The 162,675-nt window shown below is 70.5% G+C and carries 152 protein-coding genes, 1 pseudogene and 1 riboswitch (1 of these 154 running past the window's edge); of the genes and pseudogenes, 76 read left to right on the forward strand and 77 right to left on the reverse strand.

Annotation, left to right across the window (positions count from 1 at the left end):
• Window positions 1-247: the start of a helix-turn-helix transcriptional regulator gene (locus ACIREI_RS23670; RefSeq protein WP_403336107.1), read on the reverse strand. It extends 734 nt beyond the left edge of the window; only the first 247 of its 981 coding nucleotides appear in the window; it begins with the start codon at window positions 245-247; the stop codon falls past the left edge of the window.
• Between the two features lie 102 nt (window positions 248-349).
• Here ACIREI_RS23670 and ACIREI_RS23675 point away from each other — a divergent pair, with 102 nt between their 5' ends.
• From ACIREI_RS23675 to ACIREI_RS23700, 6 genes are all read left to right on the forward strand, one after another.
• Window positions 350-910 (forward strand): DinB family protein, encoded by a 561-nt coding sequence (locus ACIREI_RS23675; RefSeq protein ID WP_403336110.1) that lies wholly within the window; start codon window positions 350-352, stop codon window positions 908-910.
• A 224-nt stretch (window positions 911-1,134) separates the two neighbouring features.
• Entirely contained in the window at window positions 1,135-2,661 is a 1,527-nt protein-coding gene (locus ACIREI_RS23680) for an aldehyde dehydrogenase family protein (protein ID WP_403336112.1), read from the forward strand.
• A 76-nt stretch (window positions 2,662-2,737) separates the two neighbouring features.
• Window positions 2,738-4,267, forward strand: a complete 1,530-nt coding sequence (locus tag ACIREI_RS23685) for a GMC family oxidoreductase (RefSeq protein ID WP_403336115.1) — start codon at window positions 2,738-2,740, stop codon at window positions 4,265-4,267.
• On the forward strand, window positions 4,267-5,397 hold the full coding sequence (locus ACIREI_RS23690; protein ID WP_403336118.1) for a glycine betaine/L-proline ABC transporter ATP-binding protein: 1,131 nt from the start codon (window positions 4,267-4,269) through the stop codon (window positions 5,395-5,397). The genes ACIREI_RS23685 and ACIREI_RS23690 overlap by 1 nt, the downstream gene beginning before the upstream one ends.
• Window positions 5,397-7,346, forward strand: coding sequence for an ABC transporter permease (locus ACIREI_RS23695; RefSeq protein ID WP_403336121.1), 1,950 nt, complete (start codon window positions 5,397-5,399; stop codon window positions 7,344-7,346). Before ACIREI_RS23690 ends, ACIREI_RS23695 begins: the two co-directional genes overlap by 1 nt.
• A gap of 1 nt (window position 7,347) precedes the next feature.
• Complete coding sequence (locus ACIREI_RS23700; RefSeq protein ID WP_403336124.1) at window positions 7,348-8,319, forward strand: ABC transporter substrate-binding protein; 972 nt, start codon at window positions 7,348-7,350, stop codon at window positions 8,317-8,319.
• Window positions 8,320-8,343: 24 nt separating this feature from the next.
• On the opposite strand, the gene ACIREI_RS23705 is transcribed toward ACIREI_RS23700, so the two are convergent.
• From ACIREI_RS23705 to ACIREI_RS23715, 3 genes are read right to left on the reverse strand one after another with little or no spacing between them, the layout of a single operon-like run.
• The gene (locus ACIREI_RS23705) at window positions 8,344-9,084 is read right to left on the reverse strand and encodes an isocitrate lyase/phosphoenolpyruvate mutase family protein (RefSeq protein WP_403336126.1); all 741 of its coding nucleotides are present in this window, start codon (window positions 9,082-9,084) and stop codon (window positions 8,344-8,346) included.
• Window positions 9,081-9,542 (reverse strand): carboxymuconolactone decarboxylase family protein, encoded by a 462-nt coding sequence (locus ACIREI_RS23710; protein ID WP_403336129.1) that lies wholly within the window; start codon window positions 9,540-9,542, stop codon window positions 9,081-9,083. Before ACIREI_RS23710 ends, ACIREI_RS23705 begins: the two co-directional genes overlap by 4 nt.
• On the reverse strand, window positions 9,539-10,045 hold the full coding sequence (locus ACIREI_RS23715) for a carboxymuconolactone decarboxylase family protein (RefSeq protein ID WP_403336131.1): 507 nt from the start codon (window positions 10,043-10,045) through the stop codon (window positions 9,539-9,541). The genes ACIREI_RS23710 and ACIREI_RS23715 overlap by 4 nt, the downstream gene beginning before the upstream one ends.
• A gap of 47 nt (window positions 10,046-10,092) precedes the next feature.
• Here ACIREI_RS23715 and ACIREI_RS23720 point away from each other — a divergent pair, with 47 nt between their 5' ends.
• On the forward strand, window positions 10,093-11,670 hold the full coding sequence (locus ACIREI_RS23720; RefSeq protein WP_403336134.1) for an aminotransferase class I/II-fold pyridoxal phosphate-dependent enzyme: 1,578 nt from the start codon (window positions 10,093-10,095) through the stop codon (window positions 11,668-11,670).
• 25 nt (window positions 11,671-11,695) lie between these two features.
• On the opposite strand, the gene ACIREI_RS23725 is transcribed toward ACIREI_RS23720, so the two are convergent.
• Entirely contained in the window at window positions 11,696-12,574 is an 879-nt protein-coding gene (locus ACIREI_RS23725; RefSeq protein ID WP_403336740.1) for a hypothetical protein, read from the reverse strand.
• Between the two features lie 128 nt (window positions 12,575-12,702).
• On the opposite strand from ACIREI_RS23725, the gene ACIREI_RS23730 reads away from it, so the two are divergent.
• A complete protein-coding gene (locus tag ACIREI_RS23730) occupies window positions 12,703-13,065 on the forward strand; it encodes a hypothetical protein (RefSeq protein ID WP_403336137.1) in 363 nt (120 codons plus the stop codon).
• Between the two features lie 61 nt (window positions 13,066-13,126).
• Entirely contained in the window at window positions 13,127-14,311 is a 1,185-nt protein-coding gene (locus ACIREI_RS23735; protein ID WP_403336140.1) for a glutathionylspermidine synthase family protein, read from the forward strand.
• Window positions 14,312-14,615: 304 nt separating this feature from the next.
• Here the strand turns inward: ACIREI_RS23735 and rocD are convergent, their stop codons facing one another.
• Complete coding sequence (gene rocD, locus ACIREI_RS23740; protein WP_403336143.1) at window positions 14,616-15,830, reverse strand: ornithine--oxo-acid transaminase; 1,215 nt, start codon at window positions 15,828-15,830, stop codon at window positions 14,616-14,618.
• Between the two features lie 162 nt (window positions 15,831-15,992).
• Window positions 15,993-16,089: riboswitch (ZMP/ZTP riboswitch) on the forward strand.
• A 31-nt stretch (window positions 16,090-16,120) separates the two neighbouring features.
• On the opposite strand from rocD, the gene ACIREI_RS23745 reads away from it, so the two are divergent.
• Window positions 16,121-17,569 (forward strand): glycine hydroxymethyltransferase, encoded by a 1,449-nt coding sequence (locus tag ACIREI_RS23745; protein ID WP_403336146.1) that lies wholly within the window; start codon window positions 16,121-16,123, stop codon window positions 17,567-17,569.
• A gap of 24 nt (window positions 17,570-17,593) precedes the next feature.
• Here the strand turns inward: ACIREI_RS23745 and ACIREI_RS23750 are convergent, their stop codons facing one another.
• The 4 genes from ACIREI_RS23750 to ACIREI_RS23765 form a co-directional block, all read right to left on the reverse strand.
• A complete protein-coding gene (locus ACIREI_RS23750; RefSeq protein ID WP_403336149.1) occupies window positions 17,594-18,283 on the reverse strand; it encodes a hypothetical protein in 690 nt (229 codons plus the stop codon).
• Between the two features lie 171 nt (window positions 18,284-18,454).
• Window positions 18,455-19,090, reverse strand: coding sequence for a hypothetical protein (locus ACIREI_RS23755; protein ID WP_403336151.1), 636 nt, complete (start codon window positions 19,088-19,090; stop codon window positions 18,455-18,457).
• Between the two features lie 739 nt (window positions 19,091-19,829).
• Window positions 19,830-20,807, reverse strand: a complete 978-nt coding sequence (locus tag ACIREI_RS23760; RefSeq protein WP_403336153.1) for a hypothetical protein — start codon at window positions 20,805-20,807, stop codon at window positions 19,830-19,832.
• On the reverse strand, window positions 20,794-21,396 hold the full coding sequence (locus tag ACIREI_RS23765; RefSeq protein ID WP_403336156.1) for an RNA polymerase sigma factor: 603 nt from the start codon (window positions 21,394-21,396) through the stop codon (window positions 20,794-20,796). The genes ACIREI_RS23760 and ACIREI_RS23765 overlap by 14 nt, the downstream gene beginning before the upstream one ends.
• 100 nt (window positions 21,397-21,496) lie before the next feature.
• Here ACIREI_RS23765 and trpS point away from each other — a divergent pair, with 100 nt between their 5' ends.
• Together trpS and ACIREI_RS23775 are read left to right on the forward strand one after the other, a co-directional pair.
• Entirely contained in the window at window positions 21,497-22,510 is a 1,014-nt protein-coding gene (trpS, locus tag ACIREI_RS23770; RefSeq protein WP_403336159.1) for a tryptophan--tRNA ligase, read from the forward strand.
• A 125-nt stretch (window positions 22,511-22,635) separates the two neighbouring features.
• On the forward strand, window positions 22,636-23,208 hold the full coding sequence (locus ACIREI_RS23775) for a 2'-5' RNA ligase family protein (protein ID WP_403336161.1): 573 nt from the start codon (window positions 22,636-22,638) through the stop codon (window positions 23,206-23,208).
• A gap of 133 nt (window positions 23,209-23,341) precedes the next feature.
• On the opposite strand, the gene ACIREI_RS23780 is transcribed toward ACIREI_RS23775, so the two are convergent.
• Both ACIREI_RS23780 and ACIREI_RS23785 read right to left on the reverse strand, forming a co-directional pair.
• A complete protein-coding gene (locus ACIREI_RS23780) occupies window positions 23,342-24,097 on the reverse strand; it encodes a decaprenylphospho-beta-D-erythro-pentofuranosid-2-ulose 2-reductase (protein WP_403336164.1) in 756 nt (251 codons plus the stop codon).
• A gap of 27 nt (window positions 24,098-24,124) precedes the next feature.
• Entirely contained in the window at window positions 24,125-25,480 is a 1,356-nt protein-coding gene (locus ACIREI_RS23785; protein ID WP_403336167.1) for an FAD-binding protein, read from the reverse strand.
• A gap of 133 nt (window positions 25,481-25,613) precedes the next feature.
• On the opposite strand from ACIREI_RS23785, the gene ACIREI_RS23790 reads away from it, so the two are divergent.
• Genes ACIREI_RS23790 through ACIREI_RS23805 form a run of 4 tightly spaced genes read left to right on the forward strand, consistent with a single transcriptional unit; the run spans window position 25,614 to window position 28,753 of the window.
• Window positions 25,614-26,222, forward strand: coding sequence for a phosphatase PAP2 family protein (locus ACIREI_RS23790; RefSeq protein ID WP_403336170.1), 609 nt, complete (start codon window positions 25,614-25,616; stop codon window positions 26,220-26,222).
• The gene (locus tag ACIREI_RS23795; protein ID WP_403336173.1) at window positions 26,215-27,207 is read left to right on the forward strand and encodes a decaprenyl-phosphate phosphoribosyltransferase; all 993 of its coding nucleotides are present in this window, start codon (window positions 26,215-26,217) and stop codon (window positions 27,205-27,207) included. The genes ACIREI_RS23790 and ACIREI_RS23795 overlap by 8 nt, the downstream gene beginning before the upstream one ends.
• Window positions 27,201-27,641, forward strand: a complete 441-nt coding sequence (locus ACIREI_RS23800; RefSeq protein ID WP_403336176.1) for a GtrA family protein — start codon at window positions 27,201-27,203, stop codon at window positions 27,639-27,641. The genes ACIREI_RS23795 and ACIREI_RS23800 overlap by 7 nt, the downstream gene beginning before the upstream one ends.
• On the forward strand, window positions 27,629-28,753 hold the full coding sequence (locus ACIREI_RS23805) for a YhjD/YihY/BrkB family envelope integrity protein (protein WP_403336179.1): 1,125 nt from the start codon (window positions 27,629-27,631) through the stop codon (window positions 28,751-28,753). Before ACIREI_RS23800 ends, ACIREI_RS23805 begins: the two co-directional genes overlap by 13 nt.
• Here ACIREI_RS23805 and ACIREI_RS23810 read toward each other — a convergent pair.
• Window positions 28,701-29,987 carry a D-alanyl-D-alanine carboxypeptidase family protein gene (locus ACIREI_RS23810; RefSeq protein ID WP_403336182.1) on the reverse strand — a complete coding sequence of 429 codons (1,287 nt, stop codon included), beginning with the start codon at window positions 29,985-29,987 and terminating at the stop codon, window positions 28,701-28,703. The two genes, ACIREI_RS23805 and ACIREI_RS23810, sit on opposite strands and share 53 nt — an antisense overlap.
• Before the next feature lie 91 nt (window positions 29,988-30,078).
• Here ACIREI_RS23810 and ACIREI_RS23815 point away from each other — a divergent pair, with 91 nt between their 5' ends.
• From ACIREI_RS23815 to ACIREI_RS23825, 3 genes are all read left to right on the forward strand, one after another.
• Window positions 30,079-30,318, forward strand: a complete 240-nt coding sequence (locus tag ACIREI_RS23815) for an SCO4848 family membrane protein (protein WP_403336185.1) — start codon at window positions 30,079-30,081, stop codon at window positions 30,316-30,318.
• Between the two features lie 57 nt (window positions 30,319-30,375).
• Window positions 30,376-31,830 carry a metallophosphoesterase gene (locus tag ACIREI_RS23820; protein ID WP_403336187.1) on the forward strand — a complete coding sequence of 485 codons (1,455 nt, stop codon included), beginning with the start codon at window positions 30,376-30,378 and terminating at the stop codon, window positions 31,828-31,830.
• A gap of 213 nt (window positions 31,831-32,043) precedes the next feature.
• Window positions 32,044-33,600, forward strand: a complete 1,557-nt coding sequence (locus ACIREI_RS23825) for an ABC transporter substrate-binding protein (RefSeq protein ID WP_403336190.1) — start codon at window positions 32,044-32,046, stop codon at window positions 33,598-33,600.
• Window positions 33,601-33,604: 4 nt separating this feature from the next.
• On the opposite strand, the gene ACIREI_RS23830 is transcribed toward ACIREI_RS23825, so the two are convergent.
• Both ACIREI_RS23830 and ACIREI_RS23835 read right to left on the reverse strand, forming a co-directional pair.
• A complete protein-coding gene (locus ACIREI_RS23830) occupies window positions 33,605-35,077 on the reverse strand; it encodes an ATP-binding protein (RefSeq protein WP_403336192.1) in 1,473 nt (490 codons plus the stop codon).
• Complete coding sequence (locus ACIREI_RS23835) at window positions 35,074-35,763, reverse strand: response regulator transcription factor (protein ID WP_403336195.1); 690 nt, start codon at window positions 35,761-35,763, stop codon at window positions 35,074-35,076. The genes ACIREI_RS23830 and ACIREI_RS23835 overlap by 4 nt, the downstream gene beginning before the upstream one ends.
• Window positions 35,764-35,950: 187 nt before the next feature.
• Here ACIREI_RS23835 and ACIREI_RS23840 point away from each other — a divergent pair, with 187 nt between their 5' ends.
• Window positions 35,951-38,362, forward strand: coding sequence for an MMPL family transporter (locus ACIREI_RS23840; RefSeq protein ID WP_403336742.1), 2,412 nt, complete (start codon window positions 35,951-35,953; stop codon window positions 38,360-38,362).
• A gap of 18 nt (window positions 38,363-38,380) precedes the next feature.
• Here ACIREI_RS23840 and ACIREI_RS23845 read toward each other — a convergent pair whose 3' ends face one another.
• The 6 genes from ACIREI_RS23845 to ACIREI_RS23870 form a co-directional block, all read right to left on the reverse strand.
• On the reverse strand, window positions 38,381-39,145 hold the full coding sequence (locus tag ACIREI_RS23845) for a TetR/AcrR family transcriptional regulator (RefSeq protein WP_403336198.1): 765 nt from the start codon (window positions 39,143-39,145) through the stop codon (window positions 38,381-38,383).
• Between the two features lie 37 nt (window positions 39,146-39,182).
• Entirely contained in the window at window positions 39,183-40,208 is a 1,026-nt protein-coding gene (locus tag ACIREI_RS23850; protein WP_403336201.1) for a trypsin-like serine peptidase, read from the reverse strand.
• 191 nt (window positions 40,209-40,399) lie between these two features.
• On the reverse strand, window positions 40,400-40,939 hold the full coding sequence (locus ACIREI_RS23855) for a thiol-disulfide oxidoreductase DCC family protein (protein WP_403336745.1): 540 nt from the start codon (window positions 40,937-40,939) through the stop codon (window positions 40,400-40,402).
• A gap of 23 nt (window positions 40,940-40,962) precedes the next feature.
• Window positions 40,963-41,370: a hypothetical protein gene (locus tag ACIREI_RS23860; RefSeq protein ID WP_403336204.1), complete on the reverse strand. Its 408-nt coding sequence runs from the start codon at window positions 41,368-41,370 to the stop codon at window positions 40,963-40,965.
• Window positions 41,371-41,568: 198 nt separating this feature from the next.
• Entirely contained in the window at window positions 41,569-41,979 is a 411-nt protein-coding gene (locus ACIREI_RS23865) for a VOC family protein (RefSeq protein WP_403336207.1), read from the reverse strand.
• Between the two features lie 95 nt (window positions 41,980-42,074).
• Window positions 42,075-42,851 (reverse strand): hypothetical protein, encoded by a 777-nt coding sequence (locus tag ACIREI_RS23870; protein WP_403336209.1) that lies wholly within the window; start codon window positions 42,849-42,851, stop codon window positions 42,075-42,077.
• Between the two features lie 99 nt (window positions 42,852-42,950).
• Here ACIREI_RS23870 and ACIREI_RS23875 point away from each other — a divergent pair, with 99 nt between their 5' ends.
• Window positions 42,951-43,370, forward strand: coding sequence for a hypothetical protein (locus ACIREI_RS23875; protein WP_403336212.1), 420 nt, complete (start codon window positions 42,951-42,953; stop codon window positions 43,368-43,370).
• 17 nt (window positions 43,371-43,387) lie between these two features.
• Here ACIREI_RS23875 and ACIREI_RS23880 read toward each other — a convergent pair whose 3' ends face one another.
• The 6 genes from ACIREI_RS23880 to ACIREI_RS23905 all read right to left on the reverse strand — a co-directional run bounded on the left by ACIREI_RS23880 (window position 43,388) and on the right by ACIREI_RS23905 (window position 48,376).
• A complete protein-coding gene (locus ACIREI_RS23880; RefSeq protein ID WP_403336215.1) occupies window positions 43,388-44,002 on the reverse strand; it encodes a Uma2 family endonuclease in 615 nt (204 codons plus the stop codon).
• Between the two features lie 174 nt (window positions 44,003-44,176).
• The gene (locus ACIREI_RS23885; protein ID WP_128433296.1) at window positions 44,177-44,938 is read right to left on the reverse strand and encodes a succinate dehydrogenase iron-sulfur subunit; all 762 of its coding nucleotides are present in this window, start codon (window positions 44,936-44,938) and stop codon (window positions 44,177-44,179) included.
• Complete coding sequence (sdhA, locus tag ACIREI_RS23890) at window positions 44,938-46,692, reverse strand: succinate dehydrogenase flavoprotein subunit (protein ID WP_403336217.1); 1,755 nt, start codon at window positions 46,690-46,692, stop codon at window positions 44,938-44,940. The genes ACIREI_RS23885 and sdhA overlap by 1 nt, the downstream gene beginning before the upstream one ends.
• Before the next feature lie 24 nt (window positions 46,693-46,716).
• Window positions 46,717-47,199 carry a succinate dehydrogenase hydrophobic membrane anchor subunit gene (locus tag ACIREI_RS23895; protein ID WP_403336220.1) on the reverse strand — a complete coding sequence of 161 codons (483 nt, stop codon included), beginning with the start codon at window positions 47,197-47,199 and terminating at the stop codon, window positions 46,717-46,719.
• Between the two features lie 5 nt (window positions 47,200-47,204).
• Window positions 47,205-47,585 (reverse strand): succinate dehydrogenase, cytochrome b556 subunit, encoded by a 381-nt coding sequence (gene sdhC, locus ACIREI_RS23900; RefSeq protein WP_079052045.1) that lies wholly within the window; start codon window positions 47,583-47,585, stop codon window positions 47,205-47,207.
• 251 nt (window positions 47,586-47,836) lie between these two features.
• Window positions 47,837-48,376, reverse strand: coding sequence for a 2-oxo-4-hydroxy-4-carboxy-5-ureidoimidazoline decarboxylase (locus ACIREI_RS23905; RefSeq protein ID WP_403336223.1), 540 nt, complete (start codon window positions 48,374-48,376; stop codon window positions 47,837-47,839).
• A 215-nt stretch (window positions 48,377-48,591) separates the two neighbouring features.
• Between ACIREI_RS23905 and ACIREI_RS23910 the strand changes: the two genes are divergently transcribed.
• The 3 genes from ACIREI_RS23910 (at window position 48,592) to ACIREI_RS23920 (ending at window position 51,532) form a co-directional block, all read left to right on the forward strand.
• Window positions 48,592-50,205 (forward strand): glycoside hydrolase family 20 protein, encoded by a 1,614-nt coding sequence (locus ACIREI_RS23910; protein WP_403336748.1) that lies wholly within the window; start codon window positions 48,592-48,594, stop codon window positions 50,203-50,205.
• A gap of 94 nt (window positions 50,206-50,299) precedes the next feature.
• Complete coding sequence (locus tag ACIREI_RS23915; RefSeq protein WP_403336226.1) at window positions 50,300-50,803, forward strand: hypothetical protein; 504 nt, start codon at window positions 50,300-50,302, stop codon at window positions 50,801-50,803.
• A 117-nt stretch (window positions 50,804-50,920) separates the two neighbouring features.
• Window positions 50,921-51,532 (forward strand): hypothetical protein, encoded by a 612-nt coding sequence (locus ACIREI_RS23920; protein WP_403336229.1) that lies wholly within the window; start codon window positions 50,921-50,923, stop codon window positions 51,530-51,532.
• Between the two features lie 16 nt (window positions 51,533-51,548).
• Here the strand turns inward: ACIREI_RS23920 and ACIREI_RS23925 are convergent, their stop codons facing one another.
• Window positions 51,549-52,037, reverse strand: coding sequence for a DUF1877 family protein (locus tag ACIREI_RS23925; RefSeq protein WP_403336231.1), 489 nt, complete (start codon window positions 52,035-52,037; stop codon window positions 51,549-51,551).
• 190 nt (window positions 52,038-52,227) lie between these two features.
• Here ACIREI_RS23925 and ACIREI_RS23930 point away from each other — a divergent pair, with 190 nt between their 5' ends.
• Window positions 52,228-52,623, forward strand: a complete 396-nt coding sequence (locus ACIREI_RS23930) for a hypothetical protein (RefSeq protein ID WP_403336234.1) — start codon at window positions 52,228-52,230, stop codon at window positions 52,621-52,623.
• 91 nt (window positions 52,624-52,714) lie between these two features.
• On the opposite strand, the gene ACIREI_RS23935 is transcribed toward ACIREI_RS23930, so the two are convergent.
• On the reverse strand, window positions 52,715-55,354 hold the full coding sequence (locus tag ACIREI_RS23935) for an FG-GAP-like repeat-containing protein (protein ID WP_403336237.1): 2,640 nt from the start codon (window positions 55,352-55,354) through the stop codon (window positions 52,715-52,717).
• Window positions 55,355-55,598: 244 nt separating this feature from the next.
• Window positions 55,599-56,486 carry a septum formation family protein gene (locus ACIREI_RS23940; protein WP_403336240.1) on the reverse strand — a complete coding sequence of 296 codons (888 nt, stop codon included), beginning with the start codon at window positions 56,484-56,486 and terminating at the stop codon, window positions 55,599-55,601.
• A 263-nt stretch (window positions 56,487-56,749) separates the two neighbouring features.
• Between ACIREI_RS23940 and ACIREI_RS23945 the strand changes: the two genes are divergently transcribed.
• The 4 genes from ACIREI_RS23945 (at window position 56,750) to ACIREI_RS23960 (ending at window position 60,814) form a co-directional block, all read left to right on the forward strand.
• Window positions 56,750-57,367 carry an RNA polymerase sigma factor gene (locus tag ACIREI_RS23945; protein ID WP_403336242.1) on the forward strand — a complete coding sequence of 206 codons (618 nt, stop codon included), beginning with the start codon at window positions 56,750-56,752 and terminating at the stop codon, window positions 57,365-57,367.
• A 297-nt stretch (window positions 57,368-57,664) separates the two neighbouring features.
• Window positions 57,665-58,444 carry a hypothetical protein gene (locus ACIREI_RS23950; protein ID WP_403336245.1) on the forward strand — a complete coding sequence of 260 codons (780 nt, stop codon included), beginning with the start codon at window positions 57,665-57,667 and terminating at the stop codon, window positions 58,442-58,444.
• 607 nt (window positions 58,445-59,051) lie between these two features.
• Window positions 59,052-59,714 carry an RNA polymerase sigma factor gene (locus tag ACIREI_RS23955; protein ID WP_062150839.1) on the forward strand — a complete coding sequence of 221 codons (663 nt, stop codon included), beginning with the start codon at window positions 59,052-59,054 and terminating at the stop codon, window positions 59,712-59,714.
• Entirely contained in the window at window positions 59,714-60,814 is a 1,101-nt protein-coding gene (locus tag ACIREI_RS23960; protein WP_403336247.1) for a hypothetical protein, read from the forward strand. The genes ACIREI_RS23955 and ACIREI_RS23960 overlap by 1 nt, the downstream gene beginning before the upstream one ends.
• A gap of 203 nt (window positions 60,815-61,017) precedes the next feature.
• On the opposite strand, the gene ACIREI_RS23965 is transcribed toward ACIREI_RS23960, so the two are convergent.
• Entirely contained in the window at window positions 61,018-61,857 is an 840-nt protein-coding gene (locus ACIREI_RS23965) for a L,D-transpeptidase family protein (protein ID WP_403336250.1), read from the reverse strand.
• 244 nt (window positions 61,858-62,101) lie between these two features.
• Here ACIREI_RS23965 and ACIREI_RS23970 point away from each other — a divergent pair, with 244 nt between their 5' ends.
• Entirely contained in the window at window positions 62,102-63,682 is a 1,581-nt protein-coding gene (locus tag ACIREI_RS23970; RefSeq protein WP_403336252.1) for a methylmalonyl-CoA mutase, read from the forward strand.
• Window positions 63,683-63,735: 53 nt separating this feature from the next.
• A complete protein-coding gene (locus tag ACIREI_RS23975; protein ID WP_403336255.1) occupies window positions 63,736-64,311 on the forward strand; it encodes a Uma2 family endonuclease in 576 nt (191 codons plus the stop codon).
• Here the strand turns inward: ACIREI_RS23975 and ACIREI_RS23980 are convergent.
• Complete coding sequence (locus ACIREI_RS23980) at window positions 64,308-65,714, reverse strand: FAD-dependent oxidoreductase (protein WP_403336257.1); 1,407 nt, start codon at window positions 65,712-65,714, stop codon at window positions 64,308-64,310. The two genes, ACIREI_RS23975 and ACIREI_RS23980, sit on opposite strands and share 4 nt — an antisense overlap.
• A 72-nt stretch (window positions 65,715-65,786) precedes the next feature.
• Here ACIREI_RS23980 and ACIREI_RS23985 point away from each other — a divergent pair, with 72 nt between their 5' ends.
• Window positions 65,787-66,437, forward strand: a complete 651-nt coding sequence (locus tag ACIREI_RS23985) for a TetR/AcrR family transcriptional regulator C-terminal domain-containing protein (protein WP_403336260.1) — start codon at window positions 65,787-65,789, stop codon at window positions 66,435-66,437.
• A 4-nt stretch (window positions 66,438-66,441) separates the two neighbouring features.
• On the opposite strand, the gene ACIREI_RS23990 is transcribed toward ACIREI_RS23985, so the two are convergent.
• Entirely contained in the window at window positions 66,442-66,861 is a 420-nt protein-coding gene (locus tag ACIREI_RS23990; protein ID WP_403336263.1) for a hypothetical protein, read from the reverse strand.
• Window positions 66,862-67,147: 286 nt separating this feature from the next.
• Here ACIREI_RS23990 and ACIREI_RS23995 point away from each other — a divergent pair, with 286 nt between their 5' ends.
• Both ACIREI_RS23995 and ACIREI_RS24000 read left to right on the forward strand, forming a co-directional pair.
• Window positions 67,148-68,131, forward strand: a complete 984-nt coding sequence (locus tag ACIREI_RS23995) for a glycosyltransferase family 2 protein (RefSeq protein WP_403336266.1) — start codon at window positions 67,148-67,150, stop codon at window positions 68,129-68,131.
• Entirely contained in the window at window positions 68,128-69,471 is a 1,344-nt protein-coding gene (locus ACIREI_RS24000) for an alpha-2,8-polysialyltransferase family protein (RefSeq protein ID WP_403336269.1), read from the forward strand. The genes ACIREI_RS23995 and ACIREI_RS24000 overlap by 4 nt, the downstream gene beginning before the upstream one ends.
• A gap of 67 nt (window positions 69,472-69,538) precedes the next feature.
• Here the strand turns inward: ACIREI_RS24000 and ACIREI_RS24005 are convergent, their stop codons facing one another.
• The 3 genes from ACIREI_RS24005 to ACIREI_RS24015 form a co-directional block, all read right to left on the reverse strand.
• A complete protein-coding gene (locus tag ACIREI_RS24005; protein ID WP_403336272.1) occupies window positions 69,539-70,669 on the reverse strand; it encodes an acyltransferase family protein in 1,131 nt (376 codons plus the stop codon).
• 129 nt (window positions 70,670-70,798) lie between these two features.
• Window positions 70,799-72,163 (reverse strand): polysialyltransferase family glycosyltransferase, encoded by a 1,365-nt coding sequence (locus ACIREI_RS24010; protein WP_403336275.1) that lies wholly within the window; start codon window positions 72,161-72,163, stop codon window positions 70,799-70,801.
• A complete protein-coding gene (locus ACIREI_RS24015) occupies window positions 72,163-73,143 on the reverse strand; it encodes a glycosyltransferase family 2 protein (protein WP_403336277.1) in 981 nt (326 codons plus the stop codon). Before ACIREI_RS24015 ends, ACIREI_RS24010 begins: the two co-directional genes overlap by 1 nt.
• A 198-nt stretch (window positions 73,144-73,341) precedes the next feature.
• Here ACIREI_RS24015 and ACIREI_RS24020 point away from each other — a divergent pair, with 198 nt between their 5' ends.
• The 4 genes from ACIREI_RS24020 to ACIREI_RS24035 all read left to right on the forward strand — a co-directional run bounded on the left by ACIREI_RS24020 (window position 73,342) and on the right by ACIREI_RS24035 (window position 78,175).
• Complete coding sequence (locus ACIREI_RS24020; protein WP_403336280.1) at window positions 73,342-74,664, forward strand: DUF6716 putative glycosyltransferase; 1,323 nt, start codon at window positions 73,342-73,344, stop codon at window positions 74,662-74,664.
• A gap of 32 nt (window positions 74,665-74,696) precedes the next feature.
• Window positions 74,697-76,001, forward strand: a complete 1,305-nt coding sequence (locus ACIREI_RS24025; protein WP_403336282.1) for a cytidylyltransferase domain-containing protein — start codon at window positions 74,697-74,699, stop codon at window positions 75,999-76,001.
• 13 nt (window positions 76,002-76,014) lie between these two features.
• A complete protein-coding gene (locus ACIREI_RS24030; protein ID WP_403336284.1) occupies window positions 76,015-76,953 on the forward strand; it encodes an N-acetylneuraminate synthase family protein in 939 nt (312 codons plus the stop codon).
• A gap of 154 nt (window positions 76,954-77,107) precedes the next feature.
• A complete protein-coding gene (locus ACIREI_RS24035; RefSeq protein WP_403336751.1) occupies window positions 77,108-78,175 on the forward strand; it encodes a hypothetical protein in 1,068 nt (355 codons plus the stop codon).
• Window positions 78,176-78,294: 119 nt separating this feature from the next.
• Here ACIREI_RS24035 and ACIREI_RS24040 read toward each other — a convergent pair whose 3' ends face one another.
• Window positions 78,295-78,957 (reverse strand): class I SAM-dependent DNA methyltransferase, encoded by a 663-nt coding sequence (locus ACIREI_RS24040; protein WP_403336287.1) that lies wholly within the window; start codon window positions 78,955-78,957, stop codon window positions 78,295-78,297.
• A gap of 304 nt (window positions 78,958-79,261) precedes the next feature.
• Here ACIREI_RS24040 and ACIREI_RS24045 point away from each other — a divergent pair, with 304 nt between their 5' ends.
• The 9 genes from ACIREI_RS24045 (at window position 79,262) to ACIREI_RS24085 (ending at window position 89,924) form a co-directional block, all read left to right on the forward strand.
• Window positions 79,262-80,491, forward strand: coding sequence for a M20 family metallopeptidase (locus ACIREI_RS24045; protein WP_403336290.1), 1,230 nt, complete (start codon window positions 79,262-79,264; stop codon window positions 80,489-80,491).
• A 369-nt stretch (window positions 80,492-80,860) separates the two neighbouring features.
• Window positions 80,861-81,916, forward strand: coding sequence for a BMP family protein (locus tag ACIREI_RS24050; RefSeq protein WP_403336293.1), 1,056 nt, complete (start codon window positions 80,861-80,863; stop codon window positions 81,914-81,916).
• A gap of 289 nt (window positions 81,917-82,205) precedes the next feature.
• Window positions 82,206-83,255, forward strand: coding sequence for a BMP family protein (locus ACIREI_RS24055; protein WP_403336295.1), 1,050 nt, complete (start codon window positions 82,206-82,208; stop codon window positions 83,253-83,255).
• Window positions 83,256-83,478: 223 nt separating this feature from the next.
• Window positions 83,479-85,062 carry an ABC transporter ATP-binding protein gene (locus tag ACIREI_RS24060; protein ID WP_403336298.1) on the forward strand — a complete coding sequence of 528 codons (1,584 nt, stop codon included), beginning with the start codon at window positions 83,479-83,481 and terminating at the stop codon, window positions 85,060-85,062.
• Window positions 85,062-86,186, forward strand: a complete 1,125-nt coding sequence (locus ACIREI_RS24065) for an ABC transporter permease (protein WP_403336300.1) — start codon at window positions 85,062-85,064, stop codon at window positions 86,184-86,186. The genes ACIREI_RS24060 and ACIREI_RS24065 overlap by 1 nt, the downstream gene beginning before the upstream one ends.
• The gene (locus ACIREI_RS24070; protein WP_403336303.1) at window positions 86,183-87,460 is read left to right on the forward strand and encodes an ABC transporter permease; all 1,278 of its coding nucleotides are present in this window, start codon (window positions 86,183-86,185) and stop codon (window positions 87,458-87,460) included. The genes ACIREI_RS24065 and ACIREI_RS24070 overlap by 4 nt, the downstream gene beginning before the upstream one ends.
• Window positions 87,457-87,864 carry a cytidine deaminase gene (locus ACIREI_RS24075; RefSeq protein WP_403336305.1) on the forward strand — a complete coding sequence of 136 codons (408 nt, stop codon included), beginning with the start codon at window positions 87,457-87,459 and terminating at the stop codon, window positions 87,862-87,864. The genes ACIREI_RS24070 and ACIREI_RS24075 overlap by 4 nt, the downstream gene beginning before the upstream one ends.
• Window positions 87,865-87,959: 95 nt before the next feature.
• Window positions 87,960-89,243, forward strand: a complete 1,284-nt coding sequence (locus ACIREI_RS24080; protein ID WP_403336307.1) for a thymidine phosphorylase — start codon at window positions 87,960-87,962, stop codon at window positions 89,241-89,243.
• Window positions 89,244-89,339: 96 nt separating this feature from the next.
• Window positions 89,340-89,924 carry a Uma2 family endonuclease gene (locus tag ACIREI_RS24085; protein WP_403336309.1) on the forward strand — a complete coding sequence of 195 codons (585 nt, stop codon included), beginning with the start codon at window positions 89,340-89,342 and terminating at the stop codon, window positions 89,922-89,924.
• Window positions 89,925-89,927: 3 nt separating this feature from the next.
• Here the strand turns inward: ACIREI_RS24085 and ACIREI_RS24090 are convergent, their stop codons facing one another.
• Complete coding sequence (locus ACIREI_RS24090; RefSeq protein ID WP_403336311.1) at window positions 89,928-90,848, reverse strand: AEC family transporter; 921 nt, start codon at window positions 90,846-90,848, stop codon at window positions 89,928-89,930.
• A 171-nt stretch (window positions 90,849-91,019) separates the two neighbouring features.
• On the opposite strand from ACIREI_RS24090, the gene ACIREI_RS24095 reads away from it, so the two are divergent.
• The gene (locus ACIREI_RS24095; protein WP_403336314.1) at window positions 91,020-91,406 is read left to right on the forward strand and encodes an STAS domain-containing protein; all 387 of its coding nucleotides are present in this window, start codon (window positions 91,020-91,022) and stop codon (window positions 91,404-91,406) included.
• Here ACIREI_RS24095 and ACIREI_RS24100 read toward each other — a convergent pair.
• From ACIREI_RS24100 to ACIREI_RS24110, 3 genes are all read right to left on the reverse strand, one after another.
• On the reverse strand, window positions 91,290-92,312 hold the full coding sequence (locus ACIREI_RS24100; RefSeq protein ID WP_403336315.1) for a sigma-70 family RNA polymerase sigma factor: 1,023 nt from the start codon (window positions 92,310-92,312) through the stop codon (window positions 91,290-91,292). The genes ACIREI_RS24095 and ACIREI_RS24100 overlap by 117 nt on opposite strands.
• 122 nt (window positions 92,313-92,434) lie before the next feature.
• Window positions 92,435-93,610 carry a DNA polymerase III subunit beta gene (gene dnaN, locus ACIREI_RS24105; RefSeq protein WP_403336318.1) on the reverse strand — a complete coding sequence of 392 codons (1,176 nt, stop codon included), beginning with the start codon at window positions 93,608-93,610 and terminating at the stop codon, window positions 92,435-92,437.
• 101 nt (window positions 93,611-93,711) lie between these two features.
• Window positions 93,712-94,989: an MFS transporter gene (locus ACIREI_RS24110; protein WP_403336321.1), complete on the reverse strand. Its 1,278-nt coding sequence runs from the start codon at window positions 94,987-94,989 to the stop codon at window positions 93,712-93,714.
• 63 nt (window positions 94,990-95,052) lie between these two features.
• On the opposite strand from ACIREI_RS24110, the gene ACIREI_RS24115 reads away from it, so the two are divergent.
• Window positions 95,053-96,003, forward strand: a complete 951-nt coding sequence (locus ACIREI_RS24115) for a LysR family transcriptional regulator (RefSeq protein ID WP_403336323.1) — start codon at window positions 95,053-95,055, stop codon at window positions 96,001-96,003.
• Window positions 96,004-96,097: 94 nt separating this feature from the next.
• Here the strand turns inward: ACIREI_RS24115 and ACIREI_RS24120 are convergent, their stop codons facing one another.
• Window positions 96,098-96,853, reverse strand: coding sequence for an alpha/beta hydrolase (locus tag ACIREI_RS24120; protein ID WP_403336326.1), 756 nt, complete (start codon window positions 96,851-96,853; stop codon window positions 96,098-96,100).
• Between the two features lie 134 nt (window positions 96,854-96,987).
• Here ACIREI_RS24120 and ACIREI_RS24125 point away from each other — a divergent pair, with 134 nt between their 5' ends.
• Both ACIREI_RS24125 and ACIREI_RS24130 read left to right on the forward strand, forming a co-directional pair.
• On the forward strand, window positions 96,988-98,151 hold the full coding sequence (locus ACIREI_RS24125; protein ID WP_403336328.1) for an adenosine deaminase: 1,164 nt from the start codon (window positions 96,988-96,990) through the stop codon (window positions 98,149-98,151).
• A 137-nt stretch (window positions 98,152-98,288) separates the two neighbouring features.
• On the forward strand, window positions 98,289-98,705 hold the full coding sequence (locus tag ACIREI_RS24130) for an ATP-binding protein (protein WP_403336331.1): 417 nt from the start codon (window positions 98,289-98,291) through the stop codon (window positions 98,703-98,705).
• 116 nt (window positions 98,706-98,821) lie between these two features.
• On the opposite strand, the gene ACIREI_RS24135 is transcribed toward ACIREI_RS24130, so the two are convergent.
• The 5 genes from ACIREI_RS24135 to afsQ1 all read right to left on the reverse strand — a co-directional run bounded on the left by ACIREI_RS24135 (window position 98,822) and on the right by afsQ1 (window position 102,926).
• Window positions 98,822-99,031 carry a PspC domain-containing protein gene (locus ACIREI_RS24135; protein ID WP_128433340.1) on the reverse strand — a complete coding sequence of 70 codons (210 nt, stop codon included), beginning with the start codon at window positions 99,029-99,031 and terminating at the stop codon, window positions 98,822-98,824.
• A 107-nt stretch (window positions 99,032-99,138) separates the two neighbouring features.
• Window positions 99,139-99,690 (reverse strand): VanZ family protein, encoded by a 552-nt coding sequence (locus ACIREI_RS24140; RefSeq protein WP_403336334.1) that lies wholly within the window; start codon window positions 99,688-99,690, stop codon window positions 99,139-99,141.
• A gap of 370 nt (window positions 99,691-100,060) precedes the next feature.
• Entirely contained in the window at window positions 100,061-100,675 is a 615-nt protein-coding gene (locus tag ACIREI_RS24145; protein ID WP_403336336.1) for a hypothetical protein, read from the reverse strand.
• A complete protein-coding gene (locus ACIREI_RS24150; RefSeq protein WP_403336338.1) occupies window positions 100,675-102,252 on the reverse strand; it encodes an ATP-binding protein in 1,578 nt (525 codons plus the stop codon). The genes ACIREI_RS24145 and ACIREI_RS24150 overlap by 1 nt, the downstream gene beginning before the upstream one ends.
• Window positions 102,249-102,926 (reverse strand): two-component system response regulator AfsQ1, encoded by a 678-nt coding sequence (afsQ1, locus tag ACIREI_RS24155; RefSeq protein WP_031477770.1) that lies wholly within the window; start codon window positions 102,924-102,926, stop codon window positions 102,249-102,251. The genes ACIREI_RS24150 and afsQ1 overlap by 4 nt, the downstream gene beginning before the upstream one ends.
• Window positions 102,927-103,210: 284 nt before the next feature.
• Between afsQ1 and ACIREI_RS24160 the strand changes: the two genes are divergently transcribed.
• Window positions 103,211-103,957, forward strand: coding sequence for a SigE family RNA polymerase sigma factor (locus ACIREI_RS24160; protein WP_403336341.1), 747 nt, complete (start codon window positions 103,211-103,213; stop codon window positions 103,955-103,957).
• A 188-nt stretch (window positions 103,958-104,145) separates the two neighbouring features.
• Here the strand turns inward: ACIREI_RS24160 and ACIREI_RS24165 are convergent, their stop codons facing one another.
• The 5 genes from ACIREI_RS24165 to deoC all read right to left on the reverse strand — a co-directional run bounded on the left by ACIREI_RS24165 (window position 104,146) and on the right by deoC (window position 108,754).
• On the reverse strand, window positions 104,146-104,496 hold the full coding sequence (locus tag ACIREI_RS24165; RefSeq protein WP_403336344.1) for a DUF6281 family protein: 351 nt from the start codon (window positions 104,494-104,496) through the stop codon (window positions 104,146-104,148).
• Window positions 104,497-104,557: 61 nt separating this feature from the next.
• A complete protein-coding gene (locus ACIREI_RS24170; protein WP_403336347.1) occupies window positions 104,558-105,193 on the reverse strand; it encodes a uridine kinase in 636 nt (211 codons plus the stop codon).
• 192 nt (window positions 105,194-105,385) lie between these two features.
• Window positions 105,386-106,300, reverse strand: a complete 915-nt coding sequence (locus tag ACIREI_RS24175; protein WP_403336349.1) for an aldehyde dehydrogenase family protein — start codon at window positions 106,298-106,300, stop codon at window positions 105,386-105,388.
• The gene (locus ACIREI_RS24180) at window positions 106,293-107,756 is read right to left on the reverse strand and encodes an aldehyde dehydrogenase family protein (protein WP_403336352.1); all 1,464 of its coding nucleotides are present in this window, start codon (window positions 107,754-107,756) and stop codon (window positions 106,293-106,295) included. Before ACIREI_RS24180 ends, ACIREI_RS24175 begins: the two co-directional genes overlap by 8 nt.
• Window positions 107,757-107,761: 5 nt before the next feature.
• Window positions 107,762-108,754, reverse strand: a complete 993-nt coding sequence (deoC, locus tag ACIREI_RS24185) for a deoxyribose-phosphate aldolase (protein ID WP_403336754.1) — start codon at window positions 108,752-108,754, stop codon at window positions 107,762-107,764.
• Window positions 108,755-108,868: 114 nt separating this feature from the next.
• Here deoC and ACIREI_RS24190 point away from each other — a divergent pair, with 114 nt between their 5' ends.
• On the forward strand, window positions 108,869-109,567 hold the full coding sequence (locus ACIREI_RS24190; RefSeq protein ID WP_403336354.1) for a PH domain-containing protein: 699 nt from the start codon (window positions 108,869-108,871) through the stop codon (window positions 109,565-109,567).
• Between the two features lie 93 nt (window positions 109,568-109,660).
• Here ACIREI_RS24190 and ACIREI_RS24195 read toward each other — a convergent pair whose 3' ends face one another.
• The 5 genes from ACIREI_RS24195 to ACIREI_RS24215 all read right to left on the reverse strand — a co-directional run bounded on the left by ACIREI_RS24195 (window position 109,661) and on the right by ACIREI_RS24215 (window position 114,613).
• Complete coding sequence (locus tag ACIREI_RS24195; protein WP_403336357.1) at window positions 109,661-110,881, reverse strand: hypothetical protein; 1,221 nt, start codon at window positions 110,879-110,881, stop codon at window positions 109,661-109,663.
• 162 nt (window positions 110,882-111,043) lie between these two features.
• Window positions 111,044-112,675 carry a phospho-sugar mutase gene (locus ACIREI_RS24200; protein WP_403336360.1) on the reverse strand — a complete coding sequence of 544 codons (1,632 nt, stop codon included), beginning with the start codon at window positions 112,673-112,675 and terminating at the stop codon, window positions 111,044-111,046.
• A 237-nt stretch (window positions 112,676-112,912) separates the two neighbouring features.
• Window positions 112,913-113,737 carry a purine-nucleoside phosphorylase gene (locus tag ACIREI_RS24205; protein WP_403336363.1) on the reverse strand — a complete coding sequence of 275 codons (825 nt, stop codon included), beginning with the start codon at window positions 113,735-113,737 and terminating at the stop codon, window positions 112,913-112,915.
• A gap of 110 nt (window positions 113,738-113,847) precedes the next feature.
• A complete protein-coding gene (locus ACIREI_RS24210) occupies window positions 113,848-114,126 on the reverse strand; it encodes a type II toxin-antitoxin system RelE/ParE family toxin (RefSeq protein ID WP_403336365.1) in 279 nt (92 codons plus the stop codon).
• A 49-nt stretch (window positions 114,127-114,175) separates the two neighbouring features.
• Entirely contained in the window at window positions 114,176-114,613 is a 438-nt protein-coding gene (locus tag ACIREI_RS24215; protein ID WP_403336368.1) for a gamma-glutamylcyclotransferase, read from the reverse strand.
• A gap of 81 nt (window positions 114,614-114,694) precedes the next feature.
• Between ACIREI_RS24215 and ACIREI_RS24220 the strand changes: the two genes are divergently transcribed.
• Both ACIREI_RS24220 and ACIREI_RS24225 read left to right on the forward strand, forming a co-directional pair.
• Window positions 114,695-116,158 (forward strand): NAD(P)H-quinone dehydrogenase, encoded by a 1,464-nt coding sequence (locus tag ACIREI_RS24220; protein WP_403336371.1) that lies wholly within the window; start codon window positions 114,695-114,697, stop codon window positions 116,156-116,158.
• A 167-nt stretch (window positions 116,159-116,325) separates the two neighbouring features.
• Window positions 116,326-117,267, forward strand: a complete 942-nt coding sequence (locus tag ACIREI_RS24225; protein WP_403336373.1) for a DeoR/GlpR family DNA-binding transcription regulator — start codon at window positions 116,326-116,328, stop codon at window positions 117,265-117,267.
• 105 nt (window positions 117,268-117,372) lie between these two features.
• Here the strand turns inward: ACIREI_RS24225 and ACIREI_RS24230 are convergent, their stop codons facing one another.
• Window positions 117,373-117,921: a TetR/AcrR family transcriptional regulator gene (locus ACIREI_RS24230; RefSeq protein WP_403336757.1), complete on the reverse strand. Its 549-nt coding sequence runs from the start codon at window positions 117,919-117,921 to the stop codon at window positions 117,373-117,375.
• 149 nt (window positions 117,922-118,070) lie between these two features.
• Window positions 118,071-119,843 carry an acetyl/propionyl/methylcrotonyl-CoA carboxylase subunit alpha gene (locus tag ACIREI_RS24235; RefSeq protein ID WP_403336376.1) on the reverse strand — a complete coding sequence of 591 codons (1,773 nt, stop codon included), beginning with the start codon at window positions 119,841-119,843 and terminating at the stop codon, window positions 118,071-118,073.
• Between the two features lie 361 nt (window positions 119,844-120,204).
• Between ACIREI_RS24235 and ACIREI_RS24240 the strand changes: the two genes are divergently transcribed.
• Window positions 120,205-120,711 (forward strand): hypothetical protein, encoded by a 507-nt coding sequence (locus ACIREI_RS24240; RefSeq protein WP_403336379.1) that lies wholly within the window; start codon window positions 120,205-120,207, stop codon window positions 120,709-120,711.
• Here the strand turns inward: ACIREI_RS24240 and ACIREI_RS24245 are convergent.
• Both ACIREI_RS24245 and mmpB read right to left on the reverse strand, forming a co-directional pair.
• The gene (locus ACIREI_RS24245; protein WP_403336381.1) at window positions 120,680-121,300 is read right to left on the reverse strand and encodes a Maf family protein; all 621 of its coding nucleotides are present in this window, start codon (window positions 121,298-121,300) and stop codon (window positions 120,680-120,682) included. The genes ACIREI_RS24240 and ACIREI_RS24245 overlap by 32 nt on opposite strands.
• Window positions 121,301-121,331: 31 nt before the next feature.
• Window positions 121,332-121,460, reverse strand: a complete 129-nt coding sequence (gene mmpB / locus ACIREI_RS24250; protein WP_093747104.1) for a morphogenic membrane protein MmpB — start codon at window positions 121,458-121,460, stop codon at window positions 121,332-121,334.
• A 125-nt stretch (window positions 121,461-121,585) separates the two neighbouring features.
• Between mmpB and ACIREI_RS24255 the strand changes: the two genes are divergently transcribed.
• The gene (locus ACIREI_RS24255) at window positions 121,586-122,716 is read left to right on the forward strand and encodes an SGNH/GDSL hydrolase family protein (RefSeq protein WP_403336383.1); all 1,131 of its coding nucleotides are present in this window, start codon (window positions 121,586-121,588) and stop codon (window positions 122,714-122,716) included.
• Here the strand turns inward: ACIREI_RS24255 and ACIREI_RS24260 are convergent.
• Together ACIREI_RS24260 and ACIREI_RS24265 are read right to left on the reverse strand one after the other, a co-directional pair.
• Window positions 122,713-122,922, reverse strand: a complete 210-nt coding sequence (locus tag ACIREI_RS24260; RefSeq protein WP_301997309.1) for an acyl-CoA carboxylase epsilon subunit — start codon at window positions 122,920-122,922, stop codon at window positions 122,713-122,715. The two genes, ACIREI_RS24255 and ACIREI_RS24260, sit on opposite strands and share 4 nt — an antisense overlap.
• A 17-nt stretch (window positions 122,923-122,939) precedes the next feature.
• Complete coding sequence (locus ACIREI_RS24265) at window positions 122,940-124,553, reverse strand: acyl-CoA carboxylase subunit beta (RefSeq protein WP_403336386.1); 1,614 nt, start codon at window positions 124,551-124,553, stop codon at window positions 122,940-122,942.
• 110 nt (window positions 124,554-124,663) lie between these two features.
• Between ACIREI_RS24265 and ACIREI_RS24270 the strand changes: the two genes are divergently transcribed.
• The 5 genes from ACIREI_RS24270 (at window position 124,664) to hutH (ending at window position 131,711) form a co-directional block, all read left to right on the forward strand.
• Window positions 124,664-125,524, forward strand: a complete 861-nt coding sequence (locus ACIREI_RS24270) for a biotin--[acetyl-CoA-carboxylase] ligase (protein ID WP_403336388.1) — start codon at window positions 124,664-124,666, stop codon at window positions 125,522-125,524.
• Window positions 125,525-125,628: 104 nt separating this feature from the next.
• Window positions 125,629-126,759 carry an adenylate/guanylate cyclase domain-containing protein gene (locus ACIREI_RS24275; RefSeq protein WP_403336391.1) on the forward strand — a complete coding sequence of 377 codons (1,131 nt, stop codon included), beginning with the start codon at window positions 125,629-125,631 and terminating at the stop codon, window positions 126,757-126,759.
• A gap of 927 nt (window positions 126,760-127,686) precedes the next feature.
• Window positions 127,687-128,505, forward strand: a complete 819-nt coding sequence (locus ACIREI_RS24280; protein ID WP_403336394.1) for an enoyl-CoA hydratase/isomerase family protein — start codon at window positions 127,687-127,689, stop codon at window positions 128,503-128,505.
• Window positions 128,506-128,774: 269 nt separating this feature from the next.
• Complete coding sequence (locus ACIREI_RS24285) at window positions 128,775-129,923, forward strand: diguanylate cyclase domain-containing protein (RefSeq protein ID WP_403336396.1); 1,149 nt, start codon at window positions 128,775-128,777, stop codon at window positions 129,921-129,923.
• 243 nt (window positions 129,924-130,166) lie between these two features.
• Window positions 130,167-131,711, forward strand: coding sequence for a histidine ammonia-lyase (gene hutH, locus ACIREI_RS24290; protein ID WP_403336398.1), 1,545 nt, complete (start codon window positions 130,167-130,169; stop codon window positions 131,709-131,711).
• A 76-nt stretch (window positions 131,712-131,787) separates the two neighbouring features.
• Here hutH and ACIREI_RS24295 read toward each other — a convergent pair whose 3' ends face one another.
• Window positions 131,788-132,552 (reverse strand): hypothetical protein, encoded by a 765-nt coding sequence (locus ACIREI_RS24295; RefSeq protein WP_403336401.1) that lies wholly within the window; start codon window positions 132,550-132,552, stop codon window positions 131,788-131,790.
• Window positions 132,553-132,594: 42 nt separating this feature from the next.
• Complete coding sequence (locus tag ACIREI_RS24300) at window positions 132,595-132,933, reverse strand: LPXTG cell wall anchor domain-containing protein (RefSeq protein ID WP_403336403.1); 339 nt, start codon at window positions 132,931-132,933, stop codon at window positions 132,595-132,597.
• 109 nt (window positions 132,934-133,042) lie between these two features.
• On the opposite strand from ACIREI_RS24300, the gene ACIREI_RS24305 reads away from it, so the two are divergent.
• From ACIREI_RS24305 to ACIREI_RS24315, 3 genes are all read left to right on the forward strand, one after another.
• Window positions 133,043-133,432, forward strand: coding sequence for a hypothetical protein (locus tag ACIREI_RS24305; RefSeq protein ID WP_403336406.1), 390 nt, complete (start codon window positions 133,043-133,045; stop codon window positions 133,430-133,432).
• 220 nt (window positions 133,433-133,652) lie between these two features.
• Window positions 133,653-134,903: an Ig-like domain-containing protein gene (locus ACIREI_RS24310; protein ID WP_403336409.1), complete on the forward strand. Its 1,251-nt coding sequence runs from the start codon at window positions 133,653-133,655 to the stop codon at window positions 134,901-134,903.
• 286 nt (window positions 134,904-135,189) lie between these two features.
• On the forward strand, window positions 135,190-135,813 hold the full coding sequence (locus ACIREI_RS24315) for a hypothetical protein (protein ID WP_403336411.1): 624 nt from the start codon (window positions 135,190-135,192) through the stop codon (window positions 135,811-135,813).
• Window positions 135,814-135,873: 60 nt separating this feature from the next.
• Here ACIREI_RS24315 and ACIREI_RS24320 read toward each other — a convergent pair whose 3' ends face one another.
• Together ACIREI_RS24320 and ACIREI_RS24325 are read right to left on the reverse strand one after the other, a co-directional pair.
• Window positions 135,874-136,167, reverse strand: a complete 294-nt coding sequence (locus tag ACIREI_RS24320; RefSeq protein WP_403336413.1) for a DUF397 domain-containing protein — start codon at window positions 136,165-136,167, stop codon at window positions 135,874-135,876.
• Window positions 136,139-137,002, reverse strand: a complete 864-nt coding sequence (locus ACIREI_RS24325; RefSeq protein ID WP_403336416.1) for a Scr1 family TA system antitoxin-like transcriptional regulator — start codon at window positions 137,000-137,002, stop codon at window positions 136,139-136,141. The genes ACIREI_RS24320 and ACIREI_RS24325 overlap by 29 nt, the downstream gene beginning before the upstream one ends.
• A gap of 119 nt (window positions 137,003-137,121) precedes the next feature.
• Here ACIREI_RS24325 and ACIREI_RS24330 point away from each other — a divergent pair, with 119 nt between their 5' ends.
• Window positions 137,122-137,331, forward strand: coding sequence for a hypothetical protein (locus tag ACIREI_RS24330; RefSeq protein ID WP_403336418.1), 210 nt, complete (start codon window positions 137,122-137,124; stop codon window positions 137,329-137,331).
• Window positions 137,328-137,696 carry an ATP-binding protein gene (locus ACIREI_RS24335; RefSeq protein WP_403336420.1) on the forward strand — a complete coding sequence of 123 codons (369 nt, stop codon included), beginning with the start codon at window positions 137,328-137,330 and terminating at the stop codon, window positions 137,694-137,696. Before ACIREI_RS24330 ends, ACIREI_RS24335 begins: the two co-directional genes overlap by 4 nt.
• Here the strand turns inward: ACIREI_RS24335 and ACIREI_RS24340 are convergent.
• On the reverse strand, window positions 137,681-142,087 hold the full coding sequence (locus ACIREI_RS24340; protein WP_403336423.1) for a trypsin-like peptidase domain-containing protein: 4,407 nt from the start codon (window positions 142,085-142,087) through the stop codon (window positions 137,681-137,683). The two genes, ACIREI_RS24335 and ACIREI_RS24340, sit on opposite strands and share 16 nt — an antisense overlap.
• Window positions 142,088-142,148: 61 nt before the next feature.
• Window positions 142,149-142,496 (reverse strand): CU044_2847 family protein, encoded by a 348-nt coding sequence (locus ACIREI_RS24345; protein WP_403336426.1) that lies wholly within the window; start codon window positions 142,494-142,496, stop codon window positions 142,149-142,151.
• A gap of 484 nt (window positions 142,497-142,980) precedes the next feature.
• On the opposite strand from ACIREI_RS24345, the gene ACIREI_RS24350 reads away from it, so the two are divergent.
• The 4 genes and pseudogenes from ACIREI_RS24350 (at window position 142,981) to ACIREI_RS24365 (ending at window position 149,283) form a co-directional block, all read left to right on the forward strand.
• Complete coding sequence (locus tag ACIREI_RS24350; RefSeq protein ID WP_403336760.1) at window positions 142,981-144,234, forward strand: RNA-guided endonuclease InsQ/TnpB family protein; 1,254 nt, start codon at window positions 142,981-142,983, stop codon at window positions 144,232-144,234.
• A 100-nt stretch (window positions 144,235-144,334) separates the two neighbouring features.
• Window positions 144,335-144,886 (forward strand): annotated as a pseudogene (locus ACIREI_RS24355) (ABC transporter ATP-binding protein); the annotation flags it as partial.
• A 267-nt stretch (window positions 144,887-145,153) separates the two neighbouring features.
• On the forward strand, window positions 145,154-148,420 hold the full coding sequence (locus ACIREI_RS24360; protein ID WP_403336762.1) for a S8 family peptidase: 3,267 nt from the start codon (window positions 145,154-145,156) through the stop codon (window positions 148,418-148,420).
• 92 nt (window positions 148,421-148,512) lie between these two features.
• Window positions 148,513-149,283 (forward strand): group II truncated hemoglobin, encoded by a 771-nt coding sequence (locus ACIREI_RS24365; RefSeq protein WP_403336428.1) that lies wholly within the window; start codon window positions 148,513-148,515, stop codon window positions 149,281-149,283.
• 177 nt (window positions 149,284-149,460) lie between these two features.
• Here ACIREI_RS24365 and ACIREI_RS24370 read toward each other — a convergent pair whose 3' ends face one another.
• Entirely contained in the window at window positions 149,461-149,844 is a 384-nt protein-coding gene (locus ACIREI_RS24370) for a VOC family protein (protein ID WP_403336430.1), read from the reverse strand.
• Window positions 149,845-150,074: 230 nt separating this feature from the next.
• Between ACIREI_RS24370 and ACIREI_RS24375 the strand changes: the two genes are divergently transcribed.
• The 3 genes from ACIREI_RS24375 to ACIREI_RS24385 are packed head-to-tail and all read left to right on the forward strand — an operon-like array spanning window position 150,075 to window position 153,176.
• Window positions 150,075-151,127 (forward strand): ABC transporter substrate-binding protein, encoded by a 1,053-nt coding sequence (locus ACIREI_RS24375; protein ID WP_403336764.1) that lies wholly within the window; start codon window positions 150,075-150,077, stop codon window positions 151,125-151,127.
• Between the two features lie 4 nt (window positions 151,128-151,131).
• Window positions 151,132-152,118, forward strand: coding sequence for a FecCD family ABC transporter permease (locus ACIREI_RS24380; protein WP_403336433.1), 987 nt, complete (start codon window positions 151,132-151,134; stop codon window positions 152,116-152,118).
• Window positions 152,118-153,176: a FecCD family ABC transporter permease gene (locus tag ACIREI_RS24385; protein WP_403336436.1), complete on the forward strand. Its 1,059-nt coding sequence runs from the start codon at window positions 152,118-152,120 to the stop codon at window positions 153,174-153,176. The genes ACIREI_RS24380 and ACIREI_RS24385 overlap by 1 nt, the downstream gene beginning before the upstream one ends.
• Window positions 153,177-153,226: 50 nt before the next feature.
• On the opposite strand, the gene ACIREI_RS24390 is transcribed toward ACIREI_RS24385, so the two are convergent.
• Window positions 153,227-154,267, reverse strand: coding sequence for an NAD(P)-dependent alcohol dehydrogenase (locus tag ACIREI_RS24390; RefSeq protein ID WP_403336439.1), 1,041 nt, complete (start codon window positions 154,265-154,267; stop codon window positions 153,227-153,229).
• 184 nt (window positions 154,268-154,451) lie between these two features.
• On the opposite strand from ACIREI_RS24390, the gene ACIREI_RS24395 reads away from it, so the two are divergent.
• Window positions 154,452-155,420 carry a helix-turn-helix domain-containing protein gene (locus tag ACIREI_RS24395; RefSeq protein WP_403336442.1) on the forward strand — a complete coding sequence of 323 codons (969 nt, stop codon included), beginning with the start codon at window positions 154,452-154,454 and terminating at the stop codon, window positions 155,418-155,420.
• Window positions 155,421-155,462: 42 nt separating this feature from the next.
• Here ACIREI_RS24395 and ACIREI_RS24400 read toward each other — a convergent pair whose 3' ends face one another.
• The 4 genes from ACIREI_RS24400 to ACIREI_RS24415 all read right to left on the reverse strand — a co-directional run bounded on the left by ACIREI_RS24400 (window position 155,463) and on the right by ACIREI_RS24415 (window position 159,728).
• A complete protein-coding gene (locus ACIREI_RS24400) occupies window positions 155,463-155,954 on the reverse strand; it encodes an SRPBCC family protein (protein WP_403336444.1) in 492 nt (163 codons plus the stop codon).
• A gap of 74 nt (window positions 155,955-156,028) precedes the next feature.
• The gene (locus tag ACIREI_RS24405; RefSeq protein ID WP_403336767.1) at window positions 156,029-157,327 is read right to left on the reverse strand and encodes a phosphatase PAP2 family protein; all 1,299 of its coding nucleotides are present in this window, start codon (window positions 157,325-157,327) and stop codon (window positions 156,029-156,031) included.
• 442 nt (window positions 157,328-157,769) lie between these two features.
• Window positions 157,770-158,435 (reverse strand): peptide-methionine (S)-S-oxide reductase MsrA, encoded by a 666-nt coding sequence (gene msrA / locus ACIREI_RS24410; RefSeq protein WP_403336447.1) that lies wholly within the window; start codon window positions 158,433-158,435, stop codon window positions 157,770-157,772.
• 174 nt (window positions 158,436-158,609) lie between these two features.
• The gene (locus tag ACIREI_RS24415; protein ID WP_403336450.1) at window positions 158,610-159,728 is read right to left on the reverse strand and encodes a hypothetical protein; all 1,119 of its coding nucleotides are present in this window, start codon (window positions 159,726-159,728) and stop codon (window positions 158,610-158,612) included.
• 669 nt (window positions 159,729-160,397) lie between these two features.
• Here ACIREI_RS24415 and ACIREI_RS24420 point away from each other — a divergent pair.
• Entirely contained in the window at window positions 160,398-161,552 is a 1,155-nt protein-coding gene (locus ACIREI_RS24420; RefSeq protein ID WP_403336452.1) for a cystathionine gamma-synthase, read from the forward strand.
• Window positions 161,553-161,574: 22 nt separating this feature from the next.
• Here the strand turns inward: ACIREI_RS24420 and ACIREI_RS24425 are convergent, their stop codons facing one another.
• Entirely contained in the window at window positions 161,575-161,823 is a 249-nt protein-coding gene (locus ACIREI_RS24425; protein ID WP_403336455.1) for a hypothetical protein, read from the reverse strand.
• The gene (locus tag ACIREI_RS24430; RefSeq protein WP_403336458.1) at window positions 161,820-162,332 is read right to left on the reverse strand and encodes a sigma factor-like helix-turn-helix DNA-binding protein; all 513 of its coding nucleotides are present in this window, start codon (window positions 162,330-162,332) and stop codon (window positions 161,820-161,822) included. The genes ACIREI_RS24425 and ACIREI_RS24430 overlap by 4 nt, the downstream gene beginning before the upstream one ends.
• Window positions 162,333-162,675: the final 343 nt, after the last annotated feature.

The raw sequence follows: 162,675 nt of genomic DNA on the forward strand, positions 1-162,675 counted from the left end.
GCGCCTCGTTCGGCGTGAACATCAGCGGCGGCAGGCGCAGCCCCCGGCCGAGGCGGTAGCCGCCGTACGGGCCCCGGGTGGACTCGACCGGGATGCCGGCCTCGCGCAGGATGCCCACGTACCGCCGGGCGGCGCGTTCGGAGACGCCGAGGCGGGTGGCCATGCGGTCGGCGGTGATGCCGGGGTTGTTCTGGAGGAGTTCCAGGAGCAGGAGGGCGCGGGCGGTGGGGCTTTCGTCGTGGCTCATCCCGGCTCGTCCTCGGCACTGGTGACTTTGATCCCCGGCGCGTTCCGGGGCGTCGCGTATTCCGGAAGTGGATCGACCGGAACCGACCCTAGTCTGCCCGTCATGACCTACGACACCGAAGAGCCGGTCCTCGTCGAGCCGCCCGTCGCCGGCTCCGAGGTCGACACCCTGATCGGCTCCCTGGAGCGGCAGCGCCGGACCTTCGCCTGGAAGTGCGAGGGGCTGGACGCCGCCGGCCTGGGCGCACGGCTCGCGCCCTCCGCCCTCACCCTGGGCGGTCTGCTCAAGCATCTGGCCCTCGTCGAGGACGAGTACCTCACCCGGCGCCTGCTCGGAGTGGAGCTGCCCGCGCCGTGGGACGCGGTGGACTGGGACGCCGACCCCGACTGGGAGTGGCGGTCGGCCGCGGGGGACGCGCCCGAGCAGCTGTACGCGCTGTGGGAGGAGGCGGTGGCCCGTTCCCGGACGAACCTGCGGCAGGTGCTGTCGGAGGGGGGAGTGGATCAGCCGGTCCGCCACACCTGGCCCGACGGCCGGGCGCCCAGCGTGCGGCGGGTCCTGATCGATCTCGTCGAGGAGTACGCCCGCCATGTCGGGCAGGCCGACATGATCCGGGAGTCGATCGACGGCCGGGTGGGGGAGGATCCGCCGGCCGACTTCTGAAACCGCCTTTCGGGACCGCCTTTGCACCACCGTCGGCACCACCCCTTCTACACCGCCTTCGGCGTCCTTTTCGTTCCTGTTTGCCCGCATGTTCAGTGACACAGCACACTTTCGGCCATCGATCGCGCATGCAATCCGAACGCCAGGGCAGGTGCTGACGGTCCTCGTGAGTGACACCTGTGTGACTCAGGGGCACCGAACAGGAACGGAAGGCAACCCCGATCATGACCGGACAGCAGGCGCGACAGGCGCGACAGACGATTCACGCGGGCGGCGAGTGGCGCGAAGCCGTCACCGGCGCGACGCGCGAGATCCTCGACCCCGCGGACGCCCTGCCCTTCGCCGTGGTCGCGGAGGGTGACGAGAAGGACACCGACCTGGCCGTGGCGGCCGCCCACCGTGCCTTCGACGGCGGCCAGGGCGAGTGGTCCCGCACCCCCGTCGCCGAGCGTGCCGCCCTGCTGCGCCGCGTCGCCGACCTGCTGGTGCGCGACCGCGAGGAGCTCGGCCTGCTGGAGAGCCGCGACGCCGGGAAGACCCTCGAAGAGGGCCGGGTCGACATCGACTGCGTCGCCGACGCCTTCCGCTACTTCGCCGACCTCGTCGCCGCCGAGGCCCCGGGCCGGGTCGTCGACGCGGGTTCGCCCGACATCCACAGCGTCGTCGTCCATGAGCCGGTCGGCGTGTGCGCGCTGATCACACCCTGGAACTACCCCCTGCTCCAGGCCAGTTGGAAGATCGCGCCCGCGCTCGCGGCCGGCAACACCTTCGTCGTCAAGCCGAGCGAGATCACGCCGCTGACGACGATCGCGCTGATCGAGCTGCTCGTCGAGGCGGGCCTGCCGGCCGGCGTCGCCAACATCGTCACCGGGCCCGGCCACACCGTCGGCGCCCGGCTCGCCGAGCACCCCGACGTCGACCTCGTCTCCTTCACCGGCGGCCTGGTCAGCGGCACCAAGGTGGCCCAGGCCGCCGCGCCCAGCGTCAAGAAGGTCGCCCTCGAACTCGGCGGCAAGAACCCCAACGTCGTCTTCGCCGACGTCTGCGCCACCGACGAGGCCTTCGACACCGCCGTCGACCAGGCCCTCAACGCCGCGTTCATCCACAGCGGCCAGGTCTGCTCGGCGGGCGGGCGCCTCATCGTCGAGGAGTCGGTCCGGGACCGTTTCGTGGCCGAACTCGCCCGCCGGGCCCAGAAGATCCGCCTCGGCCGCGGCACCGCCGACGGCGTCGAGTGCGGACCGCTCGTCTCCGAGCAGCAGCGCGCGAAGGTCGAGGCGTACGTCGACTCCGCGCTCAAGGAGGGCGCGGTGCTGCGCTCCGGCGGCAAGCGCCCCGAGCCGTCGCCCGAGCGGCCGGAGAACGGCTACTTCTACGAGCCGACCGTCCTCGACCACTGCCACCGCGAGATGCGCGTCGTACGGGAGGAGGTCTTCGGCCCGGTCCTCACCGTGGAGACCTTCCGCACCGAGGACGAGGCGATCGCCCTCGCCAACGACACCGAGTACGGCCTCGCGGGCGCCGTCTGGACCGCCGACGCCGGGCGGGCCCGCCGGGTCGCGGGACGGCTGCGGCACGGCACCGTCTGGATCAACGACTTCCACCCCTACCTCCCGCAGGCGGAGTGGGGCGGCTTCGGCAAGAGCGGGGTGGGCCGCGAGCTCGGCCCCGCCGGACTCGCCGAGTACCGCGAGAGCAAGCACGTGTACCAGAACCTGGCGCCGAAGCCGGTTCGCTGGTTCTCGGGCTGACCTCCCGGCCCCCTGCCGTAAGACCCGGTCCCCCTGACCCCGTAAGACTTCGCAAGTCCCCTGGAGCTACCCCCACATGTCCCAGAACACCCCCGTCTACGACTACGTCGTGATCGGCGGCGGCACGGCCGGTTCCGTCATCGCCTCCCGCCTCACCGAGAACCCCGACGTCACCGTCGCCGTCATCGAGGGCGGCCCCAGTGACGTCGGCCGTGACGACGTGCTGACCCTGCGCCGCTGGATGGGCCTGCTCGGCGGCGAGCTGGACTACGACTACCCGACCACCGAGCAGCCCCGCGGCAACTCGCACATCCGGCACAGCCGCGCCCGCGTACTCGGCGGCTGCTCCTCGCACAACACCCTCATCGCCTTCAAGCCGCTGCCGTCCGACTGGGACGAGTGGGAGGCGGCCGGCGCCAAGGGGTGGGGCGCGGTGCCGATGGAGGCGTACTTCGCCCGGCTGAAGAACAACGTCGTCCCGGTCGACGAGCAGGACCGGAACGCCATCGCCCGCGACTTCGTCGACGCGGCGCAGGGCGCGCTCGACGTCCCGCGCGTCGAGGGCTTCAACAAGCAGCCCTTCACCGAGGGCGTCGGCTTCTTCGACCTCGCCTACCACCCCGAGGACAACAAGCGCTCCTCGGCGTCGGTGGCGTATCTGCACCCGGTGATGGACGAGCGCGAGAACCTCACCATCTGGCTGGAGACCTGGGCGTACAAGCTGGAGCTGAACGGCACCCGCGCCGAGGGCGTGCACGTGCGCACCAAGGACGGCGAGGAACTGCTCATACGGGCCCGCAACGAGGTCGTCCTGTGCGCCGGCGCCGTCGACTCGCCCCGCCTGCTGATGCACTCCGGCATCGGTCCCAAGGAGGACCTCACCCGGCTGGGCATACCGGTGGTCCACGACCTGCCGGGCGTCGGCGAGAACCTCCTCGACCACCCCGAGTCGGTGATCGTCTGGGAGACCCACGGACCGATCCCCGAGAACTCCGCGATGGACTCGGATGCCGGGCTGTTCGTGCGGCGCGACCCCGAACACCAGGGCCCCGACCTGATGTTCCACTTCTACCAGATCCCGTTCACGGACAACCCGGAGCGACTGGGCTACGAGCGGCCGGAGTTCGGGGTGTCCATGACCCCGAACATCCCCAAGCCGAAGAGCCGCGGCCGGCTGTACCTGACCAGCGCCGACCCGTCCGTCAAGCCCGCGCTCGACTTCCGCTACTTCACCGACGAGGACGACTACGACGGCCGCACCCTCGTCGACGGCATCCGCATCGCCCGCGAGATCGCCGCGACCGAACCGCTGGCGAGCTGGCTCAAGCGCGAGGTGTGCCCCGGCCCGGACGTCACGGGCGACGAGGAGCTGAGCGAGTACGCCCGCAAGGTCGCGCACACCGTGTACCACCCGGCGGGCACCTGCCGTATGGGAGCCGCCGACGACGAACTGGCCGTAGTTGACCCGCAGTTGAGGATCCGGGGCCTGGACGGCATCCGGATCGCCGACGCCTCCGTCTTCCCGACGATGACCGCCGTGAACCCGATGATCGGGGTGCTCATGGTCGGGGAGAAGGCCGTCGACCTGCTTGGAGGTGAGGCGTGATGAGTACTGCCCCTGCTACCCCTGCCACTCCTGGTACCCCTGCCACCCCTGTCTTCTCTGTCGAAGGTCTCTGGAAGGTCTTCGGTCCGAAGGCGCACCGCGTCCCCGCCGACCCGGAGCTGACCACGCTCGCACCGGCCGAGCTGCGCGCCCGCACCGGCTGCACGGCGGCGGTCCGGGACGTCTCCTTCGACGTCCGCAAGGGCGAGGTCTTCGTCGTCATGGGCCTGTCCGGCTCCGGCAAGTCCACACTGGTGCGCTGTCTGACCCGGCTGATCGAGCCGACGGCGGGCACCATCGCCATCGACGGCGAGGACGTCCGCGCCATGGACAAGACCCGCCTGCGCGAACTGCGCCGGCACCGCGCCGCGATGGTCTTCCAGCACTTCGGCCTGCTGCCGCACCGCACGGTCCTGGACAACGTGGCCTACGGCCTGGAGATCCAGGGCGTCGGCAAGGCGGAGCGCCGTGAGCGGGCCGCCGAGGTCGTCGCCAAGGTCGGCCTGGAGGGCATGGAGCACCGCAGGCCGGGCCAGCTGTCCGGTGGCCAGCGCCAGCGCGTCGGCCTCGCCCGGGCGCTGGCGGTGGACCCGGAGGTGCTGCTCTTCGACGAGCCGTTCAGCGCGCTCGACCCGCTGATCCGGCGGGACATGCAGGAGGAGGTCGTGCGCCTGCACCGCGAGGAGGGCCGCACGATGGTCTTCATCACCCATGACCTGAGTGAGGCGCTCAAGCTCGGCGACCGCATCGCCCTCATGCGCGACGGCCGCGTCGTCCAGCTGGGCACCCCCGAGGAGATCGTGGGCTCGCCGGCCGACGACTACGTCCGTGAGTTCGTCCGGGACGTCCCGCGCGAGCAGGTCATGACCGTGCGTACGGCCATGCGGGCCGCCTCGGCGGACGAGACCGGCAGCGGCCCGGCTCTCGCGCCGGACGCGACGGTGTCGGAGGCGATCGAGGCCGTGGCGCGTACCGGGGCCCCGGCCCGGGTCATGGACGGGGCACGGTGTCTGGGGGTGGTCGACCACGAACGGCTTCTCGGCGTCGTGGCGGGGACGGAGCCGAGTTCCCCAGCGGGGGCGCGGCAGGGTGCCGTAGCGGGGGCAGAGATGAGCAAGGAGGTGGCGTGATGGCCACCGTCACCACCCCCGCCCCTCGCGTCGCCGTTCCCGGCGTCCTCAAACACCCTGCCCTGCGCAAGCTCCTGCTGCTCGCCCTCGCCGCCGCGATCCTCGTACCGCTGGCCAACGCCCGCTGGGCGAGCGGCACCTGGCCCGCCGCGCTGACCGTCGACTTCACCGAGCCGCTCACCAAGGCCAGCGTCTGGATCATCGACAACCGGGACAGCCACCCGCTGTTCGTGTACTTCTTCGGGCACATCAGCAACGCGGTCGTGCTCTCGGTGCGCGCCGTGTACCTGGTGCTGCTCGCGGCCGGCTGGGCCGGCGTCACCGCCGCCGCGTCCCTGATCGCCTGGCGGGTCGCGGGCTGGAAGCTCGCCGCCGGCACCGGTGTCGCGTTCCTGGCCTGCGGGTTCCTCGGCATGTGGATCCCGACCATGCAGACCCTCGCGCTCATGGTCGTGGCGGTCCTCGCCTCGGTCGTCGTGGGCGCGCTGCTGGGCCTCGCCGCCGGGCTCTCCGACCGTATGGACCGGATCCTGCGCCCCGTCCTGGACACCATGCAGGTGCTCCCGGCGTACGCCTACCTGCTCCCCGTCGTCCTGGTCTTCGGCATGGGCGTCCCCGCGGCCGTCCTCGCCACCGTCGTCTACGCCGCCCCGCCGATGGCCCGCCTCACCGCCCTTGGCCTGCGCGGCGCCGACAAGGAGGTGCTGGAGGCGGTCGAGTCGCTCGGCACCACCGCGCGGCAGCGCCTGCTGACCGCCCGCATCCCGCTGGCCCGCAAGGAGCTCCTCCTCGGCCTCAACCAGACGATCATGATGGCGCTGTCCATGGCGGTCATCGCGTCGGTCATCGGCGCGGGCGGCCTCGGTGACCGCGTCTACCAGGCGCTGGGGTCGGTCGACGTCGGCGCCGCGCTCGCGGCCGGTATCCCGATCGTGCTGCTCGCCGTCGTACTGGACCGGGTGACCGGCGCGGCGGGGGCGGCGCTCGGTGACGAGCCGCAGCCGAACGGCCGGGCACGCTGGCTGTACGCCCTGGCCGCCGCCGTGGCCGTAGCTGTCGCCGGCCGTCTCGCGGGCCGCCTCGACTGGCCCGACGCCTGGGCCGTGAACATCGCCGAGCCGGTCAACCGCGCCGTCGACTGGATGACCGACCACCTCTACTCCGGCGTCCCCGTCATCGGCGGCACCGCCGACTGGGCGGCCCACTTCACCACCTGGGTCCTCGACCCCGTACGCGACACCCTGCAGGGGCTGCCCTGGTGGTCGGTGCTGCTGATCGTCGCCGCCCTCGCCTGGCTGATCGGCACCTGGCGCACCGCGCTGACCGCCGTGCTCGCCATGGCCGCGATCGGCGTCCTGGGTGTGTGGACGCCGTCGCTCGACACCCTCTCCCAGGTGCTGGCGGCCGTCGCCGTCACCCTGGTCCTGGGCTTCGCGACCGGCATCGCGGCGGCGCGCAGCGACCGAGTCGAGCGGATGCTCCGGCCCGTCCTGGACGTCTTCCAGACGATGCCGCAGTTCGTGTACCTGATCCCGGTGGTGGCCCTGTTCGGCGTGGGCCGCGCCCCGGCCGTCGCGGCAGCGGTCGTCTACGCCCTGCCCGCCGTCGTCCGCATCACCACCCAGGGCCTGCGCCAGGTCGACCCGGCCGCCCTGGAGTCGGCCCGCTCGCTCGGCGCGACCCCCGCCCAGCAGCTGCGGCAGGTCCAGCTCCCGCTCGCCCGCCCGGCGTTGCTGCTCGCCGTCAACCAGGGCGTGGTCCTGGTCCTCGCCGTCGTCATCATCGGCGGCCTGGTCGGCGGTGGCGCGCTCGGCTACGAGGTCGTCGCCGGCCTCGCGCAGGGCGACCTCGCGACCGGTCTGGTGGCCGGCGCGGCGATCGTCTGCCTGGGCCTGATGCTGGACCGGGTGACCCAGCCGACGGAACGCCGCGCGAAGAAGGGAGCGTGACATGCGATTTCGTACCCGACGTATGCGTACGACTGCCGTAGTGGCCGGGGCGTCCTCGCTGCTGCTGCTCACCGGCTGCGGCGCCGCCGACATGACCAAGCAGGCCTCGCCCTTCGCCAACGCCCAGGGCACCAAGACCGTGACCCTCTCCGTCCAGTCCTGGGTCGGCGCGCAGGCCAACGTGGCCGTCGCCCAGTATCTGCTGGAGCACGAGCTCGGCTACCGCGTCGACACCGTCCAGATCGACGAGGTCCCCGCCTGGGACGCGCTCAGCCAGGGCCGCGTCGACGCGCTCATGGAGGACTGGGGCCACCCCGAGGAGGAGCAGCGGTACGTCAAGGACAAGAAGACGATCGTGCCCGGCGGCGACCTCGGGGTCACCGGGCACATCGGCTGGTACGTCCCGACGTACTTCGCCAAGGCCCACCCGGACGTCACCGACTGGAAGAACCTCAACAAGTACGCGGATCAGATGCGCACCGCGGAGAGCGGCGGCAAGGGCCAGCTGATGGACGGCTCGCCGTCCTATGTCACCAACGACAAGGCGCTGGTGGACAACCTGGACCTGAACTACCAGGTGGTGTTCGCCGGTTCGGAGGCCGCGCAGATCACGCAGATCAAACAGTTCGCCAAGGCGAAGAAGCCCTTCCTGACGTACTGGTACTCCCCGCAGTGGCTGTTCAAGAAGGTCCCGATGACCGAGGTGAAGCTGCCCGCGTACAAGGAGGGCTGCGACGCGGACCCGAAGAAGGTCGCCTGCGCCTATCCGCACACGCCGCTGCAGAAGTACCTCAACGCGGACTTCGCCAAGACCGGCGGCGAGGCGGCGGCCCTGCTGAAGAAGTTCAAGTGGACGACCGAGGACCAGAACGAGGTCTCCCTGATGATCGCCGACCAGAAGCTGTCGCCCGAGGAGGCGGCGAAGAAGTGGGTGGACAGCCACGAGTCCACGTGGAAGGCGTGGCTGTCCTGACGGACGGCGTGGCCGTCCCGACGCTCACTTCGTGAGACCGGCCGCGATCTCGCGCAGCGCCTCGGCGGAGCTGCGCTGGAGTCCCGGCCCGAACGTGATCCGGGTGGCCCCTAGTTCACCGAGTCCGGTGGGCGAGGGGCCGCCCCCGGTCACGGTGCCGTGCACATTGACCGGCCCCTGGATCCCGGAGCGCAGCAGCGGCAGTACGTCGACGGGGGCGCCGATCGGATACACGCAGTCGGCGCCCGCGGCGACGTACCACGCGGCCCGCTCGATCGCCTGTTCCGCGGCCTGCTTGGGGTCGGCGGAACCGGGTGGGCGGATGAAGGTGTCGATCCGGGCGTTGACGAAGAGCCGGTCGGCGGCGGCGTGCCGTACCTCGGCGAGCCAGTCGGCGTGCGCCCGCGGGTCCTTGAGCGCCCCGTCCTCGGAGTCCTCCAGGTTGCACCCCACGGCGCCCGTCTCCAGCAGCCGCTCCACCAGCTCCTTCGGCGCGATCCCGTACCCGCCCTCGATGTCCGCCGACACCGGCACGTCGACGGCCCGGACGATCCGCGCGACCGCCGCGAACATCTCGTCGGCCGGGGTCTGCCCGTCCTCGTACCCGAGCGAGGCGGCGACGCCCGCACTCGGGGTGGCGAGCGCCGGGAACCCGGCCTCGACGAAGACACGGGCGCTTGCGGCGTCCCAGGGGCCGGGCAGGACGAGCGGGTCGCCGGGCGCCTTGCGTCGGTGCAGCGAGCGGAAGGCTTCGACCTTGGTCATGTGGTGTATCCCCCTGGTGGAATGCGACGGCCGACCATCACGCGGTTCCAGTTGTTGATGGCGATGATCAGCCCGACGAGATGGGCGAGTCGGATGTCGTCGAAGTGCGCGGCGGCACGGTCGTAGACCTCGTCCGGCACGAACCCGTCCGTGAGAACGGTGACGGCCTCGGTCAACGCGAGCGCGGCCCGCTCCCGCTCGCCGAAGACGTCCCCGGCCTCCTCCCAGGCGGCCAGCAGGTCGAGCTGCCGCTCGCTCACGCCGTGCTCGCGGGCGAGGGCGAGATGCATGTCGAGGCAGAACGCGCAGTGGTTGAGCTGCGAGGCCCGGATCACGACCAGCTCGGCGAGAGCCGGGTCGCCGAGCCCCTTCTTGGCGGCGGCGCTGACGGCCGACATGGCCTGCCCGACCTCGCGGTCGAGGAGTGTCGTACGGGTCCCCGGTGCCGTACGGGTCACTGGTGCTGCCCCGGCTGGTAGTGCCCCGGGGTCATACGGCAGGTCACCCCGAACCGGTTCCACGCGTTGATCACCGTGATCGCGGCGATCAGCTGGGCCAGCTCGGCCTCCTCGAAGTGCGCGGCGGCACGGTCGTACACCTCGTCCGGCACGAACCCGTCCGTCAGTACGGTCACGGCCTCCGTCAGCTCGATCGCTGAGAGCTCCTTCGGGGTGTAGAAGTGCGCGGACTCCTCCCACGCGCCGAGCTGCACGATCCGCTCGACGCTCTCGCCCGCCGCGAGGGCGTCCTTGGTGTGCATGTCCAGGCAGAACGCGCAGTGATTGATCTGCGACGCGCGGATCTTGACCAGCTCGTAAAGCTTCGGTTCGAGCCCCTTCCGGGCAGCCGCGTCGAGCCGGATCATCGCCTTGTAGACGTCGGGGGCGTGCTGGGCCCAGTTGAGGCGGGCGGGGTTCTCGGGGGCGTACTGCACTGCGGTGGTGGTTGCGGTCGTCGTCATGATCTCGACCCTAGAAGCGAAGCAGCCCAGGAGTATGGTCCACTTTCATGCGGAAACCCTGGGCCACTCTGGGCATCGACCTCCACCTGGAACCCTCGGGGCCGGGCCTGCGGCGCGGCCTGACCGACGCCCTGCGCGAAGCGGTCCGCACCGGTCGCCTCGCACCGGGCACCCGTCTGCCGTCCTCCCGCTCCCTCGCCGCCGACCTCGGCATCGCCCGCAACACGGTCGCCGAGGCCTACGCCGACCTGGTCGCCGAGGGCTGGCTCACGGCCCGGCAGGGGTCGGGCACGCGGGTCGCGGACCGGGCGGTGATGCCGTCGGGCGGCGCCGGCGCGGTGACCACGGCGGGCGGCGACGGCAGGGGGCTCCCGTCCGCCGGCGGCCACGTGGCGCCCCCACCGACGGGCGCACCCCCGACACGTGGCGCCTCCTCCCGACCGGGCGCGCCCACCACACAGGGCGCCTCCCCTCCGCAAACCGCCCCCGCCCGGCACCATGCCCCCCTGCCACCCCGCGTCACCGCCCCACCCCGCGCGCAACGCCCCCGGCCCGCCTACGACCTGGTCCCCGGCTCCCCGGACCTCGCCTCCTTCCCCCGCACGGAGTGGCTCAAGGCCGCCCGCCGCGCCTTCCTCGCCGCACCGCACGAGGCTCTCGGCTACGGCGACCCGCGCGGCCGCGCCGAACTGCGCGCCGCCCTCGCCGGATACCTCTCCCGCGCGCGGGGGGTGCGCGCCGACCCCGAGCGCATCGTGGTGTGCGCCGGTTTCGGGCACGGCCTGCACCTGCTCGGCAGGGTGCTGCGGGCGCGCGGGGCGCAGACGGTGGCGGTGGAGTCGTACGGCCTGCCGCCGCACTGGAACCAACTGACGACGGCGGGCCTGACCACGGCCCCCCTCCCGTTCGACGAACTCGGCACGAACCCGGAGGGATTGACGGACCAGTCGGCACTCCTCCTCACCCCTGCCCACCAGTTCCCGATGGGCGTGGCCCTGCACCGCGACCGCCGGGCCGCGGTGGTGGACTGGGCGCGGCGCACCGGCGGCCTGGTGCTGGAGGACGACTACGACGGCGAGTTCCGCTACGACCGCCAGCCCGTGGGCGCGCTCCAGGGCCTGGGCCCCGACCACGTCGTCTACCTGGGCACGGCCAGCAAGTCCCTCGCCCCGGGCCTGCGGCTCGCCTGGATGGTGCTGCCGCCGACGCTGGTCGAGGAGGTGACGGCAGCGAAGGGCCATGTGGACACCTGCGGCGCGCCGGACCAGTTGACCCTGGCGGAGTTCCTCACGTCCGGCGCCTACGACCGCCACGTCCGCTCCGCCCGCCTGCGCTACCGGCGCCGACGGGACGCGCTGGTCCGGGCCCTGGCCACCCACGCTCCCCACATCGACGTCACCGGCATCGCGGCCGGCCTCCACGTCCTGCTGCGCCTCCCGCCCGGTACGGAACAGTCGGTGGTCCAGGCGGCGGCCTGGCAGGGCCTGGCCGTCCACGGCCTGACCTACTTCCGCCACCTGTCCGCCACGACCGAGCCACTGGACGCGCTGGTCGTGGGGTACGGGACTCCACCGGATCATGCGTGGGCGGGAGCGTTGGAGGCGTTGTGCCGGGTTCTGCCGTAAGCCTCACGGAACGTCAGGGGACCCGTCAGGCCCCGGACCTCCGGGAATGCCTCGGGGAAATCCCGTGGCCGGCCGGAGGCGAGGATTCCTGCGGCAGCTCGCCGAACCGCGCCAACACCAACGCCCCCGCCACCGCCACCACAAAACCCAGCACGGCCAGCCAGCCGAACCCCTCCCGCGTACGGTCCCCCAGCCACACCACCCCCACCACCGCCGGCCCGACCGTCTCCCCGATCACCATCGCCGCCGTAGCCGTCGTCACCGACCCCCGCCGCAACGCCGACGTCAGCGCCAGAAACGCCGCCCCACCCCCCAGCAGCAGCGCATACGCCGCCGGATTCACCACCAGCTCCGACACCGCGACGGAGTCGATCAGCCGTACCGCCACCTCCACCACCCCGAACCCGAACCCGGCCGCCAGCCCGAGCACCAGACCCCGCCCGCGCTCCGGCAGCCGCCCTCCCGCAAGCCCCACTCCCAGCACCCCCACGGCCACCCCGAGCATCGCGAACCTCAGCGCGTCCGACCCGCCCAGATCCCCTTCCGTGCCGGAGGCGAGCCCGAGCATCCCCAGCCCGGCACACACCACCCCCACCGCGGCCCACTCACCCCGCCGCAACCGCACCCGCAGCAGCCGCGCCGAAACCACCGCCGTCACCGCGAGGCTGGACGCCAACGCCGCCGCGACGGCGTAGAGAGGAAGCGCCCGCAGCGCCACGACCTGCAACACGAACCCCAGCCCGTCCAGAGCCAGCCCGGCCAGATACCGCCACTGCCGCAGCGCCCGCAGCAACACCCCGGCCTCGCCGCCTCGACCCCCCTGCGCGCTCGCCGCCCGCGCGGCCATCGCCTGCAGGACGGTGGCCGTACCGAAACAGGCCGCCGCACCCAGTGCACACACCATCCCAACCGGCACAAAGCGACTGTAGGTGAGCGGCGGAAGGCCAGCCCGCCGACAGCCGCACTCTTGACGATCTCTAGGCTGTCCGCCGGACAACAACCGGATCATCGGGATCATCGGGGGAGACACACATGGCGGAAACGCGACGTCGGTTGCGCTCCAGCACCGTCGTACTCGGCGGCATGGGAGTCATCGCCGCGGCCCTGACGTCCTGCGGCTCGGAACCGGACCGCCGCTGCGTCGACCGCGACAGCTACACCTACGAGGGCTACAAGGTCATCGCCGACAAGAACTGCAAGTCCGGCTCCACCACCTCCGGCTCCTCCTACAGCAAGGGCCGCAAGAAGACCGGCTCCGGCAACAGTCGCGACGCCGCCTGGTACTACGACGCCGACACCGACGGCGGCCGCGCCGACTACGGCACCTTCAGCCGCAGCGAGGCCGTCGACCGCGGCGGCTTCGGCTGCTCCGGCTCGGGCAGCAGCGGCGGCTGAGCAGGGCCCGAGGAAAAGACGAAGGCAACCGGAAACCGGCAGGAACCCGCAGGACACGCACATGGAGCGCCGCACGATCGAGCCCCGCCCCGGCTGGCAGCAGACCGTCGAGGAACAAGGGCTCATCTACCCCCTCACCCGCTACCCCGACAACTCCCTGCGCCCGTACTGGGACGAGAGCGCCCACTACGTGTTCTCCCTGGCGGAGGTCGAGGCGCTGGAGGAGGTCGTCGAGGAACTGCACGGCATGTGCCTGACGGCGGCCGAGCACATCGTCGCCGAGCGGCGTTTCGCCGACCTCGGCATCACCGACCCGCGCGTCGCGGAGGCTGTCGCCGAGGCCTGGCGCCGCCGCGCCGAACTCCCTTCCCTCTACGGCCGCTTCGACCTCCGCTACGACGGCACCGGCCCGGCGAAACTCCTGGAGTACAACGCCGACACCCCCACCTCGCTGGTCGAGGCCGCCTCGCCCCAGTGGTTCTGGATGGAGGAACGCTTTCCCGGCGCCGACCAGTGGAACTCCCTCCACGAACGCCTCATCGCCGCCTGGAAGAAACAGTCCGCCCTGCTCCCGCCCGGTGCTCCTCTCTACTTCGCCTACTCCGCCGCCGACGAACTCGGCGAGGACCTGATGACGGTCGCCTATCTGAAGGAGACCGCGGAACAGGCCGGACTGGACACCGGCTGGATCTCCATGGAGGAGATCGGCTGGGACCGCCTCTCCGGCCGCTTCGTCGACACCCAACTCCGCTTCATCCGCAGCTGCTTCAAGCTCTATCCCTGGGAGTGGCTCACCACCGACCGCTTCGCCGGCCATGTCCTCGACACCCTCGACAACGGCGGCGGCACCGGTACGACCCTCTGGATCGAACCGGCCTGGAAGATGCTCCTCAGCAACAAGGCCCTCCTCGCCATCCTCTGGGAGCTCTACCCGGACCACCCGAACCTCCTCCCCTCCTACCTCGACGGACCGAGGGAGCTGGCGAGCACGACGGGCTACGTCGCCAAGCCGCTCCTCGGCCGCGAGGGGGCGGGCGTGACGATCCACGAACCCGGCACCGGCCCGGTCGTCCGCGAAGAACCCTGCTGCTACCAGCAGTTGGCCCCCCTTCCCGACTTCGACGGCAACCGCGTCGTCCTCGGCGCCTGGGTCGTCGAGAACGAGTCGGCCGGCCTCGGTATCCGCGAGTCGTCCGGCCTGATCACCGACGAATACGCCCGCTTCCTGCCGCACGTGATCCTGTAACGGCCGTACGCAGAAGGAGAGTCGGGTGCGTCCGAGTACGGGCAGAGGCCGACGTCACGCCGGCTGTGGCGCGACCGGAGCCCCGGCCGGCCACCGCATCGACAGGCTCTTACAGCGCCACGCCCCCCCTCGCGCACACACCGGCCCCGCCCGTCGGCTCCGGATGCTCGCCCAGCACCGTCAGCAGCGGCCCCCACCCGCCACCACGCACCCTCCGGCGCAGCCCCCACGCGGGCTCCGCCCATGACGAACAGGCCTCTCGTCACGCCAGGCGCATACACACCGCCCGGCGCCGCGAGCCGATTCACATCCCGAGCACGCCCCGCAACTGCGCGAGCCCCCAGTCCAGATCCTCCTTCCCGATCACCAACGGCGGCGCGATCCGGATCGTCGGCCCATGGGTGTCCTTCACCAGCACACCCCGGTCCATCAGCTTCTCGGACACCTCCCGCCCCGACCCGTACGCCCGGGCGATGTCGACCCCGGCCCACAGACCGCGCCCCCGCACCGCGGTCACCCGCCCCGTCCCGGCCAACAGCCCCAGCTCCCGGTGCAGATGCTCGCCGAGCTCCGCCGCCCGCGCCTGGAACTCGCCCGTCCGCAGCATCGCGATCACCTCCAGCGCCACCGCACAGGCCAGCGGATTCCCGCCGAACGTCGACCCGTGCTCCCCGGGCCGGAACACCCCGAGCACATCGGCCGACGACACCACCGCCGACACCGGCACGATCCCGCCCCCGAGCGCCTTGCCGAGCACATACACATCCGGCACCACCCCCTCGTGCTCGCAGGCGAAGGTACGACCCGTGCGCCCCAGCCCCGACTGGATCTCGTCCGCCACGAACAGTACGTTCCGCTCCCGCGTCAGCTCCCGCACCGCCGGCAGATAGCCGGCCGGCGGCACGAGAACCCCCGCCTCGCCCTGGATCGGCTCCAGCAACACGGCCACCGTGTTCTCCGTCAGCGCCTCCCGCATCGCCGTCAGATCCCCGTACGGCACGATCTCGAACCCCGGCGTGTACGGCCCGAAGTCCGCCCGCGCCTCCGGGTCGGTGGAGAAGCTGATGATCGTCGTCGTACGGCCGTGGAAGTTGTTGCCCGCCACGACGATCTTCGCCATCTCGCCCGGCACGCCCTTGACCCGGTACCCCCACTTCCGGGCGGTCTTCACCGCCGTCTCCACGGCCTCCGCCCCCGTGTTCATCGGCAGCACCATCTCCATCCCGCACAGCTCGGCCAGCTGCTCGCAGAACGCCGCGAACCGGTCGTGATGAAACGCCCGCGACGTCAGCGTCACCCGCTCCAGCTGAGCCTTCGCCGCCTCCAGGATCCGCCGGTTGCCGTGCCCGAAGTTGAGCGCCGAATACCCGGCCAGCAGATCCAGATACCGCCGCCCCTCCACATCCGTCATCCAGGCCCCGTCCGCCGTCGCCACCACGACCGGCAACGGGTGATAGGTGTGCGCGCTGTGCGCCTCGACCGCGGCGATCAGGGATTCGGTGGTGCTCGACGTACTCACGGGGCTCTCCGTTTCCGCCGCCACGAGGGCTCGCGCTCCGCCAGTCACGAGGCTCGTGGCCACTGTCCATTTCCGGCCGTACGAGTGCTTTGCGGCCCCTTCCTATCGTTGCTCGCATGGTGGACGCGGGACCATGCGGCATCGGCGCGCCCGGTAAGCTGATCGGCGGGCCGTGACTGGCGCGCTGGGATGGACCAACCATCGGGGAGCGGCCCCTGGACCGAGTCCAGACCGAGTGCCGTGCGCCTGGGCCGTACCGTGATCGCTGCACACGACGTCCGGAGGTCCCCATGTCAGCCGAGCCCCTCTCCACCGAGTCCACCGCCTTCCGTGCCGCCCTCGACGTGATCCGCGCCGTCGAGCCGCGCGTGGCCGACGCCATCGGCCAGGAGGTCGCCGACCAGCGCGAGATGCTCAAGCTGATCGCCTCCGAGAACTACGCCTCCCCGGCCACCCTCCTCGCGATGGGCAACTGGTTCAGCGACAAGTACGCCGAGGGCACCGTCGGCCGCCGCTTCTACGCCGGCTGCCGCAACGTCGACACCGTCGAGTCCCTCGCCGCCGAGCACGCCCGCGAGCTCTTCGGCGCCCGCCACGCCTACGTCCAGCCCCACTCCGGCATCGACGCCAACCTCGTCGCCTTCTGGGCCGTCCTCGCCGCCCGGGTCGAGGCCCCCGCCCTGGAGAAGGCCGGCGTCCGCCAGGTCAACGACCTCACCGAGGCCGACTGGGCCGAGCTCCGCCAGGCCTTCGGCAACCAGCGCATGCTCGGCATGTCCCTGGACGCCGGCGGCCACCTCACCCACGGCTTCCGCCCCAACATCTCCGGCAAGATGTTCGACCAGCGCTCCTACGGCACCGACCCCGCCACGGGCCTGATCGACTACGAGGCGCTGCGCGTGTCGGCCCGCGAGTTCAAGCCGCTGATCATCGTCGCCGGCTACTCCGCCTACCCCCGTCTCGTGAACTTCCGGATCATGCGCGAGATCGCCGACGAGGTCGGCGCCACGCTCATGGTCGACATGGCCCACTTCGCCGGTCTGGTCGCCGGCAAGGTCCTCACCGGCGACTTCGACCCGGTCCCGCACGCCCAGATCGTCACCACCACCACCCACAAGTCGCTGCGCGGCCCGCGCGGCGGCATGGTCCTGTGCGACGACTCCCTCAAGGACCAGGTCGACCGTGGCTGCCCGATGGTCCTCGGCGGCCCGCTCCCGCACGTCATGGCCGCCAAGGCCGTCGCCCTCGCCGAGGCCCGCCAGGAGTCCTTCCGCGACTACGCGCAGCGCATCGTCGACAACTCCCGGGCGCTGGCCGAGGGTCTGATGCGTCGGGGCGCGACCCTCGTGACCGGCGGTACGGACAACCACCTGAACCTGATCGACGTCGCCTCCTCCTACGGCCTCACCGGCCGCCAGGCCGAGGCCGCGCTCCTCGAGTCCGGCATCGTCACCAACCGCAACGCCATCCCGGCCGACCCCAACGGCGCCTGGTACACCTCCGGTATCCGCATCGGGACCCCCGCCCTGACCACCCGTGGCCTGGGCACCGCTGAGATGGACGAGGTCGCCGCCCTCATCGACCGCGTCCTCACCACCACCGAGGCCGGCACGACCAAGTCGGGCGCCCCTTCCAAGGCCGCTCACGTCCTCGACCCGAAGATCGCCGACGAGATCTCCCACCGCGCCACCGACCTCGTGGCCGGCTTCCCGCTGTACCCGGAGATCGACCTCGGCTGACGGCCGCACGATGCGCCAAGGGCCTCACAGGTCCAGGTCGATCAACTCCTGTCGTGGCTCCTCCCGCGGCGGTCCGGCTCCCGGCCGGGCCGCCGCGCGGCGTATCAGCAGCGTGCCGCCGACGCCGGTCGCGAACCCGACGGCCAGCCCCGCCGCCGCCCACCCCGCATCACCCATCACCGGGCCGGGCCGGTCCCCGGCGGCAGCGGCCTCGGCCAGGCCGTCCTCCGTCCCACCGAGCACTCCCGCCAGATCCAGCCGCTCGAATACGGAGCGCGGCGCCCGATGCCAGCGGATGTCGTCGTCCTCCACTTCAGGTGCGAGATCCGAGCGCACCCAGGGAGTGCCGTCCGCGGTCACGAACAGCTGGTCCTGCCGCTGGACGGCCACGTCCCCTCCCGGAGGCCGGTTCGTCTGCGGCCAGCCTCCGACCCCTGTCAGTCCCCAGACCACGGTGATCCGCATCGGCGGATGACGTCCCTCGACCCAGTCCTGCGGCACCCGCTCCGTCCCGACGTACGTCGGCTGCAACAGCTGCCACAGGCGGGCGAAGGCGGGCTCGCCGGAGCGCAGCGCCGTCGTCCGTCCCGTGCCGCCCGCGACGACCATCGCCACATCGGGGACATCCCGGCCCTGCGCCGTCGGCGCGGCCGCTGCGGTCGTCGCCGTGCCGCCGCACAGGGCCAGCGCGGCCGAGACCGGGCCGAGCAGCATGAGCCGTACCTCCCTCCCTCCTGTCCGCCCGCCGGTCCGCCCGCGGGCCAGCCCTCTGGCCCGCGCTCCGCCTCGTGCCACCATCGGTCCCCCTCCATGTCTCTCAGCCCTATCGATCCCCACGCCGGCCCTCACTCGCCCTGTCGCAGGGGCCGCCCTCCTGGTCGGCCCTCATACGTCGCGCAGCTCCTGCCTCGGCCCCGGCTCGCGCCGCAGGCGGTCCAGTGGCAGTCGCGCGGCGAAGGGGCGCAGTACCAGGGCAAGCACCGCTCCGGCCGCCGCGCCCGGCAGAGCCCACCACCAGGCGGTGCCGTCCCCCGTCCCCGTCCCCGACCCCGCCCCCGGCGCCTGGGCCGGGGACCCCTCGGTCGCCTTGTCCGCAGCGTCGGCCGTGGCCTTCGCGCCCTCGTCCGTCCCGTGCACCTCCCACGCCGGCGGGTAGATCGCCGCGCTTCCCCCGGCTGAGGCCTTTCCCATCAGGCCCAGCTCCTTGAGCAGGGCGCGCAGCTGGGTCGGGTGATCGGCGCGATGCCAGGTGCCGTTCGTCGTCCGGTCCAGGTTCGCCGCCGTGTGAATCCAGACGTCCTTCCCGTCGTCGACCGGGAAGACACGGTCGAGGCGCCAGGGCGTCACGTCGTGCAGCATCCAGGTCACGTTGATCTGGCGGGCTGCCGTCAGGCCCGCCTCGGGCGGCTTGTCACGTGTGCCCGTGCCTGGTGCGCCGAGCAGCTGCTCCAGCTCCCCGTACTCCTCGTCGGAGTAGTACAGCGACGCCGTTTCCACGCTCTCCGGTGAGACCAGGAGCACGCTCGTCGGTCCTCCGGCCGACACGGGCGGCGCACCCCACATCAGGAGGGCCAGAGCCGCCGCCAACGCCCCTGTCAGCGCCGCCAGTTCACGACGCCCACCCCTCCAACCAGCCCAGTGCCCGCGCGACCGGCGTCCCGAGCAGCCGGCCCTCCGCCCCCGCAATCGGTCTCCCCAGCGGCCGACCCCATGTCCGCGCATCCGAACCCCCAAGCCGAGCGATCCCCGGCGACCCGTCCCCGAGCCGCAATGTCACTTCTGGTACACCGCCCGACCCGCCTGGGTTCCCACCCCGGCCCGACTATTTCCGGACCGTCCTCATCTGGACCGTCCTCATCTGGACCGCCCCCATCCGGACCGGTCCCTGTCTGGAGCCGGCCCCGCCTCGGACTGGCCCCGAACGGGCCCGCCTCCTCTGGCCCGTCCTCATCGGGGTCGCCCTTCAAGCGGACCGGTCCCTGTCTGGACCCGGCCCCGTATCCGACTGGCCCCGAACGGGCCCGCCTCCTCCGGCCTGCTCTCATCGGGACCGCCCCTCAAACGGACCGGTCCCCATCTGGACCCGGCCCCGCATCCGACCGGCCCCGGACAGGCCCGCGCCTCCGGCCGCCCCTCATCCGGACCGGCACTGACCCGGACCGACCCTGACCGACCCGGACCAACCCCGACCGAGCCCGACTGCCCCCGGACCGGTCCCCATCTGGCCCCTGCCCCGCCCCGGACCGCCCCCTCCGGACCCCTACTTCGAGAACCCCTCGGACGCCCCCTCCACCGACCGCGCGATCTCGAGCACCCGCTCCTTCGACGCCACCCCTTCCAGCCGCAGCGTCACCGTGTCGCCCCCGCCCCTGTGGGCCCACAGCAGTGTTGCCCCTGCCGTCCGCTCCTCGCGGGTGTAGGGCTTGCCGTCGGCGTCCACCAGCCAGAAGGTCAGCAGGTGTGGTCGGGCGAACCACAGGGCCGGGGCTGGGGTGCCGCTGTCCGAGGGCTCGGTGTCCAGGGCGATCCATTCCGGCGGTTCGCGCACGGTCTTGGCGAAGCCGATGTCCAGGCTCGCGCGCCGCTCGTCCAGCCGTATCGTGCGCCCGTCCTCACGCCAGCACAGGCTCACCACGAACCGTCCCCGCGGCTCACCTGCCACCGCGACCGCGTCCGGTACGCCGAGCTCCGTCGGCACGAGCGGCGCGAACCCGGCCCGGCGCTCGGCCTGCGCGAGCGACACCGAGTGGCCGCAGCCTGGCACCTCGGCACCGGGGGAGGGCACCGCCGACGGGTCGTACCGCACCTCTACACCGGCGAAGTCGAACCAGTCGAGGACCGCCGCCCGCACCGGGGGCGTGAGCACCAGCACCGTCAGCAGGCCGCACAGCGCCGCCGTCAGCGAGCGCCACCGCAGCCGCGTCCACCGCCGCACCGCCCGCAGCCGCTCGGCGGCACCCGGCGGCTCGGCCACCGGAACCGGCACGTGCTCGGCGAGCAGCTGCCCCAGCACCCGCTCGACCATCGTCTCGGTGCCGTCCGCCGCACCCGGCGCATCCAGGGAACGCCCGAGCGCCCGCAACTCCTCCGGCAGTCGGGTCGCGTCCGCACGCCGACCGCGGTCACCGGTGCCTCCGCCGGCCGCGGTGCCGTCAGGCCCCTGCGCGCGCCCTCCCTCACCCTCGTACGCCCCCGGCCCTTCACCGTCGTACGACTTCCGTCCGTCACTCACGCTCATCACCCCCTTCCTGAGGCTGAAAATCCGGCAGGAGGCGCCCCAGCTTCCGCAGCGCGCGGTTCAGCCGGGATTTCACCGTCCCTCTGGGCCAGCCCAGCGCCTGGGCCGTCTCGGACTCGTCCATCTCCAGGAGATAGCGGTAGGTGACGACCAGGCGGTGCTCCTCGCTCAGCTTTTCCAGGGCGGCCTGCAGCGCGGCACGGCGCTCTATCCGCAGTGCGGCCGCGGCCGGGTCCGCCGATTCCGGTATCAGCGGTTCGGCCTCCGCCAAGGCCGCCTCACGCCCGGCGAGCGTGCGCTGGCGCGCTGCCGTACGGACTGTGTTCCTCGTCTCATTGGCGACGATCGCCAACAGCCATGGCTTGAACGCCGCGCCGTCCTTGAACCGGCCCAGCGTGCAGTACGCCTTGACGAAGGCCTGCTGCACCACATCCTCCGCGTCCGCACCCGCCCCGAGCGCGGCGGCCGCTCTGAGCGCGATGCCCGTATGGGCCCGCACCAGCTGCGCATACGCCTCCGGCTCCCCGGCGCGTACGCGTGCGATCACCGCGGCCTCATCGACGATGCGGCCCCCCTCCCGCGTTTTCACACTCTTGGTACACCGCTCGGACCGGATCGGTTCCCACCTGTGTCACATCTGTTTCCGAGCGGTTCCGGATCGGCCCCCGACACCTGAGAGAATGGTGAGCATGGCCTCTGATCGACCCCGCGTGCTCTCCGGAATCCAGCCCACCGCAGGCTCGTTCCACCTCGGCAACTACCTCGGCGCCGTCCGCCAGTGGGTGGCGCTGCAGGAGACCCACGACGCGTTCTACATGGTCGTCGACCTGCACGCGATCACGGTCCCGCAGGACCCGAAGGAACTGCGCGCCAACACCCGCCTGGCCGCCGCCCAGCTCCTCGCGGCCGGACTCGACCCCGAGCGCTGCACGCTCTTCGTCCAGAGCCACGTCCCCGAGCACGCCCAGCTCGCCTGGGTCATGAACTGCCTCACCGGCTTCGGCGAGGCGTCCCGCATGACCCAGTTCAAGGACAAGTCCGCCAAGCAGGGCGCCGAGCGGGCCTCCGTCGGCCTGTTCACGTACCCGATCCTGCAGGTCGCGGACATCCTGCTGTACCAGGCCAACGAGGTCCCGGTCGGTGAGGACCAGCGCCAGCACATCGAGCTCACGCGCGACCTCGCCGAGCGCTTCAACGGCCGTTTCGGCCCGACCTTCACCGTCCCGAAGCCGTACATCCTCAAGGAGACGGCGAAGATCTACGACCTTCAGGACCCGGCGATCAAGATGAGCAAGTCGGCGTCCACGCCGAAGGGCCTCATCAACCTCCTCGACGAGCCCAAGGCCACCGCCAAGAAGGTCAAGAGCGCGGTCACCGACACCGACACCGTCATCCGCTACGACGCCGAGAACAAGCCGGGCGTCAGCAACCTGCTCACCATCTACTCGACCCTCACGGGGACGGGAATCGCGGAACTGGAGCAGAAGTACGACGGCAAGGGCTACGGTGCGCTCAAGACGGACCTCGCCGAGGTCATGGTCGAGTTCGTGACGCCCTTCCGGGAGCGCACCCAGCAGTATCTGGACGATCCGGAGACGCTGGACTCGATCCTGGCCAAGGGCGCGGAGAAGGCGCGCGCCGTCGCCGCGGAGACGCTCTCCCAGGCGTACGACAGGGTGGGCTTCCTGCCCGCGAAGCACTGAGCCCGTACAGCGCTGCATATCACTACGGTTGCGCCTGCCCGCAGCCCGGCCGTAGCCGTACAGTCGATAGCCGAGTGGCTGCCACGGCGGCCACTCACGCACACCAACAGACGACAGGAGACGACGTGGGGACCGTAACGATCGGCGTGTCGATCGCGGTCCCGGAGCCTCACGGCAGCCTGCTCCAGGAGCGGCGCGCGGGCTTCGGCGACGCCGCTGCTCACGGCATCCCCACGCACGTCACACTGCTACCGCCGACAGAGGTCGACGCCTCGCTGCTGCCCGCGATCGAGGCCCATCTCGAGGAGGTCGCGGCCGCCGGCCGTGCCTTCCCGATGCGGCTGTCCGGCACCGGCACCTTCCGGCCGCTCTCGCCGGTCGTCTTCGTCCAGGTCGTCGAGGGCGCGGAGGCCTGCACCTGGCTGCAGAAGCAGGTCCGCGACGCCTCCGGGCCCGTGGCACGCGAACTGCAGTTCCCGTACCACCCGCATGTCACGGTCGCGCACGGAATCGACGACGCCTCGATGGACCGTGCCTTCGAGGAACTCGCCGACTACCGGGCCGAGTGGCCCTGCACCGGCTTCGCCCTCTACGAACAGGGCGCCGACGGCGTGTGGCGCAGGCTGCGGGACTTCACCTTCGGGGGCACGGTGGTGCCGCCGCAGGCGGGGCATGTGGAGCGCGAGACGCTCCGCTAGGACCGCGGCGAGGGGGCGTGCCGCCCATCGCCGGTGATCGTCTGCGGCGGCGTTGTGGCTGGTCGCGCGCGCGAGGCGGAGCCGCCCATCGACACGGCCCCGCGCCCCTTGAGGGACGCTGCCGTACCGAGACCTACAGCGGCAGCCGTCGGAACAACCCCCGTGGCGCATGCCGCAGGGCCGACATCACGAGGCGTAGCGTGCCCGGGACCCACACCGTCTCCGAGCGTCGACGCAGGCCCAGTTCGATGGCCGTGGCGACCGCTTCCGGGGTGGTCGCGAAGGGGGCTTCGTCCAGGCCGGCCGTCATCTTCGAGCGGACGAACCCGGGGCGTACGACCATGACGTGCACGCCGGTGCCGTGCAGTGCGTCGCCCAGGCCCTGGGTGAAGGCGTCGAGGCCGGCCTTGCTGGAGCCGTAGATGAAGTTGGCGCGGCGGGCCCGTTCGCCGGCGACGGAGGAGAGGACGACGAGCGAGCCGTGGCCCTGGGACTGGAGGGCGCCGGCGCTGACCAGGCTCGCCGACACGGCGCCCGTGTAGTTGGTCTGGGCCACGCGTACCGCGTTCAGCGGCTCACGCTCGTCGCGCGCCTGGTCGCCGAGGACTCCGAAGGCGAGGAGCACCATGTCGACGTCGCCCTCCGCGAACACCTTGCCGAGCACCGCCTCGTGGGACTCGGGGTCGAGCGCGTCGAAGGCCACGGTGTGCACGTCGGCCCCCAGGGCGCGCAGATCGGCCGCCGACTGCTCCAGGGCGGGCGACGGGCGGCCCGCCAGCCAGACCGTGCGGGTGCGGCGCGCGATCAGGCGGCGCGCGGTGGCCAGCGCGATCTCGGACGTACCGCCGAGGACGAGCAGGGACTGGGGGATGCCGAAGGCGTCCTTCACTACAGCTCCTAGAGATCTGAGGGGGTTCTAAAGGCCGAGGCGGCGGGCCAGGTCCGACACGAACACCCCGCGCGGGTCGAGCTGCGCACGCAGCGCGCGGAAGTCGTCCAGGCGGGGGTACATCGCGGCGAGCAGTTCGGGCCGCAGCCGGGAGTCCTTGGCGAGGTAGACGCGCCCGCCCGCCGTGGCCACCTCCTCGTCCAACTCGTCGAGGAGGGCGGCGAGGGCGGGCAGGCCGGCCGGGATGTCCAGGGCCAGCGTCCAGCCGGGGACGGGGAAGGAGAGCCAGCCGGGGTCGGCGTCGCCGAAGCGCTTGAGGACGGCCAGGAAGGACGGGCAGCGGTGCTCGCAGATGCGCCGCACGATCCGGCGCAGGGTGTCCTCCTGGCCGTGCCCGACGACGAACTGGTACTGCACGAAGCCACTTGGGCCGTAGATCCGGTTCCAGTGGGGGACGCCGTCCAGAGGGTGGAAGAAGGCGGAGAGCTTCTGCAGTTCGCCGGTACGCGCGCGTGGAGCGTTGCGGTACCAGAGCTCGTTGAACCAGCCGACCGTACGGCGGCTCAGCAGGCCCTCGGGGAGGAAGGCGGGCGCGGCGGGCAGGCGGGAGGGGCGGAAGGCGAGCGGCTCTCTACGCGCGCGCGTGCCTTCGCGCAGTGCCTCCAGGGGCGCGTGGTCGCCGCGCGTGAGCACCGCGCGGCCCGTCGCCGCGCCGCGCGCCAGCAGGTCGATCCACGCGACTGAGTAGCGGTAATGGTCGTCGGTGGCGGTCAGGCGGGCCATCAGGTCGTCGAGATCCCGCGCGCGCTCCGTGTCGACCGTCATCAACGAGGTCTGCACCGGCTGGAGTTGGACCGTCGCGGTCAGGATCACGCCGGTCAGGCCCATGCCGCCGGTGGTGGCGTCGAACAGCGGCGTGCCGCGGCGGACGGTGTGGATCTCGCCGTCGGCGGTGAGGAGTTCCAAGGACAGGACGTGGCGGGAGAAGGACCCCGAGACGTGGTGGTTCTTGCCGTGGATGTCGGCCCCGATCGCGCCGCCGACCGTCACATAGCGGGTGCCCGGCGTCACCGGCACGAACCAGCCGAGCGGTAGCAGCACCTCCATCAGCCGGTGCAGGGAGACCCCCGCGTCGCACAGCACGGTGCCGCCGTCGGCGTCGATCGCGTGGATGCGGTCCAGGCCCGTCATGTCGAGCACCGTGCCCCCGGCGTTCTGCGCCGCGTCCCCGTACGCCCGCCCCAGGCCCCTCGGGATGCCCCCGCGGGCCCCACAGCCCCGAACGGCTGCCGCGGCCTCCTCGTACGTCCGTGGGCGGATCAGACGGGCGGTGGTGGGGGCGGTGCGGCCCCATCCCGTGACGGAGACGGTGTCGGCAGGCATGTCGGCGACCGTAGCGCCCCTATATGGGCGAGCAGTTCTGAAACATTCCTCTCCTCCCCGAAATGGGTGATTAATGGGATGTCGCCCAATATGTTCGTAGTTCTGACGATGGGGACGTGAAAAGTGAGTCCCCATGGACCGCCTCGACGACATGGACCACCGAAGCCTCGGTGGCACGGACCACCGAAGCCTCGGTGGCACGGACCGACGAAGCCTGCGGGGCGCGGAGCGCCGAAACCTGTCGGGCACGGAGCGCCGAATCCTTTCGGCGTTCCACGCCCGAGGCCGCGACCCACGCGTCGCCACCGCCGCGCGCGCCCTGTCCTGGGCCGGCGAACACGGAGCGCTGTGGCTGGCGGCGGGTCTCGCGGGGGCCGCCGTGGATGGTGGGCGACGTGGCGTCTGGTTGCGCGGCACGGCGCTCACCGCGGGCGCGCACCTCCTCAGCATGGGTGTGAAAAGGGTGGTACGGCGCCCGCGTCCGGCGCATGTCACGCCCCTCGTGCGCACCGTGGGCCGGCACTCCTTCCCCAGCTCCCACGCGACCTCCGCCACGGCCGCCGCCGTCGCCTACGGCGCGCTCGGCGCGTACGTGATCCCTCCGCTCGCTGCCGCGATGTGCGTGTCCCGCCTGGTCGTCGGCGTGCACTACCCCTCGGACGTCGCGGCGGGCGCGGCCCTGGGGGCGCTCACGGCGTGCGTCGGGGCGGGCTGGATGAGGAGGGGGAGCACCCATGACTGAGGCAGCGCCCCTCACGAGTGCCGCGAGCGAACGGGAAGCGCTGCTCCACGAGCAGCGCACGCCCCCGCGACCATCCGCACCACCACCCCGCAAAGGCGGCCTCCGCGCGCTCCCGAAAGGCCTCCTCAGGACCGCGCGACCCAAGCAATGGGTCAAGAACGTCCTGGTCATCACCGCTCCGGCCGCAGCCGGCGAGCTCTTCTCGCCCGGCGCCCCGACCCAACTCGCGCTCGTCTTCGCCCTCTTCACCGCCTGTGCTTCCGCCGTCTATCTCGTCAACGACGCCCGTGACGCCGAAGCGGACCGCGCGCACCCCACCAAACGCCACCGCCCGGTCGCCGCCGGACAGGTCCCCGTACCCGTCGCGTACGCCGTGGGAGCCGCCCTCGCCGTCCTCGCACCGGCCACCGCGGCCTGGCTGACCTCGCCCGCCGTCGCGGCCCTGCTCGCGGCGTACATCGGCATGCAACTGGCCTACTGCGTCAGCCTCAAGCACGTCCTGGTCGTCGACCTCGTCGTCGTCACGACCGGGTTCCTGATGCGGGCGGTGATCGGCGGGCTCGCGCTCGGCATCCCGCTGTCGCGCTGGTTCCTCATCACGACCGGGTTCGGGGCGCTGTTCATGGTGTCGGCCAAGCGCTACTCCGAAGCCGTGCAGATGGCAGGGAAAGCGGGCGCCACGCGCGCGTTGCTCACCGAGTACACCACCGGCTATCTGCGCTTCGTGTGGCAGTTGGCGGCCGCGGTCGCCGTCCTCGGCTACTGCCTGTGGGCCCTGGAGGAAGGCGGCGTCCCGCACACCAGCGTGCTGCCCTGGCGCCAGCTGTCCGTGGTCGCCTTCATCCTGGCGATCCTGCGCTACGCAGTCTTCGCCGACCGGGGCACGGCGGGCGAACCCGAGGACGTCGTCCTGCACGACCGCGCGCTCGCCGTCATCGGCGTGGTGTGGCTGGCGATGTACGGGCTGGCGGTGGCCAATTGGTAGGCACGCGCGCGTGGGGCGACAGACGCGAACTCCTCGGCTTCGCCGCCGTCGGTCTCCTCGCCTACGCCGTGGACCTCACCCTCTTCACCTGCCTGCGCGGCCCCGCCGCCCTGGACCCCCTCACCTCCAAAGCCCTCTCCTTCGTCGCCGGCTGCACGGTCGCCTATGCCGGGAACGCCCTCGGCACCTACCGCCACACCCACCCGAAGGGTCTGCGGCCCTACGCCGTCTTCTTCGCGGTGAACATCGCCGGAGCGCTCGTCCAGCTTCTGTGTCTCGCCGTCAGTCACTACGGCCTCGGCCTCACCTCGCAGCGCGCGGACACCGTCTCCGGGGCGGGAATCGGGATGGTCCTGGCTACAGTCCTGCGGTTCTGGGGCACTCGGACATTGGTCTTCCGTGCGGAGGGCAGAGTCGGATCATGGACTGGCTGAAGAAACTCCCCGGCGTCGGGCCGATGGTGGCCCGGCTCATGACCACGCACGCGTGGCGGTCGTACGAGCGCATGGACCGGGTGAAGTGGACACGGCTGGCCGCCGCGATGACGTTCACCAGTTTCGTCGCGCTGTTTCCGCTGCTCACCGTGGCCGCCGCGATCGCTGCCGCGACGCTCGGCACGGAGCAGCAGAACAAGCTGGAGGACAAGATCGCCGATCAGGTCCCCGGCATCGCCGACCAGCTCGACATCGACGCCCTGGTCGAGAACGCCGGCACCATCGGCCTCATCGCCGGTGCCGTCCTGCTGTTCACCGGCATCGGCTGGGTCGGCTCCATGCGCGAGTGTCTGCGGGCGGTGTGGGAGGTGCCCGAGGACGAGGGGAACCCCGTCCTGCGCAAGGCCAAGGACGCGGGCGTCCTGGTCGGCTTCGGGGGCGCCGTACTCGTGACGCTCGCGGCCTCCGCGGTCGCCTCCGCCATGGTCGGCTGGATCACCCGGCAGCTCGGCATCGACGAGGGCGGCTGGGGCGGGGTCCTGCTGCAGATCGCCGCGTTCCTCGTCGCCGTGCTCGCCAACTTCCTTCTGCTGCTGTACGTCCTGACCCTGCTGCCCGGCGTCGAACCGCCGCGCCGCCGGCTGATGGTGGCCGCGCTGATCGGCGCGGTCGGGTTCGAACTGCTGAAACTGCTGCTGAGCGGCTATATGCAGGGCGTGGCCACCAAGAGCATGTACGGCGCGTTCGGCGTGCCGGTCGCCCTGCTGCTGTGGATCAACTTCACCGCGAAGCTGGTGGTGTTCTGCGCCGCCTGGACGGCGACGCAGGGCAAGGAGGTCGAACTCGCCGACGCTTCCGAAGACTCGGACGCCTCCGAAGACTCGGGCGAGTCCGCGGGCCAGGCCCAGTCCGCGGGCCCGGCCCGGTCGGCGGAGTCGGGCGAGTCGGCGGAGCCGCCGGGGTCAGGCGCCTCCGACGACTCGGGCGAGTCCGATAAGCCTGGGCGCCTTGAGGGGCCCGGCACCCCCGAGCAGCCCGGCACCCCCGAGAACCCCGAGGTCAGGGGCGGCTCCGGCGGCGCACCAGGTCGGGCAGCGGCCACCGGCGGTTGATCAGGAACGCGCCCGCCGCGAGCAGCACCAGCACCCCGCCGGTGATCCCGAGCGCGACGCCGATGCCGGTCGAGCCGCCCGCGGCCGAGGCACCCACCGCCGGCGTCGCGGACTTCTCGGCGTTCCCGGCGCCACCGGCCTCCCCGGAGTCGTTCGCGCCGGGCTGCGCGCCGGCCTGCGCCGCGCTCTTCGGCGGCACCAGCTCACCCACCGGCTGCACCTTGCCGGCCGCCTGGAAGCCCCAGTCGAAGAGCTTCGCGGTCTCCTTGTAGACCTCGTTGTGCTCGCTCTTCTCGGGGTTCATGACGGTGACGAGCAGCACCTTGCCGTTCCGCTCGGCCACGCCCGTGAAGGTGGCACCGGCGTTGGTGGTGTTGCCGTTCTTGACGCCGGCGATGCCCTGGTAGACGGAGATGTCGGAGTCGCCGCTGAGCAGCCGGTTGGTGTTCTGGATCTCGAAGGAATCGCGGACGGACTTGCCCTTCTTGTTCTTCTTCGTCTCGCCCGGGAACTTCGCGGTGACGGTCGAGCAGTACTCGCGGAAGTCCTTCTTCTGCAGCCCGGAACGGGCGATCAGAGTGAGGTCGTACGCCGACGAGACCTGGCGCGGAGCGTCGTAGCCGTCGGGCGACACGGCGTACGTGTCGAGGGCCTGGAGCTCCTCGGCGTGCTCGTTCATCTCCTTGACGGTGTTGTCGATCCCGCCGTTCATCTTCGACAGGACGTGCACGGCGTCGTTGCCGGAGCGCAGGAAGACGCCGAGCCACAGGTCGTGGACGGAGTACGTCTCGCCTTCCTTTATTCCGACCATGCTGGAGCCGGTCCCGACGTCCGCCAGATCGGACGGGACGACCTTGTGTTCCATGGTCTTCGGGAACTTCGGCAGCACCGTGTCGGCGAACAGCATCTTCATCGTGCTCGCGGGCGGCAGCCGCCAGTGCGCGTTGTGCGCCGCGAGCACATCGCCGGACTCGGCGTCGGCGACGACCCAGGAACGGGCGGTCAGGTCCTTGGGCAGCACGGGGACGCCGCTCGCCAGGTTCACCTGGGTACCGGGCTGTCCCAGCCGCTCGCCGCCCACGGTCGACATGTTCGCCGGGGGAGTGGCCGACGGGCTCGTACTCGGTGACGGCTTGGGAGCCGCGTAGGAGACGGGCGCGGTCAGCGCGAGGGACGACAGGACGGCGGAAGTGACCAGCAGGGAGCGCCTGACGGTCTTCTTGGGTGCGGACACGACCGAGAACGTACATGCCGTTGCCATGGAAGTCCCGCTTCCGCCCCCACCCCGCTCGGAGGACCGGAGACCGGACGGTGATACTGAACTCATGAAGCTCAGCCGCCCCGTCTCCTGGTTCCTGCTCGCCTTCGGGGTGTGGAGCTGGGTCATCTGGGTCACTTTCGTCAAAAACCTGATCAAGGACAGCAGCGGGCTCGCGTTCGACGACGGTCACCCGACGGCGTACTTCTGGGTGCACCTGCTGCTCGCCGTCGTCTCCTTCGTATTGGGGACGGTCATCGGGGTCATCGGGTTGCGCTCGGTGCGCGCACTGCGCCGGACGTCATAGGAACTCGGCCGGCGCCCCGGGCGTTCACTCAGCACGCAACGGAAAGGGAACGTCGGCGTGGTCATCGTCTTCGTGCTTGTCGCACTGCTCGTGCTGTCCGCCCTGGTGGCGGGCAACTGGCTGGTGTGGCGCCGCCTGTTCCGCGACACGACCCGCGGCCCCGGGTTCGTGCGCCGAGCGGGCGTGGCGGTGATCGCCGGCGGCTGGGCGCTGACGGTCGCTGCCTTCGTCGCCGAGCGTGCGGGCGCGCCCTTCCGGCTCCAGCAGATCCTGGCCTGGCCGGGCTTCATGTGGCTGGCCCTGTCGATATACCTGCTGCTGGGTGTGTTGGCGGGTGAACTCGTACGACCGCTGCTGCGGCGGTGGCTCGAACGGCGGGCGCGCGGGAAGGAAGCCGCACAGGAGCAGCCGGTGCTCGTGCCGGCGGGAGCGACGGCGGTCACGGCGCTCGTCACGGCACCCGCCGCGCCACCTGCCACCAAGTCGGCCGGAACCCGGACCCTCACGCCCACGTCCGCCCCCGCGGATACGACCGGCCCGGCTGCGACGCGCACGGCCGACCTGGACTCGGCGGCCACGACCGCCACGACCTCTGCGCTCAGAACCGACCCGCCCCCGCCGTCCGCGAGCGACGCCACCCCGCCCTCCGCCCCGGAGTCCATGGACCCCGACCGCCCCCTGGCCGCCCCCACCCGGCGCCTCTTCGTCTCCCGCGTCGTCGCCGGTGCCGCGGCCGCGGCCGCCGTGGGAACCGTCGGCTACGGCACCTACGGCGTGCTGCGCGGTCCGAAGGTGAAGCGGGTCACCGTCCCGCTGGCCAAGCTCCCGCGCGCGGCGCACGGTTACCGCATCGCGGTCGTCAGCGACATCCACCTGGGCCCGGTCCTGGGCCGGGGCTTCGCCCAGAAGGTCGTCGACACCATCAACGGCACCCAGCCCGACCTCATCGCGGTGGTCGGCGACCTGGTGGACGGCAGCGTGAAGGACCTCGGCCCGGCGGCGGCCCCGCTCGCCCAACTCCGGGCGAGACATGGCGCGTTCTTCGTCACCGGCAACCACGAGTACTTCTCGGGCGCCGAGCAGTGGGTGGACGAGGTGCGCCGCCTGGGCCTGCGCCCGCTGGAGAACGCGCGCACCGAGCTGCCCCACTTCGACCTGGCCGGTGTCAACGACGTCGCGGGCGAGAGCGAGGGCCAGGGCCCCGACTTCGCCAAGGCCCTCGGTGACCGGGACACGGCACGCGCGTGCGTGCTCCTCGCCCACCAACCGGTGCAGATCCACGACGCCGTCGACCACGGTGTCGACCTCCAGCTCTCCGGCCACACCCACGGCGGCCAGCTCTGGCCCGGCAACCTCGTCGCGGGCCTGGCCAACCCGACCCTGGCCGGTCTGGAGCGCTACGGCGACACCCAGCTGTACGTGAGCCGGGGCGCGGGCGCCTGGGGTCCGCCGACACGCGTGGGTGCCCCGTCGGACATCACGGTGATCGAGCTGGCGTCCCATCAGGCCTGACGGGACGCGGGCCCATGGCCACCCCGCCGACCCTCTCTGTGGACAGCCTGTGAAACCTGCCGGAAACGCCCGTAGGTAAGTTCTTTCCTATGTCGTCAGAATCCTCTTCCCCCTGATGAAAAACGTGTGATTAGGTGTGCGCGCCGCTTAGGGGAGTGGCGCAAATTCGCTGTCACGTGGGGGCCCGCAGAGGGCCGGGGAGAGGGCACACCCATGCGTTCGGTTCGCATGCGGATTCTCGCGACGCTGCTCGTGCTGGCGGCCGTGGGAGTAGGCGGCTGGCAGCTGTTGCCGTCGCAGCAGGACGAGGACAGGACCATCACGGTCGGTACGACGGACGCCGTCACCTCGCTCGATCCGGCCGGCGCCTATGACGCCGGCTCCTGGGCGCTGTTCAACAACGTCTTCCAGTCACTGCTGACCTTCGAGCCGGGCGGCGTCACACCCGTGCCGGACGCGGCGCAGAGCTGCGGCTTCGACGGCGCCGGCCTGAAGACCTACCGCTGCGAGCTGCGCGAGGGCCTCACCTTCCCGAGCGGGCGCGCCATGACCGCCGAGGACGTCAAGTACTCCTTCGACCGCGTCAAGCGGATCAAGTCGGACGTCGGCCCGTCCTCCCTGCTGGCCACCCTCGGCTCGGTGGGCGCGAGCGGCCGTACGGTCACCTTCCACCTGTCCTCGCCCGACGCCACGTTCCCGCTCAAGGTGGCCACCGGGGTGGGCGCCATCGTGGACCGCGAGAAGTACCCGGCCGACGCGCTGCGCGACGACAACGCTGTCGACGGCACCGGCCCGTACACCCTGACCGCGTACACGAAGGGCAAGAAGGCCGTCCTCGCGCCCAACTCCGACTACAAGGGCGCCCTCAAGGAGACCGGCCGTCCCGTCGAACTGCGCTACTACACCGACGCGGACGCCCTGGACACCGCCTGGAAGGAGAAGCGGATCGACGTCGCCACCCGCACGCTGCCACCCGAGGTCCTGGCCGGACTGAACGCCGCCGACCCGGGCCAGCGCGTCTCCGAGGCCGACAGCTCCGAGATCCGCAACCTCTACTTCGACACCCGCGCGGGTTCGCCCCTGCACGACGTCCGGGTCCGGCAGGCCATGGCCTGGCTGATCGACCGCGAGAAGCTGGCCGCCACGGTGTACAAGGGGACCGTCGACCCGCTGTACTCGCTGATCCCGACCGGCATCACCGGCCACACGACGTCGTTCTTCGACAGCTATCCCAAGATCAGCACCGCCAAGGCGCGCGCCCTGCTCACCGAGGCGGGCGTCAGCCTGCCCGTCCGCTTCACCTACGGCTACGCCACCGGCCGCGGCGCCGGAGCCGAGGAGGCGGCGGCGATCAAGCGGCAACTGGAGACGGGCGGCCTGTTCAAGGTGACGGTCAAGGGCTACGAGTGGACCGACTTCCAGAAGCGCTGGGCGGGCGGCAAGCTCGACGCGTACGCCGTGGGATGGGTCGCCGATTACCCCGACCCGGACACCTACGGCGGCCCGCTCGTCGGCACCGACGGCACCATGAACACCGGGTACAGCAACAAGACCGTCGACCGGCTGATCAGCTCCAGCCGGCAGTACGCCGACCGCAGCGAGGCCACCCGGGACTTCCGCTCACTGCAGGAGGCCGTGGCCCACGACGTCCCGGTGATCCCGCTGTGGCAGGCCAAGGAGTACGTCGTCTCCAGTGAGGACGTCGGCGGCGGCCAGTATCTGTCGGACGGGACCGGTGTCTTCCGGCTCTGGCGCCTCACCTGGATCTAGCGTCTCAGCCGGCCCCGGGGCCCCGCGGCCCCGGCGGGGGCAGTGTCACCGTCACCTCGAAGCCCTCACCCGGCGCCGTCCGCACCCCGACCTCCCCGCCGTGCGCCTCCACCACCCCCTGCACGATCGCCATCCCCAGCCCGCTGCCCGCGCCCCCGCCGGCCCGGAAGAACCGGTCGAAGACGCGTGCCGCGTCCTCCTCGCACAGTCCCGGCCCCCGGTCCTCGACACACAGCCGTACGACGCCGTCCGCCCGCTCCACTCCCAGCCGCACCGGCACGTCGGCCGGCGTGTGCGTGCGCACGTTGCTCAGCAGGTTGCCCAGCACCTGCCGCAGCCCCGACTCGTCGGCGTGCACGAGCAGCGCACCGTCGGCGGCGACCGTGAGGGGCCGCTCGGGCTGCTGCACCCTCAGGTCCTCGGCGGCGTCGCGCACCAGGCGGCTCAAGTCGACGTTCCGGAAGCGCAGTTCGGGCCGCTGGTCGAGACGGGCGAGGGTGAGCAGCTCGTCGACGAGGTGCCCCATGCGGTCGACCTCGCCGTTCATCCGTTCCCAGACGCGCCCCCGCTCGGCCGGATCCGGCAGCATCCCCTTGTCGTACAGCTGGAGATAGCCGCGTATCGCGGACAGCGGGGTGCGCAGCTCGTGTGAGGCGTCGCCGACGAAGCGGCGCAGCTGGGCCGCGCTGCGTTCGCGGGTGCGGTACGCCGACTCCACCTGGTGGAGCATGGAGTTGAGGGCGACCCGGAGCTGTTCGACCTCCAGGGTGGCCTCTCGGCTGGAGGGGACGCGCCGGGTCAGATCGCCCTCGGCGATCGCGGACGAGGTCTCCACCATGTCCTCCAGCGGCTGCATCCGGCGGCGCACGCTGAGCATCGTCAGACAGCCGAGCAGCGCCAGCAGCAGGGTGCCGACGGCGAGATCCATCCTGAGCGCCTTGCCCATGCCCTCGTGCAGCCCCTCGGTGGGCATGGCGATCAGCACGATCGTCCCGTCCGACAACCGCGCGCCGACCGTCCGGTGGCGGTCACCCTCCACCCGTACGTCCCGCGGCTCCTCGTCCGCGGCGAGAGCGACCGGGTCCTTCACGGCGGCGGCGAGCGCGTGCTGGCGGGGTGTCGGCTTCAGCGGACCCAGGGCCGCCGGCTGCCCCGCGGAGTCGACGGCGACGTACACCATCGTCGGGCTGGGCAGCGGGTCCGTGTCCGTGGCTCCGTCCCCGGTGAACTTGTCCAGGGCGATGCCCAGTTCGCTGAGCGACTCGATCTGCCGCAGCGTGAACCCGGCGTGCCCCAGCGTGGTGCGCGCGCTCTTCAGCTCGGTGTCGACCTTGTCGAGCAGATAGAACCGCGCGGTCATCAGACTGACCGCCGTGGCGACGGCGATGCCGACGGCCAGCAGCGCCACGTTGGCCAGTGTCAGCTTGCCGCGCAGCGAGCGGACGCCGCGCCTCCCGCGCAACCCCCGCAGCCTCATGCCAGCCCGTATCCGACGCCGCGCCGCGTGGTGATCACCGGCGGCCCCAGGGCGTCCAGCTTGCGCCGCAGATAGCTGATGTAGGTCTCCACGACGGTCGACTCGGGCGGGGTGTGCTCGTACTGCCAGACATGGCGCAGGAGTTGCTCCTTGGGCACGATCCGGCCGCCGTTGCGCACCAGGAAGCGCAGCAGGGCGTACTCGGTGGGGGTGAGTTCGACGGTGCGGCCCGCGCGGCGCACCGAGTACGTCGTCTCGTCCAGCTCCAGGTCGCCGTATCTCAGCGGCGGCCGCTGCGGCAGGACGTCGGCCGGCCGGGTGCGGCGCAGTACCGCCGTGATCCTCGCGACCACCTCGTCGATGTTGAACGGCTTCGTGATGTAGTCGTCGCCGAAGCCGAGGGCGCCGACGATCTCGGCGGGCGAGTCGCGCGCGGTGAGGAAGACGAGCGCCAGGTCCGGGCGCCGCTCCCGCAGTTCACGCCCCAGCGCCCGGCCGTCGCCGTCCGGCAGCATGACGTCGAGCAGCGCCACGTCGGGCCGGGTGCGCTCGGCGAGGGTGAGCGCCTCGCGGACCGTGCCCGCGACCATGACCTCGAACCGGTGGTAGCGCAGGGCGATGGCGAGGACGTCCGCGATGGACTCCTCGTCCTCCACGACCAGCACGGTGCCAGAACCCGTCGTCATGCCCCCAGTATCGGCGGGGTCACTGACAGTCGGGCGGGTTCGCCCGTTGGAGTTCCTTGAGAGTCCCCTTTGGAGTTCCTTGAGAGTCATGGCCATCGCCTGCCACGCGCGCGCGGCGCCGCCAATCCTGTTGCCCAGGACCTGGGGGACCGACCGAACCGAATAAGGAGCGTTGAGCGTGGCGACATTGGCACGGTGGTGCTATCGGCACCGGCTGGTGGTCCTGTTGCTGTGGTTGGGGGCACTGTTCGGCCTGGGCACGGCGAGTTCCGCCGCGGGCACGAACTACGCGAACGTCTTCTCCCTCCCGGACACGGACTCCGCGACCGCGTACGACCTGATGGAGAAGGCCTTCCCTGAGCGCGCGGGCGACACCGACACGGTGGTGTGGAAGGTGGACGACGGTTCCATACGGGACGAGTCCGTACGGTCCCGGATCGAGCCCGCGCTCGAGGAGATCGGGCGGATGAAGGGGGTCGGCGAGGTCACCGGCCCGTACGCGGAACAAGGGGCCGCGCAGATCAGCCGCGACGGGCGGATCGCGTACGCCCAGATCACCTTCACCGAGCAGGCGAACGCCATCCCCAAGGAGCTGATCGAGGACGTCGTCGACACGGCGCAGGCCGCCGAACAGGGCGGACTCCAGGTCGAGCTGGGCGGCCAGGCGATCGCCCGCACCCAGGAGCCCCCGCAGGGCACGGCGGAGGCGGTCGGCATCCTCGCGGCGGCGGTCGTGCTGTTCCTGGCCTTCGGCTCGCTCTTCGCGATGCTGCTGCCGATCGTCGTGGCGATCGCGGGCGTCGGCACCGGCATGATCGCGACGATGCTGATGAGCCACGTCGCGGACGTGCCCGAAGTGGCCCCGCTGCTCGGCTCGTTGATCGGCCTCGGGGTCGGCATCGACTACGCCCTGTTCATCGTCACCCGGCACCGGCGCGGCATCCTGCGCGGGATGAAGCCGCAGGAGGCGGCCGTGACCGCACTCAACACCTCCGGCCGCGCGGTGCTGTTCGCGGGCGGCACGGTGTGCATCGCGCTCGCCGGCATGCTGGTGATGAACATGCGGTTCCTGGACGGCGTGGTCATCGCGACCTCGCTCACCGTCGTCCTGAGCGTGCTGGCCGCGATCACCCTGCTGCCCGCCCTCCTCGGCCTGCTCGGCATGCGGGTGCTCAGCCGCAGGCAGCGGCGCCGGCTCGCCGCGGCGGGACCGGAGCCGGCGGAGGCGAGCGGACTGGCGGCGCGCTGGTCGTCGTACGTCCAAAGGCGCCCGCGCCCGATCGCCGCGATGGCCCTCGTCGTCATGGCGGTCCTCGCGATCCCCGTCCTGTCGATCCGCCTCGGCGCCACCGACCAGGGCAACCACCAGGATTCCACCACCACCCGGCAGGCCTACGACCTGCTCGCCGAGGGCTTCGGGCCCGGCGTCAACGGCCCGCTCCAGGTGGTCGTCGACGGCGACGCGCCGGAAAGCCTGGTCAACGCGATCCGCTCGACCGAGGGCGTCGCCCAGGTGGCCGCCGTCCCGCCCGCGAACGGCGTCACGGTGATCCAGGTGGTCCCGACCACGTCCCCCCAGTCCGAGCAGACGGACCGGCTGATCGACCGGCTGCGCGACGACGTGATCCCGCAGTCGGACGCCGAGGCCCATGTCGGCGGCGTGACGGCGGTCTTCAAGGACTTCGCATCGGTCACCGGCGACCGCCTGCCGTACTTCGTCGCGACGATCATCGCGCTCGGCTTCCTGCTCCTGCTGGTGGCCTTCCGCTCGCTGGTGGTGCCGTTGACGGCCGCCCTGATGAACCTCATCGCGGCCGCCGCCTCCTTCGGCGTCCTGGTGGCGATCTTCCAGTGGGGCTGGGGCACCGAGCTCATCGGCGTCGGCAAGGAGGGCCCGATCACGTCCTTCCTGCCGGTGATCATGCTGTCCCTGCTCTTCGGCCTCTCCATGGACTACCAGGTGTTCCTGGTGAGCCGGATGCACGAGGAGTGGGTGCACACGAAGGACAACGCGCGCGCCGTCCGCGTCGGCCTCGCGGAGACCAGCCGGGTCATCAACTCCGCCGCCCTGATCATGATCTGTGTGTTCAGCGCGTTCGTGCTGAGCGGCGACATGGAGGGCGCGATGGCGGGCATCGGCCTCGCGGCCGCGGTCGCCCTGGACGCCTTCATCCTGCGGACGGCGCTGGTACCGGCCGCGATGCACATGCTCGGCAAGGCGAACTGGTGGCTGCCGGACTGGCTGGAGAAGCGGCTGCCGCATCTGGCCGTCGAGCCGAAGGAGGAGGCGCCGGCGGCCGAGGAGGAGCCGCTCGTGGCGGGCCGGGCCTCGGTCGTCCACGGGTTCATCCGCACCGCCGACGGTGGGCCGGTCGAGGGCGCGGCGGTGACGCTGCTGACGAAGGGCGGGCGCCAGTTGGACCGGGTGACGTCCCTGGCCGACGGCTCGTACATCGTCTCGGTGCCCGCGCCGGGGACGTATCTCCTGGCGACGACAGCCGCTTCGTACGGCTCCCGGGCGCAGCAGGTGGTCGTGGCGGACGGGCCGCTGGTGTACGACGTCGAGCTGGCCGAAGGTGAAGTGGATGCCGTCAACTGACCGCCGCTGACCGGGGTTTCAGGGGCGCTCGTCCTCGGCGGGCGCCCCCTTCTCGTTCTTCTCCGGATCCGGCACCGCGTTGGTCATCCCCGGCAGGAAGTCCGTGAACAGGTCGTGTACCTCGCGCACCAACGGCCGCAGCACCCGGAACCTCGCCAGCGAGACGCCCCGCGCGGTCAGCCGGGCGCTTCGCTCGGCGAGCCGGTAGCTGTTCCGGCGCCCCTCGGTGCGGTCGTAGACCCAGTACAGGACCAGCCCCATCTGGCCGAGCCACATCATCTCGGGCAGGACGTCCCGGAGCTCCTCGGGCACCTTGGTCTTCGTCGCGCCCGCCAGCACCTGGCGATGGATGCCGATGGCCTCCACGCGCGCGTGCTCCGACTCGGCGGAGAAGGGGCTGAGGGGGCTCGCGGGATCGGCGGCGTTCTTGAAGAACTGCACCGCGAACTCGTGGTACGGCGTGGCGATGTCCAGCCACGCCCGCAGGACGCCGGCGAGCCGCGCCTCCAGGTCGGTCTCCCGGGCCAGGACGTCCCGGATCGCCACCTTGTGCTCGGTGGCGATCCGGTCGTAGAAGCCCTGGATCAGGTGTTCCTTGCCCTCGAAGTAGTAGTACGCGTTGCCGACGGAGACCCCGGCCTCCTGGGCGATCGCCCGCATCGTCGTCTTGTCGTAGCCGCGCTCCTGGAACAGCCGCATGGCGGTCTCCAGGATCAGCGCACGGGTCTGCTCGGACTTGCTGGGAGCGTCGCCCTGTTCAGGGCTGTCGTTCATCGAGGGCACGGAACGAGAGCCTAACCAGTGGTGTTTCGGTCGGCGGTCAGGAGGTCTGTGCGGTCTGGTAGAGGTTCTGGGCGTCGGCGCCGAAGTACGGGCCGTACATCCGGTTCGGCAGGAAGTTGTACTTGAAGCTGTTCACCGAGGACAGCAGGCCGGTGCCCGTGGACTCGTTGAACTGCGTGAACCAGGGGCCGCCACTGGAGCCGCCGGTCATGTTGCAGTTCATGCCGTGGTCGTCGGAGAGCAGGAAGTCCCGGTTGGTGGTGCCGCTGCAGTAGATGAACTTCTCGCCGTCGTACGGGGCGGCCGCCGGGAAGCCGAAGGAGTACATGCGCAGGTTGTAGCCGGTGTTGAAGGCCAGCCCCTGCCCGCCCACGACGTCCGTGAGCAGCTTGCCGTCCAGCGGGGCGACGACGGCGGCGCCGACGTCGTAGTTGATGTCCTCGCTCGCCGTCCACTGCGGTGTGGACAGGGTCTTGGACGCGGTCCAGCGGCCGTAGGGGGCCTGTCCGTCGTGGTAGCCGGGCACGAAGACCCAGTTGGTGTGCCAGGCGCCCTCCAGCTTCACGCAGTGGCCGGCCGTGATCACGGTGCTCTTGTTGGCGCTGGTGACGGCGTTGCCGGAACAGGACGCCGTACGTCCCTGGTAGCTGAAGAACACCCGCCCCGCCGTGGAGACGACCGCGCCGCCACCGCTCCACTGACTGCCGGTGTTCGGGAAGGCCAGCAGGCCGATGTCGGAGACGGCCTTGCCGACCGCCGCGACCGGGCTGCTGGGCGCGACGGTGGTCGCCGCACCCTTGAGGGGCACCGAGCCGCCGTCGAGGTTGCCGTCGACGGAGACCAGGTCGAGCGGGGTCGCCGCGCGCATCCGCTCCGACGTCCAGAAGTCGCGGGCCTGTTGCTGCGCGCCGGCCGAGACCGTGCTGACCGCGGTCGAGGTGCCGGGCTTCGGCGCGGCGCTCGCGGGGGTGGCCAGGGCACCGGCGGTGAGCAGCGCGGTGACGCCGGCCAGGGCGCCGAGGAGGGGGCGGGATATGCGGGTGACGCCGGGTATGCCTCTCACACGTACTCCTTCTGCGATGGGGGGACCGGGCGACCGGGTGGGCCGTCCGGCTGACAGACAGTCGATGCGAGTGCGGAGTGGAGAACCGGGAGGCAGCGTGCCAACCCGCGCGGCGTTTTGGAAGGGCGCATGCCAAAACTGGGTCCGAAATCGGGCTGTTCAGGGCGAGTTTGACCCTCTTGGTACCGGCCTCACCCGGTGACGCAGGTGCCGCTGTCGCAGCCGGGCGGGGTGTACGTCCAGCCCTGATGCGGGTCGTACGACCACCCGTCCGCGTGCTGGTAGACACGCCCGCCCCCGCGCGCGCCGTCCTGCCGCGCCCCGCCCCCCTGCGCCCCGCGCCACTTGGCGGCGGCGAGTACGGCCCCCTTGGCGAAGCGTGCCCCCGACGGGGTGCTGAGGCGGTGCGCGAGCGGGCGATGCTCCCGCAGGGCCCACAGGGTGACGATCCAGGCGGCGGTGGACCGGTAGACCTGCCCGGCGTCACCGACGACGGTGATCTCCTCGAGGGTGGCGCCGTGGTCGAGGCCGGGGTAGCGCCGCCGAGCCTCGTCCGACCCGGCCGGCACCAGCTCCAGCGGCACCAACTGCGGTTGCCGTACGAGCCAGTCGCGCAGGAAGGCGCACAGGGAGCACTGTGCGTCGTAGAGGACGGTCAGTCGGCGGACCGGGGCGGCGGGCCCGGGGCGCGAGGCGCGGGGCCCGTCGGCCGCGCCGGCGTGGTCCGTCACGCCGGTCACGTCGTTCACGTCCGTCACGCCCCGGCCGACGGAGCGACCCAGTCCTGCGGCGCGACCGGCGGCATCTGCTCCCGCTCCATCACCCCGCGGCGCCGGATCTTGTTGAGTACGTAGACGTTGCCCAGGTGCATCACGCCGAGCACCAGCAGCACCACGCCGAGCTTGGTCGACAGGGCCTCGAAGATGCCGCGGGTGTCGAGGACGGTCCCGTCGTCGCTCAGGTACAGCGCGACGAAGCCGAGGTTGACGAGGTAGAAGCCGACCACCAGCAGGTGGTTCACGGCGTCGGCGAGCTTCTCGTTCCCGCGCAGTACGTCGGCGAGGAAGATCCGTCCGTTGCGGCTGAGAGTGCGGGCCACCCAGACGGTCAGCGCGATGCTGACGACCAGGTAGATGACGTAGGCGATGACCGTGCGGTCCATTGCCTCCCCCTTCTGAACACGTTCAAAATGCTGACGAGGGAGACTCTAGACCTCTCCTTTGAACATGTTCAACTCGGTGGAATGAGGCCTCCGTCACGCCTGCGCCAGGCGTCCATCTCGCGTCCGCCAGGCCTCCGTCGGGCCACCGTCGGGCCCGCCTCGCACCGCCCGCGCCACGCCGCCCGCGCCACGCCCGCTTTACGGCCGGCGTCCGAGTTCCGGCCGCTTGGAGTAGTCGGTGAACCCGATGACGTTCCCCCAGGGGTCGGCCATCTCGACGGTCCAGCCGGTGGCCACCGAGAACGGCTCGTCGAGCGGCACGATGCCCGCACCGTTCAGCGCCCGCGCCGCCGCCCGTGCGTCCGGCACCTCCAGCCACACGCGCGGGGAGGGCCACGGTGGCGTCCGATGCCGCAACTCCTCCTCCTGTCGCAGCAGGATGCCCGGCGTCTCGCCCCCGACCTTCAGCAGCGCGATCCCGGCCTCGTCGAGCCGGAACCCGACCGCGAACCCGGCCCGCTCGTAGAACCGGACGGCCTCACCGAGGTCACCGACCGGCAGCAGCACGTTGTCGAACCCGAGCAGTTCGTACGACTCGTCATCTGACATGGCGTCAGAATAAGGGGATGATTCGCCGGAGCCGGTGATTGTCACCCCGAACCGGACCTGACGGTCGATTCCGGCCCCTGCGCCGGCAGCCGGCCTCAGCAGCCGGCCACCCTGCGCGTGCTCACCGCGATGTCGTCCATTCGGATGTCGTACGACGACGGCGTCGGGTCGGCCTGGTAGAGCTGCCAGCCCAGCTTCAGCTTGTCGAAGGTGGGGAAGGTGAAGGGGCCCGAGGCGCCGCCGTGCTGGTCGGTGGAGGCCGTCAGGTCAGGCCGCTCGACGCCGTCGAAGTAGACCGTGACCCGGTTGTCGGAGGCGTCCAGATGGAACTCCACGCACTGCCACTTGCCGCCGGTGGCCGGCGCGGAGGTCTTCCAGGACGTCCAGTCGCCCGTGGGGCCGAGGTCGGAGCCGACGCCCCAGAAGTTGCCGTTGTCCGTGGGGGCGTACTGGCCGCCCAGAGGCCGGACCAGCGTCGGGGAGTCCGAGCCGGACGCCTCGGCGATGGTCCAGTGGGCCCAGTCGGGGGCGGTCGGGAAGGCGTCGACGCGCAGGCGCAGGCGGGCCCAGTAGCTGTTGCCGGGGGCGGTCAGGTCAGGGAAGACGAGGAAGGCGCGGCCGTTGCCCTCGGTGTGGAGGCGGAGTTCGCGGCCGGAGCGGCCCGTGGTGCTCGGGGCGACGGTCAAGGTGCCGTCGGAGGCGTCGGTGGTCCAGCCGGGGCCCGCCGTCACGGGGCCGAGGGGGAGGCGGTTGAAGTTCTCCCGCGCGAGTGTTCCGTAGGGGGCGGGAGCCGCCGAGGATGTGGGGGGTATCGCGAGCAGTACGGCCGCTGCGGCGGAGAGTACCGCTGCGGCTTTCCTCAGGAGTGCCATGCGGAAAGTGTGCAACCGCTTTCTCGTAAGTCACAGTAGTGGCAGGGGAGTTGGCTGAGGAAGGCGCCGGGGGTGTCTTGATCGCGTGAGGGGGACGGGATGGGTGTTCCGGCGGCGAAGGTGTTCTTCGCGGAGGTGCGGACGCTGTTCGCGGAAGCGGCCGAGAGATGGGGGCTGGAGGGGCCGGGTGAACGCACATCAGACCTGTTGCTCGCCACGTCCCGTTACAGCGGCGGGGGTCTGACGTACGAGTTCTACTTCGAGTGGTTCGAAGTCCACGTCAAGGTCAGAGCGGTCCTTGAAACGGAGACCGGCAAGGTCAAGGCCGATGTCGAGCAGTTGGCCATCGCGGCGGGTGTCGTCGAGAAGAGGGGCGGTGTGTCGTACAGCGCCCAGAATCAGAAGCAGATGAAGAAGTCGCTGGAAGGCCAGGCGCGTTACGTCGAACTGCTGCACCCCTTCCTCTCGGGTGACCGGGAGGCGGCCGAGGAACTCATGCGGAAGGCCGGTGCACGGTAAGCGTGCAATGCGCCGCCTCATCGGTTCTTCGGCCGACCCGCTTCAAGGATCTCCGCCACGTCCAGGGTGACCTTGGCGCCGATGGAGTCGGGCAGGGTGACGATTTCGCCGGGGGCGTGGGGGCGGTGGTTCTCGTAGGTGTCCCCGGCGGGGTTGGTGAGGACGTGGAGGCGCTGGTGTTTGCGGTCGACGATGACGTAGACGGGCACTGACGCCCTGGCGTACGCGGCGACCTTGGTCTTGAGGTCGTCCTTCCAGTTCCCGGAGGTGACCTCCAGGACGAGGCGGAAGCAGACCGGGTCGTACGCGTTGTTCTCGACGAAGTGGTCGTCGATGTCGGCGTCGACCACCACGAGGTCGGGGATGGCGTAGTCCTCGTCGCCGGTAGGGAGCCAGAGACCGACGTTCTGGAGAACCTCGGTCTCACCACTGTGCAGGCCCGCTGCGATGAACGGGATCATGAGCCCGGTCAGGGCGCGGGCGTGTGGGGCATCCGGGGAAGGGGTCACGAGGAGGTGGCCTCCGATGATCTCGACGCGGTAGCCCGGATGGCGCTCCATGATCTCGTCGGCGATGGCCGTCAGGGAGAACGGCTCGTCGTCGAAGGGCTGCTCGACGGATGCAGCGGACATCGCGTGCCTCCTAGGGGCTGGTGTCGAGAGCATCATCGTAGGCCGGACGCCGCTCGCACGTCCTTCATGATCACGTTCACCCGAACGTGTTTCCGCACGCCAGAGGGCCCCGTCTTCCCGGTGCCAACCCAGGAAACGGGGCCCTCATGGACGTACGGAATGTGACGTTCGACCTCAGAACCGGCGCGTGATCAGTGCCTTCTTGACTTCCGCGATCGCCTTCGTGACCTCGATACCGCGCGGGCAGGCGTCCGTGCAGTTGAAGGTCGTGCGGCAGCGCCAGACGCCGTCCTTGTCGTTCAGGATCTCCAGGCGCTGCTCGCCGGCCTCGTCGCGCGAGTCGAAGATGAAGCGGTGCGCGTTGACGATGGCGGCCGGGCCGAAGTACTGGCCGTCGTTCCAGAACACCGGGCACGAGGAGGTGCAGGCCGCGCAGAGGATGCACTTCGTCGTGTCGTCGAAGCGCTCGCGGTCCTCGGCCGTCTGCAGGCGCTCACGCGTGGGCTCGTTCGTGTCCTTCGTGATGAGGAAGGGCATGACGTCGCGGTACGCCTGGAAGAACGGCTCCATGTCGACCACGAGGTCCTTCAGGACCGTCAGGCCCTTGATGGGCTCGACCGTGATCGGCTTCTCGGGGTTGATGTCCTTGATGAGGGTCTTGCAGGCAAGGCGGTTCTTGCCGTTGATCCTCATCGCGTCCGAGCCGCAGATGCCGTGGGCGCAGGAGCGGCGGAAGGTCAGCGTGCCGTCGACGTCCCACTTGATCTTGTGGAGGCCGTCGAGGACGCGCTCCTTCGGGTCGATCTCCAGCTGGAAGTCTTCCCAGGTCGCCTCGGCCGAGACCTCCGGGTTGAAGCGGCGGACCCGGAAGGTGACCGTGATGTAGGGGGACGCGGCGGACTCTGCCTCCACCTTGTCCATAACGGGGGTAGCCATCAGTACTTACGCTCCATCGGCTGGTAGCGGGTCTGGACGACCGGCTTGTAGTCCAGGCGGACGGTCTCGCTGCCGTCGTCGCCCACCTCGCGGTACGCCATGGTGTGACGCATGAAGTTGACGTCGTCGCGGTTCGGGTAGTCCTCGCGGTAGTGACCGCCGCGGGACTCCTTGCGCGCCAGCGCCGACACGGCCATGACCTCGGCCAGGTCGAGCAGGTTGCCCAGCTCGATGGCCTCCAGCAGGTCGGTGTTGAACCGCTTGCCCTTGTCCTGGATCGAGACGTTCCGGTAGCGCTCGCGCAGCTCCGCGATCTTCTCGACCGCCGTCTTGATCGTCTGCTCGGTGCGGAACACCATGACGTTGGCGTCCATGGTCTCCTGCAGCTCCTTGCGGAGCGTCGCCACCCGCTCGGTGCCGGTGGAGGTGCGCAGGTGCTCCACCTGCTCGACCACGAGCTCCGCCGGGTTCTCGGGCAGCTCGACGAAGTCCGCCTTCTGGCTGTACTCCGCCGCCGCGATGCCGGCCCGCTTGCCGAAGACGTTGATGTCCAGCAGCGAGTTCGTGCCGAGGCGGTTGGCGCCGTGCACGGACACGCAGGCGACCTCGCCGGCCGCGTACAGGCCCGGGACCACCGTCGTGTTGTCCGCCAGGACCTCACCCTCGACGTTCGTCGGGATGCCGCCCATCGCGTAGTGCGCGGTGGGCTGGATCGGGATCGGGTCCGTGTACGGCTCGATGCCGAGGTACGTACGGGCGAACTCGGTGATGTCGGGCAGCTTGGCGTCCAGCTGCTCCGGCGGGAGGTGCGTGAGGTCCAGGTAGACGTGGTCGCCCTCGGGACCGCAGCCGCGGCCCTCGCGGATCTCCGTGTAGATGGAGCGCGAGACGACGTCACGGGACGCGAGGTCCTTCATGACCGGCGCGTACTTCTCCATGAAGCGCTCGCCGTCCTTGTTGCGGAGGATGCCGCCCTCACCGCGGGCGCCCTCCGTCAGCAGGATGCCCATGCGCCAGATGCCGGTCGGGTGGAACTGGAAGAACTCCATGTCCTCCAGCGGCAGGCCCCGGCGGTAGACGGCGGCCTGGCCGTCACCGGTCAGCGTGTGCGCGTTCGACGTCACCTTGAAGAACTTGCCGCAGCCGCCGGACGCGTAGATCACGGCCTTCGCCTGGAAGACGTGGATCTCACCGGTGGCCAGCTCGTAGGCGACCACACCGGCGGACTTCTTGACGCCGTCGACCTCGGTGATCAGCTGGTCCAGGACGTAGAACTCGTTGAAGAACTCCACGCCCTCCTTCACGCAGTTCTGGTACAGCGTCTGGAGGATCATGTGGCCGGTGCGGTCCGCGGCGTAGCAGGACCGGCGGACCGGGGCCTCGCCGTGGTTACGGCTGTGACCGCCGAAGCGGCGCTGGTCGATGGTGCCGTTCGGGGTGCGGTTGAACGGCAGGCCCATCTTCTCCAGGTCGAGGACGGAGTCGATGGCCTCCTTCGCCAGGATCTCGGCGGCGTCCTGGTCGACCAGGTAGTCACCGCCCTTGACCGTGTCGAAGGTGTGCCACTCCCAGTTGTCCTCCTCCACGTTCGCGAGCGCGGCGGCCATGCCGCCCTGCGCGGCGCCCGTGTGGGAGCGGGTGGGGTAGAGCTTGGTCAGCACGGCGGTGCGGCTGCGCTTCGTCGACTCGATGGCGGCGCGCATGCCCGCGCCGCCGGCGCCGACGATGACGGTGTCGTACTTGTGGATCTTCATGAGTGGATTACCTCAGCCCCGTGCCTAGCGGATGTTCGGGTCGAAGGTGAAGATCACCAGCGTGCCCAGCAGGATGGTGAACACCGTGGCGGTGTAGAGCAGGCCCTTGAGCCACAGGCGGGTGTTCGCGCGCTCCGCGTAGTCGTTGATGACCGTGCGCAGGCCGTTGGCGCCGTGCAGCATCGCGAGCCAGAGCATCAGCAGGTCCCAGACCTGCCAGAAGGGGCTCGCCCAGCGGCCCGCCACGAAGGCGAAACCGATCTTCGACACGCCGCCGTCCAGCACGAGCTGGATCAGCAGGTGGCCGATGACCAGGACCACCAGCACGATGCCGGACAGGCGCATGAAGAGCCAGGCGGCCATCTCGAAGTTGCCCCGCGTGGACTTCGGGGTCTTCTTGGTGCGCTTGCGCGGGGCCTCGATGAGGGGGGCCGGGTTGTCGACGTTGTAGAGGGACTCGCCCTCGACGGGGCCGACCCCGGTCGCGGTCTTCTCAGCAGTGGACATGTGCGTCAGCTCCCGAAGAGTTCACGAGCGGCGTGGCCGAGGACGGGGTAGATCGCCCCGAGCATCAGCACCACCCACAGGCCGACGACGGACCAGAGCATCTGCTTCTGGTAGCGCGGGCCCTTCGACCAGAAGTCGACGGCGATGACGCGGAGCCCGTTGAGCGCGTGGAAGAGGATGGCGGCGACGAGGCCGTACTCCAGCAGCGCGACGATCGGCGTCTTGTACGTGGCTACGACCTTGTCGTAGTCCTCGGGCGACACTCGGACGAGTGCGGTGTCCAGCACGTGAACGAACAGGAAGAAGAAAATGAGGACGCCGGTGACTCGGTGAGCCACCCAGGACCACATTCCTTCCCGGCCGCGGTACAGCGTTCCAGCCGGCACGGAAGTTCCTCCGGGAGCGGGGATTGGGGCCGCGCCGGCTTGTGCTGTCGGTCGGGCCCGGCCGGGTACGGTCCACCGGCCCCCAGCATCGTAGCGACGGTTGCCTGCGGCGCTTACGCCGGGCCTGTCGGTGTGATCAAACTGGCACGCGGATGGGTGATTTGCGGCTAATGGGGGGACGTGTGGGGTTGTTTGCCGGGTGCGGCGCCGTGGGGGCTGGTCGCGCCCACGCGGCGGTGGCCGCACATCGACTACAGCCCCGCGCCCCTGAGTAGCTCCACCAGACGTCCCTTTGCCAGGCGCCGGAGCTCCTCGGCCGCGACCACCCGTTCCTCCTCCGGATCGTTCGTCAAACGTGACCGGATGCCTGCCAGTACGTGGTCCAGTGCCTCGTTCGGCGCCAAGTGGTCCAGGCAGATGACGAATGCGTGACCAAATTTGGCCTCATATGCGGCATTAGCGGCATCAAGTGCCGTATGAGCCGCCCCGTACACACCCTCCGGCAGTACAGGCAACGTTTCTCCTGCCAGTGCCTCCGCCAGATCGGCCGGTGCCAGGTCGTACGCCGCCTCGTCCGAAGCCGCCAGCAAGGAGTCGACGTCGGGGTAGGGGCGGTGGTCGGCGATGCGGGTGGCCCAGCGGGGGCTGCGGAGGCAGGTTCGGAGAATTCGCAGGATCTCGTCGGCGGGGGCAGAGTTGAAGGACTCCAGCGCGGTGGGAGACGGTGGAGTGCGAGTCTGCTCGGGCAGCGACGGTATGGCGACTGGGCCAGGAAGGTGTGTGGGCGTCACGTGGGTTTCGGCAGGGGATTCTGGGGCAGGAGTGGCGCCACGTTACCGAGTGTGGACGTGTCGTGTCCGACGGATGCCCGAATTTCAGCCGAACGGGAGAGTTTCGGAACGTGTAGTGGACGTCTCAGGATGATCACAGGGCCTAGGTTGACGCCGTGAGCCAGCACAAGCACAAGCGCCGGGAACCGGCGAAGAGGGCCCTGAAGCAGACGTGGGTGCTGATCGTCGCGGTGGTCGTCGTGACGGTCGCGGCCGGGGTGAGCCTCGGGCTCCTGGCCACCGGCGACGACGGAGGGCCGACCGGGTCGCAGCAGGGGCGGTCGGCCGCGGGCACGTCCGAGGCGGCCACGCCCTCCGCGCCGAGGAAGCAGCCGAGCCCGACCCCCACGCCCACCCGGTCGTACCCGCTGTCGAAGGCACCGCGCACCATCCCGGCCGTGACCTCGCACACCGCCGCCCGCGGGCCCGGCTGGCGTCCGGCGCGCGGCGAGCGGGTCGTCGTGAGCGACGCGGAGCTCGCCGACGAGGGGCGGCTCGTCGCCGGTGAGCTGGGGCTGACGTACGCCGGCGAGAAGGAGGACGTGCGGGCCGGGGATCTGCGGCTGGCGCTGAACGACGACGAGGGCGCGGACCCGGAGTCGTACACCATGACCGTGCGCGGTGGGCGGGTGACCATCAGCGGGCCGGGTGAGGCGGGGGTCTTCTACGGGACCCGGACGCTCAAGCAGGAGGTGCACGGCGGGGGTACGGCGCCGGAGGGGGTCGTGCGGGACGAGCCGGCCAAGCCGGTGCGCGGGTTCATGCTCGACATCGCCCGCAAGCACTTCACCGCCGACTGGATCGAGGACCGGGTGCGGGAGCTGGGGGACCTGAAATACAACCAGCTGGGGCTGCACTTCTCCGACGACCAGGGGTTCCGGATCGAGTCCGACTCGCATCCCGAGGTCGTGTCCCGGCAGCATCTGACGAAGGCGCAGGTCAGGAAGATTGTCCAGTTGGCGGCCGGCCGCCACATCACCGTCGTGCCCGAGATCGACTCGCCCGGGCATCTGGGGGCGGTCATCGCCGCGCATCCGGAGCTGCAGTTGCGGAACGTTTCGGGCATCGCCACGCGCGGGGCGATCGACATCTCCAACCCCGACTCCGCGGCGATCGTCGACGACCTGCTCAACGAGTACGCCGGTCTCTTTCCCGGCGGTCAGTGGCATCTCGGCGGGGACGAGTACCAGGCGCTGACCGTGTCCGACCCCGAGGTGACCTACCCGCAGCTCGCCGCCGCCGCGCGGGAGGCCTACGGCTCCGGCGGCACCGTCGCCGACCTGACCACCGGCTGGCTCAACGACCGCGCCGACACGGTTCGCGCCCACGACCGGACTCCACGCGCCTGGAACGACGGGTTCTTCCGGAACACGTCCGTCCAGCCGGACAAGGAGATCCAGGTGGCGTACTGGACCGGCAAGGAGATCGGTGCGCGGCTGCCCGTGGAGTATCTGAAGGCCGGACGCGAGCTGATCAACTACAACGACGAGTTCCTGTACTACGTGCTCGGCCAGCCGCAGACCTTCGTCTATCCCACGGGCGAGCGGATCTACGAGCAGTGGACGCCGCGGGTGGTGCGGGGGACGGCGGCCGTGCCGGCCGGCTACGACGACCAGATCCTGGGCGGCTCGTTCGCGGTGTGGTGCGATCTGTCGAACGCGCAGACCCAGGCGCAGGTCGCCGCCGGGATCCGGATGCCGTTGCGGGCGACGGCGCAGAAGCTGTGGGACGCGGGGAAGCCGGAGCTGTCCTGGACGCAGTTCAGGGCGCTCGCGGACCGGTTGAGCTGAGCTGAGCTGTGGATTTGGCCCATACGGCTGCGAACCCCCGTACGACTGTGGTGTATTCGGCCGGAGCCGAACCGAGCAGCCAGGGGGAACCGGGATGGGCTACTGGGGGTACTTCGTCGTCGGCCGCGAGGAGCGGCCGCTGGCGGAGCTGGACGCGCTGGTGGGCGCCGAGGGGATGACCCTGCGCGAGCAGGCGCCGGGCGGATGGCAGGTGTGGGAGTACCCGAGCGGGGACGGGGAGGTCGGGAACATGAACGCCCTGGCCCGCGAGACCGGGGCGCCCGCGCTCTTCGGGTACGTCATGGACAGCGCCTCGGTGGTCGTGGAGGCGGCGGCGCCGGAGAGCGGGGCGTGGACGACCTGTCTGGGGCGGGCCGCCATGGCCGGGTATCTCGGCGGCGGTGACGAGGGGCTCACGGTGGAGGACTACTTCCTCGAACCCGCTGACGCCGCCGAGCGGGCCGTCGCCTGGGCCGCCGAGGCCGGGCACGAGGTGAACGCCGAGTCACTGATCGACGTACTCACGGCTGAAGCGGATCCTTTGGCCGAAAACCTCTTCTTCCGGCTGCTCGACCGGCTCGGTGTCGTGCTCCTGTGACACTCACGGGCCGTTGCACGCAGTAAGGGGAAGTGTGGGCTCCGTTAAGGAAGGAGCCTTCCAGGGGCCTGTGCGGGGACCCCGACCCTCATGACTGACCCGCTTAGGGAGGCGTGGATGAGCCTGGTGGAACTGATCGCTCAGGCCGACGAACGCGGACTGGCCGCCAGCGGGTTGGCTTGTTTGGATCGGTGTGTGCCCCTGCTGGGCGGTGACGACGAGGTGTTGCGGCCGCTGTGGGCGAACCTCGCGAACGGCGGGGACCCCGCGGCGTGGGGAGAACTGCTCGACCAGGTGCGCGCCAAGCTGGGCGTCGCGGAGGTCGTGGACGACGAGGACGTCGAGGACGAGGCCGCGCTGCTCGCCCGGCGGATGCTGGCCGCCGCCCCCGCCGTACGGTCCGCCCCCGAGGCGCGGATATGGGCCGACGCCTGCTCGGTCGCCTCGCTGCAGATACACCGGCTGCTCGATCCCGCGGCGGACGACGCGTCCTCGGCCGCTGCCGTGCCTCAGGCCCTCCACTCCGTTCGCGCGGGCGGGGCTCCCGTCGAGGGCCGTGCGCAGGGCATGTCGCCGCTCGTCGCCGCGGAGCTGCGCTGCCAGGTGAACGTCCTGGAGCTCCTCGCCCAGCACGGTGCGGGCGGGCTGCGCCAGGCGCTGGAGGTGTCCACTCAGGGGCGGCGCGTGCTGCGGGCGGTCGTGTCGCGGCGGGCCCGGGGGAGGGGCTGACCCTCTCGGGCGGCCGTCAGCTCATCAGCCACTTCACCACCGCGTCGCCGTAGTCGGCCGTCCGCGCGTAGAAGTCGGTCAGGTCGCGGTGGGTCGCCGCGAAGAGGCCGCGTAGTTCGGGCTCCGCGTCCGGCGCGCCGTACGGCCGCAGCAGCCGCACGCGCGCGTGCCGCCACAGGTCGTCGAAGTCGGCCGCCCTGAGGTACTCGGCGACCCCGGTCACCTGGGACGCGGTGAGCAGCAGGAACGGGGGCAGCGGGGAGTCGGTGTGGAACACCGGGCGGCCGCCGAGCACCACATGGGTGCGAGGGCCTTCCGGCGCGTGATTCGGGGGGACACCGCTGTAGAGGAGCTCGACCTCGCCGTACTGCTTGTCGAGCACCTCCTCGCGATGCCGGCCGATCCGGTCCCGCACGGTGTCCCAGTCGTCCTCGAACAGGCGCTGGAACCAGGTCGCGCTGTTGCGCAGCGCCGAGGGCGGTACCGCGCGGAGATGGAAGTACATGCTCATCAGTGACTGGAGCGCACGGGGGCGGCGAAGCGTCACTCGCGCGTCAACACGGATTGCCGCGTAAACCTGGTTCCTGGGGGAGTCCTGTGTCCGTGCTGGGGCGGAGGTGCGGTGGTCCTGCACCGGTCCGGGGCAGTCCTCGGATCCGGGTGACGAAACCCTGTTCGGGCACGCTCTCCAGAATGTGACGACTCAGCAGGAGACCAGGCCCCCAGCCGCGACGAAGCCCGTGCGGTGGGCGGCGGACGCGGTGGCGACGATGCGCGAGGGGGCGCGGCTGCGGCTCGACTACTCGGCGCAGAGCCTGTGGCGGGTCGACCGGATGATCGAAGGGCTGCGCGGTGAACGGACGCCGTACGCCGCCGCGGAGAACGTGCTGCGCGGTCTCGGCGCGTACGCCGGTGAGGTGATCGCCCGTCAGACCGGCGCCGAGTGGTGGACGTCGGGCGGCGACTTCTGGATCCGCACGCCCGACGGACGGCTGTGGGACCCGATCGACGAGGCGCGCCGGTGTTTCGCGGGCGACGGGTCGCTGCGCCTGCTGTGCCGGGACGCGACGCGTGGGGAGTCGCGGCGGTAACCCTGTGACATGACTCGGCCGGGACCCCGTGAATGGGCGGGGTCCCGGCCGGGTCAGGTGGTCCTCGACGGTTGACGAGGCTCTCGCCGGGTTACGGCGTCAGCGTCTGGCCCAGGTGGGCGTCCGTCGGGGTGCCCAGGGTGGTCTTGCTGTAGATGACCGCCTGGGAGTAGCCGAGGCCCGTGCTGTTGCTCGGCAGGTACAGCAGGATGCCGTCCGTGCCGTCCTCGCCCTCGGCGCCGAACGTCAGGTCCGCGCGGCCGTAGCCCGACAGGTCCGTCAGGGACACCGACGAGCCGAAGAGGTCGCCGCTCTCCGCGGCGCCGGGGACGCCGGACGTGTCCTGGGAGATCGCGACCGAGCCGGTGCCGGTCAGGCCGGAGGCCGTGCCCTTGACCAGGATCGCGTCGCCCGCGTTGGACTGGTTCACACCGCTGCGGGGGAAGTCCTCGCCGGGGGCGCCGGCGAGGGCGTCCGCGTAGCCGTCGGCGTTGTAGTCGCCGACCGAGACCGAGGCGCCGAAGTTGTCGCCCGACTCGTTGCCGCCGGGGACGTTCGTGGTGTCCTGGTGGATCGTCGTCATGCCGGTGGTGGTGAAGCCGGTGGACGTGCCGGGGACCATGGTGATCTGGCCGCCGGACTTGCCGCCCGACTCGGACGCCACCGGCTGGCCGATGACGATGTCGTCGTAGCCGTTGCCGTTGACGTCGCCCGCGGCGATGGAGCGGCCGCCCTTGACGGAGATCACGCCGACCTTGGTGAGGCCGGTCGCCGAGCCCGCGAAGCGGACCACGCGGCCGATGCCGCCGGTGTCGCGGTAGTTGAGGGCGACGTCCGCGTAGCCGTCCCGGTTGAAGTCGCCGGTCGCGGCGTCCAGGTAGGCGACGGCGCCCGTGGCGGAGGTCAGCGTGCCGGTCGCCGTGGCGCCGCCGGTCAGCCTCGCGTTCCAGTTGCCGCCCTTGCCGGTGCCGGCCGCGAACACATCGGCCTTGCCGTCGCCGTTGAAGTCGCCGACGGTGACCGTGGAGCCGAGCTTGGCGCCGGTGGCCGTGACGCTGCCCGAGGTGGTGTACGAGAAGCCGGAGTTGAGTCCGGGGCCGTACAGCACCGTGACCGAACCGCGGTCCGCGTGGCCGCTGGTGTCGTCCTCGCCGGGCGCGCCGATCGCGAGGTCGGCGTAGCCGTCGCCGTTGACATCGCCCCACGCCGTCGAGGCGCCGAAGTTGTCGCCGGACTCGTGGCCGCCGGGAACGCCGGTGCTGTTCTGCGTGATCGTCCGCTTGGAGGCGGTGACCGGGCCGTCGACGCCGCCCGGGACGACGGTGAGGGTGCCGCCGTTGCTCAGCGCACGGGGCGTGCCGGTGACCAGGTCGGTGATGCCGTCACGGTTGAAGTCCGAGGTCGCCAGGGCATGCGAGATGCCCGGGGTCTTGGCGACCTGGGCGATACGGCTGAGCTTGGGGTAGAGGTTGGCGCCGGGGCAGGCCGTGGAGTTGGTGTCCCGGTGGCCGAAGACCCGCGGCAGCGTGACCGACGTGCCCTTCGGGATCTTGTTGCCGCTGTAGCCCTGCTCCACGCCGGACGTCAGCGTGACCTTCCCGGTCGGGTCGATGCCGTACATGCCGAACTTCCACGCGACGACACGCGAGATCGCGTCCATACCGGCGCGGCTCGGCTTGGCCGACTCGAAGTTGCCGATGTAGGAGATGCCGACCGTGTTGGTGTTGAACCCGGCGTCGTGCGCGCCGATCACCGGCAGGTCCATGCCGCCGCTGCGGCCCTCGAATATCTGGCCGCACTTGTCGACGACGAAGTTGTAGCCGATGTCGAACCAGCCCTGGCTGATGTGCGCCTGCTGGATGGTGCGCAGCCGGGCCGCGGACTCGGCGCAGGACAGGCCGTTGTCGCTGTCGACGCCGGTGTGGTGGATGACGGCGGCCTTGATCTCGGTGCCGTACTCCGGCGTGCCGTCGTAGTCCGTCGACGCGCCCCACTCGGCCTGCGTGATGACCGGCGGCTTGACGACCGTCGACGGCCGGGGCGCCGGGACGGTGGAGGTCGGGGTGGGGGAGGCGGTCGGGGACGTGGACCCGGTGGGGGTCCCGGTGACCGTCGGGGAGTCCGTGGGCGTGGGGGCGTTCGTGGGGTCCGGGGTGCCGGTGGGCGTGGCCGAGTCGGTCGGCGTGACCGTTTCGGCGGGGTCCGTCGGCGCCGGGGGCTCCGTCGCCGGCGTCGTGGTCTCCTCCGCCGCGAAGGCGGCCGGCCGCATCGTGCCCTTCGGGTCCGTGCCGGGGTCGAGCAGCTTGACGTCCATGCCGCTCGGCTGGCCGCTCGCCTCGGTGCCGTCCGCGTTCACGAGGCGCACCTCGACACCGTCGGAGTCACCGGTCCACACCGACTCCGTACCGCCGCGCAGGGCGGCCCGCGCGCCCTCGGCGCCGTCCGCCTGGCTCGGCTCGAGCGTGACCTTCTGCCAGCCCGACCACTTGCCGCTCTCCCGGTCCCGGGTGCGCACCTCGGGCGTGCCCTTGGCCTCCGCCTCGGGGTCGTTCCAGGTCAGCACGACCGCGCTGAAGCGGTCGGTGCCCTGCTTGGCCAGACCCCGGCGGCCCGAGCCGCGGTCCTTGAGCTTGAGCGTGTGGATCGACGGCTTGCGGCTGTCGCGCTTGGCGTCGGCCGGCGCGGACGGATCCGCCATCGCGTACGTCACGACGCCGGCGCCGCTCAGCACGACGGCTCCCACCGTCAGCCACGCGCGTCTCTTCAGACTCAGCGGTTTGTACGCATGGGTCCTGCGAGGACTCAACTGCCCCACCCCTAGGAAATGGTCACGGTCGCATCACCTGTCACACAGGTGGCAACTACAAACAGCGCACATACGATCGGAACTGTCACTCACTGACACAGGCCCCCCGAGCCGACAACCCGGCAGCGGGGCCGGGTCCTCGGCGGACGCGGCCCCGCGGGTTCGGGGGTCAGGCCGCCCAGACCTCGGCCTCGTCGGCCGGGACGGTGGTGGCCAGGCCCAGCTCCTTGCGGGCGGCGACCGTCTTGTTCGGGTCGATGCCGGTGAAGGCCGGGTCGTAGGCGATGTAGAAGGCGTCGGTGTCGGCGGCGTTCGCGGCCGCCTTCCAGTGCCCGGCCGTCTTCGTCAGCTGCGCGCGCAGCTTGCCGACCTCCGTGCCCTCGATGCCCTTCAGGCCCTCGAGGTGTGCGTCGAGGGCGGTCGCGACGGCCTTGGCCTGCGCCTTGTAGGCGGCCAGGTCGTCCTCGACGTCCTTCTCGGACTGGTTGGTCCACAGGGCGTCGTAGACGGCGTTCGAACCCTTCAGATACGTGCTCTGCTCGGACTTGAAGGACTTCGCCTCGGCGTCCAACGAGCCGGTGAACTTGCCCGATTCCTTGGTGTAGCTGCAGCTCACGGCGCGGTCACCCGTCGCCCAGCTCTCCTTGGTCGGGGTGTAGTAGAAGAGGGCGACCCCCTTGGGGAGCGCCCAGGTGTCCGGGGCGAACTTCCCCGCCTCGACCGGGCACCGCTTGTCGGCGATGGCCGAGATCGCCTCGTCGCCGGGGTAGGAGGACACCTCGTCGATCTTGAAATCGCCGACGGCCTGACCCGTGTGCGCCTCGGTGCAGGGCACGATCTCGACGAGGATCTCGGTGCCCTCGCCCTTGGTGTTGGGGTTGTAGCAGTCCCCGGTCTCCAGCGAGAACACCGAGCGCTGGCGGGCCACCTTCTTCGCGCCGTCCTTGGCGCTGTCGACGGCGTCCGATACGTCCGAACACCCCGCCGCGCCGATCGCGAGCAGGGCGACGGCGGCAGCTATGCCGCGAAGGGGGCGAGAGGACCTAAGGGTCGACATGGCGTGTACATCCTCTTATTTGATCTTTATGGGGGGCGGGCGCATCGTATGCCATTTCCGTGGCACAACTGTGCGAAGGCCGTCGCCTCCCTGATGGCGTCTCTGACTCCCGATGGGCCGCGAGGGTTGTATCCGGGCCGCGTCGGACGCGCCCTGTGACACTTCTGTGAGGCGGGGCGCTGATCACCGTGGAGGGACGTGGGCAAGGTGGCCGTACCGCGAGGTGCGGATTCGCCGCGAACCGGTACGGACGAGGACAGTTCTTGCGCCAAGGAGGGGAACCCCGCCGCGTGCACGCGTACGACGGGGAGTTGGGCGCGGCCGTCGCGCGGGCTCAGGAAGGTGACGAGGCCGCCTTCGCGGTCGTGTACCGGCTGGTGCAGCCAGGGCTGCTCGGATACCTGCGTGGGCTGGTCGGGGACGACGCCGAGGACGTGGCGTCCGACGCCTGGCTGGAGATCGCCCGGGACCTCGGGCGGTTCAAGGGCGACGGCGCCGGGTTCCGGGGCTGGAGCGCGACCATCGCCCGGCACCGGGCCCTGGACCATCTGCGCCGGCTGAAGGTACGGCCCCGGTCGTCGGCGCTGGAACAGGACGTACTGGAACTGCCCGGTGCGCACAGCACGTACGACCAGGCGCTGGAGTCGATCTCCACGGAGCGCGCCCTGGAACTGGTCCGCGGGCTGCCGCGGGACCAGGCCGAGGCCGTGCTGCTGCGGGTGGTCGTCGGCCTCGACGCCCCGGCCGCGGCACGCGTTCTCGGCAAGCGCCCGGGCGCGGTCCGCACGGCCGCGTACCGGGGGCTGAAGCGCCTGGCCAAGCAGCTGGGCGTCGAAGGTGTGACGGATGACGGCCCCCGGACGCTGGGGGAATCGAAATGAACAGTGCGCGTGACGGCGGCGGCCAGGGCGGAACATCGGCGCCTCGATGAGGCGAAGTGGTGTGGGCGGTGAGTCGTACGGGGCGTGGGAGACGTACAGGCTCTACGAGCTCGTGGGGCACAGCTGTCACAGAGGCGGCGTAGATCGGGTACGTCATGTGCATCACGTACGCGACGCGCGTCACGCAGGCCGCATACGGATCAGGTCGGACAGGTCGGACAGGAACGGGACATGGACATGGGTGAACGGCAGAGCGGCGGTGGGTCCACCGGCCGTCGGCGTGTGCACCCTGACGGCATGGCTTCCGGGCATGCGTCCGGTCGCGCGTCCGGCCCGACCGTGATGCTCGACGACGCCGCGTTGGAGGCGCTGCTCTCCGCCGCCGTACTGCGCGGACACCGCGTGGACGACGAGGGCGAGCAGCGGGCCGTGGCCGCGTTCCGGGCGGCCCGGGACGCGGGGACCCACCGGGCGGCGCGCACCCGGCGCCGGGACGACTGGCGGCCCCGTGGGCAACGGCGTTTCGCGCGCTCGGTGAAGACCACGCTGTCCCTGTTCCTCGCGAGCCTCGCGCTGGGCGGTGTGGCGTTCGCCGCGATCGGTACGTCCGGTTCCTCGGACGCCCCCGCGGGAGACAAGGGCAGGCCCACCCCCTCGAACAGCGCCCCCGGTCTGCCGGCCGGCGAGCCGTCCTCCGCCGCGCCCGGCGCCGCCTCCGCGAAGCCCGGCCATCCGGCCACCGCCCAGGACACCGAGGCCAAGTGCCGTGCCTACGTGGAGGTCGAGGGGCACGGCAAGGCCCTGGAGTCGACGGCCTGGCAGCGGCTCGTCACGGCAGCGGGCGGCGAGGACAAGGTGGCCGCATACTGCGCCGAGCAGCTGGCGGCGGCGGCGAAGAACGAGCCGACCAAGAGGGCCGACGGCGCCGGTGCCACCGACAACGGCCAGGGCCCGAGCGAGCCGGGCCCGAGCCAGCCGGGCCTGAGCCAGCCGGGCCCGAGCAAGCCGGTTCCGAGCGGCCAGAGCACCCCCGGCAAGGGCGCCGCGAAGGCGGAGAAGCCCGAGAAGCAGGACTGACGCCCTCGGCGACGGCCGTGGCCGCCGCATAGTGCCTGACCGACTCCGGACGGCTGCGTTGTGCCACGCGGCGAGGAACGGCGACGGACAACCGGGGCGGTCGTCGGTCAGGCGACCGGTACGACGTAGGGGAAGGTGTCGGTCAGGGAGCGACCGTTGCGGCCGACGAAGCCGTCTCTCCCGCGCTCCCTGCGGCCTCCTGGCCGGTGACGCCGGTGGCGACCTCGGGCGACCGGGCCGTCCCCGGCCGCTGACCACCGTTCCGGCGAGGCCCGGACACGGCACGGGCGAGGGGTTCCGCCGTCGGCTGCCGGGGTCGGAGAGGGCCATGCGCGAGACGACCGGGGCCGCCACCCCCCACAGGAGAGGCCCCGGCCGTCGCGCGGCACGGGCCGCGCGGCGGCCCGTACTCTCTACAGCGCCATGACTGCGTTTTCTGTCACACCCGGACGACGACATCGCGGTGTCCTGGGTAGTTGCATGTTGTACGGACATGGACGAGCGGCTCTTTCAGGCCGTAACGTGCCTTTCGCGCCGGACGCGGAGGGTGTATGACCACCGCAACGACCTGCGGTCTTGAAGCCGCAACCATCAATTGAGGTACCTAGTGCTGGGGGACGACGCGGAGCTGACTGCCGCGGTGCTTGCGGCACAGGACGGGGACGAGACCGCGTTCCGGACTGTGTACCGCTCCGTGCACCCGCGGCTGCTCGGGTACGTACGGACGCTGGTCGGCGACCCCGACGCCGAGGACGTCGCCTCGGAGGCGTGGCTGCAGATAGCGCGTGACCTGGAGCGGTTCAGCGGGGACGCGGACCGCTTCCGCGGCTGGGCCGCCCGAATAGCCCGCAACCGCGCCCTGGACCACATACGCATGCGCGGCCGCCGCCCCGCGATCGGCGGTGACGAGACGGAGCTGACCGGGAAGGCCGCGGAGTCCGACACCGCGGGCGAGGCCATCGAGGCCCTGGCCACCGACGGCACCCTCTCCCTCATCGCGCGTCTGCCGCAGGACCAGGCGGAGGCCGTCGTCCTGCGCGTGGTCGTGGGGCTCGACGCCAAGACCGCCGCGGAGACGCTCGGCAAGCGTCCGGGCGCCGTACGGACCGCCGCGCACCGTGGTCTGAAGCGGCTCGCCGAGCTGCTCGGCGACGATCCGGAATCGGCCGGGGTGCTCGACGCCCTGCCTCCCCAGCGAGGAACCCGCGACCGTGCGGTGACGTCTGCGAGTGTGACGCAAAGCGTCACGCGGACGCAGAAGGATGTGTGATGGCCGACGAGCAGTACAGGTGGCTGGACCGCGAAACGGCGGAGCGTTTGCTGCGCGGAGAGTCACTCGAAGCTGTCGACGCCGCCGACCGCGACCAGGCCGAACGGCTCGCCAAGACCCTTGAGTCCCTGACCGCCGAACCCCCGCTGAGCAGCGCGGAACTCCCCGGAGAGGCCGCCGCGTTGGCGGCGTTCCGCGCGGCGCGCGCCGGGCGGGCCGACGCTCCCGGGACCACCGGCCACGGCTCCGGTCCGCACGCCGTTGAGGGCTCCGACGTCGGGCTCGTCCGCATCGGCGCCCCCGCCCGTGCCGCCCGTCGCCCCCGCTGGGCCCGTCCCGTACGGCTCGGTCTCGCCGCCGCGCTGGCCGTCGGCATGGTCGGCGGGGTCGCCGTCGCGGCCGGAACCGGAGTCCTGCCGACGCCGTTCGACCGCGACGAGCCGGCCCGCCCGGCCGCCTCGGTCTCGGCGTCGCTGCCGGAACGCACCCTCGTCTCGCCCTCGCCGGAGAACGGCGCGCAGGGCGAGCCCACGCCCGACGGCGGCTCGAAGGGCCCCACCGGCTCCGGGAACACCCAGGGCGCGGCGCCCGGCAGCACGGCCCCGGGCCGTGAGACCGACGCCCCGGACCGCGACGAGCACTCCGGCGGCTGGTGGCGCGACGTCACCTCCTCCTGCCGCGACCTGCGTGACGGCAAGCAGCTGTCCGCCGACCGTCGTCGCGCCCTGGAGAGCGCGGCCGGCGGTTCCGTCACCGTGCGGAAGTACTGCCAGAGCGTCCTGACCGGCGTCGGCGAGAGCACCGGCTCGCCGCGGGACGAGGGCAAGGGCGACGGCGGCCAGGAAGAGAACAAGGACAAGGGCAAGGGCAAAGACACGGACAAGGGCGACGACGACCCCCGAGGCCGGTACCAGGATCGGGGCAAGGGCAGAAGCGCTGACGCGGACCACGCGGCCGACGTGCTCGGCGCCCGCGGCCGCAGCGGCCGCCAGCCCGCCGTCGCCGCAAAGACCCCGTCCGCCGTGACCGGCCTCCTGTCGGCCCGAACCCCGCTGCCTACTGCGGAGTCAGTCGCAGTCACTCCCGCCACAAGCCGTTGACCTGCGGTTTTGTGATTCTTGGAAAATTCTTCCCGACGAGGGTGACACTTTCGGCCGCTGCGGCGCTGAACTGAGTGAGCCGACTGGTCATCGGCCCTCGCACAGAGCCGGGGTTCCCCCCGTACCTGCGGCTCGTGCATCGGCGCGGGCGGGACACGTTCCCCCGGTCCCGCCCGCGCCCCACTTCCTCCGCGCCCCGCGCCTCACCAGTGGACGACGACCTTGTCGCCGTTCCTCACCTGGTCGAACATCTCCGCGATCGCCCGCTCGTCCCGTACGTTGACGCAGCCGTGCGAGGCACCGGCGTAACCCGTGGCCGCGAAGTCGGACGAGTAGTGCACCGCCTGCCCGCCGCTGAAGAACATCGCGTAAGGCATCGGCGAGTCATAGAGCGTCGACACATGGTGCCGGGACTTCCAGTAGACGCTGAACACACCTTCCCGCGTCGGTGTGTACTGCGACCCGAACCGCACCGGCACCGTCAGCACCGTCCGACCGTCGATCATCCAGCGCAGCGTCCGGCTCGACTTGCTGATGCACAGCACCCGGCCGGTCATGCACCGCGTGTCCGGCGCGTCGGCGGGCTGCCCGCCCATCAGATACAGGTCCCACTTGCCGGGCTCGCGCGTCATCTTCAGCAGCCGCTGCCAGGTGACCTCGTCGGTCTTCCCCGTCTTCGGCAGCCCGCGCTTGCCCTGGAAGCCCCTGACCGCCTGTTCGGTCAGATCGTCGTAGGTGCCGGTCGGTCCGTCGAAGAGCCAGGCGATCTGCCGCAGCCGGGCCTGGAGCTCGCGTACGTCACGGCCCTCGTCGCCCCGGGACCACAGCACGGCGGGCGCCGGAGGCGTGGGCTCGGCGCTCGGCTTGTCGTCGGGCGGTGCGGACTTCGGGGACGGCGTGCCGCTCGGGAGCTCGATGCGCACCGGCGAGCGGTGCTCCTCGCCGGAGGCCTGCACGGTGCACCCGCACAGCACCGTGAGCACGGCTCCCGAGGCGAGCACGGCCGTCGACGTACGCCTGCCCTTGCCGCGGAGGCTCCCCATGCCCCTGACGCGTATCCACCCCATGCCTCTGGTACGCATCCCGACCCCCGTCGTCTCATCGCGGCCGGACGGTTCCGGCCGCCCCGATGTGATCACCAGATGTCCCCCCAGAGATGTTTCCCCGCACGTGCCCGGTCGCGAACCAGGGAGCATGGTGGGAGACAAGGCGGACGCCCACGGCTACAGTCCGTGGCGAAGCCGCCCGTACTGGCGGGTAACAAGCGGCACGACGCGGAGGCACACCATGGCGCGTGAGTCGGAGTCCGGACTGCCCATCGAGCCGGTCTACGGGCCGGACGCGCTGAACGACTGGGACCCGGCCGAGAAGCTGGGCGCGCCCGGCGAGTATCCCTTCACGCGCGGTGTGTATCCGTCGATGTACACGGGCCGTCCGTGGACGATGCGCCAGTACGCGGGCTTCGGTACGGCGACGGAGTCCAACGCCCGCTACCGCGACCTGATCGCGCACGGCACGATGGGTCTGTCGGTCGCCTTCGATCTGCCGACCCAGATGGGCCACGACTCCGACGCACCGATCGCGCACGGTGAGGTCGGCAAGGTGGGCGTGGCGATCGACTCGATCGACGACATGCGGGTGCTGTTCGGGGGGATCCCGCTGGACCAGGTGTCGACGTCGATGACGATCAACGCGCCGGCCGCGCTGCTGCTGCTCCTGTACCAACTGGTGGCGGAGGAGCAGGGGGTCCCGGCGGACCGGCTGACGGGCACGATCCAGAACGACGTGCTGAAGGAGTACATCGCGCGCGGGACGTACATCTTCCCGCCCAAGCCCTCCCTGCGGCTGATCGCCGACATCTTCAAGTACTGCAAGGCCGAGATCCCGAAGTGGAACACGATCTCGATCTCCGGCTACCACATGGCCGAGGCGGGCGCGTCACCCGCGCAGGAGATCGCGTTCACGCTGGCGGACGGCATCGAGTACGTGCGTACGGCGGTGGCGGCGGGCATGGACGTCGACGACTTCGCGCCCCGCCTCTCGTTCTTCTTCGTCGCCCGTACGACGATCCTGGAGGAGGTCGCCAAGTTCCGTGCCGCACGCAGGATCTGGGCCCGCGTGATGCGGGAGGAGTTCGGCGCGAAGAACCCCAAGTCCCTGATGCTGCGCTTCCACACGCAGACGGCGGGGGTGCAGCTGACGGCCCAGCAGCCGGAGGTGAACCTGGTGCGGGTCGCGGTGCAGGGACTGGCGGCGGTGTTGGGCGGCACGCAGTCCCTGCACACCAACTCCTTCGACGAGGCGATCGCGCTGCCGACGGACAAGAGCGCGCGGCTGGCGTTGCGCACGCAGCAGGTGCTGGCGTACGAGACGGACGTGACGGCGACGGTCGACCCGTTCGCGGGCTCGTACGTCATCGAGAAGATGACGGATGACGTGGAGGCGGCGGCGCTGGAGCTCATGCGGAAGGTCGAGGACCTCGGTGGCGTGGTCGCGGCCATCGAGCACGGCTTCCAGAAGGGCGAGATCGAGCGCAGCGCGTACCGGATCGCCCAGGAGACGGACTCCGGCGAGCGGGTCGTGGTCGGTGTCAACCGCTTCCAGTTGAACGAGGAGGAGCCGTACGAGCCGCTGCGCGTCGACCCCGCCATCGAGGCCCAGCAGGCCGAACGGCTCGCGAAGCTGCGGGCGGAGCGGGACCAGGGGGCGGTGGACTCGGCCCTCGACGCCCTGCGGAAGGCGGCGGCGGGGGAGGACAACGTGCTGTACCCGATGAAGGAGGCGCTGCGGGCGCGGGCGACCGTGGGGGAGGTGTGCGACGCGTTGCGGGGGGTTTGGGGGACTTACGTGCCGTCGGATGCGTTCTGAATGACCAAGTCCGGATACCGTAGGTAAGTTCACGTATCCGGAGGGGAGTTGCTGTGGCGGTGCGTGCGCGGCGGACGACGGTACTCGAAGCCGAAACGTGGCTCACTCGGCAGCTGGAGGGGTATCGCGGTGAGGTCCTCTTCGAGAGGCTCACCGCGACGCCGTGGGCGGATGGTCCGCATCAGGAAACTCTGACCAAGCTTTGCTCGGCGTTTCACGATGCTGGAGAGGGGCGCGGGCTCAAGTGCGTGCTGGGAATCGGCTTGTGGTTGCCGACGGGTCCCGACGACTTCGCGGTGCCTGGCCTTTCGGTCGTCGAAGCGGATTTCCTGAATGCGCACATCCAGCACAACTGCTATGGGCCCCCGGCTTTCCGGTTGGTGCTGGAAGTGACCGCCTGTAATTGGTCCGACGACCTAGGCCTCAAGGTCGACGCCTACGCCCGGGCCGGCATCCCCGCCTACCTCATCGCGGACCGCAAACACGACGAGGTTCTGCTCTACACGGACCCGGCCGACGGCAAGTACCCCGACCCCGTCCGCTACAAGCGAGGCCAAACCGTCCCCGTCCCCGAATCCGTCGGCGTCGCCCTCGACCTCTCCGTCGACACTCTCCTTGACGGCGACTAGCGACCCCCGAACCGGCCCAGATAGCCCAAGCCCCCGGCTGTCTGGTCCCCGGCCCACCCCACATACCCGTCCGGCCGCACGAGGAACACCCCGCAGCCGTACGACTCCAGCGCCCGCCCCCGGACCACCCGAACCGCCTCCGGCACCACCGGCGCCTCCACTCCCACCGCGACCACCGTCCAGTGCGGCCCCCGGAACGCGTCGAAGAGCCGTACGCCGTCCAGGTTGCCGTCGGGAGCGCGGTCGCCCGCCCGCACCGCACCCGGCGTCGCCCGTGTCTCCTTCGTGAGCGACGACTCCCGGTACCCGAGCCCGAGTTGACACGTTGCCTCCCCGCGCCGCACCTCCCCGCGATGCACGCTCGTCGACAACCCCAGCATGTCCGCCGCGACGTGCCGCCGCTCCTCCTCGTACGTGTCCAACAGCCCGGCGGCCGCCCCGTCCCGCAGCACCGCCCCCAGCTTCCACCCCAGGTTGTAGGCGTCCTGCACGCTGGTGTTGAGCCCCTGCCCGCCCGCCGGTGAGTGGACGTGCGCGGCGTCCCCCGCGAGGAAGACCCGCCCGTCCCGGAACCGGTCCGCCAGCGCCGCCCGCGGCCGGAAGCCCGAGGCCCAGCGCACCTCGGTCACGTCGTCGGGGGCGAGGTGAGACCGGGCGGCGACGACCTTGCGGATGCCCTCCAGCGATACGTCCACCGATGCCCCCTCCGGGAACCGGGCCACGACCTGGAAGTCCTCCGTCCCGGCGAGCGGGCAGACGGCCAGGAAGCCGTCGCCTTCCCCGTGAGGCGGGAAGATGTGCCAGTTGTCGCGGTCCAGTCCCGCGATCCTGACGTCCGCCACCAGCATCGGGCTCGGATCGACCGTCTCCCCTGTCATGCCGATGCCCACAGCCCGCCGTACGGCCGAACGGCCACCGTCGGCGGCGACGACGTAGCGCGCGCGGACGCTCTCGCCGGCCGGGAAGCGGACCGTCACGCCGTCCTCGTCCTGCGTGAGCCCCACGACCTCCCGGCCGAAGGCGACCTGGCCGCCCAGCTCCTCCAGCCGGCCGAACAGGATCTCCTGCGTCCGCCACTGCGGCACCATCCACGGCTCGGCGTGCGGCGAGTCCTCCGTCACCTCCGCCGGGTCGAACATCCGGTGCTCGCCGACCCGCTTCCCGTCCTGCCAGATCATCCCGACCGGATAGCTGCCGCCCGCGGCGCGGATCGCGTCGAGCACGCCCAGGTCGTCGAAAACCTCCATCGTGCGCGGCTGGATGCCCTTGCCGCGCGAGCCCGGGAACAGCCCGTCGGCCCGCTCCACGACCAGCGCGTCCACCCCGCGCCGCGCGAGGTCGATGCCGAGGGTGAGGCCGGTCGGCCCCGCACCCACGATCAGTAGGTCGGTCCGTACCGTCATGATCCACGCTCCTTAACGCTGTTAAGTTCGCCGGAGTGCAAGGGTGGCCTTAACGTCGTTAAGCTGTCAAGCGTGAATACGGAACGCCGAACGCCCCTCGACCGCACACGCGTCGCGGACACCGCCCTCAAGCTGCTGAACGAGGTCGGTCTGGACGGTCTGACCCTGCGCGCCATCGCCAAGGAGCTGGACGTCAAGGCGCCGGCCCTGTACTGGCACTTCAAGGACAAACAGGCGCTGCTCGACGAGATGGCGACCGAGATGTACCGGCGGATGGTCGCCGGGACGTCCCTCGACCCCGCCGACACCTGGCAGGAACGGCTGCTCAAGTCCAACCGCGGACTGCGCGCAGCGCTGCTCGGCTATCGCGACGGCGCGAAGGTCTTCAGCGGCTCACGCTTCACCGGCGTCGAGCACGCCGAACAGATGGAGGACAACCTGCGCCTGTTCACGACCGCCGGCTTCACCCTCGCCCAGGCGGTCCGCGCGACCTCGGCGACGTACTTCTACACCCTCGGGTTCGTCACGGAGGAACAGGGCGTCGAGCCGCTCCCGGGTGAGCGCCGCGAGGGCTACGACCTGGAGCAACGCGCCCGCCTGATGGCCGACTTCCCCTTGTCGGCTCAGGCGGGCGCGGAGATCTTCGCTGACTACGAACGGCACTTCGAGGAAGGCCTGGCCCTGGTGATCGCCGGGATCGAGGCGCGGTACCGGGCCGGGTAGGCGATCAGTAGTTCTCGACGTAGGTGTTGATGCAGTCCTTCCAGACGCCGTCGGGCGTCAGCTTGCACACGGTGAACTTCACCTGCTCGCCGTATGCCGGACGGGGGCTGTTGTCGGCGAGGCCGTTGTAGTTGGTCGAACCGCAGCCCCGGACGCTCACCAGTCCGCTGGTCGTCCAGGAGCTGTTCCGCCACACGTAGGCGGCGGCGATGATGCCGTTGTCGCCGTCGCAGAAGGCGTCGTACACCTCGATCGCGCCCGAGCCGCCGCCGTGGAAGTAGCCGCTGCCCAGGTAGGTCCCCGAGACGCCCCAGACCTGGACGGTGGTCGTCACCGCCGAGGCGGAACCCGCGGCCGCCACCGTGAGTCCCGTCGCCGCGGCCGCGCAGGCGGCCAGTCTGGCCATTCTGTTGCGGATACGCATTCCCTTACTCCTTCGCAGAGTTGGTCGAACACAAATCCTTCGAACTGGCGCACCTGCGCCGGTTCGGGCCACACCTCATCAGCGGAGGATGGACACGCGCAGGTGATCGTGTAGCGGAATGATGGATGCCGTACGAAGCCCGGCGTGGTTGCCGGGGTGCGCGCGGGCCCGCGGCATGGTGATGTCATGCCGAGTTCACTTGGAGGTCGGCGAGGTGTCGCGTTCAGGCAGCCCGTCGGTTCCTAGGATCACGGAGATTTCCCGCTGAGAATCCAGGTGTGCACACGTGGCCAACCAACCCACCCTGTCCGTGATCGTCCCCTGCTACAACATCGAGTCGTACGTACCCGAGACCGTGACCAGTCTGGTCAACAACGCACGGGACGACTTCGAGTTCCTCTTCGTCGAGGACCGGTCCACCAAGGACAAGACGTACGAAGCGCTGCTGACGCTGACGAAGAGACTCAAGAACAGCCGGGTGATACGGCACGAGCAGAACGGCGGACTGGCCACCGCGCGCAACACCGGAATCGACGCCTCGGAAGGCCGCTACCTCACCTTCCTCGACGGCGACGACTGGCTGGCGCCCGGCTATCTCGCGGATCTCGTCGACGCCATCGAGCGGTTCGACGTCGACTTCGTGCGGACCGACCATGTGCAGGTCACTGGCATCGAGCGGACCGTCCACCGGGCGCCCGAGGGGCGGCGGCACACCCCGCTCGACCCGCGCACCTCGATCCTCCCCGTCGACGACACCACCATGGTCGACTACCCGTACGCCTGGGCCGGCGTCTACCACCGCCGCCTCCTCGACAAGGGCATGCTGCGCTTCCACGACGGACTGAAGACCGCCGAGGACCGCCCCTGGATCTGGGACCTGCACCGCAGGGCCGAGTCGTACGCCGTCGCCAGCCTGCGCGGTGTCTTCTACCGCCGAGGCGTGGCCAGTTCGCTGACCCAGATCGGCGACGTGCGCCAGCTGGACTTCTTCCGCTCCTTCGACCTCGTCCTCGCCGAGCTCGCCGAGGACCCCGAGGTGGACAGGCTGCGCAAGAAGGCGCTGCGCAACTACTGCGTCGTCATCGCCCACCAGCTGCTGAGCCGGGGCCGGTTCGAGCGCAGCATCGCGGCCAGGCTGAAGCAGATGGCGGCCGAGGCACTGGGCAGGATGTCGGAGGAGGAGTTGGAAGAGGCCCTCGTCGGGATGGGCGAGGAACGCGTGTACATGCTGCGTCGGATACGGGGTGGCATGAAGGGAGTGGCGGCATGATCCAGATCTTCTTCTCGGCCACGCAGTACGCGGCCGCGACCGTCACCGCCGCCATCCGGGCCGGCCAGTTCGGCCCGCGTGAGGGCGTCCGCCGCATCCTCGTCGTGAGCAACACCGCCGCCGTCCCCGAGGTCGGCACCCCGCTGGACAGGATGGCCGGCTTCGAGAAGCTGCGCCCCGAGTTCGACGAGGTGCGCTCCTGGAACGAGTTCATCTCCCCGCACCACCCGGCCGGCTGGTCCCCGCGCGGCCAGGACACCCTGCTGTGGGAGAAGGCCGTACGCCTCGCCTGGAACCTGGGCGACGAGCCCGTCGAGATCGCCTGCGAGTCCATCCAGGCCAACCCCTCGCGCGCGGTCGCGGACATCTTCGCGGACAGCCCGATCCATGTGTACGCGGACGGCCTGATGAGCTACGGCCCCACCCGCAACCGCATCCCGCACGGCATGAGCAGCCGGATCGCCCGCGTCCTCCATCTCGACCTGGTGCCGGGCCTGCGCCCCATGCTGCTCGCCGAGTACGGCGTCGAGCCCGAGGCCGTCCCGAACGAGGCGATCGTCGACGTCCTGGCCCAGATCGGCGAGTCCGGCGCCGGCATCCTCGCCGAGCGCCTCCCGGCCGACAACCCGCCCACCGCCGTCCTCCTCGGCCAGTACCTCTCGGCCATCGACCTGATCACCCAGGACGAGGAGGAGCAGCTGCACATCCGCTTCCTGCGTGCCGCCGCCCGGGCCGGCCACCAGGACGTGCTGTTCAAGCCGCACCCGAGCGCGCCCGCCGTCTTCAACGAGTCCCTGGAGGCGGTCGCCGCCGAACTCGGCGTCAGGCTCACGGTCCTGAACGAGCCCGTCCTCGCCGAGACCGTCTTCGCCTTCCTGAAGCCGAAGCTGGTCATCGGCTGCTTCTCGACCGCGCTGATGACCGCCGCCGCCTTCTACGGCATCCCGGTCGCCCGGGTCGGCACGGACCTGCTCCTCGAACGCATCACCCCGTACGAGAACAGCAACCGCATCCCGCTGACCATCATCGACGCGGCCCTGCCCGACGCGGAGCACGCCGAGCTCGGCTCGCAGCTCGAACTCGCCGGGATGGCCGAGGAGCTGGCCCCGCTGGTGCGCAGCGTCGGCTACTGCATGCAGTCCCGCAAGCACCACGCCATGCGCGACGAGGTGGCCGCCTGGCTCACCGGCAACCTGAACCGGTACCAGCACTACTTCAAGCGCCGCCGCCTCACCAGCCTGCGCCTCCCCGGTGGCAGCCCGGTCCGGGCGGAGGCGCTGCGCAGGCATCCGGCGGTGCGCAAGGCCGTGCGGCAGCTGCGGTCGACGGCGCGGAAGTAACGCGCGTTCGTCGAACGGCAGTTGGGGCGCCCCGAGCCACGGGGGCGCCCCAACTGCGTTTCAGGCTTCAGAACCGCACGGCCGGCAGTCCCCGCTTCAGCTTCGGTCCGAACGGCTTCTCCACGAACCGGTGCATCAGCCAGGCCAGCCCCAGCAGACTCAGCACCGACAGGGCGAGCGTCGCGTAGGAGCCCAGCCCGAGGCCCCGGTGCAGGACCCGGATGAAGAACCAGCCCAGGTGTTCGTGGATCAGGTAGAAGGGGTACGTCAGCGCCCCCGCCACCGTCAGCCAGCGCCAGTTGGCCCAGCTCGTCCAGCCCAGCGCCACCACCGCGACGGCGGCGAAGGCGCAGAAGACGATGGCCTGGATGACGTACGGGTTGCGGTGGAACTCGCCCTGCGCCCCGGGGTGCCACAGCGCCATGACCGAGTAGCGCTGGCCCAGCAGGAAGGACATGCCGACGATCCCCCACAGCAGCAGGTCGCTGCCGAAGCGGTGGATCAGGTACAGCGCGAGGCCGCCGATGAAGAACGGGGCGTGGTCGCGCATCACCAGCTCGTCGGTCAGCGGGTTGTCGGCGACCCGGGCGAAGGCGCCGGCCAGCGTCCACAGGATGCAGAAGGTGACCACGCGGCGGTAGGTGACGCCCTTCCAGATGACGAACAGCGCGAAGAGCACGTAGAACTTCAGCTCCACCCACAGCGTCCAGCACACGCCCAGGACCCGCGGCACGCCCAGCGGCTGCTGCATCATCGTGAGGTTCACCAGGAACTCGTCCGGCCGCACGGGGTGGACGACGACCGGCAGCAGGACCGCGGCGCCGGTGACCATGACGATGGCCACCCAGTACGCCGGGTAGAGGCGGGATATCCGGGAGCGGAAGAAGTCGCCGAGGCTGCGGCCCCAGCTGCTCATGCAGATCACGAAGCCGCTGATGACGAAGAAGAACTGCACGCCCAGGCTGCCGTAGGTGGACAGCTGCGACAGAGTCGGGAACATGACCCCGGGGGACTGGTGCCAGGAGGTGGCCACCTCGCCGTTCTTGCCGGTGAAGTGGTACATGCACACCATCAGCGCGGCCAGCAGCCGCAGGCCGTCCAGGGCGCGCAGTCGGCTGGCCGCCCGGGGCCGGACGGGCGGCCGGTCGGACAGGGGCAGCCGTATGTGCGGTGCCGTGGCCTGGTCAGCCGCGCTCATCGTGGGGCCCTTCTCGTGGGAGTCGTGGGACAACCGAACCTACGTACCTCCGACGGGTGAAAGGTGAGTGACGGCTGACGCTCAGGGAGCGCAAAGGTGTCACATGGATGAACGACCACCCCTTGTCCGTTACTTTCGGCCGGCGACCCGCTTCAACGCCCGCGCCCGGCGCGCCAGTCGGCGTACGGTCGCGTTGCGCGGGATGAAGGAGAGCTGGGCCGGTACGGCGCCCGGCAGGGCCAGCGAGGTCAGACGCTTGCGCTTGAAGTAGCGCCAGGTGTGCGGGTTGAGGTGCTGGGAGAGGTAGGCCTCGGCCGCACCGCGCAGCCCCGGGTAGATCTTCGGCTGCATGGCGAACCCGACCGCCTTGAGCAGCGCGCCCAGTTCGTCCACCCGCTCCCGCGGGGGCATCGCCCAGCCGCCGGCCGCGGAGGCGTCGGCGATGTCGGGCAGCAGGGCGTCGACGATGGTGAGCGGTACGCGGTTGCTGTTCTGGTAGGGCGCGAGCCGGGCCAGCAGGGTGTCGGTGCCGACCCGCGCGACCGGGACGCCGTACAGGCCGGCGGCCGTGAGCAGTGCGGTCGAGAAGCAGCCGACGACCAGGGCGGGCCGCAGCCGCTGGAAGGCCACCTCGGCGAGTACGGGCCGGTCCAGGAGGGTGAGCTCGGCGTCCAGTTTCGTCGCCTCGTCCTCCAGGAGGCCCGACCAGTGGGCCGGCGCGAGGGGGTGCGGCTTGAACACGAGTTCGCGGTGGCCCCGTGCGACGGCGCCGCGCACCATCTGCAGGTGCAGGTCCGTCTCCTCGGCGTCGGTGAGGATGCCGAGCGCGGAGAGGTGCTGGCCGAGCAGCAAGGCGGGGCGGTCGTCCGCGGAGGCAGAACTGTCAGCCAGGTCGCCCTGGTCTGCGGCGAGCTCGCCGACCACCTTCAAGAACGCCTCGGACGGCACGATCTCGGACGGCACGCCGAACTCGGTGAGCAGCAGCGGGGTGAGGCCCGGGACGAGATCGAGGTGCAGCAGGCGGCCGATACGGGTGCCGACCAGCGGATCGACCTTGTCGCGCGTGGGGCCGTAGCTCGTGAGGCCGTCGGCGTAGACGTCGACGGGAGCGCCGGTGAACAGCTGGCACAGCGCGAGGGCCGGGTTGGTCTGGACGGACTCGACGGCCAGCTGGATCTCGTCGTCACCGAGGCCCCACAGCAGCCGTACGTACCGCTCCCACATGGGGATGTCGTCGGCGCGCGGCGACCAACCGCTCGGGTGGAAGGGGGAGATGGTCGCGTTCCAGGACCGCACCTCGTCGAAGCGCTCACTGATCGGGGTGAAGCCCGGCATGGTGTCGACGGACGGGGCGATCTCGGGGTTGGTCGCGTTGTTGGTGACCAGCAGCAGCCGCCGGTCGGCCGGTGCGAAGAGCCCGGCGTCCAGGGCGGCGGCCAGGGTCGCGGCGCCGTACAGGGTCGAGGCGCAGAAGATCTGGGTGGTGCGCGGCATCAGGCGGCCACCGTCCGGGCGCCCATCGACCGGCGGCGCACCCGCCGCAGCCGGGAGGCTCGCTGCGCGTCCATCGAGTCCATTACCTCCGCCAGCACGTCCTGCGGCATTCTTTTCAGAGCGGCGGCGCTCATCGAGCGCAGTTTTCGAGCCACGGCCGGTTCGAACCTCTCGATGTGGCCGAGATGATGCGCCATGACGGCGCAATAAGTGCGCACGGCTTTCGGAAGCAGCTTATCGGCCTCGGGATCGGCCGCCGTTTCCTCGATTACCTGATCGAACGCACGAATGAAATCCAACTGCCGGACGTCACCGATCTGGGTGAGTGAGGACGCCACTCCGCGCCGGTAGTGGACGCCCAGCAGTCCCACCGCGGCGAACGACTCCGCCTCCCGGTGCAGTTTCCAGATCCACGGCCGGTCCTCCGCGGTACGCAGCCCGTGGGTGAAGTGCAGCACGCCGCGGTCGACGAGACGGCGGTGGTAGACGCCCGCCCACGCGTACGCGTAGTCCACGGACGTCGACCGGTCGGCGGGCAGGATCGCCTCCCGCGGGTTCATCACCGTCCAGCGCCGGCCGTGCGGCACCCGGTGGATGCTGCGCGCCCGCCCCGTGCACTGCACATGGTCGGTGCGCACGAAGTCGCACCCCAACTCCTCGATCGCGGTGAGGAGTTGCGGGAAATAGCCGGGCGCTAGCCAGTCGTCCCCGTCCAGGAACGTCAGGTACTCGCCGCGCGCCCTGTCGATGCCCGTGTTCCGTGCGGTGGCCAGCCCTCCGTTCTGCTCGTGTCTGACGACCACCGCGCCCGGCAGCTCACGCTCCGCGCGCGCGAGCAGGTCCGGTGTCCCGTCGGTCGAGCAGTCGTCGACGAGGATGAACTCGAAGTCGTCACGTGCGTTCGCACGCAGACTCTTCAAGGTGTCGGGCGCGTATTGCTGCACGTTGTAGAACGGCACGATGACGGAGAGCTTGACCACGTGAAGGACGTTAGGGGGCAGCCCGTCACCCGTCTTTACCCGGAGCTTGATGTCAGGTGAACGACGCGTGGCGATGCCGTGAACCAGGCTTTTTTTCAACGGCTTCGGACCCCGATTCTCCGTTCGTCGATGTGCTGTTAACCGTTTGTTGCATTCGGGTTGGGCAGAACCTCTCCATCGCTTCCTAGCGTCTTCGACGTGCCAGTAAGTGCGACGAAGACCCGGCGAGTTGCCGTACTCGCGGATTCCGATACCCGGTGGAAATGGGGTGCGCTCACCGCGAACCGCATTGCACCGGAGAACACCGAAAAATCGGACATCCGCCTGGACGGATATCTCCTGCGCGGCCGCGCCACCCCGACCCCCCGGCAGCTCCAGGAGGTCGGCGTCCACGCCGACTCCCTGCGAGAGGTGACCGCCGTCGAGTTCCTGCGCACCATGGCGCAGGAGTCGTATGACGTCCTGGTCCTCTCCCTCGTCGGCGGGGGCGTCCAGGCCATGCTGCACGGACTGAAGCGGGTGTGGGAGGGGCAGTCGGAGCGGCCCGTGGTCGTCACCGGCTATGTCGGCGTCGTCTACGAGAAGCTCGCCGACGGCCTGCTGCTGCGGCACGGCGCGGACCTCGTCCTCGCCAACTCCCGCCAGGACGCGGAGCGTTTCCGCGCGGTGTACGACGGCGTCGGCGCCGACTCCTCGGCCGTGACCGAGGTGGCGCTGCCGTTCCTCGGCGGGGAGCCCTACGCCGGCGAGCACGACCCGTACACGGTCGTCTTCGCCGCGCAGCCCTCGGTGCCGGACAACCGCAGGGACCGTACGTACCTGCTGAACCGCCTGATCCAGCACGCCCGCAAGCACCCCGAGCGCGAGGTGCTGCTGAAGCTGCGCTCCAAGCCGGGCGAACACACCACGCACATCGAGGAGCTGCCGTACCAGAAGCTGGTGCAGCGGCTCGAACCGCCGGCCAACTTCAAGCTGGTCTACGGCAACATGGGCGAGGTCCTCGACCGCACCGACCTGCTGGTCACGATCAGCTCCACGGCGGCGCTGGAGTCGCTGCACCGCCGTATCCCCACCGTCGTCCTCACCGACCTCGGTGTGCGCGAGACGCTCGGCAACCACCACTTCGTGGGCTCCGGCTGCCTCGCCTCCTGGGACCAGCTGGACGACGGACACCGCCCGGCGCCCGACGAGGAGTGGGTGTCCCGGCAGGGCGTGGTCGCCGACGGCTCGTACGCCACCGCCTTCGACGCGGCCCGCGAGCGCATCGCCAAGCTGCTTCAGCGGCCGGGCGGACTGCCCGCCCTCACGCCGTACTACACGCCGGCCACCGCGCCCGGCTATCTGCCCGGCATCCTCGCCCGCCACCACCTCGGCCCCGACGGCAGCCCGCTGCCCGGCGCCCCCGCCCACGACAAGGAGCCCGGCCCGGTCCGCCAGATAGTGCGCCGGGCGGCGCGCGGCGCCTACCGCCACGGCGTGCAGCGCGTGGCGCCGGTCATCCGGCGGATGGGCGAGCTGTGAGCCGCCAGACCCCACGTCAAGGAGCAGAACCCATGTCCAAGTCGGAAGCAGCGCAAGGCACTCCGGTGCCGCGGGTGCTCGCCGTTATCCCCGCCCGGGGCGGCTCCAAGGGCGTGCCCGCCAAGAACCTGATGCCCGTCGGCGGCGTACCGCTCGTGGCCCGTGCGGTGCGTGAGTGCCGGGCTTCGAGACTCGTCACGGACGTCGTCGTCTCCACCGACGACCAGGGCATCGCGGCCGCCGCCCGCCAGGCCGGCGCCGAGGTCGTGCTGCGCCCCGCCGCCATCGCCGGAGACACCGCCACCTCCGAGGCGGCCGTGCTGCACGCCATGGACGCGCACGAGGCGCTGCACGGCTCGCCGGTGGACGTGGTCCTGCTCGTGCAGTGCACCAGCCCCTTCATCGTCCGCGAGGACATCGACGGCGTGGTCAAGGCGATCGTCGCCAACGGCGCCGACACCTCCCTGACCGTCGCGCCCTTCCACGGCTTCGTATGGCGCCACGGCGACGACGAGCCGGCCGCCCTGCGCGCCGAGCGCGAGGCCGTCGAGGCCGGCACCGACACCGTGACCACCCGCACGACGACGACCTCCGGCGGCGGCTACGGCGTCAACCACGACAAGTCCTTCCGCCCGCGCCGCCAGGACCGCCCCCAGGACTTCCTGGAGACCGGCGCCGCCTACGCGATGGACGCCCGGGGCTTCCGCGACCACAAGCACCGCTTCTTCGGCCGCACCGAACTCGTGCGCACCGACCCCGCCCGGGTCCTGGAGATCGACGATCCCCACGACCTGGCCCGCGCCCGCGCGCTGGCCCCGCTGTTCGACGCGGACCGGCCCGGCGCCCTCCCGACCGCCGACGAGATCGACGCGGTCGTACTGGACTTCGACGGCACCCAGACCGACGACCGGGTGCTGATCGATGCCGATGGAAAGGAGTTCGTCTCCGTGCACCGCGGAGACGGTCTCGGCATCGCCGCCCTGCGCAAGAGCGGCCTGAAGATGCTGATCCTCTCCACGGAGCAGAACCCGGTCGTCGCCGCCCGCGCACGGAAGCTGCAGATTCCCGTGCTGCACGGCATCGACCGCAAGGACCTCGCACTCAAGCAGTGGTGCGAGGAGCAGGGCATCGCGCCTGAGCGCGTGCTCTACGTCGGCAACGACGTCAACGACCTCCCGTGCTTCGCCCTCGTGGGCTGGCCCGTGGCGGTCGGCAGCGCCCACGACGTCGTGCGCGGCGCCGCACGCGCGGTCACCACCACCCCCGGTGGCGACGGCGCGATCCGAGAGATCGCCAGCTGGATCCTCGGCCCCTCTCTCGATTCCCTCACCAAGTAAGGACATCTCTGCAATGAGCACCTACTCCCGCATCCGCTCCTTCGGTTCGCGCGAGGTCGGCCCGGGCCGCCCCGTCTACATCTGCGGCGAGATCGGCATCAACCACAACGGTGAGCTGGAGAACGCCTTCAAGCTCATCGACGTGGCCGCCGAGGCCGGCTGCGACGCCGTGAAGTTCCAGAAGCGCACCCCGGAGATCTGCACCCCGCGCGACCAGTGGGACATCGAGCGCGACACCCCCTGGGGCCGGATGACCTACATCGACTACCGCCACCGCGTGGAGTTCGGTGAGGACGAGTACCGCCAGATCGACGAGTACTGCAAGACCAAGAACATCGACTGGTTCGCCTCCCCGTGGGACACCGAGGCCGTCGCCTTCCTGGAGAAGTTCGACGTCCCGGCCCACAAGGTCGCCTCCGCCTCCCTGACCGACGACGAGCTGCTGCGCGCCCTGCGCGCCACCAACCGCGCGGTCATCCTCTCGACGGGCATGTCCACGCCTCGCCAGATCCGCCACGCGGTCGAGGTCCTCGGCTCCGACAACATCCTCATGTGCCACGCCACCTCGACCTACCCGGCGAAGGCCGAGGAGCTCAACCTCCGCGCGATCAACACGCTGGAGAAGGAGTTCCCGAACGTTCCGATCGGCTACTCCGGCCACGAGACGGGCCTGCAGACCACGCTGGCAGCGGTCGCCCTCGGCGCCGTCTTCGTCGAGCGCCACATCACCCTGGACCGCGCGATGTGGGGCTCCGACCAGGCCGCCTCCGTCGAGCCGCAGGGCCTCACGCGCCTCGTCCGCGACATCCGCACCATCGAGGCCTCCCTCGGTGACGGCGTCAAGAAGGTCTACGACTCCGAGCTCGGCCCGATGAAGAAGCTGCGCCGCGTCGCCGGTGTGGTCGCCGAGGCGGAGATCGCCGCCGCGGCGGGCGAGCCGGTCCAGGTCTGAGCCTGAAGGCACCGAGTCCGAGTGCGCCGACCCCGAGTGCCCCGACAGGGAGCGCTCGGGCTCGGCGCCCTTCGGGCTCGTGGCAGCACTAGCCGCAACACGAGCTGAATACGAGCGCCGCATGAGCGCCTTACGACGGGACGGTCGTACGTCGATGAGCCACCGAGCCGGGAACACCGGCCCCCACACTCTCGCCTTCGTCGAGAGCCCGGTACAGCTCCTGAACGTGCTCGAGTGGGCGCACGCCCACGCGCATACCGGCGGCGCGGGACTCACCCTCGTCGTCCTGTCCCCGAACGACCCCATGACCCGCGGCCAGCTGCGCCGGATGGCCGAGCTGGCCCGCGAGGACGGGCACGAGGTCCGCTGGGAGGAGGCGCGCGGCGGCGCGGCGGCCCCCTTCCAGACGATCGGCGGCCTCGCGGGCCTGCTCCGCCGAGCCCACCGCGTGGTCCTGGGCGACCCCTTCTCCCGCTACGTCCAGCTGCTCCTGACCATCACCAAGGCCCGCGACCTGGTCGTCGTCGACGACGGCACGGCCACCATGGAGTTCGTCGCCCAGCTCGCCCGCGGTGAGCGCCTGGTGCGCTGGCACCGCAAGGGCGGCCGCCCCGGCCCCCGCGACCTGCTCTTCGCGCCGGTGTCGTCGGCGGCTCGGAAGCGTTTGACGCCGAGCGAGCGGCGGACGGTCGAGATCTTCTCCTCGATGCCGATGGAGGAGACCCCGGACGGCGTGACGGTCACCGCCAACACCTTCGCCTGGACCCGCGACCGCTTCGGCCCGCCCCGCATCACCAAGGGCGCGGACATGGTCGGCACGTCCCTCGTCGAGACCGGCGTCGTGGACAACGACCGCTACCTGGAGGCCGTCCGCTCCCTGGCCAAGGCCCACGGCGCGACTCGCTACTTCGCCCACCGCCGCGAGAGCGCCGAGAAGCTCCACCGACTGGCGGTCGAGACGGGCCTGGAGGTCGTACGCCCGGACCTCCCGCTGGAGCTGATCGCCCGCCGCGGCCCGATCGGCCGGACCATCCTCAGCTTCCCGTCGACCGTCGTCCACACCCTGCCCCTCGCGCTGACCGGCACGGAGGTACGGGTGGCGGTATGCGACATCGACCCGGCATGGCTGACGGACAACGCCTCACCGCGAGCACAGGGCTTCCTCTCGGGCGTGACGGGAACCGCAAGGGACGTGCACCGCCTCTCGGCCGTCACGGCCTAGCCCGGAACACGCGAGGCGAGCCCGCTACGGATTTGGAATTGGCGGAGTTGGGTCAGCTCCGATTGGCCGTGAGCAGGCAGGATCGGCGTCGATGTTGGCCCAAAGCTGCCAACCCCGGATTACGCCGGCTTGCGGGCCAGGAGGAAGGTGCGGGGGCGGGTTTCCTCGGCTGTCGGTTCGCGTCGGATTTGGGCCTGGAGGTGGAGGCCGGCTTTCGTCAGGGCGGTGGTGACTGTGGCTGGGGTGCGCCAGAAGTAGTCGAGGGTGATCTTTTGGCCGAAGCGCTCGCTCAGGTGGAGGCGGTCCTCGCAGTCGCCGGACTGGAACGCCAGCAGGACCGGGGCGCCGGGCCGCAGTACCCGGTGGAAGCCGGTGAAGGTCGGGATCAGGTGATCATCCGGGATGTGGATGAGCGAGTACAGCGCGATGATCCCGCCCAGCGTCTCGTCCGGCAGGTCCAGGGACGTCATCGAGCCGACGTGGAAGCGGAGTTCGGGATGCGCGCGGCGGGCCAGCTCCACCATCCGGGGGGAGATGTCGACGCCGAAGACGGGCAGGCCGAGGGTGTGCAGGTGGGCGGTGACGGAGCCGGGGCCGCTGCCGAGGTCGGCGACCGGCGCCGGGGCGTGCTCGTCGGCCAGCTCGGCGAAGGCGGTGACCAGGGCGCGGTCCAGAGGCGTGCTGTCGGCCGGCCAGTCGGAGAAGCGGTCCGCGTAGGCCGGCGCGATGGCGTCGTACGAGGCTCGGGTGGCCTGCAGGAAGTCGGCGGTCACGAGGCGCACCCTAGTGCGACCGGGGGACGGGCGTCCGCGAATTCACCGGGGGTGTGCGATCCCGACAGGCGAACACAACCGACGGTTCTGTTCGCGACGTGGTAAGCGTGGAGGAGTGGAGGCTAGGCACCGTCACTCTCCGTCCCCGTCGATTCCATGATCGGCGGGGTGGAAAGCCGCGCGAGTTTACCCACCCAAACCGATACCTATGCGTCGGGCGGCCAGATTTTCTTCCCCAAACGGGTTGAACTTTTGTTGATCGAGGGTCAGTTGGCCACCCCAGCGTCCTACCCTTTAGAGGGTGAACCAACTGATGTCCCCAGAGACCGAGGCCGATCACACCGGGGAAGCCGCACTTCCCGGCACCCTGCCGGAGGCGCTCCGTGCCGAACTCATCGAGTTCCGGCGCGACTTGCACATGCACCCGGAGCTCGGCAACCAGGAGTTCCGTACGACCGCCGCGATCAAGGCCCGCCTGGAGAAGGCCGGCCTCCAGCCCCGCGTGCTCGCCATCGGAACCGGGCTCATCTGTGACATCGGGGACGTCGGGGAGCCGGACGGCGAGCGGCCCGTGCTCGCCCTGCGCGCCGACATCGACGGCCTGCCCATCCCGGACACGAAGAGTGAGTGCCCGTACCGCTCGACCGTCCCCGACCGGGCGCACGCCTGCGGCCACGACGTCCACACGGCCGTGGTCCTCGGTGCGGGGCTGGTGCTGGCCGAGCTCCACAAGCGCGGGCAGCTGCCCCGCCCCGTCCGGCTGCTCTTCCAGCCCGCCGAGGAGGTGCTCCCCGGAGGCGCCGCCGACGTCATCGAGTGCGGGGTGCTCGAAGGGGTGGGCCGGATCCTCGCCGTGCACTGCGACCCCAAGGTGGACGCCGGGAAGATCGGGCTGCGGCAGGGCGCCATCACATCCGCCTGCGACCGGCTCGAAATCGCCCTCGACGGGCCGGGCGGGCACACCGCTCGCCCCCACCTCACGACCGACCTCGTCACCGCCGCCGCCCGGGTCGTCACCGACGTACCCGCGCTGGTCGCCCGGCGCACCGACGCCCGCAGCGGTCTCGCCGTGACCTGGGGGCGCATCGAGTCCGGCCACGCGCCGAACGTCATCCCGCAGCACGCCGAGCTCGAGGGGACCGTCCGCTGCCTCGACCTCGACGCCTGGCGGCAGGCACCCGACCTCGTCGTCGCCGCCATCGACGAGATCGCCAACCTCCACCGCGCCAAGTCGGAGATCAACTACATCCGCGGCGTCCCGCCCGTCGTCAACGACCCCGCCGCGACCGACCTCCTGCGCGCCGCCATGACCGCCCGGCTCGGCGCCGACTCCGTCGAGGGCACCGAGCAGAGCCTCGGCGGCGAGGACTTCTCCTGGTACCTGGAGCACGTCCCCGGCGCCATGGCCCGCCTGGGGGTACGCACGCCGGGTGACCGGATCGGCCGTGACCTGCACCAGGGCGACTTCGATGTCGACGAGTCGGCCATCACGGTGGGCGTGGAGCTCTTCACGGCGGCGGCGCTGCTCGACGCCGTCGAGTAGGTCGAGCATCCGGAGCGACTTCGCCGTCGTACGGGGTGCGCTCGTTCGGCGGAGTCCGGACGACCGCACTCGACGCCGCGCCGTCCACTCCGCTTGCGGTCGACGGGAAGCGGAGGGAGTCTGACCGCATGGCTGGCGGTCCTGGGCGACATCACGGTGAAGGCATCCCTGGTGCACGGAGCGTGCGGTGGGCGACGGGGGGAGTCGCCCCATGCGTGCCTTTCGATCCGGTGGTTCACAAGGACGTAACCGGCCATCGGCACGAATGGATAACGGCAAGACGAAACCCCGTTCCCAGGAGTGTCTACGCGCGTTAATGTGCGCCGAACTCAGCACCCACTGCGGGGCTTGGAGAATGGGGACTTCACGATGCGTCGGACATCCAAACTGACCCGTGTCGCGGTGGGGGTCGCGTCGATCGCGCTCGCCGCCACGGCGTGCGGTGGTACCAGCAGCGACAGCGGTAGCGACAGCGACACCAGTGGCGACGCCAAGGGTCTCGCCATCGCGTACGACATCGGCGGCAAGGGCGACCAGTCCTTCAACGACGCCGCGTACGCCGGTCTGCAGAAGGCTCAGAAGGAGTTCGGTTACCAGACCGACGACGTCGAGCCCACCGAGGGCGAGACGGACGCCGACAAGGAGCAGCGGCTGTCCTCGCTGGCCAGGCAGGGCTACAACCCGGTGATCGGCGTCGGCTTCGCCTACGGCCCCGCGATGGAGGCCGTGGCCAAGAAGTACCCGAAGACCACCTTCGGCATCGTCGACTCCGTGGTCGAGGGCAGCAACGTCGCCTCCCTCGTCTTCGCCGAGGAGCAGGCCTCGTACCTGGCCGGCGTCGCGGCGGCCAAGGCCACCAAGAGCAACACGGTCGGCTTCGTGGGCGGCGTGGACATCCCGCTGATCCACAAGTTCGAGGCCGGCTACAAGCAGGGTGTCCAGGACACCAGCGGCGGCAAGGTCAAGGTCGTCTCGCAGTACCTGACCCAGACGGCCGAGGAGGGTGGCTTCTCCAGCCCCGACAAGGGCAAGGCCGCCGCCGAGGGCCAGATCGAGAAGAAGGCCGACGTCGTCTACCAGGCGGCCGGTCTCTCCGGTCAGGGCGTCATCGAGGCCGCCGCCAAGGCCAAGGTCTGGGCGATCGGCGTCGACTCCGACCAGTACAAGCAGGCGGCTCTGGCCAACTACAAGAACTACATCCTGACCTCCGCCCTCAAGGACGTCGGCGGCGCGGTCTACGCGCTGGCCAAGTCCGTCCACGACGACAAGCCGCTGACCGGCACCCAGACCTTCGACCTGAAGGTCAACGGCGTCGGCCTGTCCGAGTCCAACCCGGAGTTCGCGAAGATCTCGGGTCTCTCGGACGCCGTGGCGAAGGCCAAGGAAGGCATCATCGACGGCTCCATCAAGGTCAAGACGGAGTAGTCACGGTCGTACAACGACTGTGCAGCGGGCGGCGTCCTCGGATGCCGCCCGCTGCGCCGTTCCCGGCGCGGCGACCGGCGGCCGGATCACCCACCGCCACCTCCCCTTTGCTGTCGGCAAGCCCTTGGTCAAGGCCTCGCGTGGAGTTGGCCACGGGCGCATAACAAGGTGGACAGAAGGGGTTTTCAGGGGAGTCTACGCGCGTTAATCTGCGGCGAAAGCCAGCGCCGTAGCTGTGAAGCTGTACCGAGCTGTACCGTCCGGCGCTTGTACGACAGGAGCTCTACACATGCGCCGGATTTCCCGGATCACGGTCGCAGGCGCAGCGACCGCCTCTCTGGCCCTCGCGCTCTCCGCCTGCGGCGGCACCTCGACCTCGGCCTCGTCGTCGGAGTCGAAGGGCGACAAGGGCCTCGCCATCGCGTACGACGTCGGCGGCAAGGGCGACCAGTCCTTCAACGACGCCGCCTACGCGGGCCTGGAGCAGGCGAAGAAGGAGTTCCAGTACGACACCGCCGACCTCGAGCCCACCGAGGGCGAGACGGACGCCGACAAGGAGCAGCGACTGGTGTCGCTGGCCAAGCAGGGCTACAACCCGGTGATCGGTGTCGGCTACGCGTACGCCGCCGCCGTGAAGGGCGCCGCGGAGCGGTTCCCCGACACCACCTTCGGCATCGTCGACGACTCCACGGTCCAGGCGAAGAACGTGGCCGACCTGGTCTTCTCCGAGGAGGAGGCCTCGTACCTGGCCGGTGTCGCCGCCGCCAAGAGCACCAAGACGAACACGGTCGGCTTCGTGGGCGGTGTGGACATCCCGCTGATCCACAAGTTCCAGGCCGGCTTCGAGCAGGGCGTCAAGGACACGAACCCCAAGGTCAAGGTCCTCTCCCAGTACCTCACGCAGACCGCGGAGGAGGGTGGCTTCTCCAGCCCTGACAAGGGCAAGTCGGCCGCCGAGGGCCAGATCGAGAAGAAGGCCGACGTCGTCTACGCGGCCGCCGGTCTGTCCGGTCAGGGCGTCATCGAGGCCGCCGCCGCCAACAAGGTGTGGGCGATCGGCGTCGACTCCGACCAGTACAAGCAGGAAGCCCTCGCCAAGTACAAGGACTCCATCCTGACCTCGGCGATGAAGGACGTCGCCAAGGCGGTCTACAACCTGGCGAAGTCGGTCGAGGACGGTAAGCCCGCGACCGGTATCGTTCGTGGCGATCTGAAGACCGGCCAGGTGAGCCTGTCGAACTCCAACCCGAAGTTCGCGGACAACACCGAGGTCCAGGAAGCCATCAAGACGGCCAAGGAGAAGATCGTCAAGGGCGAGATCAAGGTCAAGACGAGCTGACTACCGCAACACCCTGAGCAGCGGTAACCCCGGGGTTACGTCCGCTCGACGGGGTACGGGGAGGCTCTCCCGCGGGAGGCCTTCCCCGTACCCCGTTGTCGCGGTGCGTCGGCCCCCTTTCAGGCCATAGGGGCGCTACGCGCGTAGACGACCCCCGTCCCCAGGAGAGTGCGCCATCAACGCGTCCAGCAGCCCTCCGGCCGGCGCGGCGGTCAACGGTCAGGTGACCGCCGTCGAACTCGCCGGAATCACCAAGCGATTCCCGGGCGTCGTGGCCAACCACGACATCCACCTCACCGTCCGCAAGGGCACCGTCCACGCCCTCGTCGGCGAGAACGGCGCCGGCAAGTCGACGCTGATGAAGATCCTCTACGGCATGCAGAAGCCGGACGAGGGCACCATCGCGATCCACGGCGAGCAGGTCAGTTTCTCGTCGCCGGCCGACGCCATCGTCCGCGGCATCGGCATGGTGCACCAGCACTTCATGCTCGCCGACAACCTCACCGTCCTCGAGAACGTGGTGCTCGGCAGCGAGAAGCTGTACGGCATCGGCGCCAAGGCCCGCAAGAAGATCAAGGAGATCTCCGAGCGCTACGGCCTCGGTGTGGAGCCCGACCGGCTGGTGGAGGAGCTCGGCGTCGCCGCCCGCCAGCGCGTGGAGATCCTCAAGGTCCTCTACCGCGGTGCCACCACGCTGATCCTCGACGAGCCCACGGCCGTCCTGGTGCCGCAGGAGGTCGACGCGCTCTTCGACAACCTGCGCGAGCTGAAGGCCGAGGGCCTGTCGGTCATCTTCATCTCCCACAAGCTGGGCGAGGTGCTGTCCGTCGCGGACGAGATCACCGTCATCCGCCGCGGAACGACGGTCGGTACGGCCGTCCCCTCCGAGACCACCCCGAAGCAGCTGGCCGAGATGATGGTCGGCAGCGAGCTGCCGACGCCGGAGACGGCGGAGTCGACCGTCACCGACCGCCCCGTCATCACGGTGGACAAGCTGCGCCTGGAGACGGCCGGCGGCAAGGCCCTGCTGGACGACATCACCTTCACCATCCACGCGGGCGAGGTCCTGGGCATCGCAGGCGTCGAGGGCAACGGCCAGACCGAGCTGGTCGACGCGCTCATCGGCCTCAAGCACGCCGACTCCGGCACGATCACCCTCATCGACGAGGAGATCACCGGCTGGGCCACCCGCAAGCGCCGCGAGCAGGGCATCGGCTACATCCCCGAGGACCGCCACCGCCACGGTCTACTCCTGGAGGCCCCCCTCTGGGAGAACCGCATCCTCGGCCACGTCACCGAGAAGCCCAACGCCAAGGGCGTCTGGCTGGACCCGAAGGCCGCGCAGGCGGACACCCGCCGCATCGTCGAGGCGTACGACGTCCGCACCCCCGGCATCGACGTCACCGCCGCCTCCCTGTCCGGCGGCAACCAGCAGAAGCTGATCGTCGGCCGCGAGATGAGCCACAAGCCGCGCTTCCTGATCGCCGCGCACCCCACCCGCGGTGTGGACGTCGGCGCGCAGGCCGCCATCTGGGACCACATCCGCGAGGCCCGCCGCGAGGGCCTGGCCGTGCTGCTGATCTCCGCCGACCTGGACGAGCTGATCGGCCTGTCCGACACCCTCCGCGTGATCTACAACGGCAAGCTGGTCGCCGACGCCGACCCGGCCACCATCACGCCGGAGGAGCTCGGATCGGCCATGACCGGTGCCGCGACCGGCCACCTGGAACACGAAGAGACCCCCGAGACCCCGGACGCGCCCGAGATCCGCAAGTCTCCCGAGTCTCCGGAAGACGAGGCCCGCTGATGAAGAAGTTCGACAAGGAGCGCGTGCTCCTCGCGGTGGCCGGACCGGTCATCGCGCTCGCCGTGGCCTTCGTGCTCAGCGCGATCGTGCTGGTCGCCTCCGGCAAGAGCCCGGTCGAGCCGTACACCCTGATGTTCGAGCAGGCCTCGTTCTCCGACATCCAGGTGCTGATCATCAACCAGGCCTCGATGTACTACATCGCGGCCCTCGCGGTGGCCATCGGCTTCCGGATGAACCTGTTCAACATCGGTGTCGACGGCCAGTACCAGCTCGCCGCCATGATGGCCGCCATCGTCGGCGCCCACGCGAACCTGCCGGCCGCTCTCCAGGTCCCGCTGCTGATCCTCACCGCGGTCTGCACCGGCGCCTTCTGGTCCGGCATCGCAGGTGTCCTCAAGGTCACCCGCGGCGTCAGCGAGGTCGTCGCGACGATCATGCTGAACGCGATCGCCACGTCGGTCATCGCCTACCTGTGGCTGCCGAACGTCTTCGGCGTCAAGGTCGGCAACAACAACACCACCGGCGAGATGCACGAGTCCGGCTGGATCCCCGGCATCGACATGGGCGACGCCGGCGAGATCTACGGCCTGGTCTTCCTCGCCGTGCTGCTCGGCGTCGGCTACTGGATCGTCCTCAACCGCACCCGCTTCGGCTTCGACCTGCGCGCCTCCGGCGCCTCGGAGACGGCCGCCGCGGCCAGCGGTGTCGACCCCAAGCGCATGGTGCTCACCGCCATGCTGATCTCCGGCGGCATCGCGGGCCTCGCCGGCCTGCCGATCCTGCTCGGCGACACCCACACCTACAGCCTGAACTTCCCCACCGGCATCGGCTTCCTCGGCATCGGCATCGCGCTGCTCGGCCGCAACAGCCCCGTGGGCATCGCGTTCGCCGCCCTGCTGTGGGCCTGGCTCGACAAGGCATCGCCCGAGCTGGACTTCCACGACTACGACAAGGAGATCGCGGTCATCATGCAGGGCCTGATCGTGCTCTCGGTCGTCGTCTCCTACGAGGCCGTACGCGAGTGGGGCCTGCGCCGCCAGCAGCGCCGGGTCGGCGCGGAGCTGGCCGCCGGCAACGTCCTGGGCGCCGACAACAACACCACGAAGGAGGTGGCAGGCCGATGACCACCCCGCAGACTTCAGCGGTCGATGTCAACCAGCCCACGCTGCAGCCCGCGGCTCCGACGGGCCGCCGCCTGTCGTGGCCCGTCCTGCTGCTGGTCATCGCCGGAGCGCTGGCGCTGACCTCGATCGTCCGCATCATCACCGGCGCCGACGGCATCACCAACGTCAGCCAGATGTCCACCGCGCTCCAGCTCGCCGTGCCGATCGGCCTCGCGGGTCTCGGCGGTCTGTGGGCCGAGCGGGCGGGTGTCGTCAACATCGGCCTCGAGGGCATGATGATCCTCGGCACCTGGTTCGGCGCCTGGGCCGGCTTCCAGTGGGGCCCGTGGACCGGTGTCCTGGTCGGCATCATCGGCGGCTGCCTCGGCGGCCTGCTCCACGCCTTCGTCACCGTCACCTTCAACGTCAACCACATCGTCTCCGGTGTGGCCATCAACATCCTCGCCCTGGGCGCCACCCGCTACCTCGCGCCCCTCGCCTTCGAGGGCCACGCGGGCGGCTCCGCCAAGCAGTCCCCGGCGGTCGACTCCCTCGGCAACTTCACCGTGCCGGGCCTGTCCGACGCGCTGCGCGACCTCAACAACCAGGGCTGGTTCTTCATCTCGGACGTCGCCGGCCTGCTCGGCGGCCTGGTCACCAACGTCTCCTGGCTGACCCTGATCGCCGTGGCCCTGATCCCCGCCACCTGGTGGATCCTGTGGCGCACCGCCTTCGGGCTGCGCCTGCGCTCCTGCGGCGAGAACCCGGTCGCGGCCGAATCCCTCGGCGTGAACGTCTACAAGTACAAGTACATCGCCGTGATCATCTCCGGCGGCCTGGCCGGCCTCGGCGGAGTCTTCCTGTCCATCGTGGCCAACCCCTTCTACCTGGAGGGCCAGGTCAGCGGCCGCGGTTACATCGGCCTCGCGGCGATGATCTTCGGCAACTGGATGCCGGGCGGCCTCGCCATCGGCGCCGGCCTGTTCGGCTACACCGACAGCCTCAACCTGCGCGGCGGCTCCCAGAACGTCCACGCCCTGCTGCTGCTCGGCGCGCTCCTGCTGATCATCGGCGCCATCTGGCTCGTGATCCGCAAGAGCTACGTCTCGGCCGCGGTCAGCCTGGTCTTCGGCGCCCTGGTGTTCGCCTGGTACGCCGGCACCAACGAGGTCCCCAACCAGGTCGTCTCCGCCACGCCGTACGTCATCACGCTCGTCGTCCTCGTCCTGTCGGCGCAACGCCTGCGCATGCCGAAGGCGGACGGCCTGCCGTACCGGAAGGGCCAGGGCAAGTGACCTCGGCCGCCTCCCACGACGTCGACTGGGACAAGCTGCGCGCGGCGGCCCGGGACGCCATGTCCCGGGCGTACGCCCCGTACTCCGGCTACCCGGTCGGCGTCGCGGCCCTGGTCGACGACGGCCGCACCGTCACCGGCTGCAACGTCGAGAACGCGTCCTACGGCCTCGGCCTGTGCGCCGAGTGCGGGCTGGTCTCGGAGCTGCAGAACACCGGCGGCGGCCGCCTGACGCACTTCACCTGCGTGGACGGCGACGGCGACCCCCTGGTCCCGTGCGGCCGCTGCCGACAGCTGCTGTACGAGTTCGGCGGCCCGGATCTGCTGCTGGAGACTCCGGCGGGCATCCTGCCGCTGTCGGAGATGCTGCCCCAGGCCTTCGGGCCGGGCCACCTCACCAAGTAACTCCCGTGCGGCCCCTCCGAGTTGCCCAGGCGACAGTTGCCCGGGCGACCGGCGGGGCCGTACGACTTCTGGAACCCTCGGAAGGAAGCCAAGCCATGGCCATGGACGCCATCTCCGTCATCCGCACCAAGCGGGACCGCGCCGAGCTCAGCGACGAGCAGATCGACTGGGTCATCGACGCGTACACCCGCGGGGAGGTCGCCGACGAGCAGATGTCCGCGCTCGCCATGGCGATCCTGCTCAACGGCATGAACCGCCGGGAGATCGCCCGCTGGACCGCCGCGATGATCGCCTCCGGCGAGCGCATGGACTTCTCGTCCCTGTCCCGCCCGACGGCCGACAAGCACTCCACCGGCGGTGTCGGCGACAAGATCACCCTCCCGCTGGCCCCCCTGGTGGCGGCCTGTGGTGCCGCCGTTCCCCAGCTCTCGGGCCGGGGCCTCGGCCACACGGGCGGCACCCTGGACAAGCTGGAGTCGATCCCCGGCTGGCGGGCCCTGCTCTCCAACGAGGAGATGCTGCACGTCCTGGACACCACGGGCGCGGTGATCTGCGCGGCGGGCGACGGCCTGGCCCCGGCGGACAAGAAGCTGTACGCGCTCCGCGACGTGACGGGCACGGTGGAGGCCATCCCGCTGATCGCCTCGTCGATCATGTCGAAGAAGATCGCGGAGGGCACGGGCTCGCTGGTCCTGGACGTGAAGGTCGGCACCGGCGCCTTCATGAAGACCATCGAGGACGCGCGCGAGCTGGCCTCGACGATGGTGGGCCTGGGCACGGACCACGGCGTGAAGACGGTGGCCCTGCTGACCGACATGTCGACGCCGCTGGGCCTGACGGCGGGCAACGCCCTCGAAGTCCGCGAGTCGGTGGAGGTCCTGGCGGGCGGCGGCCCCGCTGACGTGGTCGAGCTGACGATCGCCCTGGCCCGCGAAATGCTGGAGGCGGCGGGGGTCCGTGACGCCGACCCGGCGAAGGCGCTGGCCGACGGCTCGGCCATGGACGTCTGGCGCCGCATGATCGCGGCCCAGGGCGGCGACCCGGACGCGGAGCTGCCGGTCGCGCGCGAACAGCACGTGATCAAGGCCCCGTCCTCCGGTGTCCTGACCCGCCTCGACGCCTACGACATCGGCGTCGCCGCCTGGCGCCTGGGTGCCGGACGCGCCCGCAAGGAGGACCCGGTGCAGGCGGGCGCCGGCATCGAGCTGCACGCCAAGCCGGGCGACACGGTGACCGAGGGCCAGCCCCTGCTGACCCTGCACACGGACACGCCGGAGCGCTTCGAGTACGCGCTCCAGTCGGTGGAGGGTTCGTACGACATCGCGGCGCCGGGGACGGACTTCTCGGCTTCGCCGGTGGTGCTGGAGCGGATCGCCTGACCTGGGGTTTCCCCCTTCGGGTGAACGGGATCGGTGGACCTGCGCCGGTCCCGTTCGGCATGCTGGGATCGGTGACGCACCGATAAGGAGACCGCCATGAGCGCACTCACCGTGAGCCAGGACCCCGACCAGAACTGGGACGACCTCGTCCGGTTCTGGGAGGAGATGGAATGGCCCGAGGGCAGCAAGGTGGAGATCATCGAGGGGATCGTCACCGTGACACCTGCTCCCGCGTCCCGCCACAACGTGATCGCGGAACGCATCCAGCGTCGCCTCTACTCCGTGATCCCCGAGGACTGGGGCATCTTCCAGACACTGGCGATCGCCGTGCCGTCACGTCTGGGCATGCTCATCCCTGACCTGGTCGTGGCTCCCGTGCGGGAGTGCGCGGCGGCGGACTCCCACATCCCGGCAGTCCTTGCCGAACTCGTCGTCGAGGTGACCTCCAAGTCCAACGCCCGTCACGACCGCGTCAGCAAGCCCGCCGCCTACGCCACCGCAGGGATCCCGCTGTACATCCTCGTCGACCGCTGGGCTCCTGGAGGGCCCACCGCGACGCTCTACGGAGAGCCGAAGGGCGATGTCTACCGTGTCCTGAGCGCCGTGAAGTTCGGCGATCCCATCAAGCTGCCGCAGCCCTTCGACGTGACGATCGACACCGGCGAGTTCCCGGTCGACTGACCCTCAGCCCAGCAATGCCGCGACCACGACCAGTACCGGCACTGACAACACCGTCGATACCAGAATCGAGTCCCGAGCCAACCGCTCACCCACCCCGTAACTCGACGCATACGTGAACAGGTTCTGCGCGGCCGGCAACGCCGACGTCACCACCACGTCCAGCAACTCGGCCCCCCTCAGCCCGAACACCCCCGCCGCCAGCGCCCACGCCGCAGCCGGCTGCCCCACCGACTTCAGCGCGACCGAGAGCAGGACCGGCTGCCGGTCCGGGCCCCGGCCGGGCATCGTGCTGCCGCACAGGGAGATGCCGAAGGCCAGCAGGACCGCCGGGACCGACATGCCGCCGATCAGGGTCAGCGGGTCCAGGACGGGGGCCGGGACCTTCACCCCCGCCGCCGATACCGCCACCCCCGCCAGCGAGCCGACCGCGATCGGGTTGCGCAAGGGCGTCAGCAGCCGCCGCCACAGTGGGCCCTTCTCGCCCTCGCCGGACAGGTCCAGGATCGTCAGGGCGATCGGGGTGACCCCGACCAGCTGGAACAGCAGCACCGGCGCCACCAGCGACGCGTCGCCCAGCACGTACACCGCGATCGGGATGCCGAGGTTGCCGGAGTTGACGTAGCTGGAGCACAGCGCGCCGATCGTCGTACGGCCCACGCCCCAGCGCCGTACGACCCCGACCGCGACGAAGACTCCGGCCGCCGCGGCCGTGCTCAGTGCCGTGACCAGCAGGCGGCTGGAGAAGATCACCGAGAGGTCGGTCTGCGCCAGCGTGGTGAAGAGCAGGGCCGGGGACGCGACATGGAAGGCCAGCTTGGTCAGCACCTCGCGGCCCTGGCTGCCGAGGTAACCGCGCCGGCCGATCACATAGCCCACCCCGATGACGACCGCGATCACCGCGAACCCCGTCAACACCCCTTGCACGGTGCCTCCTTGGCGGGGAGGAACACGCAGGGTACCCGGGGATGCGCTGATGCGTGGGGCATACAGCCAACCCTCCGGGGAAGGACGGGAGCGGGTCAACGTGATCTCGGTCGGCGGACACCCCGCGCACATGCGATGAGCAGCGGGAAGCGGCGACCGGCGCCCGTTCCGATGAGTTATGCCCGCCTGCCCGGTCTACCGATCGTGGATGCCATGACACCCGCTGTACTCGTGCTGGTCGGACCCGTCACCCGGGACGAGGTGGCAGGGCTGTGCGACGACGTGCGGGCGCTGCTGGAGGCCTCGGGGGCAGGGGTCGTGGTGTGTGACGTCGGAGGGCTCGGGCCGCCGGGACTCGGCGCCGTCGACCTGCTGGCGCGGCTGCAGCTGGCCGCCCGGCGGGCCGGCGGCCGGATACGGCTGCGCGACCCCGACCCGGCCCTACACGCCCTCCTCGACCTGGTCGGCCTCCGCTTCGAGAAGGAGGGGGAGCCCGAACAACGGGAACCAGCGCTTGGTGTCGAGGAAGCAGTGGAATCCGGTGATCCGGCCCTCTGATATCTCCAGCACCTGCACGGCCCACGGAGTGAAGCCGCCCGCCTCCGGGTCCGGCTTGTACTGGGCGAAGCCCGGCAGCCCGTTGACCTGGACCGGCACCAGATGCGAGCCCGCGCAGGGGGCGCCCAGGGTCGTCATGAAGCCGGTGATGTCCTCGACGCCCGTCAGCCACAGGTCGAACGGCGGCATCGTCATGATGGCGTCCTCGTGCAGCAGGGCCGTCAGGGCCGTCATGTCATAGCCCTCGAACGCCGCGACATACCGCTCCAGGAGCTTTTGCTGCTCGTCGTCCAGCGGGTCGGAGGCGGCGGCGTCGCTGCCCGGCTGCTGCTGCTGCTCGGCGAGGGTCGCGCGGGCCCGCTGCAGCGCGCTGTTGACCGACGCGACCGTCGTGCCGAGCAGCTCGGCGACTTCGCTCGCCTTCCAGGCCAGCACCTCGCGCAGGATCAGCACCGCCCGCTGCTTGGGCGGCAGCTGCTGCAGGGCGGCCATGAAGGCGAGCCGCACCGACTCCTTGGCGACCGCCGCCTCCGCCGGGTCGTCGGTCGTCGGCAGCACCCGGCTGTCCGGCATCGGCTCCAGCCAGGTGTTGTCCGGGCGGGGCGAGAGCGCCGCCCGGGCCAGCGGAGTCGACTCCGTCAGGTCCATCGGCCTGGCCCGCTTGTTGCCGGCGGTCAGCATGTCCAGGCACACGTTCGTCGCGATGCGGTACAGCCACGACCGGAGGCTGGAGCGCCCCTCGAACTTCTCGTAGCTCCGCCAGGCGCGGACCATCGTGTCCTGCACCGCGTCCTCGGCCTCGAAGGACGAGCCGAGCATGCGGTAGCAGTACCCGGTCAGTTCGACGCGGTGCTTCTCCAGCCTGACGTCGAGGTCCCTTGTCGTAGTCGCCGTACCGTCGCTCATCGTCCACCCACCCCTGTGGCCCTATCCCGAAGAGCGCCTCATCGCGCCCAACACCTCGGAAGCTACCGCAGCGCACTGACAATGGCCCCCGGAGCGCACAAACGCCCAGCTCGGAGCCGTTGTCAGACCAGTTGCTTCACCGACATGAGCAGATGCCGGTGCGCGGCAGGCACGTCCTCCTGCGCACCCTCGCCATCCGGCCCGCCGCCCTGTTCCCCGCCTCCGACCGCGCTGAGCAGTGCCCGCTGTCCGGTGCCCAGCAGCTCCATCCGCAGCCGCGGCGCGTCGAAGGAGTTCAGCGCGTCCAGCAGATACGCCGGATTGAAGGCCACGGTCACCTCCGGCGCGCCGTTCAGCACGGCCGGCAGCCGCTGAGCCGCCACGTCGTCCCCGAACCCGGCCCGCAGCAGCACGGAGCCGTCGGCCGAGAAGTCCATCCGCACCGGACCGCTCGCCTCGGCCACCACGGCGACCCGCCGCACCGCCTCCGTCAGCGCCCCGCACTCCACCTCGGCGACCGCCGCCCCCGCCGTGTCGAACAGCGACCCGTACTTCGGCAGCCGCCCGTCCAGCAGCCGTACGACGGCCCGCATGCCTCCGCCCTCGAACCCGACCAGGCCTCCGCCCCCCGCGCGATCCAGCCCCACCCGGACGACTCCGCAGCGCCCCAGCGACCGCGCGGCCTCGAGCAGCCGCCGCGCGGGCACCAGTGCGTCCACGGCACCGTCGGAGGCCGTCGCGTCGCCCTCCGGCTTCCACTCCACCCGCCGTACGGCGTACCGATACCGGTCCGACGCCGACAGCGTCATCGAGTCGCCGTCCAGGCGCAGCTGTACGCCGGTCAGCACCGGCAGTGTCTCGTCCCGGCCGGCCGCCACGGCCACCTGGCCGACGGCCGTCGCGAACGCGGCGGCGTCCACACTGCCGTACACCGGCGGCTGGGACGGCAGGGCCGGGTACTCCTCGCGCGGCAGCGTCGACATCCCGAACTCGGTGCCGCCCGCCGTCACCGTGAACCGCGTCCCCTCCAGGGCGCAGCTCACCGGCCCGTCCGGCAGTACGCGGCAGATGTCCAGCAGCCGTCGCCCGGGCACGAGCACCTCCCCGGCCGACGCCGTCTCCGCGTCCACCCCGATGCGCGCCGCGGCCTCGAAGTCGAAGCCGGAGACGGTGAGCCGCCCCGCGCCGGCCGCAAGCAGCAGGCCGCCCAGCACCGGCACCGGCGTGCGCGAGGGCAGCGCTCGTGCCGCCCACCCCACGGCCTCGGCGAAGGCGGTGCGTTCGATCCGGAACTCCATCAGAAATCCCCCTGGTCAAGGCCGGTCGTCAATGACCGCGGAGGCTATCCGCGACCACTGACAACCCGCCCCCACCAGGGGGAACATGGTCCGCTCCGGACTCAGGCCGCCGTCGTCAGCTGCCGCTGTCGCTGCAGCCGCGCCGCCCGCGTCCCGAAGACCGTGATCGTCACGACGCCGAGCACCGCCAGCAGGCCGACCCCGACGGTCCCGGCCCAGCCGCCCGCGTGGAAGGCGATCGCGCCCACCGTGCTGCCCGCGCTGGAACCGATGTAGTACGCGGACTGGTACAGCGCGGAAGCCTGCGCGCGGCCGTGGGTCGCCGTCTTGCTCACCGCCGAGGACGCCACTGCGTGCCCCGCGAAGAAGCCGCCCGTGATCAGGACCAGGCCCAGCAGGACCAGCGGGAGCGAGCCCGCGAGGGAGAGCAGCAGACCGGTCGCCGTCGTCGCGCCCGCCGCGTACAGGGCGCCTCGGCGGCCCAGGCGGCCCACCAGCCGGCCCGCCGTCGACGCCGACACCGTGCCGACCAGGTAGACCAGGAAGATCGAGCCGATGATGCCCTGGGGGAGGCCGAACGGCGCCTCCGTGAGGCGGTAGCCGATGACCGTGTACACGCCGCCGAAGACCGTCATGAACAGGGCGCCGATGGCGTACAGGCGGCACAGCAGCGGGTTCGCGAGGTGGGTGCGGACCGTGCGGGCCAGCACCCGCGGCCGCAGCGAGCCCGGCTTGAAGTGGCGCGGCGCCGGGAGCAGCAGCCGGAAGGCGACCGCGCACGCGACCGCGATCACGCCGATCACCGCGAGGGCCACCCGCCAGCCCCACTCCTGCGCGACCCAGCCGGTGATCACCCGGCCGCTCATGCCGCCGACGCTGTTGCCCGCGACGAACAGCCCGATCGCCGTGACCAGCGCCTTCGGCCGGACCTCCTCGGCCAGATAGGCCGTGGCCGACGCGGGCAGACCCGCCAGCGCCGCGCCCTGGACCGCCCGCAGCACGACCAGGGCGGTCAGGTTCGGCGCGAAGGGGACCAGCAGTCCGACGGTCACCGCGACCGCCAGCGACGCCGTCATGACCGTACGGCGTCCGAACCGCTCCGACAGCGCGCTCATCGGCAGCACGAACAGGGCCAGACCGCCTGTCGCCGCCGCCACCGTCCAACTCGCCTCGCTCGCCGCCACCCCGAACTCACCGGAGATCAGCGGCAGCAGGGCCTGCGTGGAGTAGAGCAGTGCGAAGGTCGCGACACCGGCGAGGAAGAGGGCGAAGCTCATCCGGCGGTAGCCGGGGCCGCCCGGGGCCATACGGGAGTCGACGACAGGGACAGCGGGTGCGGCGCCCACGGTGGTGGACGCCCCGGTACTGGCGGGAGACATGTTTCGAAGCTACGTACGATCCCCCTGATCCGTCCAATGCATGGATTGGCCATAATCGTTCCCATGAAGCATCAGCAGAGGTCACGGGCTCGCCTGTCACCATCCAGTGACACAGAAGACATGGTGATGTTGCTGGCTCCCCGCCTCGCGTACTTCGCCGGCGTCGCCCGCACCGAGCACGTCACCCGGGCCGCGCAGGAGATGCAGGTCCCGCAGTCCACGCTCTCGCGCGCCATGGTCCGCCTCGAACATGACCTGGGCGTCGACCTGTTCGCCCGCCACGGCCGTACGGTCTCGCTGACCCCCGCCGGCCGCACCTTCCTCGCCTCCGTCGAACGCGCCCTCGCCGAGATCGAGCGCGCCGCCGACGAGGTCCGCGCCGACGCCGACCCGGCGACCGGCAAGGTCGCCTTCGGCTTCCTGCACACCATGGGCGCCGAAACGGTCCCGGGCCTCCTGCAGGCCTTCCGCGCCGACCACCCCCGGGTCCGCTTCAGCCTGGTCCAGAACTACGGCGAGGCGATGATCGAGCGGCTGCGCTCCGGTGAGCTCGACCTGTGCCTGACCTCCCCGGTGCCGGACGCCCCCGACCTGGTGGCCCGCCGCCTGGACGAACAGAAACTCCGCCTGGTCGTCCCCGCCGACCACCGTCTGGCCTCGCGCAAACGCATCCGCCTGGCCGAGGCGGCCGACGAGACCTTCGTGACCCTGGAACCCGGCTACGGCATGCGCCGCATCACCGACGACCTGTGCCAGGAGGCGGGCTTCAAGCCGCGCATCGCCTTCGAGGGCGAGGAGGCGGAGACGTTGCGCGGGCTGGTGGCGGCGGGGCTGGGAGTCGCGCTGCTGCCGCCACCGGCGGTGCCCCGCCCGGGAGTGGCGGAGTTGACGGTCACGGCCCCACGCGCGGCCCGTGAAATCGGCGTCGCATGGCTGGCGGACCGCCCGGACACGCCGCCGGTGGCCGCCTTCAAGAAGTTCCTGCTCTCAAGAAGGGGAAGCCTGTTGCCCTGAAGCGGCGCGGGACTGTTGTCGATATGCGGCTCCGCCGCGTGGGCGCCAGCCACAGATGGCCTGTAGTCCGGAAACCATCTCACCCCTTACGGCGCTACCGTCTCTGCCCGAAGCCGGAGGCCAACGGCATCCGCAATCCCAAAGGCGGCGGAGCCGCGAACGCGTCGGCGACCGGCCGCGAGAACGCCTTCCCGAACAGCGCCCCCATGACGAAGTCCTCGGCCAACGCGAGGACTTCATCCCGATGCTGGTGCAACCCGTGCCGATCGGAGTGCACTTCGAACCGGCACACATCCCGGTTCGCCTTCTTCGCCCGCACCGCCAGCCGAAAAGACAGCTCGGGGTCGGAGACCTCGTCATTCGTGCCGTGCACGATCAGCACCCGCCGCCCGCCGAGCTGCTTCACCGGTTCGGGCGAGGCCGCCAGATCCTCCTCCGGCAGCCAAGGGGCGATCGACAGCACGGAGTTGACGGCCTCATGGCCGCCCGCGTGCAGGGCCGCCCGCCCGCCCATGTCGACCCCGGCGAGGCACACGGGGACGTCGCCATAGCGCCGTACGACCTCGTCCGCGGCCCATGACGCGTCGCTCGCGAGGTTCGCGGCACTGCCGTTCCAGCCGCGGAAGCGGTAGTGGACGACATGCGCCGCCAGCCCCTCCCCGCGTCCCGCCCGCATCAGGCGGCGCCCCAGCGTCCGCACGTACGAGGTCGCCAACAACGGGGCCGGCTTGCGCTGTGATACCTCGTCACCGCCGGGAAGCAGGAGGACCACGCCACTCACCGCCGTCGGCTCCGGCCCGATCGCTCTGCCCAGCCGGGCCCTGCGAACCGGCGTCGCTTGGTGTGCCATGACAGAACAGTGTCAGAAGCGTGGGTGTACGCCACCCTGCCGTGGGGTCACCGTTACGTATCGACGAATTCGTACAGCGAGGGAAACGTCCCGATGAGCGCGCCGTCTACGCGCGTAGGCGTTACAGTGCGAAAATGACGAGCGAGACTGCCCCGAAGGCGACCATTCCGAGCTCGGACCAGATCCGCCGGGCGCCGAAGGTTCTGCTGCACGATCACCTCGACGGCGGGCTGCGCCCCGGCACCGTCGTCGAACTCGCCCGCGCGACGGGCTACACCCAACTCCCCGAGACCGACCCCGCCAAGCTCGGCCTGTGGTTCCGCGAGGCGGCCGACTCCGGCTCGTTGGAGCGGTACTTGGAGACCTTCTCCCACACCGTCGGCGTGATGCAGACCCGCGAGGCCCTCGTCCGGGTCGCGCGCGAGTGCGCCGAGGACCTCGCCGAGGACGGGGTCGTCTACGCCGAGGTGCGCTACGCGCCCGAACAGCACCTCGAAGGCGGACTCACCCTCGAAGAGGTCGTCGAGGCCGTGAACGAGGGCTTCCGGGAGGGTGAGCGGATCGCGCGGGAGAACGGCCACCGCATCCGCGTGGGCGCCCTGCTCACCGCCATGCGACACGCCGCCCGCGCCCTGGAGATCGCCGAACTCGCCAACCGCTACCGTGACCTGGGTGTCGTCGGCTTCGACATCGCGGGCGCCGAGGCCGGCCACCCGCCCACCCGGCATCTCGACGCCTTCGAGTACCTCAAGCGCGAGAACAACCACTTCACCATCCACGCGGGCGAGGCCTTCGGGCTGCCGTCCATCTGGCAGGCCCTGCAGTGGTGCGGCGCCGACCGGCTCGGGCACGGGGTGCGCATCATCGACGACATCCAGGTGCACGCCGACGGTTCGGTGAAGCTCGGCCGGCTCGCCTCGTACGTCCGGGACAAGCGCATCCCGCTGGAGCTGTGCCCCAGTTCCAACCTCCAGACGGGCGCCGCCGACTCCTACGCCGCCCACCCCATCGGGCTGCTGCGCCGACTGCACTTCCGGGCGACGGTGAACACCGACAACCGCCTCATGTCCCACACCACCATGAGCCGGGAATTCGAGCACCTTGTCGAGGCATTCGGTTACACGCTCGACGACATGCAGTGGTTCTCCGTCAATGCGATGAAATCATCGTTCATTCCTTTCGATGAACGGCTCGCGATGATCAATGACGTGATCAAGCCCGGATATGCCGAACTGAAGTCCGAGTGGCTTTTCCGACAGGCGACCTCTACCAGCGACTCTGCTGCCGAGAAGGGGTGACTGGAGGCTCTCCGCCCACGGGGAATGCAGGCACCATTCACAATCCGTCCTCATTTCGATGTTTGCGGCGGTGTGCCGGGCGTGTTTACGGTCGAGAACCGCTCACCACCCCGTATCGAATTTCGAGGACGCATTTCATGAAGCAGTCTGCTGCCAAGACCCTCGGTGTCGCCGCGCTCGGTGCCGCCTTCGCCGCCGCCGGTGCGGGCGCCGCGAACGCCGCGCCGATCGCCCCGGACGCCGCCGGCGCGGCGCTGGGCGCCGTTCAGACCCTCCCGGCCGGGGACCTCGCCCAGGCGGCGCCGGGCGCCGGTGCGGGGCTGGCCGCCGGGCCCGAGGCGGTCACCACCGGACTGGCCGCCGCGCAGACCGGTGTGACGTCCGCCGCGCAGCCGGCTGCCGAGCAGGCGCTGGCCGGTGGCCCGACCGGCGTGGCCGGCGGGCTGCTCGGCGGTATGCCGGTGCAGGGCCTGTCCGCCGAGGGTCTGACCCAGGCGGCGCCCACGGGTCTGCCCACCGAGGGCCTGCCCGTGAACGGTGTTCCGCTCGGCTGAGTCCGCTCCCCCTGAGCGCGCCGCTGGGGCGCACCCTTGGACACCGGGTGCGCCCCAGCGGCGTATCTGTGTATGCCTCTCCGGTTCTACGCCTCTGCGTCTCTACGTCGAGCGGTTCACCAGGCCGTGCGTGTCTTGTTCGCCTTGTCCTCCGAGGGGAGCAGGAGCCACAGGGCTATGTAGAGCAGGAACTGCGGGCCCGGGAGCAGGCAGGAGACCAGGAAGATCACGCGCATCGTCGTCGCGGAGGTGCCGAAGCGCCGGGCCAGCGCGGCGCACACTCCGCCGATCATGCGGCCGTGGGTGGGGCGGGCAAGCGCGGTCATGGTGCGGCTCCTTCGTGAGCGTCGGTCGAAGGCCCCCTGTGGGGTCTCCCGAGGCGGTGCCTCATCTGACATCAACACTAGGGCGACGAAGCGGGCAAAGCGTCACTCTACGGAGCTATCCCGACCCTGGGAATCGTCGGGGTCCGACCCTGAGCGGGCTCCTCCTGGGGGACCGTCGCCCGGTCTGCGCGCTCGGACCTGCGGCGGAGCCAGGCGCGGGCGGCGGGGACCACCGTCGTGTGCGCCAGGGCCACGCCCACCGTGTTCAGCAGCAGTGAGTCGACATCGACGACCTGGCCGGGTACGCCGGTCTGCAGCAGCTCGATGCCCAGCGAGATCAGGGCGCCGGCGGCGACCGTGCGGACGAGGGAGCCGAGGGGGGAGGTGGTGAGTCTGCCGTGTGCCATCGGGATCAGAACGCCCAGTGGTGCGAGCAGCGCGAGGCCCTCGGCGATGCGGCGGGCGGCCTCCTGCCAGCCCAGCGCCAGATCCGCTCTGATCCCGGCGAACGGCCGCAGGTTGGCGGGCATCACCCAGGGGACGTCCAGGGGGCGCAGCGTGAGCCAGGCGACGAACGCGAGGTGCGCGACCAGGAGGACACCTCCCGTCGCACGGATGCGGATCGCGGCGCTGCCGCCGATGGAGCCTTGACGCTGCACGCCCCCGTAGACGCGTCCCCCGGCGGGATCGGTTCCGGGGGGCGGCGTTGTGGGGTGAGGCGTCCGCCACAACTTGCCTCCGGCGGTTGGGCTGGGGTGCCTGCGGCGGCCTGTGCGGGTGGGGGTGCGTCGCGTGCCTGCGGCGCCTGTGCCGGTTCGGTGAGGGTTCGCGTAGCGCCTGCGGGTGCGTTGTGGGGCGGGGCCGCGTCGGGGGGTGTCCGTCCTCGGTCCGGTGGTGGGCGTACTGCCAGGAGGTGCTGTTTCTTGACACCGGACTCTGCGGGCGGACACCCCCCGACGCGTCCCCTTCCCGCCGTACGCGACTGCGGGCCCGTGGGGGTGCGCCCACAGGGGGTGCGGCGAGCGTGTGTCAGCCGTCTGTGACCTCTGTTGACGGGGGCTCGTTGCTGCCGGGGCGGGTGCGGACCTCGTCCGTGCACTCGTAGCGGAGTGGGGGAGCGTCGTCGGGGCCGCCGAGGATTACCGAGCCGTCGCCCTCGGCTGCCGTCGAGTCCGAGAAGGTGCAGACGATCTGGGCCAGTGCGTAGGAGGTGAGGTCGTTGGGGGGTGTGCTCAGGCGCAGTGCCTCGTCGGGGTCGTCGGCGCGTGGGCTGCTCACGCTCATGGCGCCGCGGACGTCCGTGGTGTAGCCGGCCTCCTTCTCCTCGGCCGACGGGGTCGCCTCCAGCTCGTCCAGGAGGCCCTGGGCCACGAGGACGCGTCGTTCCGAGTCCGCGGTGCCTTCCGGTACGCGTACGGTCCGGTCGACGGCCACCAGCTGGGAACCGCAGAGCAGGAACACCTGGACCGGGAGACCTCGCGTGGCCCGCGTCGACACGTCCGGTTCGGAGAGTGAGCAGTGCACGCGGGAGGGGCCGGGGCCGAAGTCGGTCGGGACCTCCGTGGACCGTATGCCGCATCCGCTCAGCAGGGCGGCGGTGAGTGTGGAGAGGGCCAGAAGGCGGCGTACGTTTCGCTCCGGCATCACGCGGCCCCCTTCTGCGCGCCGTCGGCGTTCTTGCCGTTGCCCTCGTTCTCGTCCTGCTCCGCCAGCTTCGACGCGTCCCGGGGCAGGCGCAGGGTGAATACCGCGCCGCCCTCGGGGGAGTTGGCGGCGGTGATGTCGCCGCCGTGGATGTGGGCGTTCTCCAGGGCGATGGACAGGCCGAGGCCGCTGCCCTCGGAGCGGGGGCGGGAGGCGCTGGCCTTGTAGAAGCGGTCGAAGACGTGGGGGAGTACGTCCTCGGGGATGCCCGGGCCGTGGTCGCGTACCGTGATCACCACTGAGTCGTCCGCCTCGCGGATCGAGACGCGGACCGGTGAGCCGCCGTGCTTGAGCGCGTTGCCGATGAGGTTGGCCAGGATGACGTCGAGGCGGCGGGGGTCCAGGCGGGCCATGAGGCCGCGCTCGGCGTCCAGGTCCACCGCGTCCAGCCAGGCCCGGGCGTCTATGCACGCCGTGATCTGGTCGGCGACGTCGACGTCGTCCAGGACCAGGCGGGCCGTGCCCGCGTCGAAGCGGGTGACCTCCATCAGGTTCTCGACCAGGTCGTTCAGGCGACGGGTTTCGCTGACCACGAGGCGTACGGCGGGCTCGATCATGGGGTCCATGGAGCCGGTCTCCGCCTCCAGCTCCTCTTCGAGCACCTCCGTCACGGCGGTGATCGCGGTGAGGGGGGTGCGCAGCTCGTGCGACATGTCGGCCACGAAGCGGCGGGACGCCTCGTCCCGTCCGGCCATGTCGGCGACCCGCTTCTCCAGGGCTTCCGCGGCGTTGTTGAACGTCCGGGAGAGGTCGGCCAGTTCGTCCGTTCCGGAGACCCGCAGGCGGGTGTCCAGCTTGCCCTCGCCGAGCCGTCGGGCGGCGACGCCCAGGCGCTGCACGGGCTTCAGTACGGTCGTGGCGGCGGCCTGCGCCAGCAGCGCGGAGCCGATCAGAGCCAGGCCCGTGGCGATGCCGAGCGACCAGGCCAGGGAGTTGAGGTCCTTGGCCTCCTGCTCCAGGGACTTGAGCATGTAGCCGGTCGGGCCGCCGCCGTTCACCCGCGTCCCGGCGATCAGGTACGGGGTGTCGTCGTCCGAGATCCGCTGCCAGTACAGGCGGTACTCGGACTTGTTGTCGACTTGCTGCTTCTCGTTCACCGCCGTGCGCAGCGACTTGGGCACGTCCGCGAGGGTGAAGCCGTCCAGGCCGCCGGAGCTGCCGTACATGGGCTTGCCGTCGGCGTCCTCAGCGACGAGCAGCACGGTGAAGCGCTGGCTGCTGTTGGCCATCTGCCCGGCGGTGTGCTGCAGCTCGTCCTGCGACGGATTCTGCGGCAGCAGGCCCGCACGGTTCTGCATCTGCTGCTCGAAGTCGCGCAGCACCGCGTCCTGGGTGCGGGTGAGCACCGCCTCGCGGTTGAGCCAGTAGGCGATCCCGGAGGCCGAGACGGCGGCCGTGAGCGCCACCAGGCCGAAGACGACCACCAGGCGCAGTCGCAGGCTCGTGAAACGCAGCCTCGACCACACTCCCTTGCGAGCCGCGACCCAGCCGCGGAAACCCCCTTGCGCCTTGGTCACTGAGGCGCGTCCAGGCGGTAGCCGACACCACGCACGGTACGGATCAGAGTGGGGGAGGAGGGGACGTCCTCGACCTTGGCGCGCAGTCGCTGGACGCAGGCGTCGACCAGGCGGGAGTCGCCCAGGTAGTCGTGCTCCCAGACCAGGCGCAGGAGTTGCTGGCGGGACAGGGCCTGACCCGGGCGGCGGCTCAGCTCGAGCAGCAGGCGCAGCTCGGTCGGGGTGAGCTGGAGGTCCTCGCCGTTCTTCGTCACGGTCATCGCCGCACGGTCGATGACGAGGCTGCCGTAGGTCGCCGCGTCGTTGGACTCCCGCTCGCCGCGCCGCAGCACGGCCCGGATCCGGGCGTCGAGGACGCGCCCCTGCACCGGTTTGACGACATAGTCGTCCGCGCCGGACTCCAGCCCGACCACGACGTCGATGTCGTCGCTGCGCGCGGTCAGCAGGATGATCGGCAGCTGGTCGGTGCGCCGGATGCGACGGCACACCTCGAAGCCGTCGATGCCGGGCAGCATCACGTCCAGCACGATCAGGTCCGGCCGCTGCTCACGCAGCAGTTTCAGGCCGTCCTCGCCGGTGGCAGCCGTGGCCACACGGTGTCCCTGGCGCGTCAGTGAGAGCTCCAGGGCCGTGCGGATGGCGTCGTCGTCCTCGATCAGCAACAGGGAAGGCACGGGGGTCATTCTGGCCCATGCGGGGCGGTCTTTCGACACCTGTACGAGCTGTACGGATACGCGCACGTAGCGCTCATGACTGTGTGCGGGCTGTCGTGCGCCTGGGGACGGCCTACGGCACAGGCCCCTGTGACAGGTCTGTGACAGTCGGCGGACACGGCCATGAAGGTGCCCGGGCAAGCTTTTCGGCACAGGCAAGACAGCAAGTCGCAAGTCGCAAGACAGCAAGTCGCACGACAGCACGACGAACGAGAACACCGGAAGTCCACGACGGGGGGCGCGAGATGAACACGCTGCACGGCACCAGCACCAGCGCAGTGATCACGCGTCTGCACGACGTGCACGGGGGCCGGGGTTCCGAGAAGTCCGGTGCCGTGAGCGGGCGGGGGTGCGCTCGCGGCACCGGGCGTCAGCACACCGCGTACATGACGGTGGTTGACGGTTTCACGGGGGAAGCGCACGGGGGATCCGCGTACAGGGAGGACTCGGGGGAGCGTCGCCGCTCGCTGTCGGAGGCGGAGTTCACCGCCTACGTCCAGGAGCGCCGCGCCTCCCTGTACGCCACCGCCTACCACCTGACCGGTGACCGTTTCGAGGCCGAGGACCTGCTGCAGAGCGCCCTCTTCTCGACGTACAAGGCCTGGGACCGGATCAGCGACAAGGCCGCGGTGGGTGGCTATCTGCGGCGGACGATGACGAACCTGCACATCAGCGCGTGGCGCCGCCGCAAGCTGAACGAATACCCGACCGAGGAGCTGCCGGAGACGCCCGGCGACACGGACGCGATGCGCGGCACCGAGCTGCGCGCGGTCCTGTGGCAGGCGCTCGCCCGCCTCCCCGAACTCCAGCGCACGATGCTGGTCCTCCGCTACTACGAGGGCCGCACCGACCCGGAGATCGCGGAGATCCTCGACATCAGTGTCGGCACGGTGAAGTCCAGCATCTGGCGGTCGCTCCGCCGGCTGCGTGAGGACGAGGTCCTCAGTTTCGGCCGTGACGAGGAAGACGCCTTCGGGGAGCTCGTCGCCTGAAGGTCTTGGGGGACCGCTCGGGGGAGCGGTGGCAAGTGGGGGGACCCACGGGGGCCGGGGGGCCCGCGGGGGGACCAACGGGGGAAACGGGGGGTGCTCCGCCACGGGGGAAGCGGGCGGAGCACAACGACAGCGGGGCTGGAGGGCCGGGGGGTCCGTCCAGTCCCGCTTCGCTGTGCGGTCAGCGCTCAGCGGACCTGCATGAGGATCGCTTCGGCGGCCGTGTCACCTACGGCTATGGCGACGGCCCGGTCCATCCCCTCGACCTCGTACGCGGTGATCGTGCGCTCGGGGACGGTGTCGCCGGGGTTGTTCGGGGTGTCGTCGCACTCCGGGATCGTGGCGGTGCCCAGCTCCTCCCCGACGGTGAATTCGACGTTCGCGACATCCGAGTAGGTGCGGCCGTCGTAGCTGACCAGGTAGACGCACGACGCCTCGCCCGCACCATCCGTACCGCCCGACGCCGCACAGCCGACGGCCGCCGCGATGAGCAAGGACGTCATGACCAGCCGTCGGCCGGTCCGCAGAGCAGTCGTCATCGGCTTCCTTCCCGCGGGGACCGTTGTTCCGGTCCTACGACGGCGAAGGCGCCGGCTTCGTTCAGGTGGCCGGAGTCGCCGCCGGGCGGCGGCCCGCGGCGGCCGCGGTGAGGCGGCCGAGGGCCTCGTCCCGGTCGCAGGCGTGGGCGCCCAGCGCGGTCTGATGGGCGATGATCGAGCGTTCCAGGCGCATCAGGCGCCAGCCGCGGCGCAGCAGGAACGGGACCGACTTGCGGCTCTCCTTCAGGTCGCGCACGAAGCGGCGGCGGAAGGTCTTCACCGGGCCGCGGCTCAGGCACAGCGCGTCGGCCAGCACGCCGAGTTCCCGGCAGCGGTTCACGATCTCGGCCGCGAAGATGCCCTCCGCGATGAACAGCGGGGTACGGCCGATCTCCACGGTCTCCTCGCCGGTGCGGGCGCTGAGCGAGATGTCGTACAGCGGCACGTTCGTACGGCCCGTGCGGCACAGTTCCGTGATCGCCGCCACGGCCGTGTCGGCGTCCCACGAGTCGGGGTGGTCCCAGTCGATGTCGGAGCTCCCGGGGACCTGCGGCAGGGTCGGGTCGTCGCCCTCTTTGTAGAAGTCGTCGAGCCGTAGCACCGGGAGGCCGGAGCGGGCGGCGAGAAGGGACTTGCCTGAGCCGGAGGGGCCGCAGAGCAGCACGACTCGCGTCGGTATGGGCGGTTGGGAACTCACGGGACACCAGTGTGAGGCATCGCCGGGCCACAGAACGACCCCGCGTACCGCCTTTGCAGCGCGCGTCACATCCCGACTGCCCTATGTGTCGGCCTGATCACCCTGTGCGTCGGCGAGGAGGTGTGGCAGAGAGCCGCGTTTCCCCTGGACGGAGGGGAAACGCGGCTCTCCGGTCTGGGTACCCGTCGGACCTCAGTACGACGAGCCCGACGCGCCCAGCGACCCCGTCGGGTGCCAGACCGTCTTGGTCTCCAGGAACGCCGTCATGCGGTCGGTGCCGGGGGTGGCCGCCCAGTCGTCCACAGGCTGTGGACGCAGGACGCGCTTCAGGTTGTCCGCCGCCGCGATCTCCAGCTCCTTCGCCAGCACCTCGTCGGCGCCCGCGAGGTCGATCGCGTTGACGTCCTGATGCGCGGCCAGGGGCGTCGCGATCTCGGACGTGCGGCCGGAGAGGACGTTGACCACGCCGCCGGGGAGGTCGGAGGTGGCCAGGACCTCGCCGAGGGAGAGGGCGGGGAGCGGGGACTTCTCGGACGCGATCACGATCGCCGTGTTGCCCGTCGCGATCACCGGGGCGACGACCGAGACCAGGCCCAGGAAGGACGACTCCTGGGGGGCCAGGACGGCCACCACGCCCGTCGGCTCCGGGGAGGAGAGGTTGAAGAACGGACCCGCGACCGGGTTGCCGCCGCCGACCACCTGGGCGATCTTGTCCGTCCAGCCCGCGTACCAGACCCAGCGGTCGATCGCCGCGTCGACCTGGGCGGCGGCCTTGGACTTGGACAGACCCTCGGCGTCGGCGACTTCGCGGACGTACTGCTCGCGCCGCCCCTCCAGCATCTCGGCGATGCGGTAGAGGATCTGGCCCCGGTTGTACGCCGTGGCGCCGGACCACGCCCCGAACGCCTTGCGCGCCGCGACCACCGCGTCACGGGCGTCCTTGCGGGAGGAAAGGGGTACGTTCGCCAGCCAGTTGCCCTTGGAGTCGCTCACCTCGTACACCCGGCCGCTCTCGGAACGCGGGAACTTCCCGCCCACGTACAGCTTGTAGGTCTTGAAGACGGAGAGCCGCTCGGCGCGCTCGGTCTTGTCGTTCTTGTCAGACATCGAGGTACGCCTCCAGGCCGTGGCGGCCGCCCTCGCGGCCGAAGCCCGACTCCTTGTAGCCGCCGAACGGCGAGGTCGGGTCGAACTTGTTGAACGTGTTGGACCAGACGACGCCTGCCCGGAGCTTGTTGGCCACGGCCAGGATCCGCGAACCCTTCTCCGTCCAGATGCCCGCCGACAGGCCGTACGGGGTGTTGTTGGCCTTGGCGACGGCCTCGTCCGGCGTGCGGAAGGTGAGGACCGACAGGACCGGGCCGAAGATCTCGTCGCGGGCGATCCGGTGCGCCTGGGTGACGTTCGTGAAGAGCGTCGGCGCGAACCAGTAGCCGGCGGTCGGGATCTCGCACGCCGGGGACCAGCGCTCGGCGCCCTCCGCCTCGCCCTGCTCGACGAGGGTGGTGATGCGCGAGAGCTGTTCCTCGGAGTTGATCGCGCCGATGTCCGTGTTCTTGTCCAGGGGGTCGCCCAGGCGGAGGGTCGACAGGCGGCGCTTGAGGGAGTCCAGCAGCTCGTCCTGGATCGACTCCTGGACCAGCAGGCGGCTGCCCGCGCAGCAGACCTGGCCCTGGTTGAAGAAGATCCCGTTGACGATGCCTTCGACGGCCTGGTCGATGGGGGCGTCGTCGAAGACGATGTTGGCGCCCTTGCCGCCCAGTTCCAGGGTGAGCTTCTTGCGGCTGCCGGCGACCGTGCGGGCGATCTCCTTGCCGACGGCCGTGGAGCCGGTGAAGGCGACCTTGTCGACGTCCGGGTGCGCGACGAGCGCGGCGCCCGTGTCGCCGTAGCCCGGAAGGATGTTGACGACGCCCTTGGGCAGGCCCGCCTGGCGGCAGATGTCCGCGAAGAAGAGGGCCGAGAGGGGCGTCGTCTCGGCGGGCTTGAGCACGACCGTGTTGCCGGTGGCGAGCGCGGGCGCGATCTTCCACGCCAGCATCAGCAGCGGGAAGTTCCAGGGGATGACCTGGCCGGCGACGCCGAGCGGCTTCGGGTTCGCGCCGCTGTGCCCATTTGTCGTCCTCCGGCCGAACCCAGCGTGCTCCAGCTTGTCTGCCCAGCCCGCGTAGTAGAAGAAGTGCGCGGCGACCAGGGGGAGGTCGGCGTCTCGGGTCTCCTTGATCGGCTTGCCGTTGTCCAGGGTTTCGAGGACGGCCAGCTCGCGCGAGCGCTCCTGGATGATCCGCGCGATGCGGAACAGGTACTTGGCGCGCTCGGCGCCGGGCAGTGCCGACCACTTCACGAAGGCTTTGCGCGCGGCCTTCACGGCGCGGTCCACGTCCGCCTCGCCGGCCCGGGCGATCTCGGAGAGGACCTCCTCGGTGGACGGCGAGACGGTCTTGAAGACCTTGCCGTCCGCCGCCTCCGTGAACTCGCCGTCGATGAAGAGGCCGTACGAGGGCGCGATGTCCACGATCGCGCGGGACTCGGGAGCCGGTGCGTATGCGAATGCCGATGCCATGGTGATCAGTCCACCGTCACGTAGTCGGGGCCGGAGTAGCGGCCGGTGGCCAGCTTCTGACGCTGCATCAGCAGGTCGTTCAGGAGCGAGGAGGCGCCGAAGCGGAACCAGTGGTTGTCCAGCCAGTCCTCGCCGGCGGTCTCGTTGACCAGGACGAGGAACTTGATGGCGTCCTTGGTCGTCCTGATCCCGCCGGCCGGCTTCACGCCGACCTGGATGCCGGTCTGGGTACGGAAGTCGCGCACCGCTTCCAGCATGAGGAGCGTGTTCGCCGGGGTGGCGTTGACGGCGACCTTGCCGGTGGACGTCTTGATGAAGTCCGCCCCGGCCAGCATGCCGAGCCAGCTCGCCCGCCGGATGTTGTCGTACGTCGACAGCTCGCCGGTCTCGAAGATGACCTTCAGGCGGGCGCTGGTCCCGCAGGCCTCCTTCACGGCGACGATCTCGTCGTACACCTTCATGTAGTTCCCCGCGAGGAACGCCCCGCGGTCGATGACCATGTCGATCTCGTCGGCACCGGCGGCGACGGCCTCGCGCACGTCCGCCAGCTTCACGGCGAGCGGGGCGCGGCCCGCCGGGAAGGCGGTGGCGACCGAGGCGACCTTGACGGTCGAGCCGGCGACGGCCTCCTTGGCGGTGGCCACCATGTCGGGGTAGACGCAGACGGCCGCGGTCGCCGGGGTCGTACGGTCGGTGGGGTCGGGGTGGACCGCCTTGGCGCCGAGCGCCCGGACCTTGCCCGGGGTGTCCGCGCCTTCCAGCGTCGTCAGGTCGACCATCGAGATGGCGAGGTCGATGGCGTACGCCTTGGCGGTCGTCTTGATGGAACGGGTGCCGAGGGACGCGGCACGCCCCTCCAGGCCGACCGCGTCGACGCCGGGCAGCCCGTGGAGGAAGCGGCGCAGCGTGCTGTCGGACGCGGTCACGTCCGTGAGTGCGTGAGCGCTGGGGGTACCTCCCACGCTTTCGGCAGTGGGGGAGGGTGCATTGGTGGGCATGGTCACCAGACGAGCATATCTACGCGCGTAGCGGCTGTACAGGCCCGGATGCTCATCTTGTGTGGGGGGTGGTGCGTATGAGCGCCGTTCGAGGCGTCGGGCAGAATCGGCCCCATGACGACCCCCGAGCATCAGTCACCCACCCCGGACCCCGCGACGAAGGACCGGGTCTACCGCTCGCCCATGGGCATCGTCGGCGGCGCCGCGCTGCTGGCGATCGCGCTCTGGCTGGGCGGTGACGCGCTGGTGCGGGGCGAGGGGCGCACGCAGTGGCTGGCGCTCGCGGCGCTGATCCTGATCGTGCCGCTGGTGTCCGCGTTCACCCTGCGCCCCGCCGTCTACGCCAACGAGGACCGACTGCGCATCCGCAACCCGTTCCGCGTGATCGTGCTGCCCTGGGGCCAGGTCGCCGCACTGCGGTCCGGTTACTCGAACGAGGTGGTCACCAAGTCCGGCACCAAGTTCCAGCTCTGGGCGGTCCCGGTCTCCCTGCGGGCCCGCAAGAAGGCGGCGCGGCGCTCGGCCCGGGCGGCCGCGGAGCGGAGCGCTGCCGCGCGGGGTGAGCGGGGCCGCGCGGGCGGGGCGATGGGGCTCGGCGGGCTCGGGTTCGGGGCGCCGCGAGGGGACGGCGACGCGGAGGGGCCCATGCGGGCCGAGACCGACAAGGTCATCGACGACCTGCGCGAACTGCTGGAGCGGCGGGAGACGGCGGAGTCCGCGCAGGGTGAGGTCACCGTGCGGTGGGCTTATGAGGTGGCGGGGCCCGTGGTTGCGGGGGCTGTGCTGCTGGTGATTTTGCTGGCGATGGGGTAGGGGCCGCCGGTTGCCGGTTGCCGGTTGCCGGTTGCCGGTTGCCGGTTGCCGGGCGCTCGGCGTCGCAGTTCCTCGCCTTGAGACCGGCCCTCGTCACGGCGCGCCCGGATAGACCAGTGCCATGTACGCACTGCAGTACGCCGACCCCGTGACGGCCGCCGCGAGAGTCAGCGTGCGGTAGCGGCGGGAGGCGCGGGACAGGTGCAGGGCGAGGGGGAGCAGGAGCGGGAAGGCGGGGAGGAGGAAGCGGGCGCGTGGGAAGTAGACGCCGCCGCTGCCGAGGACGATCGCCAGCAGTACGGCCGTGAAGACCAGCAGCGGCACGGGCTGCCGGTCCCACACCGACAGCCCGAACAGCACCACCGACGCGATCAGCGTGAGCGTCACCATCACCAGGAACAGCCCGGGGTCGGGCTCGTACACCAGCAGCCGCCGCATCACCCGCAGGGTCTCGCGGCCGCCGTCCAACTCGTTGCGCCACAGCCGCTGTACGGCGAAGTAGCCGTCCCAGCGGCCCACCCGCAGGCCCACCCAGCCGACGTATCCGCACCAGCCGAGCGGCGCGATCGCGGCGGCCGCGAGGGTACGGAGGCGGAAGCGGCGGCGCAGGGCGAGCAGGGCCGCCACGGTGACCGCCGCCGCCACCGCGATGCCGGTCGGGCGGGTCAGGCCCGCGAGTGCCGCGAGCCAGGCGGCGGTGAGGAGGCGGCCGGTGAGCACGCCGTACAGCGACCAGGCCGCGAGCGCCGTGAACAGGGACTCGGTGTAGCCCATCCACTGGACCAGGCCGACCGGGAGCGCGGCCCACAGAACCGTGAGGAGGATGCCGACCCGGCGGCCGTGCAGCCGGTCGCCGACCGCGAAGACGCCCCACGCGGCGACGAGGGAGGCGAGGACGGCGAGGGCGAGGCCGGTACTCGCGCGGGTCCCCGGCGTGACGGCCGCGACCGCCTTGACCAGGACCGGGTAGAGCGGGAAGAAGGCGAGGTTGTTGGCGCTGTACGCGGTGCCGAGTTCGTGCGCGTAGCCGTGGTCGGCGATGCCGAGGTACCAGTCGGCGTCCCACTGCGTCGCCAGGATCGGCCAGACGCCGTGCTGTTGGCGGTGGGCCCAGACGGTGAGGAGCAGCAGGCCCGTGGCGCGCACGGCGAGGTAGGCGAGGAGGGCGGGGGCCGCGCGGCGCAGGGCGTGCCGCAGGGCATGCAGCAGGGCGGGGAGCACACGCGGAGGTGGCGGGGGCGGGGAGCCGGAGTGGGGGGCGGCGCCGGGGGCGGTGGTCGCGCGGGGTGTCGGCCGGAATGCGGTCGTGGACACGGCGGCGGCTCCAGGCAAATCGGTGGTGCGTTTCCGTTCCACCGTTGCCCGGGGGGTGCGGCGGGGCGGGGAGCCCGGGTCAACCGCCGTGCGGAAATCGCCCGAAGGGGTGCCTCCGGATGGAGGCACCCCTTCGGGAACGGCCAGAGGTTCGCGTACGGCTCAGATGCCCGCCGCCACCGACAGGTCCCGCTTGATCGTCTCCAGCAGCTCGGTCGCCCTGGCGCGGGCGGCCGGGAGGTCGGCGTGGGCCGCGACCGGGACGACGACCTCCAGGTAGCACTTCAGCTTGGGCTCGGTGCCGCTGGGGCGGACGATGACGCGGGCGCCTTCCAGGGTGTAGCGCAGGCCGTCGGTGGGCGGGAGCGTCTCGGTGCCCTGGGTGAGGTCCTCGGCGCGGGTGATGGCCAGGCCGGCGAGCTCGGTCGGCGGCTGCTCGCGCAGCCGGCGCATGGCGTTCGCGATGACCGACAGGTCCTGGACGCGGACCGAGAGCTGGTCGGTGGCGTGCAGGCCGTGCTCCACGGCGAGGTCGTCGAGCAGGTCGAGGAGCGTGCGGCCCTCGGCCTTGAGCACGGAGGCGAGCTCGGTGATCAGCAGGGCGGCCGTGATGCCGTCCTTGTCGCGTACGCCCTCGGGGTCGACGCAGTAGCCCAGGGCCTCCTCGTAGCCGTAGCGCAGGCCGTCGACGCGGGCGATCCACTTGAAGCCGGTGAGGGTCTCCTCGTAGGCCAGTCCCGCCTTCTCGGCGATACGGCCGAGGAGGGAGGAGGAGACGATCGACTCGGCGAAGGTGCCCTGTGCACCGCGGTCGACGAGGTGCGCGGCGAGCAGCGCGCCCACCTCGTCGCCGCGCAGCATCCGCCACGCGTCCCCGTCCTTGACGGCCACGGCGCAGCGGTCGGCGTCGGGGTCGTTGGCGATGACGAGGTCCGGGTCGGTCTCGCGGGCCTTGGCGAAGGCCAGGTCCATCGCGCCGGGCTCTTCCGGGTTGGGGAAGGCGACGGTCGGGAAGTCCGGGTCGGGGTCGGCCTGCTCGGCGACGAGGGCGGGGGCGGGGAAGCCGGCGCGCTCGAAGGCGGCGAGGAGGACGTCCTTGCCGACGCCGTGCATCGCCGTGTAGACGGTGCGGGCGGTGCGGGGGGAGTCCGGGGCGAGGACCGCGTCGGTGCGGGCGAGGTAGGCGTCGAGGACGCTGTCGTCCAGGGTCTCCCAGCCCTCCGTAGGGCGGGGGACGACGGTGAGGGACGGTACGGCGGCGATCTCTTCCGCGATGTCGACGTCCGCGGGCGGGACGATCTGGGAGCCGTCGCCGAGGTAGACCTTGTAGCCGTTGTCGCGGGGCGGGTTGTGGCTGGCGGTGACCTCGACTCCGGCGACCGCGCCCAGGTGCCTTATGGCGTACGCCAGGACCGGGGTGGGCAGGGGGCGCGGCAGTACGGCGGCGCGCAGGCCCGCGCCCGTCATCACGGCCGCCGTGTCGCGGGCGAAGTCCTCCGACTTGTGGCGGGCGTCGTAGCCGATGACGACGAGGCCGCCCTCGTGGCCGTTCTTCTTCAGGTACGCGGCGAGGCCGGCTGCGGCGCGGATGACGACGGTGCGGTTCATGCGCATGGGGCCGGCGCCGAGTTCTCCGCGGAGGCCCGCGGTGCCGAACTGGAGGGTGCCGCTGAAGCGTGCGGTGAGCTCCTCGATGTCCGCGGCGTCGATGAGCTTGGCGAGCTCGTCGCGGGTCTCCGGGTCCGGGTCCTCGGCGAGCCATGCCTGGGCCCGGGCGATGAGTTCGTCGTGCACGTCGGTCTGCCTCTCGTTCGTGTCGTTCGGAGCGGGGGGAGGTGGGAGGGGGTTTTCGCCCCCGCCGCCCCTACCCGTCCCATCCTGAAGGGGCTCCGCCCCTTCGACCCCGGCCAGGGGGCTCTGCCCCCTGGACCCCCGCTCCTCAAACGCCGGAGGGGCTGAATTTCAGCGGGGCCCTGGGGGCGCAGCCCCCAGGGATGGGACGGGTAGGGGCGGCGGGGGCGAAAGAACGCCCTACAGCCGGCCCAGCACCTGCGCCAGCAGCGACCCCATCCGCGTCGCCGAGTCGCGTCCGGCCTGCAGAACCTCCTCGTGGTTGAGGGGCTCGCCCGTCATACCCGCCGCGAGGTTCGTCACCAGCGAGATGCCCAGCACCTCCGCACCCGCCTCACGCGCCGCGATCGCCTCCAGCACCGTCGACATGCCCACAAGGTCCGCGCCGATCACGCGGGCCATGCGGATCTCGGCCGGCGTCTCGTAGTGCGGGCCGGGGAACTGGGCGTAGACGCCCTCCTCCAGCGTGGGGTCGATCTCCTTGCACAGGGCGCGCAGGCGCGGGGAGTAGAGGTCGGTGAGGTCGACGAAGTTGGCGCCGACGATGGGGGAGGTGGCCGTGAGGTTGATGTGGTCGCTGATCAGGACCGGCTGGCCGGGGCGCATGCCCTCGCGCAGGCCGCCGCAGCCGTTGGTGAGCACCAGCGTCTTGCAGCCGGCCGCCACGGCGGTGCGGACACCGTGGGCCACCGCCGCGACGCCGCGGCCCTCGTAGTAGTGGGTGCGGCCCAGGAAGACGAGGGAGCGCTTGTTGCCGATCCGGTAGGAGCGGATCTTGCCGCCGTGCCCTTCCACCGCCGGCGGGGGGAACCCGGGCAGCTCGGTGACCTGGAACTCGGCCTCGGGGGCGCCGAGCGCGTCCACGGCCGGTGCCCACCCGGAGCCCATCACGAGGGCGACGTCGTGGGTCTCGGCGCCGGTGAGTTCGCGCAGGCGCGCGGCGGCGGCGTCGGCGGCGGCGTGGGGGTCGCCCTGGATGTCGTCCGGAAGAAGAGATGCGTTCACGCGACTGAGGGTAGCCGGTTTGGGCCTACGCGCGTAGATGACAGAGCTCACGGGATGGCGATCGTTGTCTTGTCGTTTCCAACGAAGGGGCCCCGTGAGAGCGGGGCCATTCACTCGTCCGTGACGAGGATGTCCTTGTCGTTGAAGACCTCGACGATGAAGATCAGCAGGCGGCCTCGACTGACCGTGTACTCCACGAGGACGTTCTGCGTGAGCCGGATCGTACGATCGTCGCCGGTGGAGCTTATGGGCCGTGACACCGAGAGGAACGGGTCGCGTGCGAGCAGGGCGATGCCTTTGTCGAATGCGGCGCGCTGCCGGTCGTCGAGCCGGTCGCGGGCCTCGGCGGCCTGCACCGTGTAGTAGACGTCGTACGTGGTGGGGGCCATGCGATCTCCCGTTGTGCGCCGATGTCCCAAGTCTAGAAGTCGCCCTCCCTCAACAGGGACGCTTCCGCAGCTCCATCACGTAATCGTGCGGCGCACCGGCGGACTCCGCGGCGTCGGCGATCTCCCCGAGATAACGGGCCGACGGCAGCCCGCCCTCGTAGGCGTTCAGCACGTACACCCACGCCGGCTCCTCGCCCTCCAGCGTGTCGACCCGCACCCGGAGCCGCCGGTAGATGCCCAGGCCGACGCCCTCCCAGCGGTCCAGGGACTCCTCGTCCATCGGGGCGATGTCGTACAGCGCGACGAAGACCTGCTCCTTCGGCTCCTCGACGAGCGTCGCCAGCGCCCCGTCCCAGCCCAGCTGCTCGCCCCCGAACGTCAGTCGCCACCCGTTCAGCCAGCCGGTGGCGCGCAGCGGCGAGTGCGGGGCGCGGCGGGTCATCAGCCGCGCGTCGAGATTGCCGGCGTACGCGGCGTAGAGCGACATGCACAGAGGGTACGGCAGGTGAATCGTCCTCCCCTCCCGTAACAGTGGTGTCTCGGGCGGGCCCCCAGGCAGTGGCACGGTGTGGCGTGCGGGACAATGGAGTACGTGACTCGGATCGTGATCATCGGTGGCGGACCCGGCGGATACGAGGCGGCCCTGGTGGCCGCCCAGCTCGGCGCGGAGGTGACCGTCGTCGACTGCGACGGTCTGGGCGGGGCGTCGGTGCTGACCGACTGCGTGCCGTCGAAGACTCTCATCGCGACGGCCGAGGTGATGACCACCTTCGATTCCTCGTACGAGGAGCTGGGGATCATCGTCGCCGACGACACGCCGCACATCGACACGCCCGCGCGTGTCGTGGGCGTGGATCTGGGCAAGGTCAACCGGCGGGTGAAGCGGCTCGCGCTCGCGCAGTCGCATGACATCACCGCCTCCGTCACGCGTGCCGGTGCGCGGGTGCTGCGCGGGCGTGGCCGGCTGGAGGGCATGCAGGCCCTGGACGGCTCGCGCAAGGTCGTGGTGCGGGCCGCGGACGGCACCGAGGAGACCCTCGTCGCCGATGCGGTGCTGATCGCGACCGGCGGTCACCCGCGTGAGCTGCCCGATGCCCAGCCCGACGGTGAGCGGATCCTGAACTGGACGCAGGTGTACGACCTGACCGAGCTGCCCGAGGAGCTCATCGTGGTCGGCTCCGGTGTGACGGGTGCCGAGTTCGCCGGTGCCTATCAGGCGCTGGGGTCGCGGGTGACCCTGGTGTCGTCGCGGGACCGGGTGCTGCCGGGTGAGGACCCGGACGCCGCCGCCGTGCTGGAGGACGTCTTCCGGCGGCGCGGCATGAACGTGATGGCCCGCTCGCGGGCCGCGGCCGCCAAGCGGGTCGGTGACCGGGTGGAGGTCACCCTCGCCGACGGGCGTGTGATCAGCGGCAGCCACTGCCTGATGGCGGTGGGTGCCATCCCGAACTCCGAGGGCATGGGCCTGGAGGAGGCCGGGGTCAGGCTGCGCGAGTCGGGGCACATCTGGACCGACAAGGTGTCCAGGACGACCGCGCCGGGCGTGTATGCCGCCGGTGACGTCACCGGTGTCTTCGCCCTCGCGTCGGTGGCGGCGATGCAGGGACGTATCGCCATGTACCACTTCCTCGGCGACGCGGTGGCCCCGCTGAACCTGAAGACCGTCTCCTCGAATGTCTTCACCGACCCGGAGATCGCCACCGTCGGCTACACCCAGGCCGACGTCGACGCGGGCAAGATCGACGCCCGGGTGGTGAAACTGCCGCTGCTGCGCAACCCGCGCGCGAAGATGCAGGGCATCCGGGACGGCTTCGTCAAGATCTTCTGCCGTCCCGGTACGGGCATCGTGGTCGGCGGTGTGGTCGTGGCGCCGCGCGCCTCGGAACTGATCCATCCGATCTCGATCGCGGTCGACAACAATCTGACGGTCGAACAGATCGCGAACGCCTTCACCGTGTACCCCTCCCTTTCGGGGTCGATCGCCGAGGTGGCACGACAGCTGCACACGCGGAAGTCCGGCGGCGAGATCTGACGGCCGAAACCAACTCCTCGCTGGTCACAGGGAGTTGTCGAGCATGCGTACGGCATAGGCGGCGTGGACTAGGCCCTATACCACTCCTTGCCCTTGCGTACGAACAACTTCTGTTATTCGGCGCAAACTGCTGAAACCAGACGGTCGTTGGGGTTACTGTCAGTTTCGTGTTCGCTGCAGAACGTCGCCAATTGATCCTCGAAATGGTGCGAGCGAACGGGGCCGTGTCGCTCCGTGAGCTCGCCCGCGTCGTCCAGACCTCCGAAGTGACCGTACGGCGGGACGTGCGCGCACTGGAGGCAGAAGGACTCCTCGACCGCCGGCATGGCGGTGCGGTATTGCCGGGCGGGTTCACGCGGGAGTCCGGCTTTCCGCAGAAGTCACATCTCGCGACCGCCGAGAAGACGGCCATCGCCGACCTCGCCGCGAACTTCGTGGAGGAGGGCGAGGCGATCGTCGTCGGGGCGGGAACCACCACGCAGGAGCTGGCACGCCGGCTCGCTCGCGTCCCCGGACTGACCGTCGTCACCAACTCCCTACTGGTGGCACAGGCGTTGGCCCATGCCAACCGGGTCGAGGTCGTGATGACCGGCGGCACGCTGCGTGGTTCGAACTACGCCTTGGTGGGCAGTGGCGCCGAGCAGTCCCTGCAAGGGCTGCGCGTGTCCCGGGCCTTCATCTCCGGGAGCGGGCTCACCGCCGAGCGCGGGCTGTCCACGTCCAACATGCTCTCGGCGTCCGTCGACCGGGCGCTGGTGCAGGCGGCCGCGGAGGTCGTCGTCCTTGCCGACCACACGAAGCTCGGTACGGACACGATGTTCCAGACGGTGCCCACGGAGGTCATCACGCGGCTCGTCACCGACGATCCGCCGGCGCACGACGACCGTGCCCACGCCGAGTTGCAGGCGCTGGCCGACCAGGGGGTGCAGATCGCCGTGGCCGGGGCGACCGGGAACCCGGGGGGTGACGAGGTCCCGGCTCGGCGGCGTGCGGGTTCCCTGCCGGGGCCTAGGCGGGGGCAGGGGTTGCGGCCCGCTGCGGCGGTGCTCGGGGAGCAGGGGCCGACGGAGCGGGAGCGGGCCCGGGTTGCGGATTTGCGGCGGCGTTAGGGTCGCCTGTTCGCCGTAGGGGTTCGTGTTGTTGTGCCTGTGCGGGGTGTGTGTGGTTGCTCGCGCCCACGCGGCGGAGCCGCATATTGCTACAGCCCCGCGCCCCTAGGTGGGCTTCAGGCCCCGCAGTGTCAAGTGCAGCAACCTGTCCGCCAGTTCCGGATCCCCCGGTGTCTCCTCCGCCGCCAACGCGATCGCGTGCGTGAGCTGGAGGAGGTCACCGATCGCCACGTCCTCCCGGACCGTGCCCGCCTCCTGCGCGCGTGCCAGCAGCGCGCCGCCCGCCTCCCTGATCGGGCCGCTGCACCGGGCCAGGGCCGAAGTGTTGTCGTACGACACGGACATCAGGGACCTGGCCAGGCCCCGGTACTCCCCGGCGTGGGTGACCATCTCGCGCAGCCAGGTCACGAGGGCCGCGCAGGGCTCCGGGGCGTGCAGGAGTTCTCGGGAACGGGTCAGGAGGTCGCCGACCGCGTCCTCGAAGACCGCGCTCAGCAGGGCGTCACGGTTGGGGAAGTGGCGGTACAGCGTGCCGATTCCGACGCCCGCGCGGCGGGCCACGTCCTCCAGGGACGCGTCCGTGCCGCGTTCGGCGAAGGCGGAGCGGGCCTCGGTGACCAGACGCTCGTGGTTGCGGCGGGCATCGGCGCGCATGCCTGCCGGCGGCCGGGTCATGCAGTTCACCTGCCCTTCCTTCACTTGTTCCGTGGGTTCAGCATGCCATCGGCCGCCCGGATGCAAAGAACGAGGCGCCCGGTGGGCTGATCGCTCAGTCCGCCGGGCGCCTCGGGACGTCGTACGTCTCAGTCCTTGATCTCGCAGATGGGGGCGCCGGAGGTGAGGGAGGCGCCGACCTCGGCGGACAGGCCCTTGATGGTGCCGGACTTGTGCGCGTTCAGGGGCTGTTCCATCTTCATCGCTTCGAGGACGACGATCAGGTCGCCTTCCTTGACCTCCTGGCCCTCCTCGACGGCCACCTTGACGATGGTGCCCTGCATCGGGGAGGCGAGGGTGTCGCCGGAGGCCGCGGGGCCGGACTTCTTGGCGGCGCGGCGCTTGGGCTTGGCCCCTGCCGCGAGGCCGGTGCGGGCCAGGGTCATGCCGAGCGAGGCCGGGAGGGAGACCTCCAGGCGCTTGCCGCCGACCTCGACCACGACCGTCTCACGGCCGGCCTCCTCGTCCGCCTCGGTGTCGGCGGGAGCGGCGAAGGGCTTGATGTCGTTGACGAACTCGGTCTCGATCCAGCGGGTGTGGACCGTGAACGGCTTGCTGGAGCCGGTCAGTTCCGGCGCGAACGCCGGGTCGGTGACCACCGCGCGGTGGAAGGGGATGGCGGTGGCCATGCCCTCGACCTGGAACTCCGCCAGGGCGCGGGCGGCGCGCTGCAGCGCCTGCTCGCGGGTGGCGCCGGTGACGATCAGCTTGGCCAGCAGGGAGTCCCAGGCCGGGCCGATCACGGAGCCGGACTCGACGCCCGCGTCCAGGCGGACGCCGGGGCCGGTGGGCGGGGCGAAGGTGGTGACGGTGCCGGGGGCGGGCAGGAAGTTGCGGCCCGGGTCCTCGCCGTTGATGCGGAACTCGAAGGAATGGCCGCGCAGCGGCGGGTCGTCGTAGCCGAGTTCCTCGCCGTCGGCGATGCGGAACATCTCCCGCACCAGGTCGATGCCGGCGACCTCCTCGGTCACCGGGTGCTCCACCTGCAGACGCGTGTTGACCTCCAGGAAGGAGATCGTGCCGTCCAGGCCGACGAGGAACTCCACGGTGCCGGCGCCGACGTAGCCGGCCTCCTTCAGGATCGCCTTGGAGGAGGAGTACAGCTCGGCGACCTGCTCGTCGGAGAGGAACGGGGCGGGGGCCTCCTCGACCAGCTTCTGGTGGCGGCGCTGCAGCGAGCAGTCACGCGTGGAGACGACGACCACGTTGCCGTGGGAGTCGGCCAGGCACTGGGTCTCCACGTGCCGCGGCTTGTCGAGGTAGCGCTCGACGAAGCACTCACCGCGGCCGAAGGCGGCGACGGCCTCGCGGACGGCGGAGTCGTACAGCTCGGGCACCTCTTCGAGCGTGCGGGCGACCTTCAGGCCGCGCCCGCCACCACCGAAGGCGGCCTTGATGGCGATCGGCAGGCCGTGCTCCTCGGCGAAGGCGACGACTTCCTCGGCCCCGCTCACGGGGTCGGGCGTGCCGGCCACGAGAGGGGCGCCGGCGCGCTGCGCGATGTGCCGGGCGGCCACCTTGTCGCCGAGGTCGCGGATGGCCTGCGGCGGCGGGCCGATCCAGATCAGACCGGCGTCCAGGACCGCCTGGGCGAAGTCGGCGTTCTCGGAGAGGAAGCCGTAGCCCGGGTGGATCGCGTCCGCCCCGGACTCACGCGCGGCCTTGAGGACCTTGTCGATGTCCAGGTAGCTGGTGGCCGGAGTGTCACCGCCCAGGGCGAACGCCTCATCCGCGGCGCGGACATGCAGAGCGTCCCGGTCCGGGTCGGCATAGACGGCCACGCTCGCGATCCCAGCGTCCCGGCAGGCCCGGGCCACGCGGACAGCGATTTCGCCACGGTTGGCGATGAGCACCTTGCGCACGATTGAGGCTCCCTCCTTGAAACAAGCCGAGTTTAGGGACTGCCGACACGCCACATCGACCCGTCCCCAGTGGTGAGCTTGCCCACACGGAGCGTGATTCCAGGCTCGCTCGACCTGCGAAATCCCATGTCGCGCCTCGGTACGCAGGTCTCTCCCGGAAAACCCTAGCCCTCCGCTGTGGTCAAGGTCTCTGTCATCACGTGCTGCGGGCCACTCTGTTTCTTTGTGGAATCCCTACGAATGGCCCAATGATTCTTTGCTGTCGCCCGAACCCTTGTCCCGGGGTTTACCCGTTAGTAGCGTTCGCGATGTCTCGTACGTACTTGGGGTAACAGCGCGGCTCGGAAGTGGGTGGGGACCGGTGGTACGCAGGCCGGTGGCGTGGGTGGTGGCGCTCGTGCTCTTCGTAGAGGGGCTCGGCGTCGCGGCGCTGCAGTGGTTCCTCGGTGTGGTCGTCGACCGGCAGGACATGTCGCTGGCCGGCCTGGACCCTGACGTGATGTCGACGTCCTCGAAGGTCGGTGGCCTGGTCTTCGGCGGCTACTTCGCGCTGTGCGGGCTGGTGGCCCTGCTCGTGGCGGTGCGCGACCGCGCCCCGGCCGGCTTCGGGCGCATCCTGCTCATCAGCGCGGCCGTGGTGCACGGGCTGCTGGGCGCGTTCGCCTGGGGGCTGGTGGGCTGGACGGCGTTCCTGCTCATGGTCGTCGTACTCGGCCTGATAGTGCTGCTGCTGATGACGTACGACGCCCAGGGCGCGCCCGCCGCCCAGGAGCCCGTCGGCGCCGCTCCCGACGGGGGCCAGGGCGGCGACGGTTCTCCGGCCGGCGGGCCGCCGGTCACCTCTCCGCCGGCGCCCACAACTCCGTGATGCCGATGCCCAGTTGGCTCAGCAGCCGTCGTACCAGCGGCAGGCTGATGCCGATCACATTGCCGTGGTCGCCGTCGATGCCGTCGATGAACGGGGCCGAGCGGCCGTCGAGGGTGAACGCCCCGGCGACGTAGAGGGGTTCGCCGGAGGCGACGTACGCGGCGATCTCCTCGTCGGTCGGCTCGCCGAAGCGGACGACCGTGGAGGCGGTCGCGGAGGCGTACCGGCCGGTGGCGGTGTCGTAGACGCAGTGGCCGGTCTGGAGTGTGCCCGCGCGGCCGCGCATCGACTTCCAGCGGGCCGTGGCCTCCTCGGCGTCCGCCGGCTTGCCCAGGGCCTCGCCGTCCAGGTCGAGGACCGAGTCGCAGCCGATCACGATCGCGCCCTTGACCTCCGGCTTCGCCGCCACGACGGAGGCCTTCGCCTCGGCCAGGGCCAGCGCCAGCTCGGCGGGGGTCGGCGCGGTGACGGCGTCCTCGTCGACGCCGCTCACGATGACCTCGGGGTCCAGACCGGCCTGGCGGAGCAGATTGAGCCGGGCGGGGGACTGGGAGGCGAGGACGAGTCGGCGGCGCGGCTGATCAGTCATGCGGTCAGCGTATCGGCGCGCCCGGCCGGGCTCACCTCAGCCCGAGCACGATCATCGTGAGCACCATGGCCAGCGCCATGAGAACGCCCAGCCGCCGCAACATCTCCTGCATGTCGCGCAGTTCCTTGGGCGGCTCATTCTCCGGGTCGGACCACAGCATGCCTTCCATCGTCGGTCGGGGGCCCGGGGCGGCGCCTGAGTACGCATACTCAACTTCCCTCTACAAACGGTGCTACGGTTCCATTAGCTAAAGGGACTTCAGTTCCGTTTGGAGGATGTGCTGCCATGTTCACGACTTCCTGGACCGCGTCACCCCAACTGCCCAGCGAGGGCTTCACCCCCAACTGGTCCCGCGAGGGCTTCTGGCGCCAGTCACTGCGGCAGGTCGTAAGGCTGTCGGCGGGAGGTGGCCGGGTGCGGGTGCGGCTGTCCCACGCGTACGGCGCCTCGCCGGTGCGCGTCGCGGGCGCGAGCGTGGGGCGTACGGCGGGGAGGGCCGCCGTGGAGCCGGGATCACTCACCCGGCTCACCTTCGCAGGCGCCGGGGAGGCCCGGATACCGGCCCACGGCGAGCTGGTCAGCGATGACGTCCCGCTCGCCGTCGCCGCCGGGGAGTCGGTGACCGTCACGCTGCACTTCGACACCACCACCGGACCCGCGACCTTCCACGCCCAGGCCTTCACGACCAGCTATCTGGGCGAGGGCGACCTGACGGCCCACACCGGCGGCGAGGGCTTCGACGCGGTGACCGAGTCCTGGTACTTCCTGTCGGCGGTGGAGGTCGACGCCGGCCGCGGGGACGCCGTCGCGCTCTTCGGGGACTCGATCACGGACGGGTTCGGGTCGACGCCGGGCGCCGACCGCCGATGGTCCGATGCCCTTGCCGCGCGCACGGGGCGGCCCGTGCTCAACGCGGGCATCGGCGGGAATCTGCTGCTCAACGACTCCGCGTGGTACGGCGACGGCGGCATCCGCCGGTTGCGCCGCGATGTTCTCGACCGGCCCGGCGTGGACACGCTGGTCGTCCTGCTCGGGCTGAACGACATCGGCTTCAGCGAGACGGACGAGCAGCCGACCTACAAGCCGGCGCCCGTGGTGGAGGCGGAGGAACTCATCGCCGGGCACCGGGAGTTGATACGGCAGGGCAGGGTGGCGGGACTGCGGGTGATCGGGGCGACTCTGCTGCCGTTCGGGGGCTCGGACCACTGGGGTGAGCACGCGGCCAAGGTGAGTCACGAGCTGAACGAATGGATTCGCCGCTCGGGGGAGTACGACGCGGTGGTGGACCTGAACCGGGCGCTGGCCGACCCGGAGGACCCGGATCGGCTGCGGCCGGCGTACGACTTCGGCGACCACCTGCACCCGAACGACGCCGGGTACGAGGTGATGGCCGAAGCCGTGTCGACGCTCCTCTAAGCGGGCCAGTACGTACGCGCCCACGTCGTCGGGCCCGGCTGCGGCACCCTCTGCGCCGCGATGCGGGACGGGTCGGACCAGGAGTCGCGCGGGGTCGGTGCGCCGGGCGGCAGGGTGCTCGCCGCCGCGGCGCGGGCGCGGACCACCGCCAGTGCGGCGGCCAGCTCCTCCGGTGTCGGGTTGCCCCTTAGGACCTTGATGTTCATGACGGCTCCCAGCGGGCCTAGAGGGGGATGTTGCCGTGCTTCTTCGGAGGCAGGGATTCCCGCTTCGTGCGCAGCTGACGCAGGCCCCGTACGACGTGCAGGCGGGTGTCGGACGGCATGATCACCGCGTCGATGTAGCCGCGCTCGGCCGCGATGTAGGGGTTGAGGAGGGTGTCCTCGTACTCCTGGATCAGCCTCGCGCGCACCGCCTCCAGATCCTCGCCGTTCGCCTCCGCCTCGGCGAGGGTGCGCCGGTGCAGGATGTTGACGGCGCCCTGGGCGCCCATGACGGCGATCTGGGCGGTGGGCCAGGCGAGGTTGAGGTCGGCGCCCAGGTGCTTGGAGCCCATGACGTCGTAGGCGCCGCCGAAGGCCTTGCGGGTGATGACCGTGATCAGCGGGACGGTCGCCTCGGCGTAGGCGTAGATCAGCTTGGCGCCGCGGCGGATGATGCCGTCGTGCTCCTGGTCGACGCCCGGGAGGAAGCCGGGGACGTCGACGAAGGTGATGACCGGGACGTTGAAGGCGTCGCAGGTCCGCACGAAGCGCGCGGCCTTCTCGCTGGCCTGGATGTCGAGGCAGCCGGCGAACTGCATCGGCTGGTTGGCGACGATGCCCACAGGGCGGCCTTCGACCCGACCGAACCCGGTGATGATGTTCGGCGCGAACAGCGGCTGCGTCTCGAAGAACTCGGCGTCGTCCAGGACGTGTTCGATCACCGTGCGCATGTCGTACGGCTGGTTCGCGCTGTCCGGCACGATCGTGTCCAGCTCGCGGTCCTCGTCGGTGACGGACAGGTCCGCCTCCTCCGGGAACGCCGGAGCCTCGGAGAGGTTGTTGGACGGCAGGTACGACAGCAGCTGCTTGACGTACTCGATGGCGTCCTTCTCGTCGCCGGCCATGTGGTGCGCCACGCCGGAGGCGGAGTTGTGGGTGCGGGCGCCGCCCAGCTCCTCGAAGCCGACGTCCTCACCGGTGACGGTCTTGATGACGTCCGGGCCGGTGATGAACATGTGCGAGGTCTGGTCGACCATGATCGTGAAGTCGGTGATGGCGGGGGAGTACACCGCACCGCCCGCGCAGGGCCCGACGACGAGGCTGATCTGCGGGATGACCCCGGACGCGTGCGTGTTGCGGCGGAAGATCTCGCCGTACGCGCCCAGCGAGGCCACACCCTCCTGGATACGGGCGCCGCCGGAGTCGTTGATGCCGATGACCGGGCAGCCGGTCTTCAGCGCGAAGTCCATGACCTTGACGATCTTCTGGCCGTAGACCTCGCCCAGCGCACCGCCGAAGACGGTGAAGTCCTGGGAGAACACGGCGACGGGGCGGCCGTCGACCGTGCCGTACCCCGTGACGACACCGTCGCCGTACGGGCGGTTCTTCTCCAGGCCGAAGTTGGTGGAGCGGTGCCGCGCGAACTCGTCGAGCTCGACGAAGGAGTCCTCGTCGAGGAGGAGCTCGATGCGCTCACGGGCCGTCAACTTGCCCTTGGCGTGCTGCTTTTCGACGGCGCGAGCGGAGCCGGCGTGCGTCGCTTCCTCGATACGGCGCTGGAGATCCGCGAGCTTGCCCGCGGTGGTGTGGATGTCGATCCCTTGGATCTCGTGACGCTCTTCCGGCTCGGACATCGGGATGGCGCTCCCTGCCTGCTCAAAAGGGGGGACGGTTACTCATCCGTAGAGTAGTGGGGGGCCTACGAATCAGCAGTGCGGCGTTTCACACACCTAGGGTGGCTTGCATGACGCCGCGAGATGCATCAGACGACAGCCGCTGGTCCGACCTGCAACGTCCGCCGCTCAACGCCGCAGCGCTGCGCCGCGGGCTCGTGCGGGAGGGCGGGTTGTGGCGGGACGTGGAGCTGGTGCAGCGCACTGGCTCCACCAACACCGACCTGGTGGACCTCGCCACCGAGGGCAAGGCGAGCGAGGGCGCGATCCTGGTCGCCGAGGAGCAGACGGCCGGCAAGGGGCGCCTCGACCGGCAGTGGACGGCTCCGCCCCGCTCGGGGCTGTTCTTCTCCGTGCTGCTGAACCCCGCCGAGGTGCCCGCGGCCCGCTGGGGGTGGCTGCCGCTGCTCACCGGGGTCGCCCTGGCGACGGGGCTGTCACGGGCGGCGGGCGTCGATACGGCACTCAAGTGGCCCAACGACCTGCTGGTGACCGTGGGCGGCGAGGAACGCAAGGCCGGCGGGATCCTGGCGGAGCGGGCCGGTGACGAAGGGGTGGTCGTCGGCGTCGGCGTCAATGTCACGCTGCGTGAGGACGAGCTGCCGGTGCCGCAGGCGGGCTCGCTGGCCCTCGCCGGAGCCGTGAGCACGGACCGGGATCCGCTGCTGCGGGGCGTGTTGCGGTCGTTGGAGGAGTGGTACGGGCGTTGGCGGGCCGCGGCTGGGGACCCGGTGGTGAGCGGGCTGCAGGAGACGTATGCGGCGGGGTGCGCGACGCTGGGAAGGGTCGTGCGGGCCGAGTTGCCGGGGGAGCGGACGATCACGGGGGAGGCGGTCGCCATCGACGGGGACGGGCGGCTGGTGCTGGCCACGGCGGAAGGGGTGCAGGAGCCCGTGGGGGCGGGGGACATCGTGCATCTGAGGCCGGCGTAGGCGCGGGTGGGGCTGTACGCCTCTCGGGAGTGAGGTGGCCCACACCTGCCGTAAAGTGAAGGCCGGTCGATTACTGACCGCGGCAGATCGGAAGGGCAGCAGGCGTGACCGTCGACGACACGGGCTCCGGCACGGGCGCGGACGGCCGGGTGGACCCCCATGCCGCCGACCCCGGCGAGGATCCGCTCGCCCTGCGCCTCGAACAGCTCATCCTCGGCGCCGAGCGGCGCTACACCCCGTTTCAGGCGGCCCGTAGCGCCGGTGTCTCCATGGAGCTGGCGTCCCGGTTCTGGCGGGCCATGGGGTTCGCCGACATCGGGCAGGCCAAGGCGCTGACCGAGGCCGACGTACTGGCGCTCAGGCGTCTCGCCGGTCTCGTCGAGGCGGGGCTGCTCAGCGAGGCCATGGCCGTGCAGGTGGCCAGGTCCACCGGGCAGACCACGGCGCGGCTCGCCGACTGGCAGATCGACTCGTTCCTGGAGGGCCTGACCGAGCCGCCGGAGCCGGGCATGACCCGCACCGAGGTGACGTATCCCCTGGTCGAGCTGCTCCTGCCCGAGCTGGAGGAGTTCCTCGTCTACGTCTGGCGCCGCCAGCTCGCCGCCGCGACCGGCCGGGTCGTGCAGGCCGCCGACGACGAGGAGATGGTCGACCGGCGCCTGTGCGTCGGCTTCGCGGACCTCGTCGGCTTCACCCGGCTGACCCGCCGTATGGAGGAGGAGGAGCTCGGCGAACTCGTCGAGGCCTTCGAGACCACGGCCGCCGACCTGGTGGCCGCACGCGGCGGCCGGCTGGTCAAGACCCTCGGCGACGAGGTCCTGTACTCCGCCGACGACGCGGCCGTCTCCGCCGAGATCGCCCTGCGGCTCATCGAGACGATGGCCAACGACGAGACGATGCCCGAGCTGCGCGTCGGCATCGCCTTCGGCACGGTGACCACCCGGATGGGCGATGTCTTCGGTACGACCGTGAACCTCGCCTCCCGGCTCACGTCCATAGCTCCGCGTGACGCCGTCCTCGTCGACAGCGCGTTCGCGGAGGAACTCATCCGAACGGGTGAAGCCCCCGCGTCGGAGGCGGAGGCCGCGGAGGCCGCTGCCGCGGCGGAGAAGGAGGGGGAGGAGCCGCCGGTGTACCGGTTTGCGCTGCAGCCGATGTGGCAGCGGCCGGTGCGGGGGCTTGGTGTGGTCGAGCCTTGGCTTTTGACGCGGAGGGCGTCCGGCGGGGGCGAGTGAGCGCCGTTGGGGTGGTGGCTGTGGCTCGGCTGCGGGTTCGTTGTGGCTGGTCGCGCAGTTCCCCGCGCCCCTTCGGGGGCGTTGCAGCGCGGGGCGTTTTCAGTCGCCGCTGGTCAAGCGGTCTACACACAGGCCGATGACTGGGACACAGACTGAGTCCTCATCGGGGTGATCCGGCTGTGGGGCCGGGGGATTCGGGTCCGCCTGGCTGGGCGGGGTGGTCGGGGTCGGGGCCGGTCGGGGTGCGTGACTGGTCTGCGTCGCCGGGCGGGGTGTCGGGGGCTGAGCCTGACCGTCGGCCGGCGTCGTGCTGGGTCCTGGCGTCGCGGTCGTGTTCGTCGTCGGTACGACGATCGTGTTCGTTGTCGGTGTCGCGTTCAGGCCGCCCATGACAGAGGTTGCGGACGGACTTGCCTTCGGGGCAGGTGTCGGGACGGAGGCCGCAATGTCGGTCGAGCGGTCCTTCTCCGTGACCGTGTCGGAGTCCGGGACGGGGTCCGTCTCGGTGGCGCTGAGGCCGGTGACGTCGGAGCCGGGGGTCAGTCGTACGAGGCTCAGTGCGCCCGCGGCCAGGGCCAGGCCGCCGGCCGCGAGGAGGACCTTGCGGGGGCGCGGGCGGCGGTGGCGGCCGCGGGCACCGAAGAGACGCGGGGCGGTCTGTTCCGCCTCACCGGTGGTCCCGGTTTCTGCTGATGTCTCCACCGTCACGCCCATCACGACCCCTCCCAACGCACTCGCGCCCCCAATGCGCCGTGGTGTCGCGCACGTTATGCGTTGGCGTGGGCAGCGAGGCGGGAGTTGGGTGGGATGTCACTCGAACGGGGTGTCGGCACTCGATTCGGGAACCGCTCGTCGGGCCTTTCCCCGGCGCGGTCCGGCTGCGATGATCGGGACGATGGTGTTAACCCGCGTTAACCGGAGGGTGTCATGAGCGAGGAGCGGTACGGGGAGTTCGTGCTGGTGCGGCGGCACGGTGACGGGGGTGCCGAGGGCGCCGGGCATGTCGCGGAGCTCGTCCTCGACCGGCCCAAGGCCATGAACGCCGTGTCGACGGAGATGGCCCGTTCGATCGCGGGGGCGTGTGCGGCGCTGGGCGCGGACAACGGCGTACGGGTGGTGGTGCTGACCTCGACACATGCGCGGGCGTTCTGTGTCGGGGCGGACCTGAAGGAGCGGAATTCGTTCAGCGACGCCGATCTGGTGCGGCAGCGGCCTGTGGCGCGGGGGGCGTACACGGGGGTGCTGGAGTTGCCGGTGCCGACGATCGCGGCGGTGCACGGTTTCGCGCTGGGGGGTGGCTTCGAGCTGGCGTTGTCCTGCGATGTGATCGTGGCCGACCGGACGGCCGTGGTGGGGCTGCCGGAGGTGTCGGTCGGGGTGATTCCCGGGGGCGGGGGCACGCAGTTGCTGCCGCGGCGGGTGGGGGCCGCCAGGGCGGCGGAGCTGATCTTCACGGCGCGGCGGGTCGAGGCGGGTGAGGCTCGGGAACTGGGGCTCGTGGATGTGCTGGTGGAGGAGGGGCGGGACCGGGAGGAGGCCCTGGCGATGGCGGGCCGGATCGCCGCGAACTCGCCGGTGGGGCTGCGAGCGGCCAAGCGGGCGCTGCGGGTGGGGCACGGGCTGGATCTGCGGGCCGGGCTGGAGATCGAGGACGCGGCTTGGCGGGCGACGGCGTTCTCGGGGGACCGGGCGGAGGGGGTGGCGGCGTTCAACGAGAAGCGGCGGCCTGAGTGGCCGGGGGAGTGATGCCGGGGGAGTGGTGGGGGCCGGCTGTCCCTTGGCTGCGGTTTCGGCGGTTCGGCGGTTCGGTGGTTCGGTGGGGGTGATTCGTCGGCGGGCGGTTGCGGCGGGGGAGGGCGTACGGCCGTACGCCCGAGCATCCTCTGTCGGCCCCGATGCTCGGCCACGGGCTGAGTGATCGGTGGTGGGGCGGGGTGGTGGCGGGATCGGCCGGTGAGCTCCCCGTTCGCCACACCAACGTCCCGAATCGGCGCAAAACTACCTAGCCTGGAGTGATGGGTGAGGACAGACGGCTCGCGGCCGTAGTGGCGCTGGCGCAGGGGATGGCGGCGGCGCACACCCCGCGTGAGTCCTGGCGGGCGGCGGCGCTCGGGGCGTGTCGGGCGTTGGACGGGAGCTTTGCGGCGCTGTCGGTGTGGGAGCGGGAGCTCGGGCGGTTGCGGGTGCTCGTGAATGTCGGGGACCGGGCCCGGGGGGAGGAGGAGTTCCCGAGCGACGAGGCTTATCCGGTGCATCAGTTCCCGGAGATCACCGAGTTCCTGCACGAGCGGTGGGCCGCCGGGGGTGAGCCCAACGCCTGGGTGGAGACGGCCGACGGTCCCTCCACCGGTCATCCCGGGTACTGCCATCAGCGGGTGGCGGCGCTGCGGCGGCGGGGGCGGGGGTGCTGTGTCGTGGCGCCGATCGTGCTGAACGGGCGTGCTTGGGGGGAACTGTATGTCGCTCGTTCCGTCGGTGTGCCTGTCTTCGACCGTGCGGACGCCGACTTCGCGACCGTGCTGGCCTCCGTCGTGGCGGCCGGGATGGCGCAGTGCGAGCGGCTGGAGGAGGCTCGGCGGCTGGCGTTCACCGATGCGCTGACCGGGCTGGCGAATCGGCGTGCTGTCGATGTGCGGCTGGAGGAGGCCATTGAGCGGCATCGCAGTCACGGTGTTGTCGTGAGTCTCGTCGTCTGCGATCTCAACGGGCTCAAGCGGGTGAACGACACCCGGGGGCATGCCGTGGGGGACCGGCTTCTGGAGCGGTTCGGGTCGGTGCTGTCGCTGTGTGGCGCGATGCTGCCCGGGGCTCTTGCCGCGCGGCTCGGGGGTGACGAGTTCTGTCTGCTCGCCGTCGGGTCGCCCGTCGGTGATGTGGTGAAGGCCGCCGAGGAACTGTGTCGTCGGGCGGCTGAGTTGGAGTTGGGGGAGGGGGTCGCGTGCGGGGTGGCGTCCACCGAGGACGCGATCGGGCCGGTTCGTTCTGCGCGGCGGCTGTTTCGGCTTGCTGACGCGGCTCAGTACCAGGCGAAGGCGGTTCGGGCCGGTATGCCTGTCGTCGCGGGGCGGGAGGGGCCGGACGATCCTGTGGTGCGGCTCGCTGACGCGGAGCCGGCCGGGGAAGGGGTTGTGGAGCGGCGGCGGTTCCGGGGGCGGTTGCCGTGACGGTGCCGCGGTGGGCCTCGCGGGGTTTCGCCCCCGCCGCCCCTACCCGTCCCATCCTCCAGGGGATGCCGCCCCTTCGACCTCGCGTCCCTGGGGGCCTGCGGCCCCCAGACCCCCGCTTCGGCCCTGAACGGGCCTCGTCCTCAAACGCCGGACGGGCTGAAATGCGCGGGCCGGCGTTGTAAGGGGTGTACCACGTGCCCGCTAGTGACATCTTCGTCTTCACTGCGTACGCTCCTGAATATGGATATGCACACTGTGGTGGTGGGGACGTCCGGGGTCACCGCGTCCGACGTCCTTGCCGTGGCGCGTGGTGGCGCGCGCGTCGAGTTGTCGGCGGAGGCGGTTGCGGCGCTTGGCGCGGCGCGGGAGATCGTGGACGCGTTGGCGGCCAAGCCCGACCCGGTCTACGGCGTCTCCACCGGCTTCGGGGCCCTGGCGACCCGGCACATCAGCCAGGAGATGCGGGGCCGGCTGCAGCGCAACATCGTCCGCTCGCACGCCGCCGGGATGGGGCCGCGGGTGGAGCGGGAGGTCGTACGGGCGCTGATGTTCCTGCGGCTGAAGACCGTCTGCTCGGGGCGTACGGGTGTGCGGCCCGAGGTCGCGCAGACCATGGCCGATGTTCTCAACGCCGGTATCACTCCCGTCGTTCACGAGTACGGCTCCCTCGGGTGCTCCGGTGATCTGGCTCCCCTCTCGCATTGCGCCCTCGCGCTCATGGGGGAGGGCGACGCGGAGGGTCCGGACGGGAGCGTGCGGCCGGCCGGGGAACTTCTCGCCGCGCATGGCATCGCGCCCGTCGAACTGCGGGAGAAGGAAGGCCTCGCCCTCCTCAACGGCACCGACGGCATGCTCGGGATGCTCGTCATGGCCCTCGCCGATCTGGACACCCTTTACAAGTCCGCCGACGTCACCGCCGCGCTGAGCCTCGAAGGGCTCCTCGGGACCGACAAGGTGCTCGCACCCGAGCTCCATGCCATTCGGCCGCACCCGGGGCAGGGCGCCTCCGCCGCCAACATGCTGGCCGTGCTGAAGGGTTCGGGACTGACCGGACATCACCAGGACGACGCGCCCCGCGTCCAGGACGCGTACTCCGTGCGGTGTGCTCCGCAGGTCGCCGGTGCCGGGCGGGACACCATGGCGCACGCGCGGCTCGTCGCCGAGCGGGAGCTGGCCTCGGCGGTGGACAATCCCGTCGTGCTGCCCGACGGGCGGGTCGAGTCCAACGGCAACTTCCATGGGGCCCCCGTCGCCTACGTGCTCGACTTCCTCGCCATCGCCGTCGCCGACCTCGCCTCCATCGCCGAGCGGCGCACCGACCGGCTGCTGGACAAGAACCGCAGCCACGGGTTGCCGCCGTTCCTGGCCGACGACGCGGGTGTCGACTCGGGGCTGATGATCGCCCAGTACACCCAGGCCGCCCTGGTGAGCGAGTTGAAGCGGCTGGCCGTTCCGGCGTCCGCCGACTCCATTCCCTCCTCCGCCATGCAGGAGGACCACGTCTCCATGGGCTGGTCCGCCGCCCGCAAGCTGCGCACGGCCATCGACAACCTCACCCGCGTTCTGGCGGTCGAGCTGTACGCCGCCACCCGCGCCATCGAGCTGCGGGAAGGGCTCGCCCCGGCGCCGGCCTCGCAGGCCGTCATCGACGCCGTACGGGCCGCCGGGGTGCGAGGGGCGGGGCCGGATCGGTTCCTGGCGCCCGACCTCGCCGCGGCCGACGCGTTCGTGCGTGGCGGGGAGCTGGTCGTGGCGGTGGAGAAGGTCACCGGGCCGCTCCAGTAATTCCGGTGCTTCCCGTGGTTCCTGAAAGAGGGCCCTGTCGTACGGGCGACAGGGCCCCGGGGCGGCAAAGGGCGGGTTACTTCAGCTTCGTGGCCTGCGCGTCGATGAGGGCGGCCGGGATGTCGTACGCCTTGTCCGACATCATCAGGCCGAGGTTGATCGTGTAGTACGTGGCGAGGGTACTGCCGTGCCGGACCACCTCGATGTGCGTGGTGCCGACGTCGCCGTCCTCCATGTCGCTCACCGCGGCGAACGCCACCGACTCGTCACCGGTGCCGGACGCCTTCTCCGCGCTGATCTTGGTGAGCTTCTGGTCCGTGCCCTGCATGGTGAGGGTGAACCCGCCGGAGCAGCTCTCGACCGCGTCCGACACGGACTTGAAGGTCTCCGCGGCGCCGTCACCGTCGTACGAGGAGAGTCCCACGACGGTCAGGTCGAGGCTCAGCGCGTTGGCGAAGGAGTCCTCGAACTCGCCCTCGCTCAGGTCCTCCAGGGACTTGGAGGCGGTGTCGGTGGGCTTCTTCTTGTCCTCCCTGACCATGACGGCCGCGTTCGAGGCCGAGTCGCCCGGTGCCAGGCCGCCCATGGCGTAGGCCAGCGGGGTGCACTTCTCCTCGCTGCTCTTGATGTCGTCCTTGGACTTCGGCAGCTGCTTGCCGGAGGTGTCCACCTCGTATCCGTCGACATCGCCCTTGGCGATGATCGCCTTCTTCAACTCCGCGGAGCTCAGCGCCTTCGCGTCCGAACCGCCGGAGTCGCCCCCACAACCCGCGACAAGGGCGAGCGTCAGCGCGCTCACGGCAACCGTGGCGGCTACACGCACGCCCGATGATCTCTTCATGGGCGGACTATGAAGGCCATGTCAAGGAATCGTCAAGCCAATTCAAAAGCCGAGCTGCTCCCGGCGCACCGAATAGGCGACGAAGCCCGCGCCCAGCCCGAGGAAGACGGTCCCGCCGATGATGTACGGGGTGGTGTCGAAGCTTCCGGTGTCGGCGAGCCGGGTGCTGTCAGCGGCGGTGTCGTCCGTGCTCTCGGAGGCGGCTCGTGCCTGCTGGGTGACCTGCGTCGACGGGGTCGCCGAAGGCTCCGTTCTCGCCGGCTCGTCCCCCGTCGCGTTGGCGGAGGGCACGAACCACAGGGCGCCCAGCAGGGCCCCCGCGGCGGTGGCGGTCAGCAGCGATCGGCGTGCGGTGGACGACGATCGGTGAGCGGCGGACACGGAATATCGATCCCCTTGTGGCGCTGGCGAATTGGCCGTGTGGGGCGATGTTAGTGAAAGTCGCGGGTCACGGGAAAGTCACAGGGGAAATCAGCCGTACGCTCCGGGCATGAGTGCACCAGAAACATCACGTTTTGTACGGCTTCGCGTGGAACTCGTCCTCGAAGTGGAGGACGAGGACGCCCTGACCAAGGCCGCGCTGCGGCGCATCGCCGGCGACGAGACCATGCCGGCCGACGAACGGGCTCATGCCGAAAGCGCTGTGACGGAAGACACGGCGGAAGCCCTCGCTTATCTGGTCGACCCGTTCGACCTGGTCAGCGAGGTACCGGGAGTCGAGCTCGCGCAAGCCTCCTGGTCCAGCGAACACATCGGCTACGACCCGGATTCGCCGGAGTGGGACCTCGACGACGATGATGTCGACGAGGACTTCGACGACGAAGGAACCGACGGCGGCGAAGGCGCTGAAGGGGCCGAAGGGGCCAAGAGGGCCGGCTGACGCGGCTTGGGGAAATCGTGACCCCGGGCGGCAACCGCCGCCCGGGGTTTCGTCGTCTCATGGGGCGCACTGACCGACATCTGCACCACCTGCCCCGGCGGACGTGGTGTGCCCCACACATCCAAGCAATGTGGAACGGGACGAACCGGTCGTAGCGTTGAAGATTCTTGACGGGGACTCTCGGGCGTTTTGGGATTCGGGAACAATGGAGAAGCGTGTGATGACGAACAGTAAGCGGCGCAAGGGCCTGGCGGTCGCGTCCGCACTGCTCGGTGGTGTCCTGGTGCTCTCCGCCTGCTCCGGCGGCGATGACAACGCCTCCGGAAGCGATGGCGGCGACTCCTCGCAGGCCAAGGTCGACGAGGCGGCCGCCAAGAAGACCTCCGAGGCCCAGATCAAGATCACGCCCGAGGACGGCACCGACAACGCCTCCATCAACAAGTCCGCCGCCGTCACTGTGAGCAAGGGCACGCTCACCGAGGTGACGATGACGACCGCCGAGGGCGCCGCGGTCGAGGGCGAGATATCCGCCGACAAGACCAGCTGGAAGCCCAGCGGCCAGCTGGAGCGCTCCACGACCTACAAGGTCACGGTGACGGCGAAGGACTCCAAGGGCTTGGAGGCCCACGAGAACGCCTCCTTCACCACGGTCTCCCCGGACAACAGCTTCCTCGGCTACTTCACGCCGGAGGACGGCTCGACCGTCGGTGTCGGCATGCCCGTGTCGATCAACTTCGACAAGTCGATCACCAACAAGGCGGCCGTCCAGAAGGGCATCACCGTCTCCACCACCAGCGGCCAGGAAGTGGTCTGCCACTGGTTCAACGACACCCGCATGGACTGCCGGCCCGACGAGTACTGGAAGGAGGGCTCGACCGTCACCATGAAGATGGCCCTGGACGGCGTCGAGGGCTCCAATGGTGTCTACGGCGTCCAGGAGAAGACGGTCACCTTCAAGATCGGCCGCAACCAGATCTCGTACGTCGACGCGAAGACCAAGCAGATGAAGGTCACGCAGGACGGCAAGACCATCAAGACCATCCCGATCTCCGCCGGTTCGCCGGAGAACAAGACCTACGAAGGCATCATGGTGATGTCCGAGAAGTTCAAGGAGACGCGCATGAACGGCGCGACCGTGGGCTTCACGGACGACGACGGCAAGGGCGAGTACGACATCAAGGACGTGCCGCACGCCATCCGCCTGTCCACCTCCGGCACCTTCGTGCACGGCAACTACTGGGGCGCCAAGTCCATCTTCGGCAGCGTGAACACCAGCCACGGCTGCGTGGGCCTGTCCGACACCAAGGGTGCCAACGACAAGGGCACCGCGGGCTACTGGTTCTACAACAACTCGATCGTCGGTGACGTCGTGGTCGTCCAGAACACCGGCGACAAGACCATCGCGCCGGACAACGGCCTCAACGGCTGGAACATGGACTGGGCGCAGTGGAAGGCCGGTTCGGCGGTCTGACGGCTGCTGGGGCAGCGAGCGCACCGCGCACTGACGTGAGCCTATGAAGGCGGCCACCCGACCGGGTGGCCGCCTTCGCGTTCCCGGTGGCCCGAGGACGAAGTGGACGTCGTACTCGCCGAGATGGAGGAACGGAGGAGAAGATCGGGCCCACAGGACACATCACGTGCAACCGCTTACTGTGGCTGGGGCAACACCTGGAAATCCGCGCGACCGCCACGGCCGGACTCGCTTCGGCGGCCATGGTGGTGCAGCTGATCGCAGCTTCTCGGACGAGGGGGACGGCATGAGCGACTCGGACGCAGACCGGCAGGAGCGGTTACCGGACCCCTCGTCGGACCAGCCGGACGCGGAGTCTGCATCCGCTCGACCGTCGGGCCGTTCGCGGATGGCGGTCGTCGCCGCGGCGGTGGTGGTACTGGCGGGGCTGGGCGTCGGCGGTGGGGTGCTGCTGTGGGACGAGGGTGACGGGCCGGGCAAGGCGGCGGTCAAGTTCGCCGACCTGCCCAGCCCTTGCGAGGCGAATCCCGGCATCCTCTTCGGGCCCTCGACTCAGTGGGCCACTGGCATGGATATACCGGGTGAATACGACGAGACCGGACAGGTAAGCTGCACATGGCTCGGCGGCATCGCCAGCGGCCCGGACAAAGGCGCACACTTCGAGCTCTCGCTCCTGTACAGGGACTCGTACACCGACCTCGACGGGGTACCCGCACCCATCACCGTCAAGGGAGCGCCGTCGGCTTCCGCTGCGGGGGACGACTTCGGGGACGAATGCCGGGTTCAGTGGCGGACGTCGTTCGGGAGCGTCATCGTCGTCGCCCGTATGGACTTCGGGAACCAGCCGCAGGACATCTGCGCCGACGCCGCGGAGTTCGCCGCCGCGCTGAAGCCGAGACCGCCGGAGTGAACCTCGATCTGAGCCCCTGTCACGGTGAGCGCCGCGGCGGGGGCTTCTTGCTCCAGCCCTTCAGAGGGGCCGTACGTCGTCCTTGAGCCCGGCGACGAAGGGGGCCCAGGCGTGGGCGGTGAGGAGCAGGGCCGGGCCGTTGGGGGCCTTGGAGTCGCGTACGGGGACGAGGCCGGGGATGTTGTCGGCGACCTCGACGCAGTTGCCGCCGTCGCCGTTGCTGTAGCTCGACTTGCGCCAGAGGGCGGCGCCGGGGAAGTCGCCGGCGATCTCGACGCATTCCCCGCCGTCACCGTTGCTGTAGCTGCTCTTGAACCAGAGAGCGTCACTCAAGTCGATCCGGCTGCCTGCCATTTCGGTAATCCTCTGCCGCTGTCTTGATCATGGCCAGGGACGCGTCTGGTGACAGTGCTACGGCCCTGAGCCGATCGTATGCCTTGCGGTACTGCTTCACGAGGGCCGGATCGTCGATGGTGTCCCCGCTGTAGGACGCCTCCGTGTAAACCAGCGGGGGCGCGTCGGGGAAAGTCATGACCATGATGGAGGCCGCCATCAGGGGATACGCCCCCGCCTTCCGCGGGACGATCTGCGGAACGATCCGGCGCCGCTCGGCCAACTCCACGATCCGGTCCAGCTGATCGGCCATCTCCTGCGACGGCAGGAACGCGTCGGTGAGGAGCGACTCGTGCAGGATCGCCCAGTACTCCGGAGTGGAGTGGTTCTCGTCGAAGAGGCGGGCGCGGGCGAGACGGGCGGTCACCTTCTCCTCGACCCACTCGTCGGCGGCGGCCGGGTGCGCCGACCGGACCAGCGCCCGCGCGTACGGGGCAGTCTGGAGCAGCCCGGGGAAGATGCAGGGGGACCACAACTCGATGGTCTCCGCGTGCCGCTCCGCCTCCAGCGCCTTCTCGAAGTACGCCGCGTGCGGCCCCCGCCGCGCCTTCCGCACATCCTCGCAGTTGCGCTCGAAGTACCCGTCAGTCTTCAGCGTCCGATCCACATGCCGAGCCAGATCGAGCGGCATCCGCCGCTCCCCGCGCTCAATGTCGCTCAGATACGTCTTGCCGTAGAAGCTGCCTTCGAGCAGCCCCTCCAGCGACAGCCCCGCCGCCTCCCGCTTCCACCTCAACTCCTTGCCGTAGAACGTCGGGACGCTCATCGAGCCGTCAATGTCCTTGCGCTGTGCCATCGTTCACCTTCCGCAGCCCAGGTCGCGAACGCGAAGCCCCTTTCACGGTAGCCAGCCGCACGCCAGTCTGTGAGCGATTCGTCACTGAACGCAACGTTCCACAGAAAGGCCCTCACTCGATGCCCACTCCCTGCGACACGACCCTCTGCGCGGAGGAACTCCGCACCGCCCTCGCCCTGCACGGCATCACGCTTCCCTCACTCCGTGCGGACCTCCCGACCTTCGCGGGCGACTACTCGCCACCCGCAGGCCTCGTCGCGCTCGGGAACTGCAACACCGCGACCGCCCGCGCCCTCGCCGCCGTACTCCGCGAGGCGGCCGAACGGTGACCTTCGAGCTGAGTCTCCTCGCCACCCCCAAGTCGGTGCCCGAACTGCGCCATCACCTCCGTCACCACAGCTTCGACGTCCGCCTGTGCGCGAGCGAGTTGCTGACGAACGTCATCGACCATCTCGGGGAGGGCACCCCGGTGACGGTCCGGGTTCTCGGCACGGGCAACGGGTGCACGCGGGTCGAGGTGACCGACCCGGAGCCGGGTGCCCGGCCGGTCCTGCTCCGGGCCACCCCCACGGACGAGTCCGGCCGTGGCCTTGCCCTCCTCGACGCCGTGGCCCGGCGTTGGGGCGTGGAACAGGAGGCGGGCCGTAAGACGGTCTGGTGCGAGCTGGGGGAATGCCTTCAGCGCTCTGTGTAAGCCGCGGAATCCGGGCACACCGGGTCGGATGTCTGACTGTGCAGATACATGGACTGCTCGGCCCTGGTGAAGTTCCGGTTGACGATGCGGCAGATGTCCCGGGCGATCTGTTCGGCGTCCGGGAGCGTCACATTCCACAGGCGTGCGTTCTCGTCGTCGCTGGCGGTGGCGAGGATCTTGCCGTCCGGGCTGAACGCCGCCGAGTTCACCACGTCGGTGTGGCCCGTGAGCACCGCGCGGGCGATTCCTGAAGCCGCGTCCCACACCATCGCGGTGGTGTCGTCGCTGGCGGTGGCGAGGGACGTGCTGTCGGGGCTGAACACCACCGAGTTCACCGAGTCGGTGTGCCCTTTGAGCGTGACGCGGGCCTTGCCTGAGATGGCGTCCCACAGACGCACGGTGTTGTCCGTGCCGCCCGCGGTGGCGAGGGTCCTGCCGTCCGGGCTGAGCGCCATGGAGTTCAGTCCCAGGGGATCCTTCAGCAGGGTCCGGGATGAGCCGGATGCCACGTCGGAGACCTGGACGAAGCCGTCCGTGCTGCCGGAGACGAGGGTTTCACCGTCAGGGCTGAAGGCCACCCAGTGCTGAGGGTCGTACACCAACGCGTTCCCGTTGACATCCCTCAGCGTGCGTCGGGCCTTTCCGGAAGGGACGTCCCACAGTCGTGGGACGCCGTCGTTGTCGATGGTTGCGAATGTCTTGCTGTCAGGGCTGAACGCCATCGAGTCCACCTCGTAGTCGTCGCCCTCAAGAGTGGCGCGCAAGGTGCCGGAGGCGGTGTCCCACAAGCGCGCGAAGCCGTCCGTGCCACCGGACGTGGCGAGGGTCCTGCTGTCCGGGCTGAACAGCAGGGAGTCCAGTCCGCGCGTGTCATTCAGCCCATGGCCCGCGCTGTCGTCGTTCATGTCCCACAGCCAGAGGGCGCCGTCGGACTGGCCGGTGGCAAGCGATCTGCCATCAGGGCTGAACGCTATCGAGTACCAGTTGGTGGTGGAGAAGTCGTGAGGGTCACCGAGAGGATGATGTTCTTCCTTTCCCGAGAGAACTTTCCACAGTTGCACGGAAGCCCAGTCGCCGTAGGTGGCGAGTGTCCTGCCGTCCGGGCTGAACCTCACCGAGTCCAGTTCCGATCCGTCGTGAAGTACGGACCGGGAGTTCCGGTTGGTCGCATTCCAAAGCCGCACATCCCCGAAGGTGCTGCTGGTGGCCAGTATCTTTCCGTCGCGGCTGAACGCCAGGGAACTCACTTCCGTGGTGTGCCCCTTGAGGGTGGCGCGGAAATTACCGGTAACCAGGTCCAGAAGCCGTACGCTGCCGTCGCGATGGCCGGTCGCGATCGTGTTTCCGTCGGGACTGAACGCGATCGACTCAACGGCAGCGGTATAGCCATTGGCGGTGCCGAGCGACTTACCCGTGTCGGCGTTCCAGAGCTTCAGGGTGTCGTACGCGCCGCCGGTGGCCAGGCTCTTGCCGTCGGGGCTGAACGCCAGCGGAGTCGTGCTGTCGGCGAACGAACTCTTCCTGGCGAGTGGGGTACCAGAATTCACATCCCACAGCCGTGTGGTGTTGTCGGCGTCGACGCTGGAATTGACGATCTGGGCGGCGATCGTTTTCCCGTCGGGGCTGAAAGCCAGCGAAAAGGCTTCGCCGGTGCGGTGGTCGAGTGTTCTTCGTGCCTTACCCGAACTCACGTCCCGTAGTCGCACCTTGCTGTCATCGCCGCTGATGGCGACGGTCTTTCCGTCAGGGCTGAAGGCCACTGAACTCGTCCCGTACTCCTCGGGGAGGATCCAGGTGGTTCGGGATTTACCGGAAGTCAGATCCCACAGTTTTACCATTTTGTCGGAGGCGCCGGAATTGACGGTGGCGAGTGTCTTGCCGTCCTGGCTGAAGGCCATGGCCAACTCGGTGCCGTCGTAGGTTTTGAACGTGGCACGGAGTTTGCTGGAAGCCGCGTCCCACAGCCGCACGGTTCCGGAACTGCTGCCGGTGGCGAGTGTCTTGCCGTCGGGGCTGAAGGCCACCTGTGCGAGGTCGTCGTCGCCGTCGAACTCGGGGAGGATGTCTCGCAAGGGGAGGTCCGCGGCTGCGTAGAGAGCTCCCTTCGCCTCGGCGGTGGGGCTCATCCGGTACGCCTTGACGGCCAGCAGCGAAGCCAGGTCGGGGTCGAGGTCCCGCATGTTGGAGGATTCCAGGGCGATCTGCCGTGACTCCGCGGCCAGTTGCCGCGCCTCCGCCTCGTGCTGGGCGGTAATGGCGTCCTGCCGCGAGACGAAGGCCACCCCCGCCGCGATCAGGGCGAGGGCGAGCGCGCCGGCGAGAATGGTGTTGAAGCGCCGCGTGCGGCGGAGTGCGGCGTTCTGGTGTTGATCGCTCGCGGTCAGGAGCGCGGCGACGTCCTGCGGGAGTGAGCGCTTGCGGTCCCACTCAAGCCCTTCGCTCAGGAGGCTTCCGTCCAGCAGGTCTCCGGGAAGCTGTTTTTGACCGTGCAGTTTCGCCTGCTCTGTGGCGCGGTCCAGCCAGACCTGGAACTGGCGGTCCTCGTCGACCCAGTCGCGCAGTTCGCCCCAGTCGCGGATGAGGGCATCGTGGATGAGTTCCGCCGCCGGTTCGCCACGGCTCTGTCCGGGCTGCGACATAGTGCCGATGGTGATCATGCGGTGGCTGGTCAGGGCGGCCAGCACCTTGTCGAAGTCGGCCTCGGGAGCGGGTTCCTCGGCTGCGGGGACTGTGGGTGGTGCCTCGGCGGAGCTGGTCTCGGGAGCGGGTTCCTCGGGCTTGGGGGCCGCTGCCAGTGCGCGTAGCCGGGTGAGGGGAACCTGTCGGCGTGTCGCCGGGATGCCGTTGGCGTCGTCCGCCGGCCGTACGAGCGCGGTCAGGATCCTCTGGGCCATCGCGCCCTGGGCGTCGTTCTCCAACTCGTCGATGGCGCGGTTGCACCAGTTCTTCAAGGCGCCGGTCACGGTGCCGAGATTGCGATAGCCCTGGCGCGTGAGGCGGCCGTCGTGGTCGTCGAGCTTGTCGCACAGTTGGCTCAGTGCCAGCTCCAGGGGCGGGAGCAGAGTGACCGGCACCTGGTCGTTGGCGGTACCGGCGGTGTGGATGATGTCCCGGACGATCAAGTCCGCCAAGCCGCTCTCGACGCCGATGCCGACCTCTTCGGCGGGCCCGGTGATGATCTCTTCGAGCTCCTCGGCGGTCAACGTCCGGGGGACGTTGACCAGGCCGGGCAGCACGGTGTTCATGAGGTCGGGAGCCAGGGCCTCAAGGGGGGCGTAGAAGTCGTTGCGCATGATCAGGATCAGGCTCACGGGCACGCGTGAGCGGATCAGTTCGACGAGTTGACTGGCGACAGCCAGACGTCTGTCGGAGGCGGGGGCTCCCTCTGCCGGCGTCGGCTGCTGGGTGAGCAACTCCTCGAACTGGTCGATGACCAGGACCAGACGAGCGCAGCCCCGATCATCCGCCAGACGGCGTTTGACCGCGGGCAGAATGCCGTCGGTGGCGGCCCCGGGCAGTCCGGCATCCTCAAGTGCGGTGAGTAGGTCCTGGTTTGGCCGGGCGACCACGTGCGACCACTGGGCACTCCCTGGGATGCGTCCCTTGACCAGGGCAGGGAGTACTCCGGCGTTGATCAAGGAGGACTTGCCGGCGCCCGATGGGCCGAGGAGCAAGAGCGCGCGAGGGTGCTGTTCCAGGGCTGCCGTCACGCTCCGCACAGCGGAGTCCCGGCCTTTGAACAACTTCGCGTGTTTCGCGTCGAACGACTCCAGCCCCCGGTAAGGAGGCACCTGGGTCCAGACCAACTCCGGGCATAGCTTGCGCAGTTCATCGGTGGGCGTGCCGTATGCCATGTTCTGCCCTCTGGCGTGGGCATCCGTCGGGGTGATCGAGTTGACCATGGCGATCACCAGACCCGTGTGCTCGTCCACGACCGGTCCACCGCTGAAGCCGGTCGTCAGGCCGTTGCCGTCGGACAGCTGCAACAAGTCGCCCATACCTTCGGAGTGGGTCACGTCACCGGCCTTGGCGTAGCCGTAGTGGCCGTCCGCTATTGCCTGGGAGGGGAACCCGAACGAGAACACGTCATTCCCTTGACGCCCCCGAGCCGACCTCATCGGCAACGGCACGGCACCCGGCAGGACACTCTCAAGCCGTACGACAGCGATGTCCTCCGCCTCCGATGCCCGCCACCGGTCGGCCAGCACCAGCCCGGTCCTCTCGGGCTGGTTCGGCAGATGGGGGAAGACGAGTCGCACCTGCCCGTCGGGGCCCTGCCCCACGGCCTCCACCACGTGCGCACAGGTGACGACCAAGTCCTCATGGATCAGGAAGCTCGCGCCGGCGACACTGCCGTCGGCCTTGAGGACCTTGGCAGTGGCGGCTCTCACGGCCTCACGGCCACTGCCACTACCCCACACAGGACTCTCCGTCACCGTCACGTCCCCGTCCTCAACCGGAGGTGCCAACGTCGGTCCCCCTGTTCTGCCACAGCACCCGCACCTTCAGATGAACCCCCGCGCCGGTCTTGGTGATGACAGCCCCGGCCTCCGTCGCCAGATTGACGCCGAACTCCACTTCGACCTCGTCCGGGCCGGCCTCCCTCAGCTGTTCCAGTACTGCCCGTGCAGTGTCACGGACCGGTACGAGACTCTCCTGCAGGGTCCTGGGCAGCTCACGGATCCCGTCCGCGATCCGGCCGGCCTTCACCGGGCCGCTGGACCCCGCCGGCGTGGTTGGCACCGCTTCGAACAGGATCGTCCCGCCGTCCTCGAGCGGTACACGCAGCAGGCCCTGCATCAACTTCCCTTCCTCCAGGCTTAGTTCGCATCAAGAGATGCCAGCTTCAACCATGTACGCGCATGGTGTCAGCCCGCTCGCGACGGGCGCGATTTTCACCGGAGCACCACATCCGGAGGTTCCGGCGCAAGCTTCACGCCGCTGACAGCGTCGTGAGAGCTCACCCCGGGCTCACGTACAGCCTTCTCATCCATCTCTTATTTCGGCCCTATCTCTTCATCACGCGCCGTTCTGCTTTGCGGCGCATGTTCTTCACCCGGTCTCTTGTGAGGAGGCCCCGGCGTTCAGCCAGGAGGAAGCGCATCCCGTGGCAGCGATGCGGAGTGTCGCCGTATCCGGCGCCTCCTAGACGCGGAGCGCCGCTCCCGCCTGCCGACGAGCCGAGTGAATGTGAACACCTGTGCCCGCGTGCGCCGATTGGGGTGATTGTGGCGGGAGCTGAGTGCTGGTGTGCGGATATCGCACGTATGGTCGTCCGGCGGGGATGCGTGACCGGAACTTGGGCGGGGGTGATGGTGTGGCGGTAGGGGTGAGGGCCGACGGGGTGGGGCATGCCCGGTACACTTTCCGGCTTCGCGTGTCATACGCTGCCAGCGGAGCCCTGTTGGCGGAGTGGGGCCGGTGCCGGTGGGTGTGGAACGAGTGTGTGGCCAAGTCCAAGGCCGTGCACTTGAATAACAGGGCGGGGGGAGAGAAGCGGACGTGCGGCCCGGCACAGCTTGACAAGATGTTGACCGAGGCGCGCAAGGCGACCCCGTGGCTACGCGAGGGCTCCTCGGTGCCGCAGCAGCAGGTCATCAGGGACTTCGGTAAGTCCCGCGCCAAGGCTCAAAAGGACATCAAGGACCGGCTGGTCATGGCACGCCGGGCTGGGATGCCCAGGTGGAAGAAGAAGCGCGAGGCGCTGTCCACTCTCAACTACACCCGACGTGGTTTCCAATTGAAGGACGGAGTGCTGCACCTAGCGGGCGGGATCGTCTTGACTGTGGTGTGGTCCCGGGAGTTGCCCGCGGCCCCGTCCAGTGTCCGCATCTACCAGGACAGCATCGGTCACTGGTACGCCAGCTTCGTCGTCCTCGCCGCCGTCGAGCCGCTGCCCAAGACCGGTGCGGTGATCGGCATCGACTGGGGTGTGAAGGAGACCGCCACCACCACATCCGCAGCCCACGATCTCCCGCACGCCGAGCACGGCAAGAAGGCCAAGGAGAAGCTGACCCGGTACGACCGAATGGTGGCCCGCCGCAAGCCGAAGAAGGGCCAGACCGGTTCGAAGGGCTACCGCGAAGCGAAGCGACTGCGCGCCAAGGCATGCAAGAAGGTCGCCCGACAGCGTCAGGACACCGGCCGCAAATGGGCCAAGGCCGTCGTGACCACCCATGACGCCCTGGCCGTCGAGGACTTCAAGCCGAAGTTCCTCGCCAGGACGACCATGGCCCGCAAGGCTGCCGACGCCGCCATCGGCGCCACGAAACAGGCCTTGATCGAGATGGGCCGCAAGCACGGCCGTGCCGTGCATCTGGTACACCCCGCGCATACCACGATGGACTGCGCGCACTGCGGAGCGAGAGCCAAGCACGCATTGCCGCTGGGTGAGCGCACCTACACCTGCAACGCATGCGGAACCGTGAGGCCACGGGACAAGAACTCCGCACGCGTGATGCTCGTCCGGGCTGGTCTCAACCCGGCTGGTGCTGAGGGCGTAAGACCGCCTGGGGTGCTGCCCCAGGCGGCTGCCTGAGCCAGGAATCCCGTCCCTTCAGGGAGGGGAGGATTCAACTACCTGAGGCGCGAGCTGCGTCGCCGCTGGCGCTGCACCCGAGGCGAGGAAACCGTCGACATCCACCCTCCTGCAGATGCTCGGCGGCCTGGACCGGCCCACCGCAGGTGAAGTCGTGCTCGACGGCACCGACTTGGCCAAGCTCTCCGAAACCCGGCTGACAAAGGTCCGCAGCGAGAACATCGGCTTCGTGTTCCAGTCCTTCAACCTCATCCCCACCCTCACCGCACAGGAGAACGTCGAGACCGCCCTCGTCCCCCTCGGCGTAAAGACGAAGGAGCGGCGCGAACGTGCCGCCGAGGCACTGAAGTCGGTAGGGCTCGGAGAGCGCCTCGGGCATCTGCCGAGCGAGATGTCCGGCGGCCAGCAGCAGCGCGTCGCCATCGCCCGCGCGCTGGTCAAGGAGCCGAAGGTGCTGCTGGCCGACGAACCCACCGGCAACCTCGACGAGTCGATGCGCGACGAGATCATGGACGTACTCGAACGCATGTGGAAGGAGCTCGGGTTGACCTTCATCATGGTCACCCACGACTCGGCGATCGCGAAAAAGGCCCCGCGGGTGGCGACCATCCGCAAGGGACGGATCACTGTCAAGGAGAACGCGGGGGCGTAACACCACAACTCTGTAACGGAGTTGGGCCGACGCGTAACAGTCGGCAGGGCGCGCTTCTTACCTTCCTCTCATCTATTGAGGTGCCTGATCGCCCCTCGGCATACTGCGTATTCCGGGGGGCGAAGCGCGTGTGCGCGGGATCTCCTCCGGCCGGGTGAACAGCGAATTCACCCGGACCTTCTGCAAGGGGGAAACTTGCGCAGAAACGTCAGAAGAACATGCGCGGCCTCTGTCGCCACGGCGGCCGCCGTCGCCCTCGCCGCGGGCATGACCAGCCCGGCGTCGGCCGAAGCGGAGCAGCGCCCGTCCGGCGCCGGCGCCGCTGCCTCGCTCACAGCCCCGCACCGCATCACCCTGATCACGGGTGACCGGGTCTCCGTCGACTCCAAGGGCCGCGTGGTCGGCCTGGAGCGGGCGAAGGGGCGCGAGCACATACCCGTACAGATACGCAAGGCCGGCGGGCACACGCTCGTCACCCCGGCCGACGCGGCCCAGTTGGTCGCCGCCGGCAAGCTCGACCAGCGGCTCTTCGACATCACCGAGCTCAACAAGTCGGCGACCCGCACCTCCCAGGCCAAGGGCCTGAAGGTCATCGTCGGCTACAAGGGTGCCGCCGCCGGCACCAAGGCCGATGTCCGTGACGCGGGCAAGCTCCGCCGGACCCTGAAGTCCCTCAACGCGGACGCGGTGCAGACCGCGCACCAGGACGCGCCCGAGCTGTGGGACGCGCTCACCAACGGCGACAAGGCCGCCTCCGGTATCGCGCACATCTGGCTCGACGGCGTCCGCAAGGCCAGCCTCGACAAGTCGGTCGCGCAGATCGGCGCCCCCAAGGCGTGGGAGGCCGGCTACGACGGCAAGGGCGTCAAGATCGCCGTACTGGACACCGGCGTCGACGCGACCCACCCGGACCTCAAAGACCAGGTGATCGCGGCCAAGAACTTCACGCCGGCCGCCACCGCGGAGGACAAGGTCGGTCACGGCACGCACGTCGCGTCCATCGCGGCGGGCACCGGCGCCAAGTCCGGCGGCAAGTACAAGGGTGTGGCGCCCGGCGCCGACATCCTCAACGGCAAGGTCCTCGACGACACCGGCTCCGGTGACGACTCCGGCATCCTCGCCGGCATGGAGTGGGCCGCCGAGCAGGGTGCCCAGGTCGTCAACATGAGCCTGGGCGGCGGCGACACCCCGGAGATCGACCCGCTGGAGGCGGCGGTCAACAAGCTGTCCGCCGAGAAGGGGATCCTCTTCGCGATCGCGGCGGGCAACTCCGGGCCGGAGTCGGTCGGTTCGCCGGGCAGCGCGGAGGCCGCGCTCACCGTCGGCGCCGTGGACGACAAGGACCAGCTCGCCGAGTTCTCCAGCACCGGCCCGCGGCTCGGCGACGGCGCCGTCAAGCCGGACGTCACCGCGCCCGGCGTGGACATCACGGCGGCGTCCGCCAAGGGCAGCCTCATCGAGCAGGAGGTCGGCGAGAACCCGGCCGGCTACCTGAGCATCTCGGGTACGTCCATGGCGACCCCGCATGTCGCGGGCGCCGCGGCGATCCTCAAGCAGCAGCACCCGGACTGGACGTACGCCGAGCTGAAGGGCGCGCTGACCGGTTCCACCAAGGGCGGCAAGTACACGCCGTTCGAGCAGGGTTCGGGCCGTATCCAGGTCGACAAGGCCATCAAGCAGACCGTGATCGCCGACCCGGTGTCGGTCAGCTTCGGTGTGCAGCAGTGGCCGCACACCGACGACAAGCCGGTCACCAAGGAGCTGACGTACCGCAACCTCGGTACCACTGACGTCACGCTCACGCTGTCCTCGACCGCGACCAACCCCAAGGGGCAGGCGGCTCCCGCGGGCTTCTTCAAGCTGGGCGCGACGAAGGTGACGGTCCCGGCGGGCGGCAAGGCCTCCGTCGACTTCACCGTCAACACGAAGCTGGGTGGCACGGTCGACGGCGCCTACTCCGCGTACGTCACGGCGACGGGCGGCGGGCAGAGCGTCCGTACGGCCGCCGCGGTGCAGCGCGAGATGGAGTCGTACGACGTCACCATCAAGCACATCGACAAGGACGGCAAGCCGGACGCCGACTACAACACCGTCCTGCTCGGCTACTCGGGTCTGGCGACCGACCGGTCGTACCAGGTGCCGCTCGCCGAGTCCGGCACGACCAAGATGCGGCTGCCCAAGGGCACGTACCTGCTGGACGCCTGGATCGCCAAGGACTGGGTGAACCTGGAGGGCGGCCTCGACTGGGTGGTCCAGCCGAAGCTGAGCGTCACCAAGAACACCTCCGTGACGATCGACGGCCGCACGACCAGGTCGGCGGACATCACTGTGCCGGACGCGCAGGCCAAGCAGGTGCTCGCGAGCACCAGTTACTACTACGAACCGGCGGGCATCGGCATCGGCGTCGGCCTCGGCTCCTTCGCCGACATGCGCATGGCACACCTGGGCCCGGAGATCGCCAGCGGTCTGAACCAGACCTGGAACGGCCAGTGGACCAAGGGCGCCGCCGCCGAGTACGACGTCGCCACCACCGCCAAGGTCAAGAAGATCCAGGGCAAGAAGGTCCGCCACTTCAAGGCGGGCGAGCTCGCCAAGGTGAAGAACAACCTCGGTGCCGCGGCCCCCGGCAAGACCGGCGCGCTGGTCCCCGTGGGCCTCTTCCCCGAGGACGTGGCGATCGGCACGCCGATCGAGCAGAAGCTGCCCGGCTCGCGGACGGTGTACCTGTCGACGTCCGACAAGATCAAGTGGACGTTCGACTTCATGCAGTACGCGGGCAAGGACGCGGACGGCTTCCCGATCAGCGACGCCTACTACACCCTGGGCAACGCGCAGACCTTCAAGGCGGGCCAGAGCTACTCGAAGACCTTCAACACGGCGGTCTTCGGCCCGCACATCAACGCGGACTACGGCCTGTTCCGTGACGGCAACGACATCTACGGCTTCCTGCCGCTGTTCGCCGACGCCAACAAGCACGCCGGCTCGTCGGACTTCACCGCGGTGACCACGAGCCTGTACCGCAACGGCACCAAGGTCGGCACCAACGACGACCCGCTGATGGGCGGGAAGGCGTTCACGGTTCCGGCCGGGGAGGCCGAGTACAAGCTGACGACCTCGGTCAAGCGGAGCGCCAAGGTCGCGGCCGCCTCCACGCGGATCGACGCGAGCTGGACCTTCCGCTCCAAGAAGCCGCCGGCCTCCGGTGGCGACTCGGCAGCCCAGCAGGTCAAGCTTCCGGCCTCCACGGTCCGCTTCAACGCCACGACGGGCCTGGACAGCCGGGTCGAGGCCGACAAGAAGGTGACGTTCCCGGTCACCGTCGTGGGCTCGGCCGCGGGCAGCAACCTGAAGTCGCTGCACGTGTACGTGTCGTACGACTACGGCCAGACCTGGAAGAAGCTCGAGGTCAAGAACGGCAAGATCACCGTGAAGAACCCGGCGAAGGGGAAGGCCATCTCCTTCCACGCCAAGGTCGCCGACAAGAAGGGCAACAAGTCGACGGTCTCGATCTACAACGCGTATTACGGCAAGTGATCGAGTGGCTCACATGTGACCCATGTGGGCCATGAGCGAACCGCCCGCCGGAAGTACAGCTTCCGGCGGGCGGTTCGTGTTTCGTTGAGGTCATGACGGCACACACGGTGGAATACATCCGGTACCGCATTCCCGAGCAGAAATCGGCCGAGTTCCTGGCCGCCTACACCCGCGCCGCGGCTCAGCTGGCCGCGTCCCCGCACTGCGTCGACTATGAACTCGCCCGCTGCGAGGAGGACTTCGCGCACTACGTCCTGCGCATCACCTGGACCTCGACGCAGGACCACATGGAGGGCTTTCGCGAGTCGGAGCTCTTCCCCGACTTCCTCGCCGAGATCCGCCCGTACATCCCGTACATCGAGGAGATGCGCCACTACAAGCCGACGACGGTCCGCGGCACGGGCGCGTCGGTGCCGACGCTCTACGCCTGGGCGGGCGGCGCGGAGGCGCTCTCCCGCCTGACGTCCGTCTTCTACGACAAGGTCCACAAGGACGACCTCCTGGCCCCGCTGTTCGCGGACCTGGACCCGGCCCACGCCGAACATGTGGCGCTCTGGCTCGGCGAGGTCTTCGGCGGCCCGCCCGCCTACTCCGAGACCCAGGGCGGCCACGGCCACATGGTCGCCAAGCACATGGGCCGGGGGATCACCGAGCCCCAGCGCCGCCGCTGGGTCGACCTCATCCAGGACGCGGCCGACGAGGCGGGTCTGCCGACGGACGCGGAGTTCCGTTCGGCGTTCCTGGCGTACGTGGAGTGGGGGACGCGGCTGGCGGTGCACTTCTCGGGGCCGGACGCGGTGCCGCCGGCGGAGCAGCCGGTGCCGAGGTGGAACTGGGGGGCCGCGCCGCCGTATCGGGGATGACGGTTCGCCGGGGCGGGAGGGCGCCGTTGCCGTAGGGGACGGCCCATGGTCGCCGGCACGCGGTTCGTCTTCCGAGGCCTCACGCATCAGCCGCAGAAAGCGGGAGTCGGCCGTCGTGGCCCTGCGGCGCGGCGCGGGACCGGCGGCGTAGTTCGCCCTCGCACCGCCCGGAGCGCGTCAGTCGCCGCTGCCGTACGGCCGTGTCAGGATCTCCAGGTTGTGGCCGTTCGGGTCTTCGAAGTACGTGCCGCGGCCGCCGTCGTTGTGGTTGATCTCGCCGGGGCGGCGGTGGTGGGGGTCGGCCCAGTGCGTCAGACCGGCCGCCCGTATCCGGCCGAAGATCGTGTCGAAGTCGTCCTCCGACACCAGGAACGCGTAGTGCTGCGGCGTGATCGCGCCGGGCGAGTCCAGGTAGTCCAGGGTCACCCCGTTGGGGATCTCGACCGGGATGAAGGGGCCGTACTGCGGGCTCACCTCCAGGCCCAGGATGTCGGCGAGGAACCGGGCCGACGCCTTCTTGTCGTGCGCGGCGACGATGGTGTGGTCGAGCCGGACGGTCATCGGGGCTGCCTCCTCGTGTGGACGGCTCGGACGGGCTCCTGGTTTCACGCTAGGCAGGGCCGCCGCCCGGCACATCGGCCGCAGGGACGGGGTGGCGCTACTCCTCTGGTCCTCCGTCCTCGGGCCCCAGCTCCGGAGCCCCCCGTTCCGCATTTGATCGATCAGGTTAAGGTAAGGCTCGCCTTAGTAATCGTGGATCGTTCGTTGGAGCAGTCGTGCGCGCAGTGGGAATGAAGGCCGTCGGAACCAAGGCCGTCCTGGCCACGGCCGTCGTCGGAGGGCTGCTCGTCGGCTGCTCGGCCTCGGACGGCGGTGGCGGCGCCAAGAAGGAGGACGGCTCGCGCAGTCAGGTCATCGGTGCCTCCGAAGGCGACGGCCCCTCCGCCGCGCCCAGCGCCCTCGCCGACGGCATGGGTGCCGACACCGACGAGGACGGCGCCTTCCCGCGCACCGTCAAGCACTTCCAGGGCAGCACGACCATCAAGGCCGAGCCCGAGAAGATCGCCGTCCTCAGCACCGGGCAGCTCGACGACCTGCTCTCGCTCGGCGTCGTGCCCACGGCCACCACCCGCGCCGACAACGCCGGGCTCGTACCGGACTACCTCGCCGACGCCTTCCCCAAGGACAAGGCCCGGCTCGCCGCGATGACCGACGCGGGCACCCGGCAGGCGCCCAACCTCGAATCGCTCGCCGCCGCCAAGCCCGACCTGATCCTCGCCAACGACTCGCTCGGCGACCTCTACCCCAAGCTCTCCAAGATCGCGCCCACCGTGATCACCGCCGGCAACGGCGTCAACTGGAAGCGCGACCTGCTGCTCGTCGGCGAGGCCGTCGGCAAGGGGCAGCAGGCGCGGAAGCTGCTCGGTGAGATCGTCGCCGAGGCGAAGGGGAAGGGACAGGACATCGGCGGGGACCCCGCCGTGTCCATGGTGCGGTTCACGCCGGACCGGACCCGGATGTTCGGGGTGTCGTCCTTCACCGGGTCCATCGCCGTGGACATGGGGCTCAAGCGGCCCAAGTCGCAGCAGTTCAACGCCATTTCGGAGGACATCGGCCCCGAGAGCGTCGACACCGCCGACGGCGACTGGATCTTCTACTCCGTGCAGGGGGACCCGGCGAAGACCGACGCCGCGAGCGTCGTGGCCGGGCCGCTGTGGAAGTCCATGAAGGCGGTCGAGGCCGGCCACGCCGTGAAGGTGGACGACGACCCGTGGTACCTCAACGCCGGTCCCACGGCAGCGCGTCTGGTGATCTCGGAACTCGCCGAGAACATCGGCAAGTAGACCTGTGCCCCGTCGCCTTGTCTGGCCGGCGGCCACCCTCGTGCTGGCCGCCGCGGCCGTACTCAGCCTCGCCGTCGGCACCCGCGCCGTACCGCCGTCCGCCGTGCTCGACGCCCTGCTGTACGGCGGCGGTTCGCCGGACGCGCTGGTCGTACGGTCGCTGCGGCTGCCGCGCACCGAGGTCGGGCTGGCGGCCGGTGCCGCGCTCGGCATGGCCGGGGCGGCGCTGCAGGCCGTCACCCGCAACCCGCTCGCCGATCCCGGCATCCTCGGACTGAGCCAGGGGGCCGCGGCCGGGGTCGTCCTGGCCATCGCCCTCGGCCTCGCGAACGGCTTCGGCGGCCACGTCTGGTACGCCTTCGCCGGCGCCGTCGTCGCCGCGTGCCTGGTGTACGGCATCGCGGCGCGCGGCCGGGGCGGGGCCTCGCCGGTGAAGCTGGCGCTGGCGGGGACCGCGCTGTCGGCGATGACGGCCGGGGCCACGACCGTCGTCCTGACCTCCAGCTCCGCCACGCTCGACCAGTTCCGGTTCTGGCAGGTGGGCGCGCTGAGCGGGCGGGACGCGGGAACGGTCGTACGGATGCTGCCGTTCCTGGCCGGCGGGGCGGTGCTGGTGCTGGCCTGCGCGCGGGGGCTGGACGCGTTGGCGCTGGGGGACGAGACGGCTCGGGCGCTGGGGCACCGGGTGCGGTTGGTTCGGGGGGCCGCGGCGCTGGGGGCGACGCTGCTCACCGCGGCCGCGGTGGCCGCGGCGGGGCCCATCGCCTTCGTGGGACTGGCCGTACCGCATCTCGCGCGGCGGCTGGTGCGCGGCGGGTATGCGGCGGTGCTGCCCCTGTCCGCCTTGCTCGGGGCGGCGCTGCTGCTGGGCGCGGATGTCGTGGGACGGGTGGTGCGGGCTCCGGCGGAGGTGCCGGCGGGCGTGATGACGGCGTTGGTGGGGGTGCCGGTGCTGGTGGTGCTGGTGCGGCGGCGAGGCACGGTGTCCTGATGACCAGACCGACCGGCCCCGGCCCGGCGCCCGGCCTGACCCTCCTGCGCCCCCACCCCCGCGTCTCCCTGCTCCTCCACCGCCGTTCCGCCGTCGTCGCCCTCACTCTCCTCGGGCTCCTCCTCACGGTGACGCTGGCCTCGGCCTGCCTCGGCCAGACGTACCTCCCGCCCGCCGAGGTCTGGCACACCCTGCGCACCGGCTCCGGCCCCCACGACCTCGTCGTCAATGAACTCCGCGTCCCCCGTATCGCCGTCGGCGCCCTCGTCGGCGCCGCACTCGGGCTGGCCGGGGCTCTCGTGCAGACCGTCACCCGCAATCCGCTGGCCAGCCCGGACGTCATCGGCGTCGGGCACGGGGCCGCCGCCGCGACCGTGCTCGCCCTCTCGACCGGCGCGGTGAGCTCGCCGGGCGCCATGCCCGCCGTATCCGTCCTCGGCGGACTCGTCGCGGCCGCCCTCGTCTACGTGCTGGCCTGGCGGCACGGTATGCAGCCGAGCCGGTTCGTGCTCACCGGCGTCGGTATCGGTGTCGCGCTCTCCGCCGTGGTGCAGCTCTACCTCACCGACAGTGACCTGGAGGCCGCCGAGCAGATCAAGCTGTGGCTCACCGGGAGTCTCAACGGGCAGGGCTGGGCGCAGGCGGCGCCCCTGGCCGCCGTACTGGCCCTGTCCCTGCCCGCCCTGGTGTGGGCGAGCCGTGCGCTGCGGCCGCTCGGGCTCGATCCCGAGACCGCGGCCGGACTCGGCGTACGGGTGGACCGGGCGCGGCTCGGCCTCACCGTGCTCGGCGTCGTCCTCGCCGCCACGGCGACCGGCGCCGCGGGGCCGATCGGGTTCGTGGCGCTGACCGCCCCGCAGCTCGCCCGGCGACTCACCCGTACGCCCCAACTCCCGCTCCTCAACGCCGCGTTGACGGGCGCGGTCGTCCTGGTCGCCGCCGACCTCGCCGCCCGTACCCTGCTTCCCCCGCTGGAGATCCCGGTCGGCGCGCTCACCGCCCTGGTCGGCGGGCCGTATCTGCTGTGGCTGCTGGGGCGTCGTACGGCGACACGCTGAGGGCCCCGGAGCGGTGCGGCTCCGGGGCCCTCGGGCTCTTGCGGTGGGCGTCAGATGGTCGCCGTGTCGATCACGAACCGGTACCGCACATCGCTGCTGAGCACCCGCTCGTACGCCTCGTTGATCTGCTCGGCTTCGATCAGCTCGATCTCGGCGCCGATGCCGTGCGCGGCGCAGAAGTCCAGCATCTCCTGCGTCTCGGCGATGCCGCCGATCATCGAACCGGCGAGGGTCTTGTTGCCGCCGATGAGCGAGAACAGGTTCAGGGCGATGGGCTCCTCGGGGGCGCCCACGTTCACCAGGGCGCCACCCGTCCTCAGCAGGCTGAGGTAGGCGCCGAAGTCCAGCGGCGCGGAGACCGTGGAGAGGATCAGGTCGAAGGAGCCGGCGAGCTCCTCGAACGTCTTCGGGTCGCTGGTCGCGTAGTAGTGGTCGGCGCCCAGCTTCAGGCCGTCGTCCTTCTTGCGCAGCGACTGCGACAGGACGGTGACCTCCGCGCCGAGCGCGTGCGCGATCTTGACGCCCATGTGGCCGAGGCCGCCCAGGCCGATCACGGCGACCTTCTTGCCCGGCCCCGCACCCCACTGCTTGAGCGGCGAGTACGTGGTGATGCCCGCGCACAGCAGCGGCGCGGCCACGTCGAGGGACAGGCCGTCGGGGATGCGGACGACGAAGTTCTCGTCGACGACGACCTTCTCCGAGTAACCGCCGTAGGTCGGCTCACCGTCCTTGCCGATGGCGTTGTACGTGCCGACCGAGCCACCGGTGCAGTGCTGCTCCACGCCGGCCTTGCAGTTCTCGCACTCACGGCAGGAGTCGACCAGGCAGCCGACGCCCACGCGGTCGCCGACCCGGTACTTGGTGACCCCGGGGCCGACCTCGGAGACGATGCCCGCGATCTCGTGGCCGGGGACCATCGGGAAGATCGCCTCGCCCCAGCCCTCGGTGGCCTGGTGGATGTCGGAGTGGCAGATACCGGCGAACTTGATGTCGATCAGGACGTCGAACTCGCCGACCTCACGGCGCTCGATGGTGGTGCGCTCCAGCGGAGCCTTGGCGGCGGGTGCTGCGTATGCGGCAACGGTGGTCATGCCGGGTTCTCCTAGAGGGGTCCTGCGCCCGGCTGCCTTCTGACTTGCTGCTCGTTCGTCCGGGCACGGCATCCAGCCTGCGGGAACGCGCCGGAGTCACCCAGCCCTCCGTTGTACGTACGTCCGCTGGTCCTACCACTGGCGGGGACAGGATCGTGTGCGTACGACCGGGAATACTTGAGGCATGGACGACAATCCCGAATCCACGGCGGGACCCGCCGCCGACCCTGGTGCCGACCTCGGTGCCGGTCTGGACCGGCGCGCCGAGCTCAGCGAGTTTCTGCGCACCCGGCGTGCCCGGCTGAAGCCGGAGGACGTCGGGCTGCCGGACTTCGGGCGGCACCGCAGGGTGCCGGGGCTGCGGCGCGAGGAGCTGGCGCAGCTGGCCGGGGTGTCCGTGGCGTACTACACGCGCCTGGAGCAGGGCAACGGGCGGAACGTCTCGGCGGAGGTCCTCGACGCGATCGCGCGGGCGCTGCGGCTGAGCGACGCCGAGCACGCGCACCTCACCCACCTCGCCAAGCCCAAGCAGCACAAGAAGAAGCAGGTCCCGCGGACGGAGCTGGTGCGGCCGGCGCTGCGGCAGCTGCTGGACTCGATCGACGGCGTGCCCGCGTACATCTCGGGCCGGCGCTCCGACATCCTCGCCTGGAACCGGATGGCGGCGGCCGTCTTCGGCGACTGGTCCGAGCTGCCGCCGCAGGAGCGGAACTGGGCCCGGCTGGTGTTCCTGCGGCCCGAGTACCGCGACCTGTTCGTGGAGTGGGACCAGAAGGCGTACGACATGGTCAGCTACCTGCGCATGGACGCCGGCTGCCACCCGGACGACCCGCTCCTGTCCGCCCTGGTCGGCGAACTCTCCGTCAAGAGCGAGGAGTTCCGCCGGCTGTGGGCCACCCATGACGTCAAGGAGAAGAGCTACGGCGTCAAGCACATCCGGCATCCGCTGGTGGGCGGGCTGACCCTGAACTTCGAGTCGTTCCGCCTGTCCGACGGCACGGAACAGAGCCTGATCACGTACCACGCGGAGCCGGGGTCGCCGTCGGCGGAGGCGTTGCGCCTGCTGGCGAGCTGGGGCGCCGACGCCACGAAGGCGGGGGCGGCGGGTACGACGGGTACGACGGGTACGGGAATGTCGGCGCCGTCGGCGTGACGGGCCAGCCACGCCGCTGCCCGTGCGGTGGGGTGGCGCGGCTCAGCGGCTGCGGCCCTCGACCGCCGCAGCGATGTCGTCCAGGTCCTTCGCGACCGCTTTGCTCACCGCCCGTGCGCCCACGCCGCCCATAATTCTGGCGAGCAGGCGAGTGACGCCGCCGGAGGCCACGGCCGTGAACGTCATACGGACCGTCGTCGCCGACGCCCCGTCCGGCCGCAGCAGCCACTCCGAGACGTAGTGGCTGCCGTGCGACTCGGCCTCCACCACATAGCGCTCGGGCGGCTCGCAGGCGGTCACCCACATCTCCTCGGTGGCTTCCTTGCCGAACATGCGCCGGGTCTCCCGCCACCGCGTACCGACGCCGAAGCCCCCCTCCGTGAGGACCTCGACGCGCGTGACACCGCTGATCACGTCCGCCATGCCGCCCAAGTCGGTCATGGCTTCCCACACGCGACCCTGACCTGCGGCGATGCGCCGCTCCACGACGACGCTTCTGCTGCTCGTGCCACCACCGCCATCCATGACACCCATGAAAGCAGTGGGGTCCGACAACCGCAGGACGAGCGGGCGACGACGGCACGACGACCGCAGGACGACCGAGCGCGTCAGACCATCTCGGGTTGCGGTTCCGGCCTCGGCGCCGGCGCGGCCTTCGGCTCCCACACTTTGGTGGTCCGCACGTAGCCGTAAACAACGGAAAGCATCGCCAGAATGAGCATCGGTCCGAACACCCACGGGTGCGTGGCCATTTCCATCGCAAGAAAGCGATACGACACCAAGAGCGCGGCGAAGACCATCGAGCCGTAAGCGACCAGCTGGATTCCCGACCGGTCCCAGCCGCGTTCGTGTGTGCGCAGAGTTGCCTCGACGGTGAGCACGAACACCACGCCGGCAATGAGATCCACACCGTAGTGGTAGCCGAATCCCAGCGTCGCGCCGAGCGTGGCAATCAGCCAGAACGTGCCTGCGAAGCGCAAAATGCGCGGGCCCTTGCGGGAATGAATGAAGATCGCGGTGGCCCATGCGGTGTGCAGGCTGGGCATGCAATTGCGAGGAGTGATCTCGTCGTAGGGCATCGCGTGCGGGGTATTGAGGGGCGGCGGCACGTCCGGCCACAGGTTGGCCAGCGCCCAGTGCCCACCGCCGGTGCCGAATGCGCCGGTGCCGTAGGCGAAGACCGGCCCGACCACCGGGAAGATCATGTAGATGGCCGGCCCGAGGAGGCCGATCAGCAAGAAGGTGCGCACCAGATGATGGCTCGGGAAGCGGCGCTCGACCGCCACGTGGCGCAGCTGGTAGAGGGCGATGACGACGGCGGCCACCGCGAGCTGGACGTAGACGAAGTCGAGAACATGGGCGCCGACCGGGCCCATGGCCCTGACGGCCCGGCCCGCCACCCACGACGGGTCGCCCAGCGCGTGATCGGCGGTCGCCAGATACGGGTCCAGCACCGTCGGGCGGGTCTTCGACGTGATGAGCAGCCAGGTGTCGCCCGTCTTACGGCCGGCCACCAGCAGCAGGCCCAGCCCGACGCCCTTCAGCAGCAGGACGCGTTCTGCGCCGGTGCGGCGTGTGACCGCGATGACGGCACAGCCCAGGATCACCCACAGCGCGCCGTTGCCGAAGGGGTGGCCGTCGGGCGTCCTGATGTCGAACACCCAGCGCACCAGCACGAAGACGACGTCGATACCGATCGCGGCACCGAGGGCGATGAACCGTTGCCGCCAGGTGAGCACCACCATCGTCAACGCCATACTGGCGTACAGCAAAAACCCTGATTTAGGGGCGAATATCACCTCTTGCGCCTGGCAGGTTATCGGCCCCGGTAGGCCGTACTGGCGCGCGGCGATCTCCAGGGCGATGGCGAATCCGAGTGCCGTTGCGCCTGCCGTGGCCCACAGGATGATTCTGCGTCTTGGTCGGGGAAATGCCCGCGAGGATATAGGTATCAATTGTGGTGTTTTGGTCGATTTGATATGTATTGTTTAGGCGGGTCGCTTTTCCTGTCGAATGGCATCTTTTTCCGGTCGAGGTGGGCAATAGGGGCGATCGTTCGTAAGTTCGATCATGCTAGCCGAGGGGAAATCCCATGCCCATGCCTCGGTCAGGAATCGGCGTGCGGTCGTGAAGGGAGAGGGCATTCCCGGGGTGGACGTTTCCATTCCGGTGCGGGGTGAGGAGAGTGGTGAGGGAGTGGTGAGGGGAGTGGTGAGGGGAGTGAGGGAGCGCTCCCACGCCCCGACTTCACCGCCGTGGACGGCCAGCGGTGTTGCCCGAGCTCTTCTGGAAACCCATCAGAGCCCGGGCATCTTCATGCGCCGGCTCGAAGGCGTGGCCGGAGGCCGGTCAGCCTTCCGCCGGTGCGACACCGATCGGGCAGGACACCCCGGTTCCGCCGATCCCGCAGTAGCCCGCGGGGTTCTTGTCCAGGTACTGCTGGTGGTACCCCTCCGCCGGATAGAACGTCCGACCCTCCGCCGGAAGGACCTCGGTCGTGATCGTGCCGTAGCCGGATCCGTTCAGGACCTGCTGGTACGACTCGCGGGAGGCCTCGGCCGTCTCGGCCTGGTCCGGGGTGTGGGTGTAGATCGCGGAGCGGTACTGGGTGCCGACGTCGTTGCCCTGGCGGAAGCCCTGGGTCGGGTCGTGGGCCTCCCAGAAGGTCTTCAGGAGACGTTCGTACGAGATCACGCTCGGGTCGAAGACCACGCGGACGACCTCGGTGTGGCCGGTCAGGCCCGAGCAGACCTCTTCGTAGGTGGGGTTCTCGGTGTGGCCGCCCTGGTAACCGACCAGAGTCGTCCACACGCCCGCCGGAAGCTGCCAGAACTTGCGCTCGGCACCCCAGAAGCAGCCCAGACCGAAGTCGGCGACCTCGAGGCCCTCGGGGTAGGGGCCGAGCAGCGGGTTGCCGAGGACCGTGTGGCGGTCGGGGACCGTGAAGGCCGGCTCGGGGCGGCCCCGCAGCGCCTGCTCGGGGGTGGGCAGGACGGGCGTACGGCCGAAGAGCATGAGGGTTCCTTCCTCGCGGGACTCACGGGACGCGTGGGCCTCTCGGACCTCGCGGGCCGCGGCCACGACTGCGGTACGGCGGCGGGGGTGCCGCCCCGCCGGGCGGTACCCCCTTCAACATACGGGCGGGTCCTCGGATTCCACCCCGCGCCCTCACCACGGTGAGGCTGCGGCTCAGTGCGGCAGCGTCGCCGGGCTGCCGCCGTTCGCCTCGTAGCCCGCCACCGCCAGCGCGCGGTAGACCGCGAACTCCGCGGCGGGGTCGGGGGAGAGGGTCCAGGGGAGCGCGCCCACGTGGCCGTCGACCGCTATCAGCTCGTTCATGGCCTCCGCCCAGCGTTCGCCGCGGACCAGGAAGAAGACCAGCAGATGGCGTACGTGCGCCAGCATCGGGTCGTCGGGGCGGGCCGCGTGCACCGCGTACAGCGCGCCGTGGATCGCCTTCGTCACGACCTCGCTCTGGTAGAAGCCGCTGACCAGGTTCACCTCGGGCAGATGCTCGAAGACCGCGAAGAGCGGCATCGCGGCGAGGAGGGAGCCCTGGGGGGCGCGGGCCGCGGCCGCCTCCGCGAAGTCGTAGGCCAGCTTGCGCGAGCCGTGCCACTTCTCGCACCAGTAGTGCAGGGCCGCCAGGTGCGCGCCCATGTGGGTCGGGGCGCGGTCCAGGATCTTCAGCCAGAGCTGCTCGAACTCCGGCTGGGAGTAGGCGAGTCCGCGCGCGACCGACAGCTCGATGATGTACGGGATCGGGTCACCGGGGGCGAGCAGGGCGGCGTCGCCGCACGCCGACTTCGCCTCCTCCATGATGATCCGGAACTCGTCCGTGCCCGGTGTCGCCGTGCGCCACGCCTGCTGTACCAGGAACTCCGCGTGTACGGCCGCCCCGCCCGCGTCCTTGGGCTGCTCGGCCCGCCACACCCGCAGCCACTGGCCGCCCGGCGACTCGCTGACTCCGCCCGGATGCTGCTGGAGCTCCAGGGACGCGGCGCCTGCGAAGGCCTGCACCCGCTGCCAGCGGACCTCGCCCTCCGCTTCTGTGCCGGACAGCAGCTGCGAGGCCGCGCGGTAGTCCTGGGTGCGCTGCACCAGATCCAGGACGTCCAGCAGGTCCTGGTCGGGGCCGGGCATGCGGACGTCCAGCTCCTCCTGCCGTACGAAGCCGTAGTTCGCCGGGTCCGCGGCGTCGGGGTGGCCCGGCGGGACCTGCTCGATCATGCCCCGGCGGCGCCTCATGAACGGCACCAGCACGAAGCCGATCATGACGAGCGCGATCAGGACCCAGAGAATTTCCATGCCTCCAGCGTTCCAGACGCCACTGACAATTGGCCAACGTGTTGCCTCCGGCGGTTGGGCGGGGGGTGCCTGCGGCGGCCTGTTGCTGTGGGGTGGGGGTGCGCGTAGCGCGTGCGGGTGGGGTGTGGGTCGGGGCCGTGCCGGGGGGTGTCCGTCCTCGGTCCGGTGGTGGGCCTTGGGCTGGAGGTGCCGTGTCTTGACACCGGACTCTGCGGGCGGACACCCCCCGACACGGCCCCTTCCCGCCGTACGCGACCGCGGGCCCGTGGGGCTACGCGCCATTCCCGGCCAGCCACAGCAGCCCGCGCCGCCGCAGGCAGCCCCCGCGCCGCGACTGCCCGCGCAGCTGCGGGCAGTCCCCGCACTGCCATGGCCCGCGCAGCCGCGGGCAGTCCGCACACCGCCGCAGCCGCGTAGCTGCGGGCAGTCGTGCCGCTGGGGCGGCACGGGTGGGCGCAGCGGCACCCCGTTAGCGCCGGGCCGGGCAACCCACCCCCGACCAGCCCCACGCCGGGCAACCCGCAAAGGGGACGGCACCTGTGACTCGGCCCTGCCGACGCAGTGACGCACCGCGGAACCATCAGTCGGTCTCCGCCAGCGGGGCTGGGTATCCGCCTGAAAACCCCGCCGTCCGGCATCCGGGCCGTTCGCGCATTACGCTCGGGGCCCATGAGTGACAGGCACATCAGTCAGCACTTCGAGACCCTGGCGATCCATGCGGGCAACACCGCCGATCCCCTGACCGGCGCCGTCGTCCCGCCGATCTACCAGGTCTCGACCTACAAGCAGGACGGCGTGGGCGGCCTGCGTGGCGGCTACGAGTACAGCCGTAGCGCCAACCCGACCAGGACGGCTCTGGAGGAGAACCTCGCCGCCCTGGAGGGCGGGCGTCGCGGGCTCGCGTTCGCGTCCGGACTGGCGGCCGAGGACTGCCTGTTGCGTACGCTGCTCAGCCCCGGCGACCACGTGGTCATCCCCAATGACGCATACGGCGGCACGTTCCGGCTGTTCGCGAAGGTCGTCGCCCGGTGGGGGGTGGAGTGGTCGGTCGCCGACACCAGCGACCCGGCTGCTGTGCGGGCCGCCATCACCCCTAAGACCAAGGTCGTGTGGGTGGAGACCCCCTCCAACCCGCTGCTCGGCATCACCGACATCGCCGCCGTCGCCCAGATCGCCCGGGACGCGGGCGCGAAGCTCGTCGTCGACAACACCTTCGCCACGCCGTATCTGCAGCAGCCGCTGTCGTTGGGCGCGGATGTCGTGGTGCACTCCCTGACCAAGTACATGGGCGGTCACTCGGACGTCGTCGGGGGCGCGCTGATCGTCAGCGACTCGGACCTGGGCGACGAACTGGCCTTCCACCAGAACGCGATGGGTGCGGTCGCCGGGCCCTTCGACTCCTGGCTGGTGCTGCGTGGCACCAAGACGCTGTCGGTGCGCATGGACCGGCACAGCGAGAACGCCACGAAGATCGCCGACATGCTCACCCGCCACGCGCGCGTGACGCGCGTTCTGTACCCGGGGCTGCCCGAGCACCCCGGTCACGAGGTCGCCGCCAAGCAGATGCGGGCGTTCGGCGGCATGATCTCCTTCCGGGTCGCCGGTGGCGAGGAGGCGGCCGTCGAGGTCTGCAACCGGGCCAAGGTGTTCACGCTCGGCGAGTCCCTGGGCGGAGTGGAGTCGCTCATCGAGCACCCGGGACGCATGACGCACGCGTCCGCGGCCGGCTCGGCCCTGGAGGTACCCGCCGACCTCGTCCGCCTCTCCGTGGGCATCGAGAACGTCGACGACCTCCTGGAGGACCTCCAGCAGGCGCTCGGCTAGTCAGGGGCCTTGCGGGAAGGGCTCACCAGCCCGTCAGCGGTGGAGTCGTCTCCGAGGGCGGCTCCACCCACGGGCGGGCCATCAGCGCCCACACCACGAACGTCACCGTCGCGGCGAACAGCAGCAGCCACATCAGCCGTACGGCTGCCGTCCTGCGGCGCAGCATGCGGCCACCGCGCCGCACGACCTCCGGGTACAGCTCCGGGGGCATCGGCGGCGGCGTGCGCTCCATGATCCGCCGTGCGGCCGCCTCACGTTCGGTGCGATTCATGGCGATGCCGCCTTCGCTTCGAGCACGGTCGGTGCCGGGCCGCGCGGCGGATGCAGCAGGGTTGCCGTCGCCCGGTCGCAGATCGCGTGGACACGTTCCCGGGGGAGGCCGAGCAGGGCCGCCGCCTGTTCCTCGGCGACACCCTCGTACAGCCGCAGGACCAGGATCAGGCGTTCCTGTGGCGAGAGCCGGGCGAGCGGGCTGTCGGGGTGCGGGCGGGACCGGCCGAGGACGCCCAGGCCGCCGTACTGATGCCAGGCGGCTCGGGAGAAGCGGGTGGCCAGGTACTGGCGGGCGCGGTCGTACGGGTCCTCGCCGCGCAGCCGGTCCCAGCTCGCGTACGTGTGCGCGAGGGACAGCGTCAGCAGGCGCCGCGCGCGCGGGTTGTCGTCCGGTGGCTCAGCGGTGAGCAGCGTGGCGGCATGCAGCAGCCGCCCTGCCGCGCCCGCGACGAACGCCTCGAACTCCCGGGCCCGGCGGGCGTCCTGCTCCGCACGCCGTCGTCCCACCGCCCCTCCCGCCTTGAGCGCCCACCAGTTTCATATGAGGCCAGCGGCGACCCAGGGTCAAGAGCCGGGAACCGATCACATGAGCACGCGCGCGTATGCAGCTTGGGGCTTCACGTCTCATCACCCAGCCCGTGCGGCGTTTGAGGCCGGGGCCGCGCCGTCCCTGGCGCCTCCCGCTCGCTGGTGGCTGGGCCTCGTGGTGCCGGGTGTCGCTGCTCTGCGCAGGGCTGCGTCATTCGGCCCGTCGGGCGTTTGAGGCCGGGGCCGCGCCGTCCCTGGCGCCTCCCGCTCGCTGGTGGCTGGGCCTTGTGGTGCCGGGTGTCGCTGCTCTGCGCAGGGCTGC

The organism is Streptomyces sp. NPDC093591 (assembly GCF_044764885.1).
GTDB lineage: Bacteria > Actinomycetota > Actinomycetes > Streptomycetales > Streptomycetaceae > Streptomyces.

Bases quoted from the DNA above. Each gene is read 5' to 3' on its own strand.
- ACIREI_RS23675 (WP_403336110.1), top strand. From the start codon at position 350: ATGACCTACGACACCGAAGAGCCGGTCCTCGTCGAGCCGCCCGTCGCC.
- ACIREI_RS23680 (WP_403336112.1), top strand. From the start codon at position 1,135: ATGACCGGACAGCAGGCGCGACAGGCGCGACAGACGATTCACGCGGGC.
- ACIREI_RS23685 (WP_403336115.1), top strand. From the start codon at position 2,738: ATGTCCCAGAACACCCCCGTCTACGACTACGTCGTGATCGGCGGCGGC.
- ACIREI_RS23690 (WP_403336118.1), top strand. From the start codon at position 4,267: ATGAGTACTGCCCCTGCTACCCCTGCCACTCCTGGTACCCCTGCCACC.
- ACIREI_RS23695 (WP_403336121.1), top strand. From the start codon at position 5,397: ATGGCCACCGTCACCACCCCCGCCCCTCGCGTCGCCGTTCCCGGCGTC.
- ACIREI_RS23700 (WP_403336124.1), top strand. From the start codon at position 7,348: ATGCGATTTCGTACCCGACGTATGCGTACGACTGCCGTAGTGGCCGGG.
- ACIREI_RS23705 (WP_403336126.1), bottom strand. From the start codon at position 9,084: ATGACCAAGGTCGAAGCCTTCCGCTCGCTGCACCGACGCAAGGCGCCC.
- ACIREI_RS23715 (WP_403336131.1), bottom strand. From the start codon at position 10,045: ATGACGACGACCGCAACCACCACCGCAGTGCAGTACGCCCCCGAGAAC.
- ACIREI_RS23720 (WP_403336134.1), top strand. From the start codon at position 10,093: ATGCGGAAACCCTGGGCCACTCTGGGCATCGACCTCCACCTGGAACCC.
- ACIREI_RS23725 (WP_403336740.1), bottom strand. From the start codon at position 12,574: ATGGTGTGTGCACTGGGTGCGGCGGCCTGTTTCGGTACGGCCACCGTC.
- ACIREI_RS23730 (WP_403336137.1), top strand. From the start codon at position 12,703: ATGGCGGAAACGCGACGTCGGTTGCGCTCCAGCACCGTCGTACTCGGC.
- ACIREI_RS23735 (WP_403336140.1), top strand. From the start codon at position 13,127: ATGGAGCGCCGCACGATCGAGCCCCGCCCCGGCTGGCAGCAGACCGTC.
- ACIREI_RS23745 (WP_403336146.1), top strand. From the start codon at position 16,121: ATGTCAGCCGAGCCCCTCTCCACCGAGTCCACCGCCTTCCGTGCCGCC.
- ACIREI_RS23750 (WP_403336149.1), bottom strand. From the start codon at position 18,283: ATGCTGCTCGGCCCGGTCTCGGCCGCGCTGGCCCTGTGCGGCGGCACG.
- ACIREI_RS23760 (WP_403336153.1), bottom strand. From the start codon at position 20,807: ATGAGCGTGAGTGACGGACGGAAGTCGTACGACGGTGAAGGGCCGGGG.
- trpS (WP_403336159.1), top strand. From the start codon at position 21,497: ATGGCCTCTGATCGACCCCGCGTGCTCTCCGGAATCCAGCCCACCGCA.
- ACIREI_RS23785 (WP_403336167.1), bottom strand. From the start codon at position 25,480: ATGCCTGCCGACACCGTCTCCGTCACGGGATGGGGCCGCACCGCCCCC.
- ACIREI_RS23790 (WP_403336170.1), top strand. From the start codon at position 25,614: ATGGACCGCCTCGACGACATGGACCACCGAAGCCTCGGTGGCACGGAC.
- ACIREI_RS23795 (WP_403336173.1), top strand. From the start codon at position 26,215: ATGACTGAGGCAGCGCCCCTCACGAGTGCCGCGAGCGAACGGGAAGCG.
- ACIREI_RS23805 (WP_403336179.1), top strand. From the start codon at position 27,629: ATGGACTGGCTGAAGAAACTCCCCGGCGTCGGGCCGATGGTGGCCCGG.
- ACIREI_RS23815 (WP_403336185.1), top strand. From the start codon at position 30,079: ATGAAGCTCAGCCGCCCCGTCTCCTGGTTCCTGCTCGCCTTCGGGGTG.
- ACIREI_RS23825 (WP_403336190.1), top strand. From the start codon at position 32,044: ATGCGTTCGGTTCGCATGCGGATTCTCGCGACGCTGCTCGTGCTGGCG.
- ACIREI_RS23830 (WP_403336192.1), bottom strand. From the start codon at position 35,077: ATGAGGCTGCGGGGGTTGCGCGGGAGGCGCGGCGTCCGCTCGCTGCGC.
- ACIREI_RS23835 (WP_403336195.1), bottom strand. From the start codon at position 35,763: ATGACGACGGGTTCTGGCACCGTGCTGGTCGTGGAGGACGAGGAGTCC.
- ACIREI_RS23860 (WP_403336204.1), bottom strand. From the start codon at position 41,370: ATGGACCGCACGGTCATCGCCTACGTCATCTACCTGGTCGTCAGCATC.
- ACIREI_RS23865 (WP_403336207.1), bottom strand. From the start codon at position 41,979: ATGTCAGATGACGAGTCGTACGAACTGCTCGGGTTCGACAACGTGCTG.
- ACIREI_RS23870 (WP_403336209.1), bottom strand. From the start codon at position 42,851: ATGGCACTCCTGAGGAAAGCCGCAGCGGTACTCTCCGCCGCAGCGGCC.
- ACIREI_RS23875 (WP_403336212.1), top strand. From the start codon at position 42,951: ATGGGTGTTCCGGCGGCGAAGGTGTTCTTCGCGGAGGTGCGGACGCTG.
- ACIREI_RS23880 (WP_403336215.1), bottom strand. From the start codon at position 44,002: ATGTCCGCTGCATCCGTCGAGCAGCCCTTCGACGACGAGCCGTTCTCC.
- ACIREI_RS23885 (WP_128433296.1), bottom strand. From the start codon at position 44,938: ATGGCTACCCCCGTTATGGACAAGGTGGAGGCAGAGTCCGCCGCGTCC.
- sdhA (WP_403336217.1), bottom strand. From the start codon at position 46,692: ATGAAGATCCACAAGTACGACACCGTCATCGTCGGCGCCGGCGGCGCG.
- ACIREI_RS23895 (WP_403336220.1), bottom strand. From the start codon at position 47,199: ATGTCCACTGCTGAGAAGACCGCGACCGGGGTCGGCCCCGTCGAGGGC.
- ACIREI_RS23915 (WP_403336226.1), top strand. From the start codon at position 50,300: ATGGGCTACTGGGGGTACTTCGTCGTCGGCCGCGAGGAGCGGCCGCTG.
- ACIREI_RS23920 (WP_403336229.1), top strand. From the start codon at position 50,921: ATGAGCCTGGTGGAACTGATCGCTCAGGCCGACGAACGCGGACTGGCC.
- ACIREI_RS23925 (WP_403336231.1), bottom strand. From the start codon at position 52,037: ATGTACTTCCATCTCCGCGCGGTACCGCCCTCGGCGCTGCGCAACAGC.
- ACIREI_RS23940 (WP_403336240.1), bottom strand. From the start codon at position 56,486: ATGTCGACCCTTAGGTCCTCTCGCCCCCTTCGCGGCATAGCTGCCGCC.
- ACIREI_RS23950 (WP_403336245.1), top strand. From the start codon at position 57,665: ATGGCTTCCGGGCATGCGTCCGGTCGCGCGTCCGGCCCGACCGTGATG.
- ACIREI_RS23960 (WP_403336247.1), top strand. From the start codon at position 59,714: ATGGCCGACGAGCAGTACAGGTGGCTGGACCGCGAAACGGCGGAGCGT.
- ACIREI_RS23965 (WP_403336250.1), bottom strand. From the start codon at position 61,857: ATGGGGAGCCTCCGCGGCAAGGGCAGGCGTACGTCGACGGCCGTGCTC.
- ACIREI_RS23970 (WP_403336252.1), top strand. From the start codon at position 62,102: ATGGCGCGTGAGTCGGAGTCCGGACTGCCCATCGAGCCGGTCTACGGG.
- ACIREI_RS23980 (WP_403336257.1), bottom strand. From the start codon at position 65,714: ATGACGGTACGGACCGACCTACTGATCGTGGGTGCGGGGCCGACCGGC.
- ACIREI_RS23990 (WP_403336263.1), bottom strand. From the start codon at position 66,861: ATGCGTATCCGCAACAGAATGGCCAGACTGGCCGCCTGCGCGGCCGCG.
- ACIREI_RS24000 (WP_403336269.1), top strand. From the start codon at position 68,128: ATGATCCAGATCTTCTTCTCGGCCACGCAGTACGCGGCCGCGACCGTC.
- ACIREI_RS24005 (WP_403336272.1), bottom strand. From the start codon at position 70,669: ATGAGCGCGGCTGACCAGGCCACGGCACCGCACATACGGCTGCCCCTG.
- ACIREI_RS24010 (WP_403336275.1), bottom strand. From the start codon at position 72,163: ATGCCGCGCACCACCCAGATCTTCTGCGCCTCGACCCTGTACGGCGCC.
- ACIREI_RS24025 (WP_403336282.1), top strand. From the start codon at position 74,697: ATGTCCAAGTCGGAAGCAGCGCAAGGCACTCCGGTGCCGCGGGTGCTC.
- ACIREI_RS24030 (WP_403336284.1), top strand. From the start codon at position 76,015: ATGAGCACCTACTCCCGCATCCGCTCCTTCGGTTCGCGCGAGGTCGGC.
- ACIREI_RS24035 (WP_403336751.1), top strand. From the start codon at position 77,108: ATGAGCCACCGAGCCGGGAACACCGGCCCCCACACTCTCGCCTTCGTC.
- ACIREI_RS24045 (WP_403336290.1), top strand. From the start codon at position 79,262: ATGTCCCCAGAGACCGAGGCCGATCACACCGGGGAAGCCGCACTTCCC.
- ACIREI_RS24050 (WP_403336293.1), top strand. From the start codon at position 80,861: ATGCGTCGGACATCCAAACTGACCCGTGTCGCGGTGGGGGTCGCGTCG.
- ACIREI_RS24055 (WP_403336295.1), top strand. From the start codon at position 82,206: ATGCGCCGGATTTCCCGGATCACGGTCGCAGGCGCAGCGACCGCCTCT.
- ACIREI_RS24065 (WP_403336300.1), top strand. From the start codon at position 85,062: ATGAAGAAGTTCGACAAGGAGCGCGTGCTCCTCGCGGTGGCCGGACCG.
- ACIREI_RS24070 (WP_403336303.1), top strand. From the start codon at position 86,183: ATGACCACCCCGCAGACTTCAGCGGTCGATGTCAACCAGCCCACGCTG.
- ACIREI_RS24080 (WP_403336307.1), top strand. From the start codon at position 87,960: ATGGCCATGGACGCCATCTCCGTCATCCGCACCAAGCGGGACCGCGCC.
- ACIREI_RS24085 (WP_403336309.1), top strand. From the start codon at position 89,340: ATGAGCGCACTCACCGTGAGCCAGGACCCCGACCAGAACTGGGACGAC.
- ACIREI_RS24095 (WP_403336314.1), top strand. From the start codon at position 91,020: ATGAGTTATGCCCGCCTGCCCGGTCTACCGATCGTGGATGCCATGACA.
- ACIREI_RS24100 (WP_403336315.1), bottom strand. From the start codon at position 92,312: ATGAGCGACGGTACGGCGACTACGACAAGGGACCTCGACGTCAGGCTG.
- dnaN (WP_403336318.1), bottom strand. From the start codon at position 93,610: ATGGAGTTCCGGATCGAACGCACCGCCTTCGCCGAGGCCGTGGGGTGG.
- ACIREI_RS24110 (WP_403336321.1), bottom strand. From the start codon at position 94,989: ATGTCTCCCGCCAGTACCGGGGCGTCCACCACCGTGGGCGCCGCACCC.
- ACIREI_RS24115 (WP_403336323.1), top strand. From the start codon at position 95,053: ATGAAGCATCAGCAGAGGTCACGGGCTCGCCTGTCACCATCCAGTGAC.
- ACIREI_RS24120 (WP_403336326.1), bottom strand. From the start codon at position 96,853: ATGGCACACCAAGCGACGCCGGTTCGCAGGGCCCGGCTGGGCAGAGCG.
- ACIREI_RS24125 (WP_403336328.1), top strand. From the start codon at position 96,988: ATGACGAGCGAGACTGCCCCGAAGGCGACCATTCCGAGCTCGGACCAG.
- ACIREI_RS24130 (WP_403336331.1), top strand. From the start codon at position 98,289: ATGAAGCAGTCTGCTGCCAAGACCCTCGGTGTCGCCGCGCTCGGTGCC.
- ACIREI_RS24135 (WP_128433340.1), bottom strand. From the start codon at position 99,031: ATGACCGCGCTTGCCCGCCCCACCCACGGCCGCATGATCGGCGGAGTG.
- ACIREI_RS24145 (WP_403336336.1), bottom strand. From the start codon at position 100,675: ATGCCGGAGCGAAACGTACGCCGCCTTCTGGCCCTCTCCACACTCACC.
- ACIREI_RS24160 (WP_403336341.1), top strand. From the start codon at position 103,211: ATGAACACGCTGCACGGCACCAGCACCAGCGCAGTGATCACGCGTCTG.
- ACIREI_RS24165 (WP_403336344.1), bottom strand. From the start codon at position 104,496: ATGACGACTGCTCTGCGGACCGGCCGACGGCTGGTCATGACGTCCTTG.
- ACIREI_RS24175 (WP_403336349.1), bottom strand. From the start codon at position 106,300: ATGTCTGACAAGAACGACAAGACCGAGCGCGCCGAGCGGCTCTCCGTC.
- ACIREI_RS24180 (WP_403336352.1), bottom strand. From the start codon at position 107,756: ATGGCATCGGCATTCGCATACGCACCGGCTCCCGAGTCCCGCGCGATC.
- deoC (WP_403336754.1), bottom strand. From the start codon at position 108,754: ATGCCCACCAATGCACCCTCCCCCACTGCCGAAAGCGTGGGAGGTACC.
- ACIREI_RS24190 (WP_403336354.1), top strand. From the start codon at position 108,869: ATGACGACCCCCGAGCATCAGTCACCCACCCCGGACCCCGCGACGAAG.
- ACIREI_RS24210 (WP_403336365.1), bottom strand. From the start codon at position 114,126: ATGGCCCCCACCACGTACGACGTCTACTACACGGTGCAGGCCGCCGAG.
- ACIREI_RS24215 (WP_403336368.1), bottom strand. From the start codon at position 114,613: ATGTCGCTCTACGCCGCGTACGCCGGCAATCTCGACGCGCGGCTGATG.
- ACIREI_RS24230 (WP_403336757.1), bottom strand. From the start codon at position 117,921: ATGCGCGCCGATGCCCGCCGCAACCACGAGCGTCTGGTCACCGAGGCC.
- ACIREI_RS24245 (WP_403336381.1), bottom strand. From the start codon at position 121,300: ATGACTGATCAGCCGCGCCGCCGACTCGTCCTCGCCTCCCAGTCCCCC.
- mmpB (WP_093747104.1), bottom strand. From the start codon at position 121,460: ATGCTGTGGTCCGACCCGGAGAATGAGCCGCCCAAGGAACTGCGCGAC.
- ACIREI_RS24255 (WP_403336383.1), top strand. From the start codon at position 121,586: ATGTTCACGACTTCCTGGACCGCGTCACCCCAACTGCCCAGCGAGGGC.
- ACIREI_RS24260 (WP_301997309.1), bottom strand. From the start codon at position 122,922: ATGAACATCAAGGTCCTAAGGGGCAACCCGACACCGGAGGAGCTGGCC.
- ACIREI_RS24265 (WP_403336386.1), bottom strand. From the start codon at position 124,553: ATGTCCGAGCCGGAAGAGCGTCACGAGATCCAAGGGATCGACATCCAC.
- ACIREI_RS24270 (WP_403336388.1), top strand. From the start codon at position 124,664: ATGACGCCGCGAGATGCATCAGACGACAGCCGCTGGTCCGACCTGCAA.
- ACIREI_RS24280 (WP_403336394.1), top strand. From the start codon at position 127,687: ATGAGCGAGGAGCGGTACGGGGAGTTCGTGCTGGTGCGGCGGCACGGT.
- ACIREI_RS24285 (WP_403336396.1), top strand. From the start codon at position 128,775: ATGGGTGAGGACAGACGGCTCGCGGCCGTAGTGGCGCTGGCGCAGGGG.
- hutH (WP_403336398.1), top strand. From the start codon at position 130,167: ATGGATATGCACACTGTGGTGGTGGGGACGTCCGGGGTCACCGCGTCC.
- ACIREI_RS24295 (WP_403336401.1), bottom strand. From the start codon at position 132,552: ATGAAGAGATCATCGGGCGTGCGTGTAGCCGCCACGGTTGCCGTGAGC.
- ACIREI_RS24305 (WP_403336406.1), top strand. From the start codon at position 133,043: ATGAGTGCACCAGAAACATCACGTTTTGTACGGCTTCGCGTGGAACTC.
- ACIREI_RS24310 (WP_403336409.1), top strand. From the start codon at position 133,653: ATGACGAACAGTAAGCGGCGCAAGGGCCTGGCGGTCGCGTCCGCACTG.
- ACIREI_RS24315 (WP_403336411.1), top strand. From the start codon at position 135,190: ATGAGCGACTCGGACGCAGACCGGCAGGAGCGGTTACCGGACCCCTCG.
- ACIREI_RS24320 (WP_403336413.1), bottom strand. From the start codon at position 136,167: ATGGCAGGCAGCCGGATCGACTTGAGTGACGCTCTCTGGTTCAAGAGC.
- ACIREI_RS24325 (WP_403336416.1), bottom strand. From the start codon at position 137,002: ATGGCACAGCGCAAGGACATTGACGGCTCGATGAGCGTCCCGACGTTC.
- ACIREI_RS24330 (WP_403336418.1), top strand. From the start codon at position 137,122: ATGCCCACTCCCTGCGACACGACCCTCTGCGCGGAGGAACTCCGCACC.
- ACIREI_RS24345 (WP_403336426.1), bottom strand. From the start codon at position 142,496: ATGCAGGGCCTGCTGCGTGTACCGCTCGAGGACGGCGGGACGATCCTG.
- ACIREI_RS24350 (WP_403336760.1), top strand. From the start codon at position 142,981: ATGCGTGACCGGAACTTGGGCGGGGGTGATGGTGTGGCGGTAGGGGTG.
- ACIREI_RS24360 (WP_403336762.1), top strand. From the start codon at position 145,154: ATGACCAGCCCGGCGTCGGCCGAAGCGGAGCAGCGCCCGTCCGGCGCC.
- ACIREI_RS24365 (WP_403336428.1), top strand. From the start codon at position 148,513: ATGACGGCACACACGGTGGAATACATCCGGTACCGCATTCCCGAGCAG.
- ACIREI_RS24370 (WP_403336430.1), bottom strand. From the start codon at position 149,844: ATGACCGTCCGGCTCGACCACACCATCGTCGCCGCGCACGACAAGAAG.
- ACIREI_RS24375 (WP_403336764.1), top strand. From the start codon at position 150,075: ATGAAGGCCGTCGGAACCAAGGCCGTCCTGGCCACGGCCGTCGTCGGA.
- ACIREI_RS24385 (WP_403336436.1), top strand. From the start codon at position 152,118: ATGACCAGACCGACCGGCCCCGGCCCGGCGCCCGGCCTGACCCTCCTG.
- ACIREI_RS24390 (WP_403336439.1), bottom strand. From the start codon at position 154,267: ATGACCACCGTTGCCGCATACGCAGCACCCGCCGCCAAGGCTCCGCTG.
- ACIREI_RS24395 (WP_403336442.1), top strand. From the start codon at position 154,452: ATGGACGACAATCCCGAATCCACGGCGGGACCCGCCGCCGACCCTGGT.
- ACIREI_RS24400 (WP_403336444.1), bottom strand. From the start codon at position 155,954: ATGGGTGTCATGGATGGCGGTGGTGGCACGAGCAGCAGAAGCGTCGTC.
- msrA (WP_403336447.1), bottom strand. From the start codon at position 158,435: ATGCTCTTCGGCCGTACGCCCGTCCTGCCCACCCCCGAGCAGGCGCTG.
- ACIREI_RS24415 (WP_403336450.1), bottom strand. From the start codon at position 159,728: ATGGAAATTCTCTGGGTCCTGATCGCGCTCGTCATGATCGGCTTCGTG.
- ACIREI_RS24420 (WP_403336452.1), top strand. From the start codon at position 160,398: ATGAGTGACAGGCACATCAGTCAGCACTTCGAGACCCTGGCGATCCAT.
- ACIREI_RS24425 (WP_403336455.1), bottom strand. From the start codon at position 161,823: ATGAATCGCACCGAACGTGAGGCGGCCGCACGGCGGATCATGGAGCGC.